Below are 179,457 nucleotides of genomic sequence, written 5' to 3'. Positions count from 1 at the left end.
GTTTATGGCTGAGGAATGGCAACAGGATTACAATATGGAGAGACCTCATAAGTCACTCGGATATCTGTCGCCTGTAAAGTATGCCCAAAAGCAGCTCGAAGCCAAAATCTCTAATCCCTAGTGGCCTAGTTTTAAGGGAAGCTTACATAATGATGCTGAGTCAGGCTGTGCTGAATCCTGGCAAATAAAGATAATCAGTTAGATCGCTAGCTTCACACACCCTGATGGTGGAATTGATAAACACGCGGGAAAGGTGGATTATCGCAGCAGTGAGTTAATCATAGCTATATATAGCTAGTTTACATTTATAATGAAAGGCCTAAATTAGAGTGGACAGTATAATTAATGTAGCATCGCAACCCTCAAAATCACTGTAGACATTATTTCCTTCTTATCTATTAACTCCTAAAAAGCACATCATGAAATATATAGTCATGTTTATTGCTGTAATTTTATCAGTAGTTACGTTTTCAACTACTAACGCTCAACAGAAATATTACAATCTGTACATCGATAAGCTTATTATGCATCAGACACCGCAAAGTGGAACCTGGTTATTCTGCTTCCAGGCAAAATCTGATTCAGAATCAGAAGGCGTTTTTCATATTCCAGATAGAACCTATGAAAATGATGGCATCACCATTGACATGAAACTTAAGCTCTCAGATATTCTCCGCGGGGAGAAAATATCATTTAAATGCAGGTTGGATGACGATGAAGCCGACGTCTGTGCAGAATCAGCAGAAGACAAAAGTAATGGAGATTTCCTGGCTAAAACGGAAGGATCAAAGCAATTTTCTTTTGACAACTGGTCATATACAATTTATTGGCATTTGGAAAAATCCGAATAGGGCTTGAAACAATTCAGTGTACTAAAAATCTAAATCGATATTGAGAACCCTTGCATATCTACTAAACCATTATACTGTCCACTCACTGGAATGACTACACGAAAAAAATATCAAGCAGGGATACTAAAAGGTCCAGTAACATAAATTATTCTTCATGGGTAGTCTTTCTGAAAAATTAAATATAATTATTAGCCGGGGCCACAAGAAGTGATATCTCTTTACTTCTCAAAATCACTTCTGTTATATATCTTCTGTCCTTACTTTAATTCATTAATTCCAGATCAATAATTGTAATATTTAGGACAAAAAATGTCCTAAACTGAAATATGAGGACATTTTTTTGTCCTAAAAACGATTATTTTGTCAAAAAATCGCTTTTTCACCCAATTTTTGTCCTAAATTTGGAAAAATGACATGGTGTTATGGCCTCTGTTTCCACATTAAAGAATGCTGCCCTTTTCAAGGCGATTGAAGAATTTCCGGATGGAGCTTCTTTTAATGAGATTATTTCCACAAGTGGCCTAAAGTTAACACCCCGCACATTTCGCCGGAGATTAGATGAACTTAAAAAAAACGGGCAGATAATAACGTCGGGGGTTGCACGTAACCTCCGCTACCATGTAGTTGATAAAAATTCAAGGGCCAATAAGTCCCAGTCTACTACGATCATTTTATCGGAAGCTGCTCAAGAGCTATTAACAATCGTACAAAGCCCTATTCAACAACGCCAGCCAGTTGGATACAACCGCAGTTTTCTGGAAAAATATCAACCAAATATCAGCAGTTATCTATCTTCATCAGAATTACAAAAATTGGAATCATTAGGTAATACAGCCAGATTAAATGAACCCGCAGGTACTTATGCTAAAGAAATTCTTAACCGATTATTAATCGATTTATCATGGAACTCCAGTCGCCTGGAAGGTAATACTTACTCCCTCCTGGATACGGAGCGGCTGATTTCTTCTGGGCAGGTTGCAGATAACAAGTCGGCAAAGGAATCACAAATGATCCTGAACCACAAGGATGCTATTGAATTTATTGTACAACTGGCAGATGAAATCGGATTTAACAGGTATACGCTGCTAAATCTTCATTCACTTCTATCTAATAACCTTCTTCCAAATGCGGCTGCCTCAGGAAGATTAAGACATATTCMCGTAGGCATTCAAAACAGTGTCTATACACCATTGGCTGTCCCTCAGCTCATTGAAGAGATGTTCGATCTAATGCTTCATAAGGCATCTCAAATTGAGAATCCTTTTGAACAAGCATTTTTTATCATGGTACACATACCCTACTTACAACCCTTTGATGATGTGAATAAAAGGGTATCCAGATTAGCCTCTAATATTTCTTTGAATAAACATAACCTTGCACCTCTATCTTTCATTGATGTACCGAATGAGTTATATACAAAGGGCTTGATGGGTGTTTATGAATTAAATAGGATTGAATTACTAAAGGATGTTTTCATTTGGGCTTATGAACGCTCAGCGGCTCAATACTCCGTACTCAGACAATCATTAGGTGAACCTGATCCGTTCCGGCTTAAATACCGCGACCAAATCCGGGCCATCATTAGAAAAATAATATCTGAGGCAATGCCAAGACAACAAGTAGCCCCCTTTCTACAGGACCAGGCAGAAGAACTACCAAAGGTAGATAGAGGTAGGTTAATCGAAGTCGTAGAAACAGAATTATTATCGTTACATGAAGGGAATTTCGCCAGGTACCTGGTTCGTCCCTCTGAATTCAAGAGATGGCAGGATGAATGGAAACGTTAAATACCAGCGGCACGAACACGCTCAGGGTACAAATAGATTAATTACTATCCTAAAATAGGTATAAGTGTTATAGGTTTATCATTGCCGGTATCGTCGGCTCCATTTTTAATCATATAATTAGTCGTAAGCTCAGGAGTAATGGGTGAAAGAAGCATCAGCATGAAGATGGACATATAAAAATTAAATTGTCACTATAGCCCTAAATTTCCGATTATGAAAAGATTGATTGGTGTTGTTTTCATCTGTTTATATTCCATTCTAACTACCAGCGCTCAACAAAGCAACAAAAGCGGAGAAAAAGATGTAGAGCAGCTATATAAAGTTTTAAGTAAAAACCTTAGGTACCCGCAAAGACTTTATGACAACAAATCAACGTCATTGTTTTCTGTTAAGTATCTCATTTCTCCAGAAAACAAAGTAGAATCTATTATTCCTTCAAAATATACACCGGAGGAGATGAAGGATAAACTCAAGGATAAAACGCTATACGATGGCATTAACTGGAAATCAATTTTCAATAGGGAAATCAGGCAAGGAGACTATATCATACTTCCCATTTCCTTGTACAGAGAAAATGATAACTCAACAACTATTATTGAATACACCATAGATGATCTTTTCAATTTTTCCGAAAATAGAACACCTGTTATGGATGGCCTCCTGCTACAACCTTTTATTATGAAGGTTGGCGAAACAAAACATTAAAATTGGAAACCTTAAAGCCTAGATAACCCGCACAATTAGCTTTTTTGCAGATATTGTTTGAGAACGGCATTGAACATTTAACCCTTTAGTCGCCTGATGCCATTCTCCCAAAACGTTTTTACCAGATATCGCAATCTCTCCTTTTGAAATCATGTTTGATTTTTATAATTTTATATAATGAAAACGACAGAAAGTGTTGAAGATTTTTACAAAAGACTACCCAAAGAGGTTGCCACACAGCAATCCACCAATAATGCGGGCATAGGGCATTTTAATGTCTTCTGCCGGGACGCTTGTTCCGTTGTTTCGCCTTATAGCCGCAGGGATTTTTACAAGGCATCTCTGATCATAGGAAGGGGCAAGCTCTATTATGCCGACAAGTGGGTACAGATAGACCGCCCTGCCATGCTTTTTTCAAATCCGGTAGTCCCCTATTCCTGGGAACCGGAGTCTGAGCAGCAATCGGGATGGTACTGTCTATTTACGGAAGGCTTCATCCAGCACACGGAACGCGTAGAAAGTCTACGGGATTCCCCGCTCTTTAAAATAGGGAGCAATCCCATTTTCTTTCCCGACGAAGCACAGCTGCAGGAGATTTCTGCCATCTTTCAAAAGATGATGGCGGAAATGGCTTCCAGCTATGCTCAGAAATATGATGTGCTGCGCAGTTATTTGCACCTGCTGATCCATGAGGCGATGAAATCCAATCCAGCCGACAATTTTGGCGCATATGCCAATGCCTCGGCGCGGGTTTCGGCGCTATTCCTGGAGCTACTGGAGCGGCAATTCCCAATAGATTCACCATTTGCAAGTCTGTCACTGAAAACGCCCGCTGATTACGCTCATGCGCTGTCGGTGCATGTTAATCATCTGAACCGCGCTGTAAAGGAAACCACAGGGAAAACGACCTCCGAACAGATTGCTGCCCGGATAGCTAAAGAAGCGGGGGCACTTCTGCAACATACCGACTGGAATATTTCAGACATCGCATATGGTCTGGGATTCGAGTACCCGTCGTATTTTACCAATTTCTTCAAAAAGCACACGGGCATGTCGCCCAACCAACTTCGCAATATAGCTGTTTGAATAGTGTAAGTATTCGTTTGATTGTTATAAACAAACGATGTCTCCCATTTCTACTTTTGCATAGAACAAAATTTAATGATCATGCAATACAGAAATCTGGGAAAAACAAATGAACGACTGTCAGCTATTGGCCTTGGCTGCATGGGTATGAGCTTTGCTTACGGCCCGGCAGATGATAAAGAAAACATAGCCACACTTGAAAAGGCATTAAATCTGGGCATCAACTTTTGGGATACAGCTGATATGTACGGCAATGGAGCCAATGAGGAGCTGATTTCAAAAGTATTGGTCCCTAACCGGGAAAAAATATTCATCGCCACAAAGTTTGGCTTCCGGTTTAAAAATGGTGTTGCAGGGCATAGCGGAACACCCAATACATTTGTCGATGGTTCCCCTGCCTGGATTAAAACTGCCGTGGAACAAAGCCTGAGACGCCTGAAAATTGACACCATTGATTTGTACTATGCCCACCGGATTGATCCGAATGTACCAATTGAAGAAACAGTAGGCGCTATGGCTGATCTGGTCAAAGAAGGCAAGGTCCGTTATATCGGCTTGAGCGAAGCTTCGCCTGCTTCCATCATAAAAGCAAATGCCGTACACCCGATTACAGCGCTGCAAACCGAATATTCATTGCTGGCCCGTGATGTAGAGGGCGAAATTCTGAAAACTACCAGGGAGTTACAAATCAGCCTGGTTCCTTATGCTCCCCTGGCAAGAGGACTATTCTCCAATGTACTCGATCTCAATAGTCTCGCTGAAGATGATTTCAGGCGGACATTGCCGCGCTCTCAAGGCGAGCATGCAGCAAATAATGCGCGGCTGGTTGCTGATTTCGCGCTATTGGCAAAAGACAAAAACTGTACTCCCGCCCAGCTGGCGTTAGCCTGGGTACTTGCGCAGGGTAATGATATCATCCCCATTCCCGGAACCAAAAGGAGAARATATCTCGAAGAAAATGCCGGTGCAGTTGAGGTTCAATTGACCGATCAGGAACTGGCATTGATTGATGCAATAGCTGCGAAATATCCTAACATAGGGGCCCGTTAYAGCGAAGGCGCCATGGCAATGGTTAATCACTGATCACCTGCTTTTCAAATTGCCGTTCCTACATGCTGAAAACAAGGGGCTGCTCACCAGAGAATTAATACACGAATTAATGACAAAAAGATATATCACAAGGTTACTGCTGGTGATTATACTCTTGCTAACGCTGGGTTTCCGCCCAAAATTGATGGCACAGGATCAACCAGCGCGATTTCTGACTGGTGTAGAAAGACCAGAGGACCTGCTCCAATTACCAGGGTCTCATTGGATCATTGTCAGCTGCTACAGTCCATCTACGACTACATCCGGGAAGCTGATGGCGATTGATTTGCATAAACAGCACGCAGCGCCACTGGAAGTTTTTCCAGGACCAGTAACCTTAAAAAACGGGAAGCCATCGGAGAATAATCCTATTAACAACCTATTCAGGCCGCATGGAATTAATTGTCTGCAAACCGGGATAAACCGGTACCGGCTATTTGTTATAAACCATGGAAGCAAAGAGACCATTGAGGTTTTTGATGTTGATTTACGTTCCGGAAACCTGCAGATTACCTGGAGCAAAAGTCTCGGGCTTCCAACAACTGTATGGGCCAATGGAATTGTGATATCTCCGGACGAAACGGTTTTCGTGACCAGTATGTACGACCCTGCAGATAAAAAGTTCATTGACGAATTCGAAGAGGGCAAGCCTACAGGGCAGGTTTGGAAATGGACGGCTAACCACGGATGGCAAACGCTCAATGATAAATTGCTATCAGGGGCCAATGGCATTGAAATATCCAGGGATGGGCAAATGCTTTATGTTTCGGAATGGGCAAAGCGTCGATTATGGAAGTTTTCACTGAATAAAGCTGTCGTTGATTCCTATATCCAGTTGGATTTTCTCACCGACAATTTACGCTGGACGGAAAAAGGGAATCTGCTCATAACCGGTCAAAAAACAAGTCCAGCTATTCTTTTCAAGGCGCATTCGCTCCAACAGGAAGAAGGTGGTAATCAATTTTCAGTAGCGGAAATTAATCCAGTAACATTTACTGCTGATTCCCTGATTGATGGAGGCAGCAGGGACTTTGGATGGGGCACAGTAGCCATCGCCGTTGGAAACGAAATTTGGGTAGGGAGCTCTCTTACCAACAAAATAGCCTGTTACAAAAGTTCTAGAATGAAAGCAGCAAGATGAAACCATTTTATGAATAAGCTCCCGCTACAACAGCGGGGGCTTATTCATCACTAAATCACTTTTTACTTCTCTTCCACCCAATCAAAAACCGTCATCACTGCGGCGTGATCCGAAGGAAACATTACCGGGTGATAATCTATTACCCGCGACTCAATAGGATGCAGCTTTGCTCCCTGGTAGTAAATAAAATCGATCCGGTCTCTCAGGCCATACCGCGTGGAAGCCGTGGCCGCACGCGGAGTCCAGGTGAAACCAGGATCTAACAGTGAATTAATATGCAGCTTACGGTAGCTATCCGTAAACCCTGCATTTAGTACTGCCTTACTCTCCGGCCATTCCACCGCAAGACCATAATGAATAGCGCTGGTAGCAGGTATCCAATCAAGATGTGAACCCATGTTGAAATCGCCTGCCAACAGTACCGGAATACGGTGTGCATTTTTAATAAACGGTTGTATATTTTCAAGGATACTGGTTATTTCAGCTTGTCGTGTTTTGGTTTCATCCGCTATCAGCTCCGCAGGTAGCTTGTGTTTATTCACAATGCTATCTCCATAATCCGGGAGATAATGCAGCCAGGTATTAAAGTAAACAAGCTCTCTTCCCGGAGCCAGCTTCAATGTAGCGCCACCACTATTGAATGGCTTATCCGAAATAAAAGTTGTTGTAAATGGATATTTACTGAGGATAGAAAGATTGGAGCTAATCAGGTAAAGATAATAACCGAGTGAATMGGCAATTACTTCACCTGAGCCATACGTTTCCACCAGGCCAATCACATCCGCATTGGTGGATTTAATCGTTTCTATCAGTCGTTGCAAGCCTACGTACTGGCCGTAACGATGGCCCCCGTGCCATATATTCCAGGAGAGTACTTTCAGCTGCCTGGGCGCCAATGTTTCACCAGCAGGCGTTCCCGGGAACCAGGTAGTGTATAACTGGTGTATGGCTTCCGGCATGACCGTCTGATTCCAGATTTTCACCTCATCAATAAAGCCATTAAAGGCATTCCATTGTGCATTGGAACCATATTCCCATTTTTCATCTGAGCCGCCGATTACCGTAGCATTTTCACTTTCAAAGCTTCCTGCACCGGGCGTGTTGTAAATGGCTACGTTACGGCCATCAAAATACATCCATACTTCCTGTTTATCGCGCCTTACTGTAAAAGCGATCTGATGCCAGGCGCCATCATTGATCCTTTGCCGCGGAGCGGTAGGCTTGTAATCGTATCGGTTTTTGCCATCATTTAACAGTAGCGCCCAGGCACCATTTTCCTGTGAATAGATCTGCCACCCTGAGGTGGCAGGATCATCTGCTTTCTTATTTCCCATTATGGGAGTTCCCATGAGTGCGCCGGGCAACGTTTTCACCCATACCTGTACCGTAAAAGGTGCGTTGCCATTAAATGACGGCAGTGCCGTTTTATCTGGTTTTACCGGCCGCCTCAAAATGGCGTTAGCAGAAAGATCCAGGGCATAACCGTTCAATCCTTTTGCAAACTGTGGCTGCTGCAGGTCAACAGTATATACTGCTTCCGAATCTGCCAGAACAGGATATTTAAAATTATTGTTGTCAAAATCGAGGGTATATACAGGTTGTTGTGCAACAAGGGTTGTAGCATATACCATACATGACCACATCAAAAATATTTTCTTCATCATCATTATTTTCCTAAAACACTGGTCACCGCTTCTCCTACCGGATGTGTGCTGGTGAAGTTAAAACCGAGAAAAGCAGCAAGCGTTTTCGCAAACTGGTCCTGGTAAAGTTGTTGTGCTGTTTTTATTTCTCCCGATGGAGCTGTATCTGGTCCCAGTACCATCAGCCAGGTATCGTTGGCATGAGGAATAGAAGCGCCGTGGCTGGTCCACTGATGGTCATCACCGCGGCCGTGATCTGGTACAATGATAAAGGTTGTTTTATTGTGGTAAAATTTATCTTCCTGTAATCCTTTCCAGAGGTTGGCAATCATGGCATCAATATTATGGATGGCTTCGAGGTAAGCATCATATTTTCCTTCGTGTGCGTACTCGTCGGTATCTGCCAGATCAAGATACACCACCCGTGGATGATGTGCGAAAATATACGACCGTGCGATGGCGTATGTGTTTGCATCCAACCGTTCGCCATCTCCCCAGATCTTTGGTGCATAATGTTGTGTTTCACTGGCGAGCTTTTCCGCTTCAGAAAGATGTTCATCCGTAAGATTATCAAAGGGAATATTCACCAGCATACCACTACGATTGCGATTCACAATTTTCGCTACTGCATCCCATGAGGCAAACGTCACTACCTTGCCTTTAAACCCCTGTTGTTTGTTGAGGAATTCGAGTACCGTTTCATTAGGATTATCCGGATGACCATTTGACGTAATAGCCGGATCGGCATATCCGGAAAGGGTTTCAGCACGACCGGGATAAGAGATCCAGGCTTTATTACGTACATTCACGTTGTTACCCAGATCACGGTTACCGTAAATTTGTCCATGTTGTGCGATATAATTCCAGGTAAAAGGCATGAGCAGTTTTCTTCTCTCCTCCGGATCTTCTGTCCAATATTTCTTCAAATTACGGGCAGTATCTTCATTATATTTCTTATTGACCAACAATGCATGTTCTGCTCCTCTGAACAGTTCTTTCCAGCGATAGCCGTCGATGGAGATATAGATAATATTTTGCGTGGCATGTTGCTGTTGCGCCCTTGATGACAGGCCCACTGTTAATCCTGCCAGGCATAGTAATAATTTAATTTTCATTGTTCTGTAGCATTAATTTTATTGTATTAAGATGAGATAGCAGCGGATGCGGCAGCTGTTTGATGCTGTTGGTTTGCTTTACGATAAAAAAACAGCGCGGTGAGCACCAATACTCCGATAGCAACGGTTGTTTGCAGATAGGAAAAATTTACCAACATGGTTGTCCAGCTATGATTATGATCCAGGCATTCCTTATACAGCAGCAGTCCTACGCTACCCATATAGCCAATGGAATCACAAGTATATACAAAAAAACCTGCATTAGCTTTTATCCGGAAAACGGCAATGAGTCGTTCAAAAATCGCGATCTGAATGGGAATATATGCCAGAAACAATCCCATACCCAGCAGCAGCATCCACCAAAATGGTGTTAGCCAATGCAGTTGAAATAAGAGTGTGGAGCATCCACTTAATACAAGGCCGGCAAAGATTAATCCGAAGGTACACCAAAAGGCAGTGATACTTTTTTTGATGGCCGACAAGCAACCAATGGCAACAAGGACGATAGCGCCGGAGATACTTTCTGTTTTTGCAAATACATCCGGGCGCCAGCCTTTATCCAGTTCGCTCCATACCTCCACGGAAAAATTGTCCCTGAAATCCCGCAACATGGTTAGCAGCGCGTAGACGATAATGATCCCTATAAGTCCCCATCTATACTGACGCCATATCTTTTTCTTATCTTCTTTATTCATTGGTAATCGTTTAGATCTGGCCTGAATATCCTTTTCTGTTGGCGCAGGAATTACAGACAGCATCCATACAAAGAGAAGAAAAAAAGGAAGGAAGACCAATCCTACTATGGCCGGCATCCAGAATTCAGTTAGAAATGGGAAGATACTATGTACCTGGAGATAAATCGTTTTCAAAAACCCGGAAGAGATGATCAGGCTGGTGCTCAGTCCCATGCTCAGCACTTCTGTAAACCGTCGTCCTTCCAGATAACTAAAAATAACGCCCCATACCATACCCAGTGGAAGACCATTCAGGAAAAGGCAAAAGAAATTATATGGCGCCGGTACCATCCCGAATAACACCAGCGATATTTCTGCAAAAAGAATAAGACTGATAATCAGCTTTTGCCTGTTAGCAGGCTTTAGTTCCGCAATCACCTTGATACCAATGAACTTTGATACCATATACCCCAGTACCTGTGAAATAATCAGCACCACCTTATAATCCAGGAAGCCAATACTATAACCGGTATAAGTACCGGTATTAAATGGTTTCCGGAAAGCATACATGCAAAAGTAGGTACCGAAAGCTGCCACCATGCACCAGCATACGAAGAGTAAATCAGAATTTTTAAGTAGTCGTTGTAACGGGTTCATATTGCCGGTTTAGTTGTTGAAAAGATATACTTCTGCCGGCGGATCAACCGCTTTTCTTTAAAGATCTTGCCATGGCACATTTATCAAGCCACTCCCTGCTGAAAGGATCTATTTTCCCAAACCGGCCGATGTCAAAGCTGTTGAAATCGTATGGATTTGGATGACCGGCAGCCATTTCAGCAAAGGCATATCCCACACCACCTGAAACAGCGATCCCCGCCCCCACGCAACCAGTGGCCATTAGCAGATTTTCCTTACCAGGTACCTTCCCCATAGAGAGATTATTATCTGGTGTATAACCTGAAAATCCTGCCATATAATATTTGAGACCGGTTTCATAAACACCAGGGAAGAAGCGGGCCAGTCTTTCTATCACTTCCGACAAATCCTGCATTCCCTTATCCGGACTGAATACGAAGTTGCTGATATCCGCAGGTATCTCTTCCGGTGAAACACTGAATGACTTTTTCTCTCTGATACCAAACAGGAGGCTGCCTCCTTCGGGCCGGGTATAGGCCTGTGCATCCGGTAACAATACGATGGGAGCTTCGGAAGGAAATATAGCCGCTCTTTCCGTGATCCAATACTGACTTCTTACCGGCGCCATTGGCAAGCCTACACCTGCCTGTGCCGCAAACAGCGGCGCCCATGCGCCTGCCGCGATAATCACTTTATCCGCGCGTATCTCACCGTCTTTTGTGCGGACACCAGTGGTTACATTGCCGTCCATCAGCACCGTAGTTACTTCAACTCCCAGCCGGATATCGGCGCCTTGCATTTTTGCACAGCGGGCATAAAAGGTGCCCAACAAATAAGGATCACAATAAGCTTCCTGTGGAATATACCCGATACGTAATACCTCGTCTGTTTTCAGCCATGGTGCCCGTTGCCGGGCTTCCTCCGGTGTAATGTAAACACATGGCTCATTAAATTCCCCGGCAATTGACATTAATTCTTCCAGATCTTTCACACTGCYTTCAGAAGCCGCCACATGCATCACGCCTACTGTTTTCATATCCAGGCTTTCTCCCAGCTGTTGTTCCATTTCCGCTACGGCGTGGTAGGTTTCGAGCGACAACGGTATAAATGCTTTCTTTGGGCGGATTCTTGTCATCAGCGCTGCCGCCCGGCTGGTGGCTGCATTGCACAGCTCATTCCGTTCCAACACTACTATTTTCTTTCCCGGATTATTCCGCGTATAATAATAGGCGATAGCACAGCCGAAGACACCTCCGCCAATTACTACCACATCTGCTTTTTCAACGTTCATGTTACTGTTTTTATGATTAAATACTACCAGGGAACGGAGCAGGTTTTAAGGAATGAGAAACATTTGATCGCTTCTATCACTCCTTCTTTGATGCCCAGTCCTGAATCCTTTACGCCACCAAAGGGAGAGCTTTCAATGCGAAAACCGGGTATTTCATTGATATTCACGGTACCTACTTTCAGTTCCTTTATAAAGCGCATAGCATATTCCATATTACTGGTAACGATACCGGAAGATAAGCCATAGGCGGTTGAATTCGAAAGTGCAATCGCGTCGTCGATATCGGTGAAGGTCATTACCGGCGCCAGCGGACCAAAGGATTCATTCACTACAATGGCTGCATCACGGGGAACACCGGTAAGGATAGTTGGTTCCAGTAATGCGCCGGTGCGGTTGCCTCCAGATAAAATTTTTGCACCTGCTTTCACCGCATCAATGGTAACCCGCTCCAGGTAAATAGCGGCAGCTTCGTCTATTACGGTTCCTATCATTGTTGCCGGATCTGACGGATCACCACAGGTATACTCTTTAGATTTGTGTAAGAACTTTCTGATAAAATCATCGTGGATTTTTTCATGGACCAGGATACGTTTTACAGCTGTGCAACGTTGTCCGCTGTTGCGGAAAGATCCCTCTGCTGCCAGGAGCGCTGCCAGGTCCAGGTCTGCATCTTCCATGATAATAAGGGGATCATTACCCCCCAATTCAAGAATTACTTTTTTGTATCCCGCTGTAGCCGCAATACGTTTTCCAACGGCTACGCTACCGGTAAAAGAAACAATATCCACCAATGGGTTTTTCACCAACGGTTCTGCCACTTCAGCCGTATCGCCCAGTAATACGCTCAGCATATGTGGCGGAAGCCCTGCTTCGTAAAGCAGTTCTGTTGCTTTAATGGCAGTAAGTGGCGTTTTCTCTGAAGGTTTCAGGATCACGGGCGTACCGGCTACAATGGCGGGGGCAATTTTGTGCAGCACCTGGTTCAGTGGATGATTGAAAGGAGTAATGCAAACCCCCAACGACAGCGGCTCCCGAAAGGTGAGTATCTTGCGATGTTTCCCTTTTGGGGAAACATCGCAAGAAAACAGCTGTCCATCATCTTTCAAACATTCAATAGCAGCAAACAACAATACATCGTGCGCCCTTTCGGTTTCATACCTTGCTTCCCGGATAGCCAGTCCTGCTTCCGCGCTGATCAGCTGCGCGAAATCCTCCTTCCGTTCCACGAGTAAATGCCGGGCCCTTTCAAGGATGGCATACCGCTCATAGTGCGTTAACCGCGTATTATTTTTCAGCGCAGCAGCTACAGCAGCTTCCACGTCGGGGGCAGTAGCAGTATGAACAATACCCACCACTTTATTATTATAAGGACTTTTAACTTCCAGTTCCCTTCCCGGTTTCACTTTTTTGCCGGCTACATAGCAACTGAGCTGCATTACATCCGTTGAGTTAATTGTAACTGGATCCATAGGGGTAGTTATTTTGTTCCGTTGATAAGAAAATCGAACACGTGAAAATTTCTAGGGTCTCCCGCTGCTTTCATGGCGTAGGCGGCATTGAGCGGATGCGACAGGATCATGGATACCATTTCCTCGTACCTGCCACCATGTGATCGCAATGTGCCATCCAGCGCAGAAAGATCATGGTACTGAGGGCGACGTCCTACCACTACATCACGTGCTGAAAGCACTACGAGATCGCCGATGCGGTCTTCCGGTTGTTCCAGCAGCCGTGCCGCTTCTTTTTTGTCATACACCTCAGTGATACCGGGTTGCGCCGCCAGCCATTCTTTCACCGGCTGTATCTTCGTTTTATCATCTACATGTACCACTACATAGGAGCCTAATGCGCCGTGGTGTTTAACATACGGGTCTGTAATGGGGCAAATAACCCTGAAGTGATTTCCAAACTGTGCCTCGAGTATATCTTCCACGAATAGTACGTTGGGCTTGCCATGTTCATCCACTTTAGCATTCATTCCGTGGTCAGGCGTAGCGCCGATCATGGCGCCAGTAGCCAGTAGGCGCCCCAGTTCCGTATCTATGGCTTCATAAAAATCCAGGGAAGCTATCGCTTCCGGTGCGTAGGTATGCTGCATGTAATCTGTCAGCGAGAGGTAGAGAAAATCTGCCATTCCCTGTTCTATCAGGGCTACTCCGGCACGCAGTACAAAAAGGCTGGCAGCAGCACTGTATATTTCAGGTGTTGGATGCCCGATGATCTCTTCTACCTTTTCAATACCATGTGTATCCATTTTTGCCTGCGCCGCTTTTTCTGCAGAAAATGCAATGCCTTTCATTTTATGCGAAAGGATATCCCGCAGTTTTTCTTTAGCAGTTACCACCGCTACCTTTCTGCCCGCATTGGCAGCTGCAGCAAGAATCGTATCTGCGCGCAGGTATTCTGCCGAGTTCATCATGATCTCCTGGTCTTTCTTCTCATCATAAAAAAAATTACCTGAGATACCATGTACKGCGGGTGATACGCCGGTTACAATAGAGGAATTATTTACGTTGGTAAAAGAAGGTAAAGCACCTCTTACCAGCCCCCTGAAGCCTGTAACAATCATCCGCTGGAGGTTAGGCATTCTTCCTCTTGCCAATGCAGCATTATAATATTCATCTGCTGATCCATCCATACAAATTACCACGATGGGTTTTGAAGATGGGTGATACGTTTTACCATTTACTGAAAACGCGGTTGTTGAAATATCCATAGTTTTGATTTTATAAAACGGTTCACATTATTTAATCAGCCACATGACATCATTCCGCGTATCAGATCCGGCATATTGCCTTTGCAGTGATGTTTTAAGATTGGATTCATTGGTGGTATATTCTGATGTAGGATATGCCCAACGCATGGGGATCTGGTTATTGTTTCCGTTGGCCGGGCCAATATCAAACACTGGCAACCCTGTTCTGCGAAAATTATAATAGGCCTGTCTGCCGGAGTTTTCAAAGAAAGCAACGTATTTCTGCAACAGGATCTGCCGGAGGCCCTGCGCATTATTACCCACATAGTTATTACCAGGCACGAGGAAGTAATTGGCGATATCGCCAACGCCTACCCCATAAAATTTCATGGAAGCGGTAATACCCTTTTTGAAATGATCGGCCGCATCGCCGGTCACCCATCCCCTGTTAATTGCTTCGGCTATGGAGAATTCAGTTTCAGCAGCACCCAACATGATATTGGGAATACCGGCGGGAGAAGCCTCCCAGTAATCAAAATTAATAGTCGACAATTTACCCGCTACTGCCTGGGATTTGAGCGTAGTTTGCAATTCACCGGTTTTGCCACCGCGGAAAGAAGTAAACTTAGTGGCATAAGCCGGGTCACCACTATTTTTTGCAGAATCAGTAGGGTTGGCCACAATAAAAACACGGGGATCGCTGGTGGCGGTAAGAATACTCATATAAGTATCTCCGATATTATTGCGGAGGTCCTGTTTGACCACAATACCATTACTGGGCCATAACGGGTAATAGTTAGAGGTGGTGGTGCTGTTGTACACCAACTGAAGATTATCTTTATTATCCAGGATCACCGGGTATTTCGACGGATTATTCACCATCGTGGAAAACTGCTGCTGCACATTCAGATCAGGCGTATCAGCGGCTCTTTTACTAAGACTGATCAGCACCCTTAACTTGTAAGAGTTGATGAGCCGCTGCCATTTTGAAAGGTCTCCGCCATAAAAAAAATCTCCACCAACTGTTAGCGTGAGTTGTGTACTAATATCTGTATTGGCTTCTTCCAGCCATTGCAGACATTGTTTATAAATATTTTGCTGAGGATCGTAAGCTGGTTGAAAAACGCCATCTGTACGTCCTTTTAAGGCGTCCTTCATAGGAATTTCGCCCAACATCTGTGTCATTTCCACGAAGAAATAAGCCCGGAAAAATTTCGCAAGCGCCAGGTATGGTTTACCAAGCGTACCCAGTTTTGTGGCTTGTGCTTCCAGTTGTAATACGTTACGTAGCTGGTCGTAACCCGCGGTAGATCCTGTTCCCCAGGTATATGCCTGGTTACCGTAATAGTTTTCGTTGATCACCATAAACTGGTTGTTACGCTGGTCTGTGCCCCAGGGTGATTCATTAATATTCAGGAGAATACCTGTAAAAATCAGTTGCGCATTTGGATTATAAATAGCAGATGGATTCTGCTGAAGGTCTGCTATTTTTTTGCAGGAAGAGGCCAGTAAAACTGCTACCAGGCCAACGGAGAATATATATGTTACAGCTTTCATGTTGATGTGGTTGAACAGTTAGAAGGTGAGGTTTAAGTTGATCCCAAAGCTTTTTACAGAGGGCGTTTCCAGTGCAGATACGCTTCCTGTGTATTGATCAAGATCCATGTTCTCGGTACCCTTCCCGGTGAAGTACAATAGATTTCTACCTACTGCGGAGATGCTGGCATTATGTATAAAATGAGTATGTTCCAACATAGCAGCAGGGAAGTTATAAGTAAGCACCACTTCTCTCAGTTTCGCGTAGGTACGGTTGCGGGCAAGGTTATAGCCTGACTGATAATAATTCCGGGCCCATGTTTGCCAGAGTACGGGTTTATCGTTAGGCGCCAGTACCCGGGTATCGGTTATCACCTTTCCATCCTGGTCGGTACTAAGCTGTCCGGATACTATTTTCTGTCCGGTGGTCATTACAGAGCCTTTCCAGTTCGGATCATCACGATGGTTCCAGTCGAGCAGCCGGTATGGGCTGGCCGACGCAGGTTCTGTGCCGGCGCTCCATTGGTAGCCGTCCAGGTAGTTGTTGATCAATCCGCCGAAACGACCGTCTAACTGGAAGGAGAAGCTGATTGATTTATAGCGGAAGCTGTTATTCAGGCTGGCTTCAAATTTATTATCTATATAGCCGATGCGCGTGGTATAGGGATTATAAGCGGGTAATCCATTGGTACCAACAATCATTTCTCCTTTATTATCCCGTTGGAAGTCGGTGATATAATAGGCATCTGCACGTTCTCCCAGGTGGATGTTACCATCGCGGGTAAGCACTCCGTCTATTTTATCCAGCCAGCGATGGGTAGTAGACCAGTTGGCGAGTACATTCCAGGAGAAATTTTTATATGCCACCGGTGTACCCGTCACCGTTAGTTCCCATCCTTTGCGCAGATAAGTGTATGCATTCTTCTGAATGGTATTTACACCAGAGCTGTTGGAAACAGTCACATTGACAATACTGGGGCCTTCAATATTGCGATAACGGGCAAGGTCAAATCCCAGGCGGTTATTCAGGAATCTTGCTTCCATTCCCACTTCCACCGTTTTAATTCTGGAAGGAAGTATGTCAGGATTATACAGGGTCCCTGAATAAGAAACACCGACATTATTATTCCACCTGGTGCCATAGGTAGAATAAGAAGGCAGCAGGTTATACAAGTCATCTGGTTCCTTACCAAGATCTGTGGCTACGTTAGCATAAGCACCACGTACTTTCAGGTAGGAAATAGCTTTCGGTAGTTTTACCATGTCTGAAACAACGGCGCTCAGTGATACAGAAGGATAAAAGTAAGTATCATTCTTTTCCGGGAGTGTAGATGATTTGTCAAAGCGGCCGGTAACACTCAGGAAGAGATAATTTTTATAGTCCAGGTCCAGGAAGCTGTATCCACTGGATACCTGTTTGGATGCTTTCGTATTCGATGGAGAATTAGGCAATACAGAGTTGGATAAGGTATATACGCCAGGCACTACGAGCCCTCCCAGTGTGGCGCCGAACATTTGTTTATAGGAAAGTGTTCTGAGGTTGCCGTAGAGTGCTCCGTGAAAATGGAAGTTCCCATAAGTATCAGAATAATTCAGGGATGCTTCCGTGTTGTTTTCCCATAGTTGTGTATATGATTCTTCATAACCTCCTACTGTGTTATAGGGAGAATAGAAAGTACCGGATACCGGGTAGCGGGTGGAACGGTTCAGTGTATAGGTACTTACGTTGGTTCTTGCGCTGAATTTAAATTTATTGCTAATGGAGTAATCCATTTTCACATAACCATAGAGGTCATCTTTATAATATCCGCGCAGGTTTTCATAAGCAACAAACCATGGATTGTTATAGATGGTGTATTCGCGGTTATACACCTGTATACCTTCTTTTCCGGGTTGCCAGTAGTTGCGCAGATCGCGTACATCATAGTCTACCCCACCCCATATGGTCATCAGGTAAATAAGGCTTTGGGGGCCGTATCCCAGTGTGGGATAATTTTTAGTGTATTGTTTATTGTAGTTAATGTTTGTTTCAAAGCGTACTTTGGAACCTATATTCAGGCCGCCGTTGAAACCGAAGTTGGTGCTGGCTACCTGTGTATTGGGAATGGTTCCCTTCTGATAGGTTTGCGATACAGAAAGGCGCATATCTCCTTTATCGTTGTTGGCGGAGATAGCGATATTATTGGTACTGAGTAATCCATTGCGAAGGAAATTTTTCAGATTATTCTTTCCTCTTGCCTCCCAGGGAATGGGCACCAATTCACCGGTAGTTGGATTTACCGGGCTATTATATTGGGGGATCAGCTGCCCTTCGAAGCGTGGGCCCCAGATAAAATAATCGTTATCGTTAATACCGCTGCCTTTACCATCTTTAAAAGCATATTCAAAGCCATCGCCGGCGCCGTATTCCGTTTGGTATTTAGGAATGGCATTGTAGCCTGTTTGCAGTTGGGTACTGGAGTTAAAGTCAACGGAAAATCCACGTTTATCTTTGGTGCCTCTGCGCGTAGTGATGATGATAGCACCATTGGCACCGAGTGCGCCATAAAGTGCTGCCGCACTGGCGCCTTTCAATACAGAATAGGATTCAATATCATCTGGCGCAAGGTTCCAGGAATCCGATTTTACGATCACGTTATCCACAACAATCAGTACGCCGGAGTGGCCACGCAGCAGTATGCCGGGATCTCCATAAAGGTTACTGCTGGTAGCTACGGTAAGACCTGCCACTTTACCGGTCAGGGAATTGATGGCATTAGGTTCACGTGCTTTTACCAGGTCGGCGCCCTTTACTTCCTGTACAGCAAAACCAACGGCTTTCTTTTCTTTTTTTACGCCCAGTGCGGTAACCACTACTTCATTGAGGCCGCCTTTAGATGGCGAGAGTTGTACTTCGAGCGATTGTTCATTGTTGACAGTTACTTCTTTCGCGGCATAGCCAATAAAGCTGAAAGTGAGGGTGCCGGGCACTTTCATGTTAATAGTAAAATTTCCTTTCAGGTCGGTGATCGCTCCTTTTCCGGAGCCTTTCAATACCACCGAAACACCGGGTAGTGGCTGGGCACTTTCATCAGTTACTGTTCCTTTAATTTCCTTTTGTGCAAAAGCGGCAGGCAACGCAGCCCATAAGCTCAGGGCGAGTAAGAGCACTAATTTCATGATAGTGGATTTTGGTTTTTTCATTAATTGATCACTGAAACGTGGCTAATGGCTGACGGATGAAATGGCAAGTAATTAAACTTTTGTTAAGTAATATTAAACATTAATTTTGAGAAATGTTTATTCATACTAAACTTTTTATTTTTTTGAAACAGCAACAAAAAATGTAAACTGAAAATCCTTTTTATTGAGGGAGTTAGTCGCAAAGGAAACAAGCGGGAGCAAAAGAAGCAATAAAAACGCCACCAAACTATCTGCTACAATGCATTTAGCAAATTCATCCCTAAGATAACAACCAGTGCTATAGCAGATTTTATCTTTATATTTCCAAAAAAACTTCAGACCTATATTATAAAATCCTGAAAACATTACCTATACTTGTGTTTAGTATTTGTATTTAATCAAAAAATCAGGTCCTCCGTATTTTGCAAATCTTTATAAAATGAATAGAAAAGACTTTCTGACAAAAACCAGTCTTGCTGGCGGCGCTTTCTTATTCCCACGTTATCCCGAGTGGAAGCCTTCCCATAAAAAGGTCAGGTTTGGTGTAATTGCCGATTTACACCACGATATTATGCATGACGGGCCAGCGCGACTAACAGCTTTTATTAATAAGATGAAAGCCGAATCACCTGATTTCATTATACAGATGGGCGACTTCTGCTATCCTAAAAAAGAAAACCAACCCCTGATGGATATCTGGAATCAGTTCAAAGGACCAGCTTATCACGTAATAGGCAACCATGATACAGACACCGGGTATACACGTGAACAGGTAGTGGAGTTCTGGAAGGCCAAAGGCAGATACTACTCTTTTGATGCCAACGGATTTCATTTCGTTGTACTGGATGGCAACGAACACAACGACAGCAAATCGCGGCCACCGGGTTATGCCCGCTTCATATCCCTCACACAACTGGAATGGCTAAAAAAAGACCTGGAAGCTACCAACTCCCCCACGATTATATGCTGCCACCAGGGATTGGACAATGATGCCGGCGGGCTCGAAAATGGTACCCTGCTGCGATATACCCTCGAACAAGCCAATCAAAACGGGAAACAAAAAGTAATCCTGGTACTGAGTGGCCATCATCATCAGGACTACTATAACTTTATTAATGGCATCCACTATGTGCAAATCAATAGTGCCTCTTATCAATGGCTCGGTGATGACTACAAGGAAATCCGTTATTCCGATGCAGTAGACAAAGCCCACCCAATGATAAAGTATACCGTACCTTATAAAGATCCGCTTTGGGCCACCATTGAAATAACAGAAAATGCCACCATCACCATCAATGGCCGGAAAACAGTGTTTGTAGGCTCTTCACCGGAAAAACTGGGCGTAAAACAGGTGGAATATATTTATCCCATTGTACCTGTTATTTCCGATAGAAAACTTAAAATATAATTCAGCCAAATCTCCTTTCATATGAAACATTCAACAGGTCTGCTGGCCATTATCTGCTTATTATGCGCTTTTACATCTCCCTTAAAAGAAAAAAAGCCTCCTCTATCCGTCATTACCTATAATGTATGGAATGGCTTTGAAGGTGAAAGCCAGCGGAAAAATACTTTTGTAAACTGGGCCAGACAGCAGCATCCTGATGTAATGGCTTTGGAAGAATTAAATAATTTTACACAGGAGTCTTTTAGCCAGTTAGCTGCATCATGGGGACATCCCTATGCAGTTATTCTCAAAGAAAAAGGATATCCTGTTGGAATTTCTTCCCGCTATCCCATCACGAATGTATACCGGCTTACTGCCGACATGCATCATGGATGTTTATATGCCGAAATAAAAGGAATTGGATTCTTCGTAGTACACTTCTCTCCTTTCAGCAGCGCCAGGAGATTGCAGGAAGCCAATGCCGTACTCCATGCCTTACAGGAAAAAGAACGTGCCGGGAAGCCTGCCATCATCCTGGGCGATTTCAACTCATTTACACCCGGTGACAGTATATTCTATAGTAGTTCCGGCGTCCGGGATAGCATGCTATTGGCTCAGAAAGAAAATAAGGCGTTACAAAACCTGGACGGGAATAATGAAATAGATTACAAGGTACTACGTACTTTTTTGAGTACAGGCTTCTCTGACAGTTTTTCAATGTTCCATAAAAAATTTGAATCGAGTTATCCTACAAAGGTATTCCCAAATGAACCGCTAAGCGGACAAATAAATATTGATCATATTTTACTGTCTCCTGAAATAAAAAATGCCTGCAAAAAAGCAGATATAGTGAAAGACCCGGTAACGGATACCTTATCAGATCATTATCCTGTAAAGGCACTCCTGCTTTTTTAAACAATCTTTCGGGCTTTACATTTCTGCTTATATTAAACTCCTGCTTCTTTTGCTTATTATTGCTGCAATAATCCATCCGCATGCATGAACAGCTGACTAAATTCATCACAAGCAGGGTCCAACTAAATGAAACCGATTTACAACAAGTACTTTCCTGTTTTCATCTGATAATTGCAAAAAAGAATGAAGTCATTGGCAGAACGGGAGAAATATCCCGGCGCATGTTCTTTGTGAACAAAGGATGTCTGCGGGTTTATTTTATAAAGCCGGATGGAAGAGAAGCCACCCGCCGCTTTGCTTTCGAAAATTCTTTTTCTACATCTTTAACTTCTTTTATCGGCGGCTCGTTGTTGAAAGAAGATACACAAGCTGTTGAACCATCTGAGTTACTATATATTAACCGGGAAGATTTTTATAGGCTGCTAAACATTATTCCCAACTGGGAAAAATTCTACCGCGGTTTTCTTGAACAAGCGTATATTATTAACACAGGCAGACTGGAAGATTTTATTACACTCAATCCACGGGAACGCTATCAATTGCTGCTAAAAGAAAATCCTGAAATGGTACTCCGTTTACCCAATAAGTTGGTGGCCAATTATCTCAATATTACCCAGGAAGCGCTTAGCAGAATAAAATCCGGATACTGATTATTTGATCAGGATCAATATTATACAAAATGTATAGCTGGACTTTTGTATCATAAATTAATCAGCTATGCGTATTATAACATTAGAAGAACACGTTGCCTTACCTGCGTTTGCCCATGAGATACAGCAATGGCCTCTGCCGCAACAAGCCATAGAAAAATTGGCTGACATCAGCGATGCCCGCTTAAAATCGATGGACGATAACGGTATTGATATGCAGGTATTGTCTGTAGTAGGCCGAGGCGCCGAAAGCTTACCTCCCCGGGAAGCCCTGCCATTTGCCATCAGGTATAATGACATGCTTGCCGCAACAATTGCCGCACATCCTACCCGATTCAAGGCATTCGCCCATTTACCGATGTCTTCTCCGGAAGCGGCAGCCAATGAATTGGAAAGAGCAAAAGCAACACATCATTGCTGTGGGGCCCTGATCAACGGGCTTACAAACGGGAAATTCCTGGATCTTCCGGAATTTGCACCATTACTGGAAAAAGCAGAACAATTACAAATGCCCCTTTATCTTCATCCCGGCCTTCCACCTGAAGGGGTTGCTGAAGCCTACTACCACGATCTGCCAGGACCATTAGGGGTGATGCTTGCCTGCGGTGGTTGGGGATGGCATGCGGAAACAGCCTTACAGGTATTACGTTTGATTACCACAGGAACACTGGACCGTTATCCCAGGTTAAAAATCATCATTGGCCATATGGGAGAAATGATACCGATGATGATGTCCCGGCTGGATGAAAAATTCAAAGCCGGTACAGGATATCATCAGCGTGCCGTCAGTCAAACCCTGCGCGATCAGGTACACATTACTACCAGCGGAATTTTTACCTTGCCCCCTTTAATGGCGGCACTGGGAACTTTTGGTATCGATAATGTGATGTTCTCCGTAGATTATCCCTTTAGCACCAACGAAGCCGGAAAACAACTGTTGGAAAGCATTCCCTTGTCAGCTGAAGAAGTGGCGAAAATAGCCGGTGGAAATGCGGAGAAACTGCTGGGGTTGTAAGGTTAAACAACATGTGTTCACATACTGCAGTTTATGGCAATACAAAGTAAAGGACACCTGCAAATGAAAATGAGTTTGAATATTGGATGGGATAATAAAAATTTGGCGGATACTTTTTTTGTTATCTATAAGCGGTGTAACTTTCCCAAATCATTATTCAGACACAAGTCCTAACAATGAAAACAAATAATTCAATTGCCTTCTTTGAATATCTAAAAGCCCGAACAGAAGTAGAATGGGAAAATATTACCCAGAACGATCCTTTTCACCMATCCATACAACCCGGTACTAAATGGAAACCAGGTCTTTCAGAAGAAGAGCTGCAGGCATTTGAGCAAGAGATGGGATACACTTTTCCTGAACCGCTTCGCAATTTTTATCGTACTATGAATGGGCTGGATAGACCCAGTATTTACATAGATGAAGACAATACTCCTAATCCTTACAAAATCTTCTACTCCTATCCGGAAGATTTAAACAAAATCCGCAGCCAGATCAAATGGATTCATGAAGCAAACAGGGTAACACCTGCGATACTAAAAGCAAGGAACATTTCAAGAATCTTTCCTGTATGGGGGCATCGTTTCATCATGATTGATGAACCAGGACACCCGGTATTGTCAATGTACGGCAACGACATTATCTTCTACGGATTCACGCTGGCAGCAACCCTCTTAAAAGATCACCTGAGTGGCAACTATTGGCGACAACATGGTGAACCGATAGTTCCATTCTGGTACCCCGGATGGCACCCATACCCTAAAATGCCTAAGCGCAAACGCAGTAAAGGTGTAATGACTAAATACCTGCAGAAGATAAAAAAACAAGTTATACTACAAAAACGAGCTATGGGATAAATCAGAAAGCGAGGTACCTCCTTAAAAGGAAGCACCTCGCTTCTACTAACCCTCTCTAAGTATTACCAGGCCCCAATCTCCGCCAGTGCGCATGATCTGCCATCATCATAACTGCTACTGGTTACTATCCGGAAATATCTGGCATTTACCGGTGTAGTAAAAGAAATAAACTGGTCCATATCACTTTTTCTCAAGGTAAATATGCCGGCCTGTATCCAGCTGCCGGTAGCTGTTTTGGTATATACGGTCACGTCTTTTATACCAGGCCATACCCCCTGACGATCTCTGAAAGTAAGACCGTTCAATAACTGCGAAGTACCCATGTCTATCGTCAGTTGATGAGGATGGGTAGGTTCTGCGCCACTGTATTGGGTATGCCAGTAGGTAGATGGATCGTTGTCCAGTGCATTGGTAGCCGGATAACCACTTTCTTCTGAATCCACATCCGCGATTGCCCAACCGGTTTTAGGAATTTCCGGTTTGGAGCCGATGGCTGGATCTAATACAGGTACCTGGTTGATAAACGAATAATGATACGTTACAATGGTTTGGCGGTATCCGTTTGCACCTAGCAGGTCAACGCGCAGTGCATAAGTACCCGTCAGATCCCAAAGCTCACTGATGGGCGTTGAAATGCTAAAACTATCGGTACCTATGGGGGCGGCCGACCAGCTGGGCGTATCATAGGAATCAGCATTGGCATCCGGGTCCTGGTATACGTTGATACCGTTAACCGGTTGCGCTGCAAAGAAACGTCCGGTAACTACCATGTTGCCATTGGTATAGCTGATATTCACCTTTTTCACATAGGATTTGAAAGACTGCTGATAATTCGTCACCACCGTATTATTAAATAATTCACAGTTGTTTAAAATAGCGCAGGCAGCTTTCGATAAAATAGTGCCCTTGGTGAAATCGTTCCAACTCATCAGTGAAGTGCCTATGGTAGCGGCTTCGCTCTTCTTTTCTTTATCATGTGGTAAGCCCAGGCCATGACCCAGTTCATGTGCATTGCCCGCTACCCAGTCGATACCCACCCCATACTGTTTGATGTCCAGTTTACTATGATCCAGTATAAAGGCCCAGTTGCCGATGCCGTAGTAAGGAACATCTGCATGCGTGACATCCGGAACAGGCGTAATCACGAGATAATGCTCACTTCTTTTTTCATCAGGATGTTGCAGAAAGTAGGCTTTGATATCGTCCATCATCAATCCGGCGCCGCCGTTGTATGGATAGGAAGAGGCGGGGTGTGAACCCTGCACCACAGAAAATGCTACCTGCGTGCCGGCAGCGTTGGTTTGAAGACCGAAAGTTTTCAAACCAAATCCATTACGGTTCATTTCACCGCGATAAAAGTCGCGGTAGAAGAACAGCATATCCGTCATTCGTTCCCGATAACGCAGTAGCGTATCCTGTCCCTGTGGCAGGAAGTAGATAACATTCAGTTTATAAGTACTTTGATTGACGCCAGGTGGTGGTTTCTTACCATCTGTATTCGTTTCCTTTACTTTACCACAGGAAGCCAATAAAAGTACCAGGCCGATAAAGGCGGCATAAGTCCAACTTGTAATTGTTTTCATATGTTTATTTTGAGGATGAAAAATTTACAATGCGCCATACAGGTTGATTTCAGCCAGGAAGCCGAAGAAGTTCGGTCCTTTGGTGAGCACAACTTTTATATATTTCCATGGCTGTGGTGCCACAGAAAAGAATTGTTCTTCATTTTTCTGTTGGAAGGGAAAAGTTCCCAGATCGGTCCAGGTTTGGCCATCGGTGCTTCCCATGAGTTGTATTTCCGTTTGCCCGCCTTTATTGTTCTGGCGATTTACGAGACCTACTCTGGAAATGGTGGCTGATGTTCCCATATTTACTGCAATCCAGTGTGGATAAGGTGTTTCAGCTTCCGACCAGCTGGTATGCCAGAAAGTGCTGATGTTACCATCAATGGCAGCCGTAGCATATCCGCTTACCGGACCTTCCCCTCCTGCTTCCTGGTCACTGAATCCGGCGATAGACCAGCCGGTGCGGGAAAGTTTGACTTCCGTTAACGGCGTGATAGTAGCCGTTACAGGATTGGATTGACGCCGTGATATATCCGTTACCGTTACTACTACTGCGAGCGGACTACCACCCGGCATACCGGAAAGATAGCCGGCGCCGTGTGGTGCCGCCGACGTAAAGGCCTTGGTCACTACTTTATTGGTGGCAGGGTCTGTATAGGCCGCATTTACAATCACTGTTTTTCCGGAATTATTTTCCCAGGTGATCAATGCACTGCCGATAGAAGGCGAAATCTGGAGCGTGCCGGCAATGGCGATATACACTGGTGGCTTGGGTGTGAGCGACAAGCTGGTAACTCCGCTCACCGCACCCGAAGGCCCTACTGCTTTGATGGTAAAAGTATAAGGCTTGTCGGTGAGACTACCCACCACGGCCGTATCGGTATAGCGACTGAATTTAAATTCATTCACCTTTCCGGTACTGTMGGTATAGCTAATGGAGGTATAGAGATAATTAGCAGAATCGGTTGGCTTGTTGCTCACCGGGTCCCAGATAAAAATAGCTTCGCCATAACCAGCCACCCCTTTCACGTTATTCAGCGGGGCAGGTGGTATGCCTGCTTCTTCTTTCTTTCTGCAACTCATCAGGTTCATCAATAGCACCGCGGACAGGATGCCTGCTAATAGTTTTTTATGCAGCATAATGAATGTTTTGAGATAAATACTTTTTTAAGATGCTTACCAACCGGGATTCTGAACAAGGTTAACGTTCTTACCCAGTTCCTGTACACTGATCGGGAAGAGGTAACTGGCGGGTGTTTTGAACACCTGGTTCAACACCGGTGTCACCTGGTTAAAGGAGCTTTCATCGCTTCCCTGGAAATTCATACCGTAGATGGTTTGATTCAGGTATTTATCCCCTTGTTTCCAGCGGCGTACATCCCAGAAATATTGCCCTTCAAATACCAGTTCTATGGTGCGTTCCTGCCGGATAATATTTCTCATCTCCTMTTGTGTAAACACGGCCGCATGGCCTGCTATCGCCCAGGACGCCTGAACAGTTGGCAGCATTGATCTTTGTCTGATCCCGTTCAGGTTGTCCAGTACCAGTTGTTGTTCTGCCGGACCATAGTATTCATTCAATGCTTCTGCATAAGAGAGATATAACTCGGCCAGTCGCATGAGCGGCCATGGATAATGCACCAGGGTGAAATTATTATCGTCTGCTACCGTTTGCGGATGTACTACTTTCTGTACCAGGAAACCAGTCAGCGAATAGTTGGTGGCTCCGGAGCGCCATCCGTGCGCTTCTCCGGCTTTAAAGTGCATGGTTTCGATGGTACCATTTACCAGGTAACCACCATTATCATAAGCTACGGACGCATAATAGCGCGGATCTCGATGCAGGTTTACATTCATGGTATGTGCATCCGGATCAACTTCATACCGCTTCGCATAGGCCCAGGTTGGATCTTTATCGATCGGTAATCCATTTTCTGTATAGAATGTTTCTACGGTTCTCAAGCTCGGGCCAATACCGTTGTAAGTATTTCCGCTAAGTGGTGCACAGTTTTGCTGCCATTGATAGTTTCCTTCCGGTACCGAGTATCCCCATATCAGTTCTGTATTCCAGGGGTCTACCATGGCGAAGCGGTAAGCAATCATGCCGGTATCACGGCGTGTTTTTTCAAAAATATTAGTCGGGCCTTTATAGTCAGCAAACTGATAGAGACGTCTACCACTTTGTGTAGCGGCGTCTATAGCATCTTTGATGGCATCAATGGCGCGTTTCCACTTTTCTTTATCATAGGCCGCATTCATCAGTGGCTGGCCATTCCTGTTTTTGAAATTGGMGTAGTATTCACTATTGCCATTAAACAGTGGAGATGCAGCAGTGAGCAGCAGTCTTGCCTTCATAGCTTTTACCGCTGCGGAGGTAACACGACCCAACTCATTCTGTGCCGGGATAGTAGCGGGCAACATAGCAGTAGCTTCATCAAATCTGCGCACCACGTAATTCACACAGGAATCGTATGGTTGACGCGTCGGAAAAATATCGTCACCACTGGTAGCATTGAAATCTATCTGATGATCAATTATCGGAATTGGCCCATACTGACGTAGTAGAATATAGTGATAATAGGCAGATAGAAAGATGGCTTCTCCTTTCCAGCGTTTCGCTACCTCAGCGGTAACACCAGGCACTTTGTCCACATTGTCGAGAAAGATATAACACTGCCGTATACCTTCAAAAAGACTGATCCCCGGAATACTGTTCTTGCCTTCCCAATAGTTGAACAGCGGATCGGAAGAATTCTGTTCGCCTCTCAACATTCTTGAAATAACATTTCCCTGCCATACGGTAATAGCCTGATCAGTAGCGCAGGCACTGATGTTACCATAGCTCGCATCATTCTCCGTAGGCATATAGGCATATAGAGAATACAAAAAGCGTAAGGCCGTATTGTAGTTTTGAAAAGCGGTATTGATGGTTGCTGTGTTAGGAGGTACAATATCAAGGTACTTTTTACAAGACAGCAACCCCGATGTCAGAAGACAAATCAAAAGACCGCCGGTTATATATTTTCGTTTAAAGAGATTCATAAATTTCTTTTTCAGCTGATGAATGAATGTTATCAGAGATTGAACTGTGCACCTAAGTTCACTACCGTCTGTGGAGGATATCCCAGACCATTGCCTCCTCCCTGTTCGGGATCCCATAATTTAAATTTCGAGAAGGTAAGCAGGTTGATGCCTCTCAGGTATATTCTTGCAGATTTCACCGGGTTGTAACCTATTTCCACCTGCTTCAGGCGCAGGAAAGAGAAATCCCGCAACCACCATGAGGAGTTTTGTTCATTGTTGGGCGCTGATTCCAATGCAGTCAGTCTTGGATAAAAAGCATTCAGATTCTGATTATCCGGCGACCAGTGGTTATCTGCAATAGCCGCTATCAGGTTATTCTGAGAGCGTCCGAAAGGCCTGAATCCGTTGATATAGTCGGACATATGAGATAATCCCTGGAAGAAAACACCCACATCAAACTTTTTATAGTTCACTGTAAACCCGGCACCATATACAATTTCAGGCACTCTGGGATACCCCATCGCTACACGGTCGTTGTTATTAATGACGCCATCTCCGTTGATATCCTTGTATTTGATATCTCCTGCTTTAGAGGCAATGAACACCGGGCTGTTAGCGGCTTCCTTGTCGTCGATAAATAACCGTTCTGCTACCAAACCGAAATTGGTATTCAGCGGATGATTGATGAACGACAGGTTGGGAAGGCCTGCTGCTGCATAATTCGGCTCATCATAATACAATATCTTATTGGTAGCATATGTGAATGTTCCGCGGAAAGATACCTGCAGATCATTGCTGATGGTGTGGTTATACAAGAGTGTAGCATCAATACCGTGATTCAGTACCCGTCCGATATTGGAGTAAGGCAATGCACTTAATACGCCTGCTGTAGCTGGTATGGTACCTCGTTGCTGGTAGATATTGCTACGTATCTCCCGGAACCAGTCGAGGTTCAGGGTCAGGTCGTTGAACAAGCCCACATCAACCCCTATGTTCATCTTTTTACTTATCTCCCATTGAATATTATTATTCGGGTAACGGGTAATTTGTATACCGGACATCCCGTTATCGAAGTTATAACCGGTAGTGAAGCCATTGTTACTATTCATGTTCACCACGCTCAGATAGGGAAACCGATCGCCCCCGATCTGGTCGTTACCAGACAACCCATAGGAAGCGCGCACCTTCAGCAGGTTAATACGATTGGTCCAGGCCATGTCCTTAAAGAAGGATTCATTAGATGCTACCCAGGAGATACCACCTGCCGGGAAAAAACCATAGCGATGTCCGGCTGCGAAATTTTCGGAACCGGTATAACCTAAGTTAGCTTCCAGGTAATAGCGGGAGTCGTATCCATATGCCAGACGTCCCGCCCATCCTTGCTTACGGGAGGGTAACGCATCCACTATCTTATCACCGGGTTTGTTGGTATTATATTCATTTCTTAAAAATACCAGCATACCGGCTACGTCATGCTTATCATTAAACACGCGGTTGTAGTTCAGGGTGGTTTGCATGTACAACGTTCTGTCGCCGTTGTTATCACCGGATTGGGCCAGTGCGGTAGAACCACCCGCTGCTGCAATCCAGTTCAGGTTGTATACATAGCTTCCATCAGCCTCTTTACGATAGCTATCCAGGGTATAATAGTAGGGTGTATAAGTTCTTTTGATACTGCTGCTGGACCAGTTTTTAAAAGAGATGAGTGCATTAAAACTTAATCCCGGCGTAATCATATCCAGCTGCTGCTTTCCTCTCAGCGTAGTGAGGATGGTGGAGGCGGCGGATTGATTATATCCGTTTACCATATCCGCATAGGGATTATCGCGGGTGTTGGCACCGAGGAATCCATCTGTTTTGTTACCAAAATAAATATGATCCGGCGCACCATCAGCAGGTGTGGGATAGTAAGCCGGGAAATCTACTCCATTGGCACCCATTACTTTCCCAAATAAATCAGAAGCGCCTGTGGCTGGTCCGATGTTCCGGTAATAATCCGCGTTGATATTCAGTTCCAGCTCGGTGGTCTTAGTGGCTTTTACGCTTACATTATTTACGAAGTTGAAACGATTGTTATCGATGTTATTTTTAAATCCGGTGAGTAAGCCGTTGTTCAGGATGCCCATGTCTTTGTAATAAGCGATGCCCATGTAATAGCGCGCTACCTGTCCGCCGCCCTGCACGTTGAGATTGGCGTGATGGCTCAGTGCATAATCTTTAAACAACATCTTATACCAATCCACATTTGGGTAGATATAGGGGTCTAATCCCTGGGCGGTGCCATTAATTTTTTCCGGAGAATAACGGTCGGCGTTGTAAGGGTTATCATTCCGCAATGCTTCATTATACAGCTTCATGTAAGAAACACCATCTGTAAACTTCACAATCTGTGTAGGCGAAGAAACAGAACTTTCCACCAGCCCGGTAATTCTTGGCTTTTCCATGATTCTGCCCCGCTTGGTTTCAATCAGTATTACGCCGTTAGCGCCTCTGGCACCATATAATGCGGTGGAAGACGCATCTTTCAGAATAGAGAAACTTTCTATGTTGCTGGGATCAATACTATTCAGATCGCCGGAAGATATTTCCACGCCATTGAGAAAAATCAGTGCGCCGGTTCCGCCGTAAGTAGAAACACCTCTGATCCAGAACTGGGCACCACTGCCGGGTTCACCGGTAGATTGCCGTGCAATTACCCCTGAGAGTCTACCTGCAAATGAAGAGGACAAGGTACTTGAGGGCGTCTTCAATTCCTGGGGAGAGATGGTGGTGATAGCACCTACGATACTGATTTTCTTTTGTTTGGTATTAAAACCGGTAACCACCACAGAGTCGATACCGATGGAAGCCGGTACCAGCTGTACTTCTACGAAGGTTTGATTATTAACGGGCACTTCTTTGGTGGTATAGCCGAGATATTTAAACAGCAGTACGGCATTTCCGTCTCTGACGGAGATCACGAATTCACCTTTTCTATCTGAATAAACGCCGTTGCTGGTTCCTTTTTCCTGGACACCTACTCTTTCAAGGGGGAGTCCTTTTTCGTTGGTTACATGCCCGCGGATGGTCATTACGGGTGCTACAGCGCCTTCTGTGTCGGTGGTTTTCTTCAGTATAATGGTATTGTATCGGACAACATAGGTGAGGCCCTGATTTTTAAGGCATACATCCAGTACTTCCTGTAAGGAAGCGTCTTTCAGATTCAGGTCGATGTGGGTTGCCTGTTTTACCAGGTCTGGATTATATATAATCTGGTAGCCACTCTGCTGACCTATCATCCAGAACACCTTTTCCAGTGAAAGGTCTTTCCCTGAAAGATTCATCTTTTGAGAATAGGCATTACCCCGTACCTGGAGACAGACGACTAATAAAACAAAAAAAGCTAGTCTCATAACGATGTGTAACAAGATTCTGGTTCTTCGCATGCTCCAATGACACGAGCGTGCATTTTGCGTAAGCAAATACATATATTTGTATAGTTTCGTTTTTGATAACAGGAATTCTACGCCTTGTGGAAAAAGCGGACATTTACTACCGGAATACCGCCTGGCCGCGGGTTCCGGTTTATTTTGGCTGATACGTGTTCGTGTACTTTTCTTATTTCATTGTTCCTCCTTATTTTATTTTGACATACGTGATACCATAATTTTGTTCCCTGTGATAAGGAAGCGCAACCGGCCATCGGCTTCCAGTATTTCTATTAATTCCCTGATATTTTCTTTTCGTTCAATGTTCCCTGCAAAACGGATATCGGTCATATCACCGTTGTAGTCTACGCTTACGTCATACCACCGGGCAAGTTGCCGCATGATGGTTTTAATGTCAGTAGACCGGAAGAGGAATCGTCCATTTTTCCAGGCGATTTCGGCCTCGAGGTCTGCAGGTTTTACCTGCATGGTATTGGTTTGTGGAAACCATAAGGATTGTTGTCCTGGTTTAAGCACTACTGAATTTGTTCCTTTTTGCATACTCACAGCACCTTCCACCAATGTAGTTTTCACCATTTTCTCATCATCGTAGGCCATCACATTAAAATGGGTGCCCAATACTTTTACCAATCCTTCATCCTGGTCAGCGCGTCTTATTTTTACCAGGAAAGGCCATGCTTTTTTTCCTTCTGAAAGATGTGTTACTTCGAAGTACGCTTCTCCTGTCAGTATCACTTCCCGATTGTTTGTATTAAATGGTACCGGAAATTTCACGGTAGAGGTGGCGTTGAGAAAAACGCGTGTACCATCTGATAAAACGATTTCATACTTTCCTCCTTTAGGCGTAGATACGGTATTCCAGGTAGCTGCCTCCTGCGCCGCCGGGGCGGATTTCTGATAAATCAGTACGCCTTCCTGATGCTGGGCAATGAGGCTTCCTCCCTGCAATGCCACGGTATCTGCGGCTGTATCTTTTAAAGCAATCGCATCTCCATTGCCTAATATCAGCGTGGCTTTACTGCTGCCGGGAGTAATAGCTACCGCGCTGATCACTGGTTTATTCTGCGGGCGGCGTGTTTCCGGGGTAATCAGGTATTTGATCATGATGGCAGCAAAACATAACACTGCTGCCGCTGCTGTCCATTGCCACCATGGTCGCAGGCGCCCCTGTCCTGAGGCAGCCGGTGAATCTTTTTCCGGTGTTTCCGGCAGCGACAAACCCGCAGACGTAAAAATCCGTTCGGTAAGCGCGTTGATATCATGTTTTCCTATTGCCTGTAACTCGTTTTCCCAATGTGCCGGGTTGCCGAGTTGCTGGAATGTGGCCTCATTCGCTTCATCAGCAGCTCTCCACGCCTGCAGGGCCTGCAACTCTTCTGTTGTTATTTTTCCCTTTTTCAATTGTTGTATCAGCGCTGCTATGCGCAACGCCTCATCCATTTGTTCATCTTTCATGGCATGCAAAGGAATTTTCTGCTTATATTATTACAACGCCGCATACCCTACTTTGTACCATCGGTTTGGCAAAGTTTTTTTTCAGCAGGGTAAATACAAAAGGTAAAGGCGTTCTGATGGGGATTTTAAATGGCCCCATTTGCGGCCGGACACGGACATACACTAACGAAACAGCAATAATATTGCAAGATAAAGTTCGAGATATGACCGGTATCCCAGCTTATTCCGGAGGATAGTGAGGGCTTTTGTTTTCTGATTCCGAACCGTTTGATCCGAGAGATTGAGCTGCAGCGCTATTTCCTGGTTGGTGAGTTGGTGTACATAACCCAGGATAAATACTTCTTTCATTTTGGCGGGCAATGCTGCAATTGCTTTTTGTAATTCCGCCATCATTTCTGCATAAATAACTTCATCTACTACTACGCCGGCATTGACTTCATTGAATGCTTCAAATTTTCGCTGCTCCCGCTGACGATCTCGGATGTATTGCAGCGCCGCATTCCGGGCAGCTACATAAAAAAAGCGTTTCACATTACTGAATGAATCGAATGTTTCCCGCTTCTCCCATACTTTTACCAGTACTTCTGTTACAATATCTTCCGCAGCAGCACTATTCATGATCATCCTGTCCGCATAACGACACAGTACCGGCCCATACACCCCAATCAGATGGCGATATGCGAATTCATCACCTGCCCTTAACCGGTTGTAGCAATCTTCGTCATCTAATACTTCTAACACCATATCAAAGGCAAGTACCTGCTGGTAAATTAAAAAATGCAGATTTTAAGGCGATCAAAAACTGTCGTGCAGATAGGTCGCCACTAAGCCCCCCGCTACTTTCATCGGCAATAAAAAACGCATGTGCGCTAAAGTAGGGGGCAATAGTTCATAAAACTACACGAAAATTGATTTATTCATATCTTTTTTTGACATCTTCTGCTTTTACTGAAAGGCAGGGCTCACCTGAGCGGAAAGCCCTGCCTTCGCCTTTAACAGGATTATTGTTGCGTGGTTAGTTGTTGCTGCCGGTAAAATGAAACCAGTTAACAGCTACATAACCACCTTCATTTCCCCGGATGGTATTAAAATTAAACAGGGCAAAACGGTTGGCAGTCCATGGATACCCTAGTCCCATTTTCAGCTGATCGCCGAAAGGAATAAAGCGTTTACCATCGAGGCTATACGAAAAGCCGGCAGTAAAGCCTTTATCCGTCACCGCAGCGCTGAGCCATATACGGGTTTGTGATACAGGGATGCTGTCTATCACTTTACCATCGTTCACCATCACCAGCGTAGTGGTGTTTTTCTCTTTTCTGATACCTATAAAAGCATAGGGACTTTGAAAGATGCCTAAGCCGCTGATATCTCCATCTTTTAAGCCGCTCATATCCATTTCTGCTTTGCCGGTGGAAGATGGCCCCTGCACGCGTTGTGTGAGTGTATTGCGTGCTTCTGTTAATGAAGGCGCATAGGAGGCATGCAACCGCATGCTGCCTTTTTTTTCTGTAAGCGACCATTTGCTGTTGTCCGGGTTGTGATTCCACTGCCATTGCAATCCCAGTTGAGGACTATTAAACTCGTCGGAGGTAGCTGGTATCGTTATTGCCACTGGTTTTCCTATGTCTGGCTTTTTCCCGGTGTTGTATCCTTTCCCATTTTCACCAAGGATAGGCCATCCATCCACCCAGTTAACGGGCATCAGATGGGGTACGCGTCCGATGGGGCCACGATCCTGCATAATGATAAACCACCAATCGCCGTTCTTCAGTTGTACCATGCCTCCCTGGTGAAGACCGTTGGATGGATAACTGCTTTCATCCTGGTAAATGATTTTTGATTCATATGGTCCGGTAATCTGTTTGCTGCGCAAACAAACCTGCCATCCTTCTGTACCACCGGCTGGATTGGTGATATAATAATAGCCATTGATTTTATACATGTGAGAACCTTCCATGCCATAGGCGGTGCCGGGAGCGGAAGATCCCTGTGGACGGTTAATAGCGCCCTGCCAGATCTTCACATTCTCTCCTTTCACGGATAAAGCATCCGCTGCCAGCTCCGTCAGGTAAAGGGTGCCAGTGCCGTGTACAACGTATACTTTGCCATTGTCGTCAAAAAATAATCCGGGATCATAGAGGTATTCCGGAAAAATAGTTCTGGTCCACGGGCCTTTGACATCCTTCGCGGTACAGATAGAAAAATGGCCCTTTTCAGTGCCCCAGCCATAGGGTGTACAAAATCCTACATAGAATAAACCGTTGTGATACCGGATGGTATTGGCCCAGGAGCCATTGAGGTATAACGTACCTCCCTTCATATCATACCTGGGATCTTCATCGTAACGGTTTACTGCGTAGCCGGCCATTTCCCAGTTTACGAGGTCTTTGGAGCGTAAGATGGGACTGCCGGGTACAAAGTGCATGCTGGTGGTGACCAGGTAGAACCAATCGCCCACCCTGATAACATCCGGATCGGGCCAATCGCCCCACAGTAGCGGATTTTTGAATGTCCCATTCCCATTATCTGCCGTCCACTGCTGATGGCTTCCTTTCTTTTGTGCCCACACGATGCCGGGTATTACGGCCATTGACAACAAGAAAAACAGGCATACTATTTTTTTCATGATGATGATTACGTTTTTAATGATTCCTATTTGTGTGCCTGTTTCCCAGACAGTATCGTTTCCGAATGCAGACGCCATCAGGCTTTCGCATTCCTCCGCTGCTGGTTGCAACAAATAAAAAATGGATGTTTATGACAACGTATCCTGGCCGGAGAAGCTATTACCGTGGAATAATAATAGTAAGGACACGCTATATTAATTGTTCACTGAATGATGACATCATTTACCATTTTGTGCAAGGCAGGCATCTGCTTATATCAGCCAGTTACAGATGACCTTATCATAGCGGCAATGTGCTCATCGTTCTTTATAAAAATATCAGGGACTCAAAGATGCAAAATATTTTTTGTTTTTTCTTCCCCAAAAATGGCCTGCTAAAATTGGTCATCTGCCTAAAAAAGAAAAATGGGTGATAAAATATTTTTGAAAATATTTTACCGAACGTTTGGTAATATCAAAAAACGCCCTACCTTTKTTTCATGAGACCGCAAAAAATAGACGACGCAAGATTGATAGGAGGACTGATGTCCGTGTTACAATCAAAGGGCTTTGAAGGCGCCAGCCTCAACGACCTTGCTAAAGCCACCGGCTTACAGAAAGCGAGTCTCTACCACCGGTTTCCCGGCGGGAAGAATGAGATAGCCATGATGGTGCTTGAATATGTATACACCTCGGTAAAAGACAACATCTACCACGTGCTGGCAGAAAAAGGGGTAGCGCCGGCTACTAAATTGCAGCGGGTGATCCAGTTCATCAAAGAGTTGTATCAGAATGGTGAGAAGAGCTGTATCCTGAACGCCCTCTCCCTTGATTCGGGCATGGTGGCGTTGGGCGATGCCATCAGCAAGGCCATGTTACTGTGGATTGACGCATTTACGGCACTGGGGGTAGAACAAGGCTTTACCAACGCACAGGCAAAGGCGAAAGCAAGGCAATCGCTGGTACTGATACAGGGAAGCCTGGTACTCTCGAAAGGATTGAAAGATCCTTCTCATTTTCACAAGGCTTTAGCTGATTTGAAAGTGCTTTTCACACACGAATAATATTTTTTTCCTTTTAATTTTACCGAACGTTCGGTAATTATATTTAAACCACTTTAAAAATTTCATCAAATGAGCAACGTTAAATACCACACCACTCAAGTAAATGGCATCGATATCTTTTACAGAGAAGCTGGTCAGAAAAACAAACCAACCCTGGTACTATTACACGGTTATCCTACTTCCTCCCATATGTACCGCAACCTGATGCAGGAACTCTCCGACGAATACTATCTGATAGCGCCCGACTATCCCGGCTTTGGCAGAAGTGCCCAACCACATATGACCGATTTCCCCTACACCTTTGCCAGCCTGGCCGACATCGTACAAGGCCTGCTCGACCAACTCGGACTGAAACGTTACAGCCTTTATCTCATGGACTATGGCGCACCGGTAGGCTATCGTCTGGCAACAGCACATCCCGAAAGCATTGAATCATTGATTGTACAAAATGGATGTGCGTACAATGAAGGACTGGAACAATTCTGGGACCCCATCAAAGCATACTGGAAAGATAAAAACGATAAAGTAACAGAACGTACCCTGGAAGGATTTCACAGCATAGATGGCCTGAAATGGCAGTATACACACGGCGTACCGGATACCACGGTGATCAGCCCTGACAACTGGGAACTGGACCTGCGTCACCTGCAACGCCCGGGTAATAACGACATACAGCTACAACTGTTCTACGACTATCAGAACAATACCACCTTATACCCTCAATGGCAGGAATACTTCCGCACTCATAACCCGGAAATGCTGATTGTATACGGTAAAAACGATTACATATTCCCTGTAGCAGGTGCTGAAGCCTATAAGAAAGATGTGAAACACCTGGAATATCATTTATTTGACGCTGGTCACTTTGCTCTCGAAAGCCATGGAAAAGAAATAGCCGCCACCATCAGAGAATTCCTGGGAAGAAAAGTTGCCCGCAAATCATTAGCAACTGCCTGATCATCCCATTACACACCAGGAGCGCAGGTCACACCCCGCTCCTGGTTTTACACCTTTAAATTGTACCTACGTCATGATACCCGCGCAAGATGCCCTTGTTTTATTTGGTGCCGCTATTTTCGGTAGTGCTATGAATGCCGCCGCCGGCGGTGGTGGTTTCGTTTCTTATCCTTCGCTGATATCCATTGGTACCACACCGTTAGCCGCCAACGCCATTAGTACAGTAGCGTTGTGGCCGGGGAACATCGCCAGTATCAATGCGTACCGTACCGATACCGACTATAGCTGGAAACACACCGGCCCCCTTATTATTGCCATTACGCTTGGGGGCCTTATTGGCGCCAGCCTTGCAGTGATATCATCTCCTGAGCTGTTCCGTAAGTTCGTGCCGTTTTTTCTGCTCTTTACCTGGCTGCTGTTTGTGGCCAGTCCGGTACTTATCCGCCGGTTGCTGAACGGACCTCAACATCATATCAGCATAACCAGCAAAGCAACTACATTATTACTCATCGGGATCTATGGCGGCTTTTTCGGCGCAGGGCTGGGCATGATATTACTCACCGTTTTCAGCTTCTTTGGATACCGGCAACTCAATGAAATGAACGGGCTCAAAGTATTATTAGTGTCCTTCAACAACGGAATTGCAGCCATTGCATTCATCGTTTCCCACATGATTGTTTGGGAATATACACTGATCATGCTGGCGGGCGCCTTGCTGGGTGGATATTACGGTGCAAAATTTACCCGGAAAATACCACAAACTATATTACGCAACATCATCATTGTATTGGGAGCCACTATTACCTTGTTATTCTTTCTGAAAGAATATTATCAACACTGAAAATTATTAACAGATGAAATACCGATTAACTTTGCAAATCTTTTTAATACTCATACTTATGACAACTACTTTAGCCGGCACTGCACAAGAGCAATATCCGGTATATCACAGAACCATGAAGGTGGATGGTCTTAATATCTTTTACCGGGAAGCAGGTGACCCTACCAAACCTACGCTGCTCCTGTTACATGGGTTCCCTTCTTCTTCCCACAATTTCAGAACACTCATTCCTTTGCTGAAAGATCAGTTTCATATTCTGGCACCTGATTATCCTGGTTATGGATTCAGTGATATGCCAGCCATGACCGACTTTGATTATACCTTTGAAAACTATTCACTCATCGTTGAAAAGTTCCTGCAGCTGAAAGGCGTTACCAAATGCAGCATGTACATCTTCGATTATGGTGCACCGGTAGGTATGAGAATCATTCAGCGTAACCCGGCTATACTCGATCGTTTGATTGTACAGAATGGAAATATTTATGCAGAAGGATTAAGCGATATCCTGAAATCATATAAGAAAAATATCGACGAAAACACAGAAGCTTCCCGCGCCAAAGTATACAGTGCATTTGAACTGGAATATACCAAATTTGAATACCTGCATGGAGTGAGCGATTCTACTAAAGTAGCCCCCGAAAGCTACCTGCTGGATCAGCTGTTGATGGACAGACCCGGCAACAAAGACATTMAGTACAAACTGAAATATGACTATCGCTTTAATATTGCGGAGTATCCAAAATGGCAGGAAACCTTGCGCAAACTTTCTCCGAAAGTGTTGATTGTTTGGGGTGAAAATGATCCGGTATTCCTGAAACCTGGTGCACTGGCTTATAAAAAAGATATGCCTGATACGGAAATGTATTTCTATCCAACGGGGCACTTTGCGTTGGAAGAATATGCCGTGGAGATAGCTGCGAGGATCACCGCATTTTTACAACACTAACGACTAATAAATTCATACTACACTAACAACAAAAAGCATCGCGTCTGCGATGCTTTTTTATTGAATGAATACCTATTGATACGCTCCTCCTTCGCCACTGTACAGAGCGGTTTATACATCTGTTTACCTGAAAATATTAATAATATCGGGCCCCCCATACTGTTTCACCGTTATAATTGCTCCTTTCACCGGCAAACCCGGGTTATCTTACCTGTTTTCCATTGTTGTGGGTACACGGTATCAATAGCTTTGCATCATAAACAAATTATATGATCAACAATACCCAATCAAAGCATGTATTGATTATTGGTGGCGGAGTGGCTGGTCTGGCGCTGGCCTTATTCTTAAAAAAAGCCGGTATTTCCTGTAGTATTTACGAGGCATATGCTTACAAAGGAGCAGCCGGTGGTGGAATGAATATTGCCCCCAATGGGATGAATGTATTGGCGGCACTGGGATTGGCGGACGAACTGGCCGCCCGTGGTGCTATTACAAAGGAGCATTGTTTCCGGAATGAAAACGGGAAAGTGTTGGCGCGTATTCCCTATGGAGATACCAACAAATATGGGCAGCCGGGCGTAAGTATATCCAGGGCTGCATTATATGAGGTATTGACCGATGAAATCAATAAAGCGGGTATTGAGGTCAGTTACAATAAACGATTACAGTTTATTGAAGAACTTCCCATTGGCGTCACGGCTTATTTCGAAGACGGAAGCAGCGACAGCGGTCATATACTCATTGGTGCGGATGGTATCCGTTCCAAAACACGCAGCCATATTTTACCCATTGGCCCCTCCCCTTCCTTTGTAGGCGTGGTAGGCGTAGGCGGATTTGTGAAGCTGGAAAATGTGCCGGAGCTTACCCGACAGGATTTAAGCAGTCTGAATTTTACTTTTGGAGCCAAAGGCTTTTTCGGTTATTGTGCTGCTGATAAGGGGTATGCGATGTGGTGGTCCAATCTCGAGGCAGCGCAGCCTATGAGCGAAGCCGCCTTGCGGGATACCGCGATGGATAAACTACAGGAAGAAATGCTGGGGATTTACCAGGATTTCCATGCACCCATTACCGCATTGATTAAACATACAGAGCGTCCAATCAGGCAAAACATCAGCGACATACCGTCGCTACCCACCTGGCATAAAGGCCGCGTATTACTGATTGGCGACGCTGCTCATGCAGTAAGCCCCAATGCTGGTCAGGGCGCTTCTTTAGCATTGGAAGACGCTATGTACCTCGCCAAACTACTCCGGGACGAAAAAGCAGATTATGAAAAAGTATTCACACAATTTGAAAATGGTCGCAAACAACGCGTAGAGAAGATTGTAGCGGAAGGACGCAAACGTAGCGCCGACAAAAAAGTCCTTACTCCCTTCCAGGCGAAGATTCGCAACTTCATGATGAGCGTGTTTATTAAACTATTTGGTATCAAAGGAATTGATTGGGTATATCGCTATAAAATAGACTGGGAATAATGACCGGGTCAAATCACCAGGAAGGGCTCCACCAGACGGCGGAGCCCTTTTCTCATCTCTATGTTAGTGGCAGGTTATGTCAATCCTTCTTACCCAAATCAAAAACAAGCGACAAGCGCATGGTATTTGACAATGGGTTCCGCGTAGTACCGGCCCCCGATGGGATCACATACGACAGGTTAATGCCTATGGCGTTCCAGCGCACGCCCATACCAGCAGTAAAATATTTGCGGTTGCCTTTCTGGGCAGATTCATGAAAATAGCCCCCTCTGATGGCCAACAAATCATTGTACCAGTATTCAGTACCAGCTGACCACATCACCTCCTGCAATTCCTCTTTAAAACCACCTGGCGCATCCGTAAAAKAACCCAACATGCCATCCATGGAGCCTTTGCCGTAGTTGCCGGCAGTACTATCTATGAGCAACGCCGGTGTAGGCACCAGCAGCTTGTTGATGTCGAGCGCAAAAGTGATTTTATTTTGTTCATCCAGCTGGTGCGTATAGGCGCCACCGATACCCAAATTGGCAGGCATGAAATATTTCTGTGCATCACCGCCATACGATATTTTACTTCCCATATTGGTAATAGCCACACCGAGATTAAAACGGCCGGATTGTCCGTTTTCATACTCTTTTTCCTTGGTATAGGTAGCAGATAAATCTGCCGCTACCGTATGTCCGGGCTTGAATGCGCGGCCACCGTCGGTATGCTGACCACTACCCAGGTTGGAGTAAATATAGCGCATGGCCAAACCCAGCGACCAATGCTCACTGAGCTTACGAACATACCCCGCATCAATGGCCATTTCATTAGGCCGTGCTTTGCCCTGCTCCTGTCCATCTTTATTGCGGAAATCTACATTTCCCATGGAAAAATAACGGAGTGATGCACCAATGGTTTGCTGGTCGTCCAGCTTTTTAAAACCACTCAAACTGGCGAGGTACATATCACCTACCAGATCTCTGAGCCAGGGCGTATAACTAACGGCTACGCCTGCACTTTTTTCGGAGAATGCCAATGCCGATAAATTCCAGTAAACGGAGTTAGCATCTGGTGAAAGCGCCAGTCCCGTTTCTCCCATGGCGCCACTGCGGGCGTCCGGAGATATTCTCAAAAAAGGAACGGCGGTACTGATGGTATTGGATCTGCCATCTACATTGATACCAGTGGCAGGGATGGTTTGCGCCTGTACCCTACCCGGAAAAATTGCTACAGCGGCGGACAAGCCCAATGAATAAACAATATATCTGAGCAACATAATGACCTGTTTTTGTGGATAAGAAAATGTCGGCTGCCGATGCCTTACCGGCAGCCGATACCATTACACTACTGCTTAATGAACCGTTGTGATTCGGTGGATTCACTATTCTGCAGCTTGAGCAGGTATACACCCGGCGCCAGGGAAGATACCGGCCATTCGTGTGTTTCACTGGCGCGACCAGCACTCTGTAATTTGCCCTGCATCATCACCCTGCCTCCCATATCAATTACCTGGAAGTGTACGGCTCCCGGTGCTTTGTTCAGGAAAGTAATGCGCATGGTCTGCGATACCGGGTTAGGGGTGATCATCAAACCAAAGGCGCCTTTGCCAAGTGGTGGCTGTACAGGATCTCCAGGCCCGCCCGGATTTGTACCACTGTCAGTTCCTTTTATGCATATATCTTCCAAAGCATAATAAAAATGATGGGCATTTCTGCGAATACGGAGGTAAATATCCTTGCCATCATAGGCTTTCAGGTTCACGGTACGCGCATTCCATTTGGCAAAGTTGGACTTGTTAGTACTCAATACCGCCACACTATCCCAGGGACCGTTTTCATTTTGCGCAATGAAAATAGTAGTCGCCTTATCATCCGGACGATCCGCCGGCCAGGAAGGGTCCCAGCCCAGGTTGTCGGAGAAATTCAGGGTAGCATCTTTCACACCTTTCAACGACATTTTACCTGAATAGAGGAACAATTCATCCGGACCATTCAACTCATTATTGAAGTTTTCACCAAGGAACAAATAAGGTGAATTATCAGCCGATTTGATAGTCGCCTTTAAGCCGTCTATATCTACATTTTCACTGGTGGTGACTTTCAGCGTGGCGCTGTTGCCAGTAGGAATTTCCTTCTTCCATCCGGCAGGAGCAGCACCGGCTTTCATTTTATCAAAGTTTTCACCTGCTTTACATTCCTTGCCCATACTAGGTTCCGGGTCTGGATCAGGATTGGTAGGACCACCATTTTTGATACAGATATTATCCAGCGCGTAATAGTAATGATGTTCATTTCTGCGGAAGCGGATAAAAATATCTTTACCGTCATACTTACTCAGGTCTACCGTGCGTTCGTTCCAAAGTTTGAATTTAGTATTGGATGTAGTCAGCGCGGTAATACTATCCCAGGGACCTGCTGCGGAAGTAGCTACAAAAATAGCTGTCGCTTTATCTTCCGGACGGGCATCCGGCCAGGAAGCGTCCCAGGCAAGGTTATCCGTAAAGGTGAGTACTGCTTTATTCAAGCCTTTCAGCGACACTTTTCCAGAGATGAGATTAATTTCATCTACCCAATTGAGGTCATCATTGAAGTTTTCACCGAGCATCAGGTAATTGGAATTATCAGCCGATTTGATCGTGGCTTGTTTACCATCAATCGATACATTTTCGCTCTGCGTAATTTTCGCGGTGGCTTTGTTACCGGCAGGAATTTTCACTGTCCATACAGCCGGCTTCTGACCTGCCGTCATTTTATCGAAGTTCTCGCCGGCCTTGCAACCTTCGCCCATGCTGGGTTCCGGATCTGGAGGGATGACACCGCTCTGTACGCAGAAGTCGTCCACGGCGTAGAAATAATGATGTTTATTACGACTGATACGCACGTAAATAGTTTTACCACTAAATTCCGTGAGGTCAATGGTGCGCTCATTCCATTTACCAATATCTGCCTGTGGGGTATTCAATACCGCCATACTTTTCCATGGCCCTGTCAGTGATTCAGATACAAATACCGTAGTGGCTTTATCTTCCGGACGAGGCTCTGGCCAGGTAAGATCCCAGGAAAGATTATCTACAAAGTGTATCACAGGTTTATCGATACCAGTGAGGACCAATTTGGCGGAATAGAGATTTACTTCTACCGCATCATTTTTCTCATCATCATAGTTTTCACCGAGGAACAGGTAAGTGGATTTATCAGCTGCCTGCAGGTAAGCCATGGCAGTAACCAGTCGTACCGTTTCCTGTTTGGTAGCGCGGAATTTTCCGCCTTTCAGCGTAGCAGGTACCAGCTGTGTCCATCCCGGTGTCATGTTATCAGTACCGGTGGTATTGAAGTTTTCACCTGCTTTACAATCGGCGCCCATGCTTGGTTCCGGCTCAGGTTCCACTGTACCGTCCCATTCTTTGATGCACAAATCATCCATGGCATAAAAGAAGTGGTGCTCATTACGACGGATTCTCACATAAATATCTTTCCCGATAAATGCTACCGGTATTTTCATTTTGCGATCATTCCATTTGCCCATCTGGCTTTTGTTGGTACTCGGTGAAGACACCATTTCCCATGGACCAGCAAGCGACGTGGAAACGAATATCGTAGTGGCTTTATCGTCCGGACGGGAGGAAGGCCACGATTTATCCCAGGCGAGGTTGTCTGTGAAATAGATAGCGGGAGCGGTAATGCCGACCAGTGAATACAGCTGGGTATAGACATTTATTTCATCCGACTTATTTTGTTCTGAGTTGAAATTTTCACCTATGAAGAGATAGCTGGTATTATCTTTTGCTTTCAACGTGGCCATAGGTCCATCCAGATCTACCTCTTCAGAGCTGGTGACTTTGGCTGCCGCAGAGTTTCCGGTAGGAATTTGTTTGGTCCAGCCGGCAGGCAGGCTACCAGGTGCGCTGTAGTTAAAGTCCTCTCCCTGTTTGCAGGCCGAAGGATTTTTTTCTACCACCGAAACGGTTTTCGTCAGGGTATTTTCACCGTTCTGATTTTTAACTATCAGGGTAACGTTATAAGTGCCGGCTTTATTAAATACAGCTTCCGCTGAAGCCGTGGCAACGGTGATGGGAGCGCCTTCGCCATTATCGATCGTCCATTTCCAGGAAGTAGGGAAATGAATAGAGAAATCCGAGAAGGTGACTTTGGTATGTGTACCTGCCAGCACTTTATCCACATCCATGATGAAAGCAGCTTGTGGCGGGCATACGTTATCATACGCTGCTCTTACGCCGGTGGCGTCAAGGTTGCTGAGTTGCCAGATAGATTTACGCGCTACATGTTGCATGGCCATTGTAGCCCGATCCATTTGACCGCGGGTAAACATTTTATAGCAACTGGTATTATAATCCATGAAGTTTTCTCCATTGATTTTATGGCCGCATACCGTAGCGTTACAACCTCCGCCAGCTACGTTGGTAGAAGGGGTATCGTCTACGCCGTCGCCGGGACCGCTGCAATTGTTGCCATCAAACGTATGTTTCAGGTTGAGCCAGTGGCCCAGCTCATGTGAGAAAGTAGAATTAAAACTTCTGTTGTTTAGGGAGATGCCACCCATTCCGAGATACCATCCGTTAAATACAATACGCGATGTTTTGGCATCGTTCATCCCTTTATCGGGGTACCAGGCGATGCCGGAATTATTATTATCGTAGTTGTAATCTGTTACAGCAGTGGTCCATCCTACAGGCAATGTGCCTGCGGCAGCAGATTCAAAGCCTTCATTGAATACGCAGCTGGTGGTACCGGAAGCTTTGATACATACGTTATCAATGCCGTAGTAGAAATGATGTTTATTCCGGCGGAAATTCAGATAAATCTGTTTGCCAGCGAAAGCAGACAGGTTCACCTGACGGGGCAGCCATTTATTAAAATCTGATTTAAATGTGCTGATGGTTTGTATTGCTGTCCATGGACCATTCAATGAAGTAGCCGCGAGGATGGTAGTGCCTTTATCTTCCGGTCTGTTCGAAGGATAATCCGGGTCCCAGCTGAGGTTATCAGAGAAAGTCAGCACGGGATTTTGTACGCCTGTCAGGTCTATTTTCGGCGTATATACGTTGAGGGTAACCGGTCCGCCGGAAAAATAGTTTTCGCCCACGTAGAAAAACTGTTGGCTGTTTTCACCAGTGATCACCTGTTTTGTTCCTCCATCTGTTTCCTGTTTGCTTACTTTGAAAGTAGCTTTGGGCATGGGTTTGTTGTTATGCTCCAGGTAGTTCATTACATATACGTTGCAGTATTTGTAGTTATCCCAGGCATATTTGGCCACCGAGTCTTCTGCTTCTTTGGTTACATCTCCAAAAAATCTTCTCTCCGATTGATAGGTAACGCCTTGTGTAGGGCGGCCTTGCGGGTCTTTCGCCGCCAATACGAATTTAATACGCATCCGGCTGGCAATGGGAGCAAAAAGCGGATCGATGGTGTTGATCAGCTTTTTGTTGGTCATGTTAAAATCTTCGTTGGCAATATCGATGGCGGATTGCAGCTGTGATAACGGTACCAGCTGCGCCGCTTCTTCGGGAGAGCTGCCATAAAACACGTGAAACACCACGGGTATCACATACAGTTGCATCCCGCAGGTATCGTCTGTAGGACCATGGACAGCGCTTTTACGGGCCATGCTGGTCACTACTTCCCGTTGCACCTTTTGCAGGTATTTTTCGTAGGTCTGCATCCGTGCTCTTGCAGAAGGATGCAGCTTATAATAGGCTTCCATGGCTTGTTCCGTGCCACAGACCGGACTTTGTGCGTAGCCGGTTTGGCTGATACAGAGCACAAAACATATCAGCAGGGCTGCAAGCAGCCTGTTAAACAGATTCGTCATGATAAATGCTTTAGTTGATAAAATGCAACAGCTATTTAATTTCCCCGTTATTATCCACTTCACTTTTCGGCAAAGGGTAATAGGCTCTTTCGGGCGCATAAGTGCGGTCGGCTTCTTTCATATTAGTTTCCAGCAGTCCCCATCTGCGTAAATCATAATAGCGGCTGCTTTCCAGGGTAAGCTCCATCACCCTTTCGTGCATGAGTTGCTGGAATACCGCTTCTTTGGTATTGACGGTGATAGCGGGCATACCGGCGCGTTTTCTCACTTCGTTGATCAGTGGAATAGCAGCATCAGTACGACCAGTAGCATTGAGCGCTTCTGCATACAACAGCAACGCATCGGCATAACGCATCAGTGGTATATTGATATCATTGGCCTGTTGCATACGGGAAATATCTACCGGCGTCCATTTACGGAAGGCGACCGCATTTAAATTGGCGCCAAACCAGGATTTGAAGGTTTTACCATATACCCGTAATGCCTGTTCATCATTGAAGTATGGATCATTAAAAAATACGGTCGCGTATATACGTTTATCGTAGTTACCATCTGCGGCAATTTTTCCTTCTTTCGTCATTTCCGTCACCAGGCGTGGCGTGCCATATATTTCCCCGTATCCATTCAGTTCACTGGCGCCGATCCAGGCGTTGAGCGCAAATTTGTACCAGGCGCCATTGCTTTCGTCCGCCGACAGCTGCAGTTCAAAAATGGATTCCTTACAGTTTTTGTTGGTGCCGTTAAACATGCTGCCATAGTTGGCTTCCAGGCTGTATTCATTGGAATTTTTCACAGCGCTGAACCACTCTGCTGCTGCTTTGTAGTAGTCGTTTGCCTGGTCTTTATATTCACCCGCCATGTACATGTATACTTTTCCCAGATAAGCCTGTGCAGCGCCTTTGGTGGCGCGGCCCATTTCTGTATTAGGGCGTTTAGAGCGCAAAGGCAGGTTAGCTTMCGCTGCTTTCAGATCGGCCAGGATGAAATCCCAGATGGCTTTTTTATCGGACAGCACATGTCCAATTTCAAGGTCACTTTTAGGCATTTTGTCGCGCAGCACCATTTTCTCAAAGTTTTTGGCAAGACTGAAATAATAGTAAGCCCTTAAAAACTGCGCTTCCCCCACGATCATTTTTCTACTGGGTGCATCTATCTTGCTATCGGGCATGGCGCCCACCCGTTCAATGACTTGATTGGCGAAGCTAATGCCGCGGTAATTATCTGCCCATAATAATTCTACGGCATAACTCCCAGGCGTAAACGTAAAGTAATAATGCTCCAGCCACCAGGGATATCCATCGGCATCTGCACCGGGTATTACAAAGTCTTCCCGGTAATATTCCCTGGCTGAACGCGCTTCAATAAAGTTATTCCAGTCGATAGCGCTTTCCAGTTGTCCGTAAGTAGAAGCCAGTCCGGACAACGCATCACTTTTATTGCGCCAGAACCGGTCTGTGGTCAATTGATCAGGCGATTGCTGATCCAGAAAATTCTTCTCGCAGGCGGAGAAAGCAAGCATCGCCGGCAACAAGAAGCGCAATAATATTTTTGAATGGTTCATACCGTCACTTTTAAATTTGTAAAAATGGATCAGAAGGAAAGTTGTACACCTGCCATCACTGTTTTGGTTTGTGGATACAATACTCTATCCACACCAATGCTGGTAACACCGGTTCTTCCCACTTCCGGGTCCAGGCCGCTGTATTTGGTAAACGTGAGCAGGTTTTGCCCGCTGGCGTATATTCTCAGCTTGTTACATTTGATTCTTTGCGTGAGAGATAACGGTAACGTATACCCCAGTTGCAGGGTTTTCAGTCGCAGGTAGTCGCCACTTTCCAGGAAGCGTACAGATTCTCTGTTGTTACCGTTTAAGTCGCGCAATACGGCGCGGGGCATCTCACTGTTGCTGTTATCCGGTGTCCAGGCGTTGAGTGTTGTGGCCAGAAAATTGCGGCCGGCTTCCATGCCTTCCATTTCAAAACGGTTACCATTGTATATTTTGTTGCCACCAGCACCCTGGAAGAAAATAGAGAGGTCTATATTTCTGTACCCGAGATTAATATTCAGGCTGTATTCATATTTGGGCATACCGGTGCCGGAATATATTTTATCGTTGGGGTCCAGCTTGCCGTCGCCGTTGGTATCAATAAATCTTACATCACCGGGTTTGGCATCGCGTTGCATGCTGTTATGGGCTTTGTTCCATTCAGCCACTTCTTCGGCCGTTTTAAAAATACCGGCGGTCTGATAAAGGTAGAAGGCGCCTATTTCGCTGCCTACGCGGGTTTGTGTAGGAATATGATCTCCAAATTTCAAACCAGCGCCTTGTATGATCTGGCCATTGTTAGCCAGTGATATCACTTTATTTTTTAGGGTACTGAAAGTACCGGAAACATCGTAGGTTAATCCGCGGTATTTATTGCTGTAGTTAAGTTCCAGCTCCATGCCTTTGTTGGAAATTTCGCCTACGTTCATGATAGGGTCTACCAGACCAGCGGAAGAAGGCATTCTTTTTAATACCAGCAAGTCGGTAGTGCGATTCTGGTAGTAGTTGAGGCTACCGGATAAGGCATTATTCATCAGGCCGAAGTCGATCCCGATATTCGAAGAGTTCACGGTTTCCCATCTGAGTCTTCTGTTTTCCAGGCCGCGGGCAATAGAGCCCTGCCAGGGCGTACCTGCGGTGCCTTGTACATATCCTTGTCCGTATATATTACCGCTGGAAATGAGGGGCAATGCATCGTAATATCCTAATACTACTTCGTTACCGAGTTTACCGGTAGTAGCACGCAGTTTCAGGTTGCTCAGCCAGCCGATAGATTTCATGAAGGGTTCTTCTGTTATTCTCCAGCCCAGGGCCATGGAAGGAAAGGTACCATAGCGGCTGTCGGGGCCGAATTTGGAAGAGCCATCTTTCCGCACAGTTAATTGTAACAGGTATTTATCTGCGTAGCTATAGTTTATTCTTCCGAGCACAGAATTGCGGTTGTAAATATATCCGGAGCCGTCCGCTACGTAAGTACCGCCGTTGCCACCACGGATGGTTTTAAAGCGGGGGTCCAGGAATCCCGCAGGCACATCTGTAGTAACGATGTTGCCATTTTCATCTATGGACTGTACGCCGGTTTTACCGGTAACAGAAGCATTCAGGTTGTCGTAGGTTTGGGAAGAAGCGGTATAGCCACCCAGCAACCTAATGGCATGTTTATTCAGTTTGAACTGATACGCCAATAAATTTTCCATCAGTTTTTCTTCCCAGTTGCTACGTTGATTATATACATAAGGGTAAAGTACTTCTGGTTCATTCGCGTTGGTTTTATTAGGTGGATTGTAGGCGTAATCAAATTCGTGTGACGAGGTATAACCCAGGTTCAAGGTATATTTCAGCCCTTTCGCCAGATCAATGCTCACGCGGCCGTTGCTGACAAAATACTGGGTTCTGTTATAGCTGCTGTAAAAGTTTGCCGCTGCCATCGGGTTCTGAAACTTAGGCAGGCCGTCTTTTTCGAGCGCATAGCCATATTTCTCTGCCGGATCAAATACCGGTAATAAAGGCGATTGATAATACGCATCTTTGAGATTGATATTAGAAGCGGCGCTGCGGGTGTTGGCGTAAAATACGTTCACGTCTACATCCAGGATGCCCTTCTTTACTTCCACGCGGGAGCGCAGTGCTTTTTTGTTGAAGTCGGAGCCGATGATGGTACCGGCTTCGTCGGTGAGGTTACCAGACAGGCTAAAGGTGACTACTTCTCCCCCGCCGCGGATACCCAATGCATAATTGCGATTGGTGCCTTTCTGCGCTACTTCGTCTTGCCAGTTGGTGTTCCAGGTGGGGCCGTTATCATCTTTCAAATAGGCGGGCAGGTCTGTTCTGCCAGCGTTCTGGTACATTTGCTTATGTACTTTTTTATAGCCGACGGCATCAAGGAGCTGGTATTTTTTAGTAGGCGTTACTTTGCCGGAGTACATGGAGAAGTCGAATGCTGCCACGCCTTTTTTTCCGGTTTTAGTGGTGATAAGGATCACGCCGTTGGCCGCACGGGAACCGTATATAGCGGCAGCAGCAGCATCTTTCAGCACTTCCATGGAAGTGATATCGTCGCTATTTAAAAAGTAAGGATCACCGGAAACGCCGTCGATGATAAACAGGGGTTGGTGATTACCCATGGTACCGAGGCCGCGGATTCTGATGTCGGCCATGGAGCCGGGGGCGCCACCGGTGCGGCTAACAGTAAGACCGGCAATCTTACCCTGCAGCGCGTCGATGGGGTTAGTAGTGGCCATTTTACTCAGTGATTCACCTTTTACGGAGCTGATGGCGCCGGTTACATCAGATTTTTTCTGTGTGCCGTAGCCGATAACTACCTGTTGATTTAAGCTGGTGATGGATTCGTTCATGCTGATATCCAGGCGTGCTTTGCCGGTTACCGCTACTTCCTGCGTGTTGTATCCCACAAAAGAAATCACCAGTATTTCGCCGGCGGCCACGGAAATACTGAATTCTCCGTTGGCATTGGTAAGCGTGCCCTGTGCGGTACCTTTTACGCGGATATTTACACCGGGTAAAGGAATGCCGCCGGTGCCGGTAACAGTACCTTTTACCACTTCTTTATCCAGCGTAGGCGTGGTAGTAATAGTGAGTGGCGGAGCCGCGGGTGTGATGAGGATATTAATTCCTTCCTGCAGGAAGTTTAAATGTGCAGGTGTCAGTATTTCTTTTAAAATAGCTTCCACACTTTTATTTCTGGCGTCTACCGTAATTTTTCGTGTAGCCCTTTCATTTAGGGTGACAGAATTATACACGAAGCGGAAAACGGTTTTCTGCTCAATGCTGGTCAACACTTTCGCCAGTGATTGCTGACTGGCAGCGATAGATATTTTCACCTTGCCAATTTGCTGCATATCCGTGTCTGCGCGCAAAGTAGCGGCGTTGGCCAGCAGCAGGCAAATGGTGGTTAAAAAATACCGGCCCCATAGGTGCGGGGAGCCGATTGTTTCCCTTACTTTTTTCATAACGTTAATTTTTCTGCGTGGTTAGCATCACATAATAGGATAGCAGGACACACGATGTTATCCGTGTATCAGACTCCTTATTGATGTAAAGTGGGTGGCTTTAGTTACAGCCTTTGCCTTTGATAATAATTTTGTTGGCACCAGCTATCAGCTGACAGTTGGAATGATTGATTCTACATAACAGATTTAATACTTTTGGCAGATCGGTATCGGGCGCAAAGCTGGCGGTAAAGCGACAGCGGGCTAGTCCCGGGTCCTGGATTTCAATAGTTGTATCATATTTTCGCTGCAGCTGCGATACAATTTCCTGGAATGATTGTTCTTTAAACACCAGCCAGCCTTCTTTCCAGCTACTGCTGGCAGTGGCATCTGTTTTCTGTTGTAATACAGCGCCGGTAGCCCGGTTATAGGTCACCTGCTGATCCCTTGTTACAATACCGATGGTGGCGTTTGCCTTTGCTACCTGCACTTTTCCCTGTACCACGGTCACTACCAGCGTTTCATTGCCCGCGTAGTTATTCACATTAAAGGCAGTGCCCAGCACTTGCGTAGCTACTTCGCCGCTGTGAACAGTGAAGGAACGGCTGGTTTCCTGTTTAATATCGAAGAAGGCTTCGCCTTCCAGATATACTTCCCGTTTTTGCGGGGTAAAGTTTTCGGCAAACTTTATTTTGCTGTCGGCGTTGAGCCATACCTTACTGCTGTCTGGCAGCATCACTTCCCGGGTTTGTCCACGCGGGGTGGTGATAGTAGTATATAATATATTTTGGGAAGACAGCGGTGCTTTGTGCATCCACTTATACGTACCCAAACAGATGCCCACCAATACTGCAGCAGCTGCCGCCACCTGGCGGAAGGAGGGCATGCGCCGCACGCGGTGAGGTGATGTGGCGGGTGCAATTTCCTGATTGATGGCCGCTAACAATTCTCCTTTCAGCGCCTGCTGTTCGCTTTCGTTCAGCAGGTCAGAAAGTTTAGTACGTTGATCGAAGGTGGCGTACCAGGCTTCCAGTTCCTGTAATTCCGCATCTGTACAAKCGTTGGCCTGAAATTTCTCTATTAGTATAATGATCCTTTCGGGCTGTTGCATAATGGTTGTTTATAACGCCTGCTATATATAAGTCACCTGAAGGAAGGGTTACCGCCATCCGGTTTTATATTTTTTTAAAATATTTTTTTAGAGAAAATAAATCAGAAAAGGAAGGAGACAATCCACATAATAATTACCCATATGTGCGCGAAGGATGCGCAATGCTTTACCGATGTGCTTTTCCACGGTATTCACGGAAGTGCCCATTTTGAGTGCAATAGATTTATAGGATAAATTTTCCACGCGGCTCAGCAGAAATGCTTCCCGGCATTTCTCAGGGAGCAGGCGCATGGCGTCTCTCAGGGTTTTCTCCAATTCTTTTTCCATCACCGGGCCCGCCGGGGAGGCCGCTGTGACGGCGTGGCGTAGGCCTTCTGCCTGGAGTTGTTGCAATTTCGTTTCCTGGAGCATGGTGCTACGTAACTGGTTCAGCACTTGATATTTCAGGGCGCTGAATAAATAATGCCGGGGCACAATGATATCGGGTATATCGGCCCTGCGGGTGTACAGATTCACAAAGATGCTTTGCACCAGGTCTTTGGCGGCATCTCTGGACTGCAGGCGCTGAAAGGCATGATCTAATAAGGGCAGCCAGTATTTTTCGTACAGGCATTCAAACGCCTTCTGGTCGCCGCTTTTCAACAGCTGCCATAGTTCCAGGTCAGAATAGTGTTGATATGTTGGATACTGTGAAATAAAAAAACATTTTGGTTGGCGCACGCATGGGTGGCTATTACTACATACAGCAATTGGTACAGGACTCCGCGATAATCGTTTAAAACTACAACAATTAAAATACAGTACAGACAGAATATTAACTGATACCTTGCAGAAATTACCCTTCCGGATGGCTTTATGGGCTCAAATATTCATGTATATGGGGCTGGCATCCCATATTTGAAACAAATATGTTTATCTTTTTGCGGAAATTAACTCAATTTGCAATCTTATCCAGCGCATTTACATTGAAAGCAACCGACACTAAACCAGCCGCGCAGCAACTGCGGAGAGGACTACAGAACAGGCATATTCAACTGATTGCCCTTGGGGGCGCCATTGGTACAGGCTTATTTCTGGGCATTGGCCCGGCAGCCGTACTGGCGGGACCCTCTGTTATTTTAGGTTATGCCTTTGCAGGCATCATCGCCTTTTTCATTATGCGACAGCTGGGAGAAATGGTGGTGGAAGAACCGGTATCCGGCAGCTTCAGCCATTTTGCCTATCAGTACTGGGGCAGCTTTGCGGGCTTCTCATCCGGATGGAACTACTGGGTATTATATATTCTGGTGAGTATGTCCGAATTAACAGCTATTGGTGTGTATGTACATTTCTGGTGGCCGGAAATTCCATTATGGTCCTCCAGTTTGTTCTTTTTCATTGCTATTAATGCGCTCAACCTAAGCTCTGTTAAAGTATACGGAGAAGCGGAGTTCTGGTTCTCCATTGTAAAAGTAGCGGCTATTGTAGCTATGATTTGTTTCGGCACATACCTGCTCATCAGCGGTAGTGGCGGATCTCAGGCCAGCATACAAAACCTGTGGAACGATGATGGCTTTTTCCCGAAAGGGTTATTACAATCAGACGGGAAAGGAGGCTATCAGGGATTATTTGCGGCCATTGCCATGATCATGTTCTCGTTCGGGGGACTGGAGCTGATCGGGATTACGGCAGCAGAAGCGGACAACCCGGAGAAAACAATTCCGAAAGCTACGAACCAGGTGATTTATCGTATCCTGATTTTTTATGTAGGCGCGTTGATTATCCTGTTTGCCTTATCTCCCTGGAGAAGTATTACCACAGATAGTAGTCCTTTTGTAACGGTATTTGAAAGCTTAAAAGGCTTCCAGTTCACGCTTTTCGGCCATACGGTGTATTTCACCAGTCTGATTGCCAATGTATTGAACCTGATTGTACTCACCGCCGCGTTATCTGTTTACAACAGCTGTGTGTATAGCAATAGCCGGATGCTCTTTGGCCTGGCTGAACAGGGGAATGCGCCTAAGTTCCTGTCTTCCTTAAACAAAAATCATGTACCGGTAAAAGCAATACTGGTTTCCGGTGGCTTTGCTGCCGTATGTATTGTAATCAATAAGTTGATTCCGGAAAAAGCGCTGGAACTGTTGATGTCGCTGGTGGTATCCTGTTTGATCATCAACTGGATTATGATCACGGTGGTACACTTCCGTTTCAAACGCACGAAGCGGGAAGCACAGATCCAAACGAAGTTTCCTTCTTTCTTATACCCGGTATCTAATTATATCTGTCTGGTGTTCCTGGTGGGTATATTAACACTGATGTGCATTACCGGCATGTGGGTACCGGTAGCGATGATTCCGGTGTGGGTAGTCGTTTTGTTTATCTGTTATCAGTTGGTAAGAAGAAGTAAAGCGCAGGCATAGACCATTGCTATAGTGCATAAAAATGCGGTATCATTTGTTAATGATACCGCATTTTTTATGTGATCATTATAAATAAGTTATGGTAATATTACCATTCATATTATCCGTCTTATGCAATCTCCTGCCAATAAAGAGCTATCTGAGGTTTATTTTAACTTAATGAATCAGCAACAGTTTAATGAAGAAACACTTGATTATTCAATGCTCGATAATCATATCCGTGTGCTTCAGCAAATGGCCGATATTGGTAATAGCGGGATAAGTATTTTTGATAAATTCAAACAGGAGCATGTTTTTTATTCCTCCAATTTCAGCGGGTTACTAGGCTATGATAATAAAGTGATTAAAAATATCCGTCCGAATTTTTTAGATGATAAGATACACCCGGATGATATTTCCGGGCTGATAAAAAATGGCCTGTCGTTACTAAAACTGTTCCTGCTTTTTTCCCCGGAAGAAAGGGCTGGCTATAAATTCATCAATGAGTACCGCGTGCTGCACGCAGATAATTATTATGTCAGGGTAATTGAGCAGAATCAGATACTGGCTTTTGACGACAAAGGCAATATGTGGCTTTCCCTGAGTATTGTAGATATCTCACCTGATCAGGATCTGAATGAAGGATTAAAGAGTCAGTTATTTAATTTCAAAACAGGAAAATTTGTACGGATTCMACATGAGCACAACTCCGTACGGATAACCGCTTCATTAACTCCCAGAGAATCACAGGTATTACAACTGGTAAAAAGTGGGTTGCTAAGTAAAGAAATTTCCAATAAACTCTCTATCAGTCTTCATACCGTAAACACACACCGGCAGCGAATTTTAGAAAAACTTGGGGCTGCCAACTCGATGGAAGCCATTGCCTTTGCCTCGAATCTTGGTTTAATTTAACATGCCTCCGGATATACTGATATATCAGTATTGTCTGTATTTCTCTTTAATAAGACATTTGTCATGTCAAAATTTAAAAGACATGAACACAGCACTCACAGCACCTACCGATCATGATATTATCACAGTATTTGGCGCCACCGGAAAAACGGGCATCCCGTTATTACAAACACTTTCCCGGAAAGGGATGCGTAGCCGGGCAGTAACACGGGATTTAAACAATATTACTTCCTTACCTTATGTGGACTGGGTAGAGGGCGACCTATCGAATACCACAAGGATTTACGACCTGGTGGCCGGCAGTACACGTATCTTCCTCAATACTTCGTTTTCGCCTAAAATGGCCGAAATGCAGGAGCAGGTTATCGAAGCGGCAAAGAAAGCAGGCGTACAACATATTATTAAGCTATCCTATGGAATTATTTCAGCAGAAGTATTACAAACGGTTAATTCTATTACACACACGCAACACAAGCAGATAGAACAAACACTTATTCAGTCAGGCATTCCTTATACCATACTCAGAGCATCCGGATTTATGCAAAACTGGTTAACTGAATTCCCTGGCACCATTCGGCAGGAAAGGAAAATTTACGCAGCTACCGGAGCAGGCAAAATGCCTTATATCGATACCAGAGACATCGCGGAAGTGGCTGCCATTGCGTTCAGCCACTCACCGGAAATACATGGTCACAACATCTACGAGCTGACGGGCAATGAACCAGTTAGTTTTTTCCAGGTAGCAGATGCTATTGGACAGCGTATAGGCGAACCAGTTACTTATATCGCAGAATCAACCCAGGAAACCAGGGAAAGGCTGTCGAAAAAAGGCTATCCTGAATGGGCCATTCATATGCTCCTCTGCTTTGCCCAAAGCCAAAGGGATGGAAAAGAAACTTATACCACCAACACCGTGGAGGAGCTTTTAAACAGACCAGCCACTGATATTTACACCTTTGCCAGGGATTACGCCAACTGGTTTAAATAGTAGCCTGCTCTCCGGCAAAAAAATCAAAAGACGTCTCCTAAACAAGAGGCGTCTTTTTCATGTCCTTTTATTTATATTTATGAGATAATAATGCTGTAGCATTCTGAAACCTATACCAACAACCTATAAGCTTATTTAATCTTTTACGCAAAAAAGAAACCGCCGAAACCCATCATGCTGCTACGCTGCATTTTCTATGTCAGGAAACGGACACCCCTTACACCATCGGCTCAGGATCTATATGCACGCGGATAATATCCGGTATTTCCTCTTTCAGTGCACGTTCCAGATCGTACATGATAGTATGCGTATATGCGAGGGAGGTATCACCCGCCAGGTAAATAATCAGGGTCACCACCAGGCCTTCGTCTGTTTGTAATACTTCGTCGATCTTCACATTGGGCCAGGCCGTTAATTTAGTCAACGCCACGTTGACACGTTCAAAAGCGGCTGCCTGTCGACGGGCGGCTTTAGGCATTTCATTTCTGGGCTCAATATGCACCGCTACTTTTACAGGACGTGGAAACTCCTGTATCAGCGCAGATTCCAGTAGTTCCGATTTTCTGTGTGCTTCCTGTAAGGTCACTTCTTCCGATACTTCCAGGTCCAGTTCTATTCTCATTTCCTCTCCTACCAGGTAGAGGTTCAGGTTATGAATACGCAGGTCCAGCCGGGCTGCCACGGATCTTACGGTAATGCTGTAAGGCTCGTCAGTAGTATGAATGGGCTCCGCGTGTACAATCACCACGGCTTCCGGGTCCAGCTCTTCTTTGATGGCATGTTCTATAGTTTCGGTGAGCTCATGAGCTTTTTCAAATGTTAAGCTTCTGAGTGTGCCTACAATTGCTTCCACATATGGTTTGTTACCTACAAAGCGGGGTTTGATGGTAACGGCGCCGGGCACAACGCCGGGAATACGCTCCACCCGTTGTTGCAGGCGGGGCTGCAGATCTTCAGGAACGTCATCCATCAGAGAGCGGATGGCCTGTGAACCAACACTCCACACGGATTTAAATGCAATGGCTACTACGCCCAGTGCCGCAATGGCATCTGCACGTTCTACCAGCCAAACAGGTAATGGCAGGTATCTTGCTAAAAAAATAAATAACAGTCCTATCAATATGGCGATAGATCCCAGCATATCATTTCCAAAATGCTCCGCGTCGGAGGCCAGTGCCTGGCTTTGATACAGCTGGGCTGCTTTCTTTAATGTACGGACCCGCATAAAGTCCACCACAATACTAATAATGATAATAGCAAACGACCAGATGGTCACTTCCGGGGCGCCGGGCTCCCATATAATTTTTACGATGGCATGGTAGCCTATAATGAGTGCGGTGGCGCCGAGTAATATCATGCCCGCAAGTGCGCCCAACGACTCTGCTCTTTCATGTCCGTAAGGATGATTGGCATCCGGTGGTTTGGCAGCTACCCGCACAGCCACAAAGGTGACCAGCGTCGAGAGCAGGTCCAGCAGGGAATGTATCCCTTCTGCAATCAGGCCAAGGCTGCCAGTGAGAATGCCAATGATAAATTTGAGCGCCGCAAGGCTGCCACTGGCAATGACTGAAATAGTAGTAATCTTACTTTTACTTTCTACGTTAGTCACTTCGGGGACTACTATATTTGCCATAATGCTGATTAAAAAGCGAATGTATGCGTAAATAGCCTGGTATACCAAAAAAATATACCAGGCCTGTCTTTCTATTATCTTATCAACCTTCTTCTGCGCCGTTCTTCATTTTCATCAACAACGTATAGGCATTCCGGGTAACAATGGGTTGCTCACCAATATTACTTTTAATTTCGGTATAGCCGCCATTGCTGGTACCAATTTCTACGGGTGTCATTATAAATTTATTACTTCCTGCGGATACAAAAATATAATGTTTATTTTCCCACTTAACAACGGCATCATCCGGCACCGCCGTAACATTGGCATTCTGCAATTCAATCTCTGCATTCATGAACATACCGGGGAGTAAACGCTTATCATATTTTTCAAAATGACAATGTACTTCTCCGGAGCGGTTCTCATCCACGTTCCGGGTAATCAGGTGTATTTTGGCGGCATATTGTTCGCCTCCATTGTTGGTAAAACACTTTACCTGCTGCCCAGGTTCCAGGCTGCCCAGGTCTTTTTCAAACACGGTTAAACTCAGGTGTATATCTGCCGGATTAATCAACTCAAACAACACATCTGTTGGGTTCACATATTTACCGGTATTCACATTTACTTTGGCTACATAACCACTAATCGGCGCATACACGGCGATGCTCCGGGTAATGGTTTCCTCGGTTAATTTGTCGGTATTGATATTAATCAGCTGCAGTCTTTGCTTCAGGGAGCTGACCATTATTTTCTGTCCTTCAAATTCGCTTCTCACCTGCTGAAAAACTTTGTCGCTGTTTGCCTTGGATTCATTCAGTTCCTTCTGACGGATAAAGTCGGCCTCCAGATAGCGCAATTTGCTTTTAGCCATTAAATAATCCTGTTGCAGCTGAATGTATTGCGGATCTTCCAATACAGCCAATACCTGTCCTTTGGCGACCTGCATACCGGGCAGCAGCTGCATACTTTTTAAGTAGCCGCCTAGTGGTACGCTCACGGATACAATGTTCTGCGGCGGCACATCCACTACGCCATTTACACGTAAAACGCTATGCATATCTTTCCKGGAAGGTGCGTTGATGGCTATTCCAGCCGTTTTCATCTGCTCCGGTGTTAATGCCACTTCATTGGTTACAGTGGCGGCTGTCGTTTTTGTTTCCGCAACTTTTTGCGGCGCTTTATTTTCCTGGCAGGCGGTGGATAAAATACCCACGCTATATATGATGAATGTTATATTTTTCATGAAACTGATTTTATTTTTTTAGTGAAGGGCGCTTAATTTTTCAATGGTGAAGGCGGCATTATTCAGTTCTTCTACCATCGTAAAATAATTACCTCTTATTTCCATGGCCTGGTTCACCAGCACCACCCATTCCACATAACCAATTTCCCCGATGGCCATACGTTTGCCGGCGCCGGCGAGGATAGTGGCCGCATTTCTTAATAATACGGTATGGGTGCTGTAACGCTTTAAGCGATTGGCGTACACGATTACGGCATTAGATAATTCGGACTGCAATTGTTGCCTGGTAGCATCCAGTTCTTTCTGCTGCTGTTGCACAAAAATACCGGACGCACGGATACGCGAGCGTTGCGCGCTGCCGAACAACGGAATACCAATGCCGGCGCTCACAGAAGAAAAACGATCTCCTCCACCAAAATATTTTTCATCGTTGCCTATCCGCTGATAACCGATGATGCTGGTATTGTTATATCCCAGGTTCAGCGTGGGTAACAACTTACTTTTCTCCAATTTATTTTCTTCCACACTACGTTCCAACAACTGCTCCCGTAACGCAATGGCAGGGGTACGGGCAATATACCCCGTATCAGGCATATCATTTAACGGATAAATCAACGTTGTTTCTACAGGAATAATTTCTTCAGATGTATTCAGCAATATTCCCAACTGGTTCCGCAATACCGCATCGTCTGTTTGTAACATACTGAGCTGGTCAGCAATTTGCAACCGTTGATTTTCTGCGGTGGAATGCTCAAGTGCATCTACATCACCCGCTTTAAACCTTAAGTTAGATTTATCCAGGAAAACACGATAGATGCTATCTGCTTCCAGCAACAGCTGCTTCTTTTGCTGCAGCACCAACAGGGAAAAATAAATCTGTCGTACCTGTGCCTTCAGTTCATATTCCTGTTGACGGGTATTGATTTTACTCAGCGTGATATTGGTGTTGTTAATACTCCGCTGATGTTTGTATACTGATGGGAACTGTATGCCCTGAGAAATAGTAAAACGGTTGTCGTTGGCGACGCTGTTTAATTTGCCGTATTCTATGCCTACATTGGCTTTGTCCAGATCGAGGTGGCTTTTCTTCAGCGACTGATAATACTGTTCGTTTATCTTCGCGGATTGCAGCTGCAGGTTGTTCTTCAGCGCCAGGTCTACCGCTTCCTGAACGGTAACACGTTGTTGTGCGTGGCTGATGGCGGGCATCGCCAATAGCGCCAATACCACCACCGCCGCCATGCCTTTGCGCGGCTTAAAGTATTTAAACCCTTTTTCGAAGAGGATATATAACACCGGCAATACAAATAATGTTAACATAGTAGAAATGATTAAGCCACCAATCACCACGGTAGCCAATGGTTTTTGTACTTCTGCACCGGCGCCGTTACTTACCGCCATGGGAATGAAGCCCAGAGATGGTACTAAGGCGGTCATCAGTACCGCGCGCAGTTTGGATTTAGTGCCATGAATCACCACTCTGCCTACATCATCCCAACCTTCTTTTTTCAGGCGGTTGAATTCTGACACCAACAGAATACCATTCAATACCGCCACTCCAAACAGTGCAATGAATCCAACGCCGGCGGATATACTAAAAGGCATGTCTCGTATCCATAATGCCAGGATACCGCCGATAGCGGACAATGGGATAGCTGTGTAAATCAACAGTCCTTGTTTCACGGAGTTGAATGCAAAATACAGCAGCATAAAAATCATCAGCAGTGCGATGGGTACCACCAGTGATAAACGTTCTTTCGCAGCGGTAAGATTTTCGAATGCACCACCATATACGATACGGTAAGCAGGCGGTAATTTCAGTTGTGCCGCGACTTTCTGCTGCAGTTCTGTTACAATAGTTTGTACGTCTCTGCCGGTTACGTTAAAACCTACAATGATACGCCGGCGGGTATCTTCCCGTTGTATCTGATTGGGTCCTTCTATTTCTTCCACGGTGGCTACCTGTTCCAGCGGTATTTGTAAACCCTGACGGGTAGGGATCAACAGGTGTTGTACGTCAGCTAAGTTTTTGCGGGCATCGTCTGCCAGTCGCACTACCATATCGAAACGTTTTTCCCCTTCATATACCAGTCCGGTGGATTGACCCGCGAAGGCAGTATTTACCACGCGGTTGATATCGCTCACGTTCAGGCCGTATTTCGCCATGGCATCGCGGTTATAGTTGATCACTACCTGTGGCATACCGGTAACGGTTTCTACATACAGGTTGATAGCACCATCCACGGTTTTGATCACGTCGCCCAGTTTGTTGGCGTAGAAARCCAGTGAGTCCAGGTCTTCTCCAAAAATCTTACATACCACATCCTGACGGGCGCCGGTCATCAGTTCATTGAAGCGCATTTGCACGGGGAACTGAAAGCCAACGCTAACGCCGGGTACGACGGATAATTCTTTACTCATCTTCTCCGACAGCTCATCAAACGTCTTCGCGGAAGTCCATTCTTTCTTATCTTTCAGGATCACCATCATATCGGCGGCTTCCAGCGGCATAGGGTCTGTAGGGATTTCGGCGCTCCCTATTTTGGTAACGACCTTTTCTACTTCCGGAAATTTCTTCAATAAAATAGCGGCGGTTTGTTGCGTGGCTTTCACCGTGGTGTTCAGGTTGCTACCGGTGAGTAGACGGGTTTCCACGGCAAAGTCGCCTTCTTCCAGTTCGGGGATAAACTCCCCTCCCATGCGGCCCAATATCACGACTGCTATCACCAGCAATACCAAGGTACTGGCGATGATGGCTTTCGGAAATCGCATCATCGTTTTCAGCGCAGGCTGGTAACGCCTTTCCAACCATGCCATCATACGGTCGGCCAGGGATGGTTTATGACTGATTTTTTTGCTGAGAAATAATGCGCTCATCATCGGCACATAAGTAATGGATAAGAGGAAAGCGCCTAATATGGCAAAGGCCACAGTAAAGGCCATGGGCTTAAACATCTTGCCCTCAATGCCCTGCAGCGATAATATAGGAATGTATACAATGAGGATGATGATCTGACTGAATACAGCCGATTTAATCATGGTACCAGTAGAAGCATTCACTTCTGCATCCATGGTATTTTGATCTACCACGCTCAGTTTCCGGAAATGTTTGGAGTGCGTAAAACGGTGCAGGATGGCTTCTACCACAATCACGGTACCATCTACAATCAATCCGAAGTCGATAGCACCGAGACTCATCAGGTTACCGCCTACCCCAAATTTGTTCATCAGGATAATGGCGAACAACATCGATAACGGAATCACGGAAGACACAATCAATCCCGCGCGCAGGTTACCCAGAAAGAACACCAGTACAAACACCACAATGAGCGCCCCTTCTATCAGGTTTGTTTCTACGGTTTTAATGGCGTTGTTCACCATTTTGGTACGGTCCAGGAAAGGCTCTATGACCACGCCTTCCGGCAATGATTTTTGAATATCGGCGACTTTATCTTTTACTCTTTTGATGACTGCGGAAGAGTTTTCTCCTTTCAGCATCATCACTACGGCGCCGGCTACTTCTCCTTTGTCGTTGAAACACATGGCGCCATAGCGGGTGGCAGCGCCCAGTTGCACGGTGGCTACATCGCGTATCAGCACGGGGATGCCGTTGTCCAGTGTTTTCACCACAATTTTCTCGATATCATCGATGTTCTTTGTGAGGCCTTCACTTCGGATGTACAACACCGTGGGTCCTTTCTCAATATAGGCGCCACCGGTATTTTCATTATTTTTCTCCAGTGCATCAAATACATCTGCAATAGAAATATTGTTGGCCTTGAGTTGTCCGGGTTTTACGGCAATTTCATATTGTTTTAGTTGTCCGCCGAAGCTACTCACATCTGCTACTCCAGGTGTACCCAGCAGTTGCCGGCGTACTACCCAGTCCTGCAGTGTACGTAGCTCCATGGGGCCATATTTGCCTTCATAGCCGGGCAACGGGCGTACTACATATTGATAAATTTCTCCGAGGCCGGTGGTCACGGGCGCCATCTCCGGCGATCCAATGCCGGCAGGGATTTCCCGTTGTACCTGTTGCAGGCGTTCTGCAATTTGCTGGCGGGCCCAGTAGATATCCGTTTCATCGTTAAATACAATGGTTACCAACGACAACCCAAAGCGGGAAAAGCTTCTGAGTTGTTTCAGTCCCGGGATGTTGCTGCATGATTGTTCAATGGGGAACGTTATCAGTCGCTCTACATCCGGTGCGCCCAGCGAGGGTGATACGGTAATGACCTGTACCTGGTTGTCGGTAATGTCCGGTACGGCATCAATAGGGAGGCGGGTGACTTCAAAAGTACCCCAGCCTATCAGTGCCAGTACAAATAGCCCTATAACCAGCTTATTCTTTACAGAAAAGCTAATAATCTTATTTAGCATGTCCTTGTTTTCGTTAAATCAAGTAGAAATAAAATAGCGGCTTCCACCTGTATAGTACTGGTGGGAAGCGTATATGGCAATGGCTGATTAAGCCCGTGGAGGACGGAAAAGTGAAGTAAGCGCTGGTTCAGGCAGGTAATTATCTTTCAGCGCAGGATAGTGAATTGTTATTTCAGAAAAGGTTTGCTGTTTTACGGCCACTACTTTGGCCAGCGGAATAAAGGTATGATGCAGGGTGTGCACATCTACTGTTTTGTAGGGCAGCTGCATATCGCGGTCGTTATCGCCGTCGTTGTCATCTTCTCCGCAATAGTGCATACACAGGAAGTCCTTCACACTCAAATGCTGGTTTAGTTGATGATGCTCCTGATAATGCACGATGAGTGCGGGTATTTTGAGCAGCTGATCTAACGCAGTATGATGAAGTATGAAAATGAGCATTAATATGTATACGCCACATTTTTTCACAGGTCGCAAAGATATATATTCTCCTTACAAGGAGGCTATTATTTTTGATGAAGGTGACATAGGCAATATTTATAAGTGAATCACCCGGTCGCCATTGATGAAGCGGGTATCTTTGATGGCGCCGGTGCCGGAGAACCGGTATTGTACCCCAACAATATCCGTGGGCGCATGTGGGAAGGTGAGTGTATAGGCGGTTTGTCCGTTTACGATAAATCGCATTTCCTTATTTTTTGTTTCTACGCGCAGCGTGGCCCACTGGTCCAGGTCACAGCCGAAGCCGGAGAGGTCTGCTTCCTGGCTTTTGACGTCTTTGCCGGCGGCGTATAAAAAGATATCGCCCACGCAGCCTTTGGCGCAGAGCGGGATCATGATCACATCATTTTTACAAAGCAGGAGTACCTGTATCCGCTGACAAGCAGCGCTGCCCTGGTGAAAATCGCTTTTGACGGTGGTTTCAAAAACAAACTGGTCATTTTTCAGGGCGCCCATGTCCTGCACGTTGAAAAAACGTAGTGCCGGTGGCGTAGGTTGTAAAGGAAGATGATATTGCGATAGCAGTGCTTCATCCACGCTCACTTCCCCATTCTTTTCTACTTCTTCTTTTTTGAAATACACCGGTACGTCGGATTCATTCTCCACCATTGTTACCCAGCCTTCGGAGGCAATCATCAGGTCTTCTTCTTTCACAATTTGGCTGCCTACCATCAGTTTAGCGCGGTAATAGCCGGGGGCGTAGTAGATGGAGGAATAGTCCGTTTTATCTATTGGCACGGCTACTTTACGGCTCACATCCCAGGATTGCGCAATGAATACAGTATCTGTAGCCGTCAACGCCCTATAGTGGAAGATCACGGAATTAGGAACGCCGGAGCGCCTGATTTTATCACAGCGGAAGATATATCCGGATGGATCTACTGGTGCCACCGTTTTATTATTGAGCGATAGTAATCCATATATTCCGAATGGCAGCAGCAATAGCAGGCCCCAGGCCCATTTGCGGGAAATGCGTTTGGTGGGTATTTTTTCGGGAGATACCAACGCCGTGGTGGGTAGCGGTGGCTGCGGGTTTGGCGCCGTGGTATCGAACTTATCCGGCGTCTTATTTTTGAAGTCGCGCCAATCCTTGTATCCTACAAATTGGGCGAGGGTATTCAGGGTGGTAGTGGTAGGGATATGTGCGTATTTTAATTTCCCCCATAGCCGTTTCAAGGTGGTAACGCTCAATGTGACGCCCGTATCTGTGGCAATGGCAATGCTCAGTGCTTCGAAGTCGTAGCTAGTCCATGCATCCGCAGCACCGCGGTTTAAGCGGTCTTCTGCCAATTGCAGGCATCTCTTTATATCATATAATTCTTCACTGTTAGTCATTGCTTATGAACATTTTACCAACTTGCACACACTTGCACCAACTTGATGCGGCTTTGAATAGCCGGAGTAATTGTCGTCCTCCATCTTTGCCGGACACCCATTCAAAATAAACAGATCATGACAAAAACAGTTATTCGCCTATTGCTTTTATTGCTGCCGGTAGGTGTGGCAGCGCAACCCAAAAAGGGAACGATCCGGGTACCACTAACGGCCGCCAACTGGGACTTTAAACCGGGTACGGTGGAATTTCTCACCTACAAGTCTGTGCCGGCTATGAAGATATTAAACAGTATTGATTCTGCCGTATTAAAAAACTTTGACTTTACAGACGGCACCATAGAATACGATATCGTGCCGGTAGATTCCTTCTTTACAGCCTTTTACTTCCGGCGTGGCAGCAAAGCAGAAAGTGAATGTTTCTACTTCCGTACCGGGGAGTCGGGAAATCAGGCTGCCATTCAGTATACTCCCATCCTCGGAGGCGTGAACCTCTGGAATATGCTGTATCATTACCAGAATGCCGCCTGGTTTGAGAAGCAGGAATGGAATCATGTAAAGCTGGTCGTCTCCGGTCAACAATTACGTGTATACGTAAACGATACCCTGCATCCGGCGCTGGAAGTCCCTAAACTGGAAGGCAATAGCACGCACGGCACCCTCTCCTTCGACGGACAGGTCATCATTGCCAACCTGGTGGTGAAACCGGGGCAAACAGCAGGTTTGTCTCCGCAGGAAGGGGTAGACATTACCAACAACGATCCCCGTTATCTGCGTAAATGGCTGATCAGCCCAGTGATTCCCATGTCTGAAAAAAATGACTTCCGCGATGCGTATCTCCCTGATAAAACCACCACCTGGGATACTATCCAGGCAGAAAGAAGAGGCCTGGTTAACCTCACCCGCAAATTTGGCGGCCCCACCAATCGCGCACGCCGACTGATATGGCTCAAAACAAATATCCATGCCGCCAGCGATCAGGTACGGCAATTACGGMTCGGCTTCAATAATGAAGTGTGGGTGTTGGTAAACGGGAAGTTCCTGTTTATAGATAAAAACACCTATGCGGCCCCTATCATGAAACAACCGGAAGGACGATGCACCATAGAAAACAGTACCATTTCACTGCCGCTTGTAAAAGGAGATAATGAGCTACTGATTGGCGTAGCCAACAATTTCTATGGCTGGGGCATCATTGCGCAACTGGATAAATTTGAAAACCTCGTTACAGAACGGGCTAACTAAAAAGCATCTATTTTCACGCAAAGGCCTCCCATTTGCTTCGATATTCTTTGCGTCTTTGCGTGAAAATATGCCGGTTTTTGCGCCGATTGGCATAAATTGATATAAATATCTTTTATATCTGCCATGAGAAAAACCATTACAGATGATGAATTAACGGGGAAAGTCCGGCAAATGAAATACATGACCACCGACCCTGCCGGCGCTACATACGACTATGAGATATCGCATTATAATGAACAGGGCACCCTGCTGAAATGGGAAAAATACAATGAAGCGGATGTCCCCGTGAAGCATATCATATATGCCTTCAACAACCAGGGCATCTTACAGGAAGAAATCCTGCAGGAAAGCGATGGCCGCGTAGTATATAAAAACAGCTATTACCCTGACGGCGCATATAAAGAAACCGCGCAATACTACGGCGACGACACGTATAAAACCTGCTATGACGAAGCCGGCAATGTCACCGCACAATTTGAAAACGACGAGGCTACAGACATTGAAACAGATCCGTACAATGAACAGTGGGAAAGCCGCTCCGCCACAGATACAGATGGCCAGCCCATGGAACTGATCTACTACTATGCCTACGGCACCCTGCATGATATCACGAAGCGGAAATACAATGCCCATCGTCAGGTTACCTACGAAGCTACTTATGCAGATGAAGCAGCCCTCGCCGATAACAAGCCCAATTCCATTAAAGCCAGCACCTATAATCAGCAACATCACTTAATAACGTATATCCATGACCGTATAAATGAGCAAGGCGATACCTGGCGCACCATTTTCCAGTATCGCTACCAATACGACGAACACCAGAACTGGATTGAAAAAACGGAAATGATGAATAATAAAATCACCGGCTTTCAGGATAAAGTACAGTTTATCCGGAAGCGGGAAATTACTTACCACCCCTGATTAACACCACTGATATGCTATCTAACCGCCACCTGATTTTTATGGAAGTAGCGCACCACAAAAGCTTTTCCAAAGCCAGCCAGGCCCTGTTTATTTCACAGCCCGCCGTTAGCACGCATATCAAAGGGTTGGAGGAACAGTATAAAACGAAATTATTTGAGCGGAAAGGGTTGCAGATAGCACTGACAGAAGCAGGCCAGTTGTTGTATAACCGCCTGCTAACGGTGCGGCATATACAAGAGGAAACTGAGTTTGATATATCCGTGATCCATGACCAGCAACAGGCTACCGGTATGCTAAACCTCGGCGCCAGCACCACGGCAGCGTTATATATTCTGCCTAAAGTGATGTCAGCTTTTCACCGGGAATATCCACTGGTAGATATTTCCCTGCTTAACCGCAACAGTGAAATTGTATTGCAGGCCTTGCTGGACAATGAAATCAACATCGGCGTTACGGAAGAAAAAGGACAACTGAGTAACATTACGTATCAACCTTTTCTGAAAGACCAGATTGTGGCGGTATGCAGCAGAAATAATCCGCTGGCGAAGAAAAAGAACTATGCCGTGAAGGATATCCTGAACATGCCCGTAGCTATTCGCGAGCGGGGCAGCGGCACGCTGGAAGCCATCAAAACCGGGCTGCAGAAAAGTAAAATACGGCTGAATGACCTGAAAATAAAAGTGCGGCTGGGGGGCACCGAAGCATTGAAGAATTTCCTGCTGGAATCCGGCTGTGTAGGATTTCTATCTACCCGATCCATTGTAAAAGAGCTACAGCACGGAGAATTGACCATCCTCCACTTCGAAGGACTGCGGATAGAGCGCAGTTTTTACTTTATTCAGCGCAAAGGCGAAACCAGCGATCTGAACAAGCGATTCATCAAAATGGCCAAAAGCATTTATAATTTATAATTATAGGTCATAATAATTTCCAATAGACAAAATTATAGGTATAAGCCTACATTTGAATACCACAAAATGTACGTTTCTATGAACATGCTTTTTTATTATGATGAGTTATACAAAGCAGCTGTAGAAAGAATCAATAAAATTGTCGATATTTCTGTACAGCAAAAAAACGCTTTGTTATCAACGCTTAAAAGTCAGGCTCCTTTCTTATCAACCACACAAGAAGATATAGATCTCGTTGCGCAGCGCATGATGAGTTCATTAGGTTCCATTTTATGCCCGGATGCGGCAGCCGATTTTGCCGGCGGCAGCAAGCTGCTGGAAATGGAAATGCTGTACAACGGAGAATAAACAGAGATGAAGGCAAGCCTTCATCTCTGTTTACCAGCACTATTTGGCCATCCATTCATCGATGAGCGTTAATAGCTCCGGATTATCCGGCCTGGGCGAATCTGTTGTGATAATTTTACCCTGTTTGTCGATTAACAGGTATCTGGGAATACTGTTTACTTTATACCGCAATGACATGTCTGATTGAGCGCCGGCATGGAGTTGAATACCCGTCATCTTCTTTCCGGCTACATACTTATCCCATGCTTTTTTATCCGCATCTGTAGAAATGCCTACCAGCGCCAGCGGTTTATCTTCATAATGCTCCTTCAGTTTTTCCCAATATGGTTCCTGTGCTTTGCAAGGACCGCACCAGGTAGCCCAAAGATCTACCAGCACCACTTTACCCTTCAAATCAGACAACTGCACCAATTTCCCTGTTTCATCGGGCAGAGAAAAATTATAGGCATCATCTCCCTGTTTCATACCTTCTAATCCCAGTAAAATCATTTTGGCCTGTACCTGCTGTCGCGGTGAAAGTATATAGTTGCCAAAAGCTTTGGTATAAGTATCGTATTCACTGAAGCTGCGCAGCCCTTTACATCTCTCTAATACCATATCTCCTTTTAGGGTATCATTGGCTACCAGGGTAAACATATTCTTCAAACCGGCAATACCGCTGGAAAATGCCATACCGGTTTTCATCATATCTACCATTATAAGTGCGTCCAATGTTCTGCTGCCCCAGGGATAATGATAAATCAACCCGGTTTCTTTTGTAAGATCCCGGATCTTTAAGGTAGCATAAAAAGGACTCCACTCACTTACTTCCGGATGCCGTGACCTCGGTGTAGTAATAAAGTTGGTAGCATAACTGACAAGATCCATTTTCATGATCTCCTTCATCTGCTGATCAAACACTTTATTCCCCGTAGTTTTTCCTTTCAGAAAAACAGCGGACGTAGCTACTACCTTTTCCAGTTGCGGAAAGAAATCTGTGTAAATGCTACTGGTCCGGCTAAAGTGAAAAGATTTCAGGTGAATACTATCGCACAGTTGATACCATTGCGCCATCACTTTGTTCTCTTTTGTATTAACAGCACCGGTTAACGTGTACCCGTTATCGTTAATACCAACGGACAAATGATCACCACCTTTGAAGTAAAAGAGGTACTTATCAACCGGAGTAAGTGCCTCACCGGCTCCAATCACATATACGCCTTCATAAGGCGGATAAAATAAGAAGCCGAAAGTGTTGGCAGGACCTGCGTTTGCAGTGGCCATTTCCTCCAGCTTGCCATCATTCACTTTAAATAATTTGAGGGAAGAGAAGTGTTTGGTATTTATTACGCCGGAAATGGTAACCGGTTGTTGTGCCAGTGCCACAGCAAATCCTAACGTTGCCAGTGCGGTGGCCAATAATTTTCTTATCATACAAAATAAATTACTGTTCGTTATAACTAACATCTACTATTTTTCCGAAGCCACTAAAAGTCTGATAGGGAGCTAGTGGACCATTGAGGGCCGGTACTGTGAAAAGTTCCATTTTACCGGTATGATCTGCATCCTGTTGGTCATAAGTACATACAATGAGTTTCTGCCCATATGCTGCATACCGGGGTTCATTCATGTAGGGACTTACCAGTTTCTGATACTTCAGCAGGCTGATGACCCGGTTACCCATATCCAGCACCTGTTGATTAGTGTTATCGTAGGGATTATACCGATAAATGCGATTACCTGCGGCATACATCAGGTAGCCTTGTTGCGGGTCAATGGCAAACTGGGTAGCGGCGGCCATTTCCGGTGCAGTGGTGATCGCATCAAATGCCAATGGCACAAAGGCATCATTGTTGGCAGACATTCGTGCTAAATAAACTTTGCCCTTTTTATCTTTAAAAACAGCATACATCTGATTGCTTACAGCTTTTGTAGAAGCCATATATATCAACTGCATGCCCACATGTCCGGGGTCGAATATAGTAGACGCTGTAACCGGCACAGAAACCGAATGGTTGCTGGCCTTATGCTCCATGAGCCGTTGATTTACGGTATCATACATTAATGCATACGGAGTTCCCTCCAGGTAGCCTTCCGCAAACCAGGGTGAAATAGCCACCGGCTTTCCATCGGCGGTTTGATTAACCGGGCTGCCATATGCCTCTCCTCCAAATGGATTCTCATAAAATAAGTTCCCCTGGTTATCATACATATAGGATATAAATTGAGATCCCTGTGCCTGTACGGATCTGGCATAATAAGGTGGCGCATAATAGTTAACCATGGCGTCACCCAGGGGAATATAGGCATCGAACGAATAATTGGATAGATCCATGATAAACGTTTGCTGATCAGTACCAACCACAATGGCGCTGCCTCTTTCACGGCCAAAAACGCTCCTTCTGTAATAGAAGCACGCTAATACCGGTTTACCACTCAATATCAGGCTGCTCTGGGAGGCCAACACATCTGTGAAACGTTGAAAAGTATCTCCCTCCTCATGGTAGTTAAAATAATCCAATCTTGCGTGTCCGCTGATATCATTGAATACGAGCCAGCCATCGGCCATATCGGAAACAACAGACAATTGGAATACCCGTCGCCAGCTGATATCTGTACTCTTTTCGGTAACGGTATAGTAAATCGTATACTTCGTAGAGGACGGGTTTACATTTACCTGCCATTTCAGATTTCTTGCAGCAGAAAGCTCCCTGGTCCGCACCGGGGCTACAGATTCATCTACCATAAACCAACGGTAGGTATACTTTGACGTATCTTTCCCCTCGTCTTTGGTAAAAGCCAGTTGTGGCTGAATCTCCAGCTGGTCACCTCTCTTTAGTGTATAGGTGCTGTCTATTCCGGCAATGGTAGCCTCGTTGATATCGTGATAGTTATAATTCCCTTTGTCTTTTCTACAGGAAAACAGGGTTATGCCGGCAATTCCTACAATAAAAAACCATTTAATACGATGCTGATAATTCATGTTAATCATCATTTAGTGGAAATCAATAAATTATTTTGCAGCGGGACCGGCTGTCATCAATGTTTTCCCGTCTGCCTCATATACTGGTGTTCCGGCGGCCGCCATCCGGTCCAGGTAATTCTTAAGGCCTGCTGCCCAACCAAATAATCTGAAGTAATTAGATCCTGTTAAAAACCAACCGGGTTGAATAAGCTCCTCCACATCGAGGTTATATCGGTTAATCAACCATTGAAACTTAAGTGAGCTGTAGTCGCCCAAATAAGAAGCCGTAAAAGAATAATAATTACTGCTTTTATTCCAGAACTCCGGCGGACCGGCAATATCATCCAATGTTATACGCAAACGGGTATAATACCTGGTGGCGGTAATGCCTCCGGTGGTTACTTCCGTATTCAATCGTGCTGTAGTAAAATGTTCATTAGGCAATAGTTCCAGGTATAAAAACAAACTATCAGTGGTCAGCTTAGGCGTACGCAGCAATTGTAAATGAAGTGTGTCAGCTATCTTTCCCGCACGGATAACGAACGTCTTCTCTGAAAATTTATAGTCTATCCCAGGTTTCATGGTACTGCTATCTGCAATCTGCAGGCGATAAGGGCGATCGGTATTTACCGGTGCGCCAATAGCACGTACCACAAAACTAATAGAGGAATCCTGTACATTAGTTTTTGCGTATCCAAACGAAACGTATAATTCACTGCTGTTATCTGTAACCGGGAAATAAATGCTGCTACCGCTTTTGCTGGTGTCATACAAAGGAATGGATTCCTTTTTACAGGCGGTTAGTAAACAGACCCCCGCCATAATACTCAATAATATTGCTTTCATAAAAGTGTTTTTTATGGTGTCAATCAATTACCTCGGCGTTGTTTCAGACAAAGGCACCGGGAAAGTATAGCGCTCTGCAGGCATGACCAGGTTAGCATTAGTGCTGGCTGCTACAATGGAAGACATATTGGTGCGCTTGTAGTAGAAAAACAGTTGCCCTTCTCCATAAAATTCACGGCGGTACTCCTTCATCACCACACTCACCAACTGTGCTGCGGTAGTAGATTCCGGAAGGGCCGTCAGGTTGCGATGTGTGCGCAGGCTATTGATGTACGACAAAGCCAGTACCGGGTCTGGCTGACATTCTGCTGCTATCAGGTACATTTCTCCCATACGGATTAATGGAATGGTTTTATTGGCAGCCAGCCTGTCGCTACTTACATCCTGAAATTTAAAGAAGGTATAAAACGGACGTCCTGCTATCCTCCAGCTATACTGCGCCCTGTAATCCGACATATTATTCTCAAAGATGGTTTTAGTAATAAAACTGCCAGATGTATTGGGCGCCAGCAGGCTGGCATCAAACAGGGTTGGGTTAAAATTATTATTATACAGGTCGTTCAGCTTTGGATTCTCCGCTGCAAAAATTACTTCTGTGGAAAATATTTTATTGCAGGTAGCCGGCGTATTTAGATCCGACAGCTTAATCCAGGGGAATTTATTTTGATTATTGATTAAGAAAAGTGCTTCCTGCAATGCCGTTGTTTTATCTCCTTTCCACAAACTCACCCTGGCTTTCAAGGCTCTCACCGCATAATAATTCATGCTGTAATTCCGTGTCCCCCGATACCAGTCCATTGTTTTACAGCTCACCTGTTCCTGCCCTACTGCCGGATCACTGGTCAGCAGCAATTGTGCGGCACTGTCCAGATCCTGTAGTATTTGCTGCATCACAAAAGTGGAGGGTTGATACGCGGACACATTGTTGGTGATCTGGTTGTAATAGGGTAATACTTTATTAAGAGAATCCGGCGACGTATAGGATTTGGTAAACATACGCATCAGATCGAAATAATAAAATGCTCTCAATCCCATAGCTTCTCCTTTATACTGTGCCCGGGTTTTACTATCCAGCACATTACCGTATTGCTCCAGGCTTTGCAGCAGCTTATTTACATTGGCTATGCTGAGATATAATTTAGTCCAGATGCCGTCAATAGTAGCTAAAGAAGATGGATCTGTATACTTATAACTATACATCGGGTAGGCCGGATTTGAGGAACTCACCAGGTATAATTGCGCCAGCACGTCCATCGTCAGCATGGTAAAAGTACCTCCATACATATCTGAGGAAGCGTGCCGGATATAACATCCATTCATGGCATCTGCAAATCCCTGCGGAGCGCTGTACAACTGCTCTTCGAGGAACTTATCTTCCGGCTTCACATCCAACCATTTCTTACAGCCGGAAAGCAGCACCACTCCCAGCAATAAAATGTATACACTTATTTTCATGTTGCAATTCATTTAAAATTATTTAAACGTAACCCTGATAGTGGTCGAAATAGAACGGGCAAAAGGATAGTCTATCCCCCGCTCTCTTCTCACAGTAGAGGCATAAAAAAGATCATTTGAATACACGTTGAGACTTAATGCTGACAAGGAAGCGCGGTTCAACCAGGCTTTATCACGGAATTCATATCCGATATTGATAGATTCCCCACTAAAAGAGTTTTCTGTCTGAATAAACCGGGAACTTATCGGCGTATTATCCAGTGCGGATATACGTTTGAAAGGAACAATATCTCCTGGTTGTTTCCAGCGATCGGTGAGCGCCCGTTTATCCTGATTCTGTCCCAGCTGACTAAAACCAATATTTTCCACCTTGTTATACAATGCCTGGTTAAACTGGTCACGGCCAAATACGTAGCGGATATATAGTCTGAAATTAAATCCATGGTAATTCAATACACTGCTCAACACCCCTTCTGCTGTGGGTTGTGCATTGCCTACCACTACCTGGTCATTGGCATCATAAGTAAAAGTTTGTTGCCCGTTTTTCTTTAGAAAAACTTCCTGTCCGGTAGCCGGATCAATACCCAATGAGGGCACCGCCCATAAGTCGTTTGCACTGTATCCATCCCGGTAACGGTTGAGGGCATTACTTTCTCTTAATTGTTTATTGTATCCAGACAACAGGTTATCGAAATGGTTATAACGCTGGGTAAGTCCCGCCCCTGTAATACCCAGTGTCCAGGTAATTTTTCCAGGTTGATAGATGGGGGCATAGGATACCGTAGCTTCCCAGCCTTTTACCAGCGAGTTTCCGGCATTAAAGGGATAGGTACTTAACCCCGTGGAAGATGGCAGGTTAACCGCCACTACCAACGGATCTGTAAGTTTATGGTAGCCGTTTAGCTGAACGATCAGACGGTTATTCAGCATCTCCACATCCATGCCCACACTGGTTTGCAGGGTACTTTGCCATTCCAGGTTKGGCGCGCCCAATGCGCTTAAGTAAACACCCAGACCTTTGCTGTTGATTGTACTGTAATAATTGTATACCGACTGGCTTACATTACCAAAGTTCTGATTGCCGGTGAGCCCCATATTACCGCGCAGACGCAGCACATTGAAGAGGTCCAGCCCTTTTATAAAGGCTTCGTTATGCAGGTTCCAGCTTACACCGCCTGAGTAATAGGGTGCATATCGCCTATTGGAACCGAAGGCAGTAGAGCCATCCATATTCATGTTCAGGTCTATATTGTATCGCTGATCATAGGAGTAGTTGATGGCCGCCACAAACGAGTTTCTTCTGGTAGTAAGTGTGGCAGCATCGGGTACAGATCCGTCCGGGAAACCATAGGCAAAGGCGGGGTTACCGTTGCTGGCATTCGGAAAACCTTTGGCTTTGTAGCCATTCACCTGGTCTTTGTTTTGTGCTACTTCCGTGCGCAGGTAGGCTGTCAGGGAATGTGTACCGGCAAATACTTTTGCATAGGTTAAAGCCGCATTGGCGGTATAGCTCCACCGATCTGCTCTGCTATGTGTCAGATCACCTTTTAAGGTCGGATCTTCCAATTTATCATATGCCGTGTTTAAAGGAGATACGAATATGTTATTTTCTGTTGCGGTTTTCATCACCTGTGCATTGGCCTGAAATCTTAATGCCTTCGACAGGTCCACACTCAGCTGCAGGTTATTTTGTATGTTAAAACCGTCTGTTCTGCCAAAGCTGGGCAAACTGGCGTTGTAAAAGGGATTAGGTACCCGGTTATATACATTGTTATCCGCTGTGGCGTATTGTTCCAGGTATTTCTGACTGGCATCCATCACCCGGTAATAAGGGTTCGTATTTACCCAGGTAGAAAATGAGCCTCCCGATGCTTCCTGACTTTTTGCACCACTCACATAGATGTTATTACCTACCGTTACTTTACCGGAATGATAAATAATATTCAGGTTAGCCCCCCATTCTTTGCGGTTGGACCCCAGCATGGTACCATCTATATTTTTATAGTTGGCGCCCACATTATAACGAAGTTGCTGATCGCCACCGGTAGCACTAACAGCGTGCCGTTGTGAGAAACCTGTGCGTAAGGGTTTGTTTAACCAATAGGTATTTACCCCTCGGGCTACTTCTTTCATACGTTTACTGTAGAGGGTATCCAATGTCAGCTGATTAGCCACATATCCATTCTGATCAATATAGGCGCCGGACAGCTTTTCGAAATACATTTTCTCTGCAGCATTCATCATATGATAAGACGACAAGTCGGGTAACTCTATATTCAGATCGGAGGTATAACTCACCTTTAACCTTCCTGGCTGGGGTTTTTGGGTTTCCACTACTATTACGCCATTGGACGCCCTCGATCCATAAATCGCCGTAGATGCCGCATCTTTCAGGATGGTGATGGAAGCTACCATGTTCATGTCCATGTCTACAATAGTTCGCAGGTCTGTTTCAAATCCATCCAGTATAAACAGTGGTTGATTGGGATTGCGGGAGAACTGATCCCTTAATCCAGTGGTATTGGTGACAATACTCGTTTGCCCACGCAATTCCAATGTTGGTAATACATTGGGATTGGAACCCGCCAGGTTGTTTTCTATCTGTACGATAGATGGGTCCAGGGAACGTAAACTCTGGATGATATTCTGGTTGCCCAGCGTTTTGAGCTGATCGCCGGTGAAGCTGGCGGTGGCACCGGTGGAGCTGGTCTTTTTTCGTAGCATCATCCCCGTTACAATCACATCTTTCAATGCTTTCTCATCTTTCTGCAACAAGATGGTAAGTGCGCTGGCACTGACTACTTTTATTTCTCTTTTTTCAAAGCCCAGATAGCTGATCACCAGTGTTTCTCCGGGAGGTACATTCACGGTGAATGCTCCTTTATCATCCGTGAGGGCCACTACCCGGTTGCTGTTTTTTATCGTTATGGTGGCGCCGCTGAGCGGCAATCCATCTGCATCTTTTACTATACCGGCAATACGGATGTCCTGTTGTAGGTCCGTGATATTATCTTTTACCGGCGCTGGAGCAGGCTTTMGGGAGAGGATAATATTTTTCCCGTCGACCCGGTAGCTGACCGGCTGCTGCTCAAACAATAGTTGCAGGAATGCATGTAACGGCATTTCCTTTGCCGTTACCGTTACTGCGTTGGCAGTGGTTAATAGTTCTTTATTGTAGAAAAACAGGTAAGGTGTTTGTTTTTCTACTGCCGTCAGTACTTTCTTCAGGGCCACCTGTTGCCCTGAAAAGGTGATGGTCTGGGAGAAGCCGGTAGCAGCGGCATGCAGTACCAGCACAGTTAAGAAAAAGGTAGTTAGTTTCATTGCTAACAGCAATTTTTTAAAGGACTTCCGCCCATGAAAAATCACGGGGCATACGCCCCACAAAGCCCGGTGAGGGTTTGCATTTTTTTGCATAAATTGGGTTGGTTTTTGGTTTTTGTTAAAATGATGTGATCACGAACTGAATTTTACATGCGCCAATACTGTATAGCGGAAGTGAGGGTCCAATTTCACTTCCGTTTTTTTATGCGGCGATGTGACGATTTGGTTGTTGTTGTACAAAGGTTATCCATCCCGAAAAAACCTTTCAGGTAGCTGATTCATTGCCCGTTTGTTTTAAAAATACTGGTTGATAAAAATGTTTATTGTTACTAAGGCATTACTATTAATTTTCTTCCTTCTAATCTGAAGTGTACGCCGGTATCCTGTAAGGTAAGCAGTACTCCCTCCAAAGAAATGTCCCTGCTTAATTTACCCCCGAAACGTATATCCGGTATATCTTTTTCGTATACTACTTCAATATCGTACCAGCGTTCCAGTTGTCGCATCACTTCTTTTAAGTCGGCGTCCTCAAAGTCGAAGCGGCCATTTTTCCAGGCCATTACTTTTTCTGTATCAATGGTCGTTATGGTACGGATATGCGCATCACTGCTCACCCGCGCCTGCTCTCCCGGTTTCAGCAGCGCTGAGAAATTATTTTTACTCACTTTTACAGAACCTGCCAGCAGCGTAGCGTTGATACAGGCTTCATCCATATAGGCGTTTACGTTAAAATCGGTCCCCAATACATCAATGGTAGTATTGCCGGGAGTATTCACCCGAAAAGGTTGTGAAGCATTCGCAGCTACTTCAAAGTATACTTCTCCCGTAATATCCACCTGCCGCATATTTCCGGCAAACACCGTAGGAAACCGGATACTGCTGGCAGCGTTGAGCCAGGCCCGGGAGCCATCCGGCAATACGATTTTAAACTGTCGCCCTTTCGGTGTAGACATGGTATTCCATACAATGGTGGTATTGCTGGCAGCTGCTGCATCATAGCTCAGCTGCCCATTTTGTAACAACACTTTCGTCCCATTCTGTTGAGCTACCAGGCCATTTCCCATACTATCCAGCACTACTTTTTCACCGTTTGCCAATTGTAATATCGCGCCGTTCTTTCCCGGAGTAATAGTGGTGGCCACGATCGCAGGTGACGGCGATGGCTTAAATTTCACCATCCACCAGGTACCCAGTGAAAATAAGAGTAACACTGCCGCCGCCCATCCCCAGCGGGGCATGGCGTACATCCGGGTGCGTTCTTTGCTGGTAGCCGCATCCAATGCCTGCTCCAATGCGGCCTTCCGATGGGTGGGCATCGGTACCCGTTCTCCGGGTGATGCCTCCTCCAGCGCGCGATTGAAGTCATCCAGCGAACAGGTACTGCACCAGCTATAAAACTGATCCAGCTCTGCTGCGCTGATGGTACCCGCGTCGAATTTTATAAAAAGTGCTACGATTTCTTTGTTGGTCATAAAAGCAATTACTACATAGACGTATCCCGAAGGAGAAGTGGACACCCTCCTCCTCAAAAATTATTTTTCGTGCAGGGAATACCAGAGGATAAGGAGTATGCCGAGCCAGTCGCCATGCTGTACCAGCACGTCTTTCAGATGTTTTAACGCAGCATAGAGATGTTTTTTCACTGCTGACCGACTAATACCTGTTTGTTGTGCTATTTCATCCAGGGTAAGTCCTTCCTGGGTTCTTAGTAAGAAGATGGTTCTTTTTTGCCCGCTGAGTGATTGTAGGGCTTCATAGGCGGCCTGATAATATTGCTTATATAACAAGGCGTCATCCAATAGCGGGCTTTCTTCCGGCCGGCGTACCTGATATTCCGTTTCTGCTCTTAGCCTGGTTTTAGCTTTGCGCAGGCGATCAAATAACAGGTGACGGGCTACCGTAAAAATATAATCCGGGAAAGAGCGTACCAGCACCAGGGTTTCCCGGCTGATCCAGGCTTTTACAAATGTCTCCTGTAGCAGATCTGCGGCTTCATCATCTGATTTGGCAAGAAACGAAAGCGAAGAATGAAGTGTAGGATAATAGAAAGTATAGAGATCACCATAGGCCTTTCTATCCCCATCTGCAGCCAGATGCAGCAATTCCTGTTCATGTTGTATCGTTTCAGTAGGCAATCTTCGTGGCGCATTTTAGAAATCGCAAACTAGCTAAAAAATTGGTAGTTTTTATCTTTCCGGTTTTCCGGCACGCCAAAATAAGTGGTCTTGCGGCTTTACCAGCCGCCCTCCTTTTCGATGTCCTCTCTGCAATAATGTAGCAGCATATCATCTTTTTTTGTAGCTTCCCACCTGTGCAGGGGTCGTCTTATACAACAGATAGTAATGAACAATATGTTGCCTTATACCGGCAACACTATCCCTATTTATTCAAAACCGGCCAGAATGCAGGCTTTTCGCCGGACATCATCAAAGACCTCATCAATCAAACCTTCCTGGCTTTTATAGAAAAAAATATCGACTGGTCGCAGATAGACCAGCCCAAATTCTATATTGCCAGCAGCTTTAAAAATAAACTCATCGACTACGCCCGTAGCAAGGGTAAAACGTACACTATTCCGGACACGGAAACTACAGACGACAGCATCGAAGAAAAAATTATCCTGACAGAAGAAGCGGCACAGCTGAAAGCACAAATGCAGCAAGCCTACCAGGCCTTGCCTCCCCGCTGCCGCCTCGTGATCCGTCTTAAATACTACGAAGGACTCACCCACGACCAGATTGCCGCACAAACCGGGCTAAGTCACCGCAGCATATACAACAACCTCTCCGAAGGCTTAAAAGCCATGCGCATCCTGCTGGAAGATAAGTCCCAGCGCCCTGGTCAGCTCCGCGCCCTGCTGACCCTGTGCCTGATCTGAAACACAGACGCATGGCCGCGAATCACATCTCCCGAAAAAAAATATAAAAAACTTTGCAAAAAGTTGGTACATCCGCTAACGCTCACCGTCTGTTATTTATAAACACGGCGGAATGACCAAGATTTACACGTACGAAGAACTGATCACCCACGATACCTTTATCGCCCACTGTACCACGCAGAACGCCGATGCTGCGCAGTACTGGGCTGCTTACCTGACGCATTTCCCCGGCGAAGCCGCCAATGTGGAAAAGGCCCGGCTGGCGGTACAACAGCTGCATGCTGCCCTTACACCACTGGCCGCAGATGAAGCCGCCACGGAGTTCCGCCAACTGCTGGAAGCGCAACCACCTGCGCAGGTACATCCCATGCGCATCTGGTACAAACGAATTGCAGTAGCTGCTGCCGCTGCGGTGACCGCCACTGCCGGCGCCTGGTACTGGCAACATGCCACGCAAAAACCTGTGCTGCCAGAAGTGGTACAATCCCTTCCCGGCGAACGGAAATCGCTGGTACTGGCCGATGGCACCAAAGTGAACCTGAATGTGAACAGCCAACTGCAACTGCATCCGCAATTCAAACAGGGCGTGCGGGAAATCACCCTGCAGGGAGAAGCTTTCTTCGACGTACACCAGGATGCCAACCACCCTTTTATTATCCATACCACACATATGGATGTGAAAGTATTAGGTACCACGTTTAATATTATGGCGTATCAAAACGACACCAAAACAGAAACATCGCTGATCAGCGGCGCCGTAGAAATAACGCTGAAAAGCAAACCAGGCAATCACATTGTGCTAAAGCCCAATGAAAAAATCACGTTAGAAAATGGACTGCTGTCCGCCAACAAAACCAACGGCACGGCCCTACAGGTCAGCAAAACAAGCCTGCAAAGCAAAAACCAACTGATCGCCGAAACGGCCTGGACCAACGACAAACTGGCCTTTAATGATGAAACACTGGCAGATGTAGCACACAAGCTGGAACGCTGGTATGGCGTACACGTACAGGTAGACAGCAGCATTGCCGGCAGCTACCACTACACGGCTGTTTTTGAGAAAGAAACATTGCCGCAAACATTGCACATCCTGCAATTAATTCTACCATTTCAATATACCATCAATGGCACGGAGGTAAAAATAAGTAAACAGAATATCAACCAATAGTATCAGCGGTTAGCTGTTAGCTGTTAGCTTTTAGCAAAATACAGCGGATATCATATTATGTAGTCTTCGCTGCATTTTGCTAAAAGCTAAAAGCTAACGGCTAACTGCTAAAAAAAAGGGGAACGATGAACATCCCCCTTCAGTTCAGTTAGTATTACCCTGCTCCCAACTTCGCGGGCGTGGAGTGAGGTAATGATTTAGCAACTAAACAATTCAAATCTATGGAAAAAAACAGGCAATTCCGAACCTTCGGAACGGGGCCGTTATGGGCTAAAATGCACTTGAAAATGAAAATGCTGGCAATCCTTCTATGTTGTTTTGTGATGCAATCCACTGCGATGGTCTATTCGCAGGATGTAAAGCTCACCCTGAAGGCTGAAAATGTTCCACTGAAAAAACTCTTTAAACTCATCGAAAACAAATGCGATTATCATATCGCCTATAGCAGCAATCTGCTGTCCAATAACCAACTGGTGAATATCGACGTGGTAGACCAGCCCCTGCAACAAGTGCTGCAAACCGCCCTCGCCAACACCCGCCTCACTTTCCAGGTGATGAACGATCACCTCGTGATCATCAAAATGCGGGAAAATACCCCTCCACAGGAAAAAGAAATCACCGTCAGAGGCGTTGTAAAAAACGCAGCCGGCCAACCGGTACCCGGAGCTACCGTACTAGCCGGCAAAAAAGTAGCGATCACCGACCAGCACGGCCGCTATGAAATTAGTACCGCTCCCAACGACATCCTCTCTTTCTCCTTCATCGGCTACGAAAAACAGGAAGTAAAAGTGAATAACCACGCCATCATCAACGTATCGCTCGAAGAAAAAAAAGGCGCACTCAATGAAGTAGTGGTAGTAGGTTACGGCGCTCAACGCAAAAAAGACCTCACCGGCGCCGTAAGTACCATATCTGCTAAAGAACTGGAAGACAGGCCCGCCACCAACTTCGGCTACTCCCTCGAAGGAAAGGCCGCCGGCGTACAGGTCATCCGCTCCTCCGGTAAACCACAGGCAGGCTTCTCTATCCGCGTAAGAGGTACGACCTCCATCACCGCCGACAGCGAACCACTCTATGTAGTAGACGGTGTACCCAGCGCCACTACCTACGATATCAATCCTAACGATATTGAGAATATAGTGATTTTGAAAGATGCCTCCTCAGCAGCCATCTACGGCGCTGCAGGCGCCAACGGCGTGGTATTGATTAGCACTAAACGCGGTAAAAATCAACAACCCCAACTGGCTTTTAATACGTACTACGGACAGTCAGAAGTCACTAAAAAACTACCGGTATTAAACAACAAAGAATACATTGACCTGATGACAGAACTCGGTCAGGTGGCCGACTGGAGCAAGTATACCGCTAACACCGACTGGCACGATGAAGTATTCAGAAAGGCAGCGTCGCAAAACTATCAGCTGTCGCTCAACGGCGGCAACGATGCCACCGCCTACTACATCTCCGGCGCCTGGATGAAACAAGACGGCGTAGTACGCACCAATACCATGAACCGGTACAACTTCAAAATCAATCTCGATCAAAAAATAAACGACTTCATTAAAATAGGTACCAGCATCTCCTATTCCAAATGGTTCGATCGTAATGTGGACGACAGCAAAGGCACCGGCAACGGCGGTGTCATCATGAATGTGCTCACCACCGCGCCGGTGATCGGCGTATACAATCCTGACGGCACTTTCACCGCCAACCCGTTACGCTTGTCGTTCCATAACCCGGTCGCCTATACGGACGGCGCCACCAACGGTTTTAACAACAGCCGTTTCTTTGGCAGCGCATACGCAGAAGTAAAAATTTCTCCCAGCCTGAAATTTAAAAGCCTGTTTGGTTACGATCAAACTACCGGCAGATACAACTACTTCCTGGACCCTTACAAAACCGACTGGGGACGCGTAAACAAAGGCGTAGCGGATCTCAACACCGATCAAACCAACTACTGGCTGTCGGAAAATACACTCAGCTTCTCCAAAAAAATGGGCAAACATAGCCTGGATGCACTCGCAGGCTTCAGCGTATCAAAAACCAACACCGAAACATCTTCCATAGAAACCAAAAACTTTTCCGGCATCAGCGTACCTACCGTGAGTGGCGGCGCCGTAGTGAACTTTGCTACCGGTACCCGCATCGCCCGTGCCAACGACGCATTGATCAGCAGAATTAACTATACCTACGCAGATAAATACCTGCTCACCGGTAACTTCCGCGCAGATGCTTCGTCTGTATTCGGTCCGGGTAACCGTACCGGCTACTTCCCTTCTTTCTCTGTGGGATGGCGCATTTCAGAAGAACCTTTCTTTAAAAGTATCCATAACGTAGATGAATTAAAACTGCGCTTCGGCTGGGGTAAAGTAGGTAATGATCATATCGATGCCTACGGCTGGTATGGTAAAGTAGGCACCGGCGCCAGCTATATCCTGGGCGGTGTTGTACAACCTGGTACCGCTCCTCTCACTCCGGAAAACAAAAACCTCCGCTGGGAAACTACCACCCAAAATAATATCGGGTTAGACGTGGCCGTGCTGAAAACAAGAATTAACCTGTCGGTAGACGTATACCGCAAATTCACGCACGACCTGCTCTTCGATAAGCCACTGGCTACTTCCAGCGGATTCACCGGCGCACTGCAAAACATCGGCAAACTGGAAAATAAAGGATTGGAAATTACCGTGAACACGAAAAACCTGGTGGGTGCATTGAAATGGAACACCGACTTCAACATCTCCTTTAACCGTAATAAAGTAATTGATATTGGTCACGAAGTATTGCCCGTAGGCATGATCCCACAAAGAGAAGAAGCCGCGCTGATCCGCGAAGGCTCTCCACTCGGCACTTTCTGGGGATATGTAGCTACCGGCGTAGATCCTAAAACCGGTATGATGACCTATGCCGACCTGGATAAAAGCGGCGATGTGAGCGATGGCGACAAAACCGTGATTGGTAATGCCAATCCTAAGTTTACGTACGGACTTACTAACACCTTCGCCTACAAAAACTGGCGCCTTAGCATCTTTGTACAAGGTGTGCAAGGCAATGATATTTTCAACGGTACCCGCATAGAAATTGAAGCCATGAATGATTTCAGGAATCAGTCTACCGCCGTTTTACGCCGCTGGACCAAAGAAGGGCAGATCACCGATATTCCCAAAGCAGTACCTGATGATGCATCCAACACCCGCATCTCTTCCCGCTTTGTGGAAAACGGCGCCTATGTGCGTTTAAAAGCACTCACACTGGGCTACCAGCTGCCGGATGCATTGGCCAAACGGATGCGGTTAAGAGGAGCGAACATCTACCTCACCGGTGAAAACCTGCTCACCGCCACTAAATACTCCGGCTATGATCCGGAAGTAAGTGCGTTCGGTGCACAGAACGGCGCCATGGGTGTTGACTTTGGTACCTATCCGCAAACCAGGCAGCTGATTGCCGGATTGAACATTTCTTTCTGATCTCCTAATTTAACTTTATGCGCAACAAAATATATTTTCTCTTACTATTAACGCTGCTCACCAGCACGAGCGGGTGTAAGAAATTCCTGGACCTGGCGCCAGAATCCAGCGCTACCACCGGCAATGCCTATCAGACGGCTGAAGACATGGAAGCTGCGCTGGTAGGACTCTACAACACTTTCTTCGGAGAATACTTTATCTGGGATGATGTATTACTCGGCGACATACGCTCCGACAACGCCTACTCCGGCGGCGACGACGCAGAAATTGACCAGTACGATAATTTAAAAATTGCCACGGTAAACAGTCGCGTTTTTGCCAACTGGAAACTGCTGTACAACGGTATCTCCAAAGCCAACCTGATACTGGACAAAATAAAAGGCGTTACCGATCCGGCACTCGATATCAACAATCGCAGAGCCACCCTGGCCGCAGAAGCTAAATTTATCCGCGCCTACTGCTATTTTGAACTGGTAAAAAATTATGGCCCGGTGCCATTGGTATTTACCTTCGGAGATGTGGCTCCTGCACAAGCCAATGTGCCCCGCGCTGCTGAAAAAGATGTGTATGCAGCCATTGTAAAGGATTTGGAAGATGCCCTCGTTTTACCAGCTGACTACGGTCAGGGGTTATCTCTCAATACTTCCAGAGCCACCAAAGGTGCAGTAAATGCCCTGCTGGCAAAAGTATATGCCCAGATGCCGGATCGCGATTACAACAAAGTAATCAGCTACTGCGATGCTGTAACGGGTTATGAATTGACACCTTCTTACGCCACCCTGTTCGATGGAGCCAACTACCTGAACTCAGAAGTAATTCTGCAGATACAGTTTATTCAAAGTACACCACAAGCCAACTGGGGCCCCCAAATGTTTCTGCCCCCCTCCCTCACCGGCGACGACTGGCGCAAATACGGCACCCCTTCTAAAGATCTCGTGAAAGCATATGATGATGAAGGAGATGAGATCCGCAAAAACGCCAACATCCTCTTTGATCAGGCTGCCTGGTCCGATCAATATTGGAAACCTTGCGCCAGCGAAGGTTCCATCCCATTCACGTATAAATGGAAACATGCCAATGGCTGGGCTAGTGGTGATCATATTTCCCTGCTTCGCTTAGGTGATATCCTGCTGCTGAAAGCAGAAGCGCTCAACGAAATTGGTCAACCTGCGGAAGCGTTGAACATCGTCAATAACCAGATTCGTAAACGCGTTAACCTGGCTCCTGTTCCAATGGGTTCCAAAGAAGTGGTACGGGATGCTATCCTGAAAGAACGCCGCCTGGAGCTGGCTTTCGAAGGCCAGCGCTGGTACGACCTGGTACGTTTGAATAAACTCACTACCGTGATGGGTAACCTGAAAGAATATACGTTATCCTGCAGCAGCAACACCAAAGTACTGGTTGACTACGGCATTACTGACGACAAGCGCCTGTTACCGATTCCACAAAGTGAAATGAACAGGAACCCGAAACTCACACAAAATAAAGGCTACTAATTAACAGCGGGTGTATTCAACATACACCCGCTTCTTTTCACTATTTAATCTTTATCATATGAAACTGCTATCGCTCAGCTGCGGCCTCGTCTGCATTCTGCTCTCCTGCGCCTGCTCTAAAAATGATAAGGCAGTCGCCGACAATACCACTCCGCCTACGGTCACCCATCCTGACACGGCGGTGCCAGCGGCTCCCAAACCGGGTCTCAGCGGTAAATTATTATTCCACCGCTACGATTGCTACGGTTGCGCAGATACGAAAATGTTCCTGTACAACTTCGCCACCAACCAGCTCACCTGGCTCAATCAAAACTGGAATATCGACTACCCGATGAATGCACACTTCAACCCCGATGCCACCAAAATACTATTCATGGGGCAACCCAAAGGCTCCGGCGACTGGGACATTTACACCTGGGACGTAGGCAGCAGCAGCGCTCCTACCAATCTCACGGCTGGCAATGGTTTGCGGGATGAAGACCCGAAGTTCTCTCCGAATGGCTATCGCATTACCTTCAAACAGGATGGCAATCTCCGAATCATGGAGCTGAATGGCAACGTTACTAACAACGTCACCAACACGCCTTCCATTGAGGAAGGCATGCCTTACTATACCGATGACGCCACCGGCTTAATCTTTGCACAAGGCGCCGGCAGTGGATCAGACATCTACAAAATAAACATTGATGGTACTGGTAAAGCAGCGCTGGCCAACACCGCCAATGTACAGGAGTACTACCCCATTACCCGCGACGCCAATACCTTCCTGTATTCCAGGTGGTATAGCAGCTCCAATCAACACGATCAGGTATACATGGGGAACTTCGGTAATAACACGCGCACCAGACTACCATTCAACAACAGCAACGCAGACTATTCTGATGCCTATCCCTGCGGCACCGATTACGTGATCATCTCCAGTACCCGTAATGGCACCGTGGGTGCGTATGACCTTTATATCGCCAATATCACCACAGGGGATATCTGGTCGCTGAGCTCTTACAACGCGAATATTAACAGTACGCAAAATGAATTAGGGGCATGCTATAAATAGCAGAAAGCATAAAGCGGAAAGCAAAAAGCTATTGAAGCGAATGATTAACGCGTAAGGATATACGCACTTGTTAATCGCTTCAATAGCTTTTTGCTTTCCGCTTTATGCTTTCTGCTAAAAACAAATATCTTTCTTCAACGGCTGTCCGTCGGTCATTCCACGGGTATTAAACTCCATTCGCTGTTGACGGCCGTTCGGATAAGTCACTCTGATTTCGTAGTCGGTATCTTTTTCCAGCATCATATTGATTTCTCTTCCAGGGGCGCCTACGAAGCACCAGCCCATATCGCGCTGTTTGTTGTAGATATAAATACAGGCATCTCCCAATGTGCGGCAAACAATGCCGGTAAATGGAATCACCAGGCCTGGTGTAATTTTTTTCAGGGTGTATGTTTCCGGTGTGGTAATACTGTAGATGTCGTCGCTGCCTTTACCACCGGGACGATTCGATGAAAAGTACGTAGCGCCGTTGTTACCAGCTACGAAGTAAAAATCATCGGTGGGTGAATTGGTAGGATAGCGCAGGTTTTCCGGCGAACTCCATTGTGCTTTACTGCCTGTGGCATGGAAGATATCGAAGCCTCCCATACCTGGCCAGCCTTTGCTGGAAAAAAACAAGCTACCATCTGGCGCAATGGTGGGGAATTCTTCGTCGGCCGGACTATTAATGGCAGGACCACAATTGGTAGGGGTACCCCATTTACCATCGCTTTGTTTTTCACTGTACCAGATATCTGTTCCTCCAACGCCGCCGGGCATATCACTGGCGAAGTACAGGGTGTTGCCATCGTTACTGAGGGCTGCATGACCTAAAGAATATTGATCGGCTTTGTTATAGGGGAAAGGTACCGGTTTACCCCATTTGCCGTCTTTATCTTTTTCTGATGAAAACAGTTCCAACCGGCGATATCCGTACATCACACGGTGTTCTTTCACACCAGGAATACGACGCTGTGGGTAAGTCATGGTGACGTAAGCAGTGCGATAATCTTTGTCGAATGCCGCCGGGCCTACGTGATAGCGTGACCAGTTGAAAGAGGGTGAAAAGTCTTTGATATATACACTACCGTAGTTAGCGGTATCTCCCACATACAAACCATAATAATCACGGTTGGTACGGCCATATTTATTCCGGTTAAAATGGCTGCCGTTCGCCAGTTGATTGCGGTATAAAGTATCTGAAGTAAATACGATACCATTGGGATAATACGTAGCGCCCCAATCGGATTTAGAAGTATTCAATCTTTCTACATTATTAATAAAAACAGGGGTAGGCGATGCTATCCAGCCGGGAGCTGCATCACAGCCGGCGATACGGTTCTTCACGGCTTCCTGTTGCGGTGGTGTTTGTGCATACTGGGTGTAGGCTGCTTTCGCTTCGGGATATTTCCCCAGGCTCATGAGCATATCGCCATAGTACAAACGGGCATCTGCGGAAGCATCGGAGCGGGCGAGCAACTTTTCGTACCAGTTGGCCGATGCGGCATACCGGTTCATTTCCCGGTACGAGTTGGCCAGTCGCTCTAATACCAGCGTGGATGTTTTCTCCTTTCGTTTGGCGGCTATCCGCTCATACAGTGAAGCGGCTTTGGCAAAATCGTATTTGGTATAGTAAATAGCGGCCTGTCTGTCTAACGACAACTGCTCCTGTGCCGATAAACAAGATGTTGATAGTAGTAGTAAAATTATTCCAACATATTTTTTCATAGTACTTGTTTAAAAGGATAGCCTGGCGATGATTAAAAATACCTTGGACTGATAATCCTGGCTTTCTTTCCAGGGAATAAAAAGCCAAGGGATATTTCATGCGATCCACTCTGGAAAGAGGCCATTTTATTGATGGTCAGATCATATGCATATCCTATTCTGAATTGTTGATTGATGTTGAATTGTACCAGTATACTGGCAGCATCCAGTTGTTCCAGGTCGCTTTCCAGTGCCGGTTTACTCCACAGCTTCACCCCTGTTCTGTATGAGCCACCTACCCACAGGCGGTCGGCCAGCAGGAACAAGGCGGTCAGGTCTACGTTCGTCGGACCTTTGAAATCTTCTTTCAGGAGAATAGACGGTTTGAATTTTACATTCTCTGAAAAGTCAAACATCATCCCGGCATTGACGTAGAGGTGTTGTGTTTTACGGATAGTTTTATACTGATACCCTTTCCAGTAATACCGGGAAGCATCTGTATACAGAGAGAAGAGATCCATTACAGAAGCGCCCACATAAAACTTTGAGGTGTAATAGTAAACACCGAAGCGGGCATCCGGCACCCAGGTAGAGGCCCTTCCCAAAGGAATGGAAGGATCATTCTCATCATTGTATTGCAGCGCTTTTCCATCAATGGCATATTGGGTAACGCCGGCGCCTACACCGAGACACAAGCGCTTATCACCATCTTCGTTTAGGGGTATACGGTAGGAATACATTCCATAAATGGAAGTAGCATCCTGCGGCCCCAGCTTATCATACATCACCTGCATCCCCAGCCCCACGCGGTTGTCCTTCGAGGCATTGAGGGCGCCATCTATCGATACGCCACCGGTTTGCGGGCCGCCGGGGAAGTTCACCCATTGCTTGCGATAGATCGCGTTGGCATAGAGATCTTCTTTATATCCTGCGTAAGCAGGATTCACGCTCAGCATATTAAAAATATACTGACTGAACTGTAAGTTTTGCTGTGCCTGCGTCAGCACCGGTTTCAATATACCTCCGGATAACGTTAACAGTAGCAACAACTTTGATTTCGCGCTTATGCTCATACTAAATTCCTTTAAAATTTCTATAGGTGATTATTATCKCAACAGCTCTATCCATCCTTTGTAATTTCTATCTCCCTGCGCTGTACGTAATTTTAGTATATAGTAGTAGGTACCTTCATTGAGTCCGTTACCATCCCACTTATTATCGTAGTTCTTATTCTGATATACCTGGTTACCCCAACGGTTGTAAATCATCAGTGTTGATCCCGGATAGCGATCCAGTCCTGGTATCACAAAATGATCGTTCTTACCATCGCCGTTTGGTGTCACTATATTCGGGATGAAGATATCATCACCATTCACCGGTTGTGTAATGGTAGCCGTGTTATCAGAGAGATCCAGATCCGTTTCATTACCCTTAATAGTAGCCGTGTTGCTGAGGGTACCGCCACTGATCAGTTTAGCCGTAAACGTGAGTGTTTCCTGTGTACCTGATACCATATCCGGCAGCTGCCAGGTGATGGTTTTGGTAATCGGATCAAAGGTGGCGAGTCCCTTGCTGGTAGTGATGCTTAATGGTTGTCCTACCATACTTTCCAGTACATCTTTCACCACTACACCGGTAGCTACATCTGGTCCGTTGTTGATGGCTGTTACTTCAAACTGCAGTACCTGATTTACACTCAATGGCTCTGGTGTAGTTTGCTTTTTCAGCACTTTCAGGTTAGCGTAACGGTCGGTGTTAATAGTTACGGTAGATGTATCAGGCGTACTTACATCCGGTGGGCCGGTAATCACCACGGTGTTTTGTACCTTGCCGGCCCCCACGATGGTGACGTTATAACTCCATACCACTGTTTCTCCGCCATTCACTGCACCGATATTCCATTGCAATACACGTTGTCTGCTATCGTAGGTAATGCTGCCTTTCGGTGGTGCGTTGTAAGTTGGGTCACTCACCAGGCTGGCTGCCGGCAGCTGGTCGGTGGTGATCACCGGATTCACTGCAGCGGTACCGGTATTGGTAGCTGTGATGGTATAGGTAAGCTGTTGACCTACACTATACGGGCCACTTGCCGGTGATATAGATTTCACCACTTTCAGCGCCGACTTACCTTCAATGGTAGTGACAACGGTACTGCTGGTATTATTGCTGCTGTCGAGATCCGGCAATCCGGTTGGTGTATTTACTACCGCCACATTGCTCAGTGTACCTGATGCCGGCGCGTTACCGGTAATTTGTAATACTACCTGTGCACCAACCGGGAACGTACCCAGTATAGCCGTGGCCGTATTACCGGTGATGTTGCTTTGGATATTGCCTGCGCCACCACTGGTGGTTTGTACGGTGATAGCAGTTTGTGTTAATCCGGCAGGTAATACATCTTTCACGGTGGCGCCATCTGCGGCTAATGGACCTGCGTTGTCAACGGTGAGCACATACGTTACTTTACCGCCTTCCACCACGGTAGCAGGACCGGTTTTACTGATCTTCAGGTCTGTATTTTTTTCTACCGGAACTATTACGATAGATGTATCCGGCGTAGTTACATCCGGTGGACCGGTGACCACCACGCTGTTTTGTATATTACCCACCCCTTTGATGGTTACCTGGTAGCTCCAGCTGGTGGTTTCTCCACCATTCAGAGCACCGATGTTCCATTGCAGGATACGTTGGGCAGCGTTGTAGTTGATGCTGCCTTTTGGCGGCGCGCTATAGGTTGGATCACTTACCAAGGTAGCGGCAGGCAGCTGATCGGTGGCTACCACCGGATCTGCCACAGCCGTACCCGTATTGGTAGCAGTGATGGTATACGTGAGTGTTTGTCCTACGTTATACGGACCTGTTGCCGGTGATACCGCTTTCACTATTTTCAGCGCTGATTTCGCCTGTACCGTTGTTACTACGGTGCTGCTGGTGTTGTTGCTGCTATCCTTATCAGGCAACCCGGCAGGAGTGTTTACTACCGCCACATTGCTGAGAGTACCAGGAGTGAGCGCCGTACCCGTAATTTGTAATACTACCTGTGCGCCAACCGGGAACGTACCCAGTGTAGCCGTGGCCGTATTACCGGTGATGCCGCTTTGAATGTTACCGGCGCCACCGCTGCTGGTTTGTACCGTGATAGCAGTTTGTGTTAATCCGGCAGGTAATACATCATTCACGGTTGCTCCGTCTGCCGCTAATGGGCCTGCGTTATCAACGGTGAGTACATACGTGACTTTACCGCCTTCAAACACTGTAGCAGTACCTGTTTTCGTAATCTTCAGGTCTGTATTTTTTTCTACCGGAACTATTACGATAGATGTATCTGGCGTACTTACATCTGGTGGACCGGTTACTACCACGCTGTTTTGTACATTACCTGRTCCTTTGATGGTTACCTGGTAGCTCCAGCTCACGGTTTCTCCACCATTCAGTGCGCCAATGTTCCATTGCAGGATGCGTTGAGTAGTGTTGTAGTTGATGCTGCCTTTTGGCGGTGCGTTGTATGTGGGGTCACTCACCAGTGTAGCTGCTGGTAGCTGATCATTCGTGACTACCGGATCTACCGGCGTAGTACCGGTATTGGTAGCTGTAATAGTGTAGGTAAGTACTTGTCCTATTACATAAGGACCGGTTGCCGGTGATACCGCTTTCACCACTTTCAGTGCGGCCTTAGGCTGTACGGTGGTCACTACGGTGCTGCTGGTGTTGTTGCTGCTATCTTTATCTGGTAATCCGGCTGGTGTGTTTACTACAGCCACATTGCTGAGTGTACCTGGTGTTGGCGCCGTACCSGTAATTTGTAATACTACCTGTGCACCTACCGGGAAGGTACCCAGTGTAGCCGTGGCCGTATTACCCGTGATGCTGCTTTGAACGTTACCTGCGCCGCCTGTACTGGATTGTACCGTGATAGCGGTTTGCGTCAATCCGGCAGGTAATACATCATTCACGGTAGCACCGTCTGCTGCTAATGGGCCTGCGTTATCAACGGTGAGTACATAAGTAACTTTACCTCCTTCAAACACAGTAGCAGTACCTGTTTTCGTAATCTTCAGGTCTGTATTTTTCGGTACCGGAATAATGATGACAGATGTATCCGGCGTACTTACATCCGGTGGACCGGTGATCACCACGCCGTTTTGAACACTGCCAGGTCCTTTGATGGTTACCTGATAGTTCCAGCTCAATGTTTCTCCGGCGTTGAGTAAGCCGATGTTCCATTGCAGGATGCGTTGGGTAGCATCATAGTTAATAGTACCTCTCGGAGGTGCGCTGTAAGTTGGATCACTCACCAGTGCAGCTGCTGGCAGCTGGTCGGTGGTGACTACCGGGTTTACTGCCTCCGTACCGTTATTAGTGGCGGTGATGGTATACGTGATGGTTTGTCCTACTTCATATGGACCGGTTGCAGGGGTTACCGTTTTCACTACTTTCAGCGCTGATTTTTCCTGCACAGTGGTGACAACAGCCGTGCTGGTGTTGTTGCTACTGTCTGTATCCGGCATACCGGTTGGCGTATTCACCACGGCCACATTGCTGAGTGTGCCTGGCGTTGCTGCGATGCCGGTAATTTGCAACACTACCTGTGCCCCTACCGGGAAGGTACCCAATGTAGCATTAGCGGTATTGCCATTAATACTGGTTTGGATATTGCCTGCGCCGCCGCTGCTGCTTTGTACGCTGATAGCTGCTTTGGTGAATCCGGCCGGTAACATATCAATTACAGTAGCGCCATTCGCATCGGAAGGTCCGTTCTGGTTATTGACAGTTAATACATAAGTCACCTGACTACCTTCATACACAGATGATGGCCCTGTTTTAGTGATGCTCAAATCTGCAGCGCTGCCAATTTTGCTGATTACTGGTGGCGATGGGAAGTCTTTTCCGCCCTGGTTGCTGATCACTGCGTGAGCGATGTTGGTTACATTTCCAGCTGGTGCATTTTGTGCTACCGTACCCTTCACCACAATCATAACACCGCTGGTATCAATGGCAGGTATATCGGCGGTTACTTTCACATTGTTACCGGTGCCGGTGGCGCCTGCGGAAATCACCGCTGTGCGTATCGGTGTAGCCGTCCACGTTACATTGGTCAGCACAGCAGGAATCAGATCCGTGATATCTACATTGGTAGCTTTGCTTGGACCCGGGTTGATGACATTGATCACATAAGTCGCTTCTTCTCCTCTGGTCATTACAGCCGGACCGGTTTTATTGATATTGAGCAGTGAGATAATATTCACGGTGGTGCTGGCGGTGGATTGCGCCGAAGCCGCACCTGGTTCTGAAGGTGTTGTCTTCGCCACGTTCACTATGGTACCGGTAGTAGCTGGTAATACCCTGCCCGTCACCGTAATCACAATAGCATTTGCATTGCCTGCGGCAATGTTTCCATGCAGATTAATATTATTACCGTTACCGGATGCGGCGCCGTTGATAGTAGCAACGCCCTCTACCACTGCCTGCCATTGTACATCAACAATAGATGCCGGCACTGTATCAGTGATAGCCAGGTTAATAGCATCGCTCTTTCCACTATTACCTACGGTGATGGTATAACTGATGGTTTGACCGGCTATCACGGTAGCAGGGCCTGATTTATTGATGTACAGTATTGGATTACCTGTTACTACGGTTTGTATAAGTTCAGAAGTATCCGGCAATGCGCCTGGTTCTGCCGGTGTAATAATTGCTTTGTTTTTCAGCGTATCACGGAAAGCCGGATCTACGGTACCATTTACCTGTACGGTGATGCTGTTGCCGGCTCCCGGAGGAATGCTGGCCAACAGATCCACCAGGTTACCGCTACCACTGGAAGTACCATTGATGGTAGCTTTACCGGCTGCGGTAGCTGTCCAGGTAACTTGTTTGATAGCGGTAGGCACGGCATCGTGTATGTCTGCATTGACGGCCACACTAGGACCGTTGTTGGTAGCAACAATCGTATAGCTGATATTTTCTCCGGATTGTAAAGTAGCGGGGCCGCTCTTCGTGATATTCACGGATGGCTGCAAGGTAACGTTGGTTTGTATTTCGCTGCTATCCGGTGTATTGCCTGGTTCAGATGGTATTACAATACCAGTATTGGTAATGGTGCCGGCAAAAGACGAATCTACTTTACCGGTTATCTGCACCAATATAGTGGCGCCTGCCGGCATATTGGCGGTTACCTGCACATGATTGCCGGTACCAGTGTTGCCGGCTATTACTGCGGCTCCGCCGGAAGTATTTTGTACACTCCATTGTACCTGGCTGATGGTAGCAGGCACCTGGTCGGTGATCTGCGTATTAATGGCATCACTGATACCATTGTTGGCCACCTGTAAAGTGTAGTGAATCATTTCACCTGCACGCAATGCGCCTGGTCCATTCTTGGTAATGTCCAGCATCGGGTGCTGCTCAATCGGGGTGACTACCGGCGGTGTTACCACAGGCGGATTAGTTGGGTCCGGAGGTGTAACCGTAGCGGCATTTTTGAGTGTGCCGCTGGCATTTGCTGATAGTGTACCCGTTACTGTTATAGTTACCAACGCGTTGCCGGTAGGTGGTATATCGGCGTTCACAGCCAATAATGAACCGCTGCCGGTGGCGCCGCTGCTCACCACTGCGCCGTTGCTGGTTTGAGTGGTCCATGTTGGTTGCAGGATGCGGGCATCGATGGTATCGGTCACCTGCATATTGCGGGCATATCCAGGACCGGTATTGCTTAAGGTGATAATGTAGGTTACTTTATCACCGGCGGTAATAGTAACCGGGCCGTCTTTACGGAGTTGCAATCCGGTTTCCCTGGTCACGATGGTGTTGACAGAATCGCTCACTGCAGGAATACCTGTACCGGTGACGTTTACTTTATTCAGGATGGTTCCGGCAAAGTCGTTGTTCACCGTACCTGTAACGGCAATGGTAACATTGTTACCCACACCGCCAGGAATGGTAGCGGTAGTACTGATGTTGTTACCGGTGCCGGAGAATGGTCCGGTAATACTAGCCGATCCATTCACCGCTGCCTGCCAGCTTACGTTGGTAACAGCTGCTGGTACCAGATCGGCGATATTAATGCCGGTGGCATCTGAAGGACCACTATTAGTAACAATGATGTTATAAGTGATCGCATTTCCACCTACCGCTTGTGATGGTCCGCTCTTGCGTACCTGCACACCGGTAGATACCCCCACAGTGGTGGTAACACTGCTGGTATTATTATCAGGATTGTAGTCGGTAATGCCATTGGCTACTACATTGGCGGTATTAGTGATCGCGCCGGCAGTAGCTGTACCACTCACGGTACCACGGACGGTAATGGTAATGAAATTAGCCGCGCCTGGTCCCAGTTGTGCAGGCAGGTTTATATTTCCACTACTATCTATTCTAGCACTGTCGAGTACAGATGCATCCCCATGGGCAATGGCAGTCCAGGTAACGTTATTGATGGCTGCAGGCAACACATCTGTAATGAGCAAGTTATTGGCGCGTTGCGGTCCTGCATTGAATATTTGCAGGGTATAGGTGATTAGCTCTCCTGCCAACACCTGTTGAGGGCCATTCTTAATGATGCTTACATCGAGCGAGCGATCTACTGAAGTGGTAACAGAACTTGTTTTATTAGCGCCCGCTGTTACGGTGGCGGTATTCGTAATGGTGTTACCAGCAGTGTTGTTCACTACCCCCTGGATCACTATCACGATGGTATTATTACCTACCGGAATATCGCCAGTAGTGCTGATGGTATTGGTGGTACCAGATGTTGCACCCGTAACGGTGGCCGCACCGGTAGCGGTGGCAGTCCAGGAACTAACCGTAACAGCAGCTGGTACGATATCGTCTATTTTGGCATTGGTGATATTGCCGGAGCCACCGTTGGTTACCACTATGCGATAAGTAATAGGGTCCAGTACATGGGTAATGGCCGGACCAGTTTTCGCAATTCTTACTATTGGATCATTGTCTATTACGGTAGACACAGTGCTGGTGTTATCTGCCAGGTTTGGATCAACAATAGTACTGCCAGGAGGGAAGCCTACCGTGGCCGTATTCTGCAAGGTAGCACCATTCACAAGGGCAGGTGATACAATACCATTTATTGTTACCAATAAGGTGCTGCCATCAGCAGGAATATCTGCAGTGAGATTAACATTACCGTTGCCTGATGCTGGTGTAATGTTCTGCACATTGCCAGTAGTGCTGGTAGTCCAGCTAGGATTAAGCAGTCCTGCCGGTAACGCATCCTGTACCCGTAAACCAATTGCATTGGATGGTCCCTGGTTGCGGATCAGCAAAGTATATTGTATTGGCTCACCCGCAGCTGCATCGGCAGGTGCGCTCTTCACGATACTCAGGTTAGCCTGTTTGTAGGTAGATGTTACTACGGTAGAAGTATCTCCCGTTGGCGTGATGGCCGGATCATTCAGTGCAATAGCGGTGTTGGTAATGGTAGCACCATTAAAGCCCGGATCTACCTGTCCGCTTACCGTAATATTAACTGCGGCCAAAGAAGTAGCAGGTATGTTGGCCTGTAACTGAATATTGCCGGTACCCGTATTACCGCTGGTGATCACCGCGCCATTTACACCGGTGGCTATCCAGGTAGCATTAATAACACCTGCAGGTATGGCATCTTTGATAGTTACGTTGGTGGCGTTGGAAGGACCGTTGTTGGATACGGCGATGGTATACTGAATAGGACTACCTGCCACCGCAGATGCTGGTCCGGATTTACGTACCTGTAATACTGCATTCCGGGTTACCTGCGTAGTAGCAGTAGAGGTAACGGCCGGATTACCAGGGATAGCAGCGTGTGCCCTGTTAATCAGCGCACCAGAGAAATTACCATCAATAGTGCCATTTACAAGTACATTGATATAATTGGTTTCGCCTGCCGGAATATTGGCAACAATACGGAGCAGATTACCTGTACCTCCGGCACCGGTAGTAATCACGGCGCCTCCGGCAGTAGTAGCTCCCCATGACGGGTTTTGTATAGTAGCTGGAATTGTATCTGCAATCACTACACCCATAGCATCACTAGGACCTGTATTGACCACTTTTATACCATAGTTGATCACTTCTCCTGCTCTGGCAGTAGAAGGACCAATTTTGGTAATCAACAAACTTGATTTCTGTTGGATCACTGTCACTACCGTATCAGAATTTACAGGTGGAATACCTGGTGCTGACGGGGTGGCTACTGCAAAGTTTTGAATACTACCTGCAGGAGTGGAAGAAGGAATGGTGGCAGTAATAGAAATGTTGACCACCCCTGTTTTAGCAGGAACATCTGCTTCCACAGACAGGGCATTGCCGGTACCGGTAGCTCCCGTATTAATAGTAGCCCCACCACTGGCCGTAGCTGTCCAGCTGATACCCTGCAACAATGCAGGCAGCTGATCCGTGATCACGGTATTCATGGAGTTGGATGGCCCCAGGTTGGTTACCCGCAGGTTATAGGTAATCATATCCCCTGCATGGGCGTTGGTTGGTCCGAGCTTAATTATTTTTACGTTCGGCTTTTGATTTACCGTTGTTACCACCACGTTAGAACTGCCTGGAGGTGTACCCGGTTCTGATGGTTGGTATACGGCAATGTTCGAGAAAGTACCGCTAAACGCAGGATCTACAGTTCCTTTCACAAAGATGAGGATACCACTATTACCTCCACCCGGAATATTGGCGGCGAGGTTTACATCGCTGCCACTGCCGGTGGCACCTCTTACCACGGTAGCAGTGCCGGAAGTAGCGGTAGTCCAGGTAACATTTTGCACCATTGCCGGGATGATATCATCAATCACCAGGTTTTGGGCATCAGAAGTACCAGTATTATTTACTGCAATAGTGTACACAATTTCCTCTCCTGCATTCAATGTTGCCGGCCCTGACTTGCTGATGGTCAGTACTGGTATCCTTCTTACTCTTACTGTTTTGACAGTCGCTACTGGTGGTACATTTTCTGACGGTGTAGCGGTAGCAATGTTATTAATGAATCCATCCAGGGAAGGATCTGTTTTACCTTTTACAATGATGGTCAGCATGTTGCCGCTGCCGGCAGGAATAGATCCGGTAAGACTTATATTATTACCGGTGCCGGAGCTGGCGCCACTGATGGTTGCTGCACCTGCGGCGGTAGCGTTCCAATGTACACCTGTCAATGAAGGTGGCACCACATCGGTAACAACGAGGTTTTGTGCATCGGAGTTACTCAGGTTAGTGACCTGAATGGTGAAAGTAAGGCTATCTCCAGCTACCATGAAGTCTACTGCCGTTTTGGAAATGGCCAGTTTAGGCAATCGGTTAACGGTGGTAATTTTCACCGCAGAATCGGCAGTACCTGTGCCTGGCGCAGGTGTGATCACCGCCTTGTTATTGATTTGTCCGGAGAAAGCTGGATCAATGGTGCCTTTTACGGTGATGTTAATATAGTTGGCAGTGCCTACACCAATGTCGCTGCTCAGGGAAATATTATTGCCTGTTCCTCCAGGTGTGCCATGGATCACCGCATTGCCATGCGCAGTGGCTGCCCACACTACATTATGCAGCGTAGCTGGTACTGCATCGGTGATTACCAGGTTCCGTGCTATACTTGGGCCATTATTAGTGGCTTTGAGGATATAAGTAATGGTGTTACCGGCGCTGGCCGTATCAGGACCAGATTTGGTAATAGATAGATTGGACTGCTGATTAATAGTGGTAACTACTTCATTGGAATTTACCGGTGGCATGTTTGGCTCTGAAGGTGTTACCTCTGCCGTGTTTTTGATCGGATTAACCGTAGCTGGTAAGATGGTACCGGTAATGATAACCCTGATGACAGATCCGGCATTCATGTCTGCTACTATATCCACACTATTCACACTACCAGTGACACCGGATTTAATAACAGCCGTTCCGCTTAACACCGTGGCATTCCAGGTTACATTTGTCAGGGAAGAAGGAATAATGTCGTTGATTTCCGTATTGGTGGAATTGGATGGACCTTCGTTTTCTACATCTACCGTATAGGTGATGGGTTCACCTGCTACTCCGGTAGCGGGTCCATTCTTGGTGATATTAAATTTCACCGCTTTCTTTACGGTAGCAATATCTTCATCCGTTACCGGTGGTACGCCTGGTTCAGCCGGTGTAGCAGTTACCCTGTTAAGGATAGTACCTGCATAATCAGGACTCACGGTACCACTAACCCTCACCAATATACGATTAGTAGCTCCCGCAGGTAAATTACCTGTTACCCGGATGGTATTACCCGTACCGGAAGCCCCGGCGGTAATGGTGGCCGCCCCTTGTGTAATCGTGGTCCAGGTAACATTCTGAATCATCGCCGGTACGGTATCTGTGAGTACTGTACCTACTGCATTACTAGGTCCATTATTTACGAGTGTAAGTAAGTAGTCAATACGTTGTCCTGCAATAGCAATGATAGAACTGGTTCTTTCTTTATTCACCAGCAATCCGGGTGAACTGATGATCAGCGTATTGGTAGTATTGGAATTTACGGGATTAGTAGCAGGTTCCGATGCGGTTACCGTTGCTATATTCGTGATAGTACCAGTGGCCGCTGCGTCAACGGTACCAGTAACGGTAATATATACTTTACCGGTATCCGCTACTCCACCGGGCATGTTAGCTACCACGCGGATGTTGTTGCCTGTACCGGTAGCGCCACCTGTAATCACCACTCCGCCGGTAGCAGATGCGGTCCAGCTTACGTTGGTGAGTTTGGAGGAAATGGCGTCTGTAATAACGGCGCCCACAGCATCACCCAGGCCGGTGTTATCCACCGCAATACTGAACTGAATTTGTTCACCTGCCACTGCAGTAGCAGGCGCCTTTTTCTCTGCGGAGAAAAATGGGCGGCGCAGTACTGGTATCGTCACCGTGCTGCTGATGCCCGCAGGGTCGGCTATATCCGGAGAAGTAGCAACAGCGGTGTTGCTTAGATCTCCTTCAAAAGAGGATTTAATATCTCCTTCAATAGTAATGATCACAGAGCTGGCTGCCGGAATGGTGGCAGTCAGATCTATCTGGGTATTATTAGACGAATTGGTTATTATGTGCGCAGTACCAGAAGTAGTAAAAGTAATATTAGTTGCTACAAAATCCGCCGGGATGGCATCTTTTACGGTAACAGTATTGGCATCACTTGGTCCTCCGTTAGACACTACTATGCGGTATACCAGGTCTTGTCCGGCCAGGTAAGGCCCGGAGTTAACCACGGTTTTATTAATCTGAAGACTGGATTGATGTGTATAGGTGATTACTACCTCGTCTGTAGAAGGCGGACAATTACCGTTGGTAATAGTCCAGGCCAGCGTAGCAGTTGTGTTGGGCGCAATGGTAACAATAGTGTGTGGATCAGTTGGATTGTCGATAGTAGCGGTACCACTTACTACGGTCCATTTACCCGTGCCTACGGCCGGTGTATTGGCGGCCATCGTGAAGACGCCGGAATTGAACTGTTGCTGATCAGGACCGGCATTGGCAACCGTAGGTGCCTGATCAATAATTACCTGTACCCTGCTGTTGGTAGGTAAGCAGGTGCCATTGGCGATTCTCCAGTTAAATATATAGGTACCGGGTACCAGACCACTTATGGTAGTTGCAGGATCATTGGCATTGGCAAATACAGCAGTATTAGGTCCATTGATCTGCGACCATGTACCTGTACCGTTAACGGCTATATTACCACCGAGTTTAGCACTGGTAACAGCGCATAACTCCTGGTTGGGGCCAGCGGATGCCACGGTGGAAGGAGCATCCACTACTAACGTAAAAGGATAGGACTCCGAGTTACATTGGGTAGTATTATTGGTAAATCTGATGGCAAAATGATAGGTACCTGCTGGCACATTACCCGGAATGGCAATGCTGAGTGGCGAACCTGACAGGTTATTATTGCTCACGGCAACAAAGCCCGGCATATCTGAAGTCACCACACTGAATCTGTCTGCAGCGCCGGAAGTAATGGTATAAGGAACCGACATTACTACAGCGCCCTGGCACACATTGGCTACGGCGCCCAGTGTAGCCGTAATATTAGGATTTACGTTTACCACGAATGGACGGGACACACCGTCCCCCTGACAACCATTCACGGTGGCCGTTACACGATAATAGCGGGTAGCGGTGAGCGCGCCGGTATTCAGTGTAGCCGTTGTTTGACCAGCTACTACCGTCCAGCCGCTGGTACCGTTGGCACTGGTTTCCCATTGATAAGTAAACCCGGTAGTAGGTGTACCTGTACCGGCTTTAGGGGTAACTACCGCGGATAGTTGGGTAGCGGTATTATAACAAACGGGGTGCTGACCGGTAATGGTGACCGTATAGTCAATAACTTTTAATTCTATAGGAGTGGAAACAACGCGGCAATTAAGATTATTGATTTCCGCACTGCCACCTGCCGCCACTACGCGGTATTCAAATCCGGCCTGCGCATTGGCAACCGGAAAGACATGCTGGTTATTCGCCCCGTTATTGATGATACCACCTTCATTGTTCCAGTCGGTGGTACCCAATGGACGCTTCTGTAACTGGAAATAGTAGTTAGAATAACTACCGGCGGGTAAACTTACACTCAAACTGGTATTTCCTCCGGCGCAAACCACACCGGGCGCCTGTAAAAAGCTGATAGGCGGACCACAGGCAGCAAAGGCGATATCATCCAGTGCAAGGTCATTACCATTGCTGCTGGGCGTATTACTGAAAATCCGCAGGATAACAGCGCTGGTGGTAGACGGCATCTGGAATACGCCTGCCTGGCGCACCCAGGTACCCGGACCCTGATAAGGCACCGTTCCGGTAGACACAGAAGTAATTGGTGTGCCGTTAGGGTTATTGGCATCCAGGATATCGAACCGCAAACTGGGCTGTGACACGCCGTTTTGCGGATTTATATTCATGACCCAGGCGGAGAATTCAAACGTAGTACCCGCACAAAGGCCCGTAATGGTTCTTTGATAAAATTGTCCGGGCCTGGCTTCCGCATCCACTACCATACAGTAACCGGTACCATCTGTAGAAGTATGATCCGGGCGGTCAACGAAATAAATATTGTTATATCCCCGGGTAGTATTACTGATGGTGTATTGGCCGGGATATGGGCCGGTAGGGCGGCCGCCCACACCGGGACTGTAATAAGTGTAAGTAGTTAGACCGGCGGGTAAAGGACCTCCCAATGTGGGTTTTGCAGCAGAAGGCGCCTGTCCGAAAGTTTCCTTAAACACCGGGTCACCTAGTGAACCGGTACATTGTTGGGCGCTGGCGGGAATAACTGACAAAGAAAGAAAAAAAAACGCCCACGCACAAAGCAACCACGCATAATTTCTATGTATAGCCCAGCCCGTAGCAGCCAGCTGCCGTTGCCATTTCGAAGTAAATGAAGATACGGTAAACTTATTGACCATAAGGTTCACAATTTGGAGGGTATGGTGCAAGCGAAAACGGTTTCACGCATTTGATACTGCGGGGATCAACCAGCATTACTGACAATCAGACAAAAAGAATTCCTTACGTGCCAGACTACACGCAGTTTCCCTTAGAAATTTCGCTGCAAAAAATTATTACATTCTCAATTGGAATCAACAGATACTATCGTCTCTACATACATCCACCTCAACAACAGTATCTTTTTGGAATTATCAACAATAAAGAAAGCAGAAAGTTTAATAAAATAAGAGAAAGCATAAAAGAGGATTCCTATCTACCTAAAACAAAAAAAAACGGGGTTTAATACATTATCTGTATTAAACCCCGTTCCCAGGTATTATATAATTATTTTAACGGGTAATAATTCCAAGCTCAGCCACAGCCACACCATCTCCTTCATTGATGTGTAACGCAGAGAATTTAAAATATCGCGCTTTCATCGGATGATCCAGGATCACCAGTTGTTGCACCGGGTTGGCTTCAATATTATGGAAATCGCCGGCGCGGGCCTTTTCCCAGTTATGACCATCCTGGCTGATATAAAAGGCATATTTACCAATGAGGCCTTCGTCTTTTTTGTCCTGCCGGGGCAGATAGGTAAAGGCTTTGATTACATGTGTTTCGCCCATATCGATCGCTACATCCACCGGAATTTTCCCTGCCAGTTCGGGTGTCAGCGTATTCCAGTCGGTATGTTCATTTTCATCAATGACGTTATCCGCATGACTGTTGGCTGGTGCTTCGATCACCTTCCAACCTTTTTTGCCGATACCATAAATCTGGGTTTTGATATCGCCCATCAATGACTTGCCGGCGCTTCTGGCTTTAATGGTACCACCATCCGCAAAGCTAAAGGGGTGCTTATACACCAGTGATTTCAGGGTAGGTTCGCTGCCATCCAGCGTATAATAAATCGGCTCCGTAGATTGTTCGGGTAAGATGGTAACCATGCCGGATTTTTCCCTTGTTATCAATGGCGCTTTGATATGAGGCGGTTCTTTGTAAAGTGCGATATCGCTCACAGTGATGCTAACGGGTGCATATACACGTACCCGGATTTTATCTGTTGTAACATTTTTTTCCAGGCGTATTAACCGGTTGGCGCCGATGCTGGTAGCGCCTCCGATGGCCGCCCAGGCACCATTACGCATGATATCTACTCCTACGGAGTCAATGCGCTGACCCAATTTGATGTTTTCGCGAATGCGGATAATGTTGAATGTTTTAGCACCGTGCAGGTCCAGGGTTAAGCTGGCCGATGTCACGTTGTCGTCGGTAGCCCAATAGGAATAACGATCTGCGTCCAGCACCTGTTGAGGGCCGTATTCAGCATTGTTGTTTCCTCTTACATTGCTGGCGGTAACGGAGGCATTCTTCGCCAGGTTTACAGCGAAGGTTTTGCGCAGCAGATCGCCCAGTCCTTTCAGGGCAGCCACATCGATATCGTTGAGGAGGCCTCGTTGGTCAGGAGATAATCCCAGGTCCAGCGAAGCGCCGCGGCCTACGGTTTCAAAGTAGAGGTCCAGCAATTCGGAGGAGGTTCTTACCTGGGGATTTTGGGAGGTATGATAAAACCATCCTGGCCGCATCGCCACATCACATTCTGCCGGCAGCCAATATTTACCGTTACGGGTACCTTCAATACCCAGCTCAGATTTCACATAGCCGTTGGCGGGGCGTTTGCCTTCCTCCGGCGATTCCGGGGTATAGGTGGCCCAGCAGGTGGCACTGGTTTTCCCGTCTTCATTACCCAGCCAGCGGCTACCCGGACCTACATCACCGAAAATAACGGCATCGGGCTGCATGGTGCGGGTTATATTCCAGGTAGAGTCCCAGTCGTAGTAAGTGGTGCGGTCAATGCTGCGGGTTTCATTGGCACCTCCATAGTATCCGCTGCCACCATTGGCGCCATCGTGCCAGGAGGTGAACAGGGGGCCGTAATTGCTGTATAGCTCTTTGAGCTGGCGACGATAAATATCCAGGTAGGCAGGTGTACCATAGGCAGCGTTGTTCCGGTCCCACGGGGAGCAATATACGCCCAGTTTCATGCCCAGTTGCTCACAAGCCAGCTGGTATTCTTTCACGATATCTCCTTTTCCGCCTTTCCATTTGCTCTGGGAGATATTGTGGGTAGTGGTTTTGGTAGGCCACAGGCATAATCCGTCGTGGTGTTTGGCCACTACAATCACGCCTTTAAATCCGCCTGCTTTGGCAGCGCCTACAATCTGGCGGGCATCGAATTGCACGGGATTCACGAGGTTGGGATCTTCATCACCATATCCCCATTCATGGTCGAGGTAGGTGTTAGCACCGAAATGGATCAGGCAATACATTTCCATTTCATGCCATTTTAATTGAGCGGCAGTAGGCAGCACGCCATAGGGCTTTGGCGCTGACTGGCCGAAAAGGTTGGCTGATAGGACCAGCAACCCTGCGAAAAGACCTGTTTTTTTCATTGTAGCAAACTGTTTTAAGATGGGTCATATTGACCTTACCGGCAGCACCATTTATGGAGCGGCCGGTAAGATAAGGTACTGCAGCCTTTTACCAACCGTTATTTTGCGGCAACAGGTTCGGATTCAATTGCAGCTCCTGTGTTGGCGGTGGGTACAGATACATTTTATCTTTCCATGTTCTGGCCATAATACTCGTGTACAGGCGGATATAGTTGTTGGTTCGTTAAGTCCCCTCCTCATTTCAGTCTCCATTTTTCTCATTCTGATCACTAAAAAAAGCAGTTCGCCCGGAGGGGTGTAACGGGTAAAAAGTTGCGTGCTACATTTATGCTCAAAGCCCCTGGACAAAGGAATGATCGACCAATGCCATGCCATTTATACAACAATATCAACAACCTCAATCGTCTACCTGAAATGTCAAAATAAGTTTTATGTTTATGAGAAAACTACTAGCATTGCTATGTACCCTGTACCTGTTGCTGCCACTCTTTTCGCAAGGGCAAAACACCTACACAGGCAGGATCACAGACGCCAAAGGAGCGCCGCTACCAGGCGCCAGTGTCATGATACAGCATTCCCGGAAAGGAACTGTCACAAATGCCGACGGGCAATTTAGTATTGCCGGGCCCTCTGATCTGGTACTCGTTGTTAATTTTACCGGGTACAAAACCAAAACGTTTAAGGCAGGCGCCACACCGGTTACGGTAGCACTGGAAGAGGACGTAGCGCGCCTCGATGAAATTGTGGTAACAGGTTTGGCCACGACGGTTAAACGAAGAAATGCCGCCAATGCGGTGGCAGTAGTATCCGCCCAGGAGTTGTCAGGCACCGCGCCGGCGCAGACTTTTGACGCGGCGCTGAGTGGCAAAATTACCGGCGCCAATATAGTGGCCAACTCCGGCGCACCGGGTGGTGGTATTTCTGTGAAGCTGCGGGGAGTATCTTCTGTGTATGGCACCACAGAGCCACTGTATGTGATTGATGGTGTGATTGTCAGCAACCGAAGCACCTCTGCGGGGCTGAATGCCGTTACCGGTGCACTGGGTGGCGGGTCACCTGTTTCCACACAGGATAATGCCACTTCCAGGATTGCAGATATTAATCCCGCCGACATTGAAAATGTAGAAATCCTGAAAGGGGCTTCTGCCTCGGCGATTTATGGATCACAAGCATCTGCCGGCGTGGTGATCATCACCACCAAAAGAGGCCGGGCAGGTAAAACAAAGGTCAGCATTTCACAGGACTACGGCTTTGTTACCGCCGCACATCTGCTGGGAATGAAAATATTGGATACCGCACAGGTACGTCAACGCAAATGGGATGTAAACGCCTATGAAACCGCACGGAAAAATGGCAAATTATACAACTATGAAAAAGAAATGTATGGCAACCGCGGCGCCACCAGGAATACCAGCATCAATGTAAGCGGAGGATCAGAAAAAACCACGTTCCTGTTTTCCGCCGGCATGAAAAAAGAAGATGGTATCATCAAACGCACTGGTTATTCCAATAATAGCTTGCGACTGAATATCAATCATCGCGCAAACGACAGAGTTAATCTGGGTTTTACTGCTAACTATATCAATTCTTCTTCCGACAGAGGGTTAACCAACAATGACAACCAGAGTGTATCTGTGGGGATTAATCTGCCTTTTATTCTTCCCTATGATGACCTACACCCCAATGCCAATGGCATTTACCCAGATCCTTATAATGGTGCTAACCCGTTGCAAACTATTGCGCTGATGACTAATAATGAGAAGATAAACCGGGTGATTACCGGGGTAAATGCAGATGTTATCTTACAGGAATCCCCCCACTCTGTTACCAAAGGTATTGTGCGGGCAGGCGTGGATTTCTATCATCAAAAAACACAGGCATTGTTTCCTCCTATTCTCTTTTTTGAAGTGGCGAGGGGAACAGGCGGACATAATGTACAGAGCAATTCCAGCGATCTGAATACTAACTGGTCAGCATTCCTGGTAAATACGCTTACGCCCAACCAGTCCATGACGTTTACGGCTACTGCAGGATTAACCCATGAATATGGTTCATTTGATCAGCTGATCAATGTGGCCACAAACCTGATTGGCGGACAATCCAGTGAATCAGAATCCGCTTCCGTAAAGGCCACACAAACCCGTTACCTTTTCCGTAATGATGGCATTTTTTTACAGGAAGAAATAGCGCTTAAAGATTACCTGAATTTCACTGCGGGCGTACGGTTCGATAAATCCACCAATAACGGGGATTACAAAAAATATAATATTTATCCTAAAGCCAATGCATCCTGGAACCTCACCCGGATGGCCGGTTGGGAAAGCTCCATACTCAACGACCTGAAACTGCGTATAGCCTATGGCGAAAGTAGCGGGTTCCCATCTTTCAACAGTCGCTTTACGATGTTGCCTGTGAATAACATTGGCGGACTTCCCGGCTCTCTCATTAATCTCACTATGGGCGACGCTAACATCAAATCTGAGCGACAAACAGAATTAGAAGGTGGAGTAGACGTGAGTTTTCTGCATGGGCGGGTTAGTCTGGAGGCTACCTTCTATAATAAAATGATCAAAGATCTGCTGATGAGGGCTCGTGTACCCGGTTCTACCGGGTTTGCCACCCGGTGGATCAATGGTGCTGATCTCCGTAACAGAGGTATAGAACTGGGGTTAAGAGTGATCCCGATAAGTACTGGCACAATACACTGGAGCTCCAACCTTAATTTCTGGATGAATCGTTCCAAAGTATTAAAGCTGAATGTTCCTGCTTTTGATCAGGGCAACGGATTTGGCACCGCTTATGGTACCAGCTATATAGAAGAAGGACAATCCATTACTCAACTGAAAGCCGTAGATGACCACGACAATCTACTTACATATGGAGACATGGAGCCTAAGTTCCAGCTGAGTTTTTTCAATGAAGTTTCCTTCCTGAAAGATTTTAGTCTTCGTTTTCTGCTCCATTGGAAAAAAGGTAATTCCAATGTCAACTTAACTCAAAACATCTTCGATGCTGGTAAAACCTCCTACGACTGGGACGATAAAGATGAAAAGGGTGAGCCCATGGGACTGGTACGCCAGGATCATCCATGGATGTATGTGCAGGATGCCAGCTATATCCGGCTTCGTGAAATTGGCCTGTACTACCGGATAAGGATACAATCTGTTTTTAAGCCGGTGAGAAACCTGCAGATAGGTATTTCTGCCAACAACTACTTTACCTGKACTCCCTACAAAGGATACGATCCGGAAGTTTCCAACTTCGGTAGTGGTTTCGGATCAGGGATAGACGTAGCGCCTTTTCCATCTTCCAAACGTCTGCAGTTTCATTTATTACTTGATTTCTAAAAAAATACTTATGCCACGTATATTTTCATTACTCTTACTCTCGGGCCTGCTGGTGATGGGATGTAAAAACGAACCAATACCTAACCCCAACGCCCCAACGCTTGACCTGGTGGTAAAGAACCCCTCTGTCGCCGATTTAAATAACCTGGTCACCGGCTGCGAAGGTGGTATGCGACAGGAATTATCACTGCAGGTGGATATTTTAAGCATATTTGGCCGGGAATATTATCGCTATTCTAACTCAGATAGCAGGTGGACACAAGATTTGGTGGGGAAAGATGGCTATCCCCTGAATGCGACATCTTATTATTGCTTTAACTATTGGGTAAATCGCTACAACGTAATAAAGAATGCCAACATCTTACTCACTGGCGTAAAGAATTCTCTTTACCTGTCGAACGACAAACAGCGTAACGGCTACATTGCCTTTGCCAAAACCATTATGGCTTACCAATTGCTGATGTGCCTGAACCTGACGTATGAAAATGGCATCCGTACGGATGTAGCGGACCCCGATAAACTGGGTCCCTTCTTAACAAAAGACGCCTCCTATGCTGCCATCGCTCAGTTGTTGGAGGAAGCTAATACAGCCATGTCAAATGCTGAATTCCTGTTTCAACTCTCTCCAGGATTTGATGGCTTCAGTGATATTGCGGGCTTTAGAAAATTCAACCGCGCATTGGCTGCACGTGTAGCCATCTATCGTGAAAAATGGACGGATGCCCTGGCTTTCCTCCAGGCATCCTTCCTGAACAAGGGTGCGGGAGCTGACCTCAATACAGGGGTATATCACATATTTTCCACCGCCAGTGGCGATATGGTCAATGACCTGGTTATCTTACCCGATGGTAAAGGCGAAGTAAGATTTGTCCAATCGTCTTTTGCACAGGATATAGATCCGGCAGATGACCGCATTACCAAAACATCCTTAAGATCAAAACCTATCACCAGAGATGACCTTACTTCTAACAGAGACTTTGCGCTGTATCCACGAGAAACCAGTTCTGCAGCAATTATACGCAATGAAGAATTGATACTGATTTATGCTGAAGCCAGCTTACAAACCAATCAACTCGCGGAAGCTGCCACTGCACTGAATCACATCCGTACCGCGCACGGACTGGCCGCGAAAAATGATTTGGATACAAAAGATAAACTACTGGATGAAATGCTGGTACAACGCAGGTTTTCGTTGTTTGGCGAAGGACACCGGTTTATTGATATGCGCCGGTATAACCGGTTGAATACCTTGCCGAATGATCGGCCAGGCGATCACGTGTGGAAGCAATTGCTGCTGCCGACGCAGGATGTGCAGCAGTAAGGGAGATGAATATTTTTGAGGAAAGGCATTAAGGGGCAAGACTTAATGCCTTTTTTTTGTATCTTTAAAAGGTTAACCATAAACTGAAGATACCCCTCAGTTTAACCCCAGTCAATCATGTGGATGAATACCTCCCAGTTATCAACAACATTATTTGATACGATGGTCCAGAAATTAACACCTGTAGTGAATTTTTATATTGGTCTATCGACAAGTCGTGATAGACGTTCTTCACTATTTGCGCCTCCATTTTCAGCGACAAATATACGTATTTCTGTTCTTTGTTCGCGAATCGCGAACAAAGAACAGAAATACGTATATTTGCTGCATGAGAGTTCACAATGGTATGCGTCCCCAGGACGTAGTCGTTTTACTAAAGATATTAACCGTACAGGGAGACTGGCAGTACCGGGATCTGTCGGCAGCTTTGTCTATCAGTGTTTCTGAAATAGCGGAGTCATTACACCGCAGCTCAGTAGCAGGATTAATTGATGGACAGAAGAAGAAAGTATATCGTACTTCCCTAATGGAATTTATCCAATATGGATTGCATTATGTTTTTCCACAAGTGCCAGGACAAACAATAACCGGTATTCCTACTGCCCATTCCCATCCATTCTATAAAGCGCATTTTTCAAGCGAATCCAATTATGTATGGCCGGATGATAAGGGCACTATGAGAGGCATGTTGATTGAGCCCTTGCATAAAGGTGTTGTGCAGGCAGCTAAAGAAGATGAGCTATTATACAAAACATTAGCCAGCATTGATATCATCCGGGTAGGTAAAAACCGGGAAAAGAAGCTGGCCATAGAAGAGCTTAAAAAAATCATACTAATATGAGTCACAGAGAAAACATCACAAGAATTAAAGCCGTTTATAACGCATTGGAAGAACTACAACGGGAAGTTGTATTTGTAGGTGGAGCCACTGTTTCCCTATATGCAGACCGCGAAGGGGAGGAAGTCAGGCCGACCAATGATGTAGATATTCTTATTGAACTGCTCAACTACAACGATTACCAACAGTTGGAAGACAAATTAAGGGCGAAAGGATTTGTCAATGACCACGAATCCAAAATTATCTGTAGATATAAGATCCGCGGCATCGTGGTGGATGTAATGCCCACATCAGCCGATATTCTCGGATTCACCAACAAATGGTATCAGAAAGGCTTTGCGAATGCAATAGACTATCGATTGACGGCCAACGAGAGAGAACACTATATCATCCGGCTCTTCTCTCCTGAATACTTTATTGCCACTAAACTGGAAGCATTTAATAACAGGGGACAATTTGACGGCAGAACAAGTTCTGATTTTGAAGATATCGTTTATTTGCTCAATAACCGAACTACTATCTGGCAGGAGCTACAATATGCAGAAGATGACGTAAGGCATTACCTGTTAGCCGCATTTACAGTATTAATTAACAATCCCTACCTGGATGAATGGATAAGTGCCAATTTGGAGTTCTCCGAAAAGGGGCGTGTTGCATTTATCATAGATCAGATGAAGCAACTCATCGTGTCTAAATAAGGCTCCAAAAATTCAATCCGTAAGCATTATACTACACCCTTTGTCATCACATACACCCCTCCCGCTATCACCGCTGCCAACCCCGTATTCAAAAAGTTCACCGCATCATTCCCGATATAACGTTGACGTTCCAACGTAGCACCCAGTAATGAATCAATCACATTGCCCAACACACCTGCCAGCCACACTATCAGCATAGCCGCATGTAACCCAAAGAAAGCACCGTATACCACTGCAATGAGTAACGCGCCTGCTGCGCCTAACAATGTTCCTTCCAGGCTGACAACACCATCTAGTCCTTTGGGCTCTTTTTTAAACGTAAGAATATTATAAAAATTACGGCCGTATACCATGCCCAATTCAGAGGAGAGTGTATCTGCGGTAGCAGAAGCCAGACTGGCTGCCAGCATCAGGCACCAGACGTCAGTATATGACGGATAACATACCGCCAACAGCCCCATTATAGCCGCTACCCCACCATTGGCAAATACCTGCCCGGCGGTGCGTTGTTGCGGATGTGGATCTGCGGATACCTGCTTCAATTGTTTTTTATGCGACGTAGCTTTTACACCCAGGATGAAAAAAACGCCCAGCAACACCAGGCCACCATAGCCCGCTCCCAGCAGTACCAATATGGCAACAAAAAAAGCCATTACGGCTCCCGGTATTGTGAGTTTATTGAGTTTAGCACATAGGATTGCTATGCCGATGATGAACATCGCCATTACCAACGTTCCAAAAGAAAAAGAGAGAGGCGTCATGGGACGCAAAGCTAATAAAGAATTATGCTTTTTGCTCCACCAGCGAGGTTGCTTTTTCTTTCACCCATTCGTGGTGCAGCGCCCAGCTATCCCATACAGACTTGGCCCATTTACGGATAGCGGCATAAAGCGCGTCATCACTGCCTGCTTTCAGCACTTCCTGTACCGTAATAGCAGCAGGTTGTCCGGGTGGCGTAATGGGCGCCCATTGTTGCTTGGGTATAATACTATGTACATGCTGTACCTGTTTGCCGGTAAACCGGAGTTCCAGCGCAAGATAGAGTCCTATCAGTGCATAAGCGGTGGTGATCCCTTTAGCCACGCCACCGGGGTGTTGCGCACTGTAGGCATCTACGGCCAGCTGATGATGGAAGTCGGGGTGTTCCAGGGCAAATGTGCGGGCGGAAAGTTGCTGAAAGAGATCCAGGCATTCACCGGATGCATTGTATCTGTCGGAGGGGGCCAGTTGTTCGTCTGCCAGGTGCAGGTGACAACCGGGGCAAATAATTTTGTTTCCTGTCATAGCTGCGGAATTAACGCTGGTGTAAAAGTTAAATGTAATGATTTTACACCAGCATCGATGTTAATCCGCCCGAAAGAAAGCTTATTTAGCGTACCAATCTCTCAGTCTGACGTCGATCTTTTTGTTGCTGGCATTTACCAGCGATTTAAACTTATTGGTATCGCTGAATCCATCTTTCCCACGGTAGTGGTACGGATATACGATTTTAGGAGCGAAGGCCAATACCGCGTCTGCGGCTTCGGGCACGTCCATGGTGTAAGGCAGGTTCATACAAACAAAGGCCACATCAATATTTTTCAGGCTACGCATTTCAGGAATGCCCTGGGTGTCGCCGGAGATATAGATGTTCTTTTTACCGTAGTTGAGTACATAACCGTTACCTCTGCCTTTAGTGTGCATGGTATTAGGTCCTTCCGGAATGTTGTACATCGGGATAGCCAATATATCAATACCGGCTTCTTTTTTCTTATCGCCATTTTTCAGCACCACTACATTGGCTTTATCTTCCGCAGGTATTTTATCAGCAACTACCTGTGGTACGATAATAATAGTTTTGGCTGTTTTTATTGCTTTCAGCGTAGCAGCGTCGAAGTGGTCACCATGAATATCTGTGACGAGGATCAGGTCCGGCGCAGCGAGACCTTTATATTTTTCGGCGCCACCTACCGGGTCTACGTAGATAGTGGATTTCCCGGCTGTTAATACCAGGCTGGCATGTTCAATAGGTTGAACGGTTAACTCACCGCCGGTCACGGGAATAACATCCGGCTTTACCCGTTGTGCAAACACTACCGTGGTGGCCAACAGGAAGCATAAAGAGAGCATACTGATTTTCATATGAAGTTGATTGTGGAAGCTAAAGGTACCTCGTTTATTCCTCTTTTTTATAATTGCGGATTAGTTAGCTGCATTGCCATTATACTTATCCAACAGTTGCTCCAGATCACTTACTTTGTCCGGATACTCCGCGGCTACGTTGGTACGTTCCCGTACATCCGATTGCAGGTTAAATAATTCGATGCTTTTCGTACCGGCTGCTTTATTCTCTATGCGGCGCAGTTTCCAATCGCCCACCCGAATGGCTTCCGGCGTGCCGTTGTTAACGTAGTAAATAGGCTGGTGTGCAATATGCTCCTGTTGGCCTGTCAGCAGCGCTGCTACCGATTCTCCGTCCAGTGTTCTGCCAGCAGGCAACGGCGCCTTCACCCATTGCGCCAGGGCGGGTAATACGTCCATGCTGGTAAACGCATCGGTGATCGTTTTGCCGGCAGGCACATGATTTTTCCAGTATACGATGAAAGGAACGCGGTGGCCACCTTCATAGGTTTCTCCCTTTTTGCCGCGGAAGATGCCGGTGCTGCCTACATCCCATGGCTTAATTACGCCATCTGCCGACATACGGGCGGGATAATCGATCCAGGGACCGTTATCACTGCTGAAAATAAAAATGGTATTATCTGCCAGCCCCTGTTTTTCCAACGCTTTCCAGAGCGCTGCCAGGTTAGTATCTATCTCCTCAATTACATCTCCATATAATCCACCGGCCGACTTCCCTCTGAATCTTTTGGAAGCGGCTACCGGCAAGTGTGGCATGTTATGCGCCAGGTACAGGAAGAAAGGCTTATCCTTCTTTTGTTGTTGTACATATTTGATGGCTTCTTTGGTATACAGTTCTGTCAGCGATGTATCGGCCGGGCGATAAATTTCCGGTGTTCTGTCGCGGTAAATTTTCAGCACAGTATCCGTTTTCACGTAAGGAGAGCGGTAATCGTGGCTGTACAGCAACCCAAAGTAATGATCAAATCCTTGCGCTACCGGGAAGTTATACGGCTGAATATCTCCCAGGTGCCATTTACCTATCATGCAGGTATTATAGCCCACGCCTTTCAACATTTCTGCGATGGTCACATCCTCATCCGGCAGCCCTATTTTATATCCCGGAGGAATGGGGAAGTTCAGTTGTGAACGGGTAGGGTAACGCCCCGTTAACAGGCTTACCCGCGAAGGCGTGCAGGAAGGTGAGATGACCATATACCCTGTTGCCTTCACGCCCTTATCTGCCACATGATCCAGAAAAGGCGTACGAATTTGTGGATTGCCGTAACAACTCAGGTCACTGTATCCCATATCGTCTGTGAGCACAAAAATAATGTTAGGGCGCTGCTGTGCATACAATGATGTGCTGCCAATAGAAAGCCCTGCCAGTAAACAATAGAGATACTTCTTCATAAATAATTATTACCAGTTAGGATTTTGTGATAATGCCTGATCCAGGTCCCGCTCCKTTTGCGGTACCGGCCAAAGATAATGTCTGGATTTATCAAATGCACGATTAAAAGAAACTACCTGCACGGTGGTTGGTTGTCCGTTGTTATTCCAGGTAATGCCGTAGACGGGGCCTGTCATCACGGTTTCCGCAGTTTTCCAGCGACGGATATCGTATAGCCGTAGTCCCTCAAAGGCCAGTTCCACGGTGCGCTCATAACGTACTGCCGCACGCAGCTGGCTTTGTGAGAGCCCTGCCGGTAACGCCGGCATATTCACATCCGCACGTTGACGCACCGTATTGATAGCGGTATACACGGTTTGATCCAGCTGATTCAATTCTATTTTTGCTTCTGCATAAGTGAGTAGTACTTCTGCATAACGCAGCAGGATGATGTTGATACCACAGTTAGTGGGGTTGACAAAATCTTCTGCATTGATATATTTCTTCAGATTATAACCAGTGGTAGAAGCAATATAGGTGCTACCGATGGCATCGGCGGTGCCGCTGTTAGGCGCCGGATGAAACACCTGTCCGGAAGGCAGTACGTCACCATCCGTGAAGATACTGTACCGCAGACGGGGATCGCGATTATCGTAGGGATGAGCAGGATCATAGTTGCTGCCGTTGTCGTTGATGCCTTTACCATTGGCAGTTTGGTACGTATCTGCCAACACGCGGGTAGGCACGTAGGAACTATTACCATTTTTCTGGCTGTAAGGCGCCAGCAAACTAAATATGTTGTTGGGATAGTTGTCTTTGATAAACTGTTTATCCAGGATCACTTCCTTATTATTTTCCGCCGCATAGCTGAATAATTTCTGATAGTTGTCGTACAGCGTATAGCCAAGACCGTTCACCTGCGTAGCCGCATCTACCGCCAGTTGATAACGCCCGGCAAAAAGATCGGCGCGGGCTTTTAATGCCCAGGCAGCGCCGCGGGCAATGCGGCCTTTGTCGGCGGCAGCATAGCTGGCAGGTAACAAGGCTGCCGCTTCCGCGAGTTCCTTGTCTATGAAATCGTAAATTTCAGACACCGGCGTTCTTTTCAGGCTCCGTGCCTGCTCCAGGGTAATAGAGGTAGTCACCAGTGGTACATCTCCATATAAACCTGCCAGTTTAATATACTGGTAAGCGCGTAATGTTTTGGCTTCTCCTTTGAACTGATTAATCAGCGCAGGAGTAACGACGGTGATTTTATCCACATTCTCCAGGAAATAATTGGCGGCGTGGATGCCTTTGTAGGCATTTTTCCACTCGCCGTATACCTTGGCACTGGACTGGTCGTAAGTACCCAGCTCAATATACGCCTGCACATCAAAGTTTTGGTTGGTATGACCAATATCTGTCAGTGCATCCAGGGCGATGATATTGGTAGAGTCGAGGTCCTGGTAGAGTGCATTGACGGCAAGTTTGGCGTCGGCTTCTGTTTTCCAGAAAATGTTCACGGCCAACCGATCTGTAGGCGCGGTATCCAACAAATTTTTATTGCAGGACGCGAGCAGGACGAGGAGAAAAAGATAAATACTTCTATTGATTAAGTTCATAGCATTCTTTTTTGCACAGCACTAGAGCTGCAGATTAATACCAACGGTGTACAACGATGTTTGCGGGTAATACACGGCCCTACCGGATTCCGCTTCCGGATCAAGGTTCCACTCATTCAGTTTGGAAATGGTGAACAGGTTGGTAGCAGATACGTATACCCGCGCACTGCTGAGGAAAGCTTTTCGCGTGATGTGGGCTGGTAGTTGATACGCCAGTTGTATATTTTTCAATCGCAGATAAGAACCATCTATCACGAGGCGATCGGAGGTAGCCACGTTACGTAAATCATACTTCAGCGGCCTCGGGAAACGGGCGTTTGGATTGTCCGGCGTCCAGTAGTTGTTGGTATAAATTTTATGCGTGAATCCTTCCTGATTCCCCATTTCAGCGAGTGCACCCGATAAGCGGGTATCTACTTTAGCTGCGCCCTGTAACAGGATATTCAGTTCTATGCCATGATATTGAATACCGGCATTAATACCGAAAGTATATTTTGGGAAAGACACCCCTATATTAGTCATATCGTTCGCATCAATTTTACCATCGTGGTTACGGTCAACGTATTTTACGTCTCCAGGTTTGGTATTAGCTGCCAGTGTGGGATACTTATTAATTTCTTCCTGGGTCTGAAACAGGCCATCTGTCTGGTATCCCCAGAGAGTGTTGATAGGCAGTCCTGTTTTGATGATATAACGGGGATCTATATCCGAACCGGTGATATACGGACCTGTTCCTTTCAGATCGGTTACTTTGTTTTCATTATAACTAACGTTGGCGCCTATATTATAACGGATTTCACTGGTAGGTTTGCTGTTATAGTTCACGGCAATTTCCACGCCTTTATTTTCTACGGAGCCCGCGTTTTGTGGTGGGGCATTGAGTCCTACGGTAGCAGGGATATCGAGGTTGAGGAGAATATTGGACGTGAGCTTGCGGTAATAGTCGGCCGTGAGCGTGAGTCGTTTATCCAGGAAAGCGGCATCCAGTCCGAGATCCAGTTGCTTTGTGCTTTCCCATCCGAGATCAGTATTGGCCAGGGTAGTTTGGCGGTAGCCTGGTACCGGCACACCGTTAAAAGTATAGCTGGTAGCGGTAAGTGCATCGTAGTAGCTGTAAAGGTCTACCGACTGGTTACCGGTGCTGCCGTAGGAGCCACGCAGTTTCAGGTCGTTGACCACGGGCAGCAGCGAGGCAAAGAAGTTTTCCTGTGCGATGCGCCAGCCTGCGGAGAAAGACGGAAAGAAGCTGTATCGTTTATTGCTGGCGAAGCGGGAGGAGCCATCGTAGCGGCCATTTACTTCCAGCAGGTATTTGCCGGCATAGGCATAGTTGATTCTGCCAAAGTAGGAACGCAGTCCCCATGCGGCATCGCTGCCGCTATTGCTTTTGGTACCGTCGTTGGAGCCTTGTCCGATAGATGTGATATCGTTGTTGTAAAAACGCTCGCGGTAAGCCGAAAGGAACGATTGTGTATTGCTGATTTGTGAATATCCTGCCAATGCTTTGAGGTCGTGTTTACCAAAGGAGCGTTCATAGGTGAGCAGGTTATTCCACGTATATTCTTTCAGGTTATTACGTACTTCTGTGAGCGAATTATTGGCGACTGTTTTAGTGATGTTGGTATTTTTATCGGTATTCGTATAGGCATTTACGAAATTCTTCTGGCTGGTGTACATCACCCGGGCGCCGAATTGCGTGGAGAAACGCAGGCCACGCAGCAGTTCCACATCTCCCTTGATATTTCCATTCAGGTAATCTACTTTCTGTTTAGACAAGCCACCTAATTCATCGAACATGAGTGGGTTGTTGCCTTGCGTACTGAGGCCATAGGTGCCATCGGGGTATTTAGGTACGGCCCAGAGCGATCCATGCAGCATGTTATTGAAAGGCGCTACAGATGGCGCATTAGAGCCGTTGTTCTGGTAGTGGAAATCGCCCGCCAGGTGGAAGCGACTGTTCACCGGTGTGAAGTCGGTGTTCAATCGCAATTCGCTGAGCTGGTTGCTATAGTTTTCTACGATGCCTTGCTGATCCTGGTAACGGATACTCAAACGACTTTTCACTACGTCGTTACCACCGGCGAGTGAAAGGGAATGATTTTGTTGCGGTGCTGTTTTCAGCATGGTCTGAAACCACGTATTTGGCAAAGGATATTTATACCGGTCTGTTGCGTTCACGTATTGTTGAATCGACGCTTCTGTAAATCGCGCGGGTACTGCTACACCAGCGTTGGTATACGCCACCACCTGTTCCCGCATGTAGGATTCGATGTCCATCATTTGTGGCTTATTCACGCTTTGCTGCCATGCATAGTAGCCGTTGTAGTTGACCGTTACCTTGCCTGTTTTAGCGCGCTTGGTGGTAATTAAGATAACGCCGTTGGTAGCGCGTGAGCCGTAGATGGCGGTGGAGGCGGCATCTTTGAGGACAGTGAGAGAAGCAATATCTTCCGGATTGAGGTAAGACATTTGTTGTTCTATTCCATCTACAATCACCAGTGCATCATTTTTATTGAGGTCGAAACCGCTGGTAGAGCTGTTGTTGATATTAAAAGTAGTGATCCCTCTTACGCGGATAGTAGCGGCGGAAGAGCCGGGGGCGCCGCCTCTGTCTAATACGGTAACGCCGGGGGCAATACCTTGCAGCGACTGTTGTATATTGGATACCGGCCGCCGGGTGATGTCGGCGCCTTTAATTTGTGCTACTGCGTTCGTTAAATCGCTTTTCTTTTGTGTGCCATATCCTACCACTACTATTTCGCCCAATGCGGTTTCATCTTCCTGCAGGCGTAGCTGGAGAACATCGCGGCCATTTACGGGTACTTCCTGTTTCTTGAAGCCGATGCCTGTAATTAACAAGGTGTCGGAGGGTGTGGCTGTGAGGGTAAAGTGGCCCTGTGCATCTGTTACCGTACCGGATCTGCTATGCTTCACCAATATATTGATGCCGGGCAGCGGATCACCTTTACCTGATTTTATTTGTCCTGTTACTTTCAGCGGTTGCTGGGCCAGGGCAGTGAAAGATAATAGCATGGCGATGCCATACATGAAAAGTGAAAGCTTTTTCATTCAGTTGATAGTATTAAAATGTTAGCCTATGATCAGCTGGCAGTAATGTTGGTTTTGTGTTTTTTCATTGATGGGGACAAAAGTATATCTTATAGTCTACAAATCCTATAGGGTAATAATATTTTTTATAGAGAAGTAAAGAAGGCGGTCCTACTAATAGCAGGACCGCCTTCTTTACTTCAGGACGCTTAATGACGACCGCCATTTCTGTTGCCACCACGGGAAGGCGCGCCACCACCTCTCATGTCAGGGGTTGGCATCTGCGGGCGTCTGACGGGCAACTGGGATACATTCGCACGTTGTTCTTCCGGCTTTGCTGCAGGCCATTCATCATTTGCACGCACCGGCTTCACGGTATTGCTTTGCACCTGTCTGAATTCTTTTGGCTGGGGATTCTGTACCTGTGGACGATACACCCGCATTTCATTTCCATCGTGCTTCACATCACCAATGGTATTTACCGGCTTAAGTGTAACGGGCGTAATGTTGTGATGCGTGTATTGTTCCACTTCATTCACGGCTGGACCTTTGGCATAATACTGATTATGTACGCGGGTAGTGTTATAGTTATTGATGATGGTGACCCGGCTGGAAATATTATTGACTACGCCGGGACGTTGCAACACCGTACCCAGGTTACGATCGTAGATATGATCCCTCGGGCACACGTTCCAATAAAAATCATGTGGGCGCCAGGAGGCAAATTGTATTCCTGCATTTACTTCGGGCATCAAAGGCGCCCAGCAGTAATCATCTCCCAAATACCCCCAGGTAACCCAGGCAGGTGACCAGTCATATCCGGGTACCCACAACCAGCCGTAGTTATTATCATACAGCCAGCGGCCGTAGTGGAAGGGCGCCCAGCCCCAGTTGTAACCCGACATCCAGGCCCACCCTTCCTCCGAATAGTTCCAGTAGCCATTGCTCGCATAAGGCCTGAAATCGCCATCCACCCGGGGATTCCAGACATGACCATAGGAAGGGTAATCGATCCAGGTGCCATAGGGCGATAACTCATCATAAAACGTCTGGTAGGTGATGCTCCCTTGCGGAGGCCCCTGCATAGTAGCCTGACCTACGCTACCAGAACCGGCACAACTTGCATTGAGCAACAGCAATAGCGTAAACAGCAGGCTGTATCTGATTTCTCTGTTATCCATGTTACGTGGTTTCAATATTTAAGATGACTCATATCTGCGAAATAAGACACATTTCCTTGCATATCTACCTTCAGCGCAACGGGTCTTCCTTTCTTATCGGCCAGTTCTATAAAATAGTTATCGGCATCGTCAAACTGGGTGCCGTAAAGGATCATGTCCGTATCATTGTATTCATTATCATCAAAGAAAATAACAGGCGCATGCTCATAATAGTTGTAGTGTTTGCCGATTTCTTTTTGTGCCATTGGCGGCAGGTCGCTGAAAGAAGCGGATGAAGTAGTTCCTACCAATCCTCCTTCCATATCATAGTACGCAGCCATTTCTTTTCCTTTCGCATTAACGAACGTAGCCTTATCAAAGTAAGATTCCCGGGTCCAGACTACATTCGGCACGTTGCCAAAGTCGATCATAAACTGATGCTGGGATTGTGTACTCACCTCTTTTCCTTCCAGTTTCCGCAGGGTTATTCTTTGCTCATGGCGTTCTTTACGCATTTCTTTACGGTTCATAGCAACAGCAGGGCCACTGTTTTGCGCATAAAGCGAACTCACGATAGCTACTAAGGCGATGGATAAAAAAAGCTTTTTCATGATGGCAAAATTTAAATGTTGACAAATAAATCATGCAGCACAATACARCTAAATGGTACTATGATAACAACACGCAGAGAAGTGGGTTTTAAATTTTATGTTAAAAGAAGGGGTGTTTTAACAGCAGAAAGCAAAAAGCAGAAAGCAAAAAAGCTATTGTAGCGATTGATTATTGCGGATATTATTAATATACTTTGATCAATCGCTACAATAGCTTTTTGCTTTCTGCTTTAAGCTTTCTGCTTATTTAAGTATCTTTCCCGCAAAATTTGCGAACTATATGAAACGTATTGTTGTCCTCTTTGTTTTATTAACCACCTACGCCGTTGGATTTGCCCAGGAAACGGAAGATTACTCCCGTATCACCAAAGAAACCTTTGCTTACGAAGAATACCGCGTCAAAATTACCCGCCCGCCTTATGGACTGGAAAAAGTACTAGGACTGATCAGCCGTATTAAAGAAACGGAAGATGAAAACGTGGTACTGAACCAGAAAGATTATATGGCGTTATCACTTCGTGAAAAATTCACCTATCATATGGTTCATGCGGAAACGTATAGCCAGAACTGTGATGCCACGCCACCGGTACCGGAATCAGAGAAAAAAGTATTCGGACAACTACCAGATGCCTTCGGCGATTTTAGCTGGAGCGAGCGTCAGGGGAAATTCATGAGTGCCAACCGCGACTCCGTGATTGCCCTGATGAGTGAATCTATTGGCAGAAGCAACCGCGTTGGTATTAACTATAAAAGAACCATTGAAGATATAAATGCTAAAGAAATGATTCCTTTGCTGATCAGTACTTACAACAAAGATCACAAAGACAAAGACATTCTTACCCTACTCCTATTACTAATGAAAAACAATGAGTATACGCCTTTCATGACTTCTGCTTCCTATAAAAAATTATATGCCGCACCTAACCAGGAAAGCAGCTACCGCGCTTACCTGATTTGCAATACGGCAAACGAAGAACTGATTATACAACGTGCCACAGCTTTCTATGATGGGCTTCCTAAAAAACGTTAGTGCGTTAGCGTTATGGCTATGCTGCTTTTATCCTGCTTTTACACAGGATAAAAGCAGCTATATACTGGTGCCCCAAGGGCAATACTGGATTGGTAAAAAACAACATGGTCTTAATCCGCGGCGACCCGTAACAGTAGATAGTTTCTATATTGCTGCCTGTGAAACTACCAATCAACAGTTTGCTGCCTTTGTAGCAGCTACCGGCTACATCACGGATGCAGAGCGGCGCCACAACGCCCTCGTATTCCTGCCGGGGTTAAAGGAATTTGAATGGCACGAAGACAGCACTGCCTGCTGGCGCTTCCCTAACGGTGCAAGTGTAGGCGGCATTGATCAAAAAATGGATCATCCGGTTACCTGCATCAGCTATAACGATGCGCAAGCCTACTGCAACTGGGCCGGCGTACGACTCCCCACACTGGAAGAATGGGAAATAGCCTCCCGCGCAGGCGCTGCTACTGATTACTTTTTCGGCAACGACCGGTCACTGATCGGGCAATATGCCAACATCTGGCATGGCCGTGACCATTTAAAGGCCGATAGCTCAGATGGATACATGTATACCGCGCCAGTAGGCAGTTTCAAGCCCAATCCCTGGGGACTGTATGATGTGTATGGCAACGTATTTGAATTTTGCTCCGGCAAATTATTACCGAATGAAAGTGCTTCTATTGTGCATGCCCGCGGCGGCTCCTGGTGGTGCAGCAGCGCCTCCTGCTCCTTTTTCAATTCTGCAGATATCGGCAGGGTAAACCGGCGGGCCTCATTTAGCAACCAGGGATTCCGGGTGGTAAAGCAATAGATCCTCCGCTTCGCGGGGGAATCCCTACTACTTTTTAACAGGCAGATCAGTAGCTACTGTCGCCGGTAACATCTCCTTCAACTGTATTTCCGGCTGAAATGGCACCTTAAAATCATTCTCTTTTATCTTCACTTTCTCACAGGCCGTGAGGCTGAAAGAAGCGCTCATTTGGGTTTGTGGCGCCATAAAGTTTTGCATCCAGGTAATCCGGTTATGGCTAAAAATGAGATTCGACGTACTCCGGGCCGTGAGTATCGGATAATCATAGATCCGGAAGTCGTTATTTTCAATACGAATATTACGGTGTACCATGTAGCCTTTCACCAGTGTATGATTTTCCGGCGCAATAGCAATCACGAAATTACCGGGTGCTGAATTGTACCCACAGCCCTCAAAGATATTGCCGGTGATGGTGACATCCTGCACCGGGCCGGATTCATACCAGCTGCTGGCATCGTCAGCAATTAAAATAGCGTGCATACCCGTTCTATAGAAGGTATTATCGGCTATGATTACCTTTTTGCGGGTAGTCACCAGCAACCCACGCGTATTAGTACCTTCAAAACGGCAATTTCGTATAGTCAGCGACGGTGTCCAGGTGATATTTTCGAGGCAGTCGCCCACCTGCACAGTGGCGGGTACATCTTCGTTAAGTGTTACTTCCATTTCCCGCTCCGAGAGCATGCGGGCAGCGGTAATGCGGCCATTGCCCAGTCCCTGCAACGCAGCACTGCGCACAAATGCGATGCTGTCGCCGGCAAAGAAAGCTTCGACGCCATAGGTTTGATGGTGCATGAATTTCAGCTTCAATACTTTTGGCGATATCCGTTCCGTAATCTGTAAGTGCGTGCCGTGTACATTCACAGGATCGTCATGCAGTCCTTTGAAATGCGAATGGGTGATTTCGATGGCGCCTTTGCAACCGGAGAAGTGCATGCCGTCTGCGAAAGAAGCCATGGCCCTTCCATTTTCCGGTGTAACCTGTATATGCTGATAGTAAAGGTTTTCAGAGAACTGTGCCACGATGCCCAATCCGTGCATATACCGCATGTGGATATCTTCCAGATGGATATCTTTTGAATGATGGATAAAGGCGCCCACCTGATCGCGGATGGCATCCCGCACTGTGAGGATATCGCCTGGCTTGCCCTTGAAGCCGGAGAAGTCGCCATCGAAGCGTACGACTGCCGGACTTAACGCAGTGGCTTTACTTTTGTAAAAAGGGTCCCAGGAAGAGTAGGTATTAACGCCCCTGAGGGTATCGGCCAATATGGCGTGGAACTGCTTCATGCCCCATTTTTCGCCATACCATTCCAATCGCTGGTGGATGATGGCAAACCGGGAATCCGGATGGATAGTCGCCGTAACGCTGCCAGGAGATACGGTTTCCAGTGTCATCTCCGACATCGATGGCCGTTCAAAATCAATGGTCAGCTGGCGCAGGGTAATGTTTTCACAATGATCCAATAACCAGGTAATCATCTTTCCATGAAATATAAAAATAGCGCCATTACCTTCAATGGTGAGTTCCCGGCAGTTCTCAAAAAATAACCCGATCGTTTTTTCTTTATTGGGAACTTCCGTTTCGTTGGAGGTGTTGGAAATAAAGTAAGTTTTCTTCACCGCGCTATCGGGATAGAAATCATAGCGGCCTGGCTGAAAGGCCAGCACCGTACCGGGTTTATTCTTATTGGCATCAATAACACGTTGCACGGCAGCCGTTACATCTTTAAAAGTATTTGGTGTAACGTTAACGGGTATACGTTGTTGAGCGCTGGCGGCGACTGATAACAATAAGCCGGCCAATATGGCGAAAAATCGGTGCATCATGAATTATGTTATGGGGGAAAGCTACTACATCTGCCAGTGATGTACTGATATTTTTTGCTGAAATACTATGACTGTTTTAACATCAGAACAAAAACCAGATCATGGCCACCGCGGCGGCTGTCATCAGAATAAGGGTAAGCGCACCCAATATATTTGAGAACTTCGAATTTGTGAACTCCTTCATGATCTTCTTGTTATTGCCAATGTGCATGATCATGGCAATCATAACGGGGGCGGTTAATCCGTAGGCGATGGCAGTGTACAGCAATGCTTTGATAGGACTCACGCCCAGGAAATCGAGCGATAACCCCACTATCAATGATACGATGATAGAAATATAAAACGGCTTCGCCTGGGCGAACTTTTTGTCCAACCCGGCAGACCAGCCCATGGTTTCTGCGAGCATATAAGACTGAGAACCCGCCAGCACCGGGATCGCCAGCAACCCGGTTCCCAGTACGCCCATAGTAAAAATAACAGTGGCGAATTTACCCGCCAATGGTTCCAGCGCTTCAGCTGCCTGATCTACGGTATCTATTTGCGTAACACCTGCGGGAAACAATACGCTACCGGTGGTAAGAATAATAAAAAACATCACTATATTGGAAAACAACATCCCGGTATTCACATCTGTTTTCATATCCCCCAATATCCGCTTATCCACCACAATACCGGTTTTGCTATGCGCCACATCTTCCGCTTCCATGGTGGTTTGCCAGAAAAAGAGATAAGGAGAAATAGTAGTGCCAAGGAGGGCTACAATAATGGAAAAGAATTCCTTATCATAACGGATGGTAGGAATAAACGCATGACGCAGCACAGCATGCCAGTCCTGTTTGACCATAAAAGGCACTATCAGGTATAGCAACAGCGACAAGCAAAGCCATTTCAGGATCATCGCTATTTTCTGATAAGGATATTGAATAATCACGTACATCATCAAAGCGGTAATCAACACACAAAAAACAGATACCGGTACAGCCGGCACCATCATATGACATACGGCGCCCATGCCCTGAATGTCGGCTCCCAGATTAAGCGTGATGGCAGGAAAACTGAACAGCAACATCGTATAGAGTACCGGACGGGGATAATAATTTTTGAGGGTAACTGTTAAGCCCTGGCAAGTCACCAGCCCTATACGTGCGCACATGCCCTGCACACCGGCCATCAGGGGGAAAGTTAACAAGGCCGTCCATAGCGTAGCCAGTCCGAACTGTGCGCCCGCCTGTGAGTACGTAGCAATACCAGAAGGGTCATCATCGCTGGCACCTGTTATTAGTCCAGGTCCCAATTTTTTAAAGAAAATCACCAGCTTATTTTCAGAGGGCTGTTTGGGCATAAATTAGCAGCATTTTAATGGGCAACAGTAAGATAACTCAAATTTAGCAGAAAGCTAAAAGCAGAAAGCAAAAAGCTATTGAAGAGATTGATTATTGCGGATATTATAATACGCTTTGATCAATCGCTTCAATAGCTTTTTGCTTTCTGCTTTCAGCTTTCTGCTCTTACAACGTATGCATATACTCTTTGTAACGATTGTATAAATGACCGGCTTGTAAGTAAGCTGACTGCGGACTCATAAAGTGCGAGAACTCAAACGTGATGGCTTTATCATATCCTGCCCGGCGCGCCGCTTCCAGCTTCAAACGCAGCTTTTCAAATTTGATAGGCAGGAATTTAATGGGCATGTCGCGGTCGAAACTTTCTGCATTGGTCCAGCATTGCAATCCGTAACGGTCTGCCATCATTTTATTGACACGGAAGAAATCTTCCAGTTCACTGTAATCGATATGACCATCCTGGAAAGCCACGGCATCTACGGCGCCACGGATCTCATCGAATATCTCACTCCATTCTTTTTCATGCTCCTGCAGCGATACCGATTCGGCTTTGGTCAGTTGCCCGGAAGCTGCCATCACGGCTTTTTTACCATCTATCCATGGAGAAATGAGTGTGGGCAAACCCTGACTTACTTCTTTGCATTGCAGGCCCAATGTACGAAAAGCGGCAGCAGCGCCTTTTGTTTTACGGCTAATTTCCATACTGAGATACCAACCTTTGAAACTTTTATGATGTCCGTAAGTTTTCCATACTTCATCTATGACAAAACGATTGCTGTCTGTTTCATGTTGCATATCGCCGGTATCCCAGTACTTGCCGCTGTCGTACAGTCCGAAATAAAATTGCATATCCAGTTCATCCGCCAGCTCCAGAAATAGCTTTACCAAATCCACGGGCGGCTCATAGCAACCAAATTGCTGGATAAGATAAGGAGAAGGATAGGTAATAAACTTGCGGTAACCGCTACGGATCAGGATCACCGTGTCAATACCGATGGCTTTCATGTGTTCAAAATCCCTGCGCCATTCTGCCCGGCCCCAATTCTGGTGGGGGATGTCGTGGCTGATTTCATCTATAAATGTTCCTGTAATCTTCATGACAATAATTTTTTACGCTGCCGTCAAATGCGGTTTCTCTTGCTGTGGTACGTTTTCGGCGGCGGTAATATCCAGGCGATCGTACCAGGTAAATTTAAGCACCACCATACAAGTCAACCATACGCCCATGGCCAGGAATCCTTTTTCAAAATAACCGAATACAAAACAGATCGGCATAATCACCATGCTCATCTGCCAGCAAATGCCTACCAATATATTCAGTATATCCCATTTAAATTGCTGATTAGGCAGGAAAGATGGATCTGCCATTTTTGCCCAACGTGCCACCGGTGTCCACCAGCCCCATGGGCGGGTGTTTACGTAGAATTCCGTCAGTACCTTTTCGTTGGCCGCCGGCGTCAGCAAACAACCTACAATGCTGCCCGTCATAGAAAATACCAGGATGATAAAAAAGGAGATCAGCGTACCGATACCACTGCCGAAAAGATCGGCGTATTGCGGAAACCAGGCTGATGATAATATGGCCATCAGCTTAGGCACAAAGGTGGCAGAGATCAACCCTACCAACATACCGGAAAAATAGCCGTAGCCGTTGAACCGCCACCAGATCCACTTCAGCACGTTGGCCGCTGCATACCCACCATACAGCGCGGACGAAATCCACAAAGTGAGTGAACTCAGTGAATCTGCAAACAACCCGAAAATACAACCCGTTAAAATCACCGCCACTGAAGTCACATAACTCCATTTCACATAATGCGCGGGCGCTTCATTGGGACGGAAATATTTTTTGTAGAAGTCGTTCACCAGATAAGCCGGCGCCGCATTCACAAATGCGGAAAAAGTACTCATAAACGAAGCCAGCAAACCTGCCAGCACCACACCTCTTACTCCAGCTGGCAAATAACCGCCTACTACCCTGCTCAGGATAATTTCAAAATCGGGTTTTGTTTGCCCCTGTAACACGGGCATCAGGTAATTAATACCAATCAGTGTTAACGCACTCACCATCATGAACAAAGGAATATACAATACCAGGTTCGTAAATCCGGTCAGCATGGCGGCTTCCTTTGGCTTTTTGGCGCTGAGGATACGTTGCATGTCAAAACCCGGCACGGGGCCAGCCAGACTGGAAAATACGCCCTTGGCAATCATCATCATCACCAGTGCACCAAACCAGGTAAATCCATCTTCCGCTACTTTCTGATTAGCCTGCGGAAAAGAACTGCTCCAGTTCACATCCAGTTTCCAGGTGGGCCAGAAATTACTCCAGCCTTCCGGTACTTTGTTATGCAGTTCTGCATAGTTCACATCATGTACCGCATAAGTTACTACCAGCACACAGCTCACCAGCAGGATGCCATATTGCAATACCTCTGTGGCCACCACACTGTACATGCCACCTTTTACGGTGTATAGCGTAGTAAGTGCCACGATGATCACTGCATAAGTTTGCTGACTGGTCAGCAGCGGATTCGACAAGTCCCAGGGCAAAATACTGCCGCTGAATTTCCCGATGCCCACAAACACATAGCCGATAAATCCGATCACACTCACAATGGCAAATAACACTACGATGATATGTGCCAGCCGGCCGCCCTTATCATCTCCAAAACGTTTGATGATCCAGTCGGCTCCTGTCATGGCGTTACTGCGCCTGATCCATACGGCCAAAAATACCATCACAAAAATCTGATTCCAGATAGGCCATAACCAGGGCAGCCAGGCGGCTTTGAAGCCATATACAAACAGCAGCGCCACATAGAAGGCGGTACCACTTACATCAAACATGCCACTACTATTGCTGAATCCCAGCCAGTACCATTTGATGTTATTATCTCCCAGGAAATACGATTGGATATTTTTAGATGCTTTCTTTGATATCCAGAACCCCAGCCCCACAATAACAGCGAGGTAAAGAAAGATGATCACAATGTCTATTGTCGCCAAATTCATGATATGCTATTAACAGATGAATTAAATGAATCGTTGTTGCTGCAACACGCTTACCCACTTCAGATAGCCTTCCCCGGACAGGTGCAGCCCATCATAGGTATATTTTGCATCCATTTGTCCGCTGCCATCCAGCAGGGCATCATAGATATTCACAAAGGAGATATGCAGCTCTGTCGCCATCTGGCGGATGCTGGTGTTGAGTGCTTTGATTTGCTCATTAGTGCCGCTGTAATATTGACGGCCTATCAGCTGATTGTTAATGGGAAATACGCTCTGTACATAAATGCGTGTAGCCGGCGACTGCTCCTGCACGGCCGCAATAATGCGACGATAGGTAGCCACGATGGATGCGGCAGGCATTTGTTTATTAATATCGTTGGTGCCTACCAGTATGAACAGGTGGGCAGGTTTGTGCCGGATCACTTCATCTACCCGGGCTAATAAGCCATTGGTATTATCTCCTGCAATGCCCCGGTTCAGGATGTTCGCTTTGCCCAGGAACTCTGACCAGTCGCCCCATTGCGTGATACTATCTCCAAAAAATATCACCGGTTTCTTTGCGGTGGGTAATTGTTTAAAATAAGCAGTACGACTATCGTACAAATAATTATGATAGCTGGAATCCTGTGCCAGCAGCTGCGTCATCGCACACAGTAAAAGCATAGGCAGCATGGTTGATATCTTCTTCATATAATTTTATGTTTTCCAGAACCATTGCCGGCGGGTAAACCATACGGCAACAGCTGATACAATACCGGTAAAAAATAGACCGCGTGCCATCCCCCACCCTACTGATTGCCCCATACTTTCAAACAGTGTGATGGCGCCCGTAAGATGCAACAGCGGCAGCAACAACAGGTTGCCGGCTACGTAAGCCACCATGGGGTTACGGCCGGTCATAGCCAGGTAATGGACAATCACATTACCTACCCTGCTATATTGCCAGGAATAAAAAATTATTAATGCCAGCAACGCTAACCCGGCAGTAACAAAGTAATAGCTAAACGTGGCCGGATCTTTTTTGATCCCTCCTTCAAATGACTCAAAACATAGGCCCAGTGCAACAAGATAAGCACCTGCTTTCAAAAATAAATGCAATAATGGAAATTCTTTTGGATCTGTTTTCCGGATCGAAGCGTAACATCCACTTAAACCCGCAATCGTCAGCAGAAAATTAAGTGTAGTATGACGGCCAAACAGTAAACAGATATTTCCTGTCAATACCAACGCCGCACACCAGGCTGCCAGCCGCATATAGCGGAGCGACAGCTTTTCCGGCGGTTGCTGCACCGCCCCATATTGTAACATCCAGTCGCCCGCCAGCGTGCCGGGCAACAAGATAAACAGGTATTTCAAAAACTCCCCTTTGTACATCCATGGTAAAGGGGACCATGATAACAAGGTATGGCACCAATTGCCCTCCTGCGTACTACTTAGGTAAATGCCTGTGAGCAAAGGCAGCAGCGCCATCCGGAGCAGCGGCTTGTTACTGGTAGCATACCAGCACAAAGTACCCGCCAGCGATACATTTGCCAAAATCAGGATAATGATATCACTGTTGTAAAATGAAAAACCTTTACCATCGGCAAACGGTAACGTATACACTAAGATCCCCGTAAGCAGTACCGCTGCAGCTTTCAATACATGCCACCAAACAGATTGGTTTGATGGCTGGTAAAACAACACAAATAACAGCCCAAAGGACAACAACGATAATCCGTATTCCAGGGCACCCGGCGCGTTACTTAATCCACTGGCGGTCATCTGCCTGCTGAACAATGCGAAAAACACCAGCAGGCAAAAGCGTTTCACCGTAGCTTCTAAAACAGCCAGGGGGCCTGCTTGCATTTTTTTCTTTAGGGAGAAGGGAATCGCGGCGCCCATGCTGAATATAAAGAAAGGGAACACGCAGTCCACCCAGCTAATACCCGGCAATGCCGGATTGAAAGCATGCGTAGGCGGCGGCTCCTGCGCATGATACATCCATGCCGGCAGTATGCCAAAGGCAATACTACCGGCTAACACCATGGCAAAAATGGCCAGTCCTCTTAAAGCATCCAGACTTTGATTACGCTGCTTCATATGCTTATGGCTGTAATCCTGCTTTTACTTCATCCCATAAAGGCTGCTGCAACTTGTTGTACTGCGGCGCATACAGGTGTACCAGGTCGAAAATCATCACCCCGGAAGTTTGCGAAAGGATTAATTTAATCGCCCTGCGGATATCCGTTTTCTGATTCCAGCTGGTATTACCGGCATCAATACTCCCTACCAGCGGCACTTTGCCCTGGGTTACATAACGCCCGCCTTTTACCGATCCTTCCACACTCCACCAGTTATAGGTTAAGTTAGCCGTAGCCGGATTATCGGCGAGATATAATTGGGAGAAGTAGTTGCCGGTCATCAGCAGCCCCAGTTCTTCGGCATAGCCATATTCTTTGGTTTGCGGATATGCCCAGTCCATGCGGATTTTAGGATCATTGAACGGATCGTATTGCTGGCTGCCCCAGTTCACCCCTACCGGATAATAATCACCATACCAGCCACCCACATAAGCGCCAAACAAGGCATCTGCGCGGGCTGCTTTCACACCTGCATGTGCTTTTTTCACGAAGTTGTAAATCACGCTCATGCGATACGCCAACCAGCGCTTGTAGTATTTACCTGTCACGGCGGGAGTAGTTTGCCCACTTTCTGTTTTCCAGGAGGTCACAATATCCTCGGGGAAGTTGAGGAAGTTGGCGTTCTGGTCATGAAACACCTCTTTCAAATACTGAACAAACTGTGTTTTGCTGTAGTCAGAAAAATCAGCGTCGATGTTGGCATAGCGGCCATAGTCGAGGATGACGCCATCTACGGCGTACTTGGTTACAATCTCCTTCAGAATGTTGATAATACGATCCTGTACTTCCGGGTAAGCCGGATTCACAAATCCAGGGCGACCAGTTTCAGTGATAGGTACGCGTTTTCCGTTTACATCACATACAATCGACTGGTACTTGTTTTTAAACGTAGCATCTTCAAATACAGCGCCTGTTTTATCGTCGTTATCTCCCTCCACGAAAGTCATCACGGAAGCATAGATTTTGAACTTTCTTTCTTTGGCTTTTTTCACCATGAAGTCGAGGTAATCAACGCCTGCTGGCAGCGACTTTCCATTATGCGTACCCACCTGTTTCGTATAGGCGCTGGGGAAAACGGTATGACCGGAAGATTCCTTCACATCTACCACCAGTGAAGTAATGCCGGTTTGCTGCAGGGTATCCAGCGTTTTTCGTATTGCCGCCGTATCATTGAAACGGCCATAGGTACCGAATACATTCGCATTCAGATCTATCCATACAATGGCTTCTTTAGGACCGGTAGGCACCGGAATGGTATCTGTGCCGGCACGGGGATCTACTGTTGGTGTGTCGTTATTTTTTTTGCAGGCCGTTGCCAATAATAGCAGGCAGCAGGCGGACAGCAATGTTGATTTGATCATAACGTATTATTTTAATGCCACGCGCTTGCGCGCGTGGCAGATGATTAATAAGTAGTGAGTTCATAGCCAATGATACCCACGTTCGTGAGCACCATATAGATATAGGCACTGGATCTGTCGGCCGAGAAAGACACGCACAAATCGCCGGTCCCGTTGCCGTTATCTGCCGCCCCCCTGATCTCTTCGGAATTGAATACGTTAAACGTACCATAATTCGGATTACCCGGCGACATGCTGATAGCAGCCGGATCGGTCACATCAAACAGCGCGATGTTTCCGCCGTTCAGGCTCCAGGAAGTGTACTTCAGGATCGCGAAGTAATTGGCATTGTTAAAGCGAAAATACAGGGAAGGGGCATGGAAGATGTTACCCGCAGCATCGCCATTGAACGCCGATGTACGCGCGTTGCTGCCGCCATTCACCATGGCTACTTCACTGCCGTAATTAAGGAAGTAAGTGCTGCTAAAGGAAACATCCGTAGGCACTGCATCCGCGAGGTAGCCGAAGTTACCGGAATTAGACGCATAGGTACTAATCACCGGCGCCGTGTTTACATCTGGTGTATTCCCCGCATTCACAATTTTCCCATCATGGATACGCCATTTGTAAATGTCATTCGTGAGGGAGGCCGTAGCATAGATCACCGCGTCTTTATTCACATCTCCATAAATCCTTACCCGACGGCCCAAACCACCCCAGGCAGTACTATTGGTCCATTCCAGTATTTTCTCCGGCGCAGCATCTGTTGCATTTTTCCAACGGTATAAACGGAACTTATCTCCACTGGCTGCAAAAGTAGCGCCCAGCAAGGCGCCGGTGCTGTCGTTCTGCATCTGGAAGGAATAGTAATCGCTGGCTGGCAATGGCATATCGCGTACATAGTTGCCCGTAGTACGATTGAACAACCGTAATTTAGACGGGTTCGTATTGCTCACAATCACCAGGTAGTCGCCACTCACTGCCATACTGGTTTCCGTATAATTGGTGCTGATGCCACCACCGCCGGAAGCTGCGCCCAGTTTAATAAACAGCTTACGCGTAATACCAATACCATACGGTTTCTTCACCGGCGGCATTACTTTTAACGTATATGGCTTCACGATACCGTCTATACTCTTTACCGTGAAAGGCAAGGCTGCAGATAGATCCAACGTTGCATCCGGAGCAATAGAAACAGTGGAATGACTATTCACCGCTACACTTACTTTCACTTTACTCATGTCAATGCCGGGCAGGATGTAAAAAATAACATCATTTCCTTTTACCACGGCTTCCATTTCCGCATCTTCTCCATCCATCTGATAGTGTATGGTAGCACTTTTCACGTCGGTGTTTCCAACTTTTTTGGCCACCACTACTACCTTTCTTTTTTCACCGGTGCCGCCTTTTATTTCCAGCTGCACGGGTTTGGATAAATCCATCGGTACGCCCAAAGCGGGTGTTACCACGGCATCCAACGGAATATTGGCACGGAGTACCAATTGTTTCATATCGGTTTCATTGTCTGATTCTTCCGGATAGAAGTAAGGCACATCGATGTAAGCGGTATCGCGTGCGGTGCTGTAAATGGGATCAAACTTTGCATCTTTTACGCCGGGAAGCCCTACCCATATATCCTGCAGACTATTATCTGATTTTGGGAAGATAGGTTCCGGCTGGCGGCAGGCGGTAACCGCCATGCCTAGCCCCAGTATGATGAATATATTTCGCATGTTCATGTCTTTTTTGTTACGCATAGTGATTACCAACCCTGAATTTGTTTCATCGCAGGATTCTTGATGATCTCGTCCTGTGTGATAGGCATGTAGTAGAAGGAGCTGGGGAAATAACGGTTTTCCTTGTCGCAGTCCACTTCCGTATAAGTGAAGCCAATACCATTATCGGTGACTTTATGCCCGTGGAAGCGCACATTGTTCAACACCGTATGCGCTTTACGCCAGCGGCGCAGGTCCCAGTAACGGTGCCCTTCAAAGGCCAGTTCTACTTTGCGTTCGTGTTCAATGGCGGTCATCATGGCTTCCGGCGTAGCAGCTACTACACCAGGCAGTTTTACCCGGCCGCGTACTTTATCTAAAGAGATTTTAGCTTCCGGAATACGATTCAATTTGGTGAGTGCTTCTGCATGAATCAGCAATATTTCTGCATAGCGCATTTCTATCCACGGTTGATTACTTCCCTGCACCAGAATGCTGGTGTTGGTTTCATCGAGCATTTTTCGGATATAATATCCCGTTACTGTTTTACGCGGATCGGTGGCTACTTTAAAATCGATGTAGCCTTCAATTTTATCATCGGGCGTAGTATTCAATACCCGACCTTTCCAGTTGGCGCCATTGTATAAAATGCTGGCATAGAAACGCGGTTCGCGATCTTTATACGGATTGGCTGCCATGGCCGCTTCCGACCAGGAAAATTTGCGTCCATCCGACATTTCATATTCATTCACCAGTTCGGCCGTAGGTACGCCGGTAGCGCCACCACCGTCTACATCTGCAGGCGGACAAAAGAAATAGTCCAGCTGATGGGTAACACCCGGGCGCTGATAGTACAGGGCAAAGATGGTTTCTTTGCTGTTGTTGCTCGTAAACAGTTTACCGTAATCACTTTCCAGGTCATATACACCGGAGTTGATCACCGCCGCAGCAGCATCTGCCGCATGTTGATAGTATTCGTTTTTCTTAGCCGCCGGCATGCCGGTGAGCGGATCTTTATTGAATTGTTTATTGTCGTACTCCGCTACAGACGCAGCGTATAGCCATGCCCGTGCCAACAGCCCATTGGCGGCACCTTGCGTAGCTCGGCCTTTTTGTGCAGCCGGCCATTCTTTCGGCAGGTGTGCAGCGGCAAAAGTGAGGTCCTGTACAATAAAGTTCCACACCTCTTCTTCACTGCTACGGGCCATACTTGCGCTGGTAGGGAGCTTATCAAGGATGATAGCGCTCCCGTTGATACGTGCCAGCCAGAAGTAAGAATAGGCACGGATATACCGCGCTTCCGCTTCGTACTGTACTTTTTGTTCCGCATTGATTTTAGCAAACAGCTGCATGCCATTCAGGAATTCATTGATGCGCTTAATATTAACATAAGCCGTTTCCCAGAAGGAAATGCCCGGAGCGGTGGCATTCACCTGCCCCGGGTTGTACATCAATTTGTTCACTGATCCATTCCCGGTAGTATTGGAAGTATATTTTTCGAGGTCGGTCAGTGCATCGGTAGCATTGCTGTAGCCGATTGGAAACTGGCCAAACGAAAAAGTTTTAAACTGGTCGTACATGCCATACATGTACAGGTCTACGCTGCTGGCATTTTTCCAGATGGCAGCGTCGGTATAACGATCGCCGGGCATACCATCCAGCTTACATCCCTGCATGCCTGCGGATACAATGAACAGCAGCAACAGGGCCTTTTTTATATTTGAGCAAAAGGTGGTCATAAGTAATTCTTTTCCGGTTTAGAAAGTAAGGTTAGCGCCAAAAGACATCATCTGTTGTTGTGGATAGAAGCCGTTGTTAGCGTTTGGCATTTCCGGGTCCATGTACTTCAGGTGATCCAGTGTGATCAGGTTAAATCCTGCCAGGTAGAAGCGACATTTTTCGATGTTCAGCTGCTTCAAAATATTAGCCGGCACCGTTACTCCTATCTGTGCAGATTTCAAACGTACATAGGCGCCATTCTTCACCCACTGTGAGTTGGCCCAACCGTTGTGGTTCGGGAACCCTGCCCTGTCGGCTGTTAAACGCGGGAACGCGGCGTTGGGATTATCAGGAGTCCAGGCTTGTTCCACCAGGTAGTAAGGACTGTTACCAGCGCCATAAAACGGACGGGTAAACGGTGTGTTATCATTCACACCCCAGGTACCGGACGAACCTTCGTATTCCCCACCGAGTGATACATCTACCAAAGCTGCTCCCTGTATTAATGCAGAGAAATCAAAAATGCCATAACGCAGTTCCAGGTTCAGGCCATACATGATTTGCGGAATGTTACTGCGACCCATGTAGGTGATATCATCGGTGGTAATTTTACCATCGCCGTTGATGTCTTTATATTTGATAAAGCCGGGAGCCGCGCCACCACTGGGTGACGAAGGCCAGTTGTTTACTTCATCCCAGTTTTGGAACAGGCCTTCAGAAATAAAACCTTTCTTTTCACCGATGCTTCTGCCGGGAGTACGCTGCCATGCCGGCCATCCATCCGGATCATTCTTCACCAGGATTTTATTACGTGACCAGTTGAAGTTACCCGTTACCCCGTAATCGAGTTTGCTGTTTACTTTATGGCGATGAGTAACCTGCAGGTCTATCCCGCGTACATCGGCCATCCCACGATTGATCACTTGTGTGTAGTAGCCTCCCATGGAAGGTGGGAATAAGTTGCCCTGTACATCGAGTATATCTTTGGTGACTTTATAGAAATAATCAGCTGTTACAGAAAGGGCGCCGTTAAACAGACTTACATCTGCACCCACGTTGGTGGTGTACGCCTTTTCCCAGGTGAGGTTTACGTTAGGCGGGTTACCGGAGTAAATGCCTGATACCGATTTATCACCAATTACCACCACTGGTTTATCTGACAACGAAAAAGTTTGCAGGTACTGATAATCACCAATACCTCTGTCGTTACCGGTTTTACCGTAAGAAGCCCTTATTTTCAGGAAGTCTATTTTCTCTTTCAGGCCGGCAAAGAATTGTTCTTCACTCACTACCCAGGCGGCAGATGCCGCAGGGAAAAAGCCCCAGCGGTTATTTACCGGGAAGTATAAGGAGCCATCATAGCGGGATACCAGTTCCAGCAAATAGCGGTTTTTATAAGCGTAGTTGATCCTGGTCACCAGTCCGGAGCGTGCGTTGGTACCGCTGTTGCCGGTAGGTTGTACAATGTATTTATTGTCCTGATCGCGGAAATCAATTTCTTTCAGTTCTGTTAATGGCAGGTTGCTACCACCGGCAGAAAAGCCATTTCTATCGTATTGGGAATATTCATACAAGGCCAGCGCTTTGATGCTGTGCTTACCCACTTCGGTGCTGTATTGAATACTGGGTTGGAAGGTTTGACGTGCGTTGTTACCCTGCGACTGACGCACCGTATTGACGTTGATACCCGGTGGCAGCGACGGGTTCCAGTAGAAGCCGGTGCTGCTTTGTTCTCTTACCATCATGGTATAAGGGGTGGTCCAGCTTTTAAATTCCTGGAAAGATTTATCGTAGGCCGTCATCAGTTTCAGGTCCAGTCCTTTTACATAAGGAACATGCATGGTGAAGGTCAATGCGCTCTGGAAGGTGCTGGTGACGTAGCGTTGCCAGCCGGATTGATCAATCACTGCTTGTGGATTCACTACACCCGAGTTGGAGCGTGTAGCCGTTGGCGTACCATCGATGGTAGCGGGGATGTTGGGTAATGCTCTTACGGCCTGGTAGAAAGGGTTCATGTATTCGCCATCATCTGCGGGGATACCGGTGCTATTGCGTGTTTCCTGGCGTGCGCCGAGGTCGAATGCTACCGAAAAAGTTTTGCTGATGGTAGCGTCTACATTGGTTCTTACGTTGAAGCGCTTATAGTCCGATCCGCGTACCACGCCTTCCTGGTTGAGGTAACTGGCGTTGGAGAAATAACGGATTTTATCGGAGCCGCCTCTTACGCTAACACTGTGGTGTTGCGCCATTGTTTTTCTGCCGGTGAGCATGCCGGTCCAGTCGGTGTTGCCGAGGTAAGGATCTTTGTTAGTGCCGTTGCGCAGGGCGGCAATCTGTGCATCGGAATAGGTGTATGGAATAGGATCTCCACCGGTAGCGGTGAGATAATCATTATCCATTTGTTCTCCTTTTTTGAACCAGTACATATAATCTGGTCCGTTGAGGAATTTAGGGAAACGGGTAAACGCGGTGCGGGTAATTTCTCCGTCGTAGGACACGACCGGTTTGCCGGCGGCGCCTCTTTTGGTGGTCACGAGGATGACGCCGTTGGCGCCTTGTACGCCGTAAGTAGCCGCCGCGGCAGCATCTTTCAGGAGGGTGATACTTTCTACTTCAGTTGGATCGAGGCTGCCGAAAGAACGTTCTACTCCGTCTACAATGACTACCGGTGCATTGCTGTTGTACGTGCTTTGTCCGCGGATAAGCAGGGTGGCATCGTCAAATCCGGGGCGGCCGGAAGTCTGACTGGCCACCAATCCTGGCAGGCGACCTGCCAGCGCATTGGTCAGGTTCATGGCAGGTGTTTTCTTCAGTTCAGCAGAAGAGATCTGTGCCACGCTACCGGTCAGGGAAGCCTTCTTTTGTGTACCGTAACCTACCACCATGACTTCGTTCAGGTCTTTTGAATTCTCCTTCAGGATAGCGTTGAGAGGCTGTCCTGGGGTGGCGTTGACGGTGATGGTCGTGAAACCGGTCATTGATATCTGCAGGGTTTGGGGACCGCTTGCCGGGAGACTAAAACCTCCTTCCGGGGTGGTCACCATTCCTTTCTGCGTACCTTTTATCAGGATGGTAGCACCCGGCAGCGGGTTTCCTTTTTCATCCCTGACGGTACCTTTCAGCACTTGTTGTTGTGCCAGCGCAATGCCTTGCTGTATGATCAGGAGCATCATCAGCAGGCAGGTGCGCCACATTAGATTTGGTTTACGTTTATTCATAACTTGGATTTTTTCAGCTGTTAGCTGTTAGCTGTTAGCCTTTAGCTTTTAGTGATTGCCTTTTGCGATTACTTTATAGGGATTATCTTTTATTGCTGTTTAGGAAAAAGTAGCGGCCACCTGGTACAGCGCTCTGGGCACGTGAAAGCAGCCTTTCCATTTTCCGCCTTTGAGAGGTAGCAATACTTCTCCCTGACGGTTGAGGTATCCGAACCATTCTCCATGTTCCGCATCGCGGAAGTGTTGCCAGGTATAGTCATGTACTTTTTTGAACCAGGCGGCGCAGCGTGGATCAGCGGTGTAGGCGTAGCCTTTGGCCAGTGCCACCAGTGCTTCTACGTGTACCCACCACAGTTTCTGATCCCACTCGAGTTGTTGTGGTGGATGGCCCAGGATGTCTTTAAAATAGAGGATGCCACCGAATTCTTTATCCCATCCGAATTCCAGGGTATCGAGCATGATATCGCAGGCCTTGCGCAGCAGCAGGGGATTATTGACTCTCTTGGCGAGGTCCATAATAAACCACATGGCTTCGATGCCATGGCCGGGATTTACGAGGCGGCCATCGAAGCTGTTGGAGAAGGTGCCGTTAGCGTATACATTTTCAACGATTAGTTTTTTATCCGGCTGATAGAATACGTCCATTACTTCCTGTACTACGGTAGGAATGAATTCAGCTACGCGCGAGGCGCCGAGCAGGTGTTCCATTTCGAGCGACAGATTACAGAGGATCATGGGTAAGCTGAAACCTTTGAGAGGGCGGGTGCCGGGATAGGCTTTATTATAAGCACCTTTCCAGTTATTTTGGCGGACGAGGATACTTTCAAATGTAGTGAGGGCTATTTCTTTGAAGCGGTCGCTGGGAGCGGCTTTGTCGAGTGCAGCAAATCCCATGGCAGCGAAGCAGTCGCTGAAAATATTATAGGCTTGCACCAGTGGTTTCCCTTGTTCATTGAGGGAAAAGTACCAGTTCCCTTTTTCATCGCGACCGAATTTCTCCATGAAAGCGGCGCCGTGCAGGGCCATGTCCAGCCATTCCTGCCGTGGGGCGATGTGGTTGAACATATGACTGAAAGTCCATACTTCGCGGCCTTGCAGCCACATAAATTTATCGGTATCGAATACGCTGCCGTCTCTGTTCAGGCAGGTATAAAATCCGCCATTGGTTTCGTCTTTGCTGAAGTTGACCCAGAACGGTAAAATATTATCGAGTAATTCGGTTCTATATAAACCGGCATAGTGCGTGGTATTTAATTCGTGGGAGGTATCTTCCTGTCGGTCGGCTACTTTTGGTTGCATCCTTTTTAAATTATTTTATTTTCAGGAGCCAATTTATTATTATTTTAATTATAAAGCAATCATTCATAAAAAATTTTATTATTAAAGATGGTTTCACGACAACTTGAATAACTTTATTAATTATATACTACTTTTAAGAAAAAATATCATATTTACTGCATGACAACCCAGGAAAGCATATTTGAAATCTTTTCAGAAGAGAATCTGGCCGGTGTGGCTTATAAGAACAAATCCCTCAAGCGCGCTATCATTGATCATCTGGACCAGTCGGGTAACAGCACCATTACTGATTTAACCATCGCCCTGAATATCAGCGTCCCCAAAACCACCAGTTTAATTAATGAGCTGATGACCGACGGCATTGTGAAAGAGTATGGGAAAGACGACTCCAAAGGCGGCCGCAGAGCCAGCATGTATGGGCTGGTAGCAGAATGTGGCTTCTTCATTGGGGTAGACATCAAGAATTTTTATGTGAACATCGGCTTACTGGATTTCAAGAAAGAACTGGTTACCTCTGAAATGCACGTTCCTTTTACGTTAGCGAATACGCCTGAGTCTTTCAAAGAGCTGATCCACCTTATTCTCCACTTTATAGATAATGTATCGGTTAACAAAAAGAAGATCTTTGCCGCCTGCCTCAATCTTTCCGGACGCATCAACAGCGAAAAAGGCTATAGCTACAGCTATTTCCATTTTAATGAAGAGCCCCTGAGCCAGATTGTAGAAAATGCGATCGGCATCAAAACCTTTGTGGAAAACGATTCCAGGGCGATGGCCTACGGAGAGTTTTACAACGGCACCGTGCACGACGAAAAGAATGTATTGTACCTGAACCTCGACTACGGTATTGGTTTAGGCATTATGATAGATGGTAAAATTTACCGGGGCAAATCCGGCTTCAGTGGCGAGTTTGGGCATATCCCTATTTTCTCCAATGAAATCATTTGCCATTGTGGTAAGAAGGGCTGCCTTGAAACAGAAGCCTCCGGGCAGGCGCTGGTACGCATGTTCCGCGAAAGAATAGAACAAGGGCACACCTCTGCACTGCTGCAGGGTAAGAAGATGCCGGAAAACCTGCGCGTATCCGACATTATACAGGCTACCTTACATGAAGACACGCTGTGTATAGAGCTGATTGCAGAACTGGGCGAGAAAATAGGCCGGGGTATTTCTGTACTCATTAACCTCTTCAACCCGGAACTGGTGATTATAGGCGGTATCCTGGCTGATACCGGCGACTATATCCGGCTGCCGATACGCAGTGCCCTTAATAAGTATTCCTTAAGCCTGGTGAATAATGATACGCAATTACGCATGTCTAAGCTGCATGAAAAAGCCGGCATTATTGGCGGTTGCCTCATTGCAAGACACAACCTGCTTGCTTTTAATAAATAATTACACCAACGGTTGTAGTTTTTTAAATTAATTTATTAAGTTTGTTTCGATTAATAATAATATTAACTATTCATCGTAACAAATTTMCATGTTTACAACACGTATATCAGCCAACGGAAAAAGGATACTATTATTCGGTGTTGCCATCGCCACCGGTTGCGTCGCACATGCACAGGGCGTTTCCAGCGCATTGAACCAGGTGATCATCAACACGCCGCAAGGCCATGCTTTACAAGTACCCGGCCTGCTCAGTGAACAACTACCCTCCCTGAACTACCAGAAAATAGTACTGCCCGGCCCACAATACCTTATTTCCGATGACCCTGAATATATTCGTGTACCCGAGGGCGTAGCTTTACGGGAACCGGTACAACCCGGCTCAGTAAGACTCTATCTCTACAATGTAAACGGCGTACAGGAACCGCAGAAAATGGATCGCAAAATAGCGGCGGTCATCAAAAATACCGGGAGTCAGTCCATGCATATCCGCATGTTGAAATACGCTTCCATGAAACCTACCACCAACTACTTCTTTGCCGGCAAACAAGGACTGGCCGACTTCTTCGCCTCCAGGCCTGAAGCCATCGCCCGCGAAGTGAAGCCCGGCGCCAGCATCTGCCTGGACCCTATCCAGGATAAAGCCGTGGTGAAATATGATGAACTGGTACACGGCTTCTATGAATTTGTGATTGATCAACCCGGCGAAGTGAGCATCGTACAAACCGATTTAAAAACACCGGCGACTGTAGCTGCTGCACGCGTAAAAACCGCCCTCGCCACCAAACAATATGCTGGCGCAGGCCGCGGCACCTACGGCATCAGCAACTATAGCATCATTGCAAAAGATACCCTTGATACTAAAAATGGCCTCGCACAAATTGTAGTGGCAGATGGAGAAAAAGATCCCTGGGTGATCGGTAAAGAAGCCACTACCGGTGAACTGAAAAGCCTGGACGGCAACTACGGTATCATATATCATATCAACCTCGCCTGGAAAAGTTCCGATGGTAAAGGCCTGGCACTCATGACCTGGAATCCCCGCGGTGATAACGGCCAGTGGTGCGGTGGCATGGCCAACACCATGATCGTGAGTGGTGGCAAGTTTAAAGAAGGCATCATACAATTGCCCAACAATCAGTTGGTGACCACCAAAGCACCGGAAGCCATCCTGGTGCAGATCTTCACGCCGTCAAAAGATGGCAGCGTACAGCAAATTCACCTAACCTACTCTCCTCCTGGCGCCTCCTGCCTGCCAACACCATTGGTGCTGGTGCCGGTAGACCTGAAATAAATAATCACGGAAATCATCCTATACAGCGGCGTTCCATCACGGAACGCCGTTTCTTTTTACCTATCGGGCAACAACACCTTTATTCATGCAGGTGATTGCGTGAACTATAACTCATCCGGATACGGCACTGCTTTTTTAGTGTCTTTATAGAAGGGCAACTGTGCCTGTCGTTGTTTCAATTGTTGGGTGAGCAGTTTGGCCAATGCTTTCGTTTTTTCCGGAAAACGCGCCGATACATCGTTGGCTTCATAAATATCTGCGTCGAGGTCATATAGTTCCAACCGACGTTGCTTTTCCAGATAAATCAGTTTCCATTTGCCTTGCCGGATAGCGGTGAGCCAGGAATTGTCTACACCCAGATTGCCGCCGGTCCAGTCGTTGGGATAGTTCCAGATCAGCGCGCGCTGATGATCCTGCAAAGATGGTTGTTTCAGGTAAGGAACAATGCTGCGCCCATCAATGGTTTGCACGGTGCGATATTTTTTTATACCTGCCCACTCCAATATAGTCGGATAGAAATCTTCCATGATCATATATTGTGTATTCACGGTACCGGGTTTCGTCACTCCTTCCCAGCGTACGATCATCGGCTCTCTGATACCGCCTTCATAAAGGGCTCCCTTGCCACCACGCAGGGGATAGTTTTGGGTATTGTCAGCGCCCTGGCGTGGCGGATGTGAAAAGCCGCCGTTATCAGACATAAATACAATGATGGTATTTTGGGTAAGATGATGTTGATCGAGGTAGTCCATCAATTCCCCGAGGCTGTGATCCATGCCTTCTACCAGGGCTGCGTAGGCGGCTTCCGGTTTGGGTAATCCCCTATCGAGGTAGCGTTGTATAAAGCGGTCGTCTGTATTATAAGGCAGGTGCACAGCGTAGTGTGCCATGTAGAGGAAGAAAGGCTGCTTCCTTTGTTGTGCGGTATCCATGGCCAACATGGCTTCTTTGGTGAGGTCTTCCGTGAGGAAAGACTTTCCTTTTCTGTACTTGTCCAGTCCCGGCATTTCGGCCTGGAGGATGAAGCGGCCGGGTACGCGGCCAAAGTCGTCTTCCGCGAGGTAGGATGCCGGATGTCCGGCGGCGCTGCCGCCAACATTCTTCACGAAGCCCAGCTGCAGCGGATCGGCGCCAATAGTTTGGTAAGCGCCGAAATGTGCTTTCCCACATTGAATGGTATAGTAACCATGTGCTTTCAACAGCTCGGGTAACGGCGTAGCATACACGCTTCTTTCCTGGTCAGGTATGGGAGAGATCCCATTTACATTCCAGTCGGGTGCTTCGAGTACACTGTCCTTCCCATCTACTGCCTTGTTTTTAAGCGAGGTCCAGTTACTTACGCGATGGCGGGCTACATTCATGCCGGTCAGGAAACTGACACGGGAGGGAGTGCAAACAGAAGCGGCGTAGGCGTTCGTAAATTTAGTACCTGCTTTACAGAGCCGTTCCATGTTGGGCGTACGGAATTTCTGGTTAGCAGGTGTGATGCTGTCCCAGAACGGAACAGAAGTGTCCTGCCAGCCCATGTCATCTACCAGAAAGAAGATAATATTGGGAGAAGTGGGTGTTTGACTATGGAGCGTAGTGTATATGCCGAGTAGCAGACAACTACTGAGAAATATTTTTTTCATTGTCCGGATGTTCTTTGGTCTGTCTTCCAAAAATATAAAATTTAACACATGATAACTAACCAAATTTTATGTTATTCATGAAAGCTATCTAATAAATCCCTTGATAACAATACTAAAATATCTGCAGTGGGAAATGCCCTTTAGACGGGAAATGCAAGGCATATTTACTGCATTTAATTTTGTGGCCTTAACAGAAATTTATTGCGTGCACTTCTTAGTGATCTGTTATAAAAGAAAAAAAGGCCGCATTGTTTTTTCCTAAAAACAATATATTTTTATAGCGCTTATGAAAAAATAATGTTCTGTTAACTGTATTCAACCAATCTGAAAACAGCAACCTTATTACAACAAAATATCAAACTGTAGTTTTTGCTTTTGAAATATATTTTTTGCTTTTGAAACCTTTTTGCTTTTGAATTTTTTTGCTTGAGAATCTATTTACATCCACAGAAATCTAATAAAATGTAAATCACTAAGACTAGTGCTATAAACCGGCCACGGTGTGCGGTTTCATAGTTATTATTTTCACATACAAAAGAAAAAATTAACCGGTTTATTTTCCGGCAGGGAGGTACTATGTTTAAGCTGTAGCCAACTTAATATCAGTTACAACAAATCATGTTAGCTGTTTAGCAGATCTATCTTCACTTGCGCGGCAATACCGTTTTTTTTACCCAGGTTGGTCATTGAAAAATGACCGGCGGTTACACTCATTCCTAAACCAAAATAAATATGACAACGGCCTGCTAACTCATAGCTAATAAGTGCTTCAGAAAGCAACAGTAGCTAATAGTGGAGCGTCCATTCTTTTTACATAAAAAACCCAATTTAAACCGTATGAAAAAAGGTTTACTACTATGGCTGTTACTAGCCATTGGTATGGTGCATGCTTTTGCCCAAACCCGAACGATTAAAGGCAAAGTAACGGATGCTGCGGATGGCTCACCGTTACCAGGAGTGTCTGTCAGCGTAAAAGGCGCTAAAGTAGGCGCCGTAACCGGAACAGATGGTACATTTTCTATTCAGACAGCCGATGCCACCAGCTTACTATTTTCTTTTGTTGGTTATGAGCAAAAAGAACAAAAGGTAAGTGCCAGTGATGTCATGCAGGTAGCTTTAGCCAGCAGCAATAAAATATTGAACGAAGTATTAGTAACTGGTTATGGTGAATTAAAGAGGAAAGATGTTACCTCTTCGGTAACTGCAGTATCCGGTACGTTGGTTAATAACCGCCCCAGTACCAGTTTTGACCAGTCATTAGCTGGCCGTGCTGCAGGAGTGAACATCACCACAAACTCTGGTGCACTGGGCGATGGTGTAAACATTCGTATCAGAGGAGTAAGCTCTATCAGTAACAGCAGTCAACCGCTGGTGATTATAGACGGTATTCCTATGACAGTAAGTTCCAACCTGAATAAATTCAACGATGGTAACAGTACACGTTATAATCCATTAGCGGATATTAACCCTAATGACATTGAAACGATGGACATTCTGAAAGATGCAGCAGCTACTGCACTGTATGGTTCCAGGGGTGCTGCAGGGGTTATTGTTATTACCACCAAGAGAGGTAAAGCGGGCGTTATCAACGTTAACTACAACGGTTATGTTGGTTGGAGTAAAGCGGCTAAATTACCCAAATTGCTGAATGGTGACGACTTCACTGTTATTCAAAATGAAAAACAAAAAAACATCACTAAAGCGGGAGCAGTGCCCATCATTGCCGCTAAAGATATTGACCTAAATGGTGATGGTAAACCCGATAGAACAGACTGGTTGAAAGAAACCTTTCAAACGGGTGTTATCCAAAGCCATCAGTTGTCGATTTCCGGTGGTACTGAGAAGGCAAAATTCTATGCATCCGGCGAATACAGCGATCAGAAAGGTATTGTACTTACCAACCGTTTACGTAGAGGTGGTATGCGCCTGAACATGGATGTAACACCCAGGAAATGGCTAAAATCAGGTTTCTCTTTATACACTTCTAAAAGTGTAAACAATGGCGTAATATCTGACGGTTATCTGTCAGGAGCTACCGGCTCTGCATATGCGGCCATGCCGAATGTACCTGTATATGATAAAAACGGTAACTATTACCTTAGGGGCAACGGAGATCTGGGAGACGGGAACGATAGTACTGCCGGTAGATTAAACCGCTTTTTCCACCCACTTTCTAACCTGTTCTATGGAAAAAATGATAATACTGTTACCCGTGTATTATCTGCCGCCTATGTGGAAGTAGAGCCTATTGCCGGTTTGAAAATAACCTCCCGTTTCAGTGTAGATTTTCTTCAGAACCTGGAAGAGCAATACAATAGCCCATTACAGGCTGGTAATGGACTTACCTATGGAGGATTGGCGCAGAATATTCTAACCCGGAAAAATCAATGGAACTGGTCTAACTACGCCACCTATACGAGAAGCTTCAACAATATACACTTTATCAATGCCATGGTGGGTATAGAGTCACAGTTTGGCCAAACCAAGCAAATGGCTAACGGCCAGGGTAATCTGGCAGATTCTTACTTCAAGGAAATTTATGATAACCTGTATGCCGGTACCGAAACTAGTCAAACGGGTGGTGACAACTTTGCCAATGCCTTTGATTCTTACTTCGGTAAAATTGGTTACAACTACGGATCTAAATATTACTTCGACGCAACCCTGAGAGCAGATGCCTACTCCGACTTTGGCATTAACAACCGTCGTGGTTATTTTCCAGGTGCTTCTGTTGGCTGGAGAATTTCTGACGAAAGCTTCTTCAAAGATCATATTTCCTGGATCAGCGACATGAAAATCCGCGCCAGCTATGGCCTCGTGGGTAACTCCAATATCAAACCTTATGCATACAAAACCTTATATGGTGGTGGTGCTTATGCCGACCGGAATGGTTTTTCCCTCTATCAGATTGGAGACCCCAACCTGAAATGGGAAACATCCAAAAAGCTGGATATCGGTATAGATATGACCCTGCTGAAAGACCGGATTAATTTTACTGGTGATTACTTCCACAGCAATATTGATAACCTGATCCTCGATGCTCCTATCCTTGCCACAGTAGGTACACCATGGGACCCTGCTACCGGCAACCCTGGTCCTATTCTCACTACCAACGTAGGTTCTATGTGGAATAAAGGGATTGAATTAACCCTTAACACCCGTAATATTGATAGAAAAGACTTCACCTGGAGTTCCAGCTTCAACGTTACCTTTATTAAAAACCGCGTTACTGCTACTGCTGATGGTAGCGACATTATTAAGACGAATAACAGGGCTGCTGTAAATCAAACATTAGGTGTATTTTATCTGATTGACTGGGGTGGTGTAGATCCGGAAACTGGTAATCCCATGTTCTATAATAAAAACCATGAGCTGGTGATGTATAATCCAAGTCCGGATATTACCGATGCCAGTCAAAGATGGACTACCCAGGATGGTAAAACAAAAGTAAATCCTATTACTTCTGCTGACGCACACTACCAGAAAAAATCCGRCTATCCGACTTTCTATGGTGGTCTTAACAACACCTTCACTTACAAAGGCATTGACCTGAGCATCTTCCTTCAATACAGTGGCGGAAACTATGTGTATAACGGTACCAGAGCGAACCTGATGAGCACCTATTTCCAAAACAACCTGGAGGACATCAAAAACAGGTGGACACCAGAAAACAAAAATACAGATGTTCCCAAATTGTACATGAAAGAAGGTGTTTCTACGCAGGCTTCTACCCGTTGGCTGGAAAAAGGCGACTTCCTCCGTGCACGTGAAATCAGCATTGGATATACTTTCCCTGGCATTAAAAAACAACTGGGTGTAAGCACACTCCGTGTATATGGACTGGTACAAAATGCCTTCATCTTCACTCCATACAAAGGTTCCGATCCTGAAGCAAATACTAACCGTGTGAGTAACATTAATTTTGGTATGGATAACAGAGCGGTACCTATGCCAAGAACATTCATGCTGGGATTAAATGTTGGTTTCTAATTGTTAGTGATTAAAAAAAGAATTATGAACTTTAAGAATAAATTAAACACCCGTAAAAAATCCGGTGGCCTCGTTATCAGCGCAGTGGCACTGGCAGCAACGGCGATGTTCTCCTGCTCCAAGGTAAATGACCAAACGCCTTATTCTAAAATAGATCCGAAAGATGCTTTCAGCAATCCGGAAAGAATTGAAAAAGCAGCAGTAGGCATGTATGATGCGTTGCAAAACAAAGAATTCTTTGGTGGCCGCATCCTCATCTATTCGGATATACGTGGTCTGGACGTCAACATCGCCTCTTACTTTGGGGATCTGCCCACCTACACCATGTTGTCGACTAATATCTATGCTTTCAATGGCTGGTCAGGGGGGTATCGTACCATCCATGAAGCCAACTTCTTCACAGCGAACCTGAAAGACAATGAAAAAGTATTGACGCCTGCAGCCGCCGCACATTATTATGCAGAGGCTAAATTTATCCGCGCGCTCAGCTACTTTTACCTGGTAAATACCTTCGCACAAACTTACACGGCAGCACCCGGCGCCACTCAAATAGGTGTACCACTGATATTAAAAGCAGCCAGAAATGGTGCAGAGGCAATGGACCCGGCCAATAAGGTACCACGCAATACTGTAAAAGAAGTATATGATCAGATGATCAAAGACCTTACGGAAGCTGCCGCCGACTTACCGGTCACTGGCGATGATAACTATGCCAGCCACGCCAGAGCTACCAAAGGCGCCGCACATGCACTGCTGTCCCGTATCTATCTGTACCAGGGCGAATGGGATAAGGCCAGGGCCTTTGCTGATAGCGTGATACTGTCTTCCGCAAAATATGCACTGGATGCTACTCCTGCCGCAGTTTTTGCTGCTGCTAACTACCAGAGCTCTACAGAACGCATATTCTCGGTGGCAATGAATGGCGCAGACAATCCCAATACCAACAATGCTATTGGACAACACTATGGTGTTAATGGCCGCCAGGATATATCTATCAGCAAAGACTATCGCACGTTACCCAACTTTAACTATCAGACAGACCTGAGAGGTAAGCCTTTATTCGCTTATACCTTCAAAGGACCAGATACGCTTGCTTTCTTTACGAAGAAGTTTGCCGGTACAATGCCTATGGATGCCTGGGTACCTATTTTCCGCTTGGCAGAAATTATGCTGATCAAAGCAGAAGCATTAGCCAGACTGAACACTGCTACCGCCGATCCAACTGCCATTGCACTGCTGAATGCGGTTAGAGCGAGAGCCCAGGCCAGCATCTTAGCACCAGCTACACAGGCCCAACTGATCGATAATATCCTCACTGAACGCCGGATAGAACTGGCTTTCGAAGGACAAGCCCAATTTGACTTCCAGAGAACACACCGCGACATTCCGGCTCATGGAGGCGTTAACCTGCAGCCATGGAAAGGTAACTATACTATTTTCCCTCTGCCTAACCAGGAAGTAGAACGTAACCCGAACATGAAACAGAATGATGGTTACTAATAAGAAGGAACGCTTTTAGCATTACTTCTACTACTGTATAAAAACAAATATGCCGGCTGCAGATGTAGCCGGCATTTGTTTTTTGTTTATGAAATCTATCAGCGCTTACGCTTACTTAAAGAAAATTTTTCTAACCGTTTTGTTGGTTTGTTCTACTACGTATAAATTCCCTTCCTTATCGATAAATAAACTCCGGATGCTACTAAACAGCGCCTGATTCAACGTACCATCCTGGTATCCCGCCCTTGGAGGCGCGGTGCCACCTTTCCAGCCTGCTACCGTAATGACCGCATCACTCGTCAGCATACGTACCGCGTTGTTATCTGCCACATACATCACACCAGCAGCCGGATCTCTTACAATACCCGCCATTTGCGAGAAGCCGGCATTTCGTAATGGTCCATCGTTGTAACCATACTGTGAACCCGCATAAGTACTTTTGTTAGCGTCCGCTAACCGGTATACCACCGCGTCATCACTGGTGTAGAATACACTGCCTGCATTATCAATAGCGATCGTAATACCAGGTGTTTCATAGCTGTTACGCGCTACCTGTGTGGCGTTACCCACTGCATCCAGTTTATATACACCACCCCACATAGCGCCTATATATAAGCTGCCACCTGGATCTATGCCCACGCCAACAGGTGTGAAGCTAGTACGGGCATAGGTAGTCACTACACCGGCAGGTGTTATCTTACGCAACGCCTTGTTTACCTGGTCTACCACATATATATTATCCTGTGCGTCGATCGTCATCCCCATGGCAAAGCTAAATGCAGCACCGGTACCAGTACCATTTTCGAAACCACTGCTTCCATCCGCACGACCTGCAAACAGGCTCACTGCACCATCCGGCGTTATTTTCTTTATGACATTCCCATCACTGACATATGCATTTCCACTCTTATCTACCGCGATCCCCATTGGATAGCTGAGCGCATTGCTATTAGGACCACCCGCCACGGTGATTACACCGGCTCTTCTAAACGCCGGTCCGGCTGCTACCAGGCTGCCTACTTTTACCTGTACATCACCGGTAGAAATACCAACGGGCATCACTACACGCAATGTGGTATCCGTAGCTTCACTCACTGGTATCGTGATGCCATTAAAGGTCACAATATTATCTCCGGCATTGGTACTAAACCCAACCCCTTTAACTACTACTTCTGTTCCGGCCAGGCCATTGTCAGGCAATAGCTGTTTCACCCCCAATGCCTGCTCTTTAAACAGCGGCCCGGTGGTTTGCTGCCCATTGACAGTTATCTGTAATTGGCCTGCGCCCGCACCTGCTGGCACTTTTACACTGAGTTGTTTATCTCCGGTGGCAGTTACTACCGCCGGCTGACCATTAAACGTAACGCTCACTTCGTCTGCCAGGGTACTGAAATATTCACCGGTAATATCTACCAGAGCGCCTGCAGGACCGCTCAATGGGGTCACTACTTTGATCACCGGTTTAGGTACTACGGTAAATACATTACCTACCGTTTTTTGTCCGTTGATACTGACCGCTACGGGTCCTGTTGCCACGCCTTCCGGCGCGGTAACCACCAGCTTATTATTGGTAGCACTCACCACCGTTGCCGCCTTTCCATTGAAAGTGACGGTATTGCCCGCAGCAGCCGTATTAAAACCTTCTCCACTAATTGCTACCTGTGTACCCGCACCGCCTTTCACCGGCTTGATGGCGCTGATTAACTGGAAGGTAAAATCAGGTCCGGTAACAGATTTGCCATTTACATTTACCGCTATCTTACCACTTCCGGCGCCTTCCGGTACTGATGCAATCAGCAACGTATCGGAAGCAGCTGTAATGATAGCTGCTTTACCATTTACCGTTACCGCGGCCGGGCCATCCAGGCTGCTAAATCCGGCGCCACGAATCGAAATATTCGTACCTGCGGGACCGTTAGCCGGATTGATAGCATGTAAACTCAATGCCTGATAAGTATACGTACCCAGGTCCTGCTTACGCTCTCCGGCTTTCACCGTGAGCGTACCGCTGGTTCCCTGTTCAGGCGCCAATACAATCAGTATGGAGTCGCGGGCATCCACTACTTTGGCGTCTGTGCCGTTAAAACTTACACTTACATCTTTGTTAAGACCCTGCCCCTGCAGCGTAACAATGGTACCTGCGTTACCACTGTTAGGCCAGAATGTTTTTACATTCAGGAACACGGCGTCCTTATTGTTATTTTTCTTGCAGGCGAAAGCGAGTATACTGCATAACACCAGCAGGGATAAATATTTTCTCATATTAGTTGTATTAGTCAGCTTAAAAAGAGTACCGCATTCCCAGCTGCATCTGCGCACGGGAGTTGAAGAAGTCCACAGAATAAGGCTTACCCGGATTTTCAAACGTATACACCGGATACGCGCCAGGATTCTGCCTGGCCGGGAACACCGGTGTTAAACCTGTACTGGCCGTAGAGTTGAACGTGTTAGGAGAGAAATATACTTTTCCCCAATTGCTGTTCACCAGGTTAGTCAGGTTCACGATATCCAGGGTGAAGGTGATGAACTGCTTCGCACCAAAATGATACTCCTGTGCAAAGTGCAGATCCGCCTGTATATTCCATGGGGTACGACCCGCATTACGCTCTGTAAACTGTCCACGGCGGGAACGGAGATATTTATCACCATCGATATAGGCGTTGAACGCTGCGGCCTGCGCTGCGGCTCCTTCTCCCTTATCCTGGAAATAATTCACGGCTTCTTCCACCTTTGGAATATACAGCAGACTTACCTGCTGTGGTAATCCCTGGATGCTGTTGTTTACAATACCATAGGTAAACGGACTACCGCTCTGGGCTGTTGCAAAAACGGTCAGGGTGCTCACCCAGCTATTACTCCAGGCCTTGTGATAAGTAACGTTACCGACTACACGATGACGCACATCAAAGTTAGACCAGGCCAAACCAGGATTGTTGGGGTTCAGCGCCTGGTTCAACTGCCAGTTACTTTCCATGGAGTTACGGATACCATTCGATACATCTTTCGAATCACCATAGGTATAAGCCAGTGATGCCTGTATACCGGAAGGGAAATTACGGTTTACGCTACCCGTAATACTGTAACGATAACCTTTGCTGGTATTGCTTAACAGGTAAGCATTAGAAAAATGAGGATCAACTGTACCACTATAAATAGGCTGCAAACGATCTTTATCATATCCATAATACTTTGGATCGTCTTTGATATTCACCTGCTGAAACAATACATCTTTTATTGTTTTGGTGTACATGGCTTCTACCATATACTTAAATCCTGCAGGGCTGGTATAATCAACACCCACACTGGTGCGCCATACCTGCGGCATCACAAAGTTGTTGTCTAATACATCTACCTGTGTTTTACCCGCATTACGGTTACTGATCAGTGCACCATTCTGTTCAATAAATTGTGCAATACCGTTAGGATTAGGTTTTAACGGATCACTACCCGGCGCAAATGCTTTGGTGTCTGCTTTCTGGTCAAATGAGCCGTAGTTAATGCCGTTGTTATAATAAGCATAGGCAATCCATGCAAAAGGAATACGACCGGTAAACAGGCCGGTACCACCGCGCAGGATCAGGCTTTGGTCGCCTTTCCAATCGAAGCGGAAACCCAGTCGTGGCGACACCTGCACTTTACCAAGGTAGCCATTGTTAATACGATTGAGCGGCGTATAGGTGTAAGTGTTACCAAAGAACCCATCTGTCCAGGCGTTCTGTGTTTTATCACTCAGCGCCGGCTTCTCCGGCAGCCAGGTATAATCGGCACGTAAACCTGGAATCAGCTTCAGCTTTTCTGTTACCTGTATTTCATCCTGTGCATATACGCTGTGCATATTCACACTGAACTTCGCTTCGGGATTGTCCAGGATATAATCCCGGCTGTTGTTGTTATAGTTATAACTTCCTCTTACGCGATAAGGGTTGTTATTGAGATAGTCTTCAATGCTGAGGTAGTCCACACGGCCATTCCAGGCGTTCACAAATCCGTAGTTGATACGATACAACTCATTATGTGTACCAAATAATACCGTATGTTTTCCTTTGCGCCAGGTGAGGTTATCAGAGATTTCAATGGTACGTTGCTTCATATCAAAGATACTGGCTTCACGATCTGTACCGAGATAGATGGTGGTACCTGGTGTGCGGCCTGCAATCTGCACCTGTGGCAGCGTTGGATCGGAATCCGGGTTACGTTTGTCATGCACTACACTGTAGCCGGCAATAAAGCTGTTAGACCAGCGGCTGTTGAAACGCGACTTCAGCTCCATCACGGTAGAAGTCTGGTTGTTCACCTGCTGATAAGCCATGCTGCTGAAACGGAAATCCTGCTGATCGCGGTCCATGTTCATGGCTTTAGACATAATGGTATTGTTGCGGATAGACAGCTGATGTTTATCATTGATATTCCAGTCGAGGCGGTTAAAGAACTTCTGCGAGCGGGAATATGCGCTGTAATTACCGGCGGTACCCGGATCAAAGCTGTTGCCATAGCGATCCAGTGTAGACTGGCGAATCTGATCGGCATCTTTGATGCTGAGGATCTGCGCGGTTTCTTTTTGTCCGGCGAGCAGCTGTGAAGGGTCCTGGCGGGAAGTGATTTCTTCGTTGGTGAAGAAGAACAATTTATTTTTGATGATAGGGAAACCTACCCTCACCCCTGCCTGGTAATCATAAAAATCGCTGTTCATTTTATTGCCGGTAGGACCTTTACCAGTAAGGCCTGCATTGCGGCCAAAACCATACACAGAGCCGGTTACCGTATTGGTACCACTGCGGGTAACGGCGTTGATGCTACCACCGGTAAAGTTACCAATCTTCACATCGAAGGGCGCAAGGTATACCTGCATGTCTTCGATGGCATCCAGGGATACCGCGTTGGTACGGGTGCTGGAGCCGGGCATCCCGGAGCTACCGGTGATACCGCCGGCGGATGGACTGAAGCCAATGGCATCGTTATTAATAGCACCATCGATGGTGACGTTGTTATACCGGAAGTTGGTACCGGCGAAAGAGTTATCTCTGGAGCTTTGTGGTACCATTTTAGTCATGTCCTGCAGGCTGCGGGAAATGGTAGGCATGTTGGCCAATTGGGTACGACTGATATTCTGTCCGGCGCCAAAGGTATTGGCGGTAGCACCTTTCTTTGTGCCTTTCACGGTTACGGCAGATAATTCTTTGCCGGCCACCGCGAGCACGAAGTTGAGTTGCATCGGCTCACCGAGGCGGATATTCAGTTGTTCTCTTTTCTGTGATTGCATTCCCATCATGGTAACAGTCACGGAGTAAGGACCACCGATGCGCAGACCGGGTAAATAGTAGCGACCGTCGGTACCGGTGGCCACGCCGTACTTAGTACCGGAGGGCTCATGCAGTGCTACTACCGTCACCCCAATGAGTGGTTCATTTTTATCACCGGTGATTTTTCCGCTGAGCGTACCATTTGTTTCCTGTGCCAGGGCCGGGAAGCGCAGGCAGAGCAGGAGTGCAAAAAAATAAGCTATGTATAAAATTTTATTCATCGCAATTACTGATTTTCTTTTAATACCTGATCTATGATATGCAGTACACCGTTGCCCGCCATAAAATTCTGTTTGACAACTTTCGCCGCGGTTTTATTACTGGCACCTTTGATGTTGATACCGGTATATTTCACGCCTTCTTTTTCCAGGGTAATCAATACGTTGTTGCCATTCAGCATGGCTTGCTGTGATTGATCAGTACTGCCTGTGGTGAGGATATAGTCGTAGATGAATTTTCTGCCGGCGAAGAAATGATACCGTAATAAATCTTTTATTACAGCAGCATCTGTTTGCAGGATGCTATCGGCGGAAGGATACCCTGCTGCGCGGAAAGCATTGTTGGAAGGCGCGAAGAAAGTATACACCGCGTCACCGGAGATACTTTCTTTCAATCCGGCGCGTTGTAGCGCCACATTTAAAAAGGTAAGACTGGTATCAGCAGAAATGGCGGCGGAGAGGTTGGCATGTACCAGCGGTTGTAATACCGCATTTAATACCTGTATGATGCCGTTACTGGCAGGCAGGTTATAAGCGAGCACCGGGCTGCCGTTCACGGTCAGCACAGTATCGGCTCCTTTTACCCAACGGGTAACGAACATCTTAGCGCCCGTTACCGCATTCAGTTCCTGGTTAAATTTAAAGGGCAGTTTATTCAACTCCCAGGTACCATTTACAATATGATAGGATACGAGTTTATTGAGTATATCTGCACTCTGCGTGAGCACTGCCTGGGTAGTACCATATCCCGCCTTGATAAAGGCGTTGTTATCTGGTATCATCACCGTATATGGTCCCTGCCCGGCCAGTGTGGCACGGTAGCCGGTGCGTCCTAATGCGGTACTGAAAGAAGAGAAATTGAATTTATTATCATCAATGACGTAGGTCAGCCGGGTTAATTCGTCTGCTCCTATCCCGTTATCTTTATCCTTTGTGCAGGCCGCCAGCATTAACAGCAGCAAACCTGTGCAGGTAAATTTTTTCATTTTGTCTGCGTTTAAAAATTATTTTTTAAAGAGATCATCTACCTCATGGATGACGCCATTAATCACTCTGGCGTTCCTGTTTTTCAAGGAGACGTAAGGATAGTTCGTATTCAGTCTTCTTACGCCCGGTTGACCGTTGTTGTTAACAAACGAGAGGTGAATCGTTACCGGTCCTTCATTGTAACGCTGGCCCTCGCGCAGCACCAGACCCGTGAGTCCGGTGGCGTTGCTGACCAGGTCGTTGGAGAAGTATACCGGACCTACCCGGAAGTTCGCATCCAGCTGACTGGCGCCAGATACTTCCGGTCCGCAGGCCCTCAGGATAGAATCCATAGAGGTAACGGGCGTTTGCCAATACATATTTTCATCATAGCCGGCATCTGGCAAAGGCCAGGAGCGCAGGCAGTATTCCAATATATCATCTGAGTTACGGAAGCCATTTTTGATGAAAGCATCATTATTGGGAGCAAACAGCGTAAACTGTGCAAAGCTGGAAGCTGATTTCAGGAAAGGCGCCATTTCACTCATATAAACGGATGCGTAGAGGCTATCGCTGATACGCAGCGCTTCCATATACAGGCTGAATTGCGGATGACTTTCCAGGTATTCCCACATGCTTTGCTGTGGTTGGGCAATCAGGTGATCAATAGGATATATGATACCGTTGGTACCTTCCAGGTATTGTCCCCATTTACTGAGGACATTTCCATTGATGACCAGGCTATCTCCAAACTTTGCCGGGAACAGGAAATCGGTATAGTCACTATACCAGTTTTCTCTTTCGGGAAATGGGCGGGATGACAGCGTGGCTGTTGCTGTACTTCCTTGGGTTACCGCAATATTGTCTGGTAGCAGGCGGGCTGGCATTACGTAATAAGTCAGGAGCGCACTGAGTGTAGCCGCATCCGTATTTTTTATTTTGTCTGCTGTCCAGCCGGCTTCTTCAAATGCTTTATCAGTAGGTACCAGCAGGGTGTGAAAACCGGCGCCGCTTTGTTTCACTTTGTCATCCATACCGGCGCGTTGCCAGGCCTCACGGAAACGGGCATACGGAGATGCCGCCAGTTGCTGCTGCCAGGTTTTATCGGGACCTGGTGCGTGTGGTACAGCTTCTCCTACCGGTTCCGGTTCAATATCCTGTTTTTTACAGGCGGCAAAAGACAGGAGCAGCAATAAGAGTAAAGATATTCTTGATGTCATTATTTTCATTTTTATCGCTTCATTAAATCCGGATTCAGAAAAAGGTCATCTACCACATGTACAATACCATTGTTGGTGAGATGGTCTGCGTTGACGAGACCATTCTTATAATTCACATTAGAAGGTCCTTCTTCATTGGGAAACCAGGCAGCATTTTTCCATTTTGAAAGGGAGATCGTACTCTGTTCGCCGCTTGTCTGATAGTAGACATATCCCGGTGCGATAGCGTAGCCTCCCACCTGGATAGCGTTTTCCGCTATCACAGAGCTACCATTGATCAAATAACCGTCCGTAGAAAAAACATGCACCTTCCTCATTTCAATCACATAAATAGAAAAGACGAGCGCCTTGTAACTATCCGGATTCATCGCGGCGATTTTTGTTGCCGTGATACCATATTTATCAAAAGCGCTGTTGGCGGGCGCAAATACGGTAATGGGTTTATTGGTTTTGAGTCCGTCCCACAGTTTGAATTGTTTCATAGCGGAGGCAAACAAGGTCAGGCTGGTATCGGCGGCGATATAATCCTGTACAGTACCACGCGTAAGTTTCAGTGGCTTGGCCAGGATATGCAATACACCATTGGCTAAGGGAATATTACGCCTGCTTTCCTTGTAGATCAGCGACCCGTTTACAAACATATCGTTATCAGCACGCAGCTGTGTACCAGGCATAGTAGAGATATATACTTCCTCCCCTGCCAATGTCATATAGCGGCTATCCAATTGTTGCGGGAAAGTGGTAGTGTAGTAGCGGTTGCGGATCATATGGTAACGGAGTATGAAACGCAGACTATCTACATTCATATTGGCTACATCTTCCACGCCCTTAATACCCATACTATTGAAGGCATTATTATCGGGAGCAAAAAACGTGAAAGGGCCCGCCTGATTGAGTGTATCCAGCAGGTTAGTTTTCTTCAATGCAGCGGCCAGGATACTCAGGTCGTAGTTATTCTCTATAAAGGCGCCCATCATGCGCGGCGAGGTAGTCCGATCTACTGGCGGCAGCAGGTTATCTTTCCGGCAGCCTGCCAGGAGTGCCAGTAAAAGTAATCCGGCGATGAACTGTTTTATGATAGCAGTATTCAACATATTAAAATAATAAAGACGTTAATAAACAGGCGGTGCAAACTTGCGCTGGATAGTGGTGATATAGAAGCGTCTGTTGATATACTCCACCGTATTCACCGTAGCAAACGACCGTGGATTAGTAGTACCGGAGTGAATACTTACCACCAGCCCTGTACGCAAATCACATTTCACTCTAAAAGGGTAATAAGTATTTCGTATTAAACCATAGTCACCCATAATCACGGCAGAATAAGCGCCTACCGGCAGGAAACCAGGATAGGTCAGATTATCCGGCGAAAGACCGGGCGCATAAAACCCAAATGCCTGGCACATATTACCGGTAAAGATTTTATTGCTGCTGCTATCCGGGAATAGCGGGAAGCTATAGTAAGGCGTTACCACTGGTTGCAGGGAGTGCGTAACTTGTCCCATCGGTATTCCTTTGTATCCGGGGAACGCGGTAATGACGTCATTAGTCTGTTTACCGAGCGTGTAATACACGTTCATGGTATCTTTCAACTTGGTGTTGGAGATATCCACATTCGGTAACACATTGGGACCTTTCGTATAGAAGTCATTCGCACTGAGGTTGTAGAAATTCACATACACCAACGAATCCGCGAATGGCTGTTTCTGAAAAGTTTCATTGCGCAGATACATCATAGGACGTTGATTGGTAAAGTCCTCCAGCAATGCATGCATGGTATATACCTCTCCGGCAGTCAGTTTGATAGTGGTATCGATCAGGGTAATGCCTCTTTCTGTTTTTTCCAGTTCGAAGTACGGCGTATTATTCAGGGGCCTGGTACGGAATACAATGCGATGTTTGCCGGAAGGCACCTGTGCCCAGCTGGACAAGTCGTATCCATTCACAATTGGTGCAGCCAGTACTCTCTTCGTACCTGGATACTCATTTTGCCAGAGGACATTGCTGGCGGCATCGGGATAAGGGCGGGCCCAGTCGGCGCGACGTTGCAGGAAATCGCCGGTAATAGCGGCACTTAACGGCACCCCATAATCATCCATCACCGGATCTACGAGGAAGGCCAGAAACGGTTGTGGCACATCCTTGTTGTTGAGTGTAGGTACAAATTCCAGGCAGTTGAACACCCGCAGGTATGCAGGACTATTTAACTCCGCATATTCCGTTTTGCGGCAGCTGCTGAACAACAGCGCGGTGAGCAACAGGGGTAGTAAAAAATATTTATAGTTCATAAAACGACTCAATTGTTATGTTTCACAATAATCATCCGGGCTTTTTCTGTAGCATTGGCAGCGGTGCTACCTACCAGCGCCACGGTATAAATACCGGGTTCACTCTGTGGCAGCAGCGGTGTTTTGTATAATTCAGGACGGGCAATAAAATCACGACTCTTCAACGGCGCAATCGCTGTTAACCAGTCGCCGGGCGTAACGCCGGGACCAGAAGCATAGGCGAGTAGTCTTTGCGGAAAATTGACCGGCATGATGACATACGGCTGATCCGTTACCGGCTTACCCATGAGGATATGCTGTGAAGCGGGTGACAAGCCCGGTAAGGGCTGACCATCGTTTTGTGTAAAGGTTACTTCCTCCAGATCAGGACAGAAATTCATGCACCTGATCCAGAAAGGAAAGATATCTTTCATGGAACTCCAGCTGCCATTGTCGGTAGCTTTACCATCGTAATATTTACCACTGAGATTATTGGCCACAAACGTAATGGCGGTACTGCCATCTTTACGGGTATACAACCAGGCCGTGAGATTATCAGCGGGCTGCAGATCGATGCTGCTTTCAGCTACCACTTTACCATCATCTCCCAAAGCTTTTACTATATGCTTACCCGTTATATAACGGACATAGTTGGTTTGTTTAGCGAAAGCGAGGGCATCTCCCAGCGGTTGCCCATCTACCTGCCAGGTGATTTTTTTACCGGCTACCACATTAACTCCCTGCAAGCGGGCATAGGTGAGGTTTACCGGTTCGGCGATATCTGCGAGGATGCGGAAGGTATTATTTTCTGACTTATAGGTTTCTCCGGTGGGGCTGCCATTCGGAATATTGGCGTCATATGTATTGGACACTACAATGGTGTAAATACCTCCGGGCTGAAACGTTTTGATTGGCGCATAACTTAACCAGGTATCTTTCCAGTTACCGATACCAGGAACACCCCAGATATCCATCAGGGTACCGGTAACAGGATTAAGCGTATTGAACAGGCTATTAGATGCGTGTACCTGTTTACCTTCATTATTCAGTACTCTGAACTGGTAGGTACCATAAGGCATGTCTACATAGTCGGAATACTGACCAGGCGCAATGTTGCTCAGTCCGGGTACATTAGTACCATCTGCCAGTGTTACTGACATGGGGCCTGTGCGATACATTCCTGCCGGAATACTACCGGTAATCGTGGAACTGAGATTCAGCAAACGGATCTTAAATCCGGCCGGATCTGCTGCCGGTGATATACCCCGTGGCACTACAAAGAAAGAGTCCATAAAACCGGCCGGATTAGGGCGAAAACGCACATAGTAATAATCGTTCGGATGTGCATCATCATCTTTCGCACGGAATGGACGAGCCGGCGGTACATAATTCCGGGGAGATAAGCTGCTGAACATAATACTATCTGCCCAGCCATTTTTCACCAGCTCCCGTGGAATAGTATAAGTAGCACCCAACCGGCCATTTTCCGGAAAATAAAGCGTGCCTTTGGTTTCCTTCTCACCATAATACCCTTCCCCATCCGGTAACTGGTAGCTGGTCAGCTGCTTACCATTCACCGACAGCTCCGTAGCACCCACTAAATTGATAAGGCGGATCGTAGAAGGCATCATCGGCTGTTGTATCACCCGGTTATCGTAAGTGTAATCCAGTTTTTTGCTGCAGGCATTCAACAAAAGTGCTGCTGCAACAAGTATATAAGTAGTTTTCATTTTCATCATTCAAATTTTTACAGGTTGAAAGTCAATCCCAGCATAAATTCTGTTCCGCGGTAAAAACTTCTGCGTACATATTTCTTTCCATAAAAATTTCCACCGGTACCCGGGTTGGCATATACTTCTTCTACGGGACGGTCTAAAATATTTTTAGCGAAACCTTTTAACTGCAGGCGTTTCAGCAATTGTTGAGAAAACACGATATCCAACACCGGGTTAGGTCTGGAATACAGGTCCGGCGTACCATCCAGGTTTACCTGTATCAACCGCTCTCCTACCATGTTAAACGTGGTGGTGATATCTGTGCCGGTTTTAGCGTTATTATAGTTCATGAATACATTCACGGAATAAGGTGCTTGCTCAAACAGCGGGCTGTTAGCCGGCGCACGACGATCGATGGCGCGGGAGGATTCCAGTCGCTCTTTCGTTTTCTTAATTTCACTTTGTGCCAGCAACAAGTTCGATCCCAGTGAAAAGTTTTTCATCGCTTGTGTCAGGATAGCCAGGTTCTTTACTACCTCCAGTTCTATCCCGTATACCTTACCCTTGTTAGGATCATTCTGGAATTCAATAGCCGGAAACTCCGGGAAGCGTGCTTCCAGTCCGCCGGAATTTTGCTTGAATACTTTTGTTAACTGGTTATTGATTTCTTTATAAAAAACCGATGCAGAAATTACTTCTCCCGGACGTGGGAACCATTCCCAGCGGAAGTCGTAGTTAGTAGTTTGCTGATTTTTCAACTTCGGATTACCTACTACCAACGCAAACTGGAAAGGGTCAAAGTCGAATACGTTCGTGAGCTCCCGCAGCTCAGGCCTTGCCAGCGTTGTGTTGTAGCCGAGGCGGAAGTTCATGTTCTTATTCAGTGTATAGGTCAGGTTAGCAGAGTAGTAAGGCTCGTAATCTGTTTTGTAGATGGAGTTCGGCTCCGTGTACACCAGATTCACTTTGTTACCACTGGCGTCTTTGGCGGTAATGGAAGGATCAAGGAATACATTAGACGTATCTACGGCGGCCTGTATATCCGTCATTTCGAAACGTACCCCACCGGTAAAGCGTAGCTGCTCTGTGAGGTGCAGATCCAGCATACCATAGAACGCACGTGTTTCGTAGTAGCCTTTATAGTTGTTAGGCGATTTCTGAATATTATAGAGAAAGCCACCAACACGGGGTGCACCTTCTTCGTTATACGCCGAAGGCGGACGGATACCAATACGATCATATCCTACCAGCTGATCCAGGTTACCATTTACCTCATATAAAGGCAAAGCACCACCCGTACCATAGTTAGATCCCGGGAGATAGAGTACATTCTCGCCAAAACTTCTTCTTCTATGGAGATAGTTCACCCCTGTTTTGAAGTCCTGCTTTTTGTTCAGGGCTTTAAATGGAATCGTAACATCTGCTTTATAGTTGTAGTTATCTTCTTTAAGATGACGGAAACGACGGCCATTCGGATCTGCCTGGATGATACCATACGGACCATAGCCATTTACATAACCAGATACCAGGGAATATAAACTGGGCGAAGCGGTTACCGGAGGCAGCGTTCCCGGCGTTTCTGAAGGGCCCGGATAAGTACTTCCTCCATTGATACGATAATCAGCCAGGTTCACAAAACGGTAGTCCGGATCATCCTGTGTGGAAGAAGAAGTAGCCATATTGTAACTCAGCTTAGGCGCATACTCGTTTTTTCCAAACTTGTGCTCGCCTTGTAAGTTGAAGGTGTTGAGTGTACGATAGCTCTGACGCAGGGAATAAATCAGGTTGTATACTTTACCCGGCAAACCGGTGTATTCATAAGCGCCATGCAGGTTGCTGGCCCTTGTTTCCGCACCACGGCTGCCCAGATACTGCATACTTATTTCGTGTTGCGGGCTAAAGCGATAGGTCAGTCCACCCAAAAATCCATAGTTGAGTGTTTGTGTTCCGGTGTTTTCCTTATAATTTAAGTACTTCCCCAGGTTAATGTTATTAGGGGTAATATAGTTAGGAATCACGCGGGGACTGTACAATGCGCTGTTGCCTGTTAACACGCCCTGGTATACACTATACTGGGTCAGCGATCCATCATAGATATCGTTGGTGCGGCTGTAATAGTTGGCGCCGGCAATTAATCCCACCTGGTGTTTCTTAAATACCGTGTAGCTGTTACCGTAGGTAATGGAGTAAATCTGATTCAGCGGCGCCTTTTTATATTTAGTGGTTAGTACGGGATCAAAGCCATGCATCACTTTATTGATACGGTTGGCTTCCGCCAGCAACGCCGGGTCATTGCGACTGTTGGCGATTTTGCTTTGGATGTCGCCCAGGCCATTTGGATATTGAGACGACAGCTGCTGGAAATCATTGGACAAGCCTTTGCCTTTTACCTTATCTCCGAGAAACCCCATGTCACTGTTATAGAAGCTGTTCACATAGTTGCCCGTGCGGGAGTTCATGCCCGACTGGATCGTGATGCTCAACGTCTGGTGCTCAGGCACCGACTTTGTTTTCAGCTCCACAATACCGGCAGCAGCATCCGCCGGCTTATCGGAGGTAGTGGTTTTATAGATAGTGATATTGTCTAACAGGCCGGCAGGAACCAGGTCCAGCGGGATGGCACTTCTATCCGGATCAGAAGAAGCCAGGCGGATACCATTCAGCTGACCGATCACACTACGATCACCCAAACCACGAATGGCCACATACTTATCGTCTGTTACCGTTACCCCAGACACACGTTGCAGCGCCTGGGTAGTAGTGATACTCGCTGTTTTCTCGATGTTCTGCGCAGAGATCCCATCGGATATCATCGCAGAATTTTTACGATCGTTCAGCAACATCACCTCCGTGTTGGCCTTTCTGCGCGCATCTACCGTTACAGCGGCCAATGTTTTGCTGTCTGATTTCAGCAACACCGATAATACAGGCAGACTTCCGGCCTTTACCATTTTGGTGGCATACCCTACATAATACACCACCAGCACATCACTGGTATCTTTCACATCGATGAAAAAACGGCCGGATTCATCTGCTGTAACAACATGCCCGGTACTTTGCGACATGATCTCCGCATGCGCCACCGGCGAACCTTTTGCCGCATCGGTAATCATCCCGCTAATCGTTCTTTTGCGGGGAGCAGCGGGTTCTTTTATAATGATTTTGCGGATCACCACCTTTTTGCCATCTACCGCCTCATATTCCAGCCCGGTATTCAACAGCAAATAACCCAGCACTTCTGCTACGGTTTTATTATTCAGGTCCACATTGTATTTTTTGTCCAGCACCTTGATATCGGCGGGATTATAGAAGAAGGTCACCCCTCCTTTCTGCTGCAACAGGGAGAAACATTTGGTGATGCCCTCATTCCTGAAACTGATGTTGATCTTCTGCTGTAACACGTTGATCTGCCCCATTGCCGGGAGCGTCACCAACAGCAGGACCCACATACATCCGTGTAAAATTTTTTGCTTCATTCGTTTGATGATTTAGCTTTTAGCTTTTAGCAGTTAGCTTTTAGTCTGCATTTGGACAATAAACAGCCGTTAGCCATGGCGGTGTGCCAGGCTTTACTTCAGCTACTATTGTGATGCTATTTGATTAAAATGGTACCGTCCTTGTTTTTATGAATAGTTAACCTATAGGAAAGGGAAATTACTTTTAAGATATCATCCAGGGTATCTGCTTCCTCAAAAGCACCCGTAAACTTCAACCCTGCCGTAGCCGGGCTTCCGCAGCTGATTTTTACCCCATACATTTTTTCTATCTCCCCAAACACCGCTGACAATGCTGATTCATTAAATATTAACTTATTACTGATCCACCCGGTGTTCACCTCCTGGTGGCTATATATTTTTATCTGCTGCCGCTCCTTGTTAAATACCAACTCCTCATCTGCCCCTAACTGCCGCGTCACCGTTTCCGCCGTTACCGCCACCCTGCCCGATTTCACACTGACCTTCGGCGACTGAATACCAATACTATCCGTTACCACAAACGATGTCCCCAACACCTGCACCTTCAGATTAGGCCCCGTAATAATAAAGGGCGCCGCCTCCGGCATCACATCGAAAAACGCTTCCCCATTCACTTTGATACTACGCTGCCGACCCCGGAAATATTTAGGATACATCATCGTACTCCCCCCATTCAACACCACCACCGAACTATCCGGCAGTATCACCCGCTTCACCTGGTACTTCAACGCCGTTACCCGCTCAATAGGCACGGGATTCAGCCAGTCCTGCAGCTCAAAGCGATACACCGTAGCCGCCACCAGCAACGACACACTCGCCGCCGCCGCCATGCCATACTTCCAGAAGCTGATCTTCCGCGGTTCGTATATGGCCAACCGTAGGTTGTCCAACACCTGCTGCCGATGCAACTCCGCATCCGCCGGCAGCTCCCGTTCTTCCATGGACCTGTCCAGCCACTGCTGCAACGCCGCCGCCTCCCTGCGGGAAGCATTCCCCGCCAGGTAGTTGTCAACCATTCTTTTAAACTGTGAAATATTCATTCGGAACATGCTTCTATAGATATGTTCCTTTACAAGGGTTCCTTGTCCCGAAGAAGTACGTTAAGGAATTATTAACTGATGAATTCTATCAGTAACATCGCCACTGCTATATGATGCCGCAGGGCCTTCAGCGCCATATGCAGCTGGTTTCTCACCGTTTTTTCGGAGAGATTTAATTTTTGGGCTATCTCCGATATCGACAAATGATGCCGACGACTTAATAAAAATATCTCCCGCGTTTTTACCGGCAACGTATTTAATTGCTCATCTATCTCCCTGAACACATCCGACTCCTCCATCTTTTCCCAGATATCATTCAACACCGGCAAAATATGCTCCTGCACCCGCTCCAACTCCTCCGGCCGGTTCATGATCTCCTGCAGCTTCTTCAACGACTGAAACCGCACCGCCTGTAACAAGTAATTCTCCAACGGCCCCTTCACATGCAACCGCTCCCTCCTAGACCACAGCGAAATATACACCAGCTGCACCACATCCTTGGCATCATCCGCACTCCCCAGTATTTTCCACGCAAAAGCATACAGCACCGACCAATGACGGTTGAAACAACGTTCAAAAGCCTTCTGATCACCAGCACGGATAAGATTCAGCAACTCGATATCTTCAATGGATTGCATGACGCGTTATTTAGACAATGCGGCGGCAAAATAGTGGATTTGGCGGAGTTGGGGGTTTAAGTTAGTGTTATCTTTTCTTTGCTTCGGTGCGTGGACGTTGCAGGCGCTTTTGATAAATTCGGAGTATGAAAAGAGCAAGGATTATATTGGTAGTCATAGCGCTACTTGGTTTGGCCGGCGGCGCGGTAGCGTATTTTATGCCGACGGTTTATTATAGGCCGGCGTATGTGGGCGGGGAGTGTACGGTGCCGACGACTATTTATTATAGCGTGGTAACGGATACGCGGATGCCTGGGAAAGAGGTGAAATTGGCGAAGAAGCCGGGGAGGTGTGAGACTTTTATTGTTGTTGCGCAGTAAAATTTAAATTTATGAAGCAAGCAAGAATTGCGTTAGCTTTAGTAATAATCATAGGAGTGTTGGCATTTCTTTTGAGCTGGCCAACACGGTTTCCGCCTAAACAGATTGATGACCTTGATAATACAACAATTCCGGCAACGACTATTTTGCGCTCTATTTCTACTCCGTTAACAAGTCCTGGTGAAAACGATGAGATACAAGATCAAAGAGCGATGTTCGCGCTTAAATAAGTTGATTTGATAATCACCTACAATCGCCCCCTTTCACAACTGCATTCCCACCCTTATCTTCCCTGTTGTCAATATCTAATACATTGCCGTAGACTAGTTCAATTGGAATCAAATTCTTTGTTTAGACAAAAAGCTGCCCGTTGAAAATTGGAGCAGCTTTTTTCTATGTAAAACCTGACAATAGATGCAAGCTTGAATCACAATTATGCTACATAAAGCGAATTTCCCTAGTAACAATTTTACATCTCAGTACAGTTCTAACATTAAATGGCACATTGTGACAAAAGGGTTTGTATACTCTCAGCATTCGATCTCACGGAGAGATACTAACCATTTATTCTTACCGCAGCAACACACGTTGTTGCTATAGTTGTAGCGCAAGAAACAGTAGTAAGTTGAATGCTACCCTGTACGTCGCATGTATAGAAAATGTCTACCCTTCCAAAACATCCCCGCACGGGTTGCCCTCCAGGAGTAGTTATACTCGTAGTTAGGGAGTAAAAAGGCCTATTTATCCTGATTCCTTTGTTGGATTTAAATGCTAACGCGCCGCCAATCATCGCTAAAACGACTATCATTGCTAATAAAAATTTTGCTTGCTTCATAAGAATATTTTTGAGTTGTTAAAAAATAAAAGAATCCTCTGTGGTTAATTTAATATAAACCAATGGGGGTAGAAGACTACAATTATTTTTCCTACCCTTAATCTTCATGTTGTGAATCCTAATGCATTGATCCCAGCTAGTCAATTGGAATGAAATTCATCTGCTTAGATAAAAAGCTGCCCCTTTGAGAATTGAAACAGCTTTTTTCTATGTGATATCTGACAATAGATGCTGGCTTCAATCACTATTATTCCGCACAAAGCGAATTCTCCTGATAACAATTGCAAATCTCAGTATATCGCGAATACCAAATAATAGATTCTGATAAACAGATTTATACTTTCTTGCATCCGAGCGCACCGATAACCACTAAGCATTCCTTCTTACTGTAGCCTCGCAAAGTGTAGTAGGAATTAGTGTGGTGCAAGAAACATTGACAATTTTAGTGGTGCCATTTGGGTCACATGTATAAAAAAGCTGGACCGGTTGAACACACCCTTTTGTCAACTGTCCATTGACAATTGTAGTAGTCAAAGCATAAAAAGTTTTGCTTTGCTTATTAGATTTAAATGCTAACGCACCGCCAACTATTGAAAAAACGATTACTATTGCTAATGCAAATTTTGCTTGTTGCATAAAAACACTTTTTGGGTTATTAAAAATAAAAAAGGGATTCTAATTTTAAATTGACACGCACCGAATAAGAGGCATTGGAAAAAAGAACAGAATATCTTCTATAGGCTTCTTATCTATTACAATCAATTTTTGAGACTTTTACATTATAACGGGGGAGGACATTACCATTGATTCTTTATTATTATCCCGTACTTTCTTAACTTATACTTACTTCATCATTCCCGAAGAGTTCATCTTACTCATATCACACCAATATCGACCTCAATTTTATGCAGTCAATCGTACGCCTCTATATTCATTCAACTCAAGTTGAACACGTTCATAGCTTCTCGGGACTTCGAAATCATCAAGATATTACCCATTTAGTCTTACAGTAGCAACACAAGTTGTAGCAGGAACTAATGTAGTGCAAGAAACACTACTAAGTTTAATACTACCCACAGGGCTACATGTATAAAAGAGGTCTACGTCTCCAAGACAACCTTTCACTACCTGTCCATTAAGAGTAGTAGTCGTTAGGGAATAAAAACGGTTATTTCCCCTATTAGATTTTAACGCTAATGCTCCACCTGCAATCGCCAAAACGATTATTACAGATAGTGCAAATTTTGCTTGTTTCATAATAGTATTTTTTTAGTTGATAAGAAAATAAAAAATGGTTAAACTGACATATCTTCAATTGGATTTTTTCTAGTGAAAGAATGTATTGAGTACTTCAGATATCTAATTTGCTACAATCAAATCCCTAAAAGTAATACCTTATAATGGGAATACGTTACTTCTGACTCATCATAGCTATTTCCTACTTTCTTTATATTATGTACTCCCCCAACTCTTACCCAATGGATTTATCTTCACTAAAGATTGCTGAGATACCAGAGAGACTAACCGTTAAGCCTTACCGTACATTTACAAGTTGTAGCAGGAATCAGTGTGGCAGACGAAGCATTTGTAAGAATGGTTCCGCCCGGATCAGGTGCGTAACTAAGGTATATCGTGCCAACACAACCTACTACCCGTATTCCGCCAACGGTTGTAATATACAAAGTATAAAAAACCTTAAAGCTTCTGCTGGATTTAAATGCTAACGCTCCTCCAGCAATAGCGAAAATGACTACTACAGTCAGTGCAAATTTTGCTTGCTTCATACTAATAGTTTTTGGGTTATTAAAAAAAGAGGGCCACTCTGTGTTTAAATTGAGAAAACCCTACCGGATATGCTCTGGTAAAAGAATGTATAAGGCCTGTATCTGTGCTTCCCTGGTAGTGGTTAAAATAATAGAAGACCTGCTAGACCTATTAGATTTGAATGCCAATAGTCCACTAAAAACGGACTTCCAATTTTCTACTGCCCTTCTCAATATTCATCTCGCCCAGCGAATACAATATCTATATTCACACAGTACCATAATATTATAACCAGTTAAACGAGAAAGCATACAACAATTAGGTCATCAAACAATAAATACAAGGATGACAAAAAAAGTAGGTCCCGCACATCGAAAGCTACACAGAAAACTACTCACTGAAATGGACCAATGCGGTTGAACCAGGTAGTCCTACACACCCTAAAATTATCCGGGCAAAACGGAGCCATCTCCCCAAAAAAGGAGATGGCTCATAGAAAATGATTATACATTATCTAAATCACACCAAACAGATCAATATTAATGTCCATTTAAGCGAGATTCAATTTATGTTATTAACCATTATTTCTTACTGTAGCGATACAAGTAGTTGCAGGAATCAAAGTGGTGCTAGAAACGTAAGTAAGCTTGATTGTACCACCAACTTGAGGAGCATAGAACAGGTCTTCTTGTCCAACGCAACCTTTTACTACTTGACCGTTAAGATTAGTAGTAGTTAAAGAGTAAAAGTGATTCTGGCTTCTATTAGCTTTGAATGCTAATGCGCCACCGATAACTGCCAAAACTGCTACTGCTGTTAATGCAAATTTTGCTTGTTTCATAATGATAGATGCTTTTTAATTCAAAAAGCTAAACTTATGTTTTAAAATTTGCCTACTCGTTTATAATGGTTTTCGGCTACTCCATCTATTGACCGACCTTACTTGCAAGACTTAATCGGTCTTCTGTTGCGCAACAAGTTACTTTTCACTAAATTCCTTTATTTGATCATACGTCAAGACTCCTTGAAATGCTACCTTCAATACACGCTGACGATTATAAATCGCTAAATATGGTATTATTCTCGGATTAAGATATCGAGCCATGCTGAATTTGTAATCTACACCCACTACAATATTCTTAAATCTCTTGAGATCATTTTTATTATAAAAGCTCATCATTTCAGAATATGCATAAGGTGTAATTATATAGAAATCAATCTTACTCAGGTGTGTCATATTATCTATTATTTCTTTCATTTCCTCCTGGCAATATGGACAAGTTGGGCTGAAGTAGAATAAGACAAATGGTCTTTGCATAGGCATTTTAGATATGTCAATATGCGTCTTTCCGTCTGGGAGTAAAATTTCGATACTTGGCAATATCCTTCCCTCATGTCCGGTAGCAACCGCAGGCACATATATTTTTTTGGGGTTATTGATCAGTGGAAACCCCATTATCTTACATACTCCGACGTACAGGAACACTCCAATAGTTATTATTACGGCTACAAATAAATAATCTCTCTTGCTCATATTTCTTTTCTTAATAAGTCCTGAATTACATTTCTGTTACAACCTTTGGAGATTCAACATGATCTTGTCCCTCAGTTGGCTGACTCAGTGCCGCTGTAACCAAATAATCTACTAACAAGAATGCAAATGAAAGCGACACTAAAATTGGAAATAATTGAAACCTTAATGCAATGGGTGATGCGAATACACTAAATCCGAAGTTTACGCTCCATAAGGCGACTACCAAAAGGAGCCCTCTTTTCAAATGTGGATATTGCTTATACCCCTTTAGCAAAACAAAACTAATAGCACATAGTACGAAGACAACATTTATTGTCCCTGTCAATATGGGATAAAAATCAAGTACTGTAACACGGAAGTCTTTGAAATAAGTTCTTATTTTTCTGCTCTTGTAATCAAACCACACTTTGGCAGTCTCACTGACACTATCAACCCCTGTACTATATTCTTCGAGGAATTCAACCGGCGGCGCATAATATTTTATAGCGTTAGGAACCAGGTAATGTTCTGCATATACTTTAGGATAAGATTTTATCAAGAATGTTCCATAATCCTTCATTATAGGAGCTACAGTAGACCATTTCTTTAAAGCTGACGCGGTCGTATCTTTCTTAAATTTACTCTCCATATATATTGACAAAGGAGAGTCGGGAGCCCACATATAAACGGTGCTAGCTATCAGGGTCTCTGTAGGATGAGTTCTCACATCTCTGCTAGAATCAAAATAATTACGCACTAACCTGTCCAACTCCTTTAGCTTACGAGGTGGTTCTTTTCTATCAATACTATCTACATAACGATAAGCATATAGTGCATTATTTGCCATCTGCCAACCGGTAAATGGCGAGAACTGTCGATGACCACTTATTTGTTCATACTTACTGATTGTCACCTGCATGAAGATTCCTATTAGCAACAAGCTAACTCCAAATCCTACTATATTCATCCATATTTTCTTCCTTGCAAGTAGTAATGCAACGCCACTTATAATGGGATAAAACAATGCATTATAGCGAACTGTAAATGCCAAAAACAATACAACGGCATTAATAAGAATAAGCTTATTGGTGGGCTTATTCATAATCCATATGAGCAGCGTAAACCAAACCATGCTCAATGAAAGAAAAAAAGCATCACTGGAAATATAATTTGCGAGATAAAGGAATACAGGATTCACTACTATGGACGTAAACAACAAGATCCTGGTCACTTTCGCAGGATTATAAAAGTAAAATAATGTAAACACCAGTGCTAACGTACTTATTTGTAGCAGTAAATACTGCAATGCTACAACAACCGTATCAGAATGCGTAAAAACACTGACCAGACGCAAGAACTTGGAATATCCTATTGGATATGTATTCACGGTAAAATTGTGATATGCCGACTCCAGGTACACATATGAATCTCCATTGATGAATCCGGCAAAAGGATATAGCAGCTTAAAAACAATAAATTGTATAACGATAGCAGGTATACCAATCCATACGAACCATTTATTAATGGGGTTCTTAAACATAAAATCCTTTAAACTCATCTGTATATATTTTTGTAATAATAGAGGAACATAAACATCATACTCAATGCTCTCAAATAGCTGAATATTTTTTTTAACATCCTAGCCCTACATTACCAGTCACACTTTCCATTTTTATATTCACCCAGAATTAGCACACCATTGAATGAACTAATTAACGAGAATAACTAATATTTCTCAACCCAATCCACTCACCTCTTTGGCGCTTACACGAAACCACACTGATACTTATAATTCACAAAGTAATTATCATTTCACATTACTAAATTGAATAACAGCAAAACAGCATAGTGACGTCACCATACTGCGCGGCACTTCAAAAAGTCGCACGAGATGTATTTAAAAATGAAGTCATAATTCTGATACTTTCTAGTTTCATTTTTGCGGTTACATGAGAAGAGTTGTTCAATAGCAACCCCATACGGAGTATCAAAAAGTTAGTCGTATTAACTCTAAACTGGAGGATTCTGACATGGCTTTAAGTTATTTTTGAGGGTTTTACATTTTTTAACCAACCAACTTCTGCGGACTTACTCAGCGGCGGAAGAATTGATTATTATCAAATACTTTTCGTTTACTAAATCAAAAATAGAATTGTCTACTGCAATAGCCATACAGCGTAACATTTTTTTTATTTTTCAAAATTGCCCAAGCAAATGTCACCGACTACTGCCATTCCATTGCATTCAAATAAGCGAATTTACGAGATACCGGTAATCTCTCTTTATGAAGCAATTAGCAATTTTGTTGTTTGTAACTCTATTTACTCAAGAGGCATTTTGCCAGTCCTTCACGCGTATTCACCTAAAGGGTCGAATAATAGACAAAGATACCCGAGAGAAACTTGTTGAAGCAACTATAACCTGCCTAAATGCAAAAGACACTACCAAGGTAGCGCTGTCATTTAGTGATAAAAATGGACTTTTCGAGGTTTCCAGTCTCTCTCCGGCTAAATATATACTTTATATAACCTTCCTCGGATACGAACCACAAAAATACCCTGTCGATATATCAACTAGCCGTGATGCAACAGACCTAGGAGATATTGAAATGAAAAAGACCGGCTTTACACTATCGCAGGTAGAAATTATTGAGAATAAAATTCCGTTAAGGATGGTAAAAGACACTTTGGAGTATAGTGCCGACTACTTTAAAACGAAAGAGAATGCAGTAGTAGAGGATTTATTCCGAAAGGTCCCCGGAATACAGGTTGACAAGGATGGCACTATTCGGATAAATGGAGAGATTGTGAAAAAAGTCATGGTAAATGGTCGTAATCTATTTAATGGAGATGATCCCAAAATAGTAAGTAAAAATTTACAAGCCGATTTAATCGATAAAATTCAGTTAATTGATCAAAGAGCCGATCCAGGCGACAAGCCAGGCGAAACAACAAGCAGGAAAGACAAGATAATAAATATTACCATTCGAAAAAACAAACTAGGGATAGTCTCAGGAGAACTGGGAGCAGCATACGGCACAGGCGATAGACTCGCAGCAAGAACCAATTTATCCCGTTTTAAACCACGGCAACAATTAGTACTCCTCGGAGATTTAGATAATACTAATGGAACAATGGATATCAGATCAATTGGGAGCAATGGGAGCTCTCAAAATTTCAACAGTGGAATTAGCTATAGTGAAGACATCACAAGGAAACTATCTATATCTACAAGCTACTCTATTGACGACCAGAAAAGCACATTAGAGCGCAACAGCGTAAGAAAAAACATTGTAAATGATTCAAGTCTCTATAATATTCAGGGTTCAGGCAACAAATTGAACAGTACAAGGCATCAATTCTCTGCCCAAATAGAATATAAGATTGACTCCCTGCAAAATATAGCCATTTCTAACCAGACTGCTTTTTCTAACAGTCGTAATTTCGTAATAAATAACTATGAATCAACTGGAAGTCATTCTCAGACTATCAACAGTGGAAATTTCAATAACACTGAGGCTAATCAATTCTATGGGACAGGGATTGGCCTTCGTTATAGTAAAAAATTCAAAAAAACAAACCGTTCTTTAACTGTTTGGGCGAATCTTGGTAAAGGTAACAGTAGAACTGAAGGATTTAACATCTCTGACAACTCCTACATTCTAAACAACGGTACATCAATATCCGATACAATTAATCAACAAAACAATGGGAAGGGAGAAAATAGCCAATTATTCCTGATGCTAAATTATACTGAGCCAATAACTAAAACCAGTTCTATAGTATTCATCGTTACGGAAAATCGCATTAAAGAGAAGTCTATGAAATCGATTTTCAATTACAATTACGCCACAAAACTATATGACATCCCGAATGACAGCTTAAGCAATAATTTCGAAAATTCACTAATTACGCACCTAGCCAAAATAACTTGGATATTTCAAAAAGAGAATCTTAACTACTCAATATCATTTGGAGCGATTTCCTATAATATAACAGGATTGAATACAAGTTCAAAAACTAATATATCCAGTAGCATACTTAAGTTCCTTCCTGAAGCAAATATCAGCTACACACTTCGCAATAATAAAAGCATTAAATTACTTTACAATAAACAACCCGAATTCCCTGATCCGTCCCAATTACAGCCCATCATTAACAATAGTAACCCCTTGTACTTAACAATAGGGAACCCAAACTTAAAACCGGCCATCACACACTCCTTCGATTTGGCATATAATTCATATAGTCTAACTTCTTTACGCACTCTCTCCATCATACTAAATGCAAGATTAATGCACAATCAAATTATTAGCACTGCTATATTCGATTCTTTAGGCAGACAACTAATTCAGCCAATAAACACTAGCGGAGGATACGTATTTAATGGCATGATTAACAATACTATTCCACTAAAAAAACGCAGCAACTTCATAAATATTGGAACGAAGATTTCCTGGCAAAAATCAATGAATTCTACAAATGGAGTGGAGGGATATAACAGGGCGCTATCATTTGACCAATCACTAGGATTTGTTTATGAATATAAAAAAAAATTTGACGTCGGAATTTACGGAAATCTAGGTTACAATCAAGTATGGTATTCAAACGAAAACAGTTCTCAAAATAGATATCTTAGCGGTGGATTATCATTCAATGGGAACTTGAATCTCCCCTACCGAATTATTTTTTCTACAAATATAAACTGGATATTAGCATCCGGAAGAGCTGAAGGATATAATACGAGTCCTTTAATATTGAATACCTCTATTTCAAAGCTTCTATTCTCACATAAACAAGGAGTAATAAAGATACAAGTATATGATCTTCTTAAACAATATTCGAATGTAATCCGAAATATCCAGCCTGCATACATTGAAGATGTTAAGACAAATGGAATTGATCGCTTCTTTGCTATTTCATTTTCCTACTTTCTTGGGAAAAATAGTAAATAATACCTAAGCATTAGCAATACGACCAAAAGCTATCCTATTAGCATTCCCTCTTACAATAATCCTAAACAAGAAATAAAATCAAGTCTAATAATTAAGAATATTGAGTTTATCACATTAACTACAAAAAATGACGAAAGAATACATTCCCAGAATGTCACTACTACAGATATACACTTCGATTAAGACAATAATTCCTCTAGAATTAAGGACTATTTCACTAAGTGTGTAAACTTAAAAATCGGGGGATCAAATTAAAAGTTAGATTCTCACTCTTTTATCAAAAATAGTTAAAAACTGATTTAGGATCATGCCCCAGTTTCTAATGGGCATGGTCCATTTTTTTGATTACT

The 179,457-nt window shown here is 46.0% G+C and carries 114 protein-coding genes; 41 read left to right on the top strand and 73 right to left on the bottom strand.

The genetic code is table 11. The features are described 5' to 3' along the window. Positions 1–4 precede the first annotated feature (4 nt). From AC1DFM_RS29775 to AC1DFM_RS29745, 7 genes are all read left to right on the top strand, one after another. Positions 5–121 carry an integrase core domain-containing protein gene (locus AC1DFM_RS29775; RefSeq protein ID WP_477078152.1) on the top strand — a complete coding sequence of 39 codons (117 nt, stop codon included), beginning with the start codon at positions 5–7 and terminating at the stop codon, positions 119–121. A 298-nt stretch (positions 122–419) separates the two neighbouring features. Further along, positions 420–851, top strand: coding sequence for a hypothetical protein (locus AC1DFM_RS29770; RefSeq protein WP_477080430.1), 432 nt, complete (start codon positions 420–422; stop codon positions 849–851). Between the two features lie 422 nt (positions 852–1,273). Further along, complete coding sequence (locus tag AC1DFM_RS29765; RefSeq protein ID WP_477080429.1) at positions 1,274–2,638, top strand: Fic family protein; 1,365 nt, start codon at positions 1,274–1,276, stop codon at positions 2,636–2,638. A gap of 213 nt (positions 2,639–2,851) precedes the next feature. Beyond that, positions 2,852–3,343, top strand: coding sequence for a hypothetical protein (locus AC1DFM_RS29760; RefSeq protein ID WP_477080428.1), 492 nt, complete (start codon positions 2,852–2,854; stop codon positions 3,341–3,343). A gap of 177 nt (positions 3,344–3,520) precedes the next feature. Beyond that, positions 3,521–4,429 (top strand): helix-turn-helix domain-containing protein, encoded by a 909-nt coding sequence (locus AC1DFM_RS29755; RefSeq protein WP_477080427.1) that lies wholly within the window; start codon positions 3,521–3,523, stop codon positions 4,427–4,429. 81 nt (positions 4,430–4,510) lie between these two features. Continuing rightward, positions 4,511–5,512 carry an aldo/keto reductase gene (locus AC1DFM_RS29750; protein ID WP_477080426.1) on the top strand — a complete coding sequence of 334 codons (1,002 nt, stop codon included), beginning with the start codon at positions 4,511–4,513 and terminating at the stop codon, positions 5,510–5,512. 76 nt (positions 5,513–5,588) lie between these two features. After that, the gene (locus AC1DFM_RS29745) at positions 5,589–6,659 is read left to right on the top strand and encodes an SMP-30/gluconolactonase/LRE family protein (RefSeq protein WP_477080425.1); all 1,071 of its coding nucleotides are present in this window, start codon (positions 5,589–5,591) and stop codon (positions 6,657–6,659) included. Between the two features lie 62 nt (positions 6,660–6,721). Here the strand turns inward: AC1DFM_RS29745 and AC1DFM_RS29740 are convergent, their stop codons facing one another. Genes AC1DFM_RS29740 through AC1DFM_RS29705 form a run of 8 tightly spaced genes read right to left on the bottom strand, consistent with a single transcriptional unit; the run spans position 6,722 to position 19,408 of the window. Continuing rightward, the gene (locus AC1DFM_RS29740; RefSeq protein ID WP_477080424.1) at positions 6,722–8,320 is read right to left on the bottom strand and encodes a LamG-like jellyroll fold domain-containing protein; all 1,599 of its coding nucleotides are present in this window, start codon (positions 8,318–8,320) and stop codon (positions 6,722–6,724) included. 5 nt (positions 8,321–8,325) lie between these two features. Beyond that, positions 8,326–9,417 (bottom strand): alkaline phosphatase family protein, encoded by a 1,092-nt coding sequence (locus tag AC1DFM_RS29735; RefSeq protein ID WP_477080423.1) that lies wholly within the window; start codon positions 9,415–9,417, stop codon positions 8,326–8,328. A gap of 26 nt (positions 9,418–9,443) precedes the next feature. Beyond that, on the bottom strand, positions 9,444–10,748 hold the full coding sequence (locus AC1DFM_RS29730; RefSeq protein WP_477080422.1) for a DUF5690 family protein: 1,305 nt from the start codon (positions 10,746–10,748) through the stop codon (positions 9,444–9,446). A gap of 43 nt (positions 10,749–10,791) precedes the next feature. After that, on the bottom strand, positions 10,792–12,018 hold the full coding sequence (locus AC1DFM_RS29725) for an NAD(P)/FAD-dependent oxidoreductase (protein ID WP_477080421.1): 1,227 nt from the start codon (positions 12,016–12,018) through the stop codon (positions 10,792–10,794). A 23-nt stretch (positions 12,019–12,041) separates the two neighbouring features. Beyond that, positions 12,042–13,487 carry a phosphonoacetaldehyde dehydrogenase gene (phnY, locus tag AC1DFM_RS29720; RefSeq protein WP_477080420.1) on the bottom strand — a complete coding sequence of 482 codons (1,446 nt, stop codon included), beginning with the start codon at positions 13,485–13,487 and terminating at the stop codon, positions 12,042–12,044. A gap of 8 nt (positions 13,488–13,495) precedes the next feature. Beyond that, on the bottom strand, positions 13,496–14,734 hold the full coding sequence (gene phnA / locus AC1DFM_RS29715; RefSeq protein ID WP_477080419.1) for a phosphonoacetate hydrolase: 1,239 nt from the start codon (positions 14,732–14,734) through the stop codon (positions 13,496–13,498). 27 nt (positions 14,735–14,761) lie between these two features. Then, positions 14,762–16,270 (bottom strand): SusD/RagB family nutrient-binding outer membrane lipoprotein, encoded by a 1,509-nt coding sequence (locus AC1DFM_RS29710; RefSeq protein ID WP_477080418.1) that lies wholly within the window; start codon positions 16,268–16,270, stop codon positions 14,762–14,764. Positions 16,271–16,288: 18 nt separating this feature from the next. Next, positions 16,289–19,408, bottom strand: coding sequence for a SusC/RagA family TonB-linked outer membrane protein (locus tag AC1DFM_RS29705; RefSeq protein WP_477080417.1), 3,120 nt, complete (start codon positions 19,406–19,408; stop codon positions 16,289–16,291). A 442-nt stretch (positions 19,409–19,850) separates the two neighbouring features. Between AC1DFM_RS29705 and AC1DFM_RS29700 the strand changes: the two genes are divergently transcribed. The 5 genes from AC1DFM_RS29700 (at position 19,851) to AC1DFM_RS29680 (ending at position 24,235) form a co-directional block, all read left to right on the top strand. Beyond that, on the top strand, positions 19,851–20,819 hold the full coding sequence (locus tag AC1DFM_RS29700; protein WP_477080416.1) for a metallophosphoesterase family protein: 969 nt from the start codon (positions 19,851–19,853) through the stop codon (positions 20,817–20,819). Between the two features lie 21 nt (positions 20,820–20,840). Further along, a complete protein-coding gene (locus AC1DFM_RS29695) occupies positions 20,841–21,713 on the top strand; it encodes an endonuclease/exonuclease/phosphatase family protein (protein ID WP_477080415.1) in 873 nt (290 codons plus the stop codon). A gap of 80 nt (positions 21,714–21,793) precedes the next feature. Further along, the gene (locus AC1DFM_RS29690) at positions 21,794–22,363 is read left to right on the top strand and encodes a Crp/Fnr family transcriptional regulator (protein ID WP_477080414.1); all 570 of its coding nucleotides are present in this window, start codon (positions 21,794–21,796) and stop codon (positions 22,361–22,363) included. 67 nt (positions 22,364–22,430) lie between these two features. Further along, positions 22,431–23,378, top strand: coding sequence for an amidohydrolase family protein (locus AC1DFM_RS29685; protein WP_477080413.1), 948 nt, complete (start codon positions 22,431–22,433; stop codon positions 23,376–23,378). A 176-nt stretch (positions 23,379–23,554) separates the two neighbouring features. Beyond that, entirely contained in the window at positions 23,555–24,235 is a 681-nt protein-coding gene (locus tag AC1DFM_RS29680; protein WP_477080412.1) for an SMI1/KNR4 family protein, read from the top strand. A gap of 62 nt (positions 24,236–24,297) precedes the next feature. Here AC1DFM_RS29680 and AC1DFM_RS29675 read toward each other — a convergent pair whose 3' ends face one another. From AC1DFM_RS29675 to AC1DFM_RS29645, 7 genes are all read right to left on the bottom strand, one after another. Beyond that, the gene (locus tag AC1DFM_RS29675; protein WP_477080411.1) at positions 24,298–25,818 is read right to left on the bottom strand and encodes a discoidin domain-containing protein; all 1,521 of its coding nucleotides are present in this window, start codon (positions 25,816–25,818) and stop codon (positions 24,298–24,300) included. Between the two features lie 24 nt (positions 25,819–25,842). Beyond that, positions 25,843–26,940: a discoidin domain-containing protein gene (locus AC1DFM_RS29670; protein WP_477080410.1), complete on the bottom strand. Its 1,098-nt coding sequence runs from the start codon at positions 26,938–26,940 to the stop codon at positions 25,843–25,845. 36 nt (positions 26,941–26,976) lie between these two features. Then, on the bottom strand, positions 26,977–28,842 hold the full coding sequence (locus AC1DFM_RS29665; protein WP_477080409.1) for a RagB/SusD family nutrient uptake outer membrane protein: 1,866 nt from the start codon (positions 28,840–28,842) through the stop codon (positions 26,977–26,979). A 32-nt stretch (positions 28,843–28,874) separates the two neighbouring features. Further along, entirely contained in the window at positions 28,875–32,216 is a 3,342-nt protein-coding gene (locus tag AC1DFM_RS29660) for a TonB-dependent receptor (protein WP_477080408.1), read from the bottom strand. Between the two features lie 228 nt (positions 32,217–32,444). Beyond that, a complete protein-coding gene (locus tag AC1DFM_RS29655; RefSeq protein ID WP_477080407.1) occupies positions 32,445–33,707 on the bottom strand; it encodes a FecR family protein in 1,263 nt (420 codons plus the stop codon). Between the two features lie 162 nt (positions 33,708–33,869). Then, positions 33,870–34,451 (bottom strand): RNA polymerase sigma-70 factor, encoded by a 582-nt coding sequence (locus tag AC1DFM_RS29650; protein ID WP_477080406.1) that lies wholly within the window; start codon positions 34,449–34,451, stop codon positions 33,870–33,872. A gap of 271 nt (positions 34,452–34,722) precedes the next feature. After that, entirely contained in the window at positions 34,723–36,447 is a 1,725-nt protein-coding gene (locus AC1DFM_RS29645; protein ID WP_477080405.1) for a glycoside hydrolase family 43 protein, read from the bottom strand. Between the two features lie 365 nt (positions 36,448–36,812). On the opposite strand from AC1DFM_RS29645, the gene AC1DFM_RS29640 reads away from it, so the two are divergent. From AC1DFM_RS29640 to AC1DFM_RS29620, 5 genes are all read left to right on the top strand, one after another. After that, positions 36,813–37,376: a TetR/AcrR family transcriptional regulator gene (locus tag AC1DFM_RS29640; RefSeq protein ID WP_477080404.1), complete on the top strand. Its 564-nt coding sequence runs from the start codon at positions 36,813–36,815 to the stop codon at positions 37,374–37,376. A 69-nt stretch (positions 37,377–37,445) separates the two neighbouring features. Then, the gene (locus AC1DFM_RS29635) at positions 37,446–38,333 is read left to right on the top strand and encodes an alpha/beta fold hydrolase (RefSeq protein ID WP_477080403.1); all 888 of its coding nucleotides are present in this window, start codon (positions 37,446–37,448) and stop codon (positions 38,331–38,333) included. A 73-nt stretch (positions 38,334–38,406) separates the two neighbouring features. Beyond that, positions 38,407–39,174 carry a sulfite exporter TauE/SafE family protein gene (locus tag AC1DFM_RS29630; protein WP_477080402.1) on the top strand — a complete coding sequence of 256 codons (768 nt, stop codon included), beginning with the start codon at positions 38,407–38,409 and terminating at the stop codon, positions 39,172–39,174. Between the two features lie 58 nt (positions 39,175–39,232). Further along, a complete protein-coding gene (locus AC1DFM_RS29625; RefSeq protein ID WP_477080401.1) occupies positions 39,233–40,120 on the top strand; it encodes an alpha/beta fold hydrolase in 888 nt (295 codons plus the stop codon). A 269-nt stretch (positions 40,121–40,389) separates the two neighbouring features. Next, the gene (locus AC1DFM_RS29620) at positions 40,390–41,595 is read left to right on the top strand and encodes an FAD-dependent oxidoreductase (RefSeq protein ID WP_477080400.1); all 1,206 of its coding nucleotides are present in this window, start codon (positions 40,390–40,392) and stop codon (positions 41,593–41,595) included. Positions 41,596–41,674: 79 nt separating this feature from the next. Here AC1DFM_RS29620 and porV read toward each other — a convergent pair whose 3' ends face one another. From porV to AC1DFM_RS29590, 6 genes are all read right to left on the bottom strand, one after another. Next, a complete protein-coding gene (gene porV, locus AC1DFM_RS29615) occupies positions 41,675–42,856 on the bottom strand; it encodes a type IX secretion system outer membrane channel protein PorV (protein WP_477080399.1) in 1,182 nt (393 codons plus the stop codon). Between the two features lie 68 nt (positions 42,857–42,924). Then, the gene (locus AC1DFM_RS29610) at positions 42,925–47,409 is read right to left on the bottom strand and encodes a M43 family zinc metalloprotease (protein WP_477080398.1); all 4,485 of its coding nucleotides are present in this window, start codon (positions 47,407–47,409) and stop codon (positions 42,925–42,927) included. 31 nt (positions 47,410–47,440) lie between these two features. Then, entirely contained in the window at positions 47,441–48,970 is a 1,530-nt protein-coding gene (locus AC1DFM_RS29605; RefSeq protein ID WP_477080397.1) for a RagB/SusD family nutrient uptake outer membrane protein, read from the bottom strand. A 29-nt stretch (positions 48,971–48,999) separates the two neighbouring features. Next, positions 49,000–52,425, bottom strand: a complete 3,426-nt coding sequence (locus AC1DFM_RS29600; protein ID WP_477080396.1) for a SusC/RagA family TonB-linked outer membrane protein — start codon at positions 52,423–52,425, stop codon at positions 49,000–49,002. A 100-nt stretch (positions 52,426–52,525) separates the two neighbouring features. Then, the gene (locus AC1DFM_RS29595) at positions 52,526–53,515 is read right to left on the bottom strand and encodes a FecR domain-containing protein (RefSeq protein ID WP_477080395.1); all 990 of its coding nucleotides are present in this window, start codon (positions 53,513–53,515) and stop codon (positions 52,526–52,528) included. A gap of 87 nt (positions 53,516–53,602) precedes the next feature. After that, positions 53,603–54,235, bottom strand: a complete 633-nt coding sequence (locus tag AC1DFM_RS29590) for an RNA polymerase sigma factor (protein ID WP_477080394.1) — start codon at positions 54,233–54,235, stop codon at positions 53,603–53,605. Positions 54,236–54,480: 245 nt separating this feature from the next. Between AC1DFM_RS29590 and AC1DFM_RS29585 the strand changes: the two genes are divergently transcribed. From AC1DFM_RS29585 to AC1DFM_RS29575, 3 genes are all read left to right on the top strand, one after another. Further along, positions 54,481–55,914 (top strand): amino acid permease, encoded by a 1,434-nt coding sequence (locus AC1DFM_RS29585; RefSeq protein WP_477080393.1) that lies wholly within the window; start codon positions 54,481–54,483, stop codon positions 55,912–55,914. 159 nt (positions 55,915–56,073) lie between these two features. Continuing rightward, positions 56,074–56,808 (top strand): response regulator transcription factor, encoded by a 735-nt coding sequence (locus AC1DFM_RS29580; protein WP_477080392.1) that lies wholly within the window; start codon positions 56,074–56,076, stop codon positions 56,806–56,808. Between the two features lie 82 nt (positions 56,809–56,890). Next, positions 56,891–57,796 carry an NmrA family NAD(P)-binding protein gene (locus AC1DFM_RS29575; protein WP_477080391.1) on the top strand — a complete coding sequence of 302 codons (906 nt, stop codon included), beginning with the start codon at positions 56,891–56,893 and terminating at the stop codon, positions 57,794–57,796. A 217-nt stretch (positions 57,797–58,013) separates the two neighbouring features. On the opposite strand, the gene AC1DFM_RS29570 is transcribed toward AC1DFM_RS29575, so the two are convergent. From AC1DFM_RS29570 to AC1DFM_RS29550, 5 genes are all read right to left on the bottom strand, one after another. Beyond that, positions 58,014–59,429 carry a cation diffusion facilitator family transporter gene (locus tag AC1DFM_RS29570; RefSeq protein WP_477080390.1) on the bottom strand — a complete coding sequence of 472 codons (1,416 nt, stop codon included), beginning with the start codon at positions 59,427–59,429 and terminating at the stop codon, positions 58,014–58,016. A gap of 82 nt (positions 59,430–59,511) precedes the next feature. Further along, complete coding sequence (locus tag AC1DFM_RS29565; protein WP_477080389.1) at positions 59,512–60,651, bottom strand: efflux RND transporter periplasmic adaptor subunit; 1,140 nt, start codon at positions 60,649–60,651, stop codon at positions 59,512–59,514. 18 nt (positions 60,652–60,669) lie between these two features. Then, complete coding sequence (locus AC1DFM_RS29560) at positions 60,670–65,031, bottom strand: CusA/CzcA family heavy metal efflux RND transporter (RefSeq protein ID WP_477080388.1); 4,362 nt, start codon at positions 65,029–65,031, stop codon at positions 60,670–60,672. Positions 65,032–65,118: 87 nt separating this feature from the next. Continuing rightward, positions 65,119–65,472 carry a hypothetical protein gene (locus AC1DFM_RS29555; RefSeq protein ID WP_477080387.1) on the bottom strand — a complete coding sequence of 118 codons (354 nt, stop codon included), beginning with the start codon at positions 65,470–65,472 and terminating at the stop codon, positions 65,119–65,121. A 96-nt stretch (positions 65,473–65,568) separates the two neighbouring features. Continuing rightward, a complete protein-coding gene (locus AC1DFM_RS29550) occupies positions 65,569–66,867 on the bottom strand; it encodes a hypothetical protein (protein WP_477080386.1) in 1,299 nt (432 codons plus the stop codon). A 117-nt stretch (positions 66,868–66,984) separates the two neighbouring features. Between AC1DFM_RS29550 and AC1DFM_RS29545 the strand changes: the two genes are divergently transcribed. The 4 genes from AC1DFM_RS29545 to AC1DFM_RS29530 all read left to right on the top strand — a co-directional run bounded on the left by AC1DFM_RS29545 (position 66,985) and on the right by AC1DFM_RS29530 (position 70,292). Beyond that, positions 66,985–68,109, top strand: coding sequence for a hypothetical protein (locus AC1DFM_RS29545; RefSeq protein WP_477080385.1), 1,125 nt, complete (start codon positions 66,985–66,987; stop codon positions 68,107–68,109). A 123-nt stretch (positions 68,110–68,232) separates the two neighbouring features. Beyond that, complete coding sequence (locus tag AC1DFM_RS29540) at positions 68,233–69,030, top strand: hypothetical protein (protein ID WP_477080384.1); 798 nt, start codon at positions 68,233–68,235, stop codon at positions 69,028–69,030. Between the two features lie 14 nt (positions 69,031–69,044). Next, positions 69,045–69,944 carry a LysR substrate-binding domain-containing protein gene (locus AC1DFM_RS29535; RefSeq protein ID WP_477080383.1) on the top strand — a complete coding sequence of 300 codons (900 nt, stop codon included), beginning with the start codon at positions 69,045–69,047 and terminating at the stop codon, positions 69,942–69,944. 78 nt (positions 69,945–70,022) lie between these two features. Then, complete coding sequence (locus tag AC1DFM_RS29530) at positions 70,023–70,292, top strand: hypothetical protein (RefSeq protein WP_477080382.1); 270 nt, start codon at positions 70,023–70,025, stop codon at positions 70,290–70,292. Positions 70,293–70,331: 39 nt separating this feature from the next. Here the strand turns inward: AC1DFM_RS29530 and AC1DFM_RS29525 are convergent, their stop codons facing one another. The 7 genes from AC1DFM_RS29525 to AC1DFM_RS29495 form a co-directional block, all read right to left on the bottom strand. Beyond that, entirely contained in the window at positions 70,332–71,705 is a 1,374-nt protein-coding gene (locus AC1DFM_RS29525; RefSeq protein ID WP_477080381.1) for a TlpA family protein disulfide reductase, read from the bottom strand. Positions 71,706–71,715: 10 nt separating this feature from the next. Continuing rightward, positions 71,716–73,254, bottom strand: a complete 1,539-nt coding sequence (locus tag AC1DFM_RS29520; protein WP_477080380.1) for a PKD-like family lipoprotein — start codon at positions 73,252–73,254, stop codon at positions 71,716–71,718. Between the two features lie 30 nt (positions 73,255–73,284). Beyond that, positions 73,285–74,082: a DUF4843 domain-containing protein gene (locus tag AC1DFM_RS29515; RefSeq protein ID WP_477080379.1), complete on the bottom strand. Its 798-nt coding sequence runs from the start codon at positions 74,080–74,082 to the stop codon at positions 73,285–73,287. 27 nt (positions 74,083–74,109) lie between these two features. Continuing rightward, complete coding sequence (locus tag AC1DFM_RS29510) at positions 74,110–75,537, bottom strand: RagB/SusD family nutrient uptake outer membrane protein (RefSeq protein WP_477080378.1); 1,428 nt, start codon at positions 75,535–75,537, stop codon at positions 74,110–74,112. 18 nt (positions 75,538–75,555) lie between these two features. Next, a complete protein-coding gene (locus AC1DFM_RS29505; RefSeq protein ID WP_477080377.1) occupies positions 75,556–78,861 on the bottom strand; it encodes a SusC/RagA family TonB-linked outer membrane protein in 3,306 nt (1,101 codons plus the stop codon). Positions 78,862–79,190: 329 nt separating this feature from the next. After that, positions 79,191–80,333 carry a FecR family protein gene (locus tag AC1DFM_RS29500; protein WP_477080376.1) on the bottom strand — a complete coding sequence of 381 codons (1,143 nt, stop codon included), beginning with the start codon at positions 80,331–80,333 and terminating at the stop codon, positions 79,191–79,193. A gap of 60 nt (positions 80,334–80,393) precedes the next feature. Then, positions 80,394–80,996, bottom strand: a complete 603-nt coding sequence (locus AC1DFM_RS29495) for an RNA polymerase sigma factor (protein ID WP_477080375.1) — start codon at positions 80,994–80,996, stop codon at positions 80,394–80,396. Positions 80,997–81,172: 176 nt separating this feature from the next. Between AC1DFM_RS29495 and AC1DFM_RS29490 the strand changes: the two genes are divergently transcribed. The 5 genes from AC1DFM_RS29490 to AC1DFM_RS29470 all read left to right on the top strand — a co-directional run bounded on the left by AC1DFM_RS29490 (position 81,173) and on the right by AC1DFM_RS29470 (position 88,924). After that, entirely contained in the window at positions 81,173–81,739 is a 567-nt protein-coding gene (locus AC1DFM_RS29490) for an RNA polymerase sigma factor (RefSeq protein WP_477080374.1), read from the top strand. Positions 81,740–81,851: 112 nt separating this feature from the next. Then, positions 81,852–82,907 (top strand): FecR family protein, encoded by a 1,056-nt coding sequence (locus AC1DFM_RS29485; RefSeq protein ID WP_477080373.1) that lies wholly within the window; start codon positions 81,852–81,854, stop codon positions 82,905–82,907. A 287-nt stretch (positions 82,908–83,194) separates the two neighbouring features. Then, positions 83,195–86,374: a TonB-dependent receptor gene (locus AC1DFM_RS29480; protein WP_477080372.1), complete on the top strand. Its 3,180-nt coding sequence runs from the start codon at positions 83,195–83,197 to the stop codon at positions 86,372–86,374. A gap of 17 nt (positions 86,375–86,391) precedes the next feature. After that, complete coding sequence (locus AC1DFM_RS29475; protein WP_477080371.1) at positions 86,392–87,870, top strand: RagB/SusD family nutrient uptake outer membrane protein; 1,479 nt, start codon at positions 86,392–86,394, stop codon at positions 87,868–87,870. A 58-nt stretch (positions 87,871–87,928) separates the two neighbouring features. Beyond that, positions 87,929–88,924, top strand: coding sequence for a TolB family protein (locus tag AC1DFM_RS29470; protein ID WP_477080370.1), 996 nt, complete (start codon positions 87,929–87,931; stop codon positions 88,922–88,924). Positions 88,925–89,038: 114 nt separating this feature from the next. Here the strand turns inward: AC1DFM_RS29470 and AC1DFM_RS29465 are convergent, their stop codons facing one another. The 4 genes from AC1DFM_RS29465 to AC1DFM_RS29450 all read right to left on the bottom strand — a co-directional run bounded on the left by AC1DFM_RS29465 (position 89,039) and on the right by AC1DFM_RS29450 (position 107,481). Continuing rightward, positions 89,039–90,631, bottom strand: coding sequence for a hypothetical protein (locus AC1DFM_RS29465; protein WP_477080369.1), 1,593 nt, complete (start codon positions 90,629–90,631; stop codon positions 89,039–89,041). A gap of 32 nt (positions 90,632–90,663) precedes the next feature. Further along, a complete protein-coding gene (locus AC1DFM_RS29460) occupies positions 90,664–91,683 on the bottom strand; it encodes a PorP/SprF family type IX secretion system membrane protein (protein ID WP_477080368.1) in 1,020 nt (339 codons plus the stop codon). A 33-nt stretch (positions 91,684–91,716) separates the two neighbouring features. Beyond that, complete coding sequence (locus tag AC1DFM_RS29455) at positions 91,717–105,003, bottom strand: DUF7927 domain-containing protein (RefSeq protein ID WP_477080367.1); 13,287 nt, start codon at positions 105,001–105,003, stop codon at positions 91,717–91,719. A gap of 372 nt (positions 105,004–105,375) precedes the next feature. Further along, on the bottom strand, positions 105,376–107,481 hold the full coding sequence (locus tag AC1DFM_RS29450) for an alpha-L-fucosidase (RefSeq protein WP_477080366.1): 2,106 nt from the start codon (positions 107,479–107,481) through the stop codon (positions 105,376–105,378). A gap of 437 nt (positions 107,482–107,918) precedes the next feature. Here AC1DFM_RS29450 and AC1DFM_RS29445 point away from each other — a divergent pair, with 437 nt between their 5' ends. The 4 genes from AC1DFM_RS29445 to AC1DFM_RS29430 all read left to right on the top strand — a co-directional run bounded on the left by AC1DFM_RS29445 (position 107,919) and on the right by AC1DFM_RS29430 (position 113,685). Beyond that, positions 107,919–110,828, top strand: coding sequence for a SusC/RagA family TonB-linked outer membrane protein (locus AC1DFM_RS29445; RefSeq protein ID WP_477080365.1), 2,910 nt, complete (start codon positions 107,919–107,921; stop codon positions 110,826–110,828). A gap of 10 nt (positions 110,829–110,838) precedes the next feature. Next, the gene (locus AC1DFM_RS29440; RefSeq protein ID WP_477080364.1) at positions 110,839–112,149 is read left to right on the top strand and encodes a RagB/SusD family nutrient uptake outer membrane protein; all 1,311 of its coding nucleotides are present in this window, start codon (positions 110,839–110,841) and stop codon (positions 112,147–112,149) included. 328 nt (positions 112,150–112,477) lie between these two features. Beyond that, a complete protein-coding gene (locus AC1DFM_RS29435; RefSeq protein ID WP_477080363.1) occupies positions 112,478–112,990 on the top strand; it encodes a hypothetical protein in 513 nt (170 codons plus the stop codon). After that, the gene (locus AC1DFM_RS29430; protein ID WP_477080362.1) at positions 112,987–113,685 is read left to right on the top strand and encodes a hypothetical protein; all 699 of its coding nucleotides are present in this window, start codon (positions 112,987–112,989) and stop codon (positions 113,683–113,685) included. The genes AC1DFM_RS29435 and AC1DFM_RS29430 overlap by 4 nt, the downstream gene beginning before the upstream one ends. Before the next feature lie 26 nt (positions 113,686–113,711). On the opposite strand, the gene AC1DFM_RS29425 is transcribed toward AC1DFM_RS29430, so the two are convergent. From AC1DFM_RS29425 to AC1DFM_RS29390, 8 genes are all read right to left on the bottom strand, one after another. After that, a complete protein-coding gene (locus AC1DFM_RS29425) occupies positions 113,712–114,446 on the bottom strand; it encodes a DUF92 domain-containing protein (RefSeq protein ID WP_477080361.1) in 735 nt (244 codons plus the stop codon). Between the two features lie 22 nt (positions 114,447–114,468). Then, positions 114,469–114,969 carry a DUF5946 family protein gene (locus AC1DFM_RS29420; RefSeq protein WP_477080360.1) on the bottom strand — a complete coding sequence of 167 codons (501 nt, stop codon included), beginning with the start codon at positions 114,967–114,969 and terminating at the stop codon, positions 114,469–114,471. An 81-nt stretch (positions 114,970–115,050) separates the two neighbouring features. After that, positions 115,051–115,806 carry an MBL fold metallo-hydrolase gene (locus AC1DFM_RS29415; protein ID WP_477080359.1) on the bottom strand — a complete coding sequence of 252 codons (756 nt, stop codon included), beginning with the start codon at positions 115,804–115,806 and terminating at the stop codon, positions 115,051–115,053. Positions 115,807–115,866: 60 nt separating this feature from the next. After that, positions 115,867–117,198: a sulfatase-like hydrolase/transferase gene (locus AC1DFM_RS29410; RefSeq protein ID WP_477080358.1), complete on the bottom strand. Its 1,332-nt coding sequence runs from the start codon at positions 117,196–117,198 to the stop codon at positions 115,867–115,869. Between the two features lie 9 nt (positions 117,199–117,207). After that, a complete protein-coding gene (locus tag AC1DFM_RS29405; RefSeq protein WP_477080357.1) occupies positions 117,208–118,782 on the bottom strand; it encodes a RagB/SusD family nutrient uptake outer membrane protein in 1,575 nt (524 codons plus the stop codon). A 21-nt stretch (positions 118,783–118,803) separates the two neighbouring features. Then, complete coding sequence (locus tag AC1DFM_RS29400; protein WP_477080356.1) at positions 118,804–121,851, bottom strand: SusC/RagA family TonB-linked outer membrane protein; 3,048 nt, start codon at positions 121,849–121,851, stop codon at positions 118,804–118,806. A 188-nt stretch (positions 121,852–122,039) separates the two neighbouring features. After that, complete coding sequence (locus AC1DFM_RS29395; RefSeq protein WP_477080355.1) at positions 122,040–123,011, bottom strand: DUF6600 domain-containing protein; 972 nt, start codon at positions 123,009–123,011, stop codon at positions 122,040–122,042. An 11-nt stretch (positions 123,012–123,022) separates the two neighbouring features. Beyond that, complete coding sequence (locus AC1DFM_RS29390; RefSeq protein ID WP_477080354.1) at positions 123,023–123,601, bottom strand: hypothetical protein; 579 nt, start codon at positions 123,599–123,601, stop codon at positions 123,023–123,025. 280 nt (positions 123,602–123,881) lie between these two features. Here AC1DFM_RS29390 and AC1DFM_RS29385 point away from each other — a divergent pair, with 280 nt between their 5' ends. Continuing rightward, the gene (locus AC1DFM_RS29385) at positions 123,882–124,631 is read left to right on the top strand and encodes a hypothetical protein (protein ID WP_477080353.1); all 750 of its coding nucleotides are present in this window, start codon (positions 123,882–123,884) and stop codon (positions 124,629–124,631) included. After that, positions 124,606–125,433, top strand: coding sequence for an SUMF1/EgtB/PvdO family nonheme iron enzyme (locus AC1DFM_RS29380; RefSeq protein WP_477080352.1), 828 nt, complete (start codon positions 124,606–124,608; stop codon positions 125,431–125,433). The genes AC1DFM_RS29385 and AC1DFM_RS29380 overlap by 26 nt, the downstream gene beginning before the upstream one ends. A 27-nt stretch (positions 125,434–125,460) precedes the next feature. Here AC1DFM_RS29380 and AC1DFM_RS29375 read toward each other — a convergent pair whose 3' ends face one another. From AC1DFM_RS29375 to AC1DFM_RS29325, 11 genes are all read right to left on the bottom strand, one after another. After that, entirely contained in the window at positions 125,461–127,263 is a 1,803-nt protein-coding gene (locus tag AC1DFM_RS29375; RefSeq protein ID WP_477080351.1) for a right-handed parallel beta-helix repeat-containing protein, read from the bottom strand. A gap of 82 nt (positions 127,264–127,345) precedes the next feature. Continuing rightward, entirely contained in the window at positions 127,346–128,605 is a 1,260-nt protein-coding gene (locus AC1DFM_RS29370; protein ID WP_477080350.1) for an NRAMP family divalent metal transporter, read from the bottom strand. Between the two features lie 166 nt (positions 128,606–128,771). Continuing rightward, the gene (locus AC1DFM_RS29365) at positions 128,772–129,704 is read right to left on the bottom strand and encodes a DUF4434 domain-containing protein (protein ID WP_477080349.1); all 933 of its coding nucleotides are present in this window, start codon (positions 129,702–129,704) and stop codon (positions 128,772–128,774) included. Between the two features lie 12 nt (positions 129,705–129,716). After that, positions 129,717–131,621 (bottom strand): sodium:solute symporter family protein, encoded by a 1,905-nt coding sequence (locus AC1DFM_RS29360; RefSeq protein ID WP_477080348.1) that lies wholly within the window; start codon positions 131,619–131,621, stop codon positions 129,717–129,719. Between the two features lie 21 nt (positions 131,622–131,642). Next, positions 131,643–132,311 (bottom strand): GDSL-type esterase/lipase family protein, encoded by a 669-nt coding sequence (locus AC1DFM_RS29355; RefSeq protein WP_477080347.1) that lies wholly within the window; start codon positions 132,309–132,311, stop codon positions 131,643–131,645. A 6-nt stretch (positions 132,312–132,317) separates the two neighbouring features. Beyond that, the gene (locus tag AC1DFM_RS29350; RefSeq protein WP_477080346.1) at positions 132,318–133,703 is read right to left on the bottom strand and encodes a DUF5009 domain-containing protein; all 1,386 of its coding nucleotides are present in this window, start codon (positions 133,701–133,703) and stop codon (positions 132,318–132,320) included. Between the two features lie 4 nt (positions 133,704–133,707). Next, positions 133,708–135,105 (bottom strand): family 10 glycosylhydrolase, encoded by a 1,398-nt coding sequence (locus AC1DFM_RS29345; RefSeq protein ID WP_477080345.1) that lies wholly within the window; start codon positions 135,103–135,105, stop codon positions 133,708–133,710. Between the two features lie 44 nt (positions 135,106–135,149). Next, positions 135,150–136,817 carry a DUF5018 domain-containing protein gene (locus AC1DFM_RS29340; RefSeq protein WP_477080344.1) on the bottom strand — a complete coding sequence of 556 codons (1,668 nt, stop codon included), beginning with the start codon at positions 136,815–136,817 and terminating at the stop codon, positions 135,150–135,152. Positions 136,818–136,846: 29 nt separating this feature from the next. After that, positions 136,847–138,538 carry a RagB/SusD family nutrient uptake outer membrane protein gene (locus AC1DFM_RS29335; protein ID WP_477080343.1) on the bottom strand — a complete coding sequence of 564 codons (1,692 nt, stop codon included), beginning with the start codon at positions 138,536–138,538 and terminating at the stop codon, positions 136,847–136,849. Positions 138,539–138,556: 18 nt separating this feature from the next. Further along, on the bottom strand, positions 138,557–141,736 hold the full coding sequence (locus AC1DFM_RS29330) for a SusC/RagA family TonB-linked outer membrane protein (RefSeq protein ID WP_477080342.1): 3,180 nt from the start codon (positions 141,734–141,736) through the stop codon (positions 138,557–138,559). Between the two features lie 99 nt (positions 141,737–141,835). Beyond that, positions 141,836–143,035: a n-acyl-d-glucosamine 2-epimerase gene (locus AC1DFM_RS29325; protein WP_477080341.1), complete on the bottom strand. Its 1,200-nt coding sequence runs from the start codon at positions 143,033–143,035 to the stop codon at positions 141,836–141,838. 159 nt (positions 143,036–143,194) lie between these two features. Between AC1DFM_RS29325 and AC1DFM_RS29320 the strand changes: the two genes are divergently transcribed. Continuing rightward, a complete protein-coding gene (locus AC1DFM_RS29320; RefSeq protein WP_477080340.1) occupies positions 143,195–144,430 on the top strand; it encodes an ROK family protein in 1,236 nt (411 codons plus the stop codon). 88 nt (positions 144,431–144,518) lie between these two features. Next, positions 144,519–145,721 (top strand): copper amine oxidase, encoded by a 1,203-nt coding sequence (locus AC1DFM_RS29315; protein WP_477080339.1) that lies wholly within the window; start codon positions 144,519–144,521, stop codon positions 145,719–145,721. A gap of 104 nt (positions 145,722–145,825) precedes the next feature. Here AC1DFM_RS29315 and AC1DFM_RS29310 read toward each other — a convergent pair whose 3' ends face one another. Continuing rightward, positions 145,826–147,352, bottom strand: coding sequence for a sulfatase (locus AC1DFM_RS29310; RefSeq protein WP_477080338.1), 1,527 nt, complete (start codon positions 147,350–147,352; stop codon positions 145,826–145,828). Between the two features lie 837 nt (positions 147,353–148,189). Here AC1DFM_RS29310 and AC1DFM_RS29305 point away from each other — a divergent pair. Further along, the gene (locus AC1DFM_RS29305; RefSeq protein ID WP_477080337.1) at positions 148,190–151,342 is read left to right on the top strand and encodes a SusC/RagA family TonB-linked outer membrane protein; all 3,153 of its coding nucleotides are present in this window, start codon (positions 148,190–148,192) and stop codon (positions 151,340–151,342) included. Positions 151,343–151,366: 24 nt separating this feature from the next. After that, positions 151,367–152,842 (top strand): RagB/SusD family nutrient uptake outer membrane protein, encoded by a 1,476-nt coding sequence (locus AC1DFM_RS29300; RefSeq protein ID WP_477080336.1) that lies wholly within the window; start codon positions 151,367–151,369, stop codon positions 152,840–152,842. 111 nt (positions 152,843–152,953) lie between these two features. On the opposite strand, the gene AC1DFM_RS29295 is transcribed toward AC1DFM_RS29300, so the two are convergent. The 10 genes from AC1DFM_RS29295 to AC1DFM_RS29250 form a co-directional block, all read right to left on the bottom strand. Continuing rightward, positions 152,954–155,104 (bottom strand): IPT/TIG domain-containing protein, encoded by a 2,151-nt coding sequence (locus AC1DFM_RS29295; protein ID WP_477080335.1) that lies wholly within the window; start codon positions 155,102–155,104, stop codon positions 152,954–152,956. 19 nt (positions 155,105–155,123) lie between these two features. Further along, positions 155,124–158,363, bottom strand: coding sequence for a TonB-dependent receptor (locus AC1DFM_RS29290; protein WP_477080334.1), 3,240 nt, complete (start codon positions 158,361–158,363; stop codon positions 155,124–155,126). A 5-nt stretch (positions 158,364–158,368) separates the two neighbouring features. Beyond that, positions 158,369–159,346 carry a fasciclin domain-containing protein gene (locus tag AC1DFM_RS29285; RefSeq protein WP_477080333.1) on the bottom strand — a complete coding sequence of 326 codons (978 nt, stop codon included), beginning with the start codon at positions 159,344–159,346 and terminating at the stop codon, positions 158,369–158,371. An 18-nt stretch (positions 159,347–159,364) separates the two neighbouring features. Continuing rightward, positions 159,365–160,546 carry a fasciclin domain-containing protein gene (locus AC1DFM_RS29280; RefSeq protein WP_477080332.1) on the bottom strand — a complete coding sequence of 394 codons (1,182 nt, stop codon included), beginning with the start codon at positions 160,544–160,546 and terminating at the stop codon, positions 159,365–159,367. 11 nt (positions 160,547–160,557) lie between these two features. After that, entirely contained in the window at positions 160,558–161,640 is a 1,083-nt protein-coding gene (locus tag AC1DFM_RS29275) for a fasciclin domain-containing protein (protein WP_477080331.1), read from the bottom strand. Positions 161,641–161,658: 18 nt separating this feature from the next. Beyond that, positions 161,659–162,834, bottom strand: coding sequence for a hypothetical protein (locus AC1DFM_RS29270; RefSeq protein WP_477080330.1), 1,176 nt, complete (start codon positions 162,832–162,834; stop codon positions 161,659–161,661). Between the two features lie 8 nt (positions 162,835–162,842). Then, positions 162,843–164,543, bottom strand: coding sequence for a hypothetical protein (locus AC1DFM_RS29265; RefSeq protein WP_477080329.1), 1,701 nt, complete (start codon positions 164,541–164,543; stop codon positions 162,843–162,845). Between the two features lie 17 nt (positions 164,544–164,560). Next, positions 164,561–168,004, bottom strand: a complete 3,444-nt coding sequence (locus AC1DFM_RS29260; RefSeq protein ID WP_477080328.1) for a TonB-dependent receptor domain-containing protein — start codon at positions 168,002–168,004, stop codon at positions 164,561–164,563. A 116-nt stretch (positions 168,005–168,120) separates the two neighbouring features. Then, positions 168,121–169,044, bottom strand: a complete 924-nt coding sequence (locus tag AC1DFM_RS29255) for a FecR family protein (RefSeq protein ID WP_477080327.1) — start codon at positions 169,042–169,044, stop codon at positions 168,121–168,123. 71 nt (positions 169,045–169,115) lie between these two features. Continuing rightward, complete coding sequence (locus tag AC1DFM_RS29250) at positions 169,116–169,682, bottom strand: RNA polymerase sigma factor (RefSeq protein ID WP_477080326.1); 567 nt, start codon at positions 169,680–169,682, stop codon at positions 169,116–169,118. A gap of 370 nt (positions 169,683–170,052) precedes the next feature. Here AC1DFM_RS29250 and AC1DFM_RS29245 point away from each other — a divergent pair, with 370 nt between their 5' ends. Further along, positions 170,053–170,271 (top strand): hypothetical protein, encoded by a 219-nt coding sequence (locus tag AC1DFM_RS29245; RefSeq protein WP_477080325.1) that lies wholly within the window; start codon positions 170,053–170,055, stop codon positions 170,269–170,271. 974 nt (positions 170,272–171,245) lie between these two features. On the opposite strand, the gene AC1DFM_RS29240 is transcribed toward AC1DFM_RS29245, so the two are convergent. From AC1DFM_RS29240 to AC1DFM_RS29215, 6 genes are all read right to left on the bottom strand, one after another. Continuing rightward, positions 171,246–171,512 carry a hypothetical protein gene (locus AC1DFM_RS29240; protein ID WP_477080324.1) on the bottom strand — a complete coding sequence of 89 codons (267 nt, stop codon included), beginning with the start codon at positions 171,510–171,512 and terminating at the stop codon, positions 171,246–171,248. Positions 171,513–171,866: 354 nt separating this feature from the next. Further along, complete coding sequence (locus AC1DFM_RS29235; RefSeq protein WP_477080323.1) at positions 171,867–172,133, bottom strand: hypothetical protein; 267 nt, start codon at positions 172,131–172,133, stop codon at positions 171,867–171,869. A gap of 263 nt (positions 172,134–172,396) precedes the next feature. Beyond that, a complete protein-coding gene (locus AC1DFM_RS29230) occupies positions 172,397–172,660 on the bottom strand; it encodes a hypothetical protein (RefSeq protein ID WP_477080322.1) in 264 nt (87 codons plus the stop codon). 554 nt (positions 172,661–173,214) lie between these two features. Continuing rightward, a complete protein-coding gene (locus AC1DFM_RS29225) occupies positions 173,215–173,481 on the bottom strand; it encodes a hypothetical protein (protein WP_477080321.1) in 267 nt (88 codons plus the stop codon). Between the two features lie 138 nt (positions 173,482–173,619). Beyond that, positions 173,620–174,174: a TlpA family protein disulfide reductase gene (locus AC1DFM_RS29220; RefSeq protein WP_477080320.1), complete on the bottom strand. Its 555-nt coding sequence runs from the start codon at positions 174,172–174,174 to the stop codon at positions 173,620–173,622. Between the two features lie 25 nt (positions 174,175–174,199). After that, complete coding sequence (locus AC1DFM_RS29215) at positions 174,200–175,711, bottom strand: hypothetical protein (RefSeq protein WP_477080319.1); 1,512 nt, start codon at positions 175,709–175,711, stop codon at positions 174,200–174,202. A 726-nt stretch (positions 175,712–176,437) separates the two neighbouring features. Here AC1DFM_RS29215 and AC1DFM_RS29210 point away from each other — a divergent pair. Further along, entirely contained in the window at positions 176,438–179,107 is a 2,670-nt protein-coding gene (locus AC1DFM_RS29210; protein ID WP_477080318.1) for an outer membrane beta-barrel protein, read from the top strand. Positions 179,108–179,457: the final 350 nt, after the last annotated feature.

The organism is Chitinophaga sp. 05T412 (assembly GCF_056396465.1).
This window is presented reverse-complemented; position numbering and strand designations above follow the sequence as displayed.

Excerpts from the sequence above, each read along its gene's own strand:
- AC1DFM_RS29230 (WP_477080322.1), bottom strand. The coding sequence starts at position 172,660 with ATGAAGCAAGCAAAATTTGCACTGACTGTAGTAGTCATTTTCGCTATT.
- AC1DFM_RS29210 (WP_477080318.1), top strand. The coding sequence starts at position 176,438 with ATGAAGCAATTAGCAATTTTGTTGTTTGTAACTCTATTTACTCAAGAG.
- AC1DFM_RS29400 (WP_477080356.1), bottom strand. The coding sequence starts at position 121,851 with ATGAAAAAGCTTTCACTTTTCATGTATGGCATCGCCATGCTATTATCT.
- AC1DFM_RS29745 (WP_477080425.1), top strand. The coding sequence starts at position 5,589 with ATGACAAAAAGATATATCACAAGGTTACTGCTGGTGATTATACTCTTG.
- AC1DFM_RS29635 (WP_477080403.1), top strand. The coding sequence starts at position 37,446 with ATGAGCAACGTTAAATACCACACCACTCAAGTAAATGGCATCGATATC.
- AC1DFM_RS29540 (WP_477080384.1), top strand. The coding sequence starts at position 68,233 with ATGAGAAAAACCATTACAGATGATGAATTAACGGGGAAAGTCCGGCAA.
- AC1DFM_RS29550 (WP_477080386.1), bottom strand. The coding sequence starts at position 66,867 with ATGACTAACAGTGAAGAATTATATGATATAAAGAGATGCCTGCAATTG.
- AC1DFM_RS29775 (WP_477078152.1), top strand. The coding sequence starts at position 5 with ATGGCTGAGGAATGGCAACAGGATTACAATATGGAGAGACCTCATAAG.
- AC1DFM_RS29770 (WP_477080430.1), top strand. The coding sequence starts at position 420 with ATGAAATATATAGTCATGTTTATTGCTGTAATTTTATCAGTAGTTACG.
- AC1DFM_RS29480 (WP_477080372.1), top strand. The coding sequence starts at position 83,195 with ATGAAAATGCTGGCAATCCTTCTATGTTGTTTTGTGATGCAATCCACT.
- AC1DFM_RS29700 (WP_477080416.1), top strand. The coding sequence starts at position 19,851 with ATGAATAGAAAAGACTTTCTGACAAAAACCAGTCTTGCTGGCGGCGCT.
- AC1DFM_RS29215 (WP_477080319.1), bottom strand. The coding sequence starts at position 175,711 with ATGAGTTTAAAGGATTTTATGTTTAAGAACCCCATTAATAAATGGTTC.
- AC1DFM_RS29485 (WP_477080373.1), top strand. The coding sequence starts at position 81,852 with ATGACCAAGATTTACACGTACGAAGAACTGATCACCCACGATACCTTT.
- AC1DFM_RS29295 (WP_477080335.1), bottom strand. The coding sequence starts at position 155,104 with ATGAGAAAATATTTATCCCTGCTGGTGTTATGCAGTATACTCGCTTTC.
- AC1DFM_RS29310 (WP_477080338.1), bottom strand. The coding sequence starts at position 147,352 with ATGAAAAAAATATTTCTCAGTAGTTGTCTGCTACTCGGCATATACACT.
- AC1DFM_RS29260 (WP_477080328.1), bottom strand. The coding sequence starts at position 168,004 with ATGAAGCAAAAAATTTTACACGGATGTATGTGGGTCCTGCTGTTGGTG.
- AC1DFM_RS29255 (WP_477080327.1), bottom strand. The coding sequence starts at position 169,044 with ATGAATATTTCACAGTTTAAAAGAATGGTTGACAACTACCTGGCGGGG.
- AC1DFM_RS29395 (WP_477080355.1), bottom strand. The coding sequence starts at position 123,011 with ATGGATAACAGAGAAATCAGATACAGCCTGCTGTTTACGCTATTGCTG.
- AC1DFM_RS29450 (WP_477080366.1), bottom strand. The coding sequence starts at position 107,481 with ATGAAAAAAACAGGTCTTTTCGCAGGGTTGCTGGTCCTATCAGCCAAC.
- AC1DFM_RS29415 (WP_477080359.1), bottom strand. The coding sequence starts at position 115,806 with ATGAAAATCAGTATGCTCTCTTTATGCTTCCTGTTGGCCACCACGGTA.
- AC1DFM_RS29390 (WP_477080354.1), bottom strand. The coding sequence starts at position 123,601 with ATGAAAAAGCTTTTTTTATCCATCGCCTTAGTAGCTATCGTGAGTTCG.
- AC1DFM_RS29275 (WP_477080331.1), bottom strand. The coding sequence starts at position 161,640 with ATGTTGAATACTGCTATCATAAAACAGTTCATCGCCGGATTACTTTTA.
- AC1DFM_RS29420 (WP_477080360.1), bottom strand. The coding sequence starts at position 114,969 with ATGACAGGAAACAAAATTATTTGCCCCGGTTGTCACCTGCACCTGGCA.
- AC1DFM_RS29690 (WP_477080414.1), top strand. The coding sequence starts at position 21,794 with ATGCATGAACAGCTGACTAAATTCATCACAAGCAGGGTCCAACTAAAT.
- AC1DFM_RS29440 (WP_477080364.1), top strand. The coding sequence starts at position 110,839 with ATGCCACGTATATTTTCATTACTCTTACTCTCGGGCCTGCTGGTGATG.
- AC1DFM_RS29340 (WP_477080344.1), bottom strand. The coding sequence starts at position 136,817 with ATGCGAAATATATTCATCATACTGGGGCTAGGCATGGCGGTTACCGCC.
- AC1DFM_RS29380 (WP_477080352.1), top strand. The coding sequence starts at position 124,606 with ATGATGGGCTTCCTAAAAAACGTTAGTGCGTTAGCGTTATGGCTATGC.
- AC1DFM_RS29410 (WP_477080358.1), bottom strand. The coding sequence starts at position 117,198 with ATGAAGAAGTATCTCTATTGTTTACTGGCAGGGCTTTCTATTGGCAGC.
- AC1DFM_RS29375 (WP_477080351.1), bottom strand. The coding sequence starts at position 127,263 with ATGATGCACCGATTTTTCGCCATATTGGCCGGCTTATTGTTATCAGTC.
- AC1DFM_RS29350 (WP_477080346.1), bottom strand. The coding sequence starts at position 133,703 with ATGAAGCAGCGTAATCAAAGTCTGGATGCTTTAAGAGGACTGGCCATT.
- AC1DFM_RS29710 (WP_477080418.1), bottom strand. The coding sequence starts at position 16,270 with ATGAAAGCTGTAACATATATATTCTCCGTTGGCCTGGTAGCAGTTTTA.
- AC1DFM_RS29345 (WP_477080345.1), bottom strand. The coding sequence starts at position 135,105 with ATGATCAAATCAACATTGCTGTCCGCCTGCTGCCTGCTATTATTGGCA.
- AC1DFM_RS29280 (WP_477080332.1), bottom strand. The coding sequence starts at position 160,546 with ATGACATCAAGAATATCTTTACTCTTATTGCTGCTCCTGTCTTTTGCC.
- AC1DFM_RS29330 (WP_477080342.1), bottom strand. The coding sequence starts at position 141,736 with ATGAATAAACGTAAACCAAATCTAATGTGGCGCACCTGCCTGCTGATG.
- AC1DFM_RS29470 (WP_477080370.1), top strand. The coding sequence starts at position 87,929 with ATGAAACTGCTATCGCTCAGCTGCGGCCTCGTCTGCATTCTGCTCTCC.
- AC1DFM_RS29315 (WP_477080339.1), top strand. The coding sequence starts at position 144,519 with ATGTTTACAACACGTATATCAGCCAACGGAAAAAGGATACTATTATTC.
- AC1DFM_RS29610 (WP_477080398.1), bottom strand. The coding sequence starts at position 47,409 with ATGACGAATCTGTTTAACAGGCTGCTTGCAGCCCTGCTGATATGTTTT.
- AC1DFM_RS29525 (WP_477080381.1), bottom strand. The coding sequence starts at position 71,705 with ATGATAAGAAAATTATTGGCCACCGCACTGGCAACGTTAGGATTTGCT.
- AC1DFM_RS29650 (WP_477080406.1), bottom strand. The coding sequence starts at position 34,451 with ATGGTGTTAGAAGTATTAGATGACGAAGATTGCTACAACCGGTTAAGG.
- AC1DFM_RS29325 (WP_477080341.1), bottom strand. The coding sequence starts at position 143,035 with ATGCAACCAAAAGTAGCCGACCGACAGGAAGATACCTCCCACGAATTA.
- AC1DFM_RS29365 (WP_477080349.1), bottom strand. The coding sequence starts at position 129,704 with ATGAAGATTACAGGAACATTTATAGATGAAATCAGCCACGACATCCCC.
- AC1DFM_RS29535 (WP_477080383.1), top strand. The coding sequence starts at position 69,045 with ATGCTATCTAACCGCCACCTGATTTTTATGGAAGTAGCGCACCACAAA.
- AC1DFM_RS29300 (WP_477080336.1), top strand. The coding sequence starts at position 151,367 with ATGAACTTTAAGAATAAATTAAACACCCGTAAAAAATCCGGTGGCCTC.
- AC1DFM_RS29760 (WP_477080428.1), top strand. The coding sequence starts at position 2,852 with ATGAAAAGATTGATTGGTGTTGTTTTCATCTGTTTATATTCCATTCTA.
- AC1DFM_RS29475 (WP_477080371.1), top strand. The coding sequence starts at position 86,392 with ATGCGCAACAAAATATATTTTCTCTTACTATTAACGCTGCTCACCAGC.
- AC1DFM_RS29370 (WP_477080350.1), bottom strand. The coding sequence starts at position 128,605 with ATGCCCAAACAGCCCTCTGAAAATAAGCTGGTGATTTTCTTTAAAAAA.
- AC1DFM_RS29695 (WP_477080415.1), top strand. The coding sequence starts at position 20,841 with ATGAAACATTCAACAGGTCTGCTGGCCATTATCTGCTTATTATGCGCT.
- AC1DFM_RS29285 (WP_477080333.1), bottom strand. The coding sequence starts at position 159,346 with ATGAAAAAATTTACCTGCACAGGTTTGCTGCTGTTAATGCTGGCGGCC.
- AC1DFM_RS29735 (WP_477080423.1), bottom strand. The coding sequence starts at position 9,417 with ATGAAAATTAAATTATTACTATGCCTGGCAGGATTAACAGTGGGCCTG.
- AC1DFM_RS29675 (WP_477080411.1), bottom strand. The coding sequence starts at position 25,818 with ATGAAAACAATTACAAGTTGGACTTATGCCGCCTTTATCGGCCTGGTA.
- AC1DFM_RS29660 (WP_477080408.1), bottom strand. The coding sequence starts at position 32,216 with ATGAGACTAGCTTTTTTTGTTTTATTAGTCGTCTGTCTCCAGGTACGG.
- AC1DFM_RS29705 (WP_477080417.1), bottom strand. The coding sequence starts at position 19,408 with ATGAAATTAGTGCTCTTACTCGCCCTGAGCTTATGGGCTGCGTTGCCT.
- AC1DFM_RS29655 (WP_477080407.1), bottom strand. The coding sequence starts at position 33,707 with ATGAAAGATGAACAAATGGATGAGGCGTTGCGCATAGCAGCGCTGATA.
- AC1DFM_RS29685 (WP_477080413.1), top strand. The coding sequence starts at position 22,431 with ATGCGTATTATAACATTAGAAGAACACGTTGCCTTACCTGCGTTTGCC.
- AC1DFM_RS29320 (WP_477080340.1), top strand. The coding sequence starts at position 143,195 with ATGACAACCCAGGAAAGCATATTTGAAATCTTTTCAGAAGAGAATCTG.
- AC1DFM_RS29360 (WP_477080348.1), bottom strand. The coding sequence starts at position 131,621 with ATGAATTTGGCGACAATAGACATTGTGATCATCTTTCTTTACCTCGCT.
- AC1DFM_RS29460 (WP_477080368.1), bottom strand. The coding sequence starts at position 91,683 with ATGAGCATAAGCGCGAAATCAAAGTTGTTGCTACTGTTAACGTTATCC.
- AC1DFM_RS29430 (WP_477080362.1), top strand. The coding sequence starts at position 112,987 with ATGAGTCACAGAGAAAACATCACAAGAATTAAAGCCGTTTATAACGCA.
- AC1DFM_RS29600 (WP_477080396.1), bottom strand. The coding sequence starts at position 52,425 with ATGAAAAAAGTAAGGGAAACAATCGGCTCCCCGCACCTATGGGGCCGG.
- AC1DFM_RS29435 (WP_477080363.1), top strand. The coding sequence starts at position 112,478 with ATGAGAGTTCACAATGGTATGCGTCCCCAGGACGTAGTCGTTTTACTA.
- AC1DFM_RS29235 (WP_477080323.1), bottom strand. The coding sequence starts at position 172,133 with ATGAAACAAGCAAAATTTGCACTATCTGTAATAATCGTTTTGGCGATT.
- AC1DFM_RS29355 (WP_477080347.1), bottom strand. The coding sequence starts at position 132,311 with ATGAAGAAGATATCAACCATGCTGCCTATGCTTTTACTGTGTGCGATG.
- phnY (WP_477080420.1), bottom strand. The coding sequence starts at position 13,487 with ATGGATCCAGTTACAATTAACTCAACGGATGTAATGCAGCTCAGTTGC.
- AC1DFM_RS29570 (WP_477080390.1), bottom strand. The coding sequence starts at position 59,429 with ATGGCAAATATAGTAGTCCCCGAAGTGACTAACGTAGAAAGTAAAAGT.
- AC1DFM_RS29640 (WP_477080404.1), top strand. The coding sequence starts at position 36,813 with ATGAGACCGCAAAAAATAGACGACGCAAGATTGATAGGAGGACTGATG.
- AC1DFM_RS29220 (WP_477080320.1), bottom strand. The coding sequence starts at position 174,174 with ATGAGCAAGAGAGATTATTTATTTGTAGCCGTAATAATAACTATTGGA.
- AC1DFM_RS29510 (WP_477080378.1), bottom strand. The coding sequence starts at position 75,537 with ATGAAAATAAGTGTATACATTTTATTGCTGGGAGTGGTGCTGCTTTCC.
- AC1DFM_RS29520 (WP_477080380.1), bottom strand. The coding sequence starts at position 73,254 with ATGAATTATCAGCATCGTATTAAATGGTTTTTTATTGTAGGAATTGCC.
- AC1DFM_RS29385 (WP_477080353.1), top strand. The coding sequence starts at position 123,882 with ATGAAACGTATTGTTGTCCTCTTTGTTTTATTAACCACCTACGCCGTT.
- AC1DFM_RS29630 (WP_477080402.1), top strand. The coding sequence starts at position 38,407 with ATGATACCCGCGCAAGATGCCCTTGTTTTATTTGGTGCCGCTATTTTC.
- AC1DFM_RS29225 (WP_477080321.1), bottom strand. The coding sequence starts at position 173,481 with ATGAAACAAGCAAAATTTGCATTAACAGCAGTAGCAGTTTTGGCAGTT.
- AC1DFM_RS29465 (WP_477080369.1), bottom strand. The coding sequence starts at position 90,631 with ATGAAAAAATATGTTGGAATAATTTTACTACTACTATCAACATCTTGT.
- AC1DFM_RS29270 (WP_477080330.1), bottom strand. The coding sequence starts at position 162,834 with ATGAACTATAAATATTTTTTACTACCCCTGTTGCTCACCGCGCTGTTG.
- AC1DFM_RS29290 (WP_477080334.1), bottom strand. The coding sequence starts at position 158,363 with ATGAATAAAATTTTATACATAGCTTATTTTTTTGCACTCCTGCTCTGC.
- AC1DFM_RS29250 (WP_477080326.1), bottom strand. The coding sequence starts at position 169,682 with ATGCAATCCATTGAAGATATCGAGTTGCTGAATCTTATCCGTGCTGGT.
- AC1DFM_RS29265 (WP_477080329.1), bottom strand. The coding sequence starts at position 164,543 with ATGAAAACTACTTATATACTTGTTGCAGCAGCACTTTTGTTGAATGCC.
- AC1DFM_RS29620 (WP_477080400.1), top strand. The coding sequence starts at position 40,390 with ATGATCAACAATACCCAATCAAAGCATGTATTGATTATTGGTGGCGGA.
- AC1DFM_RS29755 (WP_477080427.1), top strand. The coding sequence starts at position 3,521 with ATGAAAACGACAGAAAGTGTTGAAGATTTTTACAAAAGACTACCCAAA.
- AC1DFM_RS29240 (WP_477080324.1), bottom strand. The coding sequence starts at position 171,512 with ATGCAACAAGCAAAATTTGCATTAGCAATAGTAATCGTTTTTTCAATA.
- AC1DFM_RS29425 (WP_477080361.1), bottom strand. The coding sequence starts at position 114,446 with ATGACGCCTCTCTCTTTTTCTTTTGGAACGTTGGTAATGGCGATGTTC.
- AC1DFM_RS29245 (WP_477080325.1), top strand. The coding sequence starts at position 170,053 with ATGAAGCAAGCAAGAATTGCGTTAGCTTTAGTAATAATCATAGGAGTG.
- AC1DFM_RS29500 (WP_477080376.1), bottom strand. The coding sequence starts at position 80,333 with ATGACCAACAAAGAAATCGTAGCACTTTTTATAAAATTCGACGCGGGT.
- AC1DFM_RS29555 (WP_477080387.1), bottom strand. The coding sequence starts at position 65,472 with ATGCTCATTTTCATACTTCATCATACTGCGTTAGATCAGCTGCTCAAA.
- AC1DFM_RS29515 (WP_477080379.1), bottom strand. The coding sequence starts at position 74,082 with ATGAAAGCAATATTATTGAGTATTATGGCGGGGGTCTGTTTACTAACC.
- AC1DFM_RS29530 (WP_477080382.1), top strand. The coding sequence starts at position 70,023 with ATGAACATGCTTTTTTATTATGATGAGTTATACAAAGCAGCTGTAGAA.
- AC1DFM_RS29575 (WP_477080391.1), top strand. The coding sequence starts at position 56,891 with ATGAACACAGCACTCACAGCACCTACCGATCATGATATTATCACAGTA.
- AC1DFM_RS29730 (WP_477080422.1), bottom strand. The coding sequence starts at position 10,748 with ATGAACCCGTTACAACGACTACTTAAAAATTCTGATTTACTCTTCGTA.
- AC1DFM_RS29335 (WP_477080343.1), bottom strand. The coding sequence starts at position 138,538 with ATGACCACCTTTTGCTCAAATATAAAAAAGGCCCTGTTGCTGCTGTTC.